202 protein-coding genes, 1 tRNA gene and 4 pseudogenes (2 of these 207 cut by a window edge) are annotated in these 230686 nt (G+C 73.7%); 138 read left to right on the plus strand and 69 right to left on the minus strand.

Features of this window, described 5'->3' with window-relative positions; all coding sequences use genetic code 11:
• Window positions 1-20: the 5' portion of a leucyl aminopeptidase gene (locus tag RM844_RS01235; protein ID WP_311663628.1), read on the minus strand. 1504 nt of this gene lie to the left of the window's left edge; the window shows 20 of its 1524 coding nt (coding positions 1-20); it begins with the start codon at window positions 18-20; its stop codon lies beyond the left edge, outside the window.
• Between the two features lie 116 nt (window positions 21-136).
• Window positions 137-985, minus strand: a complete 849-nt coding sequence (locus tag RM844_RS01240) for an adenosylcobinamide-GDP ribazoletransferase (RefSeq protein ID WP_311663630.1) — start codon at window positions 983-985, stop codon at window positions 137-139.
• Between the two features lie 35 nt (window positions 986-1020).
• Between RM844_RS01240 and RM844_RS01245 the strand changes: the two genes are divergently transcribed.
• Window positions 1021-1773, plus strand: a complete 753-nt coding sequence (locus RM844_RS01245) for a hypothetical protein (protein WP_311663632.1) — start codon at window positions 1021-1023, stop codon at window positions 1771-1773.
• A gap of 571 nt (window positions 1774-2344) precedes the next feature.
• Here RM844_RS01245 and RM844_RS01250 read toward each other — a convergent pair.
• Window positions 2345-3475 (minus strand): annotated as a pseudogene (locus tag RM844_RS01250) (nicotinate-nucleotide--dimethylbenzimidazole phosphoribosyltransferase); the annotation flags it as partial.
• Window positions 3476-3786: 311 nt separating this feature from the next.
• Here RM844_RS01250 and RM844_RS01255 point away from each other — a divergent pair.
• Window positions 3787-3999 carry a hypothetical protein gene (locus RM844_RS01255; protein WP_311663634.1) on the plus strand — a complete coding sequence of 71 codons (213 nt, stop codon included), beginning with the start codon at window positions 3787-3789 and terminating at the stop codon, window positions 3997-3999.
• Between the two features lie 98 nt (window positions 4000-4097).
• Here the strand turns inward: RM844_RS01255 and RM844_RS01260 are convergent, their stop codons facing one another.
• On the minus strand, window positions 4098-5144 hold the full coding sequence (locus tag RM844_RS01260; protein WP_311663636.1) for a S1C family serine protease: 1047 nt from the start codon (window positions 5142-5144) through the stop codon (window positions 4098-4100).
• Between the two features lie 107 nt (window positions 5145-5251).
• Window positions 5252-5842: a DUF3043 domain-containing protein gene (locus tag RM844_RS01265; protein ID WP_311663638.1), complete on the minus strand. Its 591-nt coding sequence runs from the start codon at window positions 5840-5842 to the stop codon at window positions 5252-5254.
• 282 nt (window positions 5843-6124) lie between these two features.
• Here RM844_RS01265 and RM844_RS01270 point away from each other — a divergent pair, with 282 nt between their 5' ends.
• Complete coding sequence (locus RM844_RS01270; protein ID WP_311663640.1) at window positions 6125-6922, plus strand: PspA/IM30 family protein; 798 nt, start codon at window positions 6125-6127, stop codon at window positions 6920-6922.
• 64 nt (window positions 6923-6986) lie between these two features.
• Complete coding sequence (gene pspAA / locus RM844_RS01275; protein ID WP_311663642.1) at window positions 6987-7265, plus strand: PspA-associated protein PspAA; 279 nt, start codon at window positions 6987-6989, stop codon at window positions 7263-7265.
• 107 nt (window positions 7266-7372) lie between these two features.
• Here pspAA and nadA read toward each other — a convergent pair whose 3' ends face one another.
• The gene (nadA, locus tag RM844_RS01280) at window positions 7373-8560 is read right to left on the minus strand and encodes a quinolinate synthase NadA (RefSeq protein WP_311663644.1); all 1188 of its coding nucleotides are present in this window, start codon (window positions 8558-8560) and stop codon (window positions 7373-7375) included.
• Window positions 8561-8845: 285 nt separating this feature from the next.
• Here nadA and RM844_RS01285 point away from each other — a divergent pair, with 285 nt between their 5' ends.
• Complete coding sequence (locus RM844_RS01285; RefSeq protein WP_311663646.1) at window positions 8846-9199, plus strand: HesB/IscA family protein; 354 nt, start codon at window positions 8846-8848, stop codon at window positions 9197-9199.
• Between the two features lie 79 nt (window positions 9200-9278).
• Here the strand turns inward: RM844_RS01285 and RM844_RS01290 are convergent, their stop codons facing one another.
• The gene (locus RM844_RS01290) at window positions 9279-10829 is read right to left on the minus strand and encodes a hypothetical protein (RefSeq protein WP_311663648.1); all 1551 of its coding nucleotides are present in this window, start codon (window positions 10827-10829) and stop codon (window positions 9279-9281) included.
• Between the two features lie 114 nt (window positions 10830-10943).
• Between RM844_RS01290 and RM844_RS01295 the strand changes: the two genes are divergently transcribed.
• Window positions 10944-11918: a carbohydrate kinase family protein gene (locus tag RM844_RS01295; RefSeq protein ID WP_311663649.1), complete on the plus strand. Its 975-nt coding sequence runs from the start codon at window positions 10944-10946 to the stop codon at window positions 11916-11918.
• A gap of 30 nt (window positions 11919-11948) precedes the next feature.
• On the opposite strand, the gene RM844_RS01300 is transcribed toward RM844_RS01295, so the two are convergent.
• Complete coding sequence (locus RM844_RS01300; protein WP_311663650.1) at window positions 11949-13376, minus strand: cysteine desulfurase/sulfurtransferase TusA family protein; 1428 nt, start codon at window positions 13374-13376, stop codon at window positions 11949-11951.
• A gap of 196 nt (window positions 13377-13572) precedes the next feature.
• On the opposite strand from RM844_RS01300, the gene ctaC reads away from it, so the two are divergent.
• The 4 genes from ctaC to RM844_RS01320 all read left to right on the plus strand — a co-directional run bounded on the left by ctaC (window position 13573) and on the right by RM844_RS01320 (window position 18053).
• The gene (gene ctaC, locus RM844_RS01305) at window positions 13573-14538 is read left to right on the plus strand and encodes an aa3-type cytochrome oxidase subunit II (RefSeq protein WP_311663651.1); all 966 of its coding nucleotides are present in this window, start codon (window positions 13573-13575) and stop codon (window positions 14536-14538) included.
• 92 nt (window positions 14539-14630) lie between these two features.
• Window positions 14631-16277, plus strand: coding sequence for an aa3-type cytochrome oxidase subunit I (ctaD, locus tag RM844_RS01310; RefSeq protein ID WP_311664308.1), 1647 nt, complete (start codon window positions 14631-14633; stop codon window positions 16275-16277).
• The gene (locus tag RM844_RS01315; protein ID WP_311663653.1) at window positions 16274-16672 is read left to right on the plus strand and encodes a cytochrome c oxidase subunit 4; all 399 of its coding nucleotides are present in this window, start codon (window positions 16274-16276) and stop codon (window positions 16670-16672) included. Before ctaD ends, RM844_RS01315 begins: the two co-directional genes overlap by 4 nt.
• 130 nt (window positions 16673-16802) lie before the next feature.
• A complete protein-coding gene (locus RM844_RS01320) occupies window positions 16803-18053 on the plus strand; it encodes a L,D-transpeptidase (RefSeq protein WP_394814384.1) in 1251 nt (416 codons plus the stop codon).
• 53 nt (window positions 18054-18106) lie between these two features.
• Here RM844_RS01320 and RM844_RS01325 read toward each other — a convergent pair whose 3' ends face one another.
• Complete coding sequence (locus RM844_RS01325) at window positions 18107-18508, minus strand: response regulator (protein ID WP_311663657.1); 402 nt, start codon at window positions 18506-18508, stop codon at window positions 18107-18109.
• Window positions 18509-18639: 131 nt separating this feature from the next.
• Between RM844_RS01325 and ctaE the strand changes: the two genes are divergently transcribed.
• The 5 genes from ctaE (at window position 18640) to trpD (ending at window position 24127) form a co-directional block, all read left to right on the plus strand.
• Window positions 18640-19260 (plus strand): aa3-type cytochrome oxidase subunit III, encoded by a 621-nt coding sequence (gene ctaE, locus RM844_RS01330; RefSeq protein ID WP_311663659.1) that lies wholly within the window; start codon window positions 18640-18642, stop codon window positions 19258-19260.
• A gap of 67 nt (window positions 19261-19327) precedes the next feature.
• Entirely contained in the window at window positions 19328-20140 is an 813-nt protein-coding gene (qcrC, locus tag RM844_RS01335; RefSeq protein WP_311663661.1) for a cytochrome bc1 complex diheme cytochrome c subunit, read from the plus strand.
• Window positions 20137-21228: a cytochrome bc1 complex Rieske iron-sulfur subunit gene (gene qcrA / locus RM844_RS01340; protein WP_311663663.1), complete on the plus strand. Its 1092-nt coding sequence runs from the start codon at window positions 20137-20139 to the stop codon at window positions 21226-21228. Before qcrC ends, qcrA begins: the two co-directional genes overlap by 4 nt.
• Window positions 21225-22871 (plus strand): cytochrome bc1 complex cytochrome b subunit, encoded by a 1647-nt coding sequence (gene qcrB, locus RM844_RS01345; protein WP_311663665.1) that lies wholly within the window; start codon window positions 21225-21227, stop codon window positions 22869-22871. The genes qcrA and qcrB overlap by 4 nt, the downstream gene beginning before the upstream one ends.
• Before the next feature lie 191 nt (window positions 22872-23062).
• A complete protein-coding gene (gene trpD, locus RM844_RS01350) occupies window positions 23063-24127 on the plus strand; it encodes an anthranilate phosphoribosyltransferase (RefSeq protein ID WP_311663667.1) in 1065 nt (354 codons plus the stop codon).
• An 81-nt stretch (window positions 24128-24208) separates the two neighbouring features.
• Here trpD and RM844_RS01355 read toward each other — a convergent pair whose 3' ends face one another.
• Window positions 24209-24490, minus strand: coding sequence for an Lrp/AsnC family transcriptional regulator (locus tag RM844_RS01355; protein ID WP_311663669.1), 282 nt, complete (start codon window positions 24488-24490; stop codon window positions 24209-24211).
• Between the two features lie 202 nt (window positions 24491-24692).
• Here RM844_RS01355 and RM844_RS01360 point away from each other — a divergent pair, with 202 nt between their 5' ends.
• The 4 genes from RM844_RS01360 (at window position 24693) to RM844_RS01375 (ending at window position 30061) form a co-directional block, all read left to right on the plus strand.
• Window positions 24693-26078: an NYN domain-containing protein gene (locus tag RM844_RS01360; protein ID WP_394814386.1), complete on the plus strand. Its 1386-nt coding sequence runs from the start codon at window positions 24693-24695 to the stop codon at window positions 26076-26078.
• A gap of 405 nt (window positions 26079-26483) precedes the next feature.
• Window positions 26484-27551, plus strand: coding sequence for a C40 family peptidase (locus tag RM844_RS01365; RefSeq protein ID WP_311663671.1), 1068 nt, complete (start codon window positions 26484-26486; stop codon window positions 27549-27551).
• Window positions 27552-27781: 230 nt separating this feature from the next.
• Entirely contained in the window at window positions 27782-28882 is a 1101-nt protein-coding gene (locus tag RM844_RS01370; RefSeq protein ID WP_311663673.1) for a C40 family peptidase, read from the plus strand.
• A gap of 24 nt (window positions 28883-28906) precedes the next feature.
• Window positions 28907-30061: a glycosyltransferase family 4 protein gene (locus tag RM844_RS01375; RefSeq protein WP_311663675.1), complete on the plus strand. Its 1155-nt coding sequence runs from the start codon at window positions 28907-28909 to the stop codon at window positions 30059-30061.
• 411 nt (window positions 30062-30472) lie between these two features.
• Here the strand turns inward: RM844_RS01375 and RM844_RS01380 are convergent, their stop codons facing one another.
• Complete coding sequence (locus RM844_RS01380) at window positions 30473-32275, minus strand: AMP-dependent synthetase/ligase (RefSeq protein ID WP_311663677.1); 1803 nt, start codon at window positions 32273-32275, stop codon at window positions 30473-30475.
• 266 nt (window positions 32276-32541) lie between these two features.
• Between RM844_RS01380 and RM844_RS01385 the strand changes: the two genes are divergently transcribed.
• The 5 genes from RM844_RS01385 (at window position 32542) to RM844_RS01405 (ending at window position 36632) form a co-directional block, all read left to right on the plus strand.
• The gene (locus RM844_RS01385; RefSeq protein WP_311663679.1) at window positions 32542-33003 is read left to right on the plus strand and encodes an SRPBCC family protein; all 462 of its coding nucleotides are present in this window, start codon (window positions 32542-32544) and stop codon (window positions 33001-33003) included.
• Complete coding sequence (locus RM844_RS01390; RefSeq protein ID WP_311663681.1) at window positions 33000-34226, plus strand: ArsA family ATPase; 1227 nt, start codon at window positions 33000-33002, stop codon at window positions 34224-34226. Before RM844_RS01385 ends, RM844_RS01390 begins: the two co-directional genes overlap by 4 nt.
• A 112-nt stretch (window positions 34227-34338) precedes the next feature.
• Window positions 34339-34902: a DUF5304 family protein gene (locus RM844_RS01395; protein ID WP_311663683.1), complete on the plus strand. Its 564-nt coding sequence runs from the start codon at window positions 34339-34341 to the stop codon at window positions 34900-34902.
• 77 nt (window positions 34903-34979) lie between these two features.
• On the plus strand, window positions 34980-35921 hold the full coding sequence (locus RM844_RS01400; protein ID WP_311663685.1) for an ROK family glucokinase: 942 nt from the start codon (window positions 34980-34982) through the stop codon (window positions 35919-35921).
• An 18-nt stretch (window positions 35922-35939) separates the two neighbouring features.
• Window positions 35940-36632, plus strand: coding sequence for an endonuclease/exonuclease/phosphatase family protein (locus RM844_RS01405; protein ID WP_311663691.1), 693 nt, complete (start codon window positions 35940-35942; stop codon window positions 36630-36632).
• Here the strand turns inward: RM844_RS01405 and RM844_RS33465 are convergent.
• Genes RM844_RS33465 through RM844_RS01415 form a run of 3 tightly spaced genes read right to left on the minus strand, consistent with a single transcriptional unit; the run spans window position 36622 to window position 38202 of the window.
• A complete protein-coding gene (locus RM844_RS33465; protein ID WP_394814387.1) occupies window positions 36622-37056 on the minus strand; it encodes a pentapeptide repeat-containing protein in 435 nt (144 codons plus the stop codon). The genes RM844_RS01405 and RM844_RS33465 overlap by 11 nt on opposite strands.
• Window positions 36942-37436 carry a hypothetical protein gene (locus RM844_RS01410; RefSeq protein ID WP_311663695.1) on the minus strand — a complete coding sequence of 165 codons (495 nt, stop codon included), beginning with the start codon at window positions 37434-37436 and terminating at the stop codon, window positions 36942-36944. The genes RM844_RS33465 and RM844_RS01410 overlap by 115 nt, the downstream gene beginning before the upstream one ends.
• On the minus strand, window positions 37423-38202 hold the full coding sequence (locus tag RM844_RS01415; protein ID WP_311663697.1) for an alpha/beta hydrolase: 780 nt from the start codon (window positions 38200-38202) through the stop codon (window positions 37423-37425). Before RM844_RS01415 ends, RM844_RS01410 begins: the two co-directional genes overlap by 14 nt.
• A gap of 152 nt (window positions 38203-38354) precedes the next feature.
• On the opposite strand from RM844_RS01415, the gene RM844_RS01420 reads away from it, so the two are divergent.
• Window positions 38355-39050, plus strand: coding sequence for a lysophospholipid acyltransferase family protein (locus RM844_RS01420; RefSeq protein WP_311663699.1), 696 nt, complete (start codon window positions 38355-38357; stop codon window positions 39048-39050).
• A gap of 41 nt (window positions 39051-39091) precedes the next feature.
• On the opposite strand, the gene RM844_RS01425 is transcribed toward RM844_RS01420, so the two are convergent.
• Window positions 39092-41044 (minus strand): anthranilate synthase family protein, encoded by a 1953-nt coding sequence (locus RM844_RS01425; protein ID WP_311663701.1) that lies wholly within the window; start codon window positions 41042-41044, stop codon window positions 39092-39094.
• A gap of 326 nt (window positions 41045-41370) precedes the next feature.
• On the opposite strand from RM844_RS01425, the gene RM844_RS01430 reads away from it, so the two are divergent.
• A complete protein-coding gene (locus RM844_RS01430) occupies window positions 41371-42717 on the plus strand; it encodes a class II 3-deoxy-7-phosphoheptulonate synthase (RefSeq protein WP_311663703.1) in 1347 nt (448 codons plus the stop codon).
• 156 nt (window positions 42718-42873) lie between these two features.
• Complete coding sequence (locus RM844_RS01435; RefSeq protein ID WP_311663705.1) at window positions 42874-43212, plus strand: (2Fe-2S)-binding protein; 339 nt, start codon at window positions 42874-42876, stop codon at window positions 43210-43212.
• Window positions 43213-43245: 33 nt separating this feature from the next.
• Here the strand turns inward: RM844_RS01435 and bfr are convergent, their stop codons facing one another.
• On the minus strand, window positions 43246-43767 hold the full coding sequence (bfr, locus tag RM844_RS01440) for a bacterioferritin (RefSeq protein WP_311663707.1): 522 nt from the start codon (window positions 43765-43767) through the stop codon (window positions 43246-43248).
• Between the two features lie 224 nt (window positions 43768-43991).
• Here bfr and RM844_RS01445 point away from each other — a divergent pair, with 224 nt between their 5' ends.
• Entirely contained in the window at window positions 43992-44618 is a 627-nt protein-coding gene (locus tag RM844_RS01445) for a sulfite oxidase-like oxidoreductase (RefSeq protein ID WP_311663709.1), read from the plus strand.
• 112 nt (window positions 44619-44730) lie between these two features.
• On the opposite strand, the gene RM844_RS01450 is transcribed toward RM844_RS01445, so the two are convergent.
• The 7 genes from RM844_RS01450 to thiO form a co-directional block, all read right to left on the minus strand.
• Window positions 44731-45645, minus strand: coding sequence for a deoxyribonuclease IV (locus RM844_RS01450; RefSeq protein ID WP_311663711.1), 915 nt, complete (start codon window positions 45643-45645; stop codon window positions 44731-44733).
• A 55-nt stretch (window positions 45646-45700) separates the two neighbouring features.
• The gene (locus RM844_RS01455) at window positions 45701-46597 is read right to left on the minus strand and encodes a transglycosylase SLT domain-containing protein (protein ID WP_311663713.1); all 897 of its coding nucleotides are present in this window, start codon (window positions 46595-46597) and stop codon (window positions 45701-45703) included.
• Between the two features lie 288 nt (window positions 46598-46885).
• Window positions 46886-48823, minus strand: a complete 1938-nt coding sequence (pknB, locus tag RM844_RS01460) for a Stk1 family PASTA domain-containing Ser/Thr kinase (RefSeq protein ID WP_311663715.1) — start codon at window positions 48821-48823, stop codon at window positions 46886-46888.
• 226 nt (window positions 48824-49049) lie between these two features.
• On the minus strand, window positions 49050-50324 hold the full coding sequence (locus RM844_RS01465; RefSeq protein ID WP_311663717.1) for a DUF4190 domain-containing protein: 1275 nt from the start codon (window positions 50322-50324) through the stop codon (window positions 49050-49052).
• A gap of 341 nt (window positions 50325-50665) precedes the next feature.
• Window positions 50666-51451, minus strand: a complete 786-nt coding sequence (locus RM844_RS01470) for a thiazole synthase (RefSeq protein ID WP_311664312.1) — start codon at window positions 51449-51451, stop codon at window positions 50666-50668.
• A gap of 96 nt (window positions 51452-51547) precedes the next feature.
• A complete protein-coding gene (thiS, locus tag RM844_RS01475; RefSeq protein WP_311663719.1) occupies window positions 51548-51778 on the minus strand; it encodes a sulfur carrier protein ThiS in 231 nt (76 codons plus the stop codon).
• Window positions 51775-53043, minus strand: a complete 1269-nt coding sequence (gene thiO, locus RM844_RS01480) for a glycine oxidase ThiO (protein WP_311663721.1) — start codon at window positions 53041-53043, stop codon at window positions 51775-51777. Before thiO ends, thiS begins: the two co-directional genes overlap by 4 nt.
• 428 nt (window positions 53044-53471) lie before the next feature.
• On the opposite strand from thiO, the gene RM844_RS01485 reads away from it, so the two are divergent.
• The 3 genes and pseudogenes from RM844_RS01485 to RM844_RS01495 all read left to right on the plus strand — a co-directional run.
• The gene (locus tag RM844_RS01485; protein ID WP_394814388.1) at window positions 53472-54383 is read left to right on the plus strand and encodes a DUF1996 domain-containing protein; all 912 of its coding nucleotides are present in this window, start codon (window positions 53472-53474) and stop codon (window positions 54381-54383) included.
• Between the two features lie 88 nt (window positions 54384-54471).
• On the plus strand, window positions 54472-55053 hold the full coding sequence (locus RM844_RS01490) for a DUF305 domain-containing protein (RefSeq protein ID WP_311663723.1): 582 nt from the start codon (window positions 54472-54474) through the stop codon (window positions 55051-55053).
• Between the two features lie 184 nt (window positions 55054-55237).
• Window positions 55238-56452: pseudogene (locus RM844_RS01495) on the plus strand (family 16 glycosylhydrolase); the annotation flags it as partial.
• Window positions 56453-56516: 64 nt separating this feature from the next.
• Here RM844_RS01495 and RM844_RS01500 read toward each other — a convergent pair.
• On the minus strand, window positions 56517-57569 hold the full coding sequence (locus RM844_RS01500) for a LacI family DNA-binding transcriptional regulator (protein ID WP_311663725.1): 1053 nt from the start codon (window positions 57567-57569) through the stop codon (window positions 56517-56519).
• Window positions 57570-57669: 100 nt separating this feature from the next.
• On the opposite strand from RM844_RS01500, the gene RM844_RS01505 reads away from it, so the two are divergent.
• Genes RM844_RS01505 through RM844_RS01525 form a run of 5 tightly spaced genes read left to right on the plus strand, consistent with a single transcriptional unit; the run spans window position 57670 to window position 61967 of the window.
• The gene (locus RM844_RS01505) at window positions 57670-58872 is read left to right on the plus strand and encodes an NAD(P)/FAD-dependent oxidoreductase (RefSeq protein ID WP_311663727.1); all 1203 of its coding nucleotides are present in this window, start codon (window positions 57670-57672) and stop codon (window positions 58870-58872) included.
• Window positions 58873-58904: 32 nt separating this feature from the next.
• Window positions 58905-59270: an Rv2175c family DNA-binding protein gene (locus tag RM844_RS01510; protein WP_311663729.1), complete on the plus strand. Its 366-nt coding sequence runs from the start codon at window positions 58905-58907 to the stop codon at window positions 59268-59270.
• 58 nt (window positions 59271-59328) lie between these two features.
• On the plus strand, window positions 59329-59979 hold the full coding sequence (thiE, locus tag RM844_RS01515; RefSeq protein WP_311663731.1) for a thiamine phosphate synthase: 651 nt from the start codon (window positions 59329-59331) through the stop codon (window positions 59977-59979).
• A gap of 26 nt (window positions 59980-60005) precedes the next feature.
• A complete protein-coding gene (gene metF / locus RM844_RS01520) occupies window positions 60006-60932 on the plus strand; it encodes a methylenetetrahydrofolate reductase [NAD(P)H] (protein ID WP_311663733.1) in 927 nt (308 codons plus the stop codon).
• Between the two features lie 21 nt (window positions 60933-60953).
• The gene (locus RM844_RS01525) at window positions 60954-61967 is read left to right on the plus strand and encodes a hypothetical protein (RefSeq protein ID WP_311663735.1); all 1014 of its coding nucleotides are present in this window, start codon (window positions 60954-60956) and stop codon (window positions 61965-61967) included.
• A gap of 27 nt (window positions 61968-61994) precedes the next feature.
• Here RM844_RS01525 and RM844_RS01530 read toward each other — a convergent pair whose 3' ends face one another.
• Window positions 61995-63443 carry a phytoene desaturase family protein gene (locus RM844_RS01530; protein WP_311663737.1) on the minus strand — a complete coding sequence of 483 codons (1449 nt, stop codon included), beginning with the start codon at window positions 63441-63443 and terminating at the stop codon, window positions 61995-61997.
• Window positions 63440-64084 carry a TetR/AcrR family transcriptional regulator gene (locus RM844_RS01535; RefSeq protein ID WP_311663739.1) on the minus strand — a complete coding sequence of 215 codons (645 nt, stop codon included), beginning with the start codon at window positions 64082-64084 and terminating at the stop codon, window positions 63440-63442. The genes RM844_RS01530 and RM844_RS01535 overlap by 4 nt, the downstream gene beginning before the upstream one ends.
• Window positions 64085-64224: 140 nt before the next feature.
• Between RM844_RS01535 and RM844_RS01540 the strand changes: the two genes are divergently transcribed.
• The 3 genes from RM844_RS01540 to RM844_RS01550 all read left to right on the plus strand — a co-directional run bounded on the left by RM844_RS01540 (window position 64225) and on the right by RM844_RS01550 (window position 66140).
• Window positions 64225-64692, plus strand: a complete 468-nt coding sequence (locus RM844_RS01540; RefSeq protein ID WP_311663741.1) for an SAV_6107 family HEPN domain-containing protein — start codon at window positions 64225-64227, stop codon at window positions 64690-64692.
• 44 nt (window positions 64693-64736) lie between these two features.
• The gene (locus tag RM844_RS01545) at window positions 64737-65534 is read left to right on the plus strand and encodes a class I SAM-dependent methyltransferase (RefSeq protein ID WP_311663743.1); all 798 of its coding nucleotides are present in this window, start codon (window positions 64737-64739) and stop codon (window positions 65532-65534) included.
• A 204-nt stretch (window positions 65535-65738) separates the two neighbouring features.
• On the plus strand, window positions 65739-66140 hold the full coding sequence (locus RM844_RS01550) for a DUF3040 domain-containing protein (protein ID WP_311663745.1): 402 nt from the start codon (window positions 65739-65741) through the stop codon (window positions 66138-66140).
• 364 nt (window positions 66141-66504) lie between these two features.
• Here the strand turns inward: RM844_RS01550 and RM844_RS01555 are convergent, their stop codons facing one another.
• The 4 genes from RM844_RS01555 to RM844_RS01570 form a co-directional block, all read right to left on the minus strand.
• The gene (locus RM844_RS01555) at window positions 66505-68835 is read right to left on the minus strand and encodes a transglutaminase TgpA family protein (RefSeq protein WP_311663747.1); all 2331 of its coding nucleotides are present in this window, start codon (window positions 68833-68835) and stop codon (window positions 66505-66507) included.
• Window positions 68832-70139, minus strand: coding sequence for a DUF58 domain-containing protein (locus RM844_RS01560; RefSeq protein WP_311663749.1), 1308 nt, complete (start codon window positions 70137-70139; stop codon window positions 68832-68834). Before RM844_RS01560 ends, RM844_RS01555 begins: the two co-directional genes overlap by 4 nt.
• Complete coding sequence (locus RM844_RS01565) at window positions 70139-71131, minus strand: AAA family ATPase (protein ID WP_311663751.1); 993 nt, start codon at window positions 71129-71131, stop codon at window positions 70139-70141. The genes RM844_RS01560 and RM844_RS01565 overlap by 1 nt, the downstream gene beginning before the upstream one ends.
• Before the next feature lie 153 nt (window positions 71132-71284).
• Entirely contained in the window at window positions 71285-71797 is a 513-nt protein-coding gene (locus tag RM844_RS01570) for a beta-class carbonic anhydrase (protein WP_311663753.1), read from the minus strand.
• Between the two features lie 281 nt (window positions 71798-72078).
• Here RM844_RS01570 and rsmH point away from each other — a divergent pair, with 281 nt between their 5' ends.
• The 16 genes from rsmH to RM844_RS01650 all read left to right on the plus strand — a co-directional run bounded on the left by rsmH (window position 72079) and on the right by RM844_RS01650 (window position 90220).
• Window positions 72079-73053 (plus strand): 16S rRNA (cytosine(1402)-N(4))-methyltransferase RsmH, encoded by a 975-nt coding sequence (gene rsmH, locus RM844_RS01575; RefSeq protein WP_311663755.1) that lies wholly within the window; start codon window positions 72079-72081, stop codon window positions 73051-73053.
• On the plus strand, window positions 73050-73733 hold the full coding sequence (locus RM844_RS01580) for a septum formation initiator (RefSeq protein ID WP_311663757.1): 684 nt from the start codon (window positions 73050-73052) through the stop codon (window positions 73731-73733). Before rsmH ends, RM844_RS01580 begins: the two co-directional genes overlap by 4 nt.
• Window positions 73734-73779: 46 nt before the next feature.
• Window positions 73780-75687: a peptidoglycan D,D-transpeptidase FtsI family protein gene (locus RM844_RS01585; protein WP_311663759.1), complete on the plus strand. Its 1908-nt coding sequence runs from the start codon at window positions 73780-73782 to the stop codon at window positions 75685-75687.
• Between the two features lie 207 nt (window positions 75688-75894).
• On the plus strand, window positions 75895-77508 hold the full coding sequence (locus RM844_RS01590; RefSeq protein ID WP_311663761.1) for a UDP-N-acetylmuramoyl-L-alanyl-D-glutamate--2,6-diaminopimelate ligase: 1614 nt from the start codon (window positions 75895-75897) through the stop codon (window positions 77506-77508).
• A 1-nt stretch (window position 77509) separates the two neighbouring features.
• Complete coding sequence (locus RM844_RS01595) at window positions 77510-78934, plus strand: UDP-N-acetylmuramoyl-tripeptide--D-alanyl-D-alanine ligase (RefSeq protein ID WP_311663763.1); 1425 nt, start codon at window positions 77510-77512, stop codon at window positions 78932-78934.
• Window positions 78931-79995: a phospho-N-acetylmuramoyl-pentapeptide-transferase gene (mraY, locus tag RM844_RS01600; protein ID WP_311663765.1), complete on the plus strand. Its 1065-nt coding sequence runs from the start codon at window positions 78931-78933 to the stop codon at window positions 79993-79995. Before RM844_RS01595 ends, mraY begins: the two co-directional genes overlap by 4 nt.
• Window positions 79992-81419, plus strand: a complete 1428-nt coding sequence (murD, locus tag RM844_RS01605) for a UDP-N-acetylmuramoyl-L-alanine--D-glutamate ligase (RefSeq protein ID WP_394814389.1) — start codon at window positions 79992-79994, stop codon at window positions 81417-81419. Before mraY ends, murD begins: the two co-directional genes overlap by 4 nt.
• A gap of 47 nt (window positions 81420-81466) precedes the next feature.
• Window positions 81467-82882, plus strand: coding sequence for a putative lipid II flippase FtsW (gene ftsW / locus RM844_RS01610; protein ID WP_311663767.1), 1416 nt, complete (start codon window positions 81467-81469; stop codon window positions 82880-82882).
• A gap of 6 nt (window positions 82883-82888) precedes the next feature.
• Window positions 82889-83980: an undecaprenyldiphospho-muramoylpentapeptide beta-N-acetylglucosaminyltransferase gene (gene murG / locus RM844_RS01615; RefSeq protein WP_311663769.1), complete on the plus strand. Its 1092-nt coding sequence runs from the start codon at window positions 82889-82891 to the stop codon at window positions 83978-83980.
• A gap of 24 nt (window positions 83981-84004) precedes the next feature.
• The gene (locus RM844_RS01620; RefSeq protein ID WP_311663775.1) at window positions 84005-84817 is read left to right on the plus strand and encodes a cell division protein FtsQ/DivIB; all 813 of its coding nucleotides are present in this window, start codon (window positions 84005-84007) and stop codon (window positions 84815-84817) included.
• A gap of 292 nt (window positions 84818-85109) precedes the next feature.
• Window positions 85110-86348: a cell division protein FtsZ gene (gene ftsZ / locus RM844_RS01625; RefSeq protein WP_311663780.1), complete on the plus strand. Its 1239-nt coding sequence runs from the start codon at window positions 85110-85112 to the stop codon at window positions 86346-86348.
• Window positions 86345-87073, plus strand: coding sequence for a peptidoglycan editing factor PgeF (gene pgeF, locus RM844_RS01630; protein WP_311663785.1), 729 nt, complete (start codon window positions 86345-86347; stop codon window positions 87071-87073). Before ftsZ ends, pgeF begins: the two co-directional genes overlap by 4 nt.
• Window positions 87073-87804 carry a YggS family pyridoxal phosphate-dependent enzyme gene (locus RM844_RS01635; protein WP_311663787.1) on the plus strand — a complete coding sequence of 244 codons (732 nt, stop codon included), beginning with the start codon at window positions 87073-87075 and terminating at the stop codon, window positions 87802-87804. The genes pgeF and RM844_RS01635 overlap by 1 nt, the downstream gene beginning before the upstream one ends.
• Before the next feature lie 123 nt (window positions 87805-87927).
• Window positions 87928-88551, plus strand: a complete 624-nt coding sequence (locus RM844_RS01640; RefSeq protein WP_311664318.1) for a cell division protein SepF — start codon at window positions 87928-87930, stop codon at window positions 88549-88551.
• A 75-nt stretch (window positions 88552-88626) separates the two neighbouring features.
• The gene (locus RM844_RS01645; RefSeq protein WP_311663789.1) at window positions 88627-88911 is read left to right on the plus strand and encodes a YggT family protein; all 285 of its coding nucleotides are present in this window, start codon (window positions 88627-88629) and stop codon (window positions 88909-88911) included.
• A gap of 49 nt (window positions 88912-88960) precedes the next feature.
• A complete protein-coding gene (locus tag RM844_RS01650) occupies window positions 88961-90220 on the plus strand; it encodes a DivIVA domain-containing protein (protein ID WP_311663791.1) in 1260 nt (419 codons plus the stop codon).
• Window positions 90221-90330: 110 nt separating this feature from the next.
• Here the strand turns inward: RM844_RS01650 and ileS are convergent, their stop codons facing one another.
• The gene (gene ileS / locus RM844_RS01655) at window positions 90331-93477 is read right to left on the minus strand and encodes an isoleucine--tRNA ligase (protein WP_311663796.1); all 3147 of its coding nucleotides are present in this window, start codon (window positions 93475-93477) and stop codon (window positions 90331-90333) included.
• A 481-nt stretch (window positions 93478-93958) separates the two neighbouring features.
• On the opposite strand from ileS, the gene RM844_RS01660 reads away from it, so the two are divergent.
• Genes RM844_RS01660 through RM844_RS01675 form a run of 4 tightly spaced genes read left to right on the plus strand, consistent with a single transcriptional unit; the run spans window position 93959 to window position 97670 of the window.
• Window positions 93959-94432: a TraR/DksA family transcriptional regulator gene (locus tag RM844_RS01660; RefSeq protein ID WP_311663798.1), complete on the plus strand. Its 474-nt coding sequence runs from the start codon at window positions 93959-93961 to the stop codon at window positions 94430-94432.
• Window positions 94433-94474: 42 nt separating this feature from the next.
• On the plus strand, window positions 94475-95101 hold the full coding sequence (lspA, locus tag RM844_RS01665) for a signal peptidase II (protein ID WP_311663800.1): 627 nt from the start codon (window positions 94475-94477) through the stop codon (window positions 95099-95101).
• A gap of 25 nt (window positions 95102-95126) precedes the next feature.
• Window positions 95127-96068, plus strand: coding sequence for an RluA family pseudouridine synthase (locus RM844_RS01670; protein ID WP_311663802.1), 942 nt, complete (start codon window positions 95127-95129; stop codon window positions 96066-96068).
• 9 nt (window positions 96069-96077) lie between these two features.
• Entirely contained in the window at window positions 96078-97670 is a 1593-nt protein-coding gene (locus RM844_RS01675) for a Na+/H+ antiporter (RefSeq protein WP_311663806.1), read from the plus strand.
• Window positions 97671-97725: 55 nt separating this feature from the next.
• Here the strand turns inward: RM844_RS01675 and RM844_RS01680 are convergent, their stop codons facing one another.
• Window positions 97726-98778, minus strand: coding sequence for a mechanosensitive ion channel family protein (locus RM844_RS01680; protein WP_311663808.1), 1053 nt, complete (start codon window positions 98776-98778; stop codon window positions 97726-97728).
• A 151-nt stretch (window positions 98779-98929) separates the two neighbouring features.
• On the opposite strand from RM844_RS01680, the gene RM844_RS01685 reads away from it, so the two are divergent.
• The gene (locus tag RM844_RS01685) at window positions 98930-99493 is read left to right on the plus strand and encodes a dienelactone hydrolase family protein (RefSeq protein WP_311664320.1); all 564 of its coding nucleotides are present in this window, start codon (window positions 98930-98932) and stop codon (window positions 99491-99493) included.
• Between the two features lie 19 nt (window positions 99494-99512).
• Here the strand turns inward: RM844_RS01685 and RM844_RS01690 are convergent, their stop codons facing one another.
• The 3 genes from RM844_RS01690 to RM844_RS01700 all read right to left on the minus strand — a co-directional run bounded on the left by RM844_RS01690 (window position 99513) and on the right by RM844_RS01700 (window position 103051).
• A complete protein-coding gene (locus RM844_RS01690; RefSeq protein WP_311663810.1) occupies window positions 99513-101174 on the minus strand; it encodes a serine/threonine-protein kinase in 1662 nt (553 codons plus the stop codon).
• Between the two features lie 119 nt (window positions 101175-101293).
• Window positions 101294-102214, minus strand: a complete 921-nt coding sequence (locus tag RM844_RS01695; protein ID WP_311663812.1) for a thioredoxin domain-containing protein — start codon at window positions 102212-102214, stop codon at window positions 101294-101296.
• Between the two features lie 150 nt (window positions 102215-102364).
• Window positions 102365-103051 (minus strand): hypothetical protein, encoded by a 687-nt coding sequence (locus RM844_RS01700; protein ID WP_311663814.1) that lies wholly within the window; start codon window positions 103049-103051, stop codon window positions 102365-102367.
• A 325-nt stretch (window positions 103052-103376) separates the two neighbouring features.
• On the opposite strand from RM844_RS01700, the gene dnaE reads away from it, so the two are divergent.
• The 4 genes from dnaE to RM844_RS01720 all read left to right on the plus strand — a co-directional run bounded on the left by dnaE (window position 103377) and on the right by RM844_RS01720 (window position 108676).
• The gene (dnaE, locus tag RM844_RS01705; RefSeq protein ID WP_311663816.1) at window positions 103377-106919 is read left to right on the plus strand and encodes a DNA polymerase III subunit alpha; all 3543 of its coding nucleotides are present in this window, start codon (window positions 103377-103379) and stop codon (window positions 106917-106919) included.
• 102 nt (window positions 106920-107021) lie between these two features.
• Window positions 107022-107267 carry a hypothetical protein gene (locus RM844_RS01710; RefSeq protein ID WP_311663818.1) on the plus strand — a complete coding sequence of 82 codons (246 nt, stop codon included), beginning with the start codon at window positions 107022-107024 and terminating at the stop codon, window positions 107265-107267.
• Window positions 107268-107414: 147 nt separating this feature from the next.
• Window positions 107415-108017 (plus strand): RNA polymerase sigma factor, encoded by a 603-nt coding sequence (locus RM844_RS01715; protein WP_311663820.1) that lies wholly within the window; start codon window positions 107415-107417, stop codon window positions 108015-108017.
• Entirely contained in the window at window positions 108014-108676 is a 663-nt protein-coding gene (locus RM844_RS01720; protein WP_311663822.1) for a hypothetical protein, read from the plus strand. Before RM844_RS01715 ends, RM844_RS01720 begins: the two co-directional genes overlap by 4 nt.
• A 46-nt stretch (window positions 108677-108722) precedes the next feature.
• Here the strand turns inward: RM844_RS01720 and RM844_RS01725 are convergent, their stop codons facing one another.
• Complete coding sequence (locus RM844_RS01725; RefSeq protein ID WP_311663824.1) at window positions 108723-108863, minus strand: hypothetical protein; 141 nt, start codon at window positions 108861-108863, stop codon at window positions 108723-108725.
• Between the two features lie 185 nt (window positions 108864-109048).
• Here RM844_RS01725 and RM844_RS01730 point away from each other — a divergent pair, with 185 nt between their 5' ends.
• The 6 genes from RM844_RS01730 (at window position 109049) to RM844_RS01755 (ending at window position 114620) form a co-directional block, all read left to right on the plus strand.
• Window positions 109049-110248, plus strand: a complete 1200-nt coding sequence (locus RM844_RS01730) for an NYN domain-containing protein (protein WP_311663826.1) — start codon at window positions 109049-109051, stop codon at window positions 110246-110248.
• A gap of 108 nt (window positions 110249-110356) precedes the next feature.
• Complete coding sequence (locus RM844_RS01735) at window positions 110357-111370, plus strand: ABC transporter ATP-binding protein (RefSeq protein WP_311664322.1); 1014 nt, start codon at window positions 110357-110359, stop codon at window positions 111368-111370.
• Entirely contained in the window at window positions 111367-112185 is an 819-nt protein-coding gene (locus RM844_RS01740) for an ABC transporter permease (RefSeq protein ID WP_394814390.1), read from the plus strand. The genes RM844_RS01735 and RM844_RS01740 overlap by 4 nt, the downstream gene beginning before the upstream one ends.
• Before the next feature lie 79 nt (window positions 112186-112264).
• A complete protein-coding gene (locus RM844_RS01745) occupies window positions 112265-112918 on the plus strand; it encodes an ABC transporter permease (protein WP_311663828.1) in 654 nt (217 codons plus the stop codon).
• A 125-nt stretch (window positions 112919-113043) separates the two neighbouring features.
• On the plus strand, window positions 113044-113205 hold the full coding sequence (locus tag RM844_RS01750; RefSeq protein ID WP_311663830.1) for a hypothetical protein: 162 nt from the start codon (window positions 113044-113046) through the stop codon (window positions 113203-113205).
• Window positions 113202-114620: a glycosyltransferase gene (locus tag RM844_RS01755; protein WP_311663832.1), complete on the plus strand. Its 1419-nt coding sequence runs from the start codon at window positions 113202-113204 to the stop codon at window positions 114618-114620. The genes RM844_RS01750 and RM844_RS01755 overlap by 4 nt, the downstream gene beginning before the upstream one ends.
• A gap of 49 nt (window positions 114621-114669) precedes the next feature.
• Here the strand turns inward: RM844_RS01755 and ybaK are convergent, their stop codons facing one another.
• Both ybaK and RM844_RS01765 read right to left on the minus strand, forming a co-directional pair.
• Window positions 114670-115155 carry a Cys-tRNA(Pro) deacylase gene (ybaK, locus tag RM844_RS01760; protein ID WP_311663834.1) on the minus strand — a complete coding sequence of 162 codons (486 nt, stop codon included), beginning with the start codon at window positions 115153-115155 and terminating at the stop codon, window positions 114670-114672.
• A gap of 73 nt (window positions 115156-115228) precedes the next feature.
• A complete protein-coding gene (locus RM844_RS01765) occupies window positions 115229-116008 on the minus strand; it encodes an LON peptidase substrate-binding domain-containing protein (RefSeq protein ID WP_311663836.1) in 780 nt (259 codons plus the stop codon).
• Between the two features lie 92 nt (window positions 116009-116100).
• Here RM844_RS01765 and hisD point away from each other — a divergent pair, with 92 nt between their 5' ends.
• The 8 genes from hisD to hisF are packed head-to-tail and all read left to right on the plus strand — an operon-like array spanning window position 116101 to window position 121844.
• Complete coding sequence (gene hisD / locus RM844_RS01770) at window positions 116101-117435, plus strand: histidinol dehydrogenase (RefSeq protein ID WP_311663838.1); 1335 nt, start codon at window positions 116101-116103, stop codon at window positions 117433-117435.
• Complete coding sequence (locus tag RM844_RS01775; RefSeq protein ID WP_311663840.1) at window positions 117432-118547, plus strand: histidinol-phosphate transaminase; 1116 nt, start codon at window positions 117432-117434, stop codon at window positions 118545-118547. The genes hisD and RM844_RS01775 overlap by 4 nt, the downstream gene beginning before the upstream one ends.
• On the plus strand, window positions 118544-119134 hold the full coding sequence (gene hisB, locus RM844_RS01780; RefSeq protein WP_311663842.1) for an imidazoleglycerol-phosphate dehydratase HisB: 591 nt from the start codon (window positions 118544-118546) through the stop codon (window positions 119132-119134). The genes RM844_RS01775 and hisB overlap by 4 nt, the downstream gene beginning before the upstream one ends.
• Window positions 119131-119292 carry a hypothetical protein gene (locus RM844_RS01785; RefSeq protein ID WP_311663844.1) on the plus strand — a complete coding sequence of 54 codons (162 nt, stop codon included), beginning with the start codon at window positions 119131-119133 and terminating at the stop codon, window positions 119290-119292. The genes hisB and RM844_RS01785 overlap by 4 nt, the downstream gene beginning before the upstream one ends.
• Complete coding sequence (gene hisH / locus RM844_RS01790) at window positions 119286-119942, plus strand: imidazole glycerol phosphate synthase subunit HisH (RefSeq protein WP_394814391.1); 657 nt, start codon at window positions 119286-119288, stop codon at window positions 119940-119942. Before RM844_RS01785 ends, hisH begins: the two co-directional genes overlap by 7 nt.
• Window positions 119939-120685: a bifunctional 1-(5-phosphoribosyl)-5-((5-phosphoribosylamino)methylideneamino)imidazole-4-carboxamide isomerase/phosphoribosylanthranilate isomerase PriA gene (gene priA / locus RM844_RS01795; RefSeq protein ID WP_311663848.1), complete on the plus strand. Its 747-nt coding sequence runs from the start codon at window positions 119939-119941 to the stop codon at window positions 120683-120685. The genes hisH and priA overlap by 4 nt, the downstream gene beginning before the upstream one ends.
• Window positions 120682-121077 carry a Rid family hydrolase gene (locus tag RM844_RS01800; protein WP_311663850.1) on the plus strand — a complete coding sequence of 132 codons (396 nt, stop codon included), beginning with the start codon at window positions 120682-120684 and terminating at the stop codon, window positions 121075-121077. The genes priA and RM844_RS01800 overlap by 4 nt, the downstream gene beginning before the upstream one ends.
• Entirely contained in the window at window positions 121074-121844 is a 771-nt protein-coding gene (hisF, locus tag RM844_RS01805) for an imidazole glycerol phosphate synthase subunit HisF (protein ID WP_311663852.1), read from the plus strand. The genes RM844_RS01800 and hisF overlap by 4 nt, the downstream gene beginning before the upstream one ends.
• A 39-nt stretch (window positions 121845-121883) precedes the next feature.
• Here the strand turns inward: hisF and RM844_RS01810 are convergent, their stop codons facing one another.
• A complete protein-coding gene (locus RM844_RS01810; protein ID WP_311663854.1) occupies window positions 121884-122852 on the minus strand; it encodes an AraC family transcriptional regulator in 969 nt (322 codons plus the stop codon).
• A 117-nt stretch (window positions 122853-122969) separates the two neighbouring features.
• Here RM844_RS01810 and RM844_RS01815 point away from each other — a divergent pair, with 117 nt between their 5' ends.
• Window positions 122970-123806 (plus strand): NAD(P)H-binding protein, encoded by an 837-nt coding sequence (locus RM844_RS01815; RefSeq protein WP_311663856.1) that lies wholly within the window; start codon window positions 122970-122972, stop codon window positions 123804-123806.
• 86 nt (window positions 123807-123892) lie between these two features.
• Here RM844_RS01815 and RM844_RS01820 read toward each other — a convergent pair whose 3' ends face one another.
• The 3 genes from RM844_RS01820 to RM844_RS01830 are packed head-to-tail and all read right to left on the minus strand — an operon-like array spanning window position 123893 to window position 127325.
• On the minus strand, window positions 123893-124636 hold the full coding sequence (locus RM844_RS01820; RefSeq protein ID WP_311663858.1) for a succinate dehydrogenase/fumarate reductase iron-sulfur subunit: 744 nt from the start codon (window positions 124634-124636) through the stop codon (window positions 123893-123895).
• Window positions 124633-126618 carry a fumarate reductase/succinate dehydrogenase flavoprotein subunit gene (locus tag RM844_RS01825; RefSeq protein ID WP_311663859.1) on the minus strand — a complete coding sequence of 662 codons (1986 nt, stop codon included), beginning with the start codon at window positions 126616-126618 and terminating at the stop codon, window positions 124633-124635. Before RM844_RS01825 ends, RM844_RS01820 begins: the two co-directional genes overlap by 4 nt.
• A gap of 2 nt (window positions 126619-126620) precedes the next feature.
• A complete protein-coding gene (locus RM844_RS01830) occupies window positions 126621-127325 on the minus strand; it encodes a succinate dehydrogenase cytochrome b subunit (protein ID WP_311663861.1) in 705 nt (234 codons plus the stop codon).
• Between the two features lie 109 nt (window positions 127326-127434).
• Between RM844_RS01830 and RM844_RS01835 the strand changes: the two genes are divergently transcribed.
• Window positions 127435-128352, plus strand: coding sequence for a LysR family transcriptional regulator (locus RM844_RS01835; RefSeq protein ID WP_311663863.1), 918 nt, complete (start codon window positions 127435-127437; stop codon window positions 128350-128352).
• Window positions 128353-128409: 57 nt separating this feature from the next.
• Here RM844_RS01835 and RM844_RS01840 read toward each other — a convergent pair whose 3' ends face one another.
• The 7 genes from RM844_RS01840 to RM844_RS01870 all read right to left on the minus strand — a co-directional run bounded on the left by RM844_RS01840 (window position 128410) and on the right by RM844_RS01870 (window position 135918).
• Complete coding sequence (locus RM844_RS01840; RefSeq protein ID WP_311663865.1) at window positions 128410-129021, minus strand: hypothetical protein; 612 nt, start codon at window positions 129019-129021, stop codon at window positions 128410-128412.
• 15 nt (window positions 129022-129036) lie between these two features.
• Window positions 129037-129942, minus strand: coding sequence for a carbohydrate ABC transporter permease (locus tag RM844_RS01845; protein WP_311663867.1), 906 nt, complete (start codon window positions 129940-129942; stop codon window positions 129037-129039).
• The gene (locus RM844_RS01850; RefSeq protein ID WP_311663869.1) at window positions 129939-130901 is read right to left on the minus strand and encodes a carbohydrate ABC transporter permease; all 963 of its coding nucleotides are present in this window, start codon (window positions 130899-130901) and stop codon (window positions 129939-129941) included. Before RM844_RS01850 ends, RM844_RS01845 begins: the two co-directional genes overlap by 4 nt.
• Window positions 130902-131216: 315 nt before the next feature.
• Window positions 131217-132521 (minus strand): ABC transporter substrate-binding protein, encoded by a 1305-nt coding sequence (locus RM844_RS01855; protein ID WP_311663871.1) that lies wholly within the window; start codon window positions 132519-132521, stop codon window positions 131217-131219.
• 529 nt (window positions 132522-133050) lie between these two features.
• Window positions 133051-133485, minus strand: coding sequence for a hypothetical protein (locus RM844_RS01860; RefSeq protein WP_311664326.1), 435 nt, complete (start codon window positions 133483-133485; stop codon window positions 133051-133053).
• Between the two features lie 58 nt (window positions 133486-133543).
• Entirely contained in the window at window positions 133544-135106 is a 1563-nt protein-coding gene (locus RM844_RS01865; protein ID WP_311663873.1) for a substrate-binding domain-containing protein, read from the minus strand.
• Between the two features lie 176 nt (window positions 135107-135282).
• A complete protein-coding gene (locus tag RM844_RS01870) occupies window positions 135283-135918 on the minus strand; it encodes a TIGR03085 family metal-binding protein (protein ID WP_311663875.1) in 636 nt (211 codons plus the stop codon).
• Between the two features lie 89 nt (window positions 135919-136007).
• Here RM844_RS01870 and hisI point away from each other — a divergent pair, with 89 nt between their 5' ends.
• From hisI to RM844_RS01935, 14 genes and pseudogenes are all read left to right on the plus strand, one after another.
• Window positions 136008-136385 (plus strand): phosphoribosyl-AMP cyclohydrolase, encoded by a 378-nt coding sequence (gene hisI / locus RM844_RS01875; RefSeq protein WP_311663877.1) that lies wholly within the window; start codon window positions 136008-136010, stop codon window positions 136383-136385.
• Window positions 136386-136436: 51 nt separating this feature from the next.
• Window positions 136437-137966 (plus strand): anthranilate synthase component I, encoded by a 1530-nt coding sequence (locus RM844_RS01880; protein ID WP_311663879.1) that lies wholly within the window; start codon window positions 136437-136439, stop codon window positions 137964-137966.
• Window positions 137963-138562 (plus strand): TIGR02234 family membrane protein, encoded by a 600-nt coding sequence (locus tag RM844_RS01885; RefSeq protein WP_311663882.1) that lies wholly within the window; start codon window positions 137963-137965, stop codon window positions 138560-138562. Before RM844_RS01880 ends, RM844_RS01885 begins: the two co-directional genes overlap by 4 nt.
• 135 nt (window positions 138563-138697) lie before the next feature.
• Window positions 138698-138934, plus strand: a pseudogene (locus RM844_RS01890) (HGxxPAAW family protein); the annotation flags it as partial.
• 211 nt (window positions 138935-139145) lie between these two features.
• The gene (locus RM844_RS01895) at window positions 139146-139985 is read left to right on the plus strand and encodes a DUF2752 domain-containing protein (RefSeq protein ID WP_311663886.1); all 840 of its coding nucleotides are present in this window, start codon (window positions 139146-139148) and stop codon (window positions 139983-139985) included.
• Between the two features lie 112 nt (window positions 139986-140097).
• On the plus strand, window positions 140098-140904 hold the full coding sequence (gene trpC, locus RM844_RS01900; protein WP_311663888.1) for an indole-3-glycerol phosphate synthase TrpC: 807 nt from the start codon (window positions 140098-140100) through the stop codon (window positions 140902-140904).
• Between the two features lie 5 nt (window positions 140905-140909).
• Window positions 140910-141116 (plus strand): tryptophan biosynthesis modulator TrpM, encoded by a 207-nt coding sequence (gene trpM / locus RM844_RS33470; protein WP_394814392.1) that lies wholly within the window; start codon window positions 140910-140912, stop codon window positions 141114-141116.
• Window positions 141117-141371: 255 nt separating this feature from the next.
• Window positions 141372-142613 carry a tryptophan synthase subunit beta gene (gene trpB, locus RM844_RS01905; RefSeq protein WP_311663890.1) on the plus strand — a complete coding sequence of 414 codons (1242 nt, stop codon included), beginning with the start codon at window positions 141372-141374 and terminating at the stop codon, window positions 142611-142613.
• Window positions 142610-143428 carry a tryptophan synthase subunit alpha gene (trpA, locus tag RM844_RS01910; protein WP_311663892.1) on the plus strand — a complete coding sequence of 273 codons (819 nt, stop codon included), beginning with the start codon at window positions 142610-142612 and terminating at the stop codon, window positions 143426-143428. Before trpB ends, trpA begins: the two co-directional genes overlap by 4 nt.
• Window positions 143429-143495: 67 nt before the next feature.
• Window positions 143496-144713, plus strand: coding sequence for a DUF1266 domain-containing protein (locus RM844_RS01915; protein ID WP_311663894.1), 1218 nt, complete (start codon window positions 143496-143498; stop codon window positions 144711-144713).
• A 53-nt stretch (window positions 144714-144766) separates the two neighbouring features.
• Window positions 144767-145810, plus strand: a complete 1044-nt coding sequence (locus RM844_RS01920; protein ID WP_311663896.1) for an NAD-dependent epimerase/dehydratase family protein — start codon at window positions 144767-144769, stop codon at window positions 145808-145810.
• Between the two features lie 263 nt (window positions 145811-146073).
• The gene (locus RM844_RS01925) at window positions 146074-146748 is read left to right on the plus strand and encodes a glycosyltransferase family 2 protein (RefSeq protein ID WP_394814393.1); all 675 of its coding nucleotides are present in this window, start codon (window positions 146074-146076) and stop codon (window positions 146746-146748) included.
• Complete coding sequence (locus tag RM844_RS01930) at window positions 146745-147425, plus strand: TIGR04282 family arsenosugar biosynthesis glycosyltransferase (RefSeq protein ID WP_311663900.1); 681 nt, start codon at window positions 146745-146747, stop codon at window positions 147423-147425. The genes RM844_RS01925 and RM844_RS01930 overlap by 4 nt, the downstream gene beginning before the upstream one ends.
• On the plus strand, window positions 147422-148078 hold the full coding sequence (locus RM844_RS01935) for a class I SAM-dependent methyltransferase (RefSeq protein WP_311663902.1): 657 nt from the start codon (window positions 147422-147424) through the stop codon (window positions 148076-148078). The genes RM844_RS01930 and RM844_RS01935 overlap by 4 nt, the downstream gene beginning before the upstream one ends.
• 63 nt (window positions 148079-148141) lie before the next feature.
• On the opposite strand, the gene RM844_RS01940 is transcribed toward RM844_RS01935, so the two are convergent.
• Window positions 148142-149548 (minus strand): hypothetical protein, encoded by a 1407-nt coding sequence (locus RM844_RS01940; RefSeq protein ID WP_311663904.1) that lies wholly within the window; start codon window positions 149546-149548, stop codon window positions 148142-148144.
• Window positions 149549-149734: 186 nt separating this feature from the next.
• On the opposite strand from RM844_RS01940, the gene RM844_RS01945 reads away from it, so the two are divergent.
• From RM844_RS01945 to RM844_RS01960, 4 genes and pseudogenes are all read left to right on the plus strand, one after another.
• Window positions 149735-150475, plus strand: coding sequence for a DsbA family protein (locus tag RM844_RS01945; RefSeq protein ID WP_311663906.1), 741 nt, complete (start codon window positions 149735-149737; stop codon window positions 150473-150475).
• Between the two features lie 95 nt (window positions 150476-150570).
• Window positions 150571-151554: pseudogene (gene lgt / locus RM844_RS01950) on the plus strand (prolipoprotein diacylglyceryl transferase); the annotation flags it as partial.
• A gap of 721 nt (window positions 151555-152275) precedes the next feature.
• Entirely contained in the window at window positions 152276-156832 is a 4557-nt protein-coding gene (gltB, locus tag RM844_RS01955; RefSeq protein WP_311663910.1) for a glutamate synthase large subunit, read from the plus strand.
• Window positions 156825-158285: a glutamate synthase subunit beta gene (locus tag RM844_RS01960; RefSeq protein WP_311663912.1), complete on the plus strand. Its 1461-nt coding sequence runs from the start codon at window positions 156825-156827 to the stop codon at window positions 158283-158285. Before gltB ends, RM844_RS01960 begins: the two co-directional genes overlap by 8 nt.
• Window positions 158286-158409: 124 nt before the next feature.
• Here RM844_RS01960 and RM844_RS01965 read toward each other — a convergent pair whose 3' ends face one another.
• Window positions 158410-159024, minus strand: a complete 615-nt coding sequence (locus RM844_RS01965; protein ID WP_311663914.1) for a hypothetical protein — start codon at window positions 159022-159024, stop codon at window positions 158410-158412.
• 194 nt (window positions 159025-159218) lie between these two features.
• On the opposite strand from RM844_RS01965, the gene RM844_RS01970 reads away from it, so the two are divergent.
• The 4 genes from RM844_RS01970 to RM844_RS01985 are packed head-to-tail and all read left to right on the plus strand — an operon-like array spanning window position 159219 to window position 163353.
• Window positions 159219-160517, plus strand: a complete 1299-nt coding sequence (locus tag RM844_RS01970; RefSeq protein ID WP_311663916.1) for an extracellular solute-binding protein — start codon at window positions 159219-159221, stop codon at window positions 160515-160517.
• The gene (locus RM844_RS01975) at window positions 160507-161457 is read left to right on the plus strand and encodes a carbohydrate ABC transporter permease (protein WP_311663918.1); all 951 of its coding nucleotides are present in this window, start codon (window positions 160507-160509) and stop codon (window positions 161455-161457) included. The genes RM844_RS01970 and RM844_RS01975 overlap by 11 nt, the downstream gene beginning before the upstream one ends.
• Entirely contained in the window at window positions 161454-162278 is an 825-nt protein-coding gene (locus RM844_RS01980; RefSeq protein WP_311663920.1) for a carbohydrate ABC transporter permease, read from the plus strand. The genes RM844_RS01975 and RM844_RS01980 overlap by 4 nt, the downstream gene beginning before the upstream one ends.
• Before the next feature lie 25 nt (window positions 162279-162303).
• Window positions 162304-163353 (plus strand): protein kinase family protein, encoded by a 1050-nt coding sequence (locus tag RM844_RS01985; protein ID WP_311663922.1) that lies wholly within the window; start codon window positions 162304-162306, stop codon window positions 163351-163353.
• A gap of 16 nt (window positions 163354-163369) precedes the next feature.
• On the opposite strand, the gene RM844_RS01990 is transcribed toward RM844_RS01985, so the two are convergent.
• Both RM844_RS01990 and RM844_RS01995 read right to left on the minus strand, forming a co-directional pair.
• Complete coding sequence (locus RM844_RS01990; protein ID WP_311663924.1) at window positions 163370-163774, minus strand: VOC family protein; 405 nt, start codon at window positions 163772-163774, stop codon at window positions 163370-163372.
• A gap of 26 nt (window positions 163775-163800) precedes the next feature.
• Window positions 163801-165870 carry a serine/threonine-protein kinase gene (locus tag RM844_RS01995; RefSeq protein WP_311663926.1) on the minus strand — a complete coding sequence of 690 codons (2070 nt, stop codon included), beginning with the start codon at window positions 165868-165870 and terminating at the stop codon, window positions 163801-163803.
• A gap of 180 nt (window positions 165871-166050) precedes the next feature.
• On the opposite strand from RM844_RS01995, the gene RM844_RS02000 reads away from it, so the two are divergent.
• The gene (locus RM844_RS02000) at window positions 166051-166419 is read left to right on the plus strand and encodes a chorismate mutase (protein WP_311663928.1); all 369 of its coding nucleotides are present in this window, start codon (window positions 166051-166053) and stop codon (window positions 166417-166419) included.
• A 250-nt stretch (window positions 166420-166669) separates the two neighbouring features.
• Here the strand turns inward: RM844_RS02000 and RM844_RS02005 are convergent, their stop codons facing one another.
• Complete coding sequence (locus tag RM844_RS02005; RefSeq protein WP_311663930.1) at window positions 166670-167146, minus strand: hypothetical protein; 477 nt, start codon at window positions 167144-167146, stop codon at window positions 166670-166672.
• A gap of 264 nt (window positions 167147-167410) precedes the next feature.
• Between RM844_RS02005 and pepN the strand changes: the two genes are divergently transcribed.
• The 4 genes from pepN to pyk all read left to right on the plus strand — a co-directional run bounded on the left by pepN (window position 167411) and on the right by pyk (window position 174903).
• Entirely contained in the window at window positions 167411-169939 is a 2529-nt protein-coding gene (pepN, locus tag RM844_RS02010; protein WP_311663932.1) for an aminopeptidase N, read from the plus strand.
• Between the two features lie 303 nt (window positions 169940-170242).
• Window positions 170243-171787 carry a pyridoxal phosphate-dependent decarboxylase family protein gene (locus RM844_RS02015; RefSeq protein WP_311663934.1) on the plus strand — a complete coding sequence of 515 codons (1545 nt, stop codon included), beginning with the start codon at window positions 170243-170245 and terminating at the stop codon, window positions 171785-171787.
• Window positions 171774-173207 (plus strand): lysine N(6)-hydroxylase/L-ornithine N(5)-oxygenase family protein, encoded by a 1434-nt coding sequence (locus tag RM844_RS02020; protein ID WP_311663936.1) that lies wholly within the window; start codon window positions 171774-171776, stop codon window positions 173205-173207. The genes RM844_RS02015 and RM844_RS02020 overlap by 14 nt, the downstream gene beginning before the upstream one ends.
• Window positions 173208-173469: 262 nt before the next feature.
• On the plus strand, window positions 173470-174903 hold the full coding sequence (gene pyk / locus RM844_RS02025; RefSeq protein ID WP_311663938.1) for a pyruvate kinase: 1434 nt from the start codon (window positions 173470-173472) through the stop codon (window positions 174901-174903).
• 293 nt (window positions 174904-175196) lie between these two features.
• Here pyk and RM844_RS02030 read toward each other — a convergent pair.
• A tRNA-Leu gene (locus RM844_RS02030) sits at window positions 175197-175279 on the minus strand.
• Window positions 175280-175419: 140 nt separating this feature from the next.
• On the opposite strand from RM844_RS02030, the gene RM844_RS02035 reads away from it, so the two are divergent.
• From RM844_RS02035 to RM844_RS02060, 6 genes are all read left to right on the plus strand, one after another.
• Window positions 175420-176067, plus strand: a complete 648-nt coding sequence (locus tag RM844_RS02035) for an ANTAR domain-containing response regulator (RefSeq protein ID WP_311664328.1) — start codon at window positions 175420-175422, stop codon at window positions 176065-176067.
• A 352-nt stretch (window positions 176068-176419) separates the two neighbouring features.
• Window positions 176420-177571 (plus strand): branched-chain amino acid ABC transporter substrate-binding protein, encoded by a 1152-nt coding sequence (locus RM844_RS02040; protein ID WP_311663940.1) that lies wholly within the window; start codon window positions 176420-176422, stop codon window positions 177569-177571.
• A gap of 96 nt (window positions 177572-177667) precedes the next feature.
• On the plus strand, window positions 177668-178591 hold the full coding sequence (locus RM844_RS02045; protein WP_311663942.1) for a branched-chain amino acid ABC transporter permease: 924 nt from the start codon (window positions 177668-177670) through the stop codon (window positions 178589-178591).
• Complete coding sequence (locus RM844_RS02050) at window positions 178588-180039, plus strand: branched-chain amino acid ABC transporter permease (protein ID WP_311663944.1); 1452 nt, start codon at window positions 178588-178590, stop codon at window positions 180037-180039. The genes RM844_RS02045 and RM844_RS02050 overlap by 4 nt, the downstream gene beginning before the upstream one ends.
• Window positions 180036-181067, plus strand: coding sequence for an ABC transporter ATP-binding protein (locus RM844_RS02055; RefSeq protein ID WP_311663947.1), 1032 nt, complete (start codon window positions 180036-180038; stop codon window positions 181065-181067). Before RM844_RS02050 ends, RM844_RS02055 begins: the two co-directional genes overlap by 4 nt.
• Window positions 181068-181090: 23 nt before the next feature.
• Window positions 181091-181834 (plus strand): ABC transporter ATP-binding protein, encoded by a 744-nt coding sequence (locus RM844_RS02060; protein WP_311664330.1) that lies wholly within the window; start codon window positions 181091-181093, stop codon window positions 181832-181834.
• Between the two features lie 165 nt (window positions 181835-181999).
• Here RM844_RS02060 and RM844_RS02065 read toward each other — a convergent pair whose 3' ends face one another.
• Both RM844_RS02065 and RM844_RS02070 read right to left on the minus strand, forming a co-directional pair.
• Complete coding sequence (locus RM844_RS02065) at window positions 182000-182518, minus strand: PaaI family thioesterase (protein WP_311663949.1); 519 nt, start codon at window positions 182516-182518, stop codon at window positions 182000-182002.
• A 20-nt stretch (window positions 182519-182538) separates the two neighbouring features.
• Window positions 182539-184824, minus strand: coding sequence for an FdhF/YdeP family oxidoreductase (locus RM844_RS02070; protein ID WP_311663951.1), 2286 nt, complete (start codon window positions 184822-184824; stop codon window positions 182539-182541).
• Window positions 184825-184959: 135 nt separating this feature from the next.
• Between RM844_RS02070 and polA the strand changes: the two genes are divergently transcribed.
• The 6 genes from polA (at window position 184960) to RM844_RS02100 (ending at window position 193334) form a co-directional block, all read left to right on the plus strand.
• Window positions 184960-187662 carry a DNA polymerase I gene (gene polA, locus RM844_RS02075; RefSeq protein ID WP_311663953.1) on the plus strand — a complete coding sequence of 901 codons (2703 nt, stop codon included), beginning with the start codon at window positions 184960-184962 and terminating at the stop codon, window positions 187660-187662.
• Between the two features lie 131 nt (window positions 187663-187793).
• Window positions 187794-189302: a lytic murein transglycosylase gene (locus RM844_RS02080; protein ID WP_311663955.1), complete on the plus strand. Its 1509-nt coding sequence runs from the start codon at window positions 187794-187796 to the stop codon at window positions 189300-189302.
• A gap of 344 nt (window positions 189303-189646) precedes the next feature.
• Window positions 189647-191152, plus strand: coding sequence for a 30S ribosomal protein S1 (gene rpsA / locus RM844_RS02085; protein WP_311663957.1), 1506 nt, complete (start codon window positions 189647-189649; stop codon window positions 191150-191152).
• Between the two features lie 210 nt (window positions 191153-191362).
• Entirely contained in the window at window positions 191363-192310 is a 948-nt protein-coding gene (locus tag RM844_RS02090; RefSeq protein WP_311663959.1) for a proteasome assembly chaperone family protein, read from the plus strand.
• Between the two features lie 14 nt (window positions 192311-192324).
• A complete protein-coding gene (coaE, locus tag RM844_RS02095; RefSeq protein WP_311663961.1) occupies window positions 192325-192927 on the plus strand; it encodes a dephospho-CoA kinase in 603 nt (200 codons plus the stop codon).
• A 50-nt stretch (window positions 192928-192977) separates the two neighbouring features.
• On the plus strand, window positions 192978-193334 hold the full coding sequence (locus tag RM844_RS02100; RefSeq protein ID WP_311663963.1) for a hypothetical protein: 357 nt from the start codon (window positions 192978-192980) through the stop codon (window positions 193332-193334).
• Between the two features lie 43 nt (window positions 193335-193377).
• Here RM844_RS02100 and RM844_RS02105 read toward each other — a convergent pair whose 3' ends face one another.
• Both RM844_RS02105 and RM844_RS02110 read right to left on the minus strand, forming a co-directional pair.
• Window positions 193378-194619 (minus strand): FUSC family protein, encoded by a 1242-nt coding sequence (locus tag RM844_RS02105; protein WP_311663969.1) that lies wholly within the window; start codon window positions 194617-194619, stop codon window positions 193378-193380.
• A gap of 149 nt (window positions 194620-194768) precedes the next feature.
• A complete protein-coding gene (locus RM844_RS02110; protein WP_311663976.1) occupies window positions 194769-195002 on the minus strand; it encodes a hypothetical protein in 234 nt (77 codons plus the stop codon).
• Between the two features lie 113 nt (window positions 195003-195115).
• On the opposite strand from RM844_RS02110, the gene RM844_RS02115 reads away from it, so the two are divergent.
• The 6 genes from RM844_RS02115 (at window position 195116) to RM844_RS02140 (ending at window position 200398) form a co-directional block, all read left to right on the plus strand.
• Window positions 195116-195763, plus strand: a complete 648-nt coding sequence (locus tag RM844_RS02115; protein ID WP_311663978.1) for a nucleoside/nucleotide kinase family protein — start codon at window positions 195116-195118, stop codon at window positions 195761-195763.
• A gap of 116 nt (window positions 195764-195879) precedes the next feature.
• Entirely contained in the window at window positions 195880-196320 is a 441-nt protein-coding gene (locus RM844_RS02120) for a DUF6224 family protein (RefSeq protein WP_311663980.1), read from the plus strand.
• 160 nt (window positions 196321-196480) lie between these two features.
• The gene (locus tag RM844_RS02125) at window positions 196481-196930 is read left to right on the plus strand and encodes a type II toxin-antitoxin system PemK/MazF family toxin (protein ID WP_311663982.1); all 450 of its coding nucleotides are present in this window, start codon (window positions 196481-196483) and stop codon (window positions 196928-196930) included.
• A 36-nt stretch (window positions 196931-196966) separates the two neighbouring features.
• Window positions 196967-198460, plus strand: a complete 1494-nt coding sequence (locus RM844_RS02130; protein ID WP_311663984.1) for a 3'-5' exonuclease — start codon at window positions 196967-196969, stop codon at window positions 198458-198460.
• 87 nt (window positions 198461-198547) lie between these two features.
• The gene (locus RM844_RS02135) at window positions 198548-199264 is read left to right on the plus strand and encodes a PIG-L deacetylase family protein (protein WP_311664332.1); all 717 of its coding nucleotides are present in this window, start codon (window positions 198548-198550) and stop codon (window positions 199262-199264) included.
• A 441-nt stretch (window positions 199265-199705) separates the two neighbouring features.
• Window positions 199706-200398: a M23 family metallopeptidase gene (locus RM844_RS02140; protein ID WP_311663986.1), complete on the plus strand. Its 693-nt coding sequence runs from the start codon at window positions 199706-199708 to the stop codon at window positions 200396-200398.
• A 9-nt stretch (window positions 200399-200407) separates the two neighbouring features.
• Here RM844_RS02140 and RM844_RS02145 read toward each other — a convergent pair whose 3' ends face one another.
• From RM844_RS02145 to RM844_RS02155, 3 genes are all read right to left on the minus strand, one after another.
• Window positions 200408-201055, minus strand: coding sequence for a hypothetical protein (locus tag RM844_RS02145; RefSeq protein ID WP_311663988.1), 648 nt, complete (start codon window positions 201053-201055; stop codon window positions 200408-200410).
• Window positions 201056-201283: 228 nt separating this feature from the next.
• A complete protein-coding gene (locus tag RM844_RS02150; protein WP_311663990.1) occupies window positions 201284-201829 on the minus strand; it encodes a methylated-DNA--[protein]-cysteine S-methyltransferase in 546 nt (181 codons plus the stop codon).
• A 57-nt stretch (window positions 201830-201886) separates the two neighbouring features.
• Complete coding sequence (locus tag RM844_RS02155; RefSeq protein ID WP_311663992.1) at window positions 201887-202813, minus strand: glycerophosphodiester phosphodiesterase; 927 nt, start codon at window positions 202811-202813, stop codon at window positions 201887-201889.
• Window positions 202814-202975: 162 nt separating this feature from the next.
• On the opposite strand from RM844_RS02155, the gene uvrB reads away from it, so the two are divergent.
• Window positions 202976-205114, plus strand: coding sequence for an excinuclease ABC subunit UvrB (gene uvrB, locus RM844_RS02160; RefSeq protein WP_311663994.1), 2139 nt, complete (start codon window positions 202976-202978; stop codon window positions 205112-205114).
• A 62-nt stretch (window positions 205115-205176) separates the two neighbouring features.
• On the opposite strand, the gene RM844_RS02165 is transcribed toward uvrB, so the two are convergent.
• Together RM844_RS02165 and uvrA are read right to left on the minus strand one after the other, a co-directional pair.
• On the minus strand, window positions 205177-208626 hold the full coding sequence (locus RM844_RS02165; RefSeq protein WP_311663996.1) for a phosphodiester glycosidase family protein: 3450 nt from the start codon (window positions 208624-208626) through the stop codon (window positions 205177-205179).
• A gap of 122 nt (window positions 208627-208748) precedes the next feature.
• Window positions 208749-211817: an excinuclease ABC subunit UvrA gene (gene uvrA / locus RM844_RS02170; RefSeq protein WP_311663998.1), complete on the minus strand. Its 3069-nt coding sequence runs from the start codon at window positions 211815-211817 to the stop codon at window positions 208749-208751.
• A 205-nt stretch (window positions 211818-212022) separates the two neighbouring features.
• Between uvrA and RM844_RS02175 the strand changes: the two genes are divergently transcribed.
• The 12 genes from RM844_RS02175 (at window position 212023) to pgi (ending at window position 224440) form a co-directional block, all read left to right on the plus strand.
• Complete coding sequence (locus RM844_RS02175; protein WP_311664000.1) at window positions 212023-212712, plus strand: maleylpyruvate isomerase family mycothiol-dependent enzyme; 690 nt, start codon at window positions 212023-212025, stop codon at window positions 212710-212712.
• A gap of 13 nt (window positions 212713-212725) precedes the next feature.
• On the plus strand, window positions 212726-213382 hold the full coding sequence (locus tag RM844_RS02180) for an MBL fold metallo-hydrolase (RefSeq protein WP_311664002.1): 657 nt from the start codon (window positions 212726-212728) through the stop codon (window positions 213380-213382).
• Between the two features lie 71 nt (window positions 213383-213453).
• Window positions 213454-215424, plus strand: a complete 1971-nt coding sequence (uvrC, locus tag RM844_RS02185; protein ID WP_311664004.1) for an excinuclease ABC subunit UvrC — start codon at window positions 213454-213456, stop codon at window positions 215422-215424.
• A 65-nt stretch (window positions 215425-215489) separates the two neighbouring features.
• Complete coding sequence (gene rapZ / locus RM844_RS02190) at window positions 215490-216410, plus strand: RNase adapter RapZ (protein ID WP_311664334.1); 921 nt, start codon at window positions 215490-215492, stop codon at window positions 216408-216410.
• A gap of 2 nt (window positions 216411-216412) precedes the next feature.
• Window positions 216413-217489 (plus strand): gluconeogenesis factor YvcK family protein, encoded by a 1077-nt coding sequence (locus RM844_RS02195; RefSeq protein ID WP_311664006.1) that lies wholly within the window; start codon window positions 216413-216415, stop codon window positions 217487-217489.
• Window positions 217480-218457, plus strand: a complete 978-nt coding sequence (gene whiA / locus RM844_RS02200) for a DNA-binding protein WhiA (RefSeq protein WP_311664008.1) — start codon at window positions 217480-217482, stop codon at window positions 218455-218457. Before RM844_RS02195 ends, whiA begins: the two co-directional genes overlap by 10 nt.
• A 165-nt stretch (window positions 218458-218622) precedes the next feature.
• Window positions 218623-219627, plus strand: a complete 1005-nt coding sequence (gene gap, locus RM844_RS02205; RefSeq protein WP_311664010.1) for a type I glyceraldehyde-3-phosphate dehydrogenase — start codon at window positions 218623-218625, stop codon at window positions 219625-219627.
• Window positions 219628-219783: 156 nt separating this feature from the next.
• The gene (locus RM844_RS02210) at window positions 219784-220986 is read left to right on the plus strand and encodes a phosphoglycerate kinase (protein WP_311664012.1); all 1203 of its coding nucleotides are present in this window, start codon (window positions 219784-219786) and stop codon (window positions 220984-220986) included.
• Between the two features lie 102 nt (window positions 220987-221088).
• Window positions 221089-221844 (plus strand): triose-phosphate isomerase, encoded by a 756-nt coding sequence (gene tpiA / locus RM844_RS02215; RefSeq protein WP_311664336.1) that lies wholly within the window; start codon window positions 221089-221091, stop codon window positions 221842-221844.
• A gap of 133 nt (window positions 221845-221977) precedes the next feature.
• Window positions 221978-222208 carry a preprotein translocase subunit SecG gene (gene secG, locus RM844_RS02220; protein WP_311664014.1) on the plus strand — a complete coding sequence of 77 codons (231 nt, stop codon included), beginning with the start codon at window positions 221978-221980 and terminating at the stop codon, window positions 222206-222208.
• An 83-nt stretch (window positions 222209-222291) separates the two neighbouring features.
• The gene (locus tag RM844_RS02225; protein WP_311664016.1) at window positions 222292-222627 is read left to right on the plus strand and encodes an RNA polymerase-binding protein RbpA; all 336 of its coding nucleotides are present in this window, start codon (window positions 222292-222294) and stop codon (window positions 222625-222627) included.
• A gap of 160 nt (window positions 222628-222787) precedes the next feature.
• On the plus strand, window positions 222788-224440 hold the full coding sequence (gene pgi, locus RM844_RS02230; protein ID WP_311664018.1) for a glucose-6-phosphate isomerase: 1653 nt from the start codon (window positions 222788-222790) through the stop codon (window positions 224438-224440).
• Window positions 224441-224471: 31 nt separating this feature from the next.
• On the opposite strand, the gene pgl is transcribed toward pgi, so the two are convergent.
• The 5 genes in view from pgl to tkt are tightly spaced (at most 38 nt apart) and all read right to left on the minus strand, a layout consistent with a single transcriptional unit that may run on beyond the window.
• Window positions 224472-225179 (minus strand): 6-phosphogluconolactonase, encoded by a 708-nt coding sequence (pgl, locus tag RM844_RS02235; protein WP_394814407.1) that lies wholly within the window; start codon window positions 225177-225179, stop codon window positions 224472-224474.
• Between the two features lie 38 nt (window positions 225180-225217).
• A complete protein-coding gene (gene opcA / locus RM844_RS02240) occupies window positions 225218-226153 on the minus strand; it encodes a glucose-6-phosphate dehydrogenase assembly protein OpcA (protein WP_311664022.1) in 936 nt (311 codons plus the stop codon).
• Entirely contained in the window at window positions 226150-227685 is a 1536-nt protein-coding gene (gene zwf / locus RM844_RS02245; protein WP_311664024.1) for a glucose-6-phosphate dehydrogenase, read from the minus strand. The genes opcA and zwf overlap by 4 nt, the downstream gene beginning before the upstream one ends.
• A gap of 7 nt (window positions 227686-227692) precedes the next feature.
• Window positions 227693-228811, minus strand: a complete 1119-nt coding sequence (gene tal, locus RM844_RS02250; RefSeq protein ID WP_311664026.1) for a transaldolase — start codon at window positions 228809-228811, stop codon at window positions 227693-227695.
• 36 nt (window positions 228812-228847) lie between these two features.
• Window positions 228848-230686 carry the 3' portion of a transketolase gene (gene tkt, locus RM844_RS02255; protein WP_311664028.1) on the minus strand. Its footprint extends 240 nt past the window's final position, so only the last 1839 of its 2079 coding nucleotides appear in the window; the start codon falls outside the window, past its right edge; it ends in the stop codon at window positions 228848-228850.

Consider the following 230686-nt stretch of genomic DNA (forward strand, 5'->3'; position numbering starts at 1 on the left):
CTGAGGGTCAGTGCAGTCACGGTGTGGGATTCCGTCCTTGTGTGCGTCAGGTGCTGGCGTGCCAGGACTGGCCGGAAAACGTCGCACCGGCCGTCCGGCACAGAAGACTACGCCGCACCTCGCCCCGGCACCGGGATCAGGTCGCGCCCACCACCAGGGTGACCAACGCGACCGCCGTGGCCGTCTCGCCCACCGCGCCCAACACCCCCTCGGTCAGCCCGCCCAGCCGCTCCCGCGCCTGCCACAGCACCAACTCGGCGGCGCCCAGGCCGAGTACCACGGCGCTCACCCCGATCACCGCGCCGGCCCCCGGCTCCCCGGCGGTCAGCCCGCCCAGCCCGCCGGCCAGCAACGCGGTCACCGCCGCCAACGGCACCGCCACCGAGACCGGCACCGAACGGGCCAGCGCGGCGTCCGGCCCGCCGGGCTCGGCCGGCGGCACCTCCCGGCCGGCCCAACTGACCGCCGTCCAGCCGACCAGCACCGCCGCCAGCACCGCGCCGGCCGCGTAGTCCCGCCCGTGGCCGGCGAGTTCGTGCACGGCCGCGACCTGGGTCAGCACCGCGAAGAGCAGCGCCACCGAACCCGCCCGCCCCAGCCAGGAGCCGCCCGCCAGCGCCCGCGCCTCCGCCGCCGGCAGCCGACTGGCCAGCGCGTCCGCGAGCCCGGCCAGGCCGGCCAGCGACAACCCCCGGGTGAGCAGCGCCAACAGCGCCACCGTCAGCACCCCGGTGAGCAGCCAGCCGGCCTCCAGCGCCAGCAGCGTCCAGCACAGCCCGCCGGCCAGCGCCCCCAGCCCGAGCCCCACCAACGGCGCCAGCCGCATGCCGCGCGCCACGGTCTCCGCGTCCGCCGGCCCCCACCCCCGCGGGACCGCGGTGCGCGCCCCCAGCAGGAAGCGCAGACCCGCGCCCCATGCCGCCATCCCGGTGGCGGGCGGTGGCGCGGCGGGCGGTACGGGCGGCAACGGCGGCGTGGCGTTCATCAGTTCGCAGGGTAGCGCGGCGAGCCTGGGCCGTCATGGACGACTGGTGGTATCGGAACATCGTCGAACCGGGCAAACTGCCCCTGCTCCTCGCCCTCCTCGCCTTCGTGCTGAGCTTCGCCGTCACCCGCTGCGTGACCCGGCTGATCCGGGCCGGCCGCGGACCCTTCCACGACGTCTCCGCCGGCGGGCACCACGTGCACCACGTGGTGCCCGGGGTCCTGCTGATGCTGGTCGGCGGCTTCGGCGGGGTCGCCGCCGGCGGTACCGGCTGGGTGGCGGCGGCGCTGGCCGTGGTCTTCGGCGTCGGCGCCGGACTGGTCCTCGACGAGTTCGCGCTGATCCTCTACATGCAGGACGTCTACTGGTCCGAGCAGGGCCGGCAGAGCGTCGAACTGGTCATGGTCACCACCGCGCTGGTCACCATGCTGCTGCTCGGCTTCCTGCCGATGGGGGTGGACGGGCTCACCCCGGAGGACCGCGGCGACCGGGGCGGCCTGATCGCCACCGTGCTGCTGCACTTCCTGTGCGCGCTGGTCTGCCTGCTCAAGGGCAAACCCAAGCTGGCCGTCTTCGGCGTGCTGGTTCCGGTGATCGCGATCATCGGCGCGCTGCGCCTGGCCCGCCCCGACTCGCCGTGGGCCCGCCGCGCCTACCGCCGCCGACCACGGGCCCGCGCCCGCGCGGCCCGCCGCGCCCACCGCCACGACCGCCGCTGGGCCAGACCCAACCGCCGCCTCCAGGACCTGCTGGGCGGCACCCCGACGGGCGAGAACGAGGGCACCTGACCGGCTTCGCCGGCAGCGGGAACGGGCGGCGGCCGCCCGCCGGCTTCGGTGGGTGCGGCTGGCCGGCGTGGACGCCGGCCGCCTGGCGGACGACGCGCCCGCCCTGGCCTGGGGCGGGGTCCGGCTCCACCGTGGCCGCTGGCTCGGTACGGGCGCCCGTTTCCGGTGCTTCCTCGGTGCCCGCCGGCGGCCCCGCCTGGGCGGTCACCGGTCCTGCCGCGGCTGTTGCCTCGTCGGCGACCGCCGCCCTTTCGCTGGCCCAGCCGTTGGGTGGATGGCCCCGTCGTGCCCGCCGTCTTTGCCGGTCCGGTTACGGCTTGGCTGTGGGCTCTGGGGCGGGGTCCGGCTCCACCGTGGCCGCTGGCTCGGTACGGGCGCCCGTTTCCGGTGCTTCCTCGGTGCCCGCCGGCGGCCCCGCCTGGGCGGTCACCGATCCCGCCGTGGCGGTCGCCTCGTCGGCACCCACGGCCTGCTGCGCCGGCCTCGGCTCCGCCGGCCCAGCCGCCGGCGCGACGTCGTCCGTCGTGCCCGCCGCCTCCGGCTTGGCCGGTTCCGCGTCCGTCGTGCCCGCCGCTTCCGGCTGCGCCGGACCCGCCTCCGCCTCCGCCGCCTCCGGCTTGGCCGGACCCGGCTCCGCCGGTGCCGGCTCTGTCGGGCGTTCGGGGAGGTCGGCGGCGAGGGCGGCCGCGGCCTGGACGAGGGGGAGGGCGAGGAGGGCGCCGGTGGCCTCGCCGGCCGTCACGCCGTGGTCGAGCAGCGGGCGCAGGGTCATCCGTTCCAGCGCCTTGGCCTGGGCCGGTTCGCCGCTGGCCTGGCCGGCCAGCCACCAGTCGGGGGCCCGGAAGGCCACCCGCTGGCCCACCAGGGCGCAGGCCACCGAGACGACGCCGTCCAGCACCACCGGGGTGCGGCGCACCGCGCACTGCAACAGGAAGCCCGTCATCGCCGTCAGGTCGGCGCCGCCCAGCGCGCCCAGCAGCCGCAGCTGGTCGCTCAGCACCGGCCGGGCCCGGCGCAGTCCGTCCCTGATGGCCGCGCACTTGCGCATCCACGCCAGGTCGTCGATCCGCACCTCGCCGCGGCCGGTGACCATCGAGGCGTCGGTGCCGCACATCGCCGCCACCAGCGCGCCGGCGGCCGTGGTGCCGCCGACCGAGAGGTCGCCGAGCACGATCAGGTCGGTGCCGGCGTCGGCCTCCTCGTCGGCGATGGCCATTCCCGCGCGGAAGGCCGCCGCCGTCTCCTCCTCGGTGAGGCTGTCCTCGATGTCCAGCCGGCCGGAGCCGCGGCGCACCCGGTACCGGGTGACCTCGGCCGGCAGCTCCTCCACGGGGCAGTCGACGGACAGGTCGAACACCCGCAGCGGGACGTTCAGTTGACGGGCCAGCACGGCGGCCGGACTCACCCCGTCCAGCACCGCGCGGACCAGTTCGGCGGTGCCGCCCGCCGGGCGGCCGGAGACGCCCAGCTCGGCGACCCCGTGGTCGCCGGCGAAGAGCAGTGCCCTGGGCTGTTCGACGGGGCGCACCGGCACCCGTCCCTGGGCCGCCGCCAGCCAGGCGCCGATCTCGTCCAGTCGGCCGAGCGCCTTCGGCGGCACCGCCAGGTTGGCGCGTCGCGCCTCCGCCTGCCGGCGCAGTCGGGCACTGGGCCGCTCGATCAGGTCACCGAAGTCGTCGAGTCGCAGACCGCCCTCACTCATGCGCACGAGGGTACCCGCGCGCCGTCCGCGGGCTGGCGGCGGCGGCCGGGGATGGCCGGCACGCGGGGGAGTTCTGGTGCTGGGGGTCGCGGACGTTCCGGTGGGGAACAGGTTCTGTGTGGTGGACGTGTGCCGGGTACCGGCGCGTCGGGAGCCGGCGCTCGCGGGGCGTGCGCGGCCCGTCGCGCGCGGTGGTGCGCCCCGGCGCGGGGCGTGCCTTAGCCTGCCAACGGGTCTGTCTGACGGTCCTGCCCGACGGGTCCGCCGGACAGGTCCGCCAACAGTCGGTCACGGGTGAGCGGAGGCTTTGCATGGCGTGGGAGTGGCGCTTCGAGAAGGCGGACGGCTCGACGACCCAACCAGCGGAGGACCCGGGGGACTTCGGTACCCAGGGCGACGCCGAGTCCTGGATCGGTGAGATCTGGCCGGAGTTGCTCGACGGCGGGATCGACCAGGTGACGCTGCTGGAGGACGGCACCCGGGTCTACGGCCCGATGAGCCTGCACAGCGCCGTCGACGACTGAGCCGGTCGGCGGGCGACCGGCCGTCGGCGGGACCGACCGCCGGTCGCGACGAGGGCGACCGGGCCGAACGGTGCGCCGGGCCCGGCCAGGGCCCGGCGCTACGCCTCGCCCAACGTCACGTCCGCGGTGCGCTGTTCGTCGTCCCGGAGGTAGCCGACCGGCACCCGTTGGTCGGGCCGGTGGGTGGCCAGCGCCTCGGCCAGCGAGACCACGTCGACGATCGCCTCGCCGCCCAGCTCCGTCAGCACGTCGCCGGCGCGCAGCCCGGCCCGGTCGGCCGGGCCGCCCTCGGTGACCTCGACGACGGCCACCCCGGCCGGCTGGAAGCCGTCGCCCAGCACGGTCCGCACCGAGACGCCCAGCGCGGCCCGTCCGGAGTCCACCACCCGGCCGTGCTCGATCAGCTGGTCGGTCAGGAAGGTCACGGTGGACGCCGGGATGGCGAAGCCGATGCCGGGCGCCGAGCCGCCCAAGCCGGGGTCGCGGGCGGAGAGGGTGGGGATGCCGATCACCTGCCCGGAGAGGTTGACCAGCGCGCCGCCGCTGTTCCCCGGGTTGATCGCCGCCGAGGTCTGCACCATGTTGCCGAGCGTCGCCTCGCCCTCGCCCTCGCTGACCGACCGGCCGACGGCCGAGACGATGCCCTGGGTGACGCTGGAGGCCAGGCCCAGCGGGTTGCCCATGGCGAGCACGATCTGGCCCACCCGCACCTCGGCCGAGTCGCCGAAGGTGGCCGCCCGCAGCTGGTCCGGCGGGTCGACGAGGGCGAGCAGCGCCAGGTCCTGCTCGGGGTAGGCGCTGACCAGCTCGGCCTCCAGCGGTTGGCGGCCGGTCGCCAGCGTGACCTCGAAGCTGTCCTCCTCGGCCACCACGTGGGCGTTGGTGACGATGTGGCCCGCCTCGTCGTAGACGATGCCGGAGCCCTGCTGGTTCGCGGTGGTGATCTGCACGACCGACGGCAGCACCTCGTTGACCACGTCCTGGTAGGTGCGCTCCAGCTCGCCGGTGACGGTCGGCTCGGGCGCGTTCACCTGCGGGTGGTCGGGGCCCGAGCCGTCGGACTCGGCGGTGCAGCCGGCGCCGGCCAGCAGCGTCCCCAGGCAGAGCGCGGCGAGGGCGGCACGGAACGGGAGCGGGGTGGCCATAACGGGCATTGTGGACGCTCCGTCGGCCGGTGACCGGGAGGGGCGCTACGCCGTTCCGGGCCACTGTCCGCCGGCCCGGCCGCGCGGCGGGCGGCCGGGCACCGGGCTCAGCGGGGCTCTTCGCCGCGCTTGACCTGCGCCCGGGGCAGCCGCATCCGCCGCATCTGGAGGGTCCGCATCAGCGCGTAGGCGGTGGCGCCGCGCAGGCTCTCGTCGGGGAAGCGCTGCCGCAGCTGCTTCTTGAGCCGCCGGGAGAGCAGGATCGAGTCGAAGACGATGCCGAGGATCACGGCCATCCACACCAGCAGCGCGATGTTGGTGGTCGCCGGGATCATGCTCATCACCAGGATCAGCACGGCGATCGGCAGGAAGTACTCGGCGACGTGCCAGCTGCTGTCCACGTAGTCCCGGGCGAACCGGCGCACCGGGCCGCGGTCCCGGGCCGGCAGGTGTCGCTCGTCCCCGGAGAGCAGGGCCTGGCGCTGCTTGTCCAGCGCCTCGCGGCGGGCCCGCTTGGTGCGCTGGGCGGCCTCCTTGCGGGTGCGGGCCGGCTTCACCACGGCCTTCCGCAGGGCCTCGGCCTCGCTGCGCTTGGGGGTGGGCCGGCCCTTGGGCGCCTCGGCGTCCCGCGTCGGGCGGTCCGCCGGCTCGCTCACCGGCTCGGTCTTGGCGTCTTCTTTGGCACGACTTCGGAACACGTTCACCAGCCTAAGGTCTCTTCGAACGGTATCGGCCTGGGGAGCCGGGCACGATCCTGCAACGTCCCCGCCGGCCGCACCGTCCCCGGGCGGCTCCGCACCGGACCACCTAGTCCCTGGGCGGGAGGGGCGGCACCGTGATCGTCCTTGGGGAGGAGCGCATTCGGGGCCGAGCGGTGCGCTAATGGATGGGTGCCCCGTAGGGTAGTAGAGGATCAGCAGGAAAGCGGCTGGAAGATGGCCAACGGTTCGAGCCCGGCATGAAGGGGGCGCGCGAAGCCCATGAGCGGTGTCATGAAGCGGATGGGGATGATCTTCCGCGCGAAGGCGAACAAGGCCCTGGACCGGGCCGAGGACCCGCGCGAGACTCTCGACTATTCGTACCAGAAGCAGCTGGAGCTGTTGCAGAAGGTGCGCCGTGGGGTCGCCGACGTGGCCACCTCACGCAAGCGGCTCGAACTCCAGCTCAACCAACTCAACACGCAGTCCGGTCGGTTGGAGGACCAGGGCAAGAAGGCCCTGGCGCTCGGCCGGGAGGATCTGGCCCGTGAGGCGCTGACCCGCAGGGCCGCGCTGTCGCAGCAGATCAGCGACCTCCAGCAGCAGCACGAGACGCTCCAGACCGAGGAGAACAAGCTCACTCTGGCGGCGCAGCGGCTCCAGGCGAAGGTGGACGCGTTCCGCACCCGCAAGGAGACGATCAAGGCCACCTACACGGCCGCCCAGGCGCAGACCAGGATCGGCGAGGCGTTCTCCGGCATCTCCGAGGAGATGGGCGACGTCGGCATGGCGATCCAGCGCGCCGAGGACAAGACCGCGCAGCTCCAGGCCCGCTCCGGCGCGATCGACGAGCTGCTGGCCTCCGGCGCCCTGGACGACCAGACGGGCACCTCCAAGGACGACCTGACCGCCGAGCTGGACCGGATCTCGGGCAACGCGGACGTCGAGTTCGAGCTGGAGCGGATGAAGGCCGAGCTGTCCGGCGGCACCTCGGCGCAGCGCCAGGCGATCGAGGGCGGTGACGCCGCCGCGCCCCAGTCGTCGGAGCAGACGCAGTCGCCGAAGTTCGACAAGCAGTAGTCCGGCGGTCGGTGAGATCGTTGGTTGACCTTCGAGTGATTTTCGCAAGAGCCAGGAGAACGACATGATCGTGCGGATCATGGGGGAGGGCCAGGTCAAGCTCGACGACAGCCACTTCCCCACCCTCAACGGGCTGGACGACGAGCTGCTCGCCGAGGTGGAGGCCGGGGACGAGGCCGGGTTCCGCCGCACGCTCACCGCCCTGCTGGAGGCCGTCCGCACGCTGGGCGCGCCGCTCCCCGAGGACTCCCTGGAGCCCTCGGAGCTGATCCTGCCCGCGCCCGAGGCGTCCATCGACGAGGTGCGCGCGATGCTGACCGAGGACGGCCTGATCCCGGACTGAGCCGGCGCCCCGCCGGCCCGGCCGCCGCCGCCCAGCGCGCCGACGGGCCCGGACCCCCAGCGCGTGGGGGGCCGGGCCCGTTCGTCGTGCGTGGGGGCGGCGGCCGGTCAGGGCAGCGCCAGCATCCGCTCCAGGGCCAGCTTGGCGTAGTGCTCGGTCTCCCGGTCCACCTCGATGCGGTTGACCACCTTCCCGGCGGCCAGTGACTCCAGCGCCCAGACCAGGTGTGGCAGGTCGATCCGGTTCATGGTGGAGCAGAAGCAGACCGTCCGGTCCAGGAAGACGATCTCCTTGCCCTGCTCGGCGTAGCGGTTGGCGAGCCGGCGCACCAGGTTCAGTTCGGTGCCGATCGCCCAGCGGCTGCCGGCGGGCGCGGCGTCCAGGGTGGCGATGATGTGCTCGGTCGAACCCACCTGGTCGGCGGCGGCGACCACCTCGTGGCGGCACTCGGGGTGCACCAGCACGTTGACGCCGGGCAGCCGCTCGCGGACCTCGTTGACCGAGTCCAGGGTGAACCGGCCGTGCACCGAGCAGTGCCCCCGCCACAGGATCATCCGGGCCCGGCGCAGCTGTTCGCTGGTGAGGCCGCCGTTCGGCCGGTGCGGGTTGTAGACGACGCAGTCGTCGAGGGTCAGGCCCAGCTCGCGGACGGCGGTGTTGCGGCCCAGGTGCTGGTCGGGCAGGAAGAGCACCTTGCCGTTCTCGCTGACCTGCTCGAAGGCCCAGGTCAGGGCGCGCTTGGCGTTGGAGGACGTGCAGATGGTGCCGCCGTGCCGGCCGGTGAAGGCCTTGATGTCGGCCGAGGAGTTCATGTAGCTGACCGGCACCGTGTCGTCGGCGACGCCGGCCTCGGTGAGTACGTCCCAGGCCTCGGCGACCTGCTCGGCGGTGGCCATGTCGGCCATCGAGCAGCCGGCCGCCAGGTCCGGCAGGATCACCCGCTGGTCGTCCGAGGTGAGGATGTCGGCGGACTCGGCCATGAAGTGCACGCCGCAGAAGACGATGTACTCGGCGGCCGGCCGGGCGGCGGCCTCCCTGGCCAGTTTGAAGGAGTCGCCGGTCACGTCGGCGAACTGGATGACCTCGTCCCGCTGGTAGTGGTGCCCCAGGACGAAGACCCGGTCGCCCAGGCTCTCCTTGGCGGCCCTGGCCCGGGCCACCAGGTCCGGGTCGGAGGGGGCCGGCAGGTCTCCCGGGCAGTCCACGCCGCGCTCGCTGGCCGGATCGGACTCCCGGCCGAGCAGCAGCAGCGCCAACGGGGTGGGTTGGACGTCAAGGGGCTGGGCGCTGGTCACGGCAGGCACCCTTTCTTCTGGGCGGTTCCTCGACGGTGCTTCCGTCGCTTACCTTTTCGTCGTATTGACGTTATGGAGGATAACTCCTTCGCGTCAGTTTGACGATGAGGAAGGGGCGCGGAACGCGTCACTCCGTCCCCGCGGCCATGTGCCGACCGCGTCCGGTGTGCGAGCATGAGAGGAGAAGAGGAGAAGGGGAAGAAGGCGTGGCGGCCGGGAATAACCTCGCCGGACCGTCCGTTCCCCCCTCGGCAGAGCATTCCGTACTACCCGGGAGAGACGCAGATGTCCGTAACGGAGAAGCCCGCTGTGAGCGACGGCATCATCGTTTCCGACGCGGCCGTGGCCAAGGTCAGGGGCCTGCTGGAGCAGGAGGGGCGCGACGACCTCGCGCTCCGCGTGGCGGTCCAGCCCGGTGGGTGTTCCGGTCTGCGCTACCAGCTGTTCTTCGACGAGCGGTCGCTCGACGGCGACGTGGTCAAGGACTTCGACGGGGTCAAGGTCGTCACCGACCGGATGAGCGCCCCCTACCTCGGCGGCGCCTCCATCGACTTCGTCGACACCATCGAGAAGCAGGGCTTCACCATCGACAACCCCAACGCCACCGGCTCCTGCGCCTGTGGCGACTCCTTCAGCTGAGCGCACCGCTCGGCCGAGGGCACGCCCGGCACGACGAGGGGCGGCGACCGGACTCCCGGTCGCCGCCCCTCGCCCGCGTTCACCGCACCGTCAGCGGCTCCCCGCGCTCGTCCAGCAGCGCCCGGTCGCCCACCGGGGCGTCCAGGGTCACCTCGTCCACGTGCTGCTCGGCCATCATCACGCAGACCCGCTCCGGGTCCGGATCGACCACCGCGACCGTCAGCACCACCTCGTCGGCCGACTCCGTCGCCCGCACCTCGTACGTGTCGCAGACGCCGCCCCAGAAGTGCACCGTCAGGGTGTCCGTGTCGGAGGCGTGGCCGGCGACCCACAGCCCGCCGGTCGGCAGGGTGTCCGGCTCCACCGGCCCCACCTCGGCGCCGTCCGAGCCGTCCGCGACCCCCGGCTCGCTCCCGTCGCCCTCGCTCGGCTCGGCGCCGGCCTCGGCCGGCTCGCTGTCACCCGGCTCGGCGTCGCCCGGCTCCTCGGAGTCCACGGCGTCCCCGGCACCATCGGCGACCGGCCCGACCTGGTACTCCACCGCCGGCTCGGCCAGCGTCAGCCGCCGGCCGTCCGCCTCGTCGGTCCGGAACAGCCACGCCGGCACCAGCAGCGGCGACCCTTCCGACCACACCAACGAGAGCCCCAGCTCCGCGCTGACCGGCAGCGGCTCCACCGGCCCCGGCGTGGGCCGCGGGCAGTCCAGCGCCAGCTCCTCGGCCGCCTCACCCAAGGCCGGCGCCAGGCCGCCGGGCTCGGGCATCAGGCAGGGATCCCCGATCTCCCGGGCGGCCGCCGCCCCGGAACCCTCGTTGACCCGGGCCAGCGCCTCGGCGGCGCCCGTCACCGGCCGCTCCTCGCCCGCCGTCGGCACCCCGAGGCTGCCCGCCGCGGTCACCAGCCCGCCCCCGGGGCCGATGCCCAGCACGATCTCCATGCCGGCCACCGGCAGGCCGTCCACCAGCGGCTCGGCCCGCACCGTCCGGGTCGAGCCGGTCACCTCGCCGGCGTCGTACCCGCCGTCGTCGAGCGCCCCCGCCACCTCCTCGCCGAGCAGCTCGGCGAAGAGCGGCTCGGCCGTCGCCAGTGCCGTCTCCACCGAGGGCGCCGGCTCCCCGCCGGCCGGCGGCATCGCGTCCGACGAGACGCTGGCGTCCGGGTCGCCCGGGGCGGTCAGCGCACCGGCCCCGTCCACCGAGTAGACCCAGTGCCCCGGCGCCTCCTCGGCGACCAGCAGCCCGCCGGGCCGCCCGGTCTCCGGCGAGCCGGAGACCGACCAGCTGCCGCCGGCCGCCACCGGCTCGCCGTCCAGGCCGAGCGCGGCGGCCAGCTCCGCCACCCGCCCGGCGTCCACCCCCGGATCGTCGAAGTGGTAGACGGCGGCCGCGTCGGGCGCCGCCGGCGGCTCCCCGCGCAGCTCCAGCGGCCCCGCCACGGCCAGCGACTTCGCCGCCCCCTCGGCCGTCGGACCGTCCAGCGCCAGCGGCGCGTCGGCCGCCCCCGTGCCGCCGCCCTCCCTGGCCTGGCCGAGGCCGTACAGCCCACCGGCGAGCAGCACCACGGTGGCCGCCACGGCGGTCACCGCCGGCCAGCGCCGACGGGTCTCCTCAGGACTCTCCGCGTCCGTCACGGGCACGCTCCTCGGGTCGGTGACCTGGTTCAACTTTCTGACGACGGCCGGTCACCACCGGTTCCCCCGGGGTAGCCTGAGCCCTGACTTTCGCCGTCCTCATGGGGAGTGCCCGTGCGCATCGCCGTCTCAGGCTCCATCGCCAACGACCATCTGATGACCTTCCCCGGTCGGTTCGCCGACCAGTTGGTGGCCGACCAGCTGCACACGGTCTCGCTGTCCTTCCTGGTCGACGGGTTGGAGGTGCGACGTGGCGGGGTGGCCGCCAACATCTGCTTCGGCATGGGGCAGTTGGGCGCCCGGCCGATCCTGGTCGGCGCGGCCGGCGAGGACTTCGCCGAGTACCGGGCCTGGCTGGAGCGGCACGGCGTGGACACCGAGTCCGTGCGGATCTCGGAGATGCTGCACACCGCGCGCTTCGTCTGCACCACGGACGCCGACCACAACCAGATCGGCTCCTTCTACACCGGCGCCATGAGCGAGGCCCGGCTGATCGAGCTCCAGCTGGTCGCCGACCGGGTCGGCGGCCTCGACCTGGCGCACATCGGCGCCGACGACCCCGAGGCGATGCTCCGGCACACCGAGGAGTGCCGCACCCGCGGCATCCCGTTCGCCGCCGACTACTCGCAGCAGCTCGCCCGGATGGAGGGCGAGGAGCTGCGGCTGCTGACCGAGGGCGCCGCCTATCTCTTCAGCAACGAGTACGAGAAGGCCCTGATCGAGACCAAGACCGGCTGGTCGGCCGCCGAGGTGCTGGACCGGGTCGGCACCCGGGTCACCACGCTCGGCGGGCGCGGCGTGCGGGTGGAGCGCGCCGGCGAGGAGCCGATCGAGGTCGGCTGCCCCGAGGAGGAGTCCAAGGCCGACCCGACCGGCGTGGGCGACGGCTTCCGCGCCGGCTTCCTGTCCGGGCTCAGCTGGGGCGTCTCGCTGGAGCGGGCCGCCCAGCTCGGCTGCATGGTGGCCACCCTGGTGATCGAGACCGTCGGCACCCAGGAGTACACCCTCAACCGCGGCACCTTCGTCGACCGCTTCACCAAGGCGTACGGGAACGACGCGGCCGAGGAGATCCGGCCCTTCGTCCGCTGAGGACGCCGGCCCCTGGTGCGCCGGCCCGGCTCAGTCGAGCCGGCGCACCCGGTAGGCGAACTCCCGCTCCTCGCCCAGGTACTCCTGGCCGCGCATGTCGCACCAGGCCGGGATGTCCAGCCGGGCGGCCACGTCGTCGGCCAGCACCGTGACGGTGCCGCCGACCGGCACCCCGCCGATCGCCCTGGCCAGCTCGATCACCGGGATCGGGCAGCGCTTGCCGCGCGCGTCGATCACCAGCTCCGCCACCCCGGCCTCCGCCACCCCGGCCTCCGCCACCTCGGCGGCCGCCTCGGCCGGCGCCTCGGCCGGCGTGGCCACCGGCCCGGTCAGCTGGGCCCGCACCTCGGCCACCACCCCGGGCAGCACGTCGAGGAACCGGGCCACCGACTCCCGGCTGGTGCCGGGCGGCAGCGAGACCCGGACGTTTCCCTCCGACAACACTCCCATCGCCCGCAGCACGTGGCTGGGCGTCAGGGTGCTGGAGGTGCAGGACGAGCCCGAGGAGACGGAGAACCCGGCCCGGTCCAGCGCGTGCAGCAGCGTCTCGCCGTCGACATAGAGACACGAGAAGGTGACCAGGTGCGGGAGCCGGCGCTCCGGGTCGCCCACCACCTCCACGTCCGGCACCAGCTCCGGCACCCGCCGCCTGACCAGCTCCACCAGCGCCCGCAGCCGGGCCGCCTCGGCCTGGGCAGCGGCCCGGAAGGCGCGCAGCGAGGCCGCCGCCGCCACGATCCCCGGGATGTTCTCGAACCCCGGCACCCGGCCCGACTCCCGCTCGTCCACCGGGGCGGGCGGCGCGAACCTGGTGCCCTTGCGGACCGCCAGCAGCCCCACCCCGCCCGGGCCGCCCCACTTGTGCGCGCTGGCCGCCAGCAGCGACCAGTCGCCCGGCACCCGCCCCCAGGGCAGCGACTGCGCCGCGTCCACCAGCAGCGGCACCCCGGCCGCCCGGCAGGCCGCCGCGATCTCGGCCACCGGCTGTTCGGTGCCCACCTCGTGGTTGGCGGACTGCACACAGACCAGCGCGGCCGGCCCCGGCCCCGTGCCCAGCGCCGCCGTCACCGCCTCGGCCGGCACCCGGCCGGTCCTGGTCACCGGGATCTCGGCCACCTCGCCGCCAGCCGCCCGGTGCGCCTCGGCCGCGTGCAGCACCGCCGAGTGCTCGACGGCGGAGACCAACAGCCGCCGGCCGGCCCTCGCCCGGCCGGCGAGCGCCCCGGCGACGCCGCGGTGCGCCGCGGCGGTACCCGAAGAGGTGAACACCAACTCGTCCGGCCGGCAGCCGACCGCGTCGGCCGCCGTCTCCCGGGCCGCGTCCAGCAGCAGTCTGGCCCGCCGTCCCTCCCGGTGCGGGCGGGCCGGGTCGGCCCAGCCGTCCTCCACGGCCGCCAGCAGGGCCTGTTGGGCGACCGGGTGAAGCGGCAGCGCGGAGGCCGCGTCGAAGTAAGCCACTTCGCCACGCTAACAACCCCCACGAAAACCCCTTCGTGGGCCGGTGCGGCGCGTTGGGCACCCTCCCCGCGTGGCGCCCGGAAGCGTCCAGTAGGGTTTGGTCCGCATAAACATCCAAACCCTGCCCGTGCCAGGGCCGGCCCCGCTCCGTGCGATGGCAGCCCGGACATGGGCGAGACTCTCGGGAAGGCGCTACGTGAGTCCCAACGGCTCCGACCGCTCGTCGCGGCGCCCGATGCGGCGGATTCTGCCGCAGGCGCTGATCGCGGGCCTGGTCATGGCAACCGCGACAGGTTGCACATCCGAGGACTTCCCCCGACTCGGTATGCCCACCCCGGTCACGGAGGAGGCGCCCCGCATCCTGGCCCTGTGGCAGGGTTCCTGGGCCGCCGCACTGGTAACGGGCGTCCTGGTCTGGGGCCTGATCCTGTGGAGTGTCTTCTTCCACCGGCGGTCCAGGACCAAGGTCGAGGTTCCTCCGCAGAACCGGTACAACGTGCCCATCGAGGCGCTCTACACGCTCGTGCCGCTGATCATCGTGTCGGTGCTGTTCTACTTCACCGCGCGGGACCAGACCGAGCTGCTGGAGACCTCGGACGAGCCGGATCACGTGATCAACGTGGTCGGCTTCCAGTGGAGTTGGGCGTTCAACTACCTGGAGCCCGTCGGTCACTCCGACGAGTACGCCCAGGACGCCCCGGAACTGGCCTCCATCCCGGACCGGATGATGGACCGGGTCCCGGAGAACGCGGACGGGGTGTACGAGATCGGCACCCCGGCCGACCGTGACCCGGAGACCGGGAACCCCGGCCCGACGCTGGTCCTCCCCGAGGGTGAGACCGTGCAGTTCATCATCACCTCGCGGGACGTGGTGCACTCCTTCTGGGTGGTTCCGTTCCTGATGAAGCAGGACGCCATCCCGGGGCACACCAACTCCTTCGAGGTGACTCCGGACCGGCAGGGGACCTTCCTGGGCAAGTGCGCCGAGATGTGCGGCGTTGACCATTCCCGGATGCTCTTCAACGTCAGGGTGGTGTCGCCCGAGGAGTACGACGCCTACCTCCAGGACCTGGCGGAGAGGGGCCAGACCGGCTTCGCGCCGGCCGGCATCGAGCAGACCGAGGCCGCCGTGAACGCCGAGACCAACGAGGGCCGATCGTGACTTCCGTCGAGGAATCCTCCAGCGCGCTCACCGAAGCGTCGCACCAGGACCAGGCCGCGGCCCCGCCGCGGCGCACCAGGCACCGCGGCGCCGTGGTCGTGAAGTGGCTCACCACCACGGACCACAAGACCATCGGCACGATGTACCTGCTGACGTCGTTCCTCTTCTTCATCGTCGGCGGCGCGATGGCCCTCATCATGCGGGCCGAGCTGGCCAGGCCGGGCACCCAGGTCGTCTCGAACGAGCAGTTCAACCAGCTGTTCACCATGCACGGCACGATCATGCTGCTGCTCTTCGCGACCCCGCTCTTCGCCGGCTTCGCCAACTGGATGATGCCGCTCCAGATCGGCGCGCCCGACGTGGCGTTCCCCCGACTGAACATGCTGGCCTACTGGCTGTACCTGTTCGGCGGGCTGATCGCGGTCGGCGGCTTCCTCACCCCGCAGGGCGCGGCCAGCTTCGGCTGGTTCGCCTACTCGCCGCTCTCCGACGCGGTCAGGTCGCCCGGGGTCGGCGCCGACATGTGGGTGATGGGGCTGGCCCTGTCGGGCTTCGGCACCATCCTCGGCGCCGTCAACTTCATCACCACCATCATCTGCATGCGCGCCCCCGGCATGACCATGTTCCGGATGCCGATCTTCACCTGGAACGTGCTGCTGACCGGTGTGCTGATCCTGCTGGCCTTCCCGGTGCTGGCGGCGGCCCTCTTCGGGCTCGCGGCCGACCGGTTGTTCGGAGCACACATCTTCGACGCGGCCAACGGCGGCGCGATCCTGTGGCAACACCTCTTCTGGTTCTTCGGCCATCCAGAGGTGTACATCATCGCCCTGCCGTTCTTCGGCATCGTCTCCGAGATCATCCCGGTCTTCAGCCGGAAGCCGATCTTCGGCTACATCGGCCTGGTGGCGGCGACCATCACCATCGCCGGCCTCTCGGTGACGGTCTGGGCGCACCACATGTACGTCACCGGAGCGGTCCTCCTACCGTTCTTCTCCTTCATGACGTTCCTGATCGCGGTGCCGACCGGCGTGAAGTTCTTCAACTGGATCGGCACCATGTGGAAGGGGTCGCTCAGCTTCGAGACCCCGATGCTCTGGTCGATCGGCTTCCTGATCACCTTCCTCTTCGGTGGTCTGACCGGCGTCATCCTGGCCTCGCCGCCGCTCGACTTCCACGTCTCGGACAGCTACTTCGTGGTGGCCCACTTCCACTACGTGGTCTTCGGCACCGTCGTCTTCGCGATGTTCGCCGGCTTCCACTTCTGGTGGCCCAAGTGGACCGGCAAGATGCTGGACGAGCGGCTCGGCAAGATCACCTTCTGGACGCTCTTCGTCGGCTTCCACGGCACCTTCCTGGTGCAGCACTGGCTGGGCGCCGAGGGCATGCCCCGGCGGTACGCCGACTACCTGGCGGCCGACGGGTTCACCGCGCTCAACACCATCTCCACCATCAGCTCGTTCCTGCTGGGCATGTCGATGCTGCCGTTCATCTACAACGTCTGGAAGACGTGGAAGTACGGCGAGTACGTCAACACTGACGACCCCTGGGGCTACGGGCGGTCGCTGGAGTGGGCGACCTCCTCGCCCCCGCCGCGGCACAACTTCGTCACCCTGCCCAAGATCCGCTCCGAGTCGCCGGCCTTCGACCTGCACCACCCCGAGGTCGCCGCGCTCGACGAGTTGGAGAACGAGGCCCGCCACGAGGCCGAGGCACTCACCGGAAAGGAGGCCGGCGCGTGAGGATCCAGGGACACCTCTTCGCCTGGCTCGCCGTCTTCCTGCTGGCCGTCGCCGTCGTCTACGGCGTCTGGTCCAAGGAGCCGGTCGGCACCACGGCGCTCTTCCTCTCCTTCGCCCTGGCCGGCATGGTCGGCTTCTACCTGCTCTTCACCGCCCGCCGGGTGGACGTGGGCGCGCAGGACGACAAGGAGGCGGACGTCGCCGACGACGCCGGCGAGGTCGGCTTCTTCAGCCCGCACAGCTGGGCGCCGCTGCTGCTGGCCTTCGGGTCCGCGCTGGCCTTCCTCGGGCCGGTCTTCGGCTGGTGGTTCCTCTTCTTCACCCTGCCGGTGATGTTCATCGGTCTCTGGCTGTGGGTCTTCGAGTACTACCGCGGCGAGAACCAGACGCAGTGAGGTCGGCGGCCGCCGGCGCCCCACCGGGGGCCGGCGGCCCCGGTCGTGGTGGGCCCCCGGAGCGCGTGCTCCGGGGGCCCACCCGTTTGCGGGCAGCTACCGGGCCCTTTCGGGGCATTCTCCGTATTTTGTGGCTATGACCCTCTCAACGCGGACCGCGCTCCGGTGCTCCCTGATAGTCGCCCCCCTGCTGGCCGGTCTCACCGCGTGCGGTGGTGACGCCAGGTCACTGAGCGAGCAGCCCTACGACGCTCTGGAACACCTCTCCTTCGGCGGCGCCGGTGGCGCGGCCGAGGTCAACCCGGACGACCCGCTGAAGATCTCGGCCCGGGCCGCCGGCGCCCGGATCACCGACGTGGTGGCCACCGACTCGGCCGGCCGCCGGCTGGCCGGCGAGCTGTCCGCCGACGGCCGCGACTGGCGCAGCAGCGGCCCGCTGACCGCGGGCGTCGACTACACCGTCCAGGTGAGCACCGAGAACGGCGACGGCGCGCCCGGCCGGGGCGAGCACAGCTTCCGCACCGGCTCGTCCGAGGCGGACCGGGTGGACGTCACCTTCGGGCCGGACGCCGGCACCTACGGCGTGGGCCAGCCGATCACCGCCGAGCTGAGCGAGGAGGTCAGCGGCACCGCCGAGCGGGCCGTGGTGGAGGCGGCCCTCCAGGTCTCCAGCGAGCCCGAGGTGGAGGGCGCCTGGCACTGGGTGGACGACAAGGAGCTGCACTACCGGCCGCGCGAGTACTGGCCGGCCAACACCAGGATCTCGGTCAGCTCGCAGCTGGCCGGCGTCCCCATAGCCGACGGACTGCGGGGCGGCGAGGCCGAGACGGTGGAGCTGCGCACCGGGGACCGGGTGGAGGCGGTCGCCGACATCAGCGCCCACACCATGACCGTCTACCAGGACGGCGAGGCGATCCGGACGGTGCCCATCACCACCGGCAAGGAGGGCTTCCGCACCAGGAACGGCAAGAAGGTCGTCCTCGGCCAGGAGCCCAACGTGCGGATGACCGGCACCAGCATCGGCATCCCGGCCGGCAGCGCCGAGTCCTACGACATGGACGTGCAGTGGGCCACCCGCCTGACGTGGAGCGGCGAGTACGTGCACGGCGCCCCGTGGTCGGCGGCCTCACACGGCTCGGCCAACGTCAGCCACGGCTGCACCGGCATGAGCACCGAGAACGCGGAGTGGTTCTTCGACCTGATCAAGCCGGGCGACGTGGTGGAGCACGTCAACGGCGACGGCGAGGACATGGCCCCGTTCGGCAACGGCTTCGGCGAGTGGAACCTCTCCTGGGAGGAGTGGCTGGCCGGCAGCGCCCTGGCCGAGCAGGGCGACGACCACGCCCAGCCCACGGCGGGACGGCTGCGTCCGAGCGTCTGACGCTCACGCGCCGCCCGCCGCGGGGGAGGGGCTGACGGCCGGGCGAACGGCCCTCAGGCGGCCGCGGAGAGCTGCTGGCGCAGCAGGCCGGTCAGGGCCTCGGTCAGCTCCGCCGGATCGATCGGGTGCGCCACGGCGGCCTCGGCGCGGCTCCAGGTGGCCAGCCAGGCGTCCTGTGCCCGCCCGATCAGCAGCAGCACCGGCGGGCACTCGAAGACCTCGTCCTTGATCTGCCGGCAGACGCCCATCCCGCCGGCCGGCGAGGTCTCGCCGTCCAGGACGCACAGGTCCACGCCGCCGTCCGCGAGTGCCGAGAGCACCGCCGGCAGGGTGGCGCACTCCAGGTACTCGATGGCGGGCAGGTCCGTGGCCGGCCGGGTGCCGGCGGCGAGCCGCACCTGCTCCCGGGTGTTGACGTCGTCGCTGTAGACCAGGACCGTGACGCTGCGCTGCATCGTTCCTCCGCCGACTGGGGTTCTCCTTGCGCGGGATGCTACTCCGTCCGGCCGTACTTGAGGCAGAGGGAAGGGTCGTTGACACACCGAACCCCACCCCCGGGACAACGGCCGGAAAACGGCCCGACATAATGACGGGCGTGGCGACAGCAACAGCAGTAGACACCGGGCACGCGATCCCCTCGGTCAACCGGCCGAACGTCACCTCTGTGGGGACGGTCATCTGGCTGAGTTCCGAGCTGATGTTCTTCGCGGCCCTCTTCGCGATGTACTTCACCCTTCGTTCGGTGATGGGCCCCGAGTACTGGCAGGAGAGCGCGGAGTCGCTCAACCTGCCCTTCTCGTTGACCAACACGACGATCCTGGTGCTCTCCTCGGTGACGTGCCAGCTGGGCGTCTTCGCCGCCGAGCGGGGTGATGTCAAGAGGCTTCGGCTCTGGTTCGTGATCACCTTCGCGATGGGCGCGATCTTCGTCGGCGGACAGATCACCGAGTACGTCGAGCTGGTGGCCCACGAGGGCGTCACGCTGGCCTCCGGTCCGTACGGGTCGGCCTTCTACCTGACGACCGGCTTCCACGGCCTCCACGTGCTGGGCGGGCTGTTCGCCTTCCTGTTCGTCCTCGCCAGGACCTACGCCGCCCGCCGCTTCACGCACGAGCAGGCCACCACCGCCATCGTGGTGTCGTACTACTGGCACTTCGTCGACGTGGTGTGGATCGGCCTCTTCGCCACCATCTACCTGATCAAGTAACACCCAACGCCGCACCGGACGTTTGTTCCCAGCACCGACGCAGAAGATCCTGACACCGGGGTAATCCGTGAAAAAGCTCTCCGCACGACGGCGCCATCCACTGGCGGTGTTTGTCGTCCTCCTCATCGCGCTGGCGGCCACCGGGGGGCTGTACACCGCGTTCGCGCCCGCCGACGAGGCACAGGCCGGCAACACCGCGGCCCAGTCCCTCGCCATCGAGGAGGGTGACGCGCTCTACCAGGTCGGCTGCTCCAGCTGCCACGGCCGGTCAGGTGAGGGCGGCAGCGACGGCCCCAGCCTGGTGGGCGTGGGCCCCGCCGCGGTCCACTTCCAGGTCGGCACCGGCCGCATGCCGATGGCGAACCCGGGCGCCCAGGCGCCGGAGAAGCCGCGCGTCTACACCGACGACGAGATCACCCAGCTCGCCGCCTTCATCGGCTCGCTCGGCCCCGGCCCGGCCATCCCCGACGTCTCCGCCTACGACCCGGCGGACGGTGACGCGGCCCGCGGTGGTGAGCTGTTCCGCACCAACTGCGCGCAGTGCCACAACTTCACCGGCCAGGGCGGCGCCCTGACGCACGGGAAGTTCGCCCCCGAGCTGACCGACGTGGACCCGATCTACATCTACGAGGCCATGCTGACGGGTCCGCAGAACATGCCGTCGTTCCCCGACTCCGTGCTCCCCGAGCAGGAGAAGCGGGACATCATCGCCTGGCTCGACGCGGTCAACACCTCGGAGTCCCCCAACCCCGGCGGCTTCTCGCTCGGCGGGTTCGGCCCGGTCAGCGAGGGGCTCTTCGCCTGGACCTTCGGCATCGGCGCCCTGGTCGCGCTGACCGTCTGGATCGGGGCCAGGAGCGCTAAGGCCAGGAAGTCATGAGCGATCGCGAGAACGACAACTCCCCCGAACCCAAAGAAACGGAAACGCGAAAAGACGTGTCCGACGATCACCTCCCCGGTGAGCGGCGCTCGGGTGAACTGGCGGGGTCGGACGACCCGTTCGCCGACCCGGGGCTGCCTCCGCACGAACCCCGGCGGCAGGACATCGACGAGCGTGCCGCCAAGCGCTCCGAGCGCACGGTGGCCCTCCTGTTCACCGTCTCGATGCTGGCCACCATCGGCTTCATCGTGTCCTACGTGGCCATCCCGATCGACCGGATCGTCTACATCTGGCCGATCGGGCACATCAGCGGGCTCAACTTCGCGCTGGGCCTGACCCTGGGCCTCGCGCTCTTCTGCATCGGCGCTGGCGCCATCCACTGGGCCCGCACCCTGATGTCCGACGAGGAGCGCTCCGAGGAGCGGCACGCGGTCACCGCGACCCCCGAGGTCAAGGCCCACGTGCTGGAGGAGTTCCGGAAGGGTGCCGAGGAGTCCGGGATCGGGCGGCGCAAGCTGGTGCGCAACACCATGCTCGGCGCGATGGCCCTGGTGCCGCTCTCCGGCGTGGTGCTGCTGCGTGACCTCGGGCCGCTGCCCGAGGACAAGCTGCGGCGCACCGCCTGGCGCGAGGGCTCGTTGATCGTCAACGAGAACACCGGTGAGCCGCTGCGGCCCGAGGACATCCAGGTCGGCTCGCTGACCCAGGCGATGCCCAGCGACATCGACCACCACGACCACGACTTCCACGCGGAGATCGCCAAGGCCGCGGTGATGCTGGTCCGGCTGGAGCCCGAGGACATCAAGGACCAGCGGTCGGCGGACTGGGGGCACGAGGGCATCCTCTGCTTCTCCAAGATCTGCACCCACATCGGCTGCCCCGCCACGCTCTACGAGCAGCAGACCCACCACGCGCTCTGCCCGTGCCACCAGTCCACCTTCGACCTCTCGGACGGTGCGCGCGTGCTCTTCGGCCCGGCGGGCCACCCCCTGCCGCAGCTGCGGATCACGGTGAACGACGAAGGCTTCCTCCAGGCGCTCGGCGACTTCGAGGAGCCCCCCGGCCCGAGCTTCTGGGAGCGCGGATGAGTACGGCAACGGAACCCCGGAAGAGCAGCTCCCGGGGCAAGGCCCCGGCGGGCGAGAAGGTCGCCGACTGGGCCGACGGCCGGCTGGGCATCTACAGCCTGGCCAAGGCCAACATGCGGAAGATCTTCCCCGACCACTGGTCGTTCCTGCTCGGTGAGATCTGCCTGTTCAGCTTCATCATCATCCTGCTGACCGGCGTCTACCTGACCCTGTTCTTCGTGCCGAGCATGGCGCACGTGGAGTACACCGGGTCGTTCGCGCCGATGCAGGGCGTGATGATGTCCGAGGCCTACGCCTCGACCCTGGACATCAGCTTCGACGTGCGCGGCGGCCTGCTGGTCCGGCAGATCCACCACTGGGCGGCGCTGCTGTTCGTGGTCGGCATCTTCATGCACATGATGCGGGTGTTCTTCACCGGCGCCTTCCGCAAGCCGCGCGAGGTCAACTGGCTCTTCGGCTTCCTGCTGCTGGTGCTGGCGGTCTTCACCGGACTCACCGGCTACTCGCTCCCGGACGACCTGCTCTCCGGCGTCGGCATCCGGTTCATGGAGGGCGCGATCCTGGCGGTGCCGGTGGTCGGCACCTACCTCCAGATGTTCATCTTCGGCGGCGAGTTCCCCGGGTACGACATCATCCCCAGGTTCTTCGTGGCGCACGTGCTGCTGTTGCCCGGCATCATGCTGGGCCTGGTGGTGGCGCACCTGATCCTGATCGTGTACCACAAGCACACCCACTACGCGGGTCCCGGCCGGACCAACGACAACGTGGTCGGCATGCCGCTGCTGCCGGTGTACATGGCCAAGGCCGGAGGCTTCTTCTTCCTGGTCTTCGGTGTGATCACGATCATCGCGGCCACCGTCACCATCAACCCGGTCTGGGTGCTCGGCCCGTACCGGCCCGACCAGATCTCCACCAACGCCCAACCGGACTGGTACCTGGGCTTCTCCGAGGGTCTGGTCCGGATGATGCCCGGCTGGGAGTGGGTGATCCCGGGCGGCTACACGCTGAACTTCGGCCTGTTGGTGCCGCTGGCGGTCTTCCCCGGCCTGCTGGCCGTGATGGGGCTCTACCCGTTCTTCGAGTCCTGGGTCACCAAGGACCCCCGCGAGCACCACATCGCGGAGCGCCCGCGGAACAACCCGACCAGGACGGGCTTCGGCATGGCCTGGCTGACCGCCTTCGCGGTGGCCATGCTGGCCGGTGGCAACGACCTGTGGGCGACGCACTTCCACCTCTCCATCAACGCCATCACCTGGTTCTGTCGGATCGGTTTCTTCGTCCTGCCGGTGCTGGTCTTCTTCGCCACCCGCAGGATCTGCCTGGGGCTCCAGCGCAGGGACGCGGAGAAGGTGCTGCACGGGCGGGAGTCCGGCATCATCAAGCGGCTGCCGCACGGCGAGTTCGTCGAGGTGCACGCCCCGCTGTCGCAGGAGCAGCTCTACACGCTCACCGCGCACGAGCAGCAGAAGCCACTGGACCTCGGCCCGAGCACCGACAAGAACGGTGTCCGGCGGCCGATCAACCCGGTGGAGCGGGTGCGGGCCCGGTTCAGCAAGGCGTACTTCGGCGACCAGGCGCAGATCGCCAAGCCGACCCGCGAGGAGTACAAGGCCATCACGGAGAGCCACGACGAGCACCACTGACGTCGTTGGCCTCCGGGCCGGCCCGTTCCGGTGCGCCGGCCGCGGCCGGCCGTGGCCGATCGTCCGGGGATCGAACGCCCCGCCCCGCCGGTCGGTGGCCGCGGCTAGGCTTCGTGCACGGTGATCGGCGGGGTTCCCGTCCGCCGGTGCCGCCCGTTTCCGATCCAGCTGACTCGCCAGGAGTGATTCCCATGAGCGTTGTGACCCCCGCCGGAGGCGACACCGGGGCGGCGCGCACCTGGCCGGACGTGCTCAGCACGCTGCTCGCCGGCCGGGACCTGTCCAGCGGGGACACCGCCTGGGCGATGGAGCGGATCATGTCGGGCGACGCCAGCGACGTGCAGATCGCCGGCTTCGCCGTGGCGCTGCGGGCCAAGGGCGAGACGGTCGAGGAGGTCACCGGGCTGGTCGAGGCGATGTACCGGCACGCCAACGTGATCGAGGTGCCGGGCCGGGCGTTGGACATCGTGGGCACCGGCGGCGACCGGGCCCGGACGGTCAACATCTCCACCATGTCGGCGATCGTGGTGGCCGGCACCGGTGCGCGGGTGGTCAAGCACGGCAACCGGGCGGCCTCCAGCGCCAGCGGCGCCACCGACGTGCTGGAACAGCTCGGCGTCAACCTGGACCTGACGCCGGTGCGGGTGGCCGAGGTGGCGTTGGAGGCCGGCATCACCTACTGTCCCGCGGTGCTCTTCCACCCGGCGCTGCGGCACGCGGGCACCGCCAGGAAGGGGCTGGGGGTGGCCACCTTCTTCAACTTCCTCGGCCCGCTGACCAACCCGGCCCGGGTGGCGGCGCAGGCCACCGGCGTCGCGGACGCCAGGATGGCGCCGATCCTCGCCGGGGTGCTGGCCGAACGGGGCAGCTCGGCGCTGGTGTTCCGGGGCGACGACGGGCTGGACGAGCTGACCGTGACCAGCACCTCGACGGTGTGGGTGGTGCGGGACGGCAAGGTGACCGAGGAGTCCTTCGACCCGCGGTCGGTCGGCGTCGAGCTGGCGCCGGTCGAGGCGCTGCGCGGCGCGGACGCCGCGTACAACGCGGCGGTGGCGCGGCGGGTGCTGGCCGGCGAGCGGGGGCCGGTGCGGGACGCGGTCCTGCTGAACTCGGCGGCCGGCCTGGCCGCGTTGGAGGGCGGCGACGCCCCGCTCACCGAGCGGATCTCGGCCGGCATGGCCCGGGCCGCCGAGTCCATCGACTCGGGCGCGGCCGGCGCGGCGCTGGAGCGCTGGATCGCCACCACCCGCCGGTGACCGGCGCCCGTTCGGGCCCGGCGGCGCGGTCGCGGGGCCCGAACGGGCGGGTCGGGGCCCCGGGGCCCCGCCGAACGGGGCTCAGGAGTCCAGGCCGATGGCGAACGCCGCCTCCAGGTCGTGCTGCGAGTAGGTGCGGAACGCGATGTGCGTCTCCGTCGCCTCCACGCCGGGGATCTTGCTCAGCCGGGCCGGGATGACCTCGGCCAACTGCTCGTGCTCCCGCACCCGGACCAGGGCGATCAGGTCGTGCGGCCCGGTGACCGAGTAGACCTCACTGACCCCCTCCAGGGCCGCGATCTGCTCCGCGACCTCCGGAACGCGGTCCACGCTGGTCTTGATGAGCACGATCGAAGTGATCACGGCTGCGCCTCATTTCCGGATTCGGTGGTCGCCTACGCAGGCCACACCCTAGCTCCCGGGCGACGCGGCCGGGCCGCCCGGCCGGGGCCCGCAGACGCGGCGCGTACCAGGCCGTAGGGTGAACCCGAATGTGACGGGGATACGCGATGACGGTGAGGTCCGGCCGGCCGGCCGGCCCCGGACCGACGGATGGTGTGCAGCGGTGGTCGAACCCACGGACGGTGCGGAGGCCAGGGACGGGGCGGAGCCCGAGCCCGAGCCCGCGGAGCCGGCCGAGATCCTCGACCGCCCGCTGCCCGAGCGGGTCAGGGGGCGGGTGATCCAGCTGGCCGGGGACGCCTTCGACGGTCTGACGCTCGCCGAGCTGCCGAACACGCTGCGGCAGTTCGCCCGGTTCACCCCACCCCGTCGGGTGAAGTTCGGCGGTTCGGCGATGGCGGCGGCGCTGGAGTCCGACACCTTCTTCCGGCACCGGGTGGCCGCGGTGCTGCGGGCGGCGCAGCCGGAGTTGGTCGAGGCGGTCGAGCGGGGCGCGCCGCCGCCGGCGGCCGACCCGGTGGAGGTGGCGGCGGCGGCCTTCCTGCTGCGGCCGGCCGGCTGGCCCAAGCTGGTGGCCGCGGCCGGCGAGGAGGCGCACCGGGTGCAGGCCGAGCGGGCCGGCCAGGAGCGGGAGCGGGAGCTGGCCGAGCTGCGCGCCGAGCTGGCCGGGCTGCGCGGCGCGGCCCGGGACGAGCAGGAGCGGCTGCGGGCCGAGTTGGAGGCCAGCCGCAAGGAGTCCGACGCCCTGCACCGGAAGTTGCGCAGTGCCCAGGCCGACGTGCGGCGCGGCGAGGCCGCGGTCCGCAAGCTGCGCGCCGAGTTGGACGAGGTGCGGTCGGCGGCCGAGGCGGCCAGGACGGCGGGGGAGAGCGAGGCCCGGCGGCTGCGCGGGCGGCTGGCCAGGGCGGAGGCGGCGCTGGAGGCCAGTCGGCGTTCGGTCCGGGAGGACCGGGGCATCGAGGACACCAGGCTGCGGCTGCTGTTGGACACCGTGCTGGACGCGACGCAGGGCCTGCGCCGGGAGTTGGCGCTGCCGCCGGCTAGGCAGGGGCAGCTCCCGGCGGAGACGGTGGCCGCGGTGCGGCCGGGCGAGCCGGGGCCGGGCGACATCGCGCGGCGCGCGCTGGCCGGGGACGATCCGGCGGTGCTGGACCAGCTGTTGGCGCTGCCACAGGCGCACCTGGTGGTGGACGGCTACAACGTGACCAAGACGGGTTACCCGCAGCTGCCGTTGGAGCGGCAGCGGGCGCGGCTGATGCGCGGGCTCGCGGTGTTGGCCGCGCAGAGCGGCGCCGAGATGACCTGCGTCTTCGACGGCGCGGAGCTGGCGGCGCCGGTGCTGCTGACGCCGCCGCGCGGGGTGCGGGTGCTGTTCAGCCCGGCGGGCGAGACGGCGGACGAGCTGATCCGGCAGTTGGTGCGGGCCGAGCCGGTGGGCCGCCCGGTGGTGGTGGTCTCCAGCGACCGGGAGGTGGCGGACGGGGTGGCCCGCTCGGGCGCCTGGCCGGCCGCGGCGACGCTGTTGCTCAACCGGCTGGCCCGGGTCTGACCCCGGCCGGCCGCCCGGTGCGGGGTGCCGCTGGCCGAACGGTGGTTCGGTCCGGCCGGACGCGGGTACCGGAGGGGTCCGTGGGCTTCGCGCGTCGGGTGGTTCGGGGCGAGTTGGCCGGGTGGGCGCGGGATGCGCCGCTTCGCGCCGCTGGCGTGGCTTGTTGACGGTTTGTTGGGTACGGACGGTGGGCGGGCGACCGCGCTCGGTGTGAGGTAAGTAAAATATGTCCGGCAGGATTTGAATCGGACAAAGGCACCTCGCTAGGGTCACCTCGAACCTTCGCGCGGTAGCGCACCCAGCCCGGGTGACCGCGGGGGTACCGCCGAGTCCGCGGCAGTATCGCGGAGCCGGGGTCAGCAGGACCGACCCGGCAGGCGGCTGAGGAAGAAGGAGCTCGCCCCAGTGGCGTCCCACCGTCGTCCCAAGCAGCCAGGCCGCGCCAGACTGACCCTTCTCGGCGCCGCGGCCTCCGCCGCCGCCACCGTCGGCGTCACCGCCACCTCCGCCTCGGCCGACCCCGGTCAGAGCATCGACGACGTCCGCGAGGAGGTCGACGAACTCCACCACGAGGCGGAGGAGATCACCGAGGAGTACAACGGCGCCAAGGAGCGCGAGCAGGAGCTCCAGGACGAGATCGCCGAACTCCAGGACGCCACCGCCCGCGGTCAGGAGCGGCTCAACGAGCTCCGCAACGGCATGGGTTCGATGGCCAGTGCGCAGTACCGCAACGGTGGGCTCGACCCGTCCATGCAGCTTTTCCTCTCGTCTGACCCCGACGCCTTCCTGGACCAGGCGTCCGCGCTCGACCAGCTCTCCAGCAAGCAGGCCGACGCCCTGCGCCTCATCCAGGACCAGCAGCGGACCCTGGACCAGCAGCGCGAGGAGGCCGGCGAGCGGCTGGCCGAGCTGGAGGAGGTGCGCGGCACCCTCGGCGAGCAGAAGGAAGCCATCCAGGGCCGGTTGAGCGAGGCGCAGTCGCTGCTCAACCAGCTCACCGAGGAGGAGCGGGCGGCCATCGCCGCCGCCGAGCAGGCCGAGGCCGACGAGGCCGCCGCGGCGGCCGCGGACGCCAGCCGCGCCGGCCGTTCCGAGGACCGCCCGGCGGGCGACGTCTCGGCGTCCTCCCGCGGCCAGGCCGCGCTCAACGCGGCGGCCACCAAGCTGGGCGCCCCCTACGTGTGGGCCGCCTCCGGGCCCAGCTCCTTCGACTGCTCCGGGCTGACCTCCTGGGCCTACAGCCAGGCCGGCGTCTCGCTGCCGCGCGTCTCGCAGGCCCAGGCCAACGCCGGTGCCCGGGTGGGGATGAGCGAACTGGCCCCGGGTGACCTGGTCTTCTACTACCCGGAGCTGACCCACGTGGCGATCTACGCCGGCAACGGTCAGATCCTGCACGCGCCGAGACCCGGCGGCGTGGTGGAGTACGCCGACATCAACGTGATGCCCTTCCAGTTCGGCACCCGGGTCGGCTGACCCGGCGCGCTCCCGCCGAACTCCGGGTGCCCGCGCGCCCGCTGAACGGGCGCCGCGCCAACTCGACCAACCAGGTGATTCGCAGGTCAGGGCCTGGCCCGTGGACCCCGGTGTGACCTGCTTTCGCGCGCCCGCGGCCGAGCCGCGCGGTGTCGCCTTGCCGTGACTTCGGCGGGGACGCGGCTACATTCTGCTGCGCTCGGTTCCCCACCGAAGGAGCGCGGCTCGCAGTGGTTACGCAAGGTACTTCCCCCTCGCCCGGCGGCCGGCTGGCGTTGCGGCTGTCCGCCTGGTCGGCGGCCGCGACCGTCGTGGCGGTCGTCTGCGCCGTGCCCGTGGTGGCCAACCCCGCCGGCCGGCGGGCCGAGACCACCGACGCCGCGGCGCAGGTGGACCGGCTCTTCGCGGAGGCCGACCGCGCCGTGGACGAGTACAACGGTGTCGCCGAACGGGTCTCGGAGCTGGAGGCCGAGTTGGCCCGCCGGCAGGACCGGGTGGACCGCACCGAGCGCGCGGTCGACGAGCAGCGGCGCACCCTCGGCTCGGCCGCCGCCGCCCACTACCGCGCCGGCGGCCTCGACCCGGCGCTCGCCCTGCTGCTCTCCGACAGCCCGGACGCCTACCTGGCGCGGTCCGTCTCGTACGAGCGGATGAGCGACCGGCGCGCCGGCGAGCTTCGGGAACTCCTCACCGCGCAGCGCGACCTGACCCAGCAGCGCGACGAGGCCGCCGCCCAGCTGGAGGAACTCACCGAGGAGCGCGCGGAGTTGGCGCGCCACAAGGAGACCGTCGAGGAACGGCTGGCCGCGGCGAACGAGCGGCTGGCCGAGCTGACGGCCCGCGAGGAGCGCGCGGAGCGGGAGGAACGGGCCCAGCGCGAGGAGACCCGCGCGACCCGGGACGCCGAGCGCGCCCAACCCGGTCCCGGCGAGCCGGCCGCCGCCGAGCCGCCCGCCACCCCGGCCGTGCCGACCGAAGCCGCCTCCGGCCGGGCGGCCGTCGCGCTGGCCGCCGCCCGGACCGCGGTGGGGCTGCCCTACGGCTGGGGGCAGACCGGACCCGACTCCTTCGACTGCTCGGGGCTGGTCCAGTGGGCCTACGCCAAGGCCGGCGTCGCCCTGCCCCGCACCTCCCAGGAACAGGCCGGGGCGGGCCGGCGGGTGCCGCTCGACCAGGCGCAGCCTGGCGACATCGTGGTCTACCGGTCCGACGCCAGCCACGTCGGGCTGTACGCCGGAGACGGGCAAGTGGTGCATGCGCCGTATACCGGAGCTTCGGTGCGGTATGACCCGGTCGGGATGATGCCGGTCTCCTCGGTGGTACGACCATGAGCTGAGGTCGGTAATGTTCGGGTGATGCGAAAGACGTTGATCGTGACCAACGACTTCCCGCCCCGCCCGGGCGGCATCCAGGCGTTCCTGCACAGCATGGCGCTTCGGATGGACCCGGGCCAGGTGGTGGTTTATGCCTCCAGCTGGCGCCGGGACGCCGAAGCCGTCGAGGCCACCACCGAGTTCGACGCGGAGCAGCCGTACCCGGTGATCCGGGACCGCACTCCGTCCCTGCTGCCCACCAGAGCCACCACCCGCAAGGCCGCCGAGCTGGTGCGGGAACACGGCTGCACGGCCGTCTGGTTCGGCGCCGCCGCGCCGCTCGGCCTGATGGCCCCGACGCTGCGTGCCGCCGGCGCCGAGCGGCTGGTGGCCACCAGTCACGGTCATGAGGCCGGCTGGGCGAGCATGCCGGTCACCCGCCAGGTGGTGCGCCGCATCGGCGAGAACACCGACGTGATCACCTACCTCGGCGAGTACACCAGGAGCCGGATCGCCGCGGCGCTGACGCCGGCGGCGGCCTCCCGGATGACCCAGCTCACCCCCGGCGTGGACCACAAGATCTTCCAGCCCGACTCGGGCGGCCGGCAGTTGCGCGCCGAGCTGGGGCTCGCCGACCGCCCGGTGGTGGTCTGCGTCTCCCGCCTGGTGGCCCGCAAGGGGCAGGACACCCTGATCAAGGCGCTGCCGAAGGTGCTGGCCGCCGAGCCGGACACCGTGCTGGCCATCGTCGGCGGCGGCTCCTACCGCTCGGACCTGGAGCGGTTGGTGCAGCGTATGGGGCTCCAGAAGTCGGTGCGCTTCCTTGGTGAGGTGTCATGGGCACAACTGCCGGCGCACTTCGGCATCGGTGACGTGTTCGCGATGCCGTGCCGGACCCGGCACCGGGGGATGGACGTCGAGGGCCTCGGCATGGTCTACCTGGAGGCCTCGGCCACCGGCCTGCCGGTGATCGCCGGCAACTCCGGTGGCGCGCCGGACGCGGTGCTGGACGGCGAGACCGGCTGGGTGGTGCGCGGCGGAGGGCCCACCGCCCCGGACGAGACCGCCGAGCGCATCGTGACCCTGCTCCGCGACCCCGAGCTGCGCCGCCGGATGGGCACCAGGGGCCGCGAATGGGTCGAGGAACGCTGGGGCTGGGACATGCTCTCCGAGCGGCTCAAGGCCCTCCTCAGCTGAGGCTCGGGCCGCCGGGCCCTCGACGCTGGCCGGTCGCCGTGGCCGTGGCGGACCCGCCGGGTGCGGCGGACGCCACGTGGGACCTGGCGGCCCCTTGGCGAGGCTGAGTCCCGCCCGCGGCCGGGCGGCCGCGTTGCCCCTCGCCCCGCGGGTTCCGGCTCGCGCCGGTGACGGGACGTGGGCGACACCCCGGCTTCGCCGGTGGGGCCGGGCGCCGCCCTGGGGGCTTGGCCGTTCGGCGGCGGCCGCCGGGGCCGGCGGCCGTCCGTCGGGGTGGGGCGTTCGGCCGGGCCCAGGCCGCGACGGCCGGCCGGCCGGTGCTGGCCTCCTGATACGGCTGCGCCGGTGGTTGGGGCTCCGCCGGGACCGGGCGCCCGTCCGGCGCCGCCGGTCGCCTCCGGGGGCCTGCGGTCAGGTGTAGATGGCCTCGATCTCCGTGGCGTAGTCCCTGGTCACCGCTTGGCGCTTCAGCTTCATCGAGGGCGTGAGGTGGCCCGACTGCTCGGTGAACTGGCCCGGCAGGACCCGGAAGGAGCGCACCGACTCGGCGCGGGAGACGGCCTCGTTGGCGCTGCTCACGGCCTCGTCGAGAGCGGCCAACAGCGCGGGGTGGGCGAGCAGCTCGGACCGGTCCAGGTCGGCCAGGCCGCGCTGGGCGGCCCACCGGGGCAGGAAGTCGTCGTCCACCGTCAGCAGCGCGCCGACGAACGGGCGGCCCTCGCCGACCACCATGCACTCGGCGACCAGCGCGTGCGCCCTGATGCGGTCCTCCAGGACCGCCGGCGCCACGTTCTTGCCGCCGGCGGTGACCAGGATCTCCTTGGCCCGCCCGGTGAGCGAGAGGTAGCCGTCGGCGTCGAGGTCGCCCAGGTCGCCGGTGTGGAACCAGCCGTCCCGCAGCACCTCGGCGGTGGCCGCCGGGTCGTTCCAGTACTCGGTGAACAGGTGCTCGCCGTGGAGCAGGATCTCGCCGTCCTCCGCGATCCGGATGGCACTGCCCGGCAGCGGCCGGCCCACGGTGCCGATCCGGGGCGCGTCCCAGGGGTTGAACGCGGTGGGCGCGCAGGACTCGGTGAGCCCGTACCCCTCCAGCACGGTGAAGCCGATGCCCCGGAAGAAGTGGCCGAGCCGTTCGCCCAGCGGGGCGCCGCCGGAGATGGCGTGGGTGGCCCGACCGCCCAGCACGGCCCGGAGCTTGCGGTAGACCAGCCGGTCGAAGAGCCGGTGCCGCAGCCGCAGGCCGAGCCCGGGGCCGCCGGGGGCGTCCAGCGCGCGGCTGTAGGCGACGGCGGTGGCCGCGGCCCGGTCGAAGATCGGGCCCTTGCCGCCCTGGACGGCGGTGGCGCGGGCCGAGTTGTAGACCTTCTCGAAGACCCGGGGCACGCCCAGCACGATGGTCGGCCGGAACGAGGCGAGGTCGTCGGTGAGCTGGGCCACGTTCGGCACCAGCCCCAGCCGGATCGGCGCCAGTGCCGCCGCCACCTGCACGATGCGGGCGAAGATGTGGGCCAGCGGCAGGAACAGCAGCACCGAGGACTCCCCGGTGCGGAAGAGCGGGGCCAGCGCCGGGACCACGTTGCCGCAGACCGCGAGGAACGCCCGGTGGCTGAGCACACAGCCCTTGGGCCGGCCGGTGGTGCCCGAGGTGTAGACGATGGTGGCGGGGGAGTCGGGGCCGACGGTGGCGGTGGCGGAGTCCAGTTCCCCGTCGCTGATCGGGGCGCCGGCCGCGGTGAGCAGCTCGACGGCGCCGGGGCCGGAGGCCGGCTCCAGGCACCAGCGGCGGGTGAGCTCGGGCAGCTGGTCACGCAGCCCCTCCACGGTGGCCAGGTGCTCGGGCGTCTCCACCACGACGGCGACCGCGCCCGAGTCGCCGAGGTTCCAGGCGATCTGCTCGGCGGAGCTGGTCTCGTAGACCGGCACGGTCACCGCGCCCACGCTCCAGATGGCGAAGTCGAGCAGGGTCCACTCGTAGCGGGTGCGGGAGAGCAGTCCGACCCGGTCGCCCGGCCGGACGCCGGAGCGCAGCAGACCCTTGGCGACGGCCCGCACCTCGGCGAGGAACTCGGTGGCCGTGAGGTCCTGCCAACCGCCGTCCCGCTGGCGGGCGATCACCGCCGTGTGCGGGTGGCGGGCCGCGTTGGCCCGCAGCAGCTCCGGCAGGCCGCCCTCGGCCGGCACGGTGTACCGCGCCGGCAGGCTGAACTCGCGCACCCCGACTCCTCTTCGCTGTCGCTTCCCGCACGGACCGGGCCGGCCCGCGTCGGCACGTCCGCCGTGCGGCTATCCCCAGCGGTTCCGTGGTTGTTCTCGTATGTGGCTGTTCGCCCCGTCCCCCAAGGCGCAGGGTACTCCCCGGTACCCGGGGGCGGCCGGGGGGTGCCGCGCCGCCGGCCGCTCCACCGGTCCCTGGGTGGTCCTCCCGGCGCGGTAGCCTTCCCCGGGACGGCACCGGGAGATAAGCGCGAGGAGCCAGACCGATGGCCGAACACACCAGGTCGAGCATCACCATCGAGGCCACCCCGGCCGAGGTCATGGCGGTGATCACGGACTTCGACCGTTACCCGGAGTGGACCGGGGAGGTCAAGGAGGCCGAGGTGCTGGCCAGGGACGACAGCGGGCGGGTCGAGCAGGTGCGGCTGCTGCTGGACGCCGGCGCGATCAAGGACGAGCACACCCTGGCCTACCAGTGGCCGGACGCCAACGAGGTCAGCTGGTCGCTGGTGAGGTCCCGGATGCTGCGGTCGCTGGACGGCTCCTACCGGCTGCGGCCGCTGGCCGGCGGGGAACGCACCGAGGTGACCTACCAGTTGACCGTGGACGTGAAGATCCCGATGCTCGGCAGCATCAAGCGCAAGGCCGAGAAGGTCATCATCGACCGCGCCCTGGCCGGGCTGAAGAGCCGGGTGGAGGGCGGCGCCGGCCAGCCAGCCCAGGGGTGACCGGCGCGCCGCGCACCCTGCTGGTCACCGGCCCCGGCGGGGCCGGCGTCAGCTCGGTGGCCGCCGCGACGGCCCTGGCCTCGGCGCGGGCCGGGCGGCTGACGCTGCTGCTCAGCCGGGAGCCGGCCGACCGGCTGGGGGCGCTGCTCGGCCGCCAGGCCGACAGCCTGGCCGGCCGCGGCCCGACCGAGGCGGCCCCCGGCCTGTGGGTGTCCGGGATCGACCCGGGCCCGGCGTTCCGGGCCGCCGTGCTGGCCGCCCAGCGGCAGGCCCGTTCGGCGCTGGCCACGCTCGGCGCGGCCACCCTGGACGAGGACGAGCTGACCGAGCTGCCGGGCGCCGAGCAGCTGGCCACCCTGGCCGCGCTGCGCGCCGCGCACGCGGCGGACCGCTGGCCGCTGGTGGTGGTCGACCTGCCGCCGGCGCTGGACGCCGTGCGGCTGCTGGCGCTCCCCGAACAACTGGGGCGCTACCTGCGGCGGTTGCTGCCGCAGGAGCGCCGGGCGGCCCGGGCGCTGCGCCCGCTGCTGGCGCAGCTGGCCAGCGTGCCGATGCCGGCGGACACGCTGCTGGCCGCGGCCGAGGGCTGGGGGGCCACGCTGGCCGAGAGCCGGCGGCGGCTGGCGGCCGACGGCACCGCGGCGCGGCTGGTCTTCGAGCCGACCGGGCGCTCCCTGGCCGCGCTGCGGGTCGCGCACGCGGGGCTCGCGCTGCACGGCGTGGGCGTGGCCGACGTGTTGGCCAACCGGCTGGTGCCGCCGCGGTCGGCCGATCCCTGGCTGGCCGGGCTGGCGGCGGCCCAGGAGCGGGTGCTGGGGGAGAGCGCGGCGGCGTTGGGACGGCCTGAGCCGCCGCGGCGGCTGCCGCACCTGGGCGCCGAGCCGGACGCGGACGCCCTGGCCCGGCTGCTGCCGCCGCTGGCCGACGAGCCGCCGGCCCGGCCGGTGCCGGTGCTGGAGGACCGGCTGGCGGACGACGGGCTGCTGGTCTGGCGGCTGCCGCTGCCCGGTGCCGTCAAGTCGGGCCTTGACCTGGTGCGCCGGGGCGACGAACTGGTCGTCACGGTGGGGCCGTTCCGCCGGGTGCTGGAGCTGCCGTCGGCGCTGCGGCGCTGTGTGGTGGCCGGCGCCGCGTTCGCCGGCGGGGAGCTGGCGGTGCGGTTCGCGCCGGATCCGGACCGGTGGCCGGAGCGGCTGGGCGGGACGCCCGGCCGGCCGGGCTGAGGCACCGGCGGCGGGGCGCGTTCCGGCCCGTTCCCCGGCGGGGGCCTTCGGGTAACGTCGAAGGGACGCTCACCCAGCGCCCGTTCGGGGCGCGCACCGTCAGGAGGTCGCGATGGGCGACGCAGCCGAGCACCCCGCTGACCGGCCGGCCGACCGGGCGGCGCCGGGGCCCGCAGCCGAGGCCGATCCCTGGGCCGCCGCCTGCGCGGAGGACCTGGCCGCCGAGGAGGCCCGCCGGCAGGACCGGTACGGGTCCGCGCGCCCGGACCCGGCCGAGGAGTTGCGCCGGATCGCGGACGAACTGACCTCCCGGCTGGGGGAGTTGGGCTCGCGGCTGCCGCAGGTGGGCATGCTGGCCAAGCCGTTGGCCAACCAGGCCAGGGCGGCCATCGACCCGGTGATCGAGCGGAACGCCGACGCGTTCGGCCATCTCGCCTCCGCCGGGCAGGAGTTGCTGGCGGCCTACCGGTCGGCGGTGCTGGGGCAGGAGGGCCGCTGGGCCCGGCCGGCCGACGCCGAGCCGGGCCGGGAGGGGCCGGGGCGGGCCGCGCCGGAGCCCGCGAAGGGCCCTCGGGCGGACGCCGCGCAGGGGCCGGACGACGGCCAGCCGGGCAATCGCGACGAGCCGGGAGAATCGGCGGGTCCGGCCGGTGGTCAGCGGATCGACCTCGACTGAGATGGGCGAGCCGCACCCCGCCCACCTCCGGTAACGTGGGTCGGAGGCCGGTTCACTGACATTCACTTGAGGGACAAATGGGACTGACGATCGGCGTCGACATCGGCGGTACGAAGATCGCGGCCGGTGTGGTCGACGAGGACGGCACGATCCTCGACACTTCTCAGGTTCCGACCCCGCCCACCCCCGAGGGCGTGATCGACGCCATCGCCGACGCCATCAAGGCCGTGGGCGAAGGGAGTTCGGCCGACGCGGTGGGCATCGGCGCCGCCGGGTACGTGGACGACAAGCGGGCCACGGTGCTCTTCGCCCCCAACATCCGTTGGCGGCAGGAGACCCTCAAGGACAAGATCGAGCAGCGGGTCGGCCTCTCCGTGGTGGTGGAGAACGACGCCAACGCCGCGGCCTGGGGCGAGTACCGGTTCGGCGCCGGCGCCGGCCACGACGACGTGATCTGTGTCACGCTCGGTACCGGCCTGGGCGGCGGGATCATCATCGGCGGCCGGCTGCACCGCGGCCGGTTCGGCGTGGCCGGCGAGTTCGGCCACCTGCGGGTGGTCCCCGACGGCCTGCTGTGCGGCTGCGGCAGCCAGGGCTGCTGGGAGCAGTACGCCTCCGGCCGGGCGCTGGTCCGCTACGCCAGGCAGCGCGCGCTGGCCACCCCGGAGAACGCGGAGCTGCTGCTCGGCCTCGGCGACGGCACCCCCGAGGGCATCGAGGGCCGGCACGTCAGCGACGCGGCCCGGGCGGGCGACCCGGTCGCCATCGACTCCTTCCGCGAACTGGCCCGCTGGGCCGGCGCCGGCCTGGCCGACCTGGCCTCGCTCTTCGACCCCTCCGCCTTCATCGTCGGCGGCGGCGTCTCCGACGAGGGCGACCTGGTGCTGGAGCCGATCCGCAAGTCCTTCCGCCGCTGGCTGGTGGGCGGCCGGCACCGGCCGCACGCCCAGGTGCTCGCCGCCCGGCTCGGCGGTCGCGCCGGCCTGGTCGGCGCCGCCGACCTGGCCCGCCAGGGCTGAGCCGGGGCCGGGCCAGCCGTGTCGGTCAGGGTGCGGGTGCTCAGCTACAACGTCAGGTCGCTGCGCGACGACCGGCGCGCGCTGGCCCGGGTGATCCGGGCCTGCGCGCCGGACGTGGTCTGTGTGCAGGAGGCGCCGCGCTTCTTCCGCTGGCGCAAGCAGGCCGGGGAACTGGCCAGGCTGAGCGGCCTGGTGCTGGTCGCCGGCGGCGCCCCGTCCTGCGGCACCATGATCATGTCCAGCCTGCGGGCCGCCGTGGAGTCCACGGAGGAGACGACGTTCCCCCTGGTCAGGGGCGCGCACCGGCGGGGGCTCGCCAGTGCGGTGCTGCGCTTCGGCCGGGACGCCAGGCTGGCCGTGGTCAGCTGTCACCTGAGCCTGCTGGCGGCCGAGCGGCGCGACCAGGGCGAGCGGCTGCTGGCCCGGGCGGCCGCGTTCGACGCCCCGACCGTGGTGGCCGGGGACCTCAACGAGACGCCCGCCGGCGCCACCTTCCGCCGACTGGCCGGCGTGCTGCCGGACGCCCGTGAACGGGCCCCGGTCGGCGGGGAGTTCACCTTCCCGGCCGGGGCGCCCCGGCGCCGGATCGACGCGGTGCTGTGCGGGCCGGGGGTGACGCCGCTCGCCTGCGGGGTGCCCACCGCGCCGGCCCCGGACGACCTCGCCGCCGCCTCCGACCACCTGCCGGTGCTGGCCACGCTCAGTCTCTGAGGCCGGGCCCCGCTCGGGCGTGCCCCGTTCGAGCCCGCCTCGTCAGGCTGCTCAGTCGCGCCCCGCTCGGGTCTGCCCCGCTCGGGCCAGACACCCCGCCCGGGCCCGCCCCGCTCAGCCGCGCCTCCCTCAGCCGCGCCTCGTTCAGGTTTGCCCCACTCGGGCTTGCGCCGCTCAGTCTCCGAAGCCGCGCCCCGCTCGGGCCAGACACCCCGCCCGCACCGCCCGCAGGCTCACGCCCAGCCCAGCCCAGCCCAGCCCGGCCCCGCCCAGCCTCGCGCCGCGGCAACCCGCGCCGCCGGCGCGGTGTCAGACCACCGCGCCGTTGCCCGGGTCCTGCCAGTCGTCGTCGCCGTCCCGCAACCGGCCGACCAGGGTGGCGAAGCCGCCGAGGAAGCCGCCCACCCCCAGCGTCACGATCCACCAGGTCATCTCCAGCTGGAGCAGCACCGTGCCGAGCAGCAGCAGCGGGCCGCCCAGCACCGCGAGCCAGGCCACCTTCGTGGACAGGTCGGTCTCGGGCAGCGGCGGCGGCTCGGGCGGCTCGAAGTGCCCCTCGTCCTCCTCGTCGGCGACCCAGTCCCGCGGCCCCTCGTCGCTCGGCCGCTCGTCGTTCAACCGCTCCGCCGGCAGCGCCTCGGCCGTCGCCTCGACCCGGTCCACCGGCTCCACGTCCGCCGCCCGCGGCCAACCACCCGGCGGGTCGGCGGGCTCCTCGCCGTAGCCGGCGACGATCTCCGCCCAGGCGGCTTCCTCGTCGATCGGGTCGCGGCCGTCGCCGCGCTCCTGGTCACGTTCCGTCACGGGCTGTCTTCCTTGTCACGAGGCGAGTGATGAAGGCGTCCGTCTCCTGAAAGATACGCCCCGCGTCATGGTCCAGGGTGGCCACGTGGAAGCTCTCCGTCAGCGGCACCTCACGCACCTCGACCGAGGAGACCGAGGTGGCCAGCAACGTCGAGTCCGAGGGCGGTACGACGTGGTCGACCGTGCTGCGCATCAGCAGCAGCGGCTGGGTCACCTGCGGAAGATCCGCGCGGACCAGGGAGAACAGCTCACGGAGCGAGTCCGCCGCCGGCAGCGGCACCCGGTCGTACCCCACCTCGCGCGACCCGGGGCTGGCGATGTCGCCGATCAACCCCGGCGCGCTGGGCACCACATGGCGCAGCGCGCGCAGCGCCACCCCCTTGGCGGCGGGAAAGGTGAGCGCCGGGTTGACCAGCGCCAGCGCGCTGACCGAGGCCGGCTGCCTGGCCGCCAGCCGCAGCGCCAGCGAGCCGCCCATCGACAGCCCGCAGACCACCACCCGCGCGCACCGCTCCGTCAGCCGCAGCAGCTCCCGGTGGAGGACCGCGTACCAGTCCCGCCAGCCGGTGACGGCCAGTTCCTGCCAGCGGGTGCCGTGTCCGGGCAGCAGCGGCAGCGAGACGTGGTGGCCGCTGGCGGCCAACGCCTCGGCCCACGGCCGCAACGACTGCGGGGTGCTGGTGAAACCATGACAGAGCAACACCCCGACCTGGGCCTCTCCGGCGGGCCGGTGGTAGAACGGCTCGGCCCCGGGTAGCAGGCGCATCGACGACGGCTCCCTCCGCTCGCGGGTACCCGCGCGGGTGCGACGGCGCGTGCCAGCCTACGTGGGCGGGCCGACAGCGCGCCATGCGCCCGAAAGCCCGGTAGGGTCCGCCGCATCGGTGAACCGGGAGGTACGTCTTGTTGTACGGAGCGATGAAGGTTTCCGTGGGGGCGGGGCTGAAGGCCACGTTCCGTCCCTGGGTGGAGGGCAAGGAGCACGTGCCGGCCACCGGCCCCGCCATCCTGGCCAGCAACCACCTCTCGTTCTCGGACTCCTTCTTCCTGCCGGCCGTGCTGGACCGCAGAGTGACCTTCATCGCCAAGGCGGAGTACTTCAACTCCCCCGGCGTCAAGGGGCGGTTGACGGCGGCGTTCTTCAAGGGCGTGGGCCAGCTGCCGGTGGACAGGTCCGGCGGCCGGGGCGCCGGCGAGGCCGCCATCGCCAGCGCCATCGCGGTGCTGGAGCGCGGCGAGCTGTTCGGGATCTATCCGGAGGGCACCCGCTCGCCCGACGGGCGGCTCTACCGGGGCAAGTCCGGCGGCCTGGCCCGGGTGGCGCTGGCCACCGGGGCGCCGGTGCTGCCGGTCGCCATGATCGACACGGAGAAGATCCAGCCGCCGGGGAAGATCGTCCCCAAGGTGATGCGGCCCGGCATCCGGATCGGCGCCCCGCTGGACTTCAGCCGCTACCAGGGCATGGAGGGCGACCGGTTCATCCTGCGGTCGCTCACCGACGAGGTGATGTACGCCATCATGCGGCTCTCCGGCCAGGAATACGTGGACATCTACGCCACCGTCGCCAAGCGGCAGTTGGCGCAGGCCGCCAAGGGCGGCGACGCGGACGACTGAACCCCCCGGGGCCGGGGGACGCCCCGGCCCCGGGGGCGCCGTCAGCCGGCCGGGACGCCGGCCGGGCTGAGCAGCTCGGCCACGATCGCCGGCCCGGCCAGGGTCAGCACCGACTCCGGGTGGAACTGCACGCCGAAGAACCCCGGCCCGCGCAGCGCGTGCACCTCGTCCGCCGCGTCCCGGCTGACCCGCACCCCGCGGGCGGCCAGCGCCTCGGCCGCCGCTTCGGTGCAGCGCGCGGTGTACGAGTTGTAGAAACCGACCACCCGCTCGGTGCCGAAGAGGTCGATCCGCTCCTGGGCGCCCTGGTGGGGCCGCCGCTTGCGGACCACCGGCAGCCCCAGCTCGGCGGCGAGCAGCTCGTGGCCCAGGCAGACCCCGACCAGCCCGTGCCGGTGCCCGGCCAGCAGCTCGGCGGCCAGCGGGCGCAGGCGCCGCATCCTCGGGTCCCGCCGGTCGTTGGGGTCGCCGGGCCCCGGGCCGAGCACCACCGGGCCCCGGTGCGCCAGCGCGCGCTCCCCGACCCCCGGCGCGTTCCAGCGCACCACCTCGACCTCGGCGCCGACCACCCGCAGCAGGTGGGCCAGCATCGAGGTGAAGGTGTCCTCCGCGTCCAGCACCAACACCCGGCGGCCGGCGGCCGGTTCGCCCAGGTCGGCGCCGCCGTCCGGGCCCGCGTCGCGCAGCCGCAGCCAGAACGGCGAGAGGTGCTGGCGGCGGGCCGCCAGCGCGGCCAGCACCGCGGGGTGCTCCGCCAGCCGGGGGCGCTCGGCCGGGCCGGGCGCCGGCTCGGCCGCCTCGGGGCGCACGCCCAGCGCGGTCAGCACGCCGGCCGCCTTGGCGTGCGTCTCCGCGACCTCGTTCGCCGGCACCGAGCCCCGCACCAGGGTCGCGCCCACCGGCACCCGCAGCAGCCCGTCGGCGGCCCGCACGTCGGCGGTGCGGATCAGGATCGGCGAGTCCAGCGTCTGCGCGCCCCCGGCGTCTCGTCCCAGCAGCGCCAGCGCGCCCGCGTAGTAGCCGCGTCCCCCGGGCTCGTGCCGGGCGATCACCCGGCAGGCGTTCTCCACCGGGCTGCCGGTGACGGTGGCCGCGAACATCGTCTCCCGCAGCACCGCCCGCACGTCCCAGCTGCTGCGCCCGCGCAACTCGTACTCGGTGTGCGCCAGATGAGCCATCTCCCGCAGCCGGGGCCCGACCACCACGCCCCCCTGGTCGCCCACCGCGCACATCATCTTCAGCTCCTCGTCCACCACCATGGACAGCTCCTCGATCTCCTTGGGGTCGTCGAGGAACGCCAACAGCCCTTCCAGGGAGGGGCCTTCGGCGGGATAGCGGTAGGTGCCGCTGATCGGGTTCATCACCACCGTGTCGCCGGCCGAGCGGACGTGCACCTCGGGGCTGGCACCCAGCAGCACCCGGTCACCGGTGTGCACCACGAAGGTCCAGTAGGCGCCGCGCTCGGTGCGCAGCAGCCGGCCGAACAGGGCCAGCGCGTCCCGCCGGGAGAAGCCGTCGATCACCCCGGTGAAGGTGCGCCTGATCACGAAGTTCGCGCCCTGCCCAGCGCCGATCTCCGTGTCCAGCACGGTCTGAACGATCCGCGCGTACCGTTCGTCGTCGATGTCGAAGGCGCCGTCCCGCACCTCGACCCGGTGGTCGGGCAGCGCCGCGAGCGCCCGCTCCAGCGGCAGCTCGGTCAGCCGCTCGCCGAGCAGCACGGTGAGCGGGGTCCCGTCGTCGGTCACCTCGAAGCCGCGCTCGGTGAGCTGGCGGAACGGGACCAGGGCCAGCGCCGGCGGCCCGCCGGCCCGCTCCGGGAGCGGGATGTCGGCGATCCGGTCCACGGTGATCACCGGGCCGGTGAGCACCTCGACCACGTCGGGGCGGTGGCCCGGGGTACGCCGCCGCAGCAGCGCGAACGGCCGGTCGTCGTCGAGCAGGCCGGCCAGCGGTTCGGCGGCGCCGGACGCGGGAGGGGTGGTGCTGGTCACGGTGGCCTCTTTCCTGGACGGGTCCCGGGGGACCCGGTCGGCGGGGGACGCCGGTCCGCCTCCCGGGGGGCCGGCGCCGCGAGGACCGCGGAAACACCGAAGGCCGCCCCGGAGGGCGGCCTTCGCGTCGTTGTGGGGAACGCGCGGTCAGTGGGCCGCCTCGGGAGCGGTCCACCACCAGGAGCTGAGCTGTCGCTGCGCGTTCACGCCGGCACTCTAGGGCACCCGGGCCGGCGCGCGCCAGTCCCCGCGCGCCCCACCGGTCCCGTCTCACCAGCCGAGAAGGGGGGCGAGCCGAGCCGTCCACACCACGTAATCTGGGAGGCGTGACCGCGAACGCTGACAGCAGCATCTCCATCGACACCTGGCGAGACCTGCCCGCAGCGCAGCAGCCGGAGTATCCGGACCCGGCCGCGCTGCGTGCTGTGACGGAGGAGTTGGCGAGCTATCCGCCGCTGGTCTTCGCCGGCGAGTGCGACCAGCTCACGGACCGGATAGCTGAGGTCGCCGACGGCCGCGCCTTCCTGCTCCAGGGCGGGGACTGCGCGGAGGCGTTCGACCAGGTCGGCGCCGACCAGATCCGGGCGAAGCTGAAGACGCTGCTCCAGATGAGCGCGGTGCTCACCTACGCCGCGGCGGTCCCGGTCGTCAAGGTCGGCCGGATCGCCGGCCAGTACTCCAAGCCCCGCTCCAAGCCGACGGAGACGCGGGACGGCGTCACCCTGCCCAGCTACCGGGGCGACTCGGTCAACGGCCCGGAGTTCACCGAGGAGGCCCGGGTCCCGGACCCGGAGCGGCTGCTGCGCATGTACCACCGCTCGGCCGCCACGCTGAACCTGGTCCGCGGCTTCGCCACCGGCGGCTACGCCGACCTGCACCAGGTCCACTCGTGGAACCAGGACTTCGTGCGCAACTCCGCGGCCGGCCAGCGCTACGAGGCCCTGGCCAGGGAGATCGACAACGCGCTGAACTTCATGAAGGCCTGCCGGGCCGACCCGGCCGAGTTCCAGTCGGTGGAGTTCTACGCCTCGCACGAGGCGCTGCTGCTGGCCTACGAGTCCGCCCTGACCAGGACGGACTCGCGCAGCGGCAAGCTCTACGACGTCTCGGGGCACATGGTGTGGATCGGTGAGCGCACCCGGCAGCTGGACGGCGCGCACATCGAGTTCGCCTCCCGGGTGGAGAACCCGATCGGCGTCAAGCTCGGCCCGACCACCACGCCCGAGGACGCGCTCGCGCTGATCGACCGGCTGGACCCGGACCGACGGCCCGGCCGGCTGACCTTCATCACCCGGATGGGGGCCGACAAGATCCGTGACCGGCTGCCCACCCTGGTGGAGAAGGTCACCGCCTCCGGCGCCCGGGTGGCCTGGGTGTGCGACCCGATGCACGGCAACACCTTCGAGGCCGCCTCCGGGCACAAGACGCGCCGCTTCGACGACGTGCTGGACGAGGTCAAGGGCTTCTTCGAGGTGCACAAGGGCCTCGGCACCCACCCGGGCGGCATCCACGTCGAGCTGACCGGCGACGACGTGACCGAGTGCGTGGGCGGCGGGGACGAGATCTTCGTCGACGACCTGCACCAGCGGTACGAGACCGCCTGCGACCCGAGGCTGAACCGCAGCCAGTCGCTCGACCTGGCCTTCCTGGTCGCCGAGATGTACCGCTCCTGACACCGGGGGTGGCGTGCCGCCACGCGCCCCGGGACGTGGCCGTGACCACATCCCGGGGCGCTTTCCGTGCCCGGAGCCCGGATAGTAAGGTTAGGTTAACCTCAGTATCCGACGGTCTGGGCGCCCCGCGGGCCGCCCCCCTCCAGGGAGTAACGCGTGTACGTCTGCTCGTGCTTCGGCGTCACCGAGGAGCAGGTGCGCAGCCATGCCGCGGCCGGCGCCTGCACTCCCCGGCGGTTGGCCGCCGAGTGCCGCGCCGGTACCGACTGCGGCTCCTGCGTGCGGCGCATCCAGGGGCTGCTGGGCCGGGCCTGCCCGCGCCCGGAGGAGCCGGCCGTCGAGGCGGCCACGCCGGCGGCGGTGCCCGTCGCGCCAGCCGTTCCCGCCGTGCCGGCGGTGCCCGCCCCCGCCGCGCCGGCCGTCACCCCGGCCGTCTCGTTGGGGAAGCGGCCGGTCGCGGCCCGGCGGCCGTTCGCCGCGCCGGCGACGGTCTGAGCCGGAGGCGCCCCACGCGGGCGGGCGCGCCGGTCAGCCCGCGTGGCTGTCGCCGTTCTCACCCCAGGTCGGGCCGGCGTCCTTGGGCTGCTCGATCTGCTGCGCGATGTAGAGCGGCTCGCCGAGCTTCTCGATCAGCTCCAGCTGGGTGTCCAGGTAGTCGATGTGGTGCTCCTCGTCCCGGAGGATCGCCTCGAAGATCTTGGCCGAGGTGATGTCGCCCTTCTCGCGCATGACCTCCACGCCGCGGCGCAGCCGGTCGATCGCCTCCACCTCGATCTGCCGGTCGGCCTGGAACATCTCGGTCACCGTCTGCCCCACCCGCACGTGGAACAGCCGCTGGTAGTTGGGTAGGCCGTCCAGGAAGAGGATGCGGTCGGTGAGCACCTCGGCGTGCCGCATCTCGTCGAAGGACTCGGACCTGGTGTACGCGGCCAGCTTGGTCCAGCCGAAGTTCTCCTGCATCTTCGCGTGCAGGAAGTACTGGTTGATCGCGGTGAGTTCGGCGGTGAGCTGTTCGTTCAGCAGCTCGATGACCTGGGGATCACCCTGCATGGCGGGGGATTCTCCTTCCTGGGGTTTCCGCGCTCGCGGTGTGGAGACGCGGGTGGGTAGCGCGATCGCGGTGGTACGACCTCGGTCGGACCGGATGTGCCGTCCGCGCATCGTGGCACTGGCGCGGCAGTTCGTCCAGTAAGCGAAGGCTTACCGAATTGCCCCGATTGGCATCCCGGGGGTGGCGGTGCGAGACGGCCGCGCCGGTCTGTCACCATGGACCCATGGGTCAGCCGGAGCAGGGTCGTGAGCATCTCGACGACCGGTTGCCGCCTGGCCAGCGTCGGCAACGTGGCTGGCCGGTGACGCACTACGGCCCGGTGCCCCGATTCCGCGCCGAGCGCTGGGAGTTCCGGGTCTTCGGCGCCACCGCCGACGGCGACAAGCACTGCTGGACGCACGAGGAGTTCTCAGCGCTGCCGTACCGCACGCTCGTCGCGGACCTGCACTGCGTCACCAAGTTCAGCATGCTGGACGTCGAGTGGGGCGGGGTGCCGGCGCGCACGGTGCTGGAGTTGGCGCCGCCGGCGGCCGGGACCACCCACGTGATGGTCTGGGCCGAGTACGGCTACAGCGCCAACCTCAGGCTGGCGGACTTCGCCGCCGAGACCACCCTCTTCGCCACCCACCGGGACGGCGAGCTGCTCACCGCCGAGCACGGCTTCCCGCTGCGCCTGGTGGTGCCCGGACTCTACGCGTGGAAAGGCCCCAAGTGGGTGCGCGGCGTGGAGTACATGACGGCCGACCGGCGCGGCTTCTGGGAGGAGCGCGGGTACCACAACCTGGGCGACCCCTGGCGGGAGCAGCGCTACTCGTACCAGGAGTCCCCGGAGGACGGCCCCGAGCCCTGACCGGCCCAGCCGGCCCCGGGCTCGGCCATCCCCGGGCTCGGCCGGCTTCGGACTAGCGCTTTCGGGCTGAGAGCTTTCGGCCTCTGCGCCTGCGGGCTCAGCGCCCTCGGACTCAGCAGCGGAGCGCCTTCAGCCGGGCGATGTCACCGGCGTGTCCCTCGGTGCCGCCCGGGGTCTCGATGACCAGCGGCACCCCGGCGGTGGCCGGGTGCCGCAGCAGCTCGGCGAAGGCCGCCTCGCCGATCGCCCCGGCCCCCACGTTCTGGTGCCGGTCCAGTCGGCTGCCGACGCCCGCCTTCGAGTCGTTGGCGTGCACCAACCCCAGCCGGCCGGGGCCGGCGACCCGGGTCAGCTCGTCCAGCAGGGCGGTGGCGCCGCCCGGGACGGACAGGTCGTGGCCCGCGGCGAAGACATGGCAGGTGTCCAGGCACACGCCGACCCGCGGGTGGTGGTCGACGGCGGCCAGGTAGGGGCCGAGGTCGGCGACCCGCGAGCAGAGCGAGAAGCCCTGACCGGCCGTCGGCTCCAGCAGCAGCCGGGGCACCGCCGAGCCGTCCTCGGCCAGTGCGTCCAGCTCCGCGAGCAACGGGCGCAGCAGCCGGCCCGCCTGGTCGAGCGCCACCTGGCGCGGGCGGGAGCCGGTCGCCGAACCCGTGTGCACCACGACGCCCAGCGCGCCGATGGCCCGGGCCCGGTGCAGCGAGTGGCGCAGCGAGACCACCGAGCGTTCGGCGGTCTCCGTGCTGTGCGAGCCCAGGTTGATCAGGTAGGGCGCGTGCACGTAGGCGGGCAGTGCCTCGGTCGCGCAGGCGGCGCGGAAGGCCGCGTCCTGCGCCGGACTGCCCGGCGGGGTGGCCCACCCGCGGGGGTTGGCGACGAAGACCTGGAGCGCCTCGGCGCCGATCGTGCGGGCGTAGCGCACGCCGACGGCGGCCAGGCCCCCGGCGACGGGGACATGACCGCCGATCGGGTTGCGCGGCGGGGGAACGGGCGGCGGCGACGTCGGTCGCGGGGACTGCGGTGGCACGGCTCCAGCCTGCCAGCCGCGCGGGAACGTCCTGCCGCCGGCCCCGGCGGTCCGGTTAGTACGGGCCGTTCACGTTGTCGATCGAACCGTACCTGTCCCAGGCGTAGTTGGCGGCGGCAACGATGTTCGCCACCGGGTCGTAAAGGTCGTACGGGGTGCCAGGAACGTGATAGGCGTCAAAGGTGGGCTGAATCACCTGGAGCAGCCCGATCGACGGGGTTCCGTTGATCGCGTTGATGTCCCAGAGATTGATCGCGTTGGGGTCGCCGCTGGACTCCCGGATGATGTTCCGGTGCAGTCCGTCGTAGGTGCCGGGAATTCCGTGCTGGGCCATGATGTCCAGCGCCTCCCGAATCCAACCGTCCAGGTTGTCCGGGTAGACGGGCGCGGCCGGTTCGGCGGCGGGAGCCGGCTCCGGTTCCGGCTCGGGCGCCGGCTCGGCCGCGGGGGCGGCGGCCGGCTTGGCGTCCGCCGCGGCGGCCTCGGCCTGTGCCGCCGCCTCCGCCTCGGCGGCGGCCTCGGCCTCGGCTTCCGCCTCGGCCGCCTCGGCGGCGGCCAGTTCGGCCCGCTCCGCGCTGCGGCTCGCGGCCTGGTCGGCCGCCCGGCTCTCCGCCGCCTGGCGCTCTATCTCGGCTTGCAGGGTGGCGTGGTCGTTGACCAACAGGGCGTTCTCGCGCTGTTGTTCGGCGGCCTCGGCCAGCACGGCGGCGGTGTCGGCCGGTTCGCCGGGGCTGCCGGTGCCCGGGGTCGGGTGGGCGGCCGGGCCGCCCTGGCCCGGCACGTCGGCGGCCTTGACCTGCCAGGCGGTCTCGCCGGCGGTCTCGGGCGGGGTGTCGGCTGAGGCCGGGGCGACGGTCAGGGCGGCGGCCGCCAGGCCGGTGGTGGCGAGGGCGACGGTCGCGGTGCGTCGCCACCGGGTCAGGTTGCCTCGGGGGCTGGGGTGAGCGGGCATCTCAGGGGTCCTCGGGTTCTCGCGGTGCTCGCGCGGGGAAACGCGATGGCCCTTGTTAACAGCCCAAAAAAGCGAAATGCAATAACCCTATGTACTAGACGGCGTAGTGTGGCGCCGCTCGGAAATACCCGTTTGGCCGCGTTAGGGAAGGCGCGAAGAACTCGAAGGGAGCACTAAGCCCTTTCGTATGTGACCTTGCTCCCGTGACGCGGGTCACAGGAGGGAAGTCTTAACGGGGGCAAAGCGTCCGAGTGTGTGAATTGCTCGACCGCGCCGCCGATTGGCGGTTCAGCGCACCCAGATGGTGATGCTCGAACCGCGCGGCGCCTCGTCGTCCCGGACGGACTGGTTGAAGACCGTGCCGGTGAAGAAGAGCCGGTTCACGTTCACCTCGAACCCCAACCCCTCCAGCACGTCCCGGGCCTCGTCCTCGTCCATGCCACGCACGTCCGGCACCAGAATCATCTCCGGCCCCCGCGAGACCGTCAGCTCCACCGTGTCGCCCTCCGCCGCGCGCGAGCCCGACCGGGGCGACTGCGCGGCGATGGTGCCGGCCTCCTCCTCGGAGTGCACCCGCTCGTCGGCCACATCGACGTCGAAGCCGGCCTCGGTCAGCCGCTGGATGGCCGAACCCTCGGGCTCGCCCACCACGTCGGGCACCGCGACCTCCTGGCCCCGGGAGACCACCAGGTTCACCGGGGTGTCCGGGCGGCGCTCCGTGCCGGGCTCCGGATCGCTCTCGATCACCGAACCGCGCGGGACCTCGCCGGAGAACCGCTCCTGCTCCTCGCCGACCACCAGCCCGGCCTCGGCCAACTGCTCCCGCGCCTCGGCCAGCGGGACGCCCCGCAGGTTCGGCACCACGGAGACCCGCGGGCCGAGCGAGACCACCATCGTCACCGTGGTGTTCCGCCGGACCCGCTCCCCGCGCTCCGGGTCGGTGGAGATGACGTGGTCCGGCTCGATGCTCTCCGAGTAGTCCTCGGCGACCCGCACCTCGAGCCCCGCGTCCCGGAGCGCCTGTTCGGCCTCCGCGCGCGGCAGGTCGTAGACCCCCGGGGTGCGCAGGAACTGGCCGGAGTTGATGTACCAGACGCCGATCCCGCCGAACAGCAACAGCACCCCGGCCAGCACCAGCGACACCAGGCCACGCCGGGACAGCCGCCGGCGCCGGCCGGCCGGCGCCGCGTCGGGCGGCCCGTCCGGCGGCTCGGGCGCGAACGCCGGCACCTCGATCCTGGCCGTGTGGTCCATCCCGGCCGGCTCCGGCCGCGCCACGCCCGGCAGCCCGGCGACCCGCCGGGTCTCGTCCTCCGAACCGACCACGCCGGCCGTGCCGGGCCGCGACACCACCGGGGGCGGGGCGTCCAACTGGGCGTCACCCAACGCGGCCCGCGCCTGGCGGGCCCGGGCCAGCATCGCCGAGGCGTCGACCAGCCGGCGCTCCGGCGCCCGCGCGGTGGCCGCAGCGACCAGCGCGTCCAGCTCCGGCGCGAGCCCGGGCACGACCGCGGACGGCGCCGGCACGTCCTGGTTGACGTGGGCGAAGAGCACCTGCGCCGGGGAGTCCCCGGTGTGCGGCTTGCCCCCGGTCACCATCTCGTAGAGCAGCACCCCGCAGGCGTAGACGTCGGTGCGCGGGCCGACCGTGCCGCTCTCGATCTGCTCGGGGGCCAGGTAGGAGACCGTGCCGAGCAGTGACTCGGTGTGCGCCGAGGTCTGCGTCTCGACGCCGCGCACCAGGCCGAAGTCCGCGACCTTGACCCGGCCGTCCTCGCCGATCAGCACGTTCTCCGGCTTGACGTCCCGGTGCACCAGCCCGGCCCGGTGCGCGGCGCCGAGGCCGGCCAGCACCGGCTCCAGGATGTCGAGCACCGCGCGCACCGTCAGCGCGCCCCGCTCCCGCAGCACGTCCCGCAGGGTGCAGCCGGCCACGTACTCCATCGCCAGGTAGACGTAGGCGCCGTCGGCGCCCTGGTCCAGCACTCCCACGATGTTCGGGTGGTCGAGCCGGGCCACCGCCTTGGCCTCGCGGATGAACCGCTCGACGAACTCCGCGTCGGAGACCAGCGACGGATGCATGACCTTCAGCGCCAACACCCGGTCCAGCCGGGTGTCCACGGCCCGGTAGACGGTGGCCATGCCACCCACGGCGATCCGCTCGACGACCCGGTACCGGCCGTCGAGCACGCGTCCGATCAGCGGGTCGTGCAGGGTGGTGTCCACAGCGCCCGATTTTACGGTGGTCGGGCGGCACCACCACGCCCGCGGCCCCCTCACCGCCGGACCGCAGCGGAACAGTGACGGAATCGGCAGCGAATCGAGCGCGAACCGGTGCCTGGCAACGGGAACAGGACGGGACGGGACGGAACGGGAACGGGACGGAACCGGACGGCACGGAACCGGACGGCACGGCCGGCGGCCCCCACGGGGGCGGCCGCCGGCCGGCCGGTCAGCCGGTGGTCAGGCCCAGCGCCTGCCGGATCTCCAGCTCGATCTCGATGCCCATGGTGGCGAAGCCCTCCTCGACCGCCGCCTGGAACGCGCCCTCGTCGGCCGCGCCGGCCGCCGCCCGCCAGGCGGTGAGGCTGCTCTCCCGAGCGGCCAGCAGCCGCTCCATCGGCTCGCCGGCCGACGGCCAGTCGGCGCCGGCGAGCACCGCCACCTCCGCCTCGATGGCCGCGGTCGTCTCGGTCGCCCACTCCTGGCTCAGCGCCAGGTCCTCGCCGGGGAACGGCTCAAACCAGAGGGTGACCTCCAGCGGACCGGTCGCCTCCAGATAGGCCAGCGCCTCCGCCTCCAGCGCGGCCGCGTCGCCGCGCAGCGGCTCCGCCAGCGGCTCGCCCTCGACGTCGCCGAAGAAGCAGAGGATCTCCCGGTCGCCCATGCCCCAGCTGATCGGCTCGGGGTGGTAGTAGTACGGCGTCACGTTCGCCGGCAGCGTCCAGGTGTCCAGCACGTAGGACGGCACCAGCGCCGGGCACTCCCGCTCCGCCTGGGCGGCCAGCTCGTCCATCCCCGGGAAGGCGTCGTGGCCGGTGACCTGGACCGAGCCGAACGCCTCGGCCTCGTGCGGCACGTCGCAGGGCAGCACGGTGACCGACTGCTCCAGCGTGCCCTCGTCGCGGTAGCCGGCTATCCCGCCGCCGGAGTCGAAGCAGTCGCCCACCGCGATGTCGAAGACCTCGATCTCCTCGCCCTGCTCGCCGGGTGACGGCTCCTCAGACGTGTCGCGGTCCGGGTCCGTCTCGTCGGGCCCGTCCTCACCGCCGCGCCCGTCGTCCTGCGGGTCCTCCTGGGCGATCTCCTCGCGCCCGCGCTCCTCGTCGTCCGAACCGCTGAGGACCACCGGCACCAGCACCGCCAGCGCCACGATCTGGGCGCCGGCCAGCGCGACCGCCGCCACCGCGAGGCCCTTGCCGCGCGCCCGGTTGGCGGCCAGCCGGCCCAACGCCAGCACGCCGAGCACCAGCGCCACCGGGAAGAGCGCCACCAGCGACAGCACGAAGGCCCAGACGGCCAGCGGCTCGTACTTGGCCGGCGGGGGCGGAGGCCCCCAACCGCCGCCACCGCCGGGGCCGCCGGGGCCGGCCGGTCCCGGCGGGCCGAAGCCGCCGGGCGGCTGGTACCCGCCCGGCGGCGGGAGGTAGCCGCCGGCGGACGGCGGGCCGTAACCGGCGGGCGGGCCGTACCCGGCGGGCGGGGTCGCGCCGGCGGTGGGCGGCATCGGGCCGCCGGGCGGCGGGACGGGGCCGCCGGGCCCTGACGCCGCGGGGGCCGCCGCGCCAGGGGGCGCCATCCCGGGAGGTGCCATGCCGGGCGGGGTCGCGCCGCCGGTCGGTGGCGTGGGACCGCCCGGCGGCGGGATGGGAGCCGCGGCCGCGGGCGGTGTCGCCCCGGGCCCTGGCGCCCCGCCGGCGGGTGCCGCGCCCGGCTGGTCCGGGCGCTGGCCCTGGTCGTCCGCGCCGCCAGCCGGCGGCCCAGGCTGCGGAGGTGTGCTCAACTGGGCTCCCGGAGCGAGAAACTGGTGGTGGGCGCCCTGTCTGGGGCGAGTGGCGGAATCGTATATCAGTATGAGAAAGCCGGGCGTTCAGGGTCGAGTACGGCCAAGCCCGCACCCGGCGACGACGCCTCGGCGAAGTGCCGCCGGGGAATCCGCCCCGCCAACGCGGCCAGCCGGCCCGCCGTCACCGCCCGGCGCATCGCCGCGGCCATCAGCACCGGCTGCCTGGCCCTGGTCACCGCGGAGGCCAACATCACCCCGGCGCAGCCGAGTTCCATCGCCAGCGCCACGTCGGACGCGGTGCCGGCCCCGGCGTCCAGGATCACCGGGACGCCGGCCCGCGCCGTGATCAGCTCGAAGTTGTGCGGGTTGCGGATGCCGAGCCCGGAGCCGATCGGGGAGCCCAGCGGCATCACCGCGGCGCACCCCACGTCCTCCAGCCGGCGGGCCAGCACCGGGTCGTCATTGGTGTAGGGGAGCACCGTGAACCCGTCGTCGACCAGGACCTCGGCCGCCTCCAGGGTGCCCACCGGGTCGGGCAGCAGGGTGCGCTCGTCGGCGATCACCTCCAGCTTCACCAGGTCGGTGCCGAGCGCCTCGCGGGCCAGCCGGGCGGTCAGCACCGCCTCCCCGACGGTGTGGCAGCCGGCGGTGTTGGGCAGCACGGCGATGCCCAGCTCGGTCAGCACGGAGAGCACCGAGCCCCGGGTGTTCGGGTCGAGCCGGCGCATCGCCACCGTGGTCAGCTCGGTGCCCGAGGCGCGGAGCGCGTCGCGCAGCACCGCCAGGCTGCTGGCGCCCCCGGTGCCCATGATCAGCCGGGAGCCCAGCCGCAGCCCGCCCAGCACCAGCGGCTCGGCGAGGGGATCGGCGGCCGCGTCAGCGGTGCCGGGGGAACCGGGGGAACCGGTGGGGTGGGTGGAGTCGGTGGTGTCGGTCAACGGAACTCAGCCTCCCTGTACCGCGGTCAGCACCTCGACCCGGTCGCCCTCGGCCAGCGTGGTGCCGGCCCACTCGCCGCGGGGTACCACGGCCTCGTTTCTGGCCACCGCGATCCCGGGGGGCGCGGCCGCCCCGGCCGGCGCCCCGGCCAACTCCCCGACCAGCGCCGCCAGGCTGGTGCCGGCCGGCACCAGCCTGGGCTCGCCGTTCACCCGGACCCGCACGGGGGCGCTCATCCGGTCACCTCCGACAGCCGAACGCCGGCCGGCCGGTCAGCCGGACCGCCGCCCGGGCCCCCGGGGGCGAACCGGCCGGCGTGGCACGAGCGCGCGTACGCCGGCAGCTCGCCGCCGGTCAGCGTCTCGGCCAGCACCTCCCCGGTGAGCGGGGCCAGCAGCACCCCGTTGCGATGGTGGCCGGTGGCCAGCTGGAGCCCGGGCAGTGCCGTCGGGCCGAGCAGCGGCACGTTGTCCGGGGTGGTGGGCCGCAGCCCGGCCCGGGTCTCGACCAGCGGCAGCTCGGTGATGCCAGGCACCAACTCGTGCGCGTCCCGAAGCAGTTGGTAGACGCCGCCGGCGGTCACCCGGGTGTCCCAGCCGCGCTCCTCGGTGGTGGCGCCGAGCACCAGCTCACCGCTCTCCCGCGGCACCAGGTACACCGGCTCGCCGCGCACCACGGCCCGCACCGTCCGCCCCAGCAGCGGGGGCAGCCCCGGCGGCTGCGCCAGCCGCAGGATCTGCCCGCGGACCGGCCGCACCGGCACCGGCACCTCGGCCGGCAGCCCGGCCAGCTGCCCGCTGCGGCTGCCGGCGGCCAGCACCGTCCGCCCCGCGAGCAGCCGCTCGCCGTCGGCCAGCCGCAGCCCGACCGCGCGGTCCCCGGCCAGCAGCAACTCCCGGGCCTCCTGCCGTACGAACCGCACCCCGGCCGCCCGGCAGGCGGCCAGCAGCGCCGCGGTCAGCAGCCGGGGATCGGCCTGGTGGTCCCCCTCGATCCACAGGCCGCCGCGCACGCCGGGCGCCAACATCGGCTCAAGGCGCCGGCACTCCCGGCCGGTCAGCCACTCGGCGGTCAGCCCGCAGCGGAGCTGCAGCAGGTGCGACTCCCGCAGCAGCGCCCGGTCGTCCGCGTCCAGCGCGACGGCCAGCGTGCCGCAGGCGCGGTAGCCGATGCCGGCCTCGGCGAACTCGGCCAGCTCGGCGGCGAACTCCGGGTAGCGGCGGGCGGCGGCCAGATTCAGCTCCAGCAACTCCTCCTCGCCGTGGTGCAGCTCGGTGACCGGGGCCAGCATCCCCGCGGCCACCGCGGCGGCCCCGCCGCCCGGGGCCGGGTCGACCACGGTGGTCCGCAGCCCGCGCCCGGCCGCCCGCCAGGCGGTGACCAGGCCGATCACCCCGCCGCCGAGCACCGCCACGTCGGGGCGCGGCCCGCCGCCCGGCGGGGCCGGAGCCCCGGCCCTCGACAGCGTGCCGTGCCCGGCCGTCGCGCCGTCCTCGTTCATGGTCTGTCGCCTCCTCCCTGCCGCCGGCATGACCCGGATCAGGTGCGTACGGTCGGAGGCCGGCCAGCCTCCCTCTCAGCCCGGTGCGCCCGGGCTCCCGTGGGTTCGTTCCGCCGGCCAGCGTAGTACCCGCCACTGTCAGGACCTTTGGGCGGGTTTCGGCGGGCACCGGCGCGCGGTGGGCGGTGGCGCGCCACTGAGGGCGTGCCGGCGGGCAAGATCAGAGAGCGCTCTCTCGCCCCCGGCTGCCCGCAACGCGGCGGCCGCTCGCTGGAGTTGCCCGATTCCGGGCGTCGGTTCCGGGAATCCGCCGCACTCCTTGACGGTGTCTCACGCCGTTTCTATGGTCCCGGTTCAGAGAGCGCTCTCTCGCCCTCCCGCCCGGGCCCTCCGGGCGGAGCGGCCCCACCCCCCCGTGAAGGAGAGCCGTGAAACCACCTCCCGCGCGCACCGCCTTCTGGCGCCGACCCCGACGTGCCCTGCTGGCGACCCTGGCCCTGACCGGGCTGCTGGCCTCGCTGCTGGTGGCCGGTGGCGCCGGCGCCACCGAGCCGGCCGATGACCGAAACGCGGCGGACGTCGTCCGCGTCGCCGAGTTCGTCGCCGAGTGCGAGTTCAGCCACCGGCTGCCGGACGACCCGATCGTCTTCCCCGGACTGCCCGGCGCCTCGCACAGCCACAGCTTCTTCGGCAGCCGCGTGACCGACGCGCACACCAACCTCGGCGACCTGCTGGCCGCCACCAGCACCTGTGACCCGGCCATCGACCTCTCCTCCTACTGGGTGCCGACGCTCTTCGTGGCCGGCGAGCCGGTCGAGCCCCAGAGCGCGACCTTCTACTACCTGGGGGAGGGGGTCGACGAGGCGACGCTCGCCAGGACCGAGCCGCTGCCCCTGGGGCTGAAGATCGTGGCCGGCAACGCCGTGGCCACCGGCCCGGACGACGGAGCCACCGCCCGCTGGTCCTGCCTGCACGCCGGCCACGTCGAGCCGTCCAAGGACTTCGTCACCTGCCCGGCGGGCAGCGCGCTGGAGTCCTACCTCGACTTCCCCCAGTGCTGGGACGGCGTGCGCCTGGACTCACCCGACCACAAGAGCCACATGGCCTTCCCGGTGGCCGGCGAATGCCCGGCCACCCACCCGGTGCCGGTGCCCAAGCTCCGGCAAGTGCTGCGCTACCCGGTGACCGGCGACCCGGCCACCTTCGAACTGGCCTCGGGCGCCGGCTACACGATGCACGGCGACTTCTTCAACGCCTGGCCGGAGGCCGAGATGCGGCGCCGGGTCACGGACTGCGTCCGCGCCGTCGTCAAGTGCGGCCCGGACGGTGTCCCCGGCTGACCGCCCCCGCGCCCGCCCAGGGCGGCCACCGGCCGCCCGACTCCCCGACCGACCGAGGACCGGACCGGCAGCGAACCCGAGGAGCGCCATGACCGCGACCGCCCCATCCCACCGCGGCCGGGCCCGGCGCCGCGCGCCGGCCCTCGCCCTCGGCTGCGCCCTGCTGGCGGCCGGCTGCGGCGCCCCGCCGGCCGGCGGCACCGCGGACCCGGCGGGGGCCGGCGGGCTCAGCGCCACCGACCTCGCCTGGGCGCAGCTGATGATCCCGGTCGACGAGCTCCTGCTGCCCTTCCTCGACACCCTGGCGGAACGTGCCGACGACCCGGCGCTGCGCGCGCTCGGCGCCGGCCTCGTCCCCGACTACCAGGCGGAACTGGAGGCGCTGCACGGCCTGTTGACCGAGGCCGGGGTCGCCTACCGCAACCCGCACGTGGGCCACGACATGCCCGGCATGGTCACCGAGGAGGAACGGGACGAGCTGCTCGGCCTGACGGGCGGTGACTTCGACGAGGCGGCCCTGGCGCACCTCGTGGAGCACCTGACGCGGACGGCCGAGGTCTCCCGCGCGCAGACCGCCGCCGGCACCGACCCGGCCGCGGTCGCCCTCGCCGAGGAGCTGGTCCTGGCCCGCGACCGGCACCGCGCCGAGCTGGACCGGCGCACCCCCTGAACCCCCACCGCCGACCCACGGAACACGTCCGTCCCCACCGATCCCGCACCCGCCCCACCGAAAGGATCAGGACAAGATCATGCACCGCGGAAAACGGCCCCGACGCACCGTGGCGCTGCTCGCCACCGTCGCCCTCGCCCTCGGCCTCGGCACCCTCAACACCCCGGCCACGGCAGCCGAGGAGGAGGTCCTGCTCTCGTACAACAAGCCGGCCGAGGCCTCCAGCGCGCAGCACGACGGCAACTGCTGGGAGTGCGCCCCGGCCCGCGCCTTCGACCTGGACCCGGCCAGCCGCTGGGCCACCTCGCCGGAGACCGGCTGGACCGACCCCGGCTGGATCTCCGTCGACCTCGGCGCGCCCGCCCAGCTCAGCCGGGTCGTCCTCCAGTGGGATCCGGCCAACGCCAGCGCCTACGAGATCCAGGTCTCCGACGACAACCAGACCTGGCGGACCATCCACCAGACCACCCAGGGCGCCGGTTTCAAGGAGACCATCGAGGTCACCGGCAGCGGCCGGTACGTGCGGATGTACGGCACCGCGCGCTCCGGTCCCTACGGCTACTCGCTCTGGGAGTTCCAGGTGTACGGCACCGGCGGTGACCCGGAGACCCCACCGGCCGCCCCGCCCGACCCGGCGGAACCACTGGAACTGGTCTTCGGCGACGAGTTCGACGGCCCGGCCGGCGCCACCCCCGACCCCGCCAGGTGGACCTCCGACCCGGGCACCGGGCAGAACAACGAACTCCAGGTGTACACCGAGGACGCCAACACCCGGCTGGACGGGAACGGCAACCTGGTGATCGAGTCGCGCCGCGAGGAGACCCCGGGCAGCACCTGCCCCGTCGACCCACTCAGCGGCTCCACCACCTGCCAGTACACCTCCGGCCGGATCAACACCCACGGCACCTTCGACTTCACCTACGGCCGGGTCGAGGCGCGCATCCAACTGCCCGGCGGGCAGGGCCTGTGGCCGGCGTTCTGGATGCTGGGCTCCTCGTTCTACGACGAGGGCCGCCCCTGGCCGTACACCGGCGAGATCGACATCATGGAGCACGTCGGCCTGGAGCCCACCACCGTGCACTCCACGCTGCACGCCCCGGCGTACTTCGGCGCCGGCGGCCACGGCGGCTCCCTCGACCTGGGCGAGCCGGCCGGCGCCGACTTCCACGTGTTCGCGCTGGACTGGGACAGCCAGGGCATGGTGTTCACCGTCGACGACCAGGTGGTGCACACCGTGGACCGGGAGCAGTTGGAGACCACGGTGGGACCGTGGGTCTTCGACCACGACTTCTTCCTGATCCTCAACACGGCGGTGGGCGGCGACTGGCCGGGCCCGCCGGACGGCTCGACGGTCTTCCCGCAGCAGATGCGGATCGACTACGTGCGGGTCTACCAGTGACCTGACCCGCCGCGCCGGCCCGGCGGGTACGCCACACCCGCCGGGCCGGCCGCCGACCGGCACCTCACGCCGACTGGCGCACCACCAGCGAGGGGTGGAAGACCGCCGAGGGCAACGGCCGTTCCCCCGTGTCGATCTGACGGAGCAACAGCCGCGCCATCTCGGCGGCCATCTCCTCCACCGGCTGCCGGACCGTGGTCAGCGGCGGGTCGCAGGCCAGCGCGGAACTGCTGTCGTCGAAGCCGACCACCGCCACGTCCTGGGGCACCCGCCGCCCCGCCCGGTGCAGCGTGCTCACCGCGCCCAGCGCCATCAGGTCGTTGGCCACGAACACCCCGTCCACCGCCGGCTCGTCGGCCAGCAGCCGGCGCATCGCCGCCACCCCGCTGGCCTGTGTGAAGTCGCCCTCGGCCCAGGGCGCGTCCGGCTGCCCGCGGTCCGCCAGCGCCGCCCGGAAGCCGGCCAGCCGCTCCTGCGCCAACGGCAGGTCCTGCGGCCCGGCTATGGTCGCGATCCGCCGCCGGCCGCCGGCCAGCAGTCGCTCCGCGGCCAGCAGCGCCCCCGCGCGCTGGTCCACGTCCACGTAGGTCAACGGCGTCGGCGCGGCCGGCCGGGCCGCCAGCACCGCCGGCAGCGCCGTCCGCGACAGCAGTCCGGGCAGCGGGTCCTCGGCGTGCGAGGAGATCAGCACCACCCCGTCCACGTGGCCCTGCTGGAGATACCCCAACAGCTGGGTGCGGGACGCCTCGTCGTCGGCGAGGGTGAGCATCACCTGGACGCCCCGCGGCCGCAGCACCTCCAGCAGCCCGGTCAGCACCCGGCCGAAGTAGGGATCGGTGAAGATCCGACCGACGAACGGCCCGGTCACCGCACGCCGCTCCTGCTCCGAGACCACCAGGGCGACCGAGTCGGTGCGCCGGGTGACCAGCGAACGCGCCGCCCGGTTGGGCACGTAGCGGGTCCGGGCGATGGCCTCCTCGACCTGCCGGCGCAGGCGCGGATCGACGGTGGACTCGCCGTTGATCACCCGGGAGACCGTGGCCCGGGAGACCCCGGCCGCTCGCGCCACGTGCTCCAGCGTCACGGGCCGGGACGTCGGGGCGGGGTCCGTGGTCACCGGGTCTTTATACCTCCGGGACCCCGGCCGCCCGAAGCCGGGGAACGCCCGGCCCCACCGGCGCGCGGTGCCGCCGCCCGCCGGCTCGTAGGGTGGCGGCGTGACTGGAGGACGCATCGTGATCGTCGGCGCCGGCCTGGCCGGCGCCAACACCGCCCTGGCGCTGCGGGAACGGGGCTGGCGCGGGCCGTTGACCCTGCTCGGCGCCGAGCCGTACCGGCCCTACGACCGGCCGCCGCTCTCCAAGGAGGTGCTGCTCGGCCAGCCGGCCGAGGTGGACCTCGACATCGACTTCGAGGCGCACGACATCGAGTTGGCGCTCGGCCGCACCGCCACCCGGCTCGACGTCCGAGCCCGCCGGTTGGCGACCGACGGCGGCCCGCTCGACTACGCCTCCGTGGTGCTCGCCTGCGGCGCCGTCGCGGTCGACCTGCCGGGCACCGCTGGCCTGCCGCACGTCCACACCCTGCGCACCAGGGACGACGCCGAGCGGCTGCGGCCGGTGTTGGCGGCCGCCGGCAGCCTGGTGATCGTCGGCGCCGGCTGGATCGGCGCCGAGGTGGCCACGGCGGCCCGCGCCGCCGGCTGCGCCGTCACCGTGGTGGAGGCCGGCCCGCACCCGCTGGCCGGCACGCTGCCGGCCGAGGTCGCCGAGCGGCTGGCCGCCTGGTACGCGGCGGCCGGCGTCCGGCTGCGCACCGGGGTGGCGGTGACCGCGGTCCGGGAGGGCGAGGTCGAGCTGGCCGACGGCACCGTGCTGGGCGCCGAAGCGGTGCTGGTCGGCATCGGCTCCCGCCCGGACACCGACTGGCTGGCCGGCTCCGGGGTGCCGCTGGACGGCTCGGGGGCGGTGCTCGCGGACGCCCGGCTGGCGACCGAGGCGCCCGGCGTGTACGCGGTCGGCGACTGCGCCTCCTACCCCTCGGCGCGCTTCGGCCGCCGGCTGCTGACCCACCACTGGCAGAACGCGCTGGATGGGGCGGGCACGGTGGCGGCCACCCTGCTGGGCGAGCCGGTCAGCCACGATCCGGTGCCGTACTTCTGGTCCCGGCAGTTCGGCCGCTACCTCCAGTACGCCGGGCACCACCGGCCGGACGACCGGCTGGTGTGGCGGGTGCCGGACGGCGCCCAGGACGGGCCGTGGAGCGTCTGCTGGACCCGCGACGGGCGGCTGACCGCGGTGCTCGCCGTGGACCGGCCGCGCGACCTGCTCCAGGGGCGGCGGCTGGTCGACCGGCTGGCCGAGGTCGACCCGGCGCGGCTCGCCGACCCGGACGTGCCGCTGAAGTCGGCCGCGCGCTGACGGTTGTCAGTGGGAGATGGCAGGCTGGAGGGGTGACCGAGATTGATGCGAAGACCGACGCTCTCGTCCCCGCCTGGCTCACCCTGCCCGACATCGCCGAAGCCCTGGACGTGGAAGTCACCCGGGTCCGCCAGCTGGTCAAGGAGGGCCAGCTGATCGCGGTGCGCCGCGGTGAGAACCGGGTCCTGCAGGTGCCGGCCGACTTCATCGGGGAGGGCAGGATCGTCCGTGGCCTCACGGGCACCCTCACGCTGCTGCGGGACGACGGCTTCTCCGACGAGGAGATGCTGGAGTGGCTGTTCACCCCGGACGACAGCCTCCCCGGCACCCCGGCCCAGGCCCTGCGGGAGAATCGCGGGACGGAGGTGAAGCGCCGCGCCCAGGCGCTCGCCGTGTAGACCACCAGCCGGTGGCGGGGCGCTCGCCCCGCCACCGGCCGCACCCCTGGGGGGATCGATGCTCGCCGACGCGCGGCTCTACCTGTGCACGGACGCCCGCCGCCGGCAGGGCGACCTGCCCGAGTTCCTGGACGCCGTGCTGGCCGGCGGGGTGGACATCGTCCAGCTCCGGGACAAGGAGCTGGAGGCCGCCGAGGAGCTGCACCACCTGCGGATCATGGCCGACGCCTGCCGCCGGCACGGCCGGCTGCTGGCGGTCAACGACCGGGCGGACATCGCGCACGCGGCCCGTCCCGACGTGCTGCACCTGGGCCAGGGCGACCTGCCGGTGCCGGCGGCCCGGGCCATCCTCGGCCCCGGGCCGGTGATCGGCCGCTCCACGCACGCGCCCGCCGAGGTGGACGCCGCGCTGGCCGACCCCGAGGTCGGGTACTTCTGCGTCGGGCCCTGCTGGCCCACGCCGACCAAGCCGGGCCGCCCGGCGCCCGGGCTGTCCCTGGTGCGCTACGCCGCCGGGCTGCGGCCGAGCCGCCCCTGGTTCGCCATCGGCGGGATCGACGCGGGGAACCTCGACGAGGTGCTGGCGGCCGGCGCCCGCCGGGTGGTGGTGGTCCGCGCCCTCACCGAGGCCGCCGACCCGGAGGCCGCCGCCGCCGAGTTGGCGGGCCGGCTGCGCGCCTGTCCGGACCCCGGACGAACGCCCCGTTGATCGGGAAAGCTGGGTAGCCTGCGGTCATGGCCCTAGGGATTCCCAGCACGATGACGGACCGCGCCGCCACCGTTCGTGAACTCCTCGCGGCGGGCGAGCGGTCGTACTCCTTCGAGTTCTCGCCACCCAAGACCGAGCGGGGCGAGAAGACCCTGTGGAGCGCCATCCGGCGGGTGGAGGCGGTGGGCCCCACCTTCGTCTCGGTCACCTACGGCGCCGGCGGCAGCTCCCGGGAGCGCACCGTGCGGGCCACCGAGCAGATCGCCACCGACACCACGCTCACCCCGGTCGCCCACCTCACCGCCGTCCAGCACTCGGTGGCCGAGCTGCGCAACATCATCGGCCAGTACGCCGACGCCGGCATCCGCAACATGCTGGCGCTGCGCGGCGATCCGCCGGGCGACCCGATGGCCGAGTGGGTCCGGCACCCGGAGGGCGTGGACCACGCCGTCGAACTGGTCCGGCTGATCAAGGAGTCCGGGGACTTCTGCGTGGGCGTCGCCGCGTTCCCCGAGATGCACCCCAGGTCGACCGACTGGGACACCGACATCCGGCACTTCGTGGACAAGTGCCGCGCGGGTGCCGACTTCGCGATCACCCAGATGTTCTTCTACCCGGAGGACTACCTCAGGCTCCGCGACCGGGTGGCCGCCGCGGGGTGCGCCACCCCGATCATCCCCGAGATCATGCCGATCACCCACGTGCGGCAGATCGAACGATTCCAGCAGCTCAGCAACACGACCTTGCCGCCCGACCTGAAAAGGCGCATCCTCGCGGTCAAGGACGACCCGATGGCTGTACGCTCGGTCGGGATCGAGTTCGCCACCGAGTTGTCTGCGCGGCTGATGGACGAGGACATTCCTGGCCTGCACTTCGTCACGCTGAACACATCGAGTCACTCCACGGCAACGCTGGACGTCTACAAGAACCTGGGTCTGCATCAGCGGTCCTAGTGCAGTGCGGAGAGAGGCGTAATGGGCTGGACGGTCCTCTACATCGCGTTCGGGGTCGTGGCGCTCTGGCTCCTCGGTGAGGTGCTGCTCCAGTACAAGGCCCGGCTGCGCTGGCGGTTGGTCGCGTTCTTCGGCTTCCTCGGCGTCGTCATCGGTGTGTTGCTGCCGGCGTTGCCCGTCATCGCGCTGGGCGCCGTGGCCTTCGCCACCGGCCAGACCTTCGTGACCCTCTCCTTCCGCCGGGGCTTCTCCACCGGCTGGGCGCTGGGCGGCAAGCCGGGCACCAGCCGGCGCCGACGCGAGCAGGCCGGCGACGACCACGCCGACGACGGGCCGGACGAGGCGGGCAGCGTCCCCCTGCCCCCGCCCCCGCCGCCCCCGGGCTCGGCGGCCGGCCAGGACCACGAAGAGGGCTTCGCCACCCAGCAGTTCACCCGTCAGGACTTCGGGGCCGACCCCCCCGAGGCCGAGCGGTTCGGTCATCAGGCCGCGGGCCGGGAGGAGTTCGGGCAGCCGACCCCGGGTCAGGAGGAGTTCGCCGAGCCGGCCTACGCGGCCGGTGGCTACGGCTACCCCGACGGCTACCAGGACCCGGCCGCCGAGGCCGCCTACCAGGAGCCCTACCCGGGCGCCCACCAGCAGAGCTACGGCGGCGCCACCGGCTACACCGAGCAGGGCCAGTACCTGGCAGGCGGCACCGACGGCTACGGCTACCAGACCGGCTGGGAGAGCCAGAGCGACGCGCACGCCGGCCAGCAGGGCGCCGGCCAGCCGGCCCAGGCCGGCTTCGGCGGCGAGAGCGGCGGCTACCCGGGGAGCGACGGCTGGTCCGACGGCGCGGGCACCCCGTACTACCAGGAGACCCCCGCGGGCGGCGTCTGGGTCCCCCAGCAGCGCGAGGGCACCGCCGACGAGGACCCGTACGGGTACCAGCAGCAGCAACAGCAGCCGGCCGACCCGTACGGCCAGCAGCCGGGGTACGACCCGTCCGGCTCCGGCTACTACTACAACGACGGCCGCTACCCGTCCGGTTGACCGGGCCGGCCGGCCCCGGCCGGGTGTTCAGTAGGAGCCCCGCCAGCCCGGCCCCTCCACGATCAGACCGGCGGCCAGCGCCCCCGACATCCCCACCTGGGCCAGGCCACCACCCGGATGGGCGGCCGCGCCGACCCGGTAGGCGCCGGCCAGCCGGCCGGTGTTGGCGGCGGCCAGGAACGCGCCGTCCGCCCCGCCCAACGCCGGCGCCGGCACCGCGCCGCCGGCCGCCCCGGTGGCCGCCGCGAGATCCAGCGGGGTGTGGGTCACCGACCACAGCACCCGCTCCCGCAGGCCGAGGCCGGCCGCCTCGGCGGCCGCCAGCAGCCGCTCCCGCCACCGCGCCACCAGCGCCTCGTCCGACCAGTCCAGACCGTCCGCGCCGTGCGCCGGCACCAGGGCGGAGAGCACCGCGGTCTCCCGGCCGGCGGGCCGCAGCGTCGCGTCGTCCGGCCGGTAGACCAGCGTCACCGGGCCGCCCCGGTGCAGCAGGGTGCGATGGGCGACCCCGGCCGGCCTGGCCCCGTCCAGCGCCAGGAACAGGGTGAACCGGCCACATGCGCCGGCGCGTTCACCGGCGCGCGGCGCGCCCCAGACCACCGCGTCGGCCGCCACGGTCTCCCCGTCGGCCAGCCGCACCCCCGCCGCCCGGCCGTCCGCCCGCAGCACCTCGGCCACCTCGGCGCCGAACCGGAACGTCACCCCACGCTCCCGACAGCGGGTGTGCAGCGCGTCGGCCAGCACCCGCATCCCACCCACCGGGTACCAGCTGCCGAAGGTCTGCTCCACATAGGCCAGCACCGCGGCGTCCGCCGGGGCCGACCGCGGGTCGAGGCCGTACTCCTGCACGGTGCCGGTCAGCACCGCGGCCAGCGCCTGATCGCCCAGCTCGTCGGCCGCCAGCTCGGTCAGACTCGGCGCGCGCCGGCGCAACAGCCCACGCCGGCGCGCCGGATAGCGCTCGGCGCGCAGCGCCCCCCGCTGCTCGGCCGAGGTCAACGGCTCCTCAAACAGCGGGCGTCGGCTCGCCTCCCAGGTCTCCCTGGCCCGGCCCAGCAGCGCGCCCCAGCGCTCCCCGGCGCCGGCCCCCACCGTCTCGTCCAACGCCCGCCGCACCCCGCCCGGGGAGAGCCCGGGCAGCCGCAGCACCCGGCCGTCGGCGAACCGGTGCTCCACCGCCGGGTCCAGCACCTTGCGCAGCTCCAGGCAGTCCGCCAGCTCGCCCGGTGGCCGGCCCCGGCCGCGCGGCGCGGTCTTCAGGAACAGGTCGCGCCAGACCGCCGGCAGGTGCAGCAGCCCGGGACCGGTGTCGAAGCTGAAACCGCCCCGGCTCAGCCGCCCCAGCGCCCCGCCGTGGGTCGCCCCGCGTTCCAGCACCGTCACCCGCCGGCCAGCAGTCGCCAGCCGGGCGGCCGCCGCCATCGCGCCCATCCCGGCGCCCACCACCACGACCGCGTCCGCCGTCGTCCCGCTCATCGCCCGTCCTCCCGCGCTTCCGGTGGCCCGCCGTGCCCCGCGTCCCCGGCACCCAGCCGGCCGTGCAGCAGCACCGCCAGCGCACCCCGCACCTCGTCCTGGTCCCGCTCCGGATGGAACGCCTGCCAGTCCAGGGCCCCGGTCAGCACCATCCCCACCAGCGCGCCGGAGGTCAGCTCGATGTCCAGATCGGGCCGCAGCTCGCCGGACTTCACCCCGTCGGCCAGCACCTCCTCCACCACCCCGACCAGCTGCCGGCGCACCACCAGCAGCGTCGGGTACCAGGCGCGGTTGGTCCGCCACTGCTCGGCCACCAGCAGCCGGACGAGGTCCAGGTGCCCGGCGACGAAGGACAGCCCCGCCCCGACCATCGCCTCCAGCGCCGGCAGCGCGCCACCGGGCGTCGCGTCGGCCGCCCGCCGCAGCACCCCGGTCAGCGACGCGACGCCGTCCCGCAGCAGCTCCTCGAACAGCTCGGTCTTGCCGGAGAAGTTGTAGTAGACGGTGCCCTTGGCGACGCCGGCCCGCTCGGCGATCTGCTCAACCGTCGTGGCGGAGAGGCCCTGCTCGGCGAAGAGGGTGACGGCGGCCCGGTGGAGCCGCTCCCGGGTCGCGCTGCGCCGAGGGCTCGTAGCTGTCATGGGGGAGATTCTCTCTTCCCTGGCCAGAAGGCGTGCGCCGGGGATTGTCAGTGCCATGGGTCACCATGTGCACAACTGCGCATACGCGCAGGACCATCGGACCGTTGGACCGCTGAATGGCGACTGACTGGAGGCTCGTCATGACCGGACTCCCGACTGATGTGCACCCTGTGCCGCGCCGGGCCCTCGCGCCCCGCGGCGCGCTCGACCTGCTGGCCCAGGCCGAGCGTGGCCTCAACGACGCGGCCGTGCTGGCCGACCCGGGGGAGGCCTTCGTCGCGGCGCACCTGGCCGCGCTGCGCGCCGCCGCCGCCGTGCTCGCGGTGCGGGCCAGGCCCGAGCTCTCGCCGCGGCGCCGCCGGATACGCAGCGTGTGGGAGGTGCTGCCCGAGGTGGCCCCGGAGTTCGCCGAGTGGAGCGTGCTGTTCGCCGGCACGGCCGACCGGCGGGCGCGGATAGAGGCCGGCATCCGGGGGGTCGCCAGCCGCCCCGACGCGGACGAACTGCGCCGGGCCGCCGGCTTCTTCCTCCGGCTGGTGGAGGAGATGCTGCTGCGCCAGCCGGTGCTGCGCGCGGACCGCGACGCCGGGGGGTCGCCCGCGAAGTAGGGTGGGGGCGCAGTCTTCCCCCGCCCAGCGAGGAGCCCCAGGTCATGCCGTCACCGTCGAGCGCCCGCCCCGTGGGTGACCCGTCGTCCTCGCCGCCCGCCGCCCCGCGCGCCGGCGTGGTGTGGGAGGTGCTGCGGGAGGCGTTGCGGGAACGCGCCGAGCGAGCCGGCCGGCCGGCGCTCGACGTGCTGGACATGGGGGGCGGCAGCGGCAGCTTCGCCGTGCCGGTGGCCGGCCTCGGCCACCGGGTCACCGTGGTCGACCCGAGCCCCGACGCGCTCTTCGCGCTGGGCCGGCGGGCCGCCGAGGAGGGCGTCGCCGACATGGTGCGTGGCGTCCAGGGCGACACCCAGGACGTGCTGGAGGTCGCCGGCCGTGGCGTCTTCGACCTGGTGCTGTGCCACGGCGTGCTGGAGCACGTGGAGGACCCGGCCGCCGGGCTGCGGTCCGTGGCCGGCGCGCTGCGCCCCGCCGGTGGCACGCTGAGCCTGCTCGCGGCCGGCGTGGGCGGCACGGTCCTGGCCCGGGCGCTCGCCGGCCGGTTCACCGAGGCGCGCACGGCGCTGACCGACCCGGCGGGCCGCTGGGGCGAGCACGACCCGGTCCCGCACCGCTTCACCGTGGAGCGGCTCACCGAGCTGCTGACCGCGGCCGGGCTGGCCCCCGGCCGGGTGCACGGGGTGCGGATCTTCGCCGACCTGCTGCCCGGCCGGCCGCTGGACGCCGAGCCGGACGCGGACGCCGCCCTCGCCAGACTGGAGGCGGAGGCCGCCGCACACCCCGCCTTTCAGGCGATGGCGTCACAACTGCACGTGTTGGCCGAGGTTCCGGGCGAAGCATAGTCGGACTCCTCGTATCATCGGGATCAGCCCTCCGGCATGACCATGGGCGACCAGGGGAAGAAGAGGACCAATCCCCGGGGGCCTGGTCAGCCGGTGTAGTGGGCGAAATTGGCGTACAGGGGTGGGTTTCACAGGAACATTTACCTGCCTATCCTTGAAGGGTCGGAAACGGTCGCCACCGCGACCGGCGAGTAGGAGGACTCCGTGCCGCTCTCGGACCACGAGCAGCGCATGCTCGAACAAATGGAGCGCGCGCTGTACGCCGAAGATCCCAAGTTCGCGACCACGCTTGAGGGCTCGGAGCTGCGCACTGTCACGCGCAAGCGGGTGTACCAGGCGATCGCCGGCTTCGTGCTGGGGATCGGCCTTCTCATGGGAGGCATGGTCGCCCAGCTCATCTGGTTGAGCGTGATCGGCTTCCTGATCATGCTCGGCTGCGCCGTGATCGCGGTGACCGGCTGGCGCCGGGGCCCCGTGCAGCAGGGCGAGCCGCTGGGTGGGCAGGCCGCTGGCGGCGGACGACGTCAGCGCGGTGCCAAGCGGCGTTCGATGATGACGCGGATCGAGGATCGCTGGCAGCGCCGCCGGGACGCCAGGGGCGAGTGACCCTCGGGGGCCCCGCCGCACTGTCCCGAGGCGCCGCACGCACGCTTCACAAGGGGCCGCCCCGCCGGGGCGGCCCCTCGTCGCGCCGTCACCCCTTCGGGGCGACCTGCGCCACCGCGGGCTGACGCGGGGCCCCGGGCCGGGGGAGACGCGCCGGGCCCCGTCCGGGCGGGCCCGTCGCCGGCGCCTTCCGCCCCGACCGGGGCGGGCCGTCGCCGGTGCGAGCGTGGTCCCGCGCCCGCCCGCCGGTCCGGCGAGGCCCCGGCCCGCCCCGGGAGGCTGCCCACGAGTCCCGTCCCCGGGCGCGCGCGGCGCCCCGCCGCCCGCCGCCGGCCCCCGGCCCTGCCGCGGGCCCCCGGAGGGGTCAGCCGCGGCGGGGGATCACCCGAGTGGCGGAGCGGGGGAGGAAACGTGCCCGGAGGCGGGCCAGCCGGGGCAGGCCGGCGGCCAGCCCGGTCCGGATCAGGGCCAGCTGGCCGGCCCAGCCGGAGCGGCCGCTCCGGTCGGCCCGCCCCTGCTCCGGCGGCGCGAACAGCTCCGTCTCCACCGCCGTGGCCAGCTCCCGCACAGCGGCCGTGGCCGGCTCGTCCAGCCGGGCCACCCGCACGATCCGCTCCGCCGCCTGCCGCGGCGTCTCGCTGCCCACCGGCTCGATGCCGTGGTCCCAGGCGCTGTCGGTCAACTCCCGCCAGGCGCCCAGTGGTCCGGCCGCCGGCGCGAGCCGGCGCGCCCTGATCCTGATGCGCCACAGCAGCGGACCGGTCAGCAGCAGGAGCAGCAGCGCCGCCCCTCCGCCCCAGATGACCGGCCAGACCGGGAAGCCGGCCTCGTCCTGGTCCTGTTCGGGCGTGGTGGGCTCCGGCCGGCACTCGCCGTCGACCGCCGGGTCGCACTCGTCGGGGGCGGTCGGGGTCGGGTCGGCCGAGGGCTCCGTCTCGTCCGTGGGCTCCTCGCTGGGCTCCGGGTCCGCCGGCTCGGCCGGCTGGTTCGGCTCCGGGCGGGTGTACTCGGGGGTGCTGCCCTGGCCGGGGGTGGGCTCGAAGCGCACCCAGCCGATGCCCTCGAAGTACAGCTCGGGCCAGGCGTGCGCGTTGTGCGCGCCGATCACGTACTCGCCGCTCGCCGTCCGGTTCCCCGGGGTGAAGCCCACCGCCACCTGGGCCGGGATGCCCAGGGTGCGGGCCATCGCCGCCATGGTGAAGGCGAAGTGGACACAGAAACCTTCCTTCTGGTCCAGGAAGTTGACGATCGCCTCCGGACCGCTGCCCGAGTCCACCTCGATGTCGTAGCGGAAGCCGCCGGCCTGCGCGAACCACTCCTGGAGCGCCACCGCCTGCTCGTACGGGTTCTCCGCGCCGGCCGTGACCTCCAGGGCGGTCTCCCGCACCCGCCCCGGCAGGTTGTCGGGGATCCGGGTGTAGTACTCCAGGAAGGTGGGGTCCGGCGTCGGTGCCTGGCTGAGCTGCTCCCTGGTGGGGCTCACCACCAGGTGCTCGACCTGGTAGGACAGGCCACGGGTGGTCAGCTCGGGGTCGTCGGAGACCAGGGTCTGCGAGCCCCGGTCGTAGGACCAGCCGCCCTCCACCGTCACCGAGGTCGTCGGGTAGGGCACCGGCAGCGAGGTCTGGGCGTAGTTGTCGCGCACCCGCACCTCGGTCTCCGCGCCGGCGGCCGCCACCTCGGCGCCCAGCCCGGTCACCGGCCACGGCCGGGTGGGCGGCTGGTCCTGGTGCCAGTTGGACGAGGCCCACTCGGTGCCGTTGAACTGGTCGAGCGCCATCAGCCGCAGGTACATCTCGCCGGGCGGCGCCCCGTCGCTGCGGTAGGTCAGCAGCCGCACGTTGTCCGGCTGGTTGAGCTGGTCCTTCAGGGCCACCACCGGGTCGACGGAGATCCCCGCCGCGTCCCCTTCGGTGCCCGTCCGGCCGTCACCCGAGGGGTCCAGCAGGCCCTCGCCGAGGTTGGGCAGCAGCAGCGGCACGACCAGCGCGAGGCCCAGCGTCAGCGCCCCGATCCGCCGGCCGCCGCGCGACCTGGGCCGGTTCGCGAAGGTCTGGTCCCGCGCCGCCATCCAGCGGCCCCGGCCGGGGCCGCCGAAGAACAGCCCCCAGTGGCTGAGCCGTTCGCCGCCCTCGCTGAGCAGCAGCAGCAGGTAGCCGACCGCGGCGGCCGCGAAGTACGGCCAGGCGGCGGCTTCCTGGCCGACGCCGGCCGCCACCGAGTAGAGCGCCAGCAGCGGCAGGCCGGCCGCGGCGGCGTTCCGCAGCGGCACCGCGAGCACGTCCACCAGCAGTCCGACCAGCAGCACCCCGCCGAAGACCAGCAGCCGGATGCCCTCGGTGGTCGGGGCCGGCGTGGTGTAACGGCCTATGTCGTCGGCGCCGGTGGTGATCAGCTGCCCGAACCGTTCGAGGACGGCGGGCGTCGGCACCACGGCGGCCAGCGCGTACTCGCTCGCCGAGGCCAGGGTGAGCAGCACCAGCGCGGACAGTAGCTGGCCGAGCGCCACCAGGCTGGCGGGCAGCCGGGTGTGCCGCAGCAGGATCCCGCAGCCGGTCTGCACCAGCAGCAGCAGCGCGCTCTCCGCCAGCCAGTCGGTGCCGGCCACCAGCGGCAGCAGCGAGCCGGCGGCCAGCACCGTGGCCAGCCACGCCGCCAGCGCCGTCCGGATCTCGCCGGTACGCGGCTCGCTCATCCCCGACCACCCCCCGACAGTTCGGCCGCGGCCTGTTGCCACAGCGTGCCCAACGGCACCCCCGGGTGGTGGGCGAGGGCGGTCCAGCCCCCGTTCCGCAGCCCGGTCAGCCGGTCCTGCTCGATCCGCGGGTCCAGCTGGCCGGCCACCACGAAGGCGGCCGAGCCGCCGGCGCGGGCCGCCATCCGGCCCAGCACCCCGGCCTGCGCCTGGTCGACCGAGCCGAGGAAGGCCAGCAGCAGTTCGCCCCGGCCGGTCCGCTGGGCGGCCAGCGCCCCCTCGAAGCCGGCGGCGTCCGAGTGGTCCACCACGGCCAGGAAGTCCAGCAGCTGGCCGGTCAGCTCGTTGGCGTCCCCCAGGTTGGCGCCCGGCGCCGGCAGCCGCCGCCCGTCATCCGTCAACAGCGCTACCTCGTAGCCCTGTTGGGCCAGCTGCGCCAGCGCCGAGGCGGCGGCCGAGACGACCCGCTCGAACGGGGCCACCGCGCCGCCCAGCACGTAGCCGGCGCGCCGGGTGTCCAGCAGCACCGTGCAGCGGGCCCGCTGCGGCTGCTCCTCGCGGCGCACCATCAGCGCGCCCCGGTGCGCGGTGGCCCGCCAGTGCACCCGGCGCAGGTCGTCGCCGTGCCGGTACTCGCGGGGGATCAGGTCCTCCTCGCCGGCCGCGGCCAGCGCCCGGCGCCGCCCCACCCCGTCCCCCGGCGCCCCGCCGCCCAGGGAGACCGGCGGCAGCGACTCGATGGCGGGCAGCACCGTCAGGGTGTCGAAGGCCCTGAAGGACCTGGTCAGCTCCACCATCCCGAACGGGTCGGCCAGCCGCAGCTGGAGCGGCCCCAGCGGGTACCGGCCGCGCAGCTCGGAGCGGACCCGGTAGGTCACCTCGCGGTGGCCGCCCGGCTCGATCCGGTCCAGCACGAACCGGGGCCGGGGGCCCAGCACGTAGGGCACCCGGTCCTGGAGCAGCAGCGTGCCGCTGGGCAGCCGTGCCACGTTCGCCAGCCGCAGCTGCACCCGGCACTCCTGGCCGGCCGGGATCCGCTCCGGTGACAGCCGCCGGGCGGCCGTCACCCGGCTGCGGGTGCGGTGCGTCACTACGACGGCGACCAGCGGCAGCACGATCAGCAGCGCGCCGACCCGCAACAGGTCCGGCTGGCCCAGCAGGTAGGCGCAGCCGACGGCCGCCACCCCGGCGGCGAGGAACGACCGGCCCCGCGTGGTGAGGCCGCTGAACGCGGCCCGCAGCGGGCCGGGGCGGTCGATGCTCGGCTCTGTCCCGGCACCGTCGCCGGGCCCGGGAGCGAGCATCAGAACCCCCGCGTCCGCTGGCCGCCGTACGGGTCGGGTGTCGAGGTGCGGCGCACGATGTCGGCCACGAACTGCTCGGTGGTGTGCCGGTTGAAGTGCGCCTGCGCGTTCGGCAGCAGCCGGTGCGCCAGCACCGGCACGGCCAGCCGCTGCACGTCGTCGGGCAGCACGAAGCCCCGGCCGGCCAGCGCGGCCGCCGCCTTGGCCGCCTGCAACAGGTGCAGGGTGGCCCGGGGCGAGGCGCCCAGCCGTAGCTCGGGGTGGTTGCGGGTGGCGCCGGCCAGCTCGATCACGTAGCGCCGCACCGCGTCCGAGACGTGCACCTGGCGGACGGTCTCGACCAGCTTGACGATCTCGTCGGCGTGCGCGGCCGGCCGCAGCGCGTCGATGGGGGAGGCGTTCGACTGGTGCTCCAGCATCCGCAGCTCGGCGTCCGGGCTGGGGTAGCCGACCGAGAGGCGGGCCATGAAGCGGTCCCGCTGGGCCTCCGGCAGCGGGTAGGTGCCCTCCATCTCCACCGGGTTCTGGGTGGCGATCACCATGAACGGCTCCGGCAGCCGGTGGGTGTGCCCGTCGGCGGTGACCTGCCGCTCCTCCATGGCCTCCAGCAGCGCCGACTGGGTCTTCGGCGAGGCCCGGTTGATCTCGTCGCCGATCACGATCTGCGCGAAGATGGCGCCCGGCCTGAACTCGAACTCGGCCCGCTCCTGGTCGAAGACGCTGATCCCGGTGATGTCGGACGGCAGCAGGTCCGGCGTGAACTGGATGCGCCGCACCGAGCAGTCGACCGACCTGGCCAGCGCCTTGGCCAGCATGGTCTTGCCCACCCCTGGCACGTCCTCCAACAGCAGGTGGCCCCCGGCGAGCAGCACGGTCAAGGACAGCTGGACGACCTCCGGCTTGCCCTCGATCACGCTCTCCACGGCCCGCCGAACGCGATCAGCCGTGGCGCTCAGATCGTTGACCTTCGCGTGCTCCTCATAGGTCGTCAACCGGCCATCCTCCACCCTTGTCCATGCCTCGCTCCGGCCCGACGCCGCGGGCCCCGAGCCGGAACACCCGTCATCCACCCCGGACAGCCGGCGCGCGCACCGCGGTTGCGGACCCGCCACGATCCGCGTGTTCCGCCGGGTGCGCGCGGCGGGTCAGTCCTGGTCGTCGTTCGGGTCGATCTCCCGGAGCAGACCGCTGGTCACGTCGAACACGAAGCCGCGTACGTCATCAGTGTGGAGGAGGAACGGCGAGGTGCGCACACGGGCCATCGACTGCCGGACATCCTGGTCGACGTCGGTGAAGGACTCCACGGCCCAGCTCGGCTTCTGGCCGACCTCCCGCTCCAGCTCCTGCCGGAAGCCCTCGGTGAGTTGTTCCAGGCCGCAGTTGGTGTGGTGGATCAGCACCACGGAGGTCGTCCCCAGCGCGCGCTGACTGATCGTCAGGGACCGGATGATGTCGTCGGTGACCACGCCGCCCGCGTTGCGGATGGTGTGGCAGTCTCCCAGGTCGAGCCCGAGCGCGGCGTGCAGGTCGAGTCGGGCGTCCATGCAGGCCACGATCGCCACCCGGCGGACCGGGCGGGCGTTCATCCCCGGGTCGGTGAAGCTCTGCGCGTACTTCTGGTTGGCGTCGACCAGCTGGTCGGTGACCGTTTTTGGCATAGCCGTGACGGTAGTACGCGCCCGCCCCGCGCATGGCGGCATCCCGGGTGACGCGGCTCACAGCGTCCCTCGGGCGCCTCCCGCGCACGCCGCGCGAGCCGGCGTTACGCCGAAACGCCGTACCCCGAGAACCTCAGTGATTGACCGGGGATACAGGTGGGCTAGTGTGACGCGCACTGGGAGGCGCACGCCAGGCCGCCGTCTTCGCCCGCCCGCCGCACGTCCTCCTTCGACACTCCCCTGATCTCCGCAGCAGATCCTCGAAGGTCCCCGGAAGGCGCATGACGACCAGCAACGACCGTCCGCCGGAAGTCCGGCACCGCCCCGTGATGCTCCAGCGCTGTGTGGAGCTGCTGGGGCCGGCGCTCGCCGCCCCGGGGGCCGTGGTGGTGGACTGCACCCTCGGCCTCGGCGGGCACAGCGAGGCGCTGCTGACCGCCTTCCCCGAGGCCCGGCTGATCGCGCTGGACCGGGACCGCACCGCGCTGCGGCTGGCCGGCGAGCGGCTGGCGCCGTTCGGCGACCGGGCCACCCTGGTGCCCGCCGTCTACGACGAACTGCCCGCGGTGCTGGCCCGGCTGGGCGTCCCCCGGGTGGCCGGCGTCCTCTTCGACCTGGGCGTCTCCTCGATGCAGCTGGACGAGGACGACCGCGGCTTCGCCTACGCCAGGGACGCCCCGCTGGACATGCGGATGGACCAGGAGTCCGGGCCGAGCGCCGCCGACGTGCTCAACACCTACCCGCCCGGCGAGCTGGTCCGGGTGCTGCGCGTCTACGGCGAGGAGCGCTTCGCCCGCAAGATCGTGGAGGCCGTGGTCCGGCGGCGCGCGGTCGCCCCGCTGACCGGCAGCGCCGAGCTGGTCGCGCTGATCAGGGAGGCGCTCCCGCAGGCCGCCAAGCGCACCGGCGGCAACCCGGCCAAGCGCACCTTCCAGGCGCTGCGGATCGAGGTCAACGGCGAGCTGGCGGTGCTGGAACGGGCGATGCCGGCCGCCGTGGACGCGCTGGCCGTCGGCGGGCGGATCGTGGTGCTCTCCTACCACTCGCTGGAGGACCGGCTGGTGAAGCGGGTCCTCACCCGGGGCTCCCGGCACACCGCGCCGCCCGAGCTGCCCGTCGTGCCCGAGCAGTACCAGCCGCGGCTGCGGCTGCTCACCCGCGGTGCCGAGCTGCCGTCGGAGGACGAGGTGGCGGAGAACCGCCGCGCCGCCCCCGCGCGGCTGCGGGCCGCCGAGCGCGTGCGGGAGGGGGGATGAGCCGCCGTGACCGCTTCGCCACCCGCGCCGGGCTGACCCGGCTGGTCGGCCTGGGCCAGCCGCGCGGCGCCAACGCGGCGCGGGCGCCGTTCGTGCTGCTGGTGGTGGTCCTGCTGGGCGCCGGCATGGTGACGCTGCTGATCCTCAACGCCTCGCTCAACCAGGGCTCCTTCATGCTGAGCGAACTGCGCCGGGAGACCCAGGAGCTGACCGACGAGCAGCAGCGCCTGCAGGCCGAGGTGGACGGCTACTCGGCGCCCGGCGCGCTCGCCGAACGCGCCACCGAGCTGGGGCTGGTGCCCGCCGGCCCGCCGGCCTTCCTGGGCGCGGACGGCGAGTTGCTCGGCGGGGTCACCCCGAGCCCGGCGCCCGAGCCGGTCGAGCCGACCGAGCCCGACGAGGGCGTGGTGGAGCCGGCGCCCGAGCTGCCGACCGAGGTCGTGCCGCAGGGCGCGGCGGCTGAGGACGCCGAGGACGCGCCCGAGGAGCCGGCCGAGGCAGAGGCCGAGCCCGAGCCCGAGGCGGGCGCCGAGCCGGACCAGGAGCCGGCGGCCGGCGCCGAGCCGACGCCGGACGACGCCGCGCCCGCCCCGGTCGCGCCGCCGGCGGCCGAGCCGGCGCCGCCCGCCGGCCCGCCGGCCGGCCCGCCGCTCCCGCCCGCCGAAGGAGCGAACCCATGACCGACCAGCGCCCGGCCGGTGCCGCGCCCGGCCGACGGGAGTCACCATGAGTGCCCCCAGATCCCCCAGGAACCCCAGGAGCCCGGGCCCGCCCCGTCCCCGCGGCGGCCAGCGCCCCCGCGCCGGGACCGGCGCGCTGCGGCTGGCCAGGCCGCGGCCCCGACTGCGGCTGGTCGGCGTCGGCCTGACGCTGGTGATGCTGGTCTTCGCGGTGCGGCTGGTGCAGGTGCAGGCGGTGGGCGCCGCCTCCTACACGGAGCAGGCCGCGCTCAACCGCTACGTCAGCGTCCCGCTGACCGCGGAGCGCGGCGACATCACCGACCGCACCGGCACCGCGCTGGCCACCACCGTGGACGCCTACGACATCACCGCCGACCCGCTGCTGTTCAGCCCGGAGGAGTCCGGGGTGGCGGACGCGCCCGAGCAGGCCGCCGCGCTGCTGGCGCCGATCCTGGGCCGGGACGAGGCCGAGCTGGCCGACCTGCTCGACGACCCGGAGAGCCGGTACGTGGTGCTGGCCAGGGCGCAGACCCCGCAGACCTGGCGGCAGATCCGCGACCTGCGCGGCACCCTCGCCGAGCAGGCCAGCAAGGGCACCGGGGACCAGGTGCTCTCCGGGGTGTTCGCCAACGAGACCGCCAAACGGGTCTACCCCAACCAGGAGCTGGCCGCCGCCGTGCTGGGCTTCGTGAACAGCGAGGGGGTGGGCGCCGGCGGCCTGGAGGCGCAGCTCGACGAGCGGCTGGCCGGCGAGGACGGCACCATCACCTACGCCCAGTCCGGCGGGCGCCGGGTGCCGACCGCCGGCGAGTGGGAGCAGCCGGCGGTGCCCGGCTCCGACATGGAGCTGACCCTGCACCGGGACATCCAGTGGGCCGCGCAGGACGCCATCACCCAGCAGGTCGAGGCATCCGACGCCGACGGCGGCACGGTGGTGGTCCAGGACACCACCACCGGCGAGATCCTGGCACTGGCCAACGCCCCCGGCTTCGACCCGAACAACGTGGCCGCCGCCGACCCGGACGCGCTGGGCAACCCGGCCCTCCAGGACGCCTTCGAGCCGGGCTCCACCAGCAAGCTGATCACCATGGCCGCCGTGCTGGAGGAGGCGGCCGCCAGCCCGGACACCCACGTCACGGTGCCCAACCGGCTGCCCAGGGCGGACCGCAGCTTCGCGGACCACGAGGAGCACGAGACCCTCTACCTCACGCTGGCCGGGGTGTTCGCGCACTCCAGCAACATCGGCACCATCCTGGCCGCCGAGCAGCTGGGCGACAGCCAGCCGGCCGCCAACGAGGTGCTCCACTCCTACCTGTCCGCGTTCGGTTTCGGCCAGCCGACGGGCCTCGGCTTCCCCGGCGAGACCGCCGGCATCCTGGCCCCCGCCGGCGACTGGAACGCCTCCCAGCAGTACACGATCCCGTTCGGCCAGGGCCTGTCGGTCAACGCGGTCCAGGCCGCCTCGGTGTACTCCACGGTCGCCAACGGCGGGGAGCGGATCGCGCCCACCCTGCTGCGCGGCTGGCACGGCCCGGACGGCCAGTTCGAGCCGGTGCCCGAGCCGGAGCGGACCCGGGTGGTCAGCGAGGACACCGCCGAGCAGCTCGGCGAGATGCTGGAGACGGTGGTGGCCAGCGAGGACGGCACCGGCTCGGCCGCCAGGATCCCCGGCTACCGGGTGGCCGGCAAGACCGGCACCTCCAACCGGGTGGACCCGGAGACCGGCGCCTACTCCGGCTACACCTCGTCGTTCGCCGGCTTCGCCCCCGCCGACCAGCCCCGGGTCACCGTCTACTGCGCCGTGCACAACCCGACCGAGGGCGCCTACACCGGCAGCGAGGTCTGCGGCCCGGTCTTCAACGAGGTGATGGCGTTCTCCCTGGCGGCGCTCCAGGTGCCGCCCACGGGAACCGAGTTCGGTGGGCTGCCCGTCTCCTTCGAACCGGACGAATAGCCGGGCCCGGCCGGCCGCCGGCGCCCGAGACACCAGCCAGTACCGATCCGCCACCGGCGCGGACCGCGCGTTCCCCCGGAGCGCGGCCCCGACGGCCACGCGGCGGTGAGAGATCCGACGAAAGCGGAGCACAGGCACGTGAGAACCACCACCGACCGGTCCACCTCGTTTCGCTCCACCCCCGGCCCGCCCGGTACGCTCACCGCCGTGGCACAAGCTGATCACTCCCCGGCCGCTCCGCGTCCCCGGCAGCTGCGGCCGGTGCCGCTGGCCTCGCTCGCCGGAGCGCTGGGCGCCGAGACCCCCGAGGGTCCCCAGGTCACCGGCATCACCCACGACTCCCGCGCGGTGCTGCCCGGCGACATCTACGCCGCGCTGCCCGGGGCCCGCTTCCACGGCGCGGACTTCGCGGCCCAGGCCGCCAGCCTGGGCGCGGTCGCGGTGCTGACCGACGCCGGCGGCGCCGAGCGGGCGGCGGCCACCGGCCTGCCGGTGCTCACCGTGCCGGACCCGCGGGCCCGGATGGGCGCGCTGGCCGCCGCGATCTACCACGAGCCGGGCGCCGACCTGCGGCAGATCGGGGTCACCGGAACGGCCGGCAAGACCACCACGGCTTACCTGATCGAGGGCGGCCTGCGGGAGGCCGCGGCGCCGGGCGAGCCGACCGGCCTGATCGGCACCGTGGAGACCCGGATCGGCGACGAGCGGGTGAAGTCCACCCACACCACCCCGGAGGCCACCGACCTCCAGGCGCTGTTCGCGGTGATGCGGGAGCGCGGGGTCGGCTCGGTGGCCATGGAGGTCTCCAGTCACGCGCTGACGATGGGTCGGGTGGACGGCTGCGTCTTCGACGTCGCGGTCTTCACCAACCTCAGCCCTGAGCACCTGGACTTCCACCTCGACATGGAGGACTACTTCCGGGCCAAGGCGCAGCTGTTCACCAAGGCCAGGTCGCGGGCCGCGGTGGTCAACCTGGACGACGAGTGGGGCCGCCGGCTGGCCGACGAGGCCGGGGTGCCGGTCACCACCTACTCGGCCGAGGGCCACCCGGACGCCAACTGGCGGGCCGACGAGGTCGAACTGGGGCCGGTCAGCTCGTCGTTCACGGTGCTGACGCCGGACGGCCGGCGGCTGCCCGCCAGCGCCCCGCTGCCCGGCCCGTTCAACGTCGCCAACGCGCTGGCGGCGATCGTCGCGCTGGCCGTCGCCGGGGTGGACGTGGCGACCGCGGCGCGCGGGGTGGCCGCGGTGCCCGGCGTGCCCGGCCGGCTGGAGCGGGTGCGCGCCGGCCAGCCCTACCTGGCCGTGGTGGACTACGCGCACAAGCCGGCCGCCGTCGAGTCGGTGCTCCAGGCGCTGCGCAAGGTCACCGAGGGCCGGCTGCACGCGGTGCTGGGCTGCGGCGGCGACCGGGACCGCAACAAGCGCCCGGCGATGGGCGCCGCCCTCGCCCGACTGGCCGACACCGCCGTGCTCACCTCGGACAACCCGCGCTCCGAGGACCCGCTGGCCATCCTGGCCGCCATGCTGGCCGGCGCCGCCGAGGTACCGGTGCACGAGCGCGGCACGGTGCTCGTCGAGGAGGACCGCGCCGCCGCCATCGCCGCCGCCGTGGCCCGCGCCGAGCCGGGCGACACCGTGGTGGTGGCCGGCAAGGGACACGAACAGGGGCAGGACATCGCCGGAGTGATCCGCTCCTTCGACGACCGGGTCGAACTGCGCGCCGCCATCGAGCGCGCCGCGGCGGCCGCCGGCCGCCCGCTGCCCGACGACCGAGCCCAACCCCCGACCGACCAACCGACGCCAGGCGAGGCCCGCTGAAGTGATCCCCCTATCCGTTGCTCAGCTCACCACGGTCGTGCGGGGAGAGCCGCACGACATACCTCCCGATCCCCCCAGCGTCACCGGCCCGGTGGTCATCGACTCCCGGCGGGTCGAGCCGGGTTCGCTGTTCGCCGCGCTGCCGGGCGAGCGGGTGGACGGGCACGACTTCGCCGCCGGCGCGGTCGCGGACGGCGCCGCCCTGGTGCTCGCCAGCCGGCCGGTCGGCGTGCCGGCCGTGGTGGTGGACGACGTGGTCGGCGCGCTCAGCGCGCTGGCCGCGCACCTGGTGCGCGCCCTCGACCCCGCGGTGGTCGCGCTCACCGGCTCGGCCGGCAAGACCAGCACCAAGGACCTGATCGCCCAGCTGCTGCGGCGGGTCGGGCCCACGGTGTGGACGCCGGGCTCCTTCAACAACGAGATCGGCCTGCCGCTGACCGTGCTGGGCGCCGACGAGACGACCCGTTACCTGGTGCTGGAGATGGGCGCCAGGGGCGTGGGCCACATCCGCGACCTGACCGCGCTGACCCCGCCGCGGATCGGCGCGGTGTTGAACGTGGGCACCGCGCACCTGGGCGAGTTCGGCAGCCGGGAGGCCATCGCCCAGGCCAAGGGCGAGCTGGTGGAGGCGCTGCCGGCGGCCGCCGACGGGGGCGTCGCCGTGCTCAACGCGGACGACCCGCTGGTGCGCGCGATGAGCGAGCGCACCGCGGCCCGGGTGGTCCTCTTCGGCGAGTCGCCGGAGGCCGCGATCCGCGCCGAGAACGTCCGGCTGACCCCGGAGGGCCGGCCGGCGTTCACGCTCAGCACCCCCACCGGGTGCGCCGATGTGACGATGCGGTTGTACGGTGAGCACCATGTGTCGAACGCGCTTGCCGCGGCGGCCGTTGCGCATGAGGTAGGCATGCCGGTCCCGGCCATCGCGGAAGCCCTGGCCGAGGCGGGCCCGCTCTCCCGGTGGCGGATGGAGGTCACCGAACGGGCGGACGGTGTGGTGATCGTCAACGACGCCTACAACGCCAACCCCGACTCCATGCGCGCCGCGCTGCGCACGCTGGTCCACATGGGCGCCGCCCGCCCCGCGGGCGCGCGCACCTGGGCGGTGCTCGGCGAGATGGCCGAGCTCGGCGACGACGCGTTCGCCGAGCACGACGCCGTCGGACGGCTCGCCGTCCGACTCAACGTCAACAGGCTCGTGTCCGTGGGTGGTCGGGAGGCCGCCTGGCTGGACATGGGCGCCAAGAACGAGGGTTCGTGGGGTGAGGAGTCGGTGCGTGTGTCCGACGCTCAGGCAGCCGTCGAGTTGCTGCGTGGTCAGTTGCGGCCGGGGGACATCGTGTTGGTGAAGGCGTCCAGGGCGGTGGGCCTGGAGCAGGTGGCCCTCCAGCTGGCGGCCGACACCGATGGTGAGGTCGCGGCCCGATGAGGCAGATCCTCTTCTCCGGAGCCATCGGGCTCTTCCTGACCCTGATCGGCACCCCGCTGCTGATCAAGCTGCTGGCCCGGCGCGGCTACGGCCAGTACATCAGGGACGACGGTCCCCGGGACCACCACAGCAAGCGCGGCACCCCGACCATGGGTGGCATCGCCTTCATCCTGGCCACCCTGATCGCCTACGCCACGACCAAGCTCATCACCGGCGCGCCGCCGAGCTACTCCGGCATCCTGGTGCTCTTCCTGATGGCCGGCATGGGCCTGGTCGGCTTCCTGGACGACTACATCAAGATCGTCCGCCGGCGCAGCCTGGGCCTGCGGGCCGGTGCCAAGATGCTGGGCCAGTTCATCGTCGGCGTCACCTTCGCGATCCTCTCGCTGAACTTCGCCGACGCCCGCGAACTGACCCCGGCCTCCACCCACCTGTCGTTCACCCAGGACTTCGGCTGGTCCATCGGCCCGGTGCTCTTCGTGCTCTGGGCGCTGTTCATGATCCTGGCCATGTCCAACGGCGTGAACCTCACCGACGGCCTGGACGGCCTGGCCACCGGCGCCGCCGTGATGGTCTTCGGCGCCTACGTCTTCATCGGTGTCTGGCAGTACGGCCAGACCTGCTCCGAGTTCGCCACCGCCAGCGCCACCTGTTACGAGGTGCGCGACCCGCTGGACGGCGCGGTGGTCGCCGCCGCCCTGATGGGCTCGCTCTTCGGCTTCCTGTGGTGGAACACCTCGCCGGCCAAGATCTTCATGGGCGACACCGGCTCGCTGGCCCTGGGCGGCGCGCTGGCCGGCCTGGCCATCGTCTCCCGCACCGAGCTGCTGCTGGCCGTCCTCGGCGGGCTCTTCGTGCTGATCACCATGTCCGTGGTGATCCAGGTCGGCTCCTTCAAGCTCACCGGCAAACGCGTCTTCAAGATGGCGCCGCTCCAGCATCACTTCGAACTGAAGGGCTGGAGCGAGGTACTGGTGGTGGTCAGGTTCTGGATCATCCAGGGCATGTGCGTGATCGTCGGCATCGGCATCTTCTACGGGACCTGGGTGGCTGACTGGTGAGCGGGACGGAGTTCGCCGGCCGCCGGGTCACCGTCGCCGGCCTGGGGGTCAGCGGCGGCAGCGCCGCTCGGGCGCTGCTCGGGCTGGGCGCCGAGGTGACCCTGGTGGACGGCGGGGACGGCGAGCGGCAGCGCCGCCAGGCGGCGGAGCTGACCGCCGCCGGCGTCGAGGTGCGGCTGGGCGAGGGCGACACCCTGCCCAAGGGCACCGAGCTGGTCGTCACCTCGCCCGGCTGGCCGCCGGAGCACCCGCTCTTCGCCGCCGCGGCCGCGGCCGGCGTCGAGGTCTGGGGCGACGTCGAGCTGGCCTGGCGGCTCCGCGGCCCGGGCGCCGCGCCCTGGCTGGCGGTCACCGGCACCAACGGCAAGACCACCACCACCGGCATGCTGGCCGCCATGCTCACCGCGGCCGGCCTGCGCACCGCGGCGGTCGGCAACATCGGCACCCCGCTGCTGGACGTCGTGCTGGCCGACCCGCCGTACGACGTGCTGGCGGTGGAGCTGTCCAGCTACCAGCTGCACTGGGCGCCCTCGCTCCGGCCGCACTCGGCGACCGTGCTCAACCTGGCCCCCGACCACCTGGACTGGCACGGCTCGATGGCGGCCTACGCCGCCGACAAGGGCCGGATCTACCAGGGCAACGAGGTGGCCTGCGTCTACAACGTCGCCGACCCGGCGACCGAGGAGCTGGTCCGAGCGGCCGACGTGGTCGAGGGGTGCCGCGCCGTCGGCTTCACCCTCGGCCCGCCGGCCCCCGGCCAACTCGGCGTGGTCGAGGGCCTGTTGGTGGACCGGGCGTTCGCCGGCCGGCGGGACGTGGCGGTGGAGCTGGCGGCGGTCGAGGACGTCCGCCCGCCGGCCCCGCACAACGTCGCCAACGCGCTGGCCGCCGCCGCCCTGGCCCGCGCCTACGGCCTCGCGCCGGAGGCGGTCCGGGACGGGCTGCGCGCCTTCACCCCGGACCCGCACCGGATCGCCACCGTGGGCGAGGTGGCCGGCGTCGGCTACGTGGACGACTCCAAGGCCACCAACACCCACGCCGCCGCCGCCTCGCTGGGGTCCTACCCCTCCGTGGTGTGGCTGGCCGGCGGGCTCGCCAAGGGCGCCACCTTCGACGAGCTGGTGGCCGCCGCGGCCGACCGGCTGCGCGGCGTGGTGCTGATCGGGCGGGACCGCGGGCTGATCGCCGAGGCGTTGGCGCGACACGCGCCGGATGTGCCGGTCGTGGACCTGGAACAGACCGACACTGGGGCGATGGCGGCGGCGGTGCGCGCGGCGGCCCGGCTGGCGAGTCCGGGGGACACCGTCCTGCTGGCGCCGGCCTGCGCCTCGATGGACATGTTCACCAACTACCACGTCCGCGGCGACGCGTTCGCCGCGGCGGTCGGTCAGCTGGCCACCGAGCGAGAAGACCACGAGCAGTAGCCCACCGGCGGCCCGCGACCGCCGTCGCGGGCCGAGGAGGGGACGACATGAGACGGCCGCCGGCCGGGAGGACACGGCTCCTGGGCACCCCGGGCGCCCCGGCGCTCGCCGGGGCGCCGGGCGGCCTGGCGGCGCGTGGCACCCAGCGCGCCAGGGCGCCGCGCCCGGCCGCCCGGCGGCCTTCGCCGGGGCGCGCCCCGGCGAAGCGCCCCGCGCGCGGGCCCCGGCGCCCCCGCTCGCCGCGCTTCGTCGAGCGGCTTCGCGCCGCCTGGGACCGCCCGCTGACCGCGTACTACGTGCTGATGGGCACGGCCCTGCTGATCACCCTGCTCGGCCTGGTGATGGTCTTCTCCGCCTCACAGATCCAGGCGTTGCGCTTCCAGCACCCGGCCACCTTCTACTTCCGCAAGCAGCTGCTGGCGGCCGTGCTCGGCGGCGTGTTGCTGCTGATCGCCTCCCGGATCCCGATCCGGCTGCTGCGCGCCCTCACCTACCCCTTCCTGGCCTTCGCCGTGGTGCTGCTGGTGCTGGTCCAGGTGCCGGGCATCGGCGTCGAGGTGAACGGCAGCACCAACTGGATCGCGGTCGGCGGATCGTTCCAGCTCCAGCCGAGCGAGTTCGCCAAGCTCGGGCTGCTGCTCTGGGGCGCCGACCTGCTGGCCCGCAAGGAGGAGCGCGCGCTGCTCACCCAGTGGCGGCACCTGCTGGTCCCGCTGCTGCCCGGCGCGCTGCTGGTCTTCGGCCTGGTGATGGTCGGCGGCGACATGGGCACCGTGATGATCCTGGTGGCCGTCCTCTTCTCGCTGCTCTGGCTGGCCGGCGCGCCGACGAAGCTCTTCGTCGGGGTGCTGGCGGCGGCCGCGGTGCTCTTCGTGCTCTTCGTCACCACCGCGCCGCACCGGATGGACCGGTTGGCCTGCCTCGGCGCCACCGACCCGGGCCCGAACGACCGCTGCTGGCAGGCGGTGCACGGGATCTACGCGCTCGCCTCGGGCGGCTGGTTCGGCTCCGGGCTCGGCGCCAGTGTGGAGAAATGGGGCGAACTGCCCGAGCCGCACACCGACTTCATCTTCGCCATCACGGGGGAGGAGCTGGGCCTGGCGGGGACGCTGTCCGTGCTCGGCCTCTTCGCGGCTCTAGGCTATGCGGGTATCCGCGTGGCCGGACGCACGGAGGACCCCTTCGTGAGGTACGCCGCGGGAGGTGTGACCGCCTGGCTGATGACCCAGACCGTGATCAACATCGGTGCGGTGCTGGGCCTGCTGCCGATCGCCGGTGTGCCCCTCCCGCTGTTCTCCTACGGGGGCTCCGCCCTGCTGCCCACCATGTTCGCCGTCGGACTGCTGATCGCCTTCGCGCGCGGCGAGCCGGCGGCCAGGGCCGCCCTGGCCATGCGGTCAGAAGGGCTCAGAAGAAAGACGATGAGACGGCGGGCGAGGTCGACGCCGTCCGGAGAGCGGTGAAATTCGGTGCATGTAGTCCTCGCTGGCGGCGGGACCGCCGGCCACATCGAGCCCGCGCTGGCCCTGGCGGACGCGCTGCGCAGACACGATCCGACCGTCGGCATCACCGCCCTCGGCACGGAGCGCGGCCTGGAGACCCGTCTGGTGCCGGAGCGCGGCTACGAGTTGGGGCTGATCCCCGCCGTGCCGCTGCCGCGCAAACCCACCCCGGAGCTGATCACCGTGCCCGGCCGGCTGCGCGGCACCATCAGGGCGGCCGAGGAGATCATCGAGCGCACCAAGGCCGACTGCGTGGTGGGCTTCGGCGGCTACGTGGCGCTGCCCGGCTACCTGGCCGCCAAGCGGCAGCGGGTCCCGATCGTGGTGCACGAGGCCAACGCCCGCCCCGGGCTGGCGAACCGCATCGGCGCCCGCTACACCAGGTTCGTCGCCGTCTCGTCCCCCGACAGCAAGCTGCGGCACGCCCGCTACCTCGGCATCCCGCTGCGCCGCTCCATCGCCACCCTGAACCGCGCGGCGGCCCGCGCCGAGGCCCGCGCCTACTTCGGGCTGGACGCCAACCTGCCGACCCTGCTGGTCTCCGGCGGCTCGCAGGGCGCGCGCCGGCTCAACGAGGTGATCGCCGCCGCCGTGCCGGTGCTCCAGCGCTCCGGCGTGCAGGTGCTGCACGCGGTCGGCCCGAAGAACGAGCTGCCGCAGCCGGACACCATGCCGGGCATGCCGCCCTACGTCCCGCAGTCCTACGTGGACCGGATGGACCTGGCCTACGCGGCGGCCGACATGATGCTCTGCCGGGCCGGCGCGATGACCGTGGCCGAGCTGTCCGCCGTCGGCCTGCCGGCCGTCTACGTCCCGCTGCCGATCGGCAACGGCGAGCAGCGGCTGAACGCCCAGCCGCTGGTCAAGGCTGGCGGTGGTCTGCTGATCGACGACGCCGAGCTGACCCCGGAGTGGGTGCGGGAGAACGTCCTGCCGGTGCTGACCGACGCCGGCCGGCTGATGACGATGTCCACCGCGGCCGCCGAGTTCGGCCGCCGGGACGCGGACGACCTGCTGGTCGGCATGGTGCACGAGGCGATCGAGGCGCGCCGGGCCTAAGCCGGAGACACGGGAGTTGAGAGCGTGGCCGGAGTAACGACCGCCGAGCGCGGCGGGAAGAGCCGTCCGTCGAAGTCCGGCCCGCCCCGCCCCGGTGGGGACGGCCGGGGCCGGCCCGGCTGGCTGCCGAGGACCCGGGTGCTGGTGCTGTGGGCGGTGCTGCTGGCGCTGCTGGCCGGCTTCGGTGTCTGGGCGCTGTACGGTTCGGACTGGCTGCGCGTCTCCCGGGTCTCGGTCAACTGGTCGGACGGACCCGAGGAGTTGACCGAGGAACAGATTCTGGCGGCGGCGGCCGTGCCGGTCGGTTTCCCGATGGCCTCGCTGGACAAGGGGGCTATCAGCAGCCGGCTGCTGGCCGAGCTGCCCAGGCTGGACAGCGTCCAGGTGGTGCGGGCCTGGCCGGACGGGGTCTCGCTGAAGGTCGTCGAACGCGAGGCGGTGCTCCAGGAGGTCACCGAGGACGGTTTCGCCGAGGTGGACGACGACGGGGTCAGGTTCGCGGAGAACGCGGAGGCCCTCGCGGGCGTCCCGCTGTTGGACCTGCGGGCGCGGGACACCCCGAGCTGGCGGCGGTTCGGCGAGGAGCGGGTGCGCGCCGAGGCGGCCTCCGTGCTCGCCGCGCTGCCGGCCGAGACCTTGGCCGAGCTGCGCACCGTCTCGGTCGCCTCCTTCGACTCCATCACCCTGGAGCTGTCCGGCGACCGCACCGTGGTCTGGGGCAGCGCCGAGGACTCGGACGCCAAGGCCTCGGCACTGCGTACCCTGTTCAACGCGGCGTCGGATGCCCGGCACTTCGACGTCAGCGCACCCAGCGTCCCAGCGGCCGCCGGGAGTTGACGGGGTGGCGATCGCTCGCCACATCGGCGCAGGCCACACCCTGGTTGACGGTCCGGGGCCGTGATCACATAGGGTGAAAAGAAAAACAGGAGGTTCGGCGTGTTCGTTGAACGCGCACCACTTATCGACTTAGTGTCCGTTCCTAGGAATCCAAGGAACGGCAAGCACAGGTAACCCTAAACTTGGACGATAGGGTTCGGGGCGGCTTTACCACCGTCCCATCGGCATCTGTCGGCGCGCTGCGGCCTCACGCGGAGCGGCGACACGTAAATCGAGGCGAGAGGCCTTCGACGTGGCAGCACCGCAGAACTACCTCGCAGTCATCAAGGTCGTCGGTATCGGCGGCGGTGGCGTCAACGCCATCAACCGGATGATCGAGGTCGGTCTCAAGGGCGTCGAGTTCATCGCGATCAACACCGATGCGCAGGCGCTGCTGATGAGCGACGCCGACGTCAAGCTGGACGTCGGCCGCGAACTGACCAGGGGGTTGGGCGCGGGCGCCAACCCGGAGGTGGGACGCAAGGCTGCCGAAGACCACCGCGAGGAGATCGAGGAGGTCCTCAAGGGGGCCGACATGGTCTTCGTCACCGCGGGCGAGGGCGGCGGCACGGGCACGGGCGGTGCCCCGGTGGTCGCGAACATCGCGCGCTCGCTGGGGGCCCTCACGATCGGCGTGGTCACCCGCCCGTTCACCTTCGAGGGACGGCGCCGCGCCAACCAGGCCGAGGACGGGATCGCCAGCCTCCGTGACGAGGTCGACACCCTGATCGTCATCCCGAACGACCGGTTGCTGTCCATCTCCGACCGGCAGGTGAGCGTCCTGGACGCTTTCAAGTCGGCGGACCAGGTGCTGCTCTCCGGCGTGCAGGGCATCACCGACCTGATCACCACCCCCGGCCTGATCAACCTCGACTTCGCCGACGTCAAGTCCGTGATGTCGGAGGCCGGTTCGGCGCTGATGGGGATCGGCTCGGCGCGCGGCGACGACCGCGCGGTGGCGGCGGCGGAGATGGCGATCTCCTCCCCGCTGCTGGAGGCGTCGATCGACGGCGCCCGGGGCGTCCTGCTCTCCATCTCCGGCGGTTCCGACCTCGGTCTCTTCGAGATCAACGAGGCGGCCCAGCTGGTGAGCGAGGCGGCGCACCCGGAGGCCAACATCATCTTCGGCGCGGTGATCGACGACGCCCTCGGCGACGAGGTCCGGGTCACGGTGATCGCCGCCGGCTTCGACGGCGGTCAGCCGCCCTCGCGCAGCCGGGACAAGGCGCTCGCCGGGTACGGCGGCAAGGAGGAGTCCGGGTCGCTCGCCGCCGAGCGGACGAGCGAGCCGGAGCCGGAGCGCGCGTCCTTCGGCGGCCTCGGCACCCTCCCCGGGCGTGAGCCCGTCTCGCTCGCCGACCGGGAGAGCGACGCCCCGGCGTCGGTCGAGTCGGCCCGCGAGCCGGTCAAGAGTTCCCCGCAGGTCCCCTCGGCCCGCCCGTACGAGGGTGGCCAGGTCGAGGAGCTCGATGTGCCCGACTTCCTGAAGTGATAGCCCGGGAGAGCGTGGCGAGCGGCGCGCACTTCGCCTTCAGCGACAGCAGAGGCGGGGTGAGCGCCGCTCCCTATGCGAGCGCCAATCTCGGCGACGCCGTGGGCGACGACCCGGCCGCGGTCGCGGCCAACCGGTCGGCGGCCGCGGCCGAGTTGGGTCTGCCCGCGGCGCGGGTGCGCTGGATGCGGCAGGTGCACGGCGGCGAGGTGGCGGTGGTCGAGGGGCCGGCCGACGGGGGCGCGCCCCCGGAGGTGGACGGGCTGGTGGCCGCCGAGCGCGGGCTGGCGCTCGCCGTGGTGACCGCCGACTGCGTGCCGGTGCTGCTGGCCGATCCGGTCGCCGGGGTGGTCGGGGCGGCGCACGCGGGGCGCCCGGGACTGCTCGCCGGCGTGGTGCCGGCCACCGTCGAGGCGATGCGCGCGCTGGGCGCCCGCCCGGAGCGGCTGGTCGCCAGGACGGGTCCGGCGATCTGCGGTCGCTGCTACGAGGTGCCGGCCGAGCTGGCCGAGCGGGCCGCCGAGCTGCTGCCGGCGAGCGCGGCCACCACGTCCTGGGGCACGCCGGCCATCGACATCCCCGCCGGCGTGCGCCGGCAGCTGGCCGACGCCGGCGTCGTGGACATCGACTCCGCCGCGAGCTGCACCCTGGAGTCGGCCGACCACTTCTCCTACCGCCGCTCGTCAACCACCGGCCGGCAGGCCAGCTATGTGTGGGTGGCGTGATGAGTGACGAGGGGGCGCGCGAGGCCGAGCTGGCCACCCAACTCGCCCGGGTGGAGGAGCGCATCGCCACGGCGTGCGCCGCCGCCGGGCGCGCCAGGTCGGAGGTGACCCTGGTGGTGGTGAGCAAGACCTACCCGGCGTCGGACGTCCGGCTGCTGGCCGGTCTCGGGGTCCGGGAATTCGCCGAGAACCGGGACCAGGAGGCTTCGGAAAAGGCGGCCGCCTGCGCGGACCTGCCGCTGGTATGGCACTTTGTGGGGCAGTTGCAGACAAACAAGGTGCGTTCGGTGGCCGGTTATGCGGATTATGTGCATTCCGTGGACCGGGTAAAGCTGATCAACGCACTCTCGGCGGCGTCCGTTCGGCGGGATGGCCCGTCGCTGAACTGTCTGATTCAGGTCGCGCTGGAAAAGGAGTCGGGGCTGGGCGAGGGGCGCGGCGGCGCGGCTCCGGCCGAGGTCGGCGAGCTGGCCCGGGCGGTCACCGAGGCCCAGGGCCTGCGGCTGGCCGGCCTGATGACGGTCGCTCCGCTCACCGGCCCGCACGCCGGGAGCCCCGCGACGGCCTTCGCCCGACTGATAGAAATCTCCAGGGACCTGCGCGCGATCGATCCTGCTGCGAGCATGGTCTCGGCCGGTATGAGCGGCGACCTGGAGGAGGCGATCGCCGCGGGAGCGACACACGTACGCGTCGGAAGCGCGGTACTCGGAGTGCGCCCCACCCTCGGGTAACGTCGCCAACCGAGAGTCACAGTCGAAAATATGGTCAATCCCGAGAAACTCGGGCGGATGAACGTGGATCTCCCCCCGGCCCTGTCGGCCGAGTCGATCCACCACAGAGCGGAGGACGCAGCGATGGCTGGCGCGATGCGCAAGATGGCGGTCTACCTCGGCCTCGTGGAGGACGACGGCTACGACCGACCGGGGTACGGCCCCGACGACGAGTTCGAACCCGAGCCGGAGCCGGAGCGGAGTCGGCGTCAGCCGGCGCACGAACCACCGGCGAGGGAGCGGGCGGAGGAGCCGGCGCGGGTGATCCACCCGCCGGCCCAGCGGGAGACGGAGCCAACGCCCGCTCCCGTGCTGACAGAAAGCAGGCGGCCCGGGAGGATCGCTCCCGTGTCTTCCATCACACCAGAACGCCAGAACGTGGAGAAGAGCGCGCCGGTGATCATGCCCAAGGTCGTGTCAGAGCGGGAGCCGTACCGCATCACCACGCTGCACCCCAGGACCTACAACGAGGCCCGTACCATCGGGGAACACTTCCGCGAGGGGACCCCGGTGATCATGAACCTGACCGAGATGGACGACACCGACGCGAAGCGACTTGTCGACTTTGCGGCTGGTCTGGTCTTCGGTCTGCATGGCAGCATCGAGCGAGTGACGCAGAAGGTCTTCCTGCTGTCGCCTGCTAACGTCGATGTAACGGCGGAGGACAAGGCCCGCATCGCTGAAGGCGGGTTCTTCAACCAAAGCTGACAGCAGGCGCACCAGAAGACGGAGTTGTGCCCCGGCACCAGGCCGGGCATGGACCAGGGGAGAGGTACCGGCGGGATGGGCATCGTTCAACAAGTGCTGTTGATCGCCTTGTACTGCTTCCTCGGGCTCTTGCTCTTCCGGCTGGTGATGGACTGGGTCCAGATGTTCGCGCGCTCCTGGTATCCCGGCAAGCCGATGATCGTCGCCCTCGAAGCCACCTACACTGTCACAGATCCGCCACTGAAGACGCTGCGGAAGGTCCTCCCTCCGCTGCGCTTCGGGGGTGTGGCGCTTGATCTGTCCTTCTTCGTGTTGATGATCATCGTCTACATCCTGATCAACGTCGTGGCCAGTCTGTGAACGAGTACGGTCTTGCCGCTATGCCGACGATTTACGTTGAGGTGAAGAGATGCCGCTGACTCCCGAGGACGTGCGGAACAAGCAGTTCACGACCGTCCGGCTGCGAGAGGGCTACGACGAGGACGAGGTCGATGCCTTCCTCGACGAGGTCGAGGCGGAGCTGACCCGGCTGCTCCGAGAGAACGAGGACCTGCGCGCCAAGTTGGCCGCGGCGACCCGAGCCGCCGCACAGAACCAACAGAACATGCGCAAACCCGAGCCGCAGGAGCGGCCTGGCGGGCCCATGCCGGCCATATCAGGACCGCCACAACCGCAGCAGATGGGCGGCCCGCCGCAGCTGCCCGCCGGGCCTGGTGGCCCGCAGGGTCATCCGGGTGGTCCCGGTGGCCCGGGCGGCCCGGGGCCGATGGGCGGTCCAGGGCCGATGGGTGGCCCCGGCCAGATGGGCGGCCCCGGTGGTCCCGGCGGTCCGGGTGGTCCCGGGCAGCAGCACCCGGGTGCCCCGATGCCCATGGGTGGGCACGGCGGCCCCGGTGGGCACGGCGGTCCCGGCCAGATGGGTGGCCCGGGTGGTCCCGGCGGCCCGGGTCCGATGGGCGGTCCAGGTCCGATGGGTGGTCCAGGGCCGATGCAGCAGCAGCCCAGCGGCGGCAACGAGAGTGCCGCGCGCGTGCTGTCGCTCGCTCAGCAGACCGCCGACCAGGCGATCGCCGAGGCGCGTTCCGAAGCCAACAAGATCGTCGGTGAGGCCCGCAGCCGCGCCGAGGGTCTGGAGCGGGACGCCCGCGCCAAGGCCGACGCCCTGGAGCGGGACGCGCAGGAGAAGCACCGGGTCGCGATGGGCTCCCTGGAGTCCGCCCGCGCCACCCTGGAGCGCAAGGTCGAGGACCTGCGTGGCTTCGAGCGCGAGTACCGCACCCGGCTGAAGTCCTACCTGGAGAGCCAGCTGAGGCAGTTGGAGAGCCAGTCCGACGACTCGCTCGCCCCGCCCCGCTCGCCGGCCGCCCCGGCGCCCTCGCTGCCGCCGTCGCCCCAGCCGTCGCTGGCCTCGGCCGGCGCGCCCACGGGTGGCCCGGCCAGCGGCACCCTCGGCGGGCACCAGTCGCTCGGCGGCAACCAGCAGATGGGTGGCCATGTCGGCGGGCACGGGGGCCCCGGCCCCAACGGCCCGTCCTCCTACGGCGGTCAGCAGCAGATGGCGCCGGCGATGACCCAGCCGATGGCGCCGGTCCGCCCGCAGGGGCCGCAGCCGGTGCAGCAGGCGCCGTCGCCGATGCGGGGCTTCCTGATCGACGAGGACGACAACTGACGCGCGGCCACTCCGGCCGGCCGGTCGACCGTTCGGCCTAGGTGGTCAACAAGGGGCGGGCCCGGACTCGAAAGAGTCCGGGCCCGCCCCTTCGTTTCGGGTCGGCGCGCTCAGAGCCGGCGCAGCCAGAAGGTGGCGCCCAGCGTCTCGTCGCCGAACGGGCCGAGGTAGCCGCCGTCGGTCTCGCCCGTGCCCTCGGCGAAGTCGCTGGCCAGCACCTCGCTGGAGATCAGCGCCTGGTGGTCGTCCAGCGCCCGCAGCATCTCCGGGTCGGTGGCCTGCCAGCGCACCGAGATCCGGTCGGCCACCTCAAGGCCGCTGCTCTTGCGCGCCTCCTGGACCAGTCGGATCACGTCCCTGGCCAGGCCGGCGCGACGCAGCTCGGGCGTGACGGCCAGGTCCAGCGCGACCGTCGCGCCGGTGTCGGAGGCCACCGCCCACCCCTCGCGCGGGGTCTCGGTGATGATGACCTCGTCCGGGGCGAGCGCGATCCGCTCGCCGTCCACCAGCACGCTGGCCGAGCCGGCGCGCAGCGCCGCCGACAGCTCGGCGGCGTCCGCCTCGGCGATCGCCCGGGCGACCGGCTGGGTGCCCTTGCCGAACCGGCGGCCCAGCGCCCGGAAGTTGGCCTTCGCCGAGGTGTCCACCAGCGAGCCGCCCATCTCGGCCAGCCCGCCGAGCGAGACCACGTTCAGCTCCTCGGCGATCTGCTCGCGCAGGTCGTCGCCGAGCAGCTCGAAGCCCTGCGCCGCGACCAGCGCGCGGGACAGCGGCTGGCGGGTCTTCACCCCGGACTCGGCCCGGGTGGCCCGGCCCAACTCCACCAGCCGGCGGACCAGCAGCATGTCGCTGGAGAGGTCCGGGTCGACCAGCGACGGGTCCGCCTCCGGCCAGCTGGCCAGGTGCACCGAGTCCGGCGCCTCCGGGGTGACCGGCACCACCAGGTCCTGCCAGACCCGCTCGGTGATGAACGGGACCAGCGGCGCCATCAGCCGGGTCACCGTCTCCAGCACCTCGTGCAGGGTGCGCAGCGCGGCCGGGTCGGCCTGCCAGAAACGGCGCCTGGAGCGGCGGACGTACCAGTTGGAGAGGTCGTCGACGAAGGTGGAGACCAGCTTGCCGGCGCGCTGGGTGTCGAAGTTCTCCATGGCCTCGGTGACCATCTCGACCAGCGCGTTCAGCTCGCTGAGCACCCAGCGGTCCAGCAGTGGACGGTCCGCCGGCGCCGGGTCCTGGGCGGTCGGCGCCCACTGGCCGGTGCGGGCGTACAGCGCCTGGAAGGCGACCGTGTTCCAGTAGGTGAGCAGCGTCTTGCGCACCACCTCCTGGATGGTGCCGTGCCCCACCCGGCGGGCCGCCCACGGGGAGCCACCGGCGGCCATGAACCAGCGCACCGCGTCCGCGCCGTGCTGCTCCATCAGCGGGATGGGCTCCAGGATGTTGCCCAGGTGCTTGGACATCTTCCGGCCGTCCTCGGCCAGGATCAGGCCCAGGCAGACCACCGACTCGTAGGCCGAGCGGCCGAAGACCAGGGTGCCAACGGCCATCAGCGTGTAGAACCAGCCGCGGGTCTGGTCGATGCCCTCGCAGATGTACTGCGCCGGGTAGTGCCGCTCGAACATCTCCTGGTTGCGGTACGGGTAGCCCCACTGCGCGAAGGGCATCGAGCCGGAGTCGTACCAGCCGTCGATCACCTCGGGCACCCGCTCGGCGGGCAGCGCGCAGCCGTCCGTCGGGCACCCGAAGGTGACCGCGTCCACGTACGGGCGGTGCGGGTCGAGGCCCGACTGGTCGGCGCCGGTCAGCTCGGACAGCTCGGCCAGCGAGCCGACGCAGGTCAGATGGCCGTCCGCGCAGCGCCAGATGGGCAGCGGGGTGCCCCAGTAGCGGTTCCGGGAGAGCGCCCAGTCGACGTTGTTGTTGAGCCAGTCGCCGTAGCGGCCGTGCTTGACCGACTCCGGGTACCAGTTGGTGCGCTCGTTCTCCTGGAGCAGCTGGTCGCGGACCTGGGTGGTGCGGATGTACCAGGAGGGCTGTGCGTAGTACAGCAGCGGGGTGTGGCAGCGCCAGCAGTGCGGGTAGCTGTGCTCGTAGGCGACGTGCGCGAAGAGCCGGCCGCGGGCCTCGAGGTCGGCGGTCAGCGCCTCGTCGGCCTTCTTGAAGAACAGGCCGCCGACCAGGTCGAGGCCCTCCTCGAAGGTGCCGTTGGCCCGGACCGGGTTGAGCACCGGCAGGCCGTAGCCGCGGCAGGTGCGCAGGTCGTCCTCGCCGAAGGCGGGGGACTGGTGCACCAGGCCGGTGCCGTCCTCGGTGGTGACGTAGTCGGCGTTCACCACGTAGTGCGCCTCGGCGCCGCCGAAGTCCAGCAGCTCGAAGGGGCGTTGGTAGCTCCAGCGCTCCATCTCGGCGCCGGTGAAGGACTCACCGGTCGGGGTCCAGCCCTCGCCCAGCGCCCGGGAGACCAGCGCCTCGGCGACCACCAGCCGCTCGTCGCCGCGGGCCGCCACCACGTAGCTGACCTCGGGGTGCGCGGCGACCGCCGTGTTGGAGACCAGGGTCCACGGGGTGGTCGTCCACACCAGCAGGTCGGCCCGGCCGGCCAGCGGGCCGGAGGTGAGCGGGAAACGGACGTAGACCGAGGGGTCGACGACCGTCTCGTAGCCCTGCGCCAGCTCGTGGTCGGACAGACCGGTCTCACAGCGCGGGCACCAGGGCGCCACCCGGTGGTCCTGGACCAGCAGCCCCTTCTCGAAGATCTGCTTGAGCGACCACCAGACCGACTCGATGTACTCCGGGTCCATCGTGCGGTAGGCGCCTGGCAGGTCGACCCAGTACCCCATGCGCCGGGTCAGCTCGTCGAAGGCGTCGGTGTGCCGGGTGACCGACTCCCGGCACTTCGCGTTGAACTCGGCGATGCCGTACGCCTCGATGTCCTGCTTGCCGGTGAAGCCCAGCTCCTTCTCCACCGCCAGCTCGACCGGCAGGCCGTGGCAGTCCCAGCCGGCCTTGCGGGTCACGTGGTAGCCGCGCATGGTGCGGAAGCGGGGGAAGACGTCCTTGAAGACCCGGGCCTCGATGTGGTGGGTGCCGGGGCGGCCGTTGGCCGTCGGCGGGCCCTCGTAGAAGACCCACTCGGGGCGGCCCTCGGACTCCGCCAGGCTGCGGGCGAAGGTCTTCTCCCGCTCCCACAGCTTGAGGATCTCGTGTTCCAGGGCGGGCAACTCGACCTGGGGTGGTACAGGGCGGTACTGCGTCATCGGATCGTCCTCCGGCGGGACACACACTGCGTTCTCCGTCCGGAGGGACGAGAGCGAGCGCTCCCGCGGTACCACCCTCCTTGGCCGGGGCGACCGGCGGTCAGCCCAGCCCAGCTCATTGGGCGCGAAGCCGGATCTACTCGCCCTGCCCGGGCTTTCCGCCGGCGGCTCCGGGGTGATCTTCGCGCCGGGGCCGACCCCCGGGCTCGCACCGTCCCCGGGTCGCTCCTGGCCGCCTGACGACGCTACTCGTCCCCATCCACGCCTTTCGCTGCCGCCCAGTGTACGGGCCGCCGGGGGCGGTTGGTGACCGGTTAGTCCCGGGGCCGGGCGGGGCACAACGCCCATGCGGACCGGCGTGCCCTCACGGCGGAGCCCGGTGGTCGATTTATCGTTCCGGACACGATTCACCCGCAAGATCACTTTATGTGAAGGGAACGCGTCAGGCGACGCGGGGGCCCGGCAGACAGGAGCCAAGCAGGTGGCAACGAAGAAGACCATCACCGAGCAGCCGGAGCCGGCGGCCGAGACCACCGGCACCATGGCCCCGGCGCCCCCCGGCGACTTCGCCGTCCGGGCCGGGGAGGAGCCGTGGACCCCGGAGGAGGTGGCCGAGGCCAGGGCCGAGCTGGTCGCCGAGGCCGAGCGGCTGCGCACCGAGATCAGCGCGGCCGAGGAGGCGCTCACCGGCCTGATGCGGGACTCCGGCGACGGCGCCGGCGACGACCAGGTGGACACCGGCTCCAAGAACGTCACCCGCGAGCACGAGATGGCGCTGGCCACCAACAACCGCGAGATGCTCTACCAGACCGAGCGGGCGCTGCGCCGGATCGAGGCCGGCACCTACGGTCTCTGCGAGAACTGCGGCAACCCCATCGGCAAGGCCCGGATGCAGGTCTTCCCGCGCGCCACGCTCTGCGTGGACTGCAAGCAGAAGCAGGAGCGTCGGCTCTGACGGACGTCCGCCCCTCGTACTACCGTGTCGTACCCTCGTTCCGTGAGCGAGGCGGAGCGAACCATCGATACCCCAGAAGAGTCACCCAAGGACGTTCCGGAGCCCTCGGCGGACGCCGCCGAGGAGGCGACCGGGGCAGCCGTGCCGGACGGTGACGAGAGCGCCCCGTCGCGCGGCCGGCGGCGGATCGGGGTGCTCGTCGGGATCGCGGGCTTCGCCTACCTGCTGGACCTGGTCACCAAGCTCTGGGTGGTCGACTACCTGGAGAACCCGGACCCCAACCGCGAGATCGAGGTGATCGGCGAGTGGCTGCGGTTCGTGGCGGTCCGCAACCCGGGCGCCGCCTTCGGCTTCGGCGAGACCCTGACCGTCGTCCTCACCTTCATCGCCGCCGCGGTGATCGTGGTGATCATCCGGCTGGCCAGGAAGCTCTACAGCGCGCCCTGGGCGGTGGCGCTCGGCCTGCTGCTGGGCGGCGCGCTGGGCAACCTCACCGACCGGCTGTTCCGCTACCCGGGGGTCTTCGAGGGCCACGTGGTGGACTTCATCGCCCCCAAGCACTTCGCCGTCTTCAACCTCGCGGACTCGGCGATCGTCTGCGGCGGCATCCTGATCGTGCTGCTCTCCTTCCGCGGCCTCGATCCGGACGGCACCGTGCACCGGGACTGACCCCGGTTCCGGCATACTCGATCGGGTGAGCACGCTTCCCGAAACCCGCGCACTGCCCGTACCTGAGGGACTTGAGGGGGAGCGGGTCGACGCCGCCCTCGCCCGGATGCTGGGGTTCTCCCGGACCAAGGCGGCCGAGCTGGCCGCCGCCGGCAAGGTGCGCCTGGACGGCGCCGAGGTCGGCAAGTCCGAACGGGTGACCGGGGGTTCCTGGCTGGAGGTGGAGATGCCCGCCCCGCCGGCCCCGGTGCGGGTGGTGGCCGAGCCGGTGCCGGGGATGGCCATCGTGCACGACGACGACGACCTGGTGGTGGTCAACAAGCCGGTCGGGGTCGCCGCGCACCCGAGCCCAGGCTGGCGGGGCCCCACGGTGATCGGCGGGCTGGCCGCGGCCGGCTACCGGATCGCCACCTCGGGGGCCGCCGAGCGGCAGGGCGTGGTGCACCGGCTGGACGTGGGCACCTCGGGGCTGATGGCGGTGGCCAAGTCCGAGCTGGCGTACCGGGAGCTGAAGCGGCAGTTCCGCGAGCGCACCGTGGACAAGCGCTACCACGCGGTGGCGCAGGGGCATCCCGACCCGCTCTCCGGCACCATCGACGCGCCCATCGGGCGGCACCCGAACGCCGACTACAAGTGGGCGGTGGTCGCCGAGGGCAAGCACGCGGTGACCCACTACGACCTGGTCGAGGCGTTCCGCTCGGCCAGCCTGCTGGACATCAAGCTGGAGACCGGCCGGACCCACCAGATCCGGGTGCACCTGGCCGCGCACCGGCACCCCTGCGTCGGCGACCTGACCTACGGCGCCGACCCGACGCTGGCCCAGCGGCTGGGCCTGACCCGGCAGTGGCTGCACGCCGTGCGGCTGGGTTTCGCGCACCCGTCGGACGGCCGCTGGGTGGAGTTCGTGAGCGACTATCCGGACGACCTCGGCCACGCCTTGACCGTTCTGCGGGCGGACAGCGCGTAGGAACGTTCCGTGGACCAACTCACGCTGCTCTTCGCCCTGTTGCTCGGCTCCGTCGTGATGGTGCCGGTGGCGGAGCGGCTACGGCTGCCGCCGCCGGTGCTGATGACCGTCCTCGGCGGGCTGCTGGCGCTGCTGCCGTTGGTCCCCGAGGTGCGGCTGCCGCCCGAGTTCATCCTGCCGCTGATCCTGCCGCCGGTGCTCTACACCGCGGTGCAGCGCACCTCCTGGCGGCAGTTCGCGGCCAACGTCCGGCCGATCCTGCTGCTCGCGGTGGCGCTGGTCTTCGTCACCACGGCCGCGGTCGCGGTGGTCGCCCAGGCAGTGGTGCCCGGCATGCCGCTGGCGCCGGCCATCGCGCTGGGCGCGCTGGTCGCGCCGCCGGACCCGGTGGCGGCCACGGCGGTGGCCGGACGGCTGGGGCTGCCCCGCCGGATGGTGTCGATCCTGGAGGGCGAGGGGCTCTTCAACGACGTCACCGCCATCACCCTCTACCACGTGGCCATCGCGGCGGCCGTCACCGGCTCGTTCTCCGCCTGGCACGCGGGCGGCGAGCTGGTGCTGTCGGCGGTGGTCGCGGTGCTGGTCGGGCTGGTGCTCGGCTGGCTCACCGCCCGGCTGCTGGCGCTGCTCGGCGACGCCACGCTGCGCACCGGGCTGACGCTGCTGGCGCCGTTCGCCGCCTACGCGCTGGCCGAGGAGCTGCGCGGCTCCGGGGTGCTGGCGGTGCTGGTCGCCGCGCTGTTCCTGGCGGAGCGGGCCAGCGACCCGGACGACGTCGCCGGGCGGCTGACCGGGCAGAGCTTCTGGGGCGTGCTCGACCTGCTGGTCACCGGGGTCGCGTTCGGGCTGATCGGGCTGGAGTTGAACGTGGTGTTCAGCGCCGCCGCCGGCCGCTGGGGCGAGCTGCTGCCGGCCGCCGGCCTGGTGCTGGTCGCGGTGGTGCTGGTGCGGCTGCTCTGGCTGCTACCGGCGGCCTGGCTGGCGCAGCGCCTGCACCGGGGCGGCGACCTGGACGAGGACATCCCGCACAGCTGGCGGGAGACCGTGATCATGTGGTGGTCGGGGATGCGCGGCGTCGCCTCGATCGCGCTGGCCCTGGCGGTGCCGCTGACGGTGGACGGCGGCGGCGCCTTCCCGGAGCGAGACGCGTTGGTCTTCATCGCCTTCGTGGTGGTGCTCGGCACCCTGCTGATCCAGGGGCTGACGCTGCCCTGGCTGGCCGGCCGGCTCGGGGTGCGCGGGGACAGCCGGGCGGAGGAGGCGCTGGAGCACGAGCTGGCGGTGCGCGCCGCCCGGGCGGCGAAGGCGCGGCTGCGGGAGATCACCGCGGAGCGGGAGCTGCCCGAGGAGGTCAGCGAGGCGCTGCTGCGGCGCGCCTACGACATCGGGCTGCGGATCTCGCCGCGGCTGGCCGAGGAGGACCGCAGGGAGCAGGCCACCCAGCGCGCCGAGCGGGCCCGTGACCTGCTCCTGCTGCACGCCGAGCTGCTCTCGGCGGCGCGGCACGCGGTGCTCGCCGCGCGGGCCGAGCCGGGCGTCGACCCGGAGGTGGTGGACCGGGTGCTGCACGAGCTGGACCGGCGCAGCCTGCCGCACGGCTGACGGCTGACGGCTTTGGGGCTCCGTGGCGTGGGTGCCGCGGCGCGGGCCCGTTGGCTCAGAGCTCCGGCGCGGGGGGCGGGGCGGCGGGTCCGGTGGCCACCCGGGGCAGCGCGTACGGGTGGTGGTCCCGCAGCCAGCCGATCAGCTCCTCGCGGACGGCGCAGCGCAGCGTCCACACGTCGTCCGCGTTCCGTGCCGACATCGCGGCCCGCACCTGGATGGTGGTCGGCGTGGTGTCGGTGATCACCAGGCTCCAGCTGCGGCCGTCCCAGTCCTTCCGGCCGAGCAGGTACTCCTGCAGGTGCTTGCGCAGCGCCGGTACGGGGGTGCTGTGGTCCAGGTACAGGAAGACGGTGCCGGTGATCTCGTGGCCGCCGCGCGACCAGTTCTCGTAGGGCTTGCTGTTGAAGTAGGAGACCGGCATGGTCAGCCGGCGGTCGTCCCAGATGCGGACGGTGAGGAAGGCCAGCGAGATCTCCTCGACGGTGCCCCACTCGCCCTCGACCACCACGGTGTCGCCGATCTTCACCGAGTCACCGAAGGCGACCTGGAGGCCGGCGAACAGGTTGCCCAGCATGGACTGGGCGGCCACGCCGGCGATGATGCCGATCACGCCGGCCGAGGCCAGCATCGAGGTGCCCAGGGCCCGCAGGTCGGGGAAGACCAGCAGGATCGCCACCGCCGCCGCCACCACCGCGAGCACGGTGGTGACCACCCGGCGCAGCATCACCAGCTGGGTGTGGAACTGCCGCACCCGCGACTGGTCGTCGGTGCGCGCCGCGTACCGGGTCAGCACGTTCTCCGCGACCGCGTCGGCCACCCGGATCGCCAGCCAGCCGGCGGCGGCGATGGTGACCGTGGCCAGCACGTTGTGCACCACGTCGTTGCGGCGCAGCTCCAGGTCGAACAGGTCGTAGGTGATCTGCACGGCCGCCGAGGCCAGCAGCACCTGGAGCGGCAGCTGGCAGCGGCGCAGCAGCCCCCAGATCCGGGTCTCGCTGTGCCGGGCGTCCGCGATCCGCAGCGTCCGGTCGATCAGCCAGCCTATGACCAGGGTGAGCGTGACGGTGCCGCCGATCACCAGCAGCGGGCGCAGCACGTCGTCCATCGTCTCTCCGTCTTCTCCGTTCGGGTTCGGCCCGGGCTCCGGCCGGGGCCGGCCTCGCGTCGTTCCCGGCAAATCTAACTGGCAGGATGGGCATCCCCGAGTGACGGGGGCCGCGACCAAGGGAAGGTGCCCGCCGACCGTGACCGACGTCATGCTCTTCCACTCCGCCTACGGCCTCCGCCCCGCCGTCCTGGCCGCCGCCGAGCGGCTGCGGTCGGCCGGCCACCGGGTGTGGACCCCCGACCTGTTCGAGGGCCGCACGGCCGACACCGTGCCGGACGGGATGGCGATCAAGGACGAGATCGGGCGGGACGAGCTGCTGCGACGGGCGATCGCGGCCACCGCGCCGCACTCCGACGCCGGCCTGGTCTACGCCGGACTCTCGCTGGGCGGCTCGCTGGCGCAGACCGTCGCGCTCAACGACAGCAGGGCCCGCGGCCTGTTGCTGCTGCACGGGACCGCCGACATCGCGGAGGACGCGGCGGTGGACGAACTGCCCACCCAGCTGCACGTCGCCGACCCCGACCCGTTCGAGCCGCACGACTGGCTCACCGCCTGGTACCTGCGGATGGGGCGGGCCGGCGCGGACGTCGAGATCTTCCGCTACCCGGGCGCCGGCCACCTCTACACCGACCCGGAGCTGCCGGACCACGACGCGGAGGCGGCCGAGGCGACCTGGCGCACCGCGCTGGCGTTCCTCGACGAGCTGGGCTGACCGCCCGGCGGCCCTCCGGTCAGTCCTCGCGGACGCAGCCCCCGCTGCCGCCGCCCGCCGGGTCGCAGACCAGCGCCTTGTCGTCGGGGTCCTGGCTGAGGTAGCGGCCCACGCACGCGTTGCTGGTGGTCAGGCCGGCCTCGGCGCACCGGGCCACGGCGGCGCGGCCGTCGGTGAACGGGCCGGGGGCGTAGATCACCCAGTAGCCGGGGTTGAGCGAGGCGTAGTCGTCGCTGCGCAGCACCTGGGCCTCGGGCACGTCGGCGCGGACCGCGGCCAGCCGGTGGTCCCTGGTCGCCTCCCCGGTGGAGACCGGCTCGGAGAAGAGCTGCGCCACCCAGAAGCCCTCCGGCCCGGGGTCCGGCTCCGGGTCGGGCTCGGGGTCCGGGTCGGGCTCGGGTTCCTCTTCCTCCGGGTCCGGCTCCGGGGCCTGGGTCTCCTCCTGCTCCGGCTCGGTCTCCTCCGGCTCGGTCTCGGTGTCGGACTCGACGGGGGAGGGCGGCGGCTCCGGCTTCTCCTCCTTGACCTCGTCGGGGGCGTCGTCGGTCGGCGGGTCGGCCGGGCCGGCGCTCTCCCGCTCCGGCTCGTCGCCGCCGTCCCGCAGCAGCACCCAGGAGGTGGGGACGCCGATCAGCAGCAGCGCGCCGAGCAGCGCGGCCAGTACCACCGGGCCACGGGCCCGCCGGCCGCCGGCCGCCCCCGCCGGCCGCGCGGGGCGGGTCGGCGCGGTGGCGGTCGGGGTCGGCGTGGGCAGCGGGGTCGGGGTCGGCGGGGGTGGTGGGGCCCAGGGCAGGTCGGCCTCCGTCGGCGTCGGCTCGACCGGTACCGGGGGCGGGGCCGCCGGGCCGCCGGCGGCCAGCCGCTGCGCCTCGGCCAGCAGCGCGTCCAGGGCGGCGGCGTCCGGCCGGGCCGCCGGGTCCCGCTGGAGCAGCGCGGTCAGCGCGCCGGTCAGCGGCCCCGAGCGGACCGGCGGGGGGATCGGGTCCTCCAGCACGGCGGTCAGCGTGGCCAGGGTGCTCTCCCGGCGCAGCGGGCTGTGGCCCTCGGTGAGGATGTAGAGGGTGATGCCCAGCGACCACAGGTCGGCCGCCGGGTGGTCCGGCGCGCCGCTGATCCGCTCCGGGGCCAGGTACTCGGGGGAGCCGACGATGCCCCCGCCGCCGCTGGGCGCGTTGGCCGCGCCGGGGAGCGCGGCGATCCCGAAGTCGGTGAGCACGGCGGAGCCGTCCTCGCGCAGCAGGATGTTGGCCGGTTTGATGTCCCGGTGGTGGATGCCGGCGGCGTGCGCCGCCCGGAGCGCGGAGAGCACGTCGCGCCCCCAGCGGATGGCGTCCGCCGGCGGCACCGGGCCGCCGCGCGCCCGGGTGTGCAGGGTCTTGCCGGGCAGCAGCTCCATCACCAGCCAGGGATGCGGCGCCACGTCCACGATGTGGTAGATCCGCACCACGTTCGGGTGGTTCAGCCGGGCCAGGGCGCGGGCCTCCCGGAGCACCCGCTCGCGCAGCACCTCGGGCGGCGGGACGTGCTCCGCGCCGTCCGGCGGGCGCACCTCCTTGAGCGCGACCTCGCGCTCCAGCGCCACGTCCCTGGCGCGCCAGACCGTTCCCATGCCGCCCCGGCCGAGCCGGCGCAGCAGTTCGAACCTGCCGTCGACGACCTGCCCGCGTTCCGCCCCTGCCATGGGGCCAGCGTATGGCACCCGAACGGGCGGGCGAGCCACGGAGGTTCGCCCGCCCGTCGGGGGAACGGCCGGCGGCGGCCGGGGTGCGCTCAGCCGGTCACGGCAGGTGGCTCAGCGCCTCACTCGGTGCCGGCCTCCTCCTCGGTGCCCTCCTCGGTGCCCTCGGCGGCGTCGTCCGCCGGCTGGTCGTCGACCAGCACGGTGGAGAGCATCGCCGCCCAGCTCTGGGCGTCCCGCGGCACCTCCACGACCGTGCCGTTGACCTTCGCGGACGGGGTGCCGGTGACCTCCTCGTCGGCGTTGAACTTGTCCGACATCTGGAGCGCCCAGGCGGCGAACGTGCTGTCGAGGACCGCCGCCTCGAACTCGGCGTTGCCCTCCAGCTCGGGCACGTTCTGCGCCAGCTCGATCAGCAGGTCGTCGTTGGCGAAGTCGTCCACCTGCTCCGACGGGTGGTTCTCGGCCAGGTAGAGCTGCTCGTGCAGGCCCTGGAAGGCCTCCGGGCTCACGTCCAGCGCGGCGCCCAGCGCGGAGACCGCGTTGCGGGAGCCGGAGCCGCCGAGCCGGTCGTCCAGGAAGGTGCCGAAGACGTACTCGACGTTGTACGCGCCGTCCGCGATGTCCTGGTGGATGGTCTCGCCGACACCCTGCTCGAACGCGGCGCAGGACGGGCAGCGCGGGTCCTCGAAGAGGGTGACGGTGTTGGCCGCCTCCGGGTCGCCGACCAGCACGGTCAGCCCGTCGTCGCCGCTGGCGTGCGCCGGGGCGTCGGCGGGGTAGACCGTCTCGTCCTCGGCCGGCTCCTCGCCCTCCAGCTGGGCGCGGACCGCGCTCCAGTCGGTGGCGTCACCCTCGCCGCCGCCGCTGTCCATGTTGGCGACGGCCACGCCTATGCCGCCGGCGACGGCCAGCACACCGACCACGGAGCCGGCGACCACCAGCTGCCGGCGGACCTTCTCCTTCTTCTTCTGCTTCTCCCGCTCGGCGAGGAGCCGCTCGCGGGCGGCGCGCTTGGCCTCTTGGGTGTTGCGCTTGCTCATGGGGAATCCGTGTCCTTCGTCTCATGGGTGGGGAAGGCCCGCGGTCGGCCGGGTCGCCGGGCCTGACCGCGCCGGCCGGGACGGTGGTTCGGTGCGTGCGGGGGCGGACGCCGGGGCGTCACGGGGGGACGCCCGGGGGGCGGCCTCGGGTCAGCAGGCTCCGAACGCCGGGCGCGGCGGGCCCCTGCGCCGTACGGAGTGGGCCAGCGGCGGCGTCGTCGGCCGCTCCGGGCGGGCGTGCGCCGGCGCCGGCCGGGCCGGCTCCCGGACCCAGGCGCCGGCGACGGCCCAGGCGATCAGCAGCGGCCGGAAGGTCGCCGCGCCGGCCGCGCGCAGCAGCCGGGCGACGGCCCGCTCGCCGCCGCGCAGCCAGCCGGCGGCCACCAGGCCGACCCCGACGTGGGCGGCCAGCAGCAGCCAGGGGCCGGCGCCGTGCCCCGGTGCCTGGGCCAGCGGCGACGGCTCGCCGGCGAGCAGCCGGGCCAGCGGGGTGCCGACCTCGCCGCCGGCGCAGACCAGGTCGAAGCCGAAGAGCCGGGTGGGGCCCGGGACGGGCTGGCCGCCCGGGCCGTAGCAGGCGCTCTGGCCGGCGGTGAAGACCGCGTCGGCGGCCAGCTGGAGCGGGATCAGCAGGGCGGCGATGGCGCCGAAGCCGCGCTCCCGGTTGCCGGCCAGGGTGAGCGCCACCACGAAGACCCCGAGCGTGACCAGCGCCACGGCGGGGGTGGGCAGCGGCCGACCGGAGATCAGGACGTGGGCACCGGCCGAGAGCGTGACACAGAGCGCGGCGAACACCGCCGCGCGGAACACGCGTATCCCGGAAGTCGAACTGCCCATCGATGCCGAGTGTGCCACGCCCGGCCGCGGGTGCCTACGGGCGGGCGCCGATCCGGACCGTGGGAGGGTGGTGGCGGACCGTGGCGAGGGCCCGTTTTCGGTCGCCTCCCGGCCGTTCTCCCGCGACCGCCTTGACCTTGGGCGTTGCCCAATGCGCCTAGTGTGACCTGCGAAAACACTCGGACGCCTGAGGTGGGGGAGGGCACTGGCCACGGGTGGGAGCAGAGGTAGGGTCGGTGTCCTGGCGCGCGCCCCTGGCGGCCTTGGCAGGCCGTGGGCGCCGGCGCCCGACCCGTCCCTGCCCCTGCTGCGGAAGGCCCGTGGAGTGACCAAGCCCTTCACCCACCTGCATGTGCACACCCAGTACTCGCTGCTGGACGGTGCGGCGCGGCTCAAGGACATGTTCCGCGCCTGCCAGGAGATGGGCATGTCGCACATCGCGGTCACCGACCACGGGAACCTGCACGGCGCGTACGACTTCTTCCAGCAGGCGCGGGCGGCCGACGTCACCCCGATCATCGGGATCGAGGCGTACGTCGCCCCCGAGTCCCGGCGGCACAAGCGCCGGGTGCAGTGGGGCCAGCCGCACCAGAAGCGGGACGACGTCTCCGGCTCCGGTGGCTACACCCACAAGACGATCTGGGCGAGCAACAAGACCGGGCTGCACAACCTGTTCCGGCTCACCTCGGACGCCTACACCGAGGGCTTCTTCGTGAAGTGGCCGCGGATGGACAAGGAGACCATCGCCCAGTACTCCGAGGGCCTGATCGCCTCCACCGGCTGCCCGTCCGGCGAGGTGCAGACCAGGCTCCGGCTGGGGCAGCCGGACGAGGCGCTCAAGGCCGCCGCCGACTACCAGGACATCTTCGGCAAGGAACGCTACTTCCTCGAACTGATGGACCACGGCCTCGACCTGGAGACCCGGGTCCGCGACGGCCTGCTGGAGATCGGCCGGAAGCTGGGCATCCCGCCGCTGGTCACCAACGACTCGCACTACACCCACGCGCACGAGGCCGAGGCCCACGACGCGCTGCTCTGCGTGCAGACCGGCAAGAACCTCTCGGACCCGGACCGGTTCCGCTTCAACGGCTCCGGCTACTACCTGAAGTCGCCCGCCGAGATGTACGCGATCGACTCCTCGGACGCCTGGCAGCAGGGCTGCGCCAACACCCGGCTGGTGGCCGAGCAGGTCGACATCACCGGCTGGTTCGAGCCGCGCGACCTGATGCCCAGGTTCGACGTGCCGGACGGCTACACCGAGGTGACCTGGTTCCAGGAGGAGGTCAGGCGCGGGATGGCCCGGCGCTACCCGGGCGGGGTGCCGGAGGACCGGCAGCGGCAGGCCGAGTACGAGATGGGCGTCATCATCCAGATGGGGTTCCCCGGCTACTTCCTGGTGGTCGCCGACTTCATCATGTGGGCCAAGGAGCAGGGCATCGCGGTGGGCCCCGGCCGGGGCTCGGCGGCCGGTTCGCTGGTCTCCTACGCGATGGGCATCACCGACCTCGACCCGCTGGAACACGGCCTGATCTTCGAGCGGTTCCTCAACCCCGAGCGCGTCTCCATGCCCGACGTCGACATCGACTTCGACGAGCGTCGGCGCGGTGAGGTCATCCGGTACGTCACCGAGAAGTACGGCGCCGACAAGGTGTCCATGATCGGCACCTACGGCACCATCAAGGCCAAGGCGGCCATCAAGGACGCCAACCGGGTGCTCGGCTACCCCTACGCCATGGGCGACCGGATCACCAAGGCCATGCCGGCCGACGTGCTCGGCAAGGGCATCCCGCTCTCCGGCATCACCGACAAGGACCACCCGCGCTACAGCGAGGCGGGCGAGGTCAGGGCGATGTACGAGAACGAGCCCGACGTCAAGAAGGTGATCGACACCGCGCGCGGCCTGGAGGGCCTGGTCCGCCAGATGGGCATGCACGCCGCCGGCGTGATCATGTCCAGCGAGCGGCTGGTGGACCACGTGCCGCTCTTCGCCCCGAAGAACGACGGCGTCGTCGTCACCCAGTGGGACTACCCCACCTGCGAGGCCCTCGGCCTGCTGAAGATGGACTTCCTGGGCCTGCGGAACCTGACGATCATGGACGACGCGGTCAAGCTCATCAAGCGGAACAAGGGCGTCGACATCAAGCTGCTCGACCTGACGCTGGACGACCCCAAGACCTTCGAACTGCTCGGCCGCGGCGACACGCTGGGCGTCTTCCAGTTCGACGGTGGGCCGATGCGCTCCCTGCTGCGGATGATGAAGCCGACCGACTTCGAGGACATCTCCGCGGTCGGCGCCCTCTACCGGCCCGGCCCGATGGGCATGAACTCGCACATCAACTACGCGCTGCGGAAGAACCGCCAGCAGGAGATCACCCCGATCCACAAGGAGCTGGAGGAGCCGCTCCGCGAGGTGCTGGACGTCACCTACGGCCTGATCGTCTACCAGGAGCAGGTGCAGAAGGCCGCCCAGGTGCTCGCCGGGTACTCGCTCGGTCAAGCGGACCTGCTCCGCCGGGCCATGGGCAAGAAGAAGAAGGAGATCCTCGACAAGGAGTTCGTCCCCTTCCAGCAGGGCATGCGGGACAACGGCTACTCGGACGAGGCGATCCAGGCCGTCTGGGACGTGCTGGTGCCGTTCTCCGGCTACGCCTTCAACAAGGCGCACTCCTCCGCCTACGGCCTGGTCACCTACTGGACGGCGTACCTCAAGGCCAACTATCCGGCCGAGTACATGGCCGCGGTGCTCACCTCGGTCCGGGACGACAAGGACAAGTCGGCGGTCTACCTCAACGAGTGCCGCCGGATGGGCATCAAGGTGCTGCCGCCGGACGTCAACGAGTCCGAGGCGCACTTCACCCCGCGCGGCGACGACGTGATCGTCTTCGGCCTGACCGCCGTCCGCAACGTCGGGCAGAACGTCGTCGACTCGGTGGTGGCCACCCGCAAGGCCAAGGGCAAGTACAGCTCCTTCCCCGACTTCCTGGACAAGGTCGAGGCGGTGGTCTGCAACAAGCGCACCATCGAGTCGCTGATCAAGGCCGGCGGCTTCGACACCCTCAACCACACCCGCAAGGGCCTCACCCAGCACTTCGAGTCGATGATCGACAACGTGGTGCAGGTGAAGCGGAAGGAGGCCGAGGGCCAGTTCGACCTCTTCGGCGGGATGGGCGACGCCGACGACGGCCGGGACGGGCCCGGCTTCGGGATGGACGTGGTCTTCTCCGACGAGGAGTGGGAGAAGAGCTACCTGCTCGCCCAGGAGCGCGAGATGCTCGGGCTCTACGTCTCCGACCACCCGCTCTTCGGCATCGAGCACGTGCTGGACGACAAGGCCGACGCGGCGATCTCGGCGCTCAACGGCGGTGACCACGCGGACGGCGCGATCGTCACCATCGGCGGCATCATCTCCGGCCTCCAGCGGAAGATGACCAAGCAGGGCAACGCCTGGGCCATCGCCACCGTGGAGGACCTGGCCGGCTCCATCGACTGCATGTTCTTCCCCGCCTCCTACCAGCTGGTCTCCACCCAACTCGTCGAGGACACCGTGGTGTTCGTCAAGGGCCGGCTGGACAAGCGGGAGGACGTGCCGCGCCTGGTGGCGATGGAGCTGATGGTGCCCGACCTGAGCGAGGCCGCGGCCGACGCGCCGGTGACCATCACCATCCCCACGGTCCGGGTCACTCCGCCGCTGGTGGAGCGGCTCGGCGAGGTCCTCGGCCAGCACCGGGGGCCGACCGAGGTGCGGGTCCGGCTCCAGGGCGCGCGCACCACCACCGTGCTCCGGCTCGACCGGCACCGCGTCCAGGCCGACCCGGCGCTCTTCGGTGACCTCAAGGCGCTCCTGGGACCCTCCTGCTTGGCGGGATGATGGCGGCCGCTTTACCGATCCGATAGGTGTTCGGAGCTACCGTCGGAAGCGGGGACACACCCCACGGGTGGCGTGGGAGATCCCCGGAAGAAGGTGGGGCAGATGGACGCCCGGATGATCGAGAAAGCGGTGTTCCTGCTGCGCGAGGCGCACACCTCCCAGGAGGAGACGGTGCACGCCCTGGCGCGGTACTTCCCGGGATCGGCCTACGAGGACCGGGTCCGGTGCACGGCCGAGGCCGGCGATCTGGTGCACGTCGGGCGGCCGCCGGTGACCCTGGTAGCCTCCCAGGTCGCCGACGCCCGGTACTTCGCCGCCGCGCACGAACGACACGCGTTCGGCGACTGAGCGGGGTCGATGCGCGAAACCCCACCGGGGGCGCCGGACGGCGCCCCCGGTGGGGTGTGTCCGAAGCCCCCACCCGCCCGACGTAACGCTTCGCCGCCCGCCGTCCAAGCAGGGGTGTAAGGCAGGACGAGGACGGGAGAGCACGACGTGCGCAGCGTCACCAGAAGCCGCGGCGGCCCCGCCGCCGCGGCGCGTGATCCGGAACTCTTCGAGGAGTTCTACCGGCGCCATGTGGACGCCGTCACCCGGTTCGTGGCCCGGCGCTGCGCTGACCCGCACACGGTCGCCGACCTGACGGCCGAGGTCTTCCTCGCGGTGATCGACTCGGGCCACACCTACCGGCCCGGACTCGGCGACGAGCGCGCCTGGCTGTTCGGCGTGGCACGGAACGTCGTCTCCTCGGAGCGCCGCCGGGTGGCCCGGCAGCGGGCGCTGGACAGCCGGATCGCCGGCCGCCGGCTGCTGGCTCCCGACGACATCGCGCGGCTGGAGGAGAAGCTCTCCGCCGAACGCGAGGGCCGCCGGCTGCTGGCCGCGCTGGCCGAACTCCCCGAGGGGGAGCGCACGGTGCTCGAACTGGTCGCCGTGGACCAGCTGTCGGCGGCCGAGGCCGCCCGGGCGCTCGGCATCAGCCAGGTGGCCGCCCGGGTCCGGCTGCACCGGGCCCGCGGCCGGCTGCGGAAGCTTGCCGCTCCTGCGGACACCCCCGTTCCCACCCCGCCCGTCACCTACGCGAGGAGCCAGGCATGAGCAGCGACTTCGAGGACCGGCTGTTGACCGAGCTGAAGCGGGAGGTGGTGCGGGCGGCGGCCGACGAGCCGCGCCGGGCTCCTGGTCGGGGCCGGTTCGTGACCCCGGGCCGGGCGGTGGCCGGGCTGGCCACCGCGACGGCGGCGGCCGCCGCCGTCCTGGTGCTGCCCGGCGGCGGCGCCGGCCCGGCGTACGCGGTGGAGCCCGACGGGGCCGGCGGCGTGGAGGTGCGGTTGACCGACTGGCCGCGCGGCGAGGCGGAGATCGACGCGTTCCTCGCCGAGTTGGCCGACGCGGGCGTGGCCTCCGTGTACAACCCGCCGGCCGGCTACCACTGCCAGCCGTTCCCCGACGGCCTCTTCGTAGGCGTCAGCCGGATGGAGGTGGGGGAATATCTGCCGGAGTTGGAGGAGCACGCCCGCGACAACCCGCTGGGCGGCGCCCGCCTGCTGCACCCGGTCGCCCAGGACCCGCCCGCCCCGACCGTGGTCACCGGCGACGAGAACGGGATCTCCTACGTCCGGGCCGGGGACAACGAGTTCCCCGAGGACGTCACCTACCGGCTTGAGGAGGGGGACACCGTGCTGCTGGTCGACCAACCGACCTTCGGCAGCATCGCCTTCGTGGACGGCGCCTGCGCCGACGTGCCCACGGAGTGAGGCCGCCGCCCCGGCCCGTCACGGGCCGGGGCGGTCCCCACGCCGGTCAGTTGTGACCGAACTTCCGCTCCCGCTTCTTGCCCCTGGACTGCTCGGCGGCCTCCGGGTTGGGCGACTCGGACCGCTCGCGCTGCTCGTTCCTGCGGTCCTGCGGGGCCTCACGATCGCGGTTCCTGTCCTTGGCCATGATCGCCTCCTGGCTGGGTCGTTCCCCCGGCTGACGTGGCGCCCTCACCAGATTCACATGTGGCCGGATAGTTCGCATTCCGGAGGACGGGTGACCGGTTTGCCACGCCGAAGATCGAGTAGCACAGATAACAGCGGTCCCGTCGGGCAGACTCAAGGAAACGTCCGGCGAAGGGAAGGTGCCACGTGGACCGCTGCGTCGTGTTGGTCGATGCCGGCTACCTGTTGGGTGCCGCCGCCAGCCTGCTCGCCGGAGAGCCAGCGCGCCCCCGTATCGCCGTGGACCACGCCAGACTCATCCAGGGCCTGCGCGAGCGCGCCGAGGCCGACACCGGCCGCGAACTCCTGCGGATCTACTGGTTCGACGGCGCCCCCGACCGCGTCCCGCAGCCCGAGCACCGTCGGCTGCGGGTGATGCCGCGGGTCACCGTCCGCCTCGGCGCGCTGACCCGCAGCGACGGCCGGTGGGCGCAGAAGGGCGTGGACGCCGCGATGCACGCCGAACTGACCGAGCTGGCCAGGAACCGCGCCTGCGCCGACATCGTGCTGGTCACCGGCGACGGGGACCTGCTGCCCGGGCTGATGTCCGCGAAGGAGCACGGGGTGGCCGTGCACCTGTGGGCGGTGCAGGCCGCAGACGGCGACTACAACCAGTCCGAGGACCTGGTCGCCGAGGCCGACGAGCGGCGGGTGCTGGACCGGGCCTGGATCACCCAGGCGGTGCGGGTCAGCGAGCCGCAGGCCAACGGCGGGCTGCCGCGCACCGACATCGCCGCCATCCTCTCCGCGCCGCTGCCGGAGAAGGGCTCGGGCGAGTCCGGCACGCCCGCCGAGCCGGCCACCAACGGCACCGCCCCGGCCCCCGCCGCCTGCCCGGCGCAGGGCGGCGAGGCGCCCAGCCCGCCCACCCCGAAGGGCGTGCCAACCCCCAAGGACCTGGCCTCCCTTGGCCGCCCCGTGCCGCCGCCGGCCACCGCCACGCTGCGCTGGTCGTCCGACCGCGGCTGGATCGAGCGGGGCCCGGGGGACGAGCCGGGTGAGACGGCGGCCTTGCCGACGCTGGCCCAGCTCACCTCGGCCGAGCAGCGCTGGGCCGACCGCGAGGAGGACATCACCACGGTCGGCGGGGACCCGTTCGAGGTCGGCCAGGTCTTCGCCCGCCGCTGGACGGAGCGGCTGGCCAACGAGACGCCGCTGCGTCAGCTGTCCACCGAGTACCCGCGCATCCCGCACCGGATCGACGGCGAACTGCTGCGCTACGCCGCCAGGTTCGGGCTGCTGGCGCACAAGGACGACCAGATCGACGAGCAGGACAGGTACGCGATCAGGGCCGGCTTCTGGCGCGAGGTGGACGGCCGCACCGGCGCCGAGCGCGCCCCCTCCTGACCGCGCCGCCCGATGACCGAAGCGCGCCCCGCCGGCCGGCCGGCCCCGGCCGCAACGTAGGCTCTGGCCGTGGCCTCCTCCATCGGCCGGGCCGGGCCCAAGACCACGATGGCACCGCGCACTCCGGACTCCTCAGCGACCCCGCCCGCCGTGGTGACCGTGCGTGGTCTGACCAAGACCTACCGGGGTCGGGGGCGCGGCCGCCGGGGTGCCGCCGCCGAGCCGCACCCGGCCAACGACGCCATCTCGCTGCGGGTCGCCCGTGGCGAGATCTTCGGGCTGCTCGGCCCCAACGGCGCCGGCAAGACCACCCTCGTCAAGCAGCTCACCGGGCTGCTGCGGCCGGACGCCGGCAGCATCTCGCTGCTCGGCCACGACGTGGTCCGCCACCCGGACCGGGCCGCCCGGCTGCTGGCCTACCTCGGCCAGGAGTCGCGCGCCCTCGACGAGTTGACGGTGGCGTTGGCCGTCGAGACCACCGGCCGGCTGCGCGGCCTCGAACTGGCCGCGGCGCGCGCCGCGCGGGAGGCGGTGCTGGCCGAGCTGGGCCTGGAGCCGCTCGCCGACCGCCCGCTGAAGCGGCTCTCCGGCGGGCAGCGCCGGCTGGCCTGCGTGGCCACCGTGCTGGTCGGCGACCGGCCGCTGCTGGTGCTGGACGAGCCGACGACGGGGATGGACCCGGTGGCCCGCCGCGCGGTGTGGACCGCCGTCGACCGCCGCCGCGCCGAGCACGGCACGACGGTGCTGCTGGTCACCCACAACGTGCTGGAGGCGGAGAGCGTGCTGGACCGGGTCGCGGTGCTGGACGCCGGCCGGATGATCGCCTGCGACACCCCGGCCGGGCTGAAGGCCCTGGTGGACACCCGGGTCCGGCTGGACCTGGTGTGGCGCGCCGAGCCGCCGCTCGGCGTGCCGGAGATCGAGCGGCTGCGCGGTGAGGCCGACGTGACCGGCCGCCGCTGGACGCTGCGGCTGCCGCAGGACCGGGCGCGGGCGGTGGTCGGCACGGTCACCCAGGGCGAGGCGTTCGCCGCGCTGGACGACTTCACCCTGGCGACGCCCAGCCTGGAGGACGTGTACCTGGCCCTCGGCGGTCGGGGCGAGGGGCTGGTGCGGCAGTGACGCTGATCGACAAGGCACCCGGCCGGCCGGCCGCCGACGCCGGGGAGCCGGCCGAGCCGGCCCCGTTGGCGCCGGCCGCCCGGCTGCTGCCGGCGCTGGGCGCCGTCTACCGGGCGCAGCTCTCCCGGGCCAGGGTGGCCCGGATGCCGCTGCTGTTCGTCGCCACCTTCCAGTCCATCGGGATCATGATCCTGATGCGCGGGGTGGTGGACGGCGGGTCGGGGCCCGAGGCCAGGGCCGTGGTCGCCGGCTCGGCGGTGCTGGTGGTGGCCTTCGTCGCGCTCAACCTGCTGGCCCAGTACTTCGGTCAGCTCAGGGCCGGCGGGCTCGACCACTACGCCACCCTGCCGGTGCCGGCCCCCGCCGTGGTGCTGGGCACCGCCGCCGCCTACGCCTCGTTCACCGTGCCAGGGGTGCTGGTCACCGCGGTCACCGGCGCGCTGCTCTACCAGCTGCCGCTCGGCGGCCTCTGGCTGCTGCTGGCGGTGGTGCCGCTGACCGGCGCGGCGCTGGCCGGGCTCGGCGCCGCCCTGGGGCTGCTGGCCCCGCGGCCGGAGCTGGCCACCCTCTGCGGCCAGCTGGGCATGTCGGCGGCGCTGCTGCTGGGCGTGCTGCCGGCCGGTCGGCTGCCGGAGCCGCTGCGCTGGACCCGGGAGTTGCTGCCCTCCAGCTACGGCGTGGACGCGCTGGCCGAGATGTTCGGCCCGGACCCGGACGCCGGGCTGGTCGTCGCCCAGCTGGCCGTCTGCGCGGCGGTCGGGGTGGCCGCGCTGGCCCTGGCGACCTGGGCCTACCGCCGGGCCGCCAGGGGCTGACCCGGGCCGCCGGTCGGCTCATCAGCCAAACGGCCGTCCCCAGGGCCGAACAGGTGGCCGTACCTGGCAGGATGACGGGGTGGACTCTCCCCAGCCAGCCCCTGACGACCGTCCCACCGTCCCCCAGCCGGGCCACGACCCGTGGGCCGTGCCCGTGGCCACCCCCAGGGCGGGCGGCCCCGACTGGGGCCGGGAGATACGGACGGGCCTGCTGGTCGCGGTGCCGGTGGCACTGCTCACCGGGGTGGCGCTCGGCCTGCTCTGGCTCTGGCGGGCCCCCCGCATCCCGCTGGAGCTGCGCGGCCAGGACGTGCTGCTGGTCAACTCCGAGGGCCAGCAGGCGATCGCCGCCGACGGCGTCTTCCTGCTGCTGGGCCTCGGCGTCGGGGCGGTGGCCGGGGTGCTGACCTTCCTGCTGCGCCGGGACGGCGGCGTCGGCGCGGTGCTCGGCCTGGCGCTCGGCGCCGTCCTGGGCGCCTGGCTGGCCTGGCAGCTGGGGATGCTGCTGGGCCCGAGCGACGACCTGCTGGCCCGGATCGCGGAGCTGGAGCAGGGCGCGATCTTCGACGCGCCGCTGCGGCTGGGCGCCAAGAGCGTGCTGCTGGGGCTCCCGTTCGGCGCGCTCCTGGCCCACCTGCTCTGCTTCGCCGGCTTCGGCACCCGGCCCGAGCGGCCGCGCCCCGCGGCCCAGCTGCCCCGCTGGGAGACGCCGGCCGGCCCGGCCGCCGGCTGACCCACCCGCCGGTCGCCCGGCTGGACGGCGGTCACTCCGCCGCCCGCGCCGTGGTGCGGCGCCCCCCTCGGACTCCTACCGTCGGCGTTGGTCAGACGAACAAGATCACGACGCGGGAGGTTCACATGCCCTACGGATCGGTCGGGGGATCGGGCGGCGCGCTGGCCGCCACCGGCATGGCGACGGGACAGCTCTGGCTGACGGTGGCCAGCGTGGCGCTGGTGCTGCTGGGGGTGGGGTTGGTGCGGCTGTCGTTCCGCAGGGGGCGCGGCCCGGTGGTCCGGTGACGTCCCGGCCGGCCGGCGAGGTGGCGGGCCGCTGGCCCGGGGTGCCGCCCCCGCCGATCGCGCGCGCCGTCTCCGCACGCTGGCTGGTGCCGCTCGCCGTGCTGCCGCTGACCGGCTTCCTCGCCTGGGTCCTGGCCCACGGCTACGCCCTGCTCCGCTCGCTCGGCCCGGACGGCGCCGGCGGCCCACTGGCGGTGCCCTGGCTGGTCTCCTTCCTGCTGCTGTGGTGGGTTCCGCTGGCCTGGCTCGAACGCCCCCGCCGGGCACCGGCGGACGCCGGCCTCGACGCGCTCACGGTCACCGTGCAGGTCCCCGTCTACAACGAGGACCCGGACGCGCTCCGGGCCTGCCTGTACTCCGTGCTGACCCAGAGCCGCCCGGTCACCCGGCTCCGGGTGGTGGACGACGGCTCCACTCGGCCCGACGGCTCGCCGGAGACCTACCCCGAGGTGCGCGCCGAGCTGCTGGCCCTGGCCCCGGCCCACGGCGTCGAGGTCACCTGGGACCGCACCGCCAACCGCGGCAAGCGGCACGCCCAGATGCACGTGCTGGCCACCGACGACGCGGACGTCTTCGTCACCGTGGACAGCGACTCGGTGCTCGACCGGCACGCCGTCGCCGAGGGCCTCAAGCCGTTCGCCGACCCGGCCGTGCGCTCGGTCGCCGGGCAGGTCGTCGTCCTCAACCACGATGCCAACGCCCTCACCCGGCTGGTCTGCCTGCTCTACCTGCCGTTCACCCGGGGGCTGCGCAGCGCCCAGTCGGTGCTGCGGCGGGTGACCATCAACTCCGGGACGCTCGCCTTCTACCGGGCCGGGATCGTTCGGGAGGCCGCCGGGGTGTACGAGAACGAGCGGTTCTGCGGCCGGCCGATGCAGATGAACGACGACTCGATGCTCACCTTCTATGCCCTGCTCGCGGGGGACACCGTGCACCAGCCGTCCGCGCTGGTCTTCACCCTGGTGCCCGAGCGCTGGCCGCACTACCTGCGCCAGCAGCTGCGCTGGATGCGCGGCACCACGGTCCGCCATCTGTGGTGGCTGCGCTACCTGCCGGCGACCGGCGTCGTGTGGTGGACGACGGTCGGCGAGTACCTGCACATCGCGCTCGGCCTGGCCATCCCCGCCGCCCTGGTGCTGCACCCGGAGTACCGGGAGCACCTCGGTACCGTCCTGCTCCTCGGGGTGGTGGTCGGCGTGGTGATGAGCTACCTGATGGCGCTGCGGCTCTTCACCGTCGTCCGCGGCGACCTGCGCCGCCGGGACCTGGCGCTGCTCTACGCCGCGGCCCCGCTGGCCGCCGCCTGGCGGGCCCTGGTGCTGCGCCCGCTGTACCTCTACGCCATGCTCACCTGCCGCCGGATCAACCAGTGGGGCACCAGGAGCACCGTCGAGGTCGGGCTGCCCGGCCGCTGACCCGGCCGGGGGCCGGTCAGCCGGGTCAGTCGGGGCAGCCGGCCGCCGGTCACCTGGCGATCGGCGCCGTCCTGGCGTCGGTCAGCGCGGCCAGGTCGGCCGGGGCCAGCTCGATCTCCAGGCCCCGGCGGCCGGCCGACACCAGGATCGTGGGGTGCTCGGCCGCCGAGGCGTCCAGCACCGTCGGCAGCCGGCGCCGCTGCCCCAGCGGGGAGATCCCGCCCCGCACGTACCCGGTGGCCCGCTCCGCCACCGCCGGGTCGGCCATCGCCGCCCGCTTCCCGCCGACCGCCGCGGCCAGCGCCTTCAGCGACAGCGAGGCGGAGACCGGGACCAGCGCCACCGTCAGCGCCCCGTCCACCTCCGCCACCAGCGTCTTGAAGACCCGCGCCGGCTCCCGGCCCAGCGCCCGGGCCGCCTCGGCGCCGTAGCCGCCGGCCGCCGGGTCGTGCCGGTACGCGTGCGTGCTGAACGCCACCCCGGCCCGGCTCGCCGCCACCGTCGCCGGAGTGCCGCCGCCCCGCCCACCACCCATGCCCGTCCGCTCCCGTCCGTCTCGCCCGTCCCGTCTCGCCCGGCCCGGCCCCGGCGGCCGGGCCCCGCCGGCCTCAGTTCAGGCTGGTCGGCCGGATCGTGTACTCGGCGCCCGGCACCGAGGGCAGCTTGCTGATCAACGCGACCTCCTGGCGCAGCAGCCGCAGCTCGTCGGCCAGCCGGCTCGCCGTGTCCGGCGCCTGGAGCAGCCGCTGCTTGTCCGAGGTGTGCAGCACGGTGGCCGCCGCCACCAGGTAGGAGACCACCGACGGGTCGTCGGGCAGGTCCTGCGCCGGGCCGAGCGTCCGCTCGTTCGCGCCGGCCAGCGCCTTCTGGTAGCGACGGAAGGCCAGCAGCACCCCGGAGGCCAGCGCCCCGGCGCCCTCGCCCGGCCGCTCCTCCAACGGCTCCACCTCGCCGACCAGGTAGGGCCCGCTGGCGTCCACCGAAAGCAGCCGGAACCGGCTGGTGCCGGTGGCCAGCACCTCGTAGCCGGTCGCCGTGCCGTCCCGCTCCCCGGCCTCGGCCGCCTCCCCCGGCACCGGCCGCGGCCGGATGGTGGAGGCGTCGGCGACGCAGCCCACCTGGTGGAAGGAGCGCATCGGGTCCGCGCCGAACCCGGCGGCCGGGTCCGGGTCGGCGGGCGGCCCGTCCGGCAGCCCGAGGCCGCGCGGCGCCACCTCGTGCCCCTCCCGGATGGCGATGACCCCGAACGGGCGCGGCTCGCCCTCCGGCAGGTCGAGCAGGTCCCGCAGCAGCGCGCGGTAGCGGGCCTCGAAGACGTTGAGGGGCAGGACCAGCCCAGGGAACAACACGGTGTTGAGGGGGAACAGGGGCAGGCGGGTGGTCGTCACGACCGGCCAGCCTATCGGCTGGTCCGGCGGGACCGGGACCGCATCGTGAAACGTGCCGCTGGGGTGTCAGCGCGGTCTGCGAGACTGGTCGCGTGCTGAACCGAATCGATCTGCGGGACGCCGCCACCTCGGCGGCGATCGACCGCGAGCTGCTGCCACGCGCCGAACTCGACGTCGAGGCCGCCCTGGAGAAGGTGCGGCCCATCTGCGAGGACGTGCGCCATCGTGGCACCGCGGCGCTGGTCGAGTACGCGCGGCGGTTCGACGGCGTCCGGCAGACCCGCACCCGGGTGCCGGCCGAGGCGCTGGCGCGGGCGCTGGCCGAGCTGGACCCGGCGGTCAGGACCGCGCTTGAGGAGTCCGTCCGGCGCGCCCGGCTGGTCCACCGCGAGCAGCGCCGCACCGACCACACGACGAAGGTCGTCCCCGGCGGCACGGTCACCGAGCGCTGGGTGCCGGTGCAGCGGGTCGGTCTCTACGTCCCCGGCGGCCAGGCGGTCTACCCGTCGTCCGTGGTGATGAACGTCGTCCCGGCCCAGGAGGCCGGCGTCGGCTCGCTCGCCGTCTCCTCCCCGCCGCAGCGCACCCCGGGCCAGGAGTGGAGCGACGGCCTGCCGCACCCGACGATCATGGCGGCCTGCGCGCTGCTCGGCGTCGACGAGGTGCACGCGGCCGGCGGCGCCCAGGCGATCGCCATGTTCGCCCACGGCACCGCCGAGTGCCGCCCGGTCAAGCTGGTCACCGGCCCGGGCAACATCTACGTCGCCGCCGCCAAGCGCCTGCTCAAGGGCATCGTCGGCATCGACGCCGAGGCCGGGCCGACGGAGATCGCGGTGCTCGCCGACGAGCACGCCGACCCGGCCCTGATCGCGGCCGACCTGATCAGCCAGGCCGAGCACGACGAGCTGGCCGCCGCCGTCCTGGTCACCCCCTCGGTCGCGCTGGCCGACGCGGTGGACGCCGAGCTGACCCGGCAGGTCGCCGCCGCCAAGCACCACCAGCGGATCACCGCGGCGCTGACCGGCCGCCAGTCCTACACGGTGCTGGTCGCCGACCTCGACCACGGGCTGACCGTGGTCGACGCCTACGCCGCCGAGCACCTGGAGATCCAGACCGAGCGCGCCGCCGAGGTCGCCGCCCGGGTGACCAACGCCGGCGCCGTCTTCGTCGGCCCGCACGCCCCGGTCTCCCTCGGCGACTACTGCGCCGGCTCCAACCACGTGCTGCCCACCGGCGGCTGCGCCTGCCACTCGTCGGGCCTGTCGGTGCAGTCCTTCCTGCGCGGCGTCCACGTGGTCGAGTACGACCGGGAGGCGCTGGCCGAGGTCGCGCCGCTGGTGGTGACGTTGGCCGAGGCCGAGGACCTGCCGGCGCACGGCGCGGCGGTGCAGGCCAGGTTCGAGTGGAAGGTTCCGCCCCGCAAGTGACCCGCATCGACGACCTGCCCATCAGGGCCGAGCTGCGCGGCAAGTCCCCGTACGGCGCCCCGCAGCTGAACGTGCCCGTCCAGCTCAACACCAACGAGAACCCGCACCCGCTGCCGGACGCCCTGGTCCAGCGGATCGCCGAGCGGGTCTCCGAGGCCGCCCGCACCCTCAACCGCTACCCGGACCGGGACGCGGTGGTCCTGCGCACCCAGCTCGCCGACTACCTCGCCAGGACCACGGGCCACCCGCTGGAGCCCGCCCAGCTGTGGGCGGCCAACGGCTCCAACGAGATCCTCCAGCAGCTGCTGCAGACCTTCGGGGGGCCCGGCCGCACCGCCCTCGGCTTCGACCCGTCCTACTCCATGCACGCGCTGATCGCCCGCGGCACCGGCACCGACTGGCTGTCCGGGCCGCGCACCCCGGAGTTCGACATCGACACCGAGGCCGCGGTGGCGCTGGTCCACGAGCGCCGTCCCGACGTGGTCTTCCTCTGCTCGCCGAACAACCCGACCGGCACCGCCCTGCCGGCCGGGACGATCCTCGCGCTGTACGAGGCGGCGCAGGAGGCCAGGGGCGGCCGGGGCGCGCTGGTGGTGGTGGACGAGGCGTACGCCGAGTTCAGCCACCGCCCGTCGAACCTGCCGCTGATCGAGGGCCGGCCCAACCTGGTCTTCACCCGCACCATGTCCAAGGCGTTCGGCGCGGCCGGGCTCCGGCTCGGCTACCTGGCAGCCGACCCGGCCGTGGTGGACGCCGTCCAGCTGGTCCGGCTGCCCTACCACCTCTCGGCGATCACCCAGGCCACCGCGCACGCCGCGCTGGAGTTCGCCGACGTCCTGCTCGGCTGTGTCGAGGAGCTGAAGGCCGAGCGGGACCGGGTGGTCACCGAGCTGCGGGCGCTGGGCCTCGACGTCACGGAGTCGGACGCCAACTTCGTGCAGTTCGGCCGGTTCGCCGACGCCAGGGACGTCTGGCGCCGGCTGCTCGACCACGGGGTGCTGGTCCGGGACAACGGCGTGCCCGGCCGGCTTCGCGCCACCACCGGCACCCGGGCGGAGAACGACGCGTTCCTCGACGCGGTACGCGCAGTGACGAAGGAGATCGACGTATGAGCCGCGTGGGTCGCGTGGAGCGCACCACCAAGGAGACGTCCGTGACGGTCCAGATCGATCTGGACGGCACGGGCCAGGTCGAGGTGTCCACCGGGGTGGGCTTCTTCGACCACATGCTGGACCAGCTGGGCCGGCACGGCCTGTTCGACCTGTCCGTCAAGACCGACGGCGACCTGCACATCGACAGCCACCACACCATCGAGGACACCGCGCTGGCGCTCGGCGCCGCGTTCCGGCAGGCGCTCGGCGACAAGCGCGGCATCGTCCGGTTCGCCAACGCCTCGGTGCCGCTGGACGAGTCCCTCGCCCGGGTGACGGTCGACCTCTCCGGCCGCCCCTACCTGGTGCACCAGGAGCCGGCCGGCATGGCGCCCATGATCGGCGCCTACGACACCACGATGACCCGGCACATCCTGGAGTCCTTCGTGGCCCAGGCCCAGGTCGCGCTGCACGTCGAGGTGCCCTACGGCCGGAACGCCCACCACATCGTGGAGTGCCAGTTCAAGGCGCTGGCCAGGGCGCTGCGGTACGCCAGCGAGCTGGACCCGCGGCAGCCCGGCATCCCGTCCACCAAGGGCGCCCTGTGAACCTCACCTCGACCCTGCTGATCGCCGCCGGCCTCTTCCTCGGCACCGGCGTCTACTCGTTCGCCAAGCAGGGCCTGCCCCGGGGCGTGATCGTGCTGCTGGCCCTGGCCAGCGCGCTCTGCCTGGTGGCCGGCGTGCTGCGGCTGGAGGTGTGGTAGCCGTGGGCCGGCGGGAGAAGTCCGTGGTCGTCTTCGACTACGGCTTCGGCAACGTCAGGTCCGCCGAGCGCGCGGTCGCCAGGGCCGGCGCCCGGGTCGAGATCACCCGTGACCTGGACGCGGCGCTGGCCGCCGACGGCCTGCTGGTGCCCGGCGTCGGGGCCTTCGCCGCCTGCATGTCGGGGCTGCGCGCGGCCCGCGGCGACTGGGCGGTGGAGCGCCGACTGGCCGGCGGCCGGCCGGTGTTGGGCATCTGTGTCGGGATGCAGATCCTCTTCGCCCGGGGCATCGAGCACGGCGTGGCGGCCGACGGCCTGGCCGAGTGGCCGGGCACGGTCGGCCCGCTCAAGGCCGAGGTCGTCCCGCACATGGGGTGGAACACCGTGGCGCCCGCCGAGGGCTCGCGGCTCTTCGCCGGCCTCGGCCCCGAGGAGCGCTACTACTTCGTCCACTCCTACGCGGCGCACGACCTGCCGCTGCCGCCGTCGGGCAGCGCCGCCATCGAGCCGCCGAAGGTCAGCTGGGCCACCCACGGCCAACCCTTCGTCGCGGCCGTGGAGAACGGCCCGCTGTGGGCCACCCAGTTCCACCCGGAGAAGTCCGGCGACGCCGGCGCCCGCCTCCTCACCAACTGGATTGAGACCCTGTGACCGAGACGCACACCACCCGCCAGCTCGAACTCCTCCCGGCCGTCGACGTCCGGGACGGCCAGGCGGTCCGCCTGGTGCACGGCGAGTCCGGCTCCGAGACGTCCTACGGCGACCCGCTGACCGCCGCCCTGGCCTGGCAGCGGGCCGGCGCCGAGTGGCTCCACCTGGTGGACCTCGACGCCGCCTTCGGCACCGGCGACAACCGGGCCCAGATCGCCCAGGTCACCGCCGCCATGGACATCAGGGTCGAGCTGTCAGGCGGCATCCGGGACGACGCGACGCTGGCCGCCGCGCTGGCCACCGGCTGCACCCGGGTCAACCTGGGCACGGCCGCGCTGGAGACCCCCGAGTGGGTCGCCAAGGCCATCGCCGAGCACGGCGACCGGATCGCCGTCGGCCTCGACGTGCGCGGCACCACGCTGCGCGGACGCGGCTGGACCCGGGACGGCGGCGACCTCTACGAGACGCTGGAGCGGCTCAACGCCGAGGGCTGCGCCCGGTACGTGGTGACCGACATCAACAAGGACGGCACCCTCAAGGGCCCCAACCTCCAGCTGCTGCGCGACGTCTGCGCCGCCACCGACCGGCCGGTGGTCGCCTCCGGCGGCGTCTCCTCGCTGCACGACCTGCGGGCCATCGCCGAGCTGGTGCCGCTCGGCGTGGAGGGCGCCATCGTCGGCAAGGCGCTCTACGCCCAGGCGTTCACCCTGGAGGAGGCGCTGGCGGCGGTGGCCGAGGCATGAGCGAGCAGGTCCGCCGGGAGGGCGGCGACAGCGAGTGGGAGCGCACCCTGGGCGCGGCCACGGCGGTGGCGGCCGGCCCGCTGGTGCTGGTCGGCGGCACGCTGCCGCCGGCCGCCGGCGCGGCCGCGCTGGGTGACACGTACGAGCAGACGCGCAGCGCGCTGGCCGACGCGGTGGCCGCGCTCGGGCCCTTCGGCCTGGCCGCCGAGGACGTGGTGCGCACCCGCCTCTACCTGGCGCACGGCCGCGACGCGGAGGACGCGACCCGGGCGCACCGGGAGCTGTTCGCCGAGGTCCGCCCGGTCTGCACGGTGCTGGTGGTCGGCTTCCCCGACTCCCGGGTGCTGGTCCAGGTCGAGCTGGAGGCGTACCGGGGAGGTGCGGACCGGTGAGCGTGGCCGTGCGGGTGATCCCCTGCCTGGACGTGGACGCCGGCCGGGTGGTCAAGGGCGTCAACTTCCAGAACCTCAGGGACGCCGGGGACCCGGTGGAGATGGCCAAGGTCTACGACGCCGAGGGCGCCGACGAGCTGACCTTCCTGGACATCACCGCCTCCTCGGGGAACCGGGAGACCACCTACGACGTGGTGCGCCGCACCGCCGAGCAGGTCTTCATCCCGCTGACCGTCGGCGGCGGGGTGCGCGCCCCGGAGGACGTGGACCGGCTGCTGCGGGCCGGCGCCGACAAGGTCGGGGTCAACACGGCGGCGGTGGCCAGGCCCGAGCTGCTCCGGGAGATCGCCGAGCGGTTCGGGCGCCAGGTGCTGGTCCTGTCGGTGGACGCCCGGCGCTGCCCCCCGGGCACGGAGACCGGCTCCGGCTTCGAGGTCACCACCCACGGCGGCCGGCGCGGCACCGGCATCGACGCGGTGGCCTGGGCCGAGCGCGCCGCCGAGCTGGGCGCGGGGGAGATCCTGCTCAACTCGATGGACGCGGACGGCACCAGGGACGGCTACGACACCGAGCTGATAGCCGCGGTGCGGCAGCGGGTCGCCGTCCCGGTGATCGCCTCCGGCGGCGCCGGCCGGCTGGCCGACTTCCCGCCGGCCATCGAGGCGGGCGCGGACGCGGTGCTGGCCGCCTCCGTCTTCCACTTCGGGGACCTGCGCATCGGCCAGGTCAAGGACACCCTCCGGGCGGCCGGCCACCCGGTGCGCTGACCGCCGGGCGGCGCGGCGGCCTTCGGCGGGGTGGGGCGCTCAGGCGGGGGCGGGCGCGGCCGGCCGGCAGTCGGCCCGGGCCGCGCAGTCCCGGTAGGCGGTCGGGCTCATCCCCCGCGCCCGCTTGAACGCCGTGCTGAAGCCGAACGCGTCCGCGTAGCCGACCTGGCGGGCCACCGCCGCCACGGTCGCGGTGGACTCGGTCAGCAGGTCGGCGGCCAGCGCCATCCGCCAGTGCGTCAGGTAGGCCAGCGGCGGCTCGCCGACCAGTCGGCTGAACCGGCTGGCCAGCGTGGTCCTGGACACCCCGGCCTCGCGGGCCAGCGCGGCCAGCGTCCACGGCCGTTGCGGCGCGGCGTGCAGGGCGCGCAGCGCCGGGCCGACGGCGGCGTCGCCCAGCGCGCGGAACCAGCCGGGGGAGCCGGCCTCCGGCCGGTCGAACCAGTCGCGCAGCGTGCAGACCAGCAGCCAGTCCAGCAGCCGGTCCACCACCACCTGCTGGCCGGGCGCCGCACCGCCGGCGAACTGCCCGTCCAGGAAGTCCAGCAGTGAGGAACAGTCCTCCTCGCCCGGCACCACCAGCACCGGCGGCAGCAGGTCGAGCAGCCGTCGGGACACCTCGCCCCGCACCCGGTAGGCGCCCAGCAGCAGCACGGTGCGGGCGGCCGGCGCCGGCTCGCCAGGACCACCGGCCGGCGGCCGGTCGGTGAGCCTGACCTGCGGGGTGGCCAGGGCCGAGCCCCGCACGATCACCGTGTCGTTGACCCGCACCCGGCGGGCCGCCGCCCCGCCCCCGGCGGCCGGGGCCAGCCAGCCCTCGCCGCGCAGCGGCGCGCAGAGCGTCAGCGCCGCGTCGTCCGCGGGGCCGGCCTCGGGCAGCCGCAGTGTCCACGGCGGGGTCAACTCCGTCCGCCGGACCCGGACCTCGTCGGTCCTGACCCCCCGCAGCAGCTCGTCGATCGGGTCCGTGCTCGGGTCCGTGCCGCCCCTCGGCTCCGTCAGTTCCATGCCTCCAGCCTAGGCTCTGTCCCGGGCCGCCGCGCCGGGTCGGGGCCGGACGGCCGGACATGGCCGGCGGACCGTTGACCATGCCCAACGTCCCCGTCGCGCCGTTGACTTGGTGGCATGACAACGAACAACGACAGCGGCGACATCGTGGTCCTGGGCGGTACGGGCAAGACCGGCCGGCGGCTGGTGCCCGCCCTGCGGGCGGCCGGCCACCGGGTGCGGCCGGTCTCCCGGTCGACCGGGACCCGGTTCGACTGGGCCGACGAGGACACCTGGCCGGCGGTGCTGGACGGGGCGACGGCCCTCTACCTGGTGCCGGGGCCGCCGGAGCTGGCGGAGCCCTTCGTCCGGCAGGCCACCGAGGCCGGGGTGCGGCGCCTGGTCGCCCTCTCCGGGCGTGGCATGGACGCCTACGACCCGGACCTCTTCCCCGCGGTGGCCGCGGCGGAGCGCGCGGTGCGCGGCTCAGGCGTGGAGTGGAGCATCATCCGCGCCAACAACTTCAACCAGAACTTCGACGAGGACTACTGGCACGCCCCGCTGCGCGCCGGCCGGCTGGCCCTGCCGACCGGCGGGGTGCCGGAGCCGTTCGTCGACGTCCGGGACATCGCCGACGTCGCCGCCGTGCTGCTGACCACCGAAGGCCACCACGGCCGGGAGTACGACCTGTCCGGGCCGCGGGCCCTCACCTTCGAGGAGGCGGTGGCGACCATCGCGGCGGCGGCCGGCCGGGAGATCCGCTTCGTGGAGCTGACCCCGGCGGAGTACCGGTCGGAGCTGCTGGCGGAGGGGCTGCCCGAGGACGCGGTCACCGAACTCGGGCTGGTCTTCGAGGTGATGCGCGCCGGTCACCTCGCCGAGGTGGCGGACGGCGTGCGCCGGGTGCTGGGCCGCGACCCGCTCCCCTTCACCGACTACGCCACCCGGGCCGCCGCCACCGGCGCCTGGTCCTGACCGGGCGCGCCCGCACCCGTGAGCCCCGCCCCGCCGACCCCGCCGCCCTCGTCCGGGGCTGGCGGGGCCGGCGGGGCCGGGTGGGGTCAGAGGGACTTGCGGAGGGCGCGGAGGTACTCGCGGTTCATGGTGGAGATGGAGGCGAGCGGGATGCCCTTGGGGCAGACCGTGGTGCACATGCCGGTGTTGGTGCAGCCGCCGAAGCCCTCGGCGTCCATGGTCTCCACCATGTCCAGCACCCGGGTCTCCCGTTCCGGGGCGCCCTGCGGCAGGGTGTTGAGGTGCACGACCTTGGCCGAGGTGAAGAGCATCGCCGAGCCGTTGGGGCAGGCCGCCACGCAGGCGCCGCAGCCGATGCACTCGGCGTGCTCGAAGGCGGCGTCGGCCGCCGCCTTGGCCACCGGGGTGGCGTGGGCCTCCGGCGCGCTGCCGGTGGGCGCGCTGACGTAGCCGCCGGCGCCGATCACCCGGTCGAACGCGGTGCGGTCCACCACCAGGTCCTTGATCACCGGGAACGCCGCGGCCCGCCAGGGCTCGATGTCCACCACGTCGCCGTCCGCGAAGTGCCGCATGTGCAGCTGGCAGGTGGTGGTCCGGTCCGGGCCGTGGGCCTCGCCGTTGATCACCATGCCGCAGGCGCCGCAGATGCCCTCCCGGCAGTCGTGGTCGAAGGCGACGGGCTCCTCGTCCCGTTCGATCAGCTCCTCGTTGAGGGTGTCCAGCATCTCCAGGAAGGACATCTCCGGGCTGATCCCGTCGACCTCGTAGGTCCGCAGGGCGCCCGGCTCCTCGGGTCCCGACTGGCGCCAGATGCGCAGGGTGAGTTTCACGCGTAGCTCCGCTGGGTGGGGTGGACGTACTCGAAGGCGAGGTGCTCCCGGTGCAGCACGGGGGCGCTGCCGGTGCCGGTGAACTCCCAGGCGGCGGCGTAGCTGAACGCCTCGTCCCGGCGGGCGGCCTCGCCGTCCGGGGTCTGGCTCTCCTCCCGGAAGTGGCCGCCGCAGGACTCCTCCCGGTGCAGCGCGTCCAGGCACATCAGCTCGGCCAGCTCCAGGTAGTCGGCGATCCGGTTGGCCTTCTCCAGGGACTGGTTGAACTCCTGCCCGCTGCCCGGCACCCGCACCCGGCGCCAGAACTCGGCGCGCAGCGCGGGCAGCCGCTCCAGGGCCCGGCGCAGGCCGGCGGCCGAGCGGGACATCCCGCACTCGTTCCACAGCAGTTCGCCCAGCTCCCGGTGGAAGGAGTCGGGGGTGCGGTCGCCGTTGTTGGAGAGCAGCAGGTAGAGCCGGTCGTTGACCTCGGCGACGGTGTCGGTGACCGCCGGGTGGTCGGCCGGCACCTCGTCGTGCGGGTGCCGGGCCAGGAAGTCGGCGAGGGTGGCCGGCAGCACGAAGTACCCGTCGGCCAGGCCCTGCATCAGCGCCGAGGCGCCCAGCCGGTTGGCCCCGTGGTCGGAGAAGTTGGCCTCGCCGACGGCGAACAGGCCGGGCACGGTGGTGGCCAGGTCGTAGTCCACCCACAGGCCGCCCATCGTGTAGTGGATGGCCGGGTAGATCCGCATCGGCACCCGGTAGGGGTCCTCGTCGGTGATCCGCTGGTACATCTCGAAGAGGTTGCCGTAGCGGGCGGCCACCGCCTCCCGGCCCAGCCGGGCGATGGCGTCGGCGAAGTCCAGGTAGACGCCCTGCCCGCCGGGGCCCACCCCGCGGCCCTCGTCGCAGACGTTCTTCGCGGCGCGGGAGGCGATGTCCCGGGGCACCAGGTTGCCGAACGAGGGGTACTGCCGCTCCAGGTAGTAGTCGCGCTCGGCCTCCGGGATGTCGGCGGGGGCGCGGGTGTCGCCGCGCTCCTTGGGCACCCAGATCCGGCCGTCGTTCCGCAGCGACTCGCTCATCAGCGTCAGCTTGGACTGGTGGTCGCCGGAGCGTGGGATGCAGGTGGGGTGGATCTGGGTGAAGCACGGGTTGGCGAAGTAGGCGCCGCGCCGGTGGGCCCGCCAGATGGCGGTGGCGTTGGAGTTCTTGGCGTTGGTGGAGAGGTAGAAGACGTTGCCGTAGCCGCCGGTGGCCAGCACCACGGCGTCCGCGAGGTAGGTGTCGATCCGGCCGGTGACCAGGTCCCTGGCGACGATGCCGCGGGCCCGGCCGTCCACCACCACCAGGTCCAGCATCTCGGTGCGGGCGTGCATCTCGACGTTGCCGGCGGCGATCTGCCTCGACAGCGCCTGGTAGGCGCCGAGCAGCAGCTGCTGCCCGGTCTGGCCCCTGGCGTAGAAGGTCCGGGAGACCTGCACGCCGCCGAAGGAACGGGTGTCCAGCAGCCCGCCGTACTCGCGGGCGAACGGCACGCCCTGGGCGACGCACTGGTCGATGATCTCCACCGAGACCTCGGCCAGCCGGTGCACGTTGGACTCCCGGGCCCGGAAGTCGCCGCCCTTGACGGTGTCGTAGAAGAGCCGGCGCACCGAGTCGCCGTCGTTGCGGTAGTTCTTGGCCGCGTTGATGCCGCCCTGGGCGGCGATGGAGTGCGCCCGGCGGGGCGAGTCCTGGTAGCAGAACTGGAGGACGCGGTAGCCCTGTTCGGCGAGGGTGGCGCCGGCGGCGCCACCGGCCAGGCCGGTGCCGACCACGATCACCGTGTGCTTGCGGCGGTTGGCCGGGTTGACCAGCTTGGCCTCGAAGCGCCGGCGGGACCAGCGTTCCTCGATCGGGCCGTCCGGGGCCCTGGTGTCGGTCACCGGGTCGCCGACCCGGTAGTCGGCGTAGCCGCTGGCCGGCCGCTCGGCGGGCTGGGGGGCAGGGTTCTCGCTCACCGTCACTCCACAATTCCGGTCATCACGCCGACGGGCACGGCCAGGAAGCCGAGGGTCAGGGCCACCGCGAGGACGTTGGCGGTCAGCCGCAGCGCGCGGTCCCTGGTGGCCGAGCCGGCCCCCAGGGTCTGGGCGGCGCTGAAGAAGCCGTGCCGCACGTGCGCCCCGACGGCGAGCATCGCCACCACGTAGATGGTGTTGCCGTACCAGGTGCTGAACGTGGCGACCACGTTCTCGTAGGGGCGGCCCGCCTCGCCGTTGGGGTTCACATGGCCGGTGGTCAGGTCCAGCAGGTGCCAGACGATGAACAGCGCCAGGATCACCCCGCCCCAGCGCATGGTGCGGGTCGCGTAGCTGGTGCGGGCCAGCTTGTGCCGGTAACCGACCGGGCGGGCCGCCAGGTCGCGGCGGCTCAGCTGGTAGGCGGCCACCCCGTGGCCGACCACGGCGGCCAGCAGCGCCACCCGGGCGATCCACAGGAACCACTCGTGGTGCAGCACCGGCTCACCCAGGGTGCGCAGCCAGTGGGCATAGCCGTTCATCTCGTCGGGGCCGAAGAACACCTTGAGGTTCCCCAGCATGTGAAAGACCAGGTACAGCAGCATGATCGCGCCGCTGACGGCCATCACCGTCTTCTTGCCGATGGTGGAACGCCACAACCGCACCACGGTCGGGGGTCGGCGTTCCGTGCGCGTCGCCAGTGCCATGACACACGACGGTAGGCAGCCGCCGGGCATCGGTCCAAGACATAGTTCCAGTGCTTTCGATAGGCTCTGGCTATCGAAAGGCTTCACGGCCGACCGGAGGTGGTGCGCGGTGCAGCTCCAACAGCTGCGGTACTTCGTCGCGGTGGCCGAGACCCGGCACTTCACCCGCGCCGCCCGCCGTGAGCACGTCGCCCAGCCGTCGCTCTCCCAGCAGATCAGGGCGCTCGAACGGGACCTGGGCGCCGGCCTCTTCCACCGGGCGCGCGGCCACATCTCGCTGACCGACGCCGGCACCGCGCTGCTCCCGCTGGCCCGCCGCATCCTGGCCGACGTCGAGACCGCCCGCCGGGAGGTGCAGGAGGTCGCCCAGCTGCGCCGCGGCCGGGTCCGGCTGGGCGCGCCCCCGAGCCTGTGCGCCAGCCTGGTGCCGGACGTGCTGCGCGACTTCCGCGACAGCTACCCGGGCGTCGAGCTGCTGGTCCAGGAGGACGGCTCGCAGGACCTGGTGCTCGCGCTGGCCGCCGGCGCCCTGGACCTGGCGCTGGTGATCACCCCGCTCACCGGCCAGGCGCCGGCGCTGGCCACCGAGGAGCTGCTCCACGAGGAGCTGGTGGTGATCTCGCCGCCGGGCGAGCCGGACCAGCTGCCGCCCGGCCCGATCCGGGTCGCCGAGCTGCGCGACCGGCCGCTGGTCATGTTCCGGCACGGCTACGACCTGCGGGAGCTGACCGTGGCCGCCTGCCAGGCCGCCGGCTTCGAGCCCACCTTCGGGGTGGCCGGCGGCGAGATGGACGCGGTGCTGAGCTTCGTCAGGGCCGGCCTCGGGATGGCCGTGGTGCCCCGGATGGTCGCCCAGCGGTCCGGGCTGCGCACCACCCGCTTCGCCCCGCCCGGACTGACCCGCACCATCTCCCTCGCCCACCGGGGCGACGTCTCCCCGACCCGGGCGGCCCGCGAACTGCAGGGCATCATCCACCGGCACGCCGGCCGGCCAGGCGCCGAGACGGCCGTCGGCCCCACCCCCTGACAGCGGGGGTGGGGCCGACGGCCGTACGAAGCGGGGGAACGCCGCGCGGGGCGGACGTCAGGGAGCCGGGTCGGCGTCGGCCGCCCGCGTCGACTCCCGGATGTCCACCGCCACCGTGGCCAGCGCCAGCAGACCACCGGCCAGCAGCACCAGCGGCGGCAGCATCCAGACGAACACCATGCACAGCAGCACGCCCATGGCCAGCAGCACCGAGCCGCCGGTGTCCGTCACCGCCCGCCGGGCCGCGCCGCGCAGCAGCGCGGCCGGCTCGACGCCCGGCCGCCAGTCGGCGGCGACCCGCAGCAGCAGCACCGTCAGCCCCAGCACCAGCAGCCAGGTCAGCACCCGCAGGCCGCCGGCGCCCGGCACCAGGCCGGCCTGGGCCAGCGAGACGTTCCACAGCAGCACCAGCGCGGCCCCGACCGAACCCAGCGCCAGCGGCCACTGCTCCCGCAGCGCGGTGGTGAAGTCCCCGACCAGGTCAGCCATCCGCACGCTGTGCCCGGTCAGCTGCCGCCGCAGGTGGGCGACGCCGGCGGCCAGCGCGGGCAGCAGGGTGACCAGCGGCACGGCCAGCACCGCGACCACCACACCGGTGATCACCACCTCGCCGAAGAGGGCGAACCCCGCCCCGGCGGGCTTCTCCCGCCGGGAGCCCGTCCCGTTCACCGCCGCCATCGCGTATCAGCCCTTCAACCCCTGGGTGGCCACACCCTCGACGATATAGCGCTGGAAGAGGATGAAGAAGATGAGCACCGGCACCAGCGCCAGCACCGCGGCGGCCATCTGGGCGCCGTAGTCGGAGACCGTGGTCTGGTCCGTGTACTGGCGCAGCATGAGCGGCAGCGGGTAGCTGTCGGGGGAGCGCAGGTAGATCAGCGGGGCCAGGAAGTCGTTCCAGCTCCAGATGAAGGCGAAGATCGAGGCCGTCGCCAGCACCGGCCGCATCAGCGGCAGCACGATGGAGAAGAAGATCCTGGGGTGCCCGGCGCCGTCGATCCGCGCCGACTCGTCCAGCTCCTTGGGCAGGTTCCGCATGAACTGCACCATCAGGAAGACGAAGAACGCCTCGGTGGCCAGGAACTTGCCGATCAGCAGCGGCAGGTAGGAGTCCGTCCAGCCGATCTCGTTGAACATGATGAACTGCGGGATGATCACCACGTGGAACGGCAGCAGCAGGGTGCCGATCATCAGGGCGAAGAAGATCTTCCGCCCGGGGAAGTCGATCCGCGCGAAGGCGTAGGCGGAGACCGAGCACGACACGCAGATGCCGATCACCGAGCCGACCGCGAGGATCATCGAGTTCCCGAAGAAGGTCCAGAACGAGGTGCCGCCGATGCCTTCCAGCGCCTTGCGGAAGTTGTCGAGGGTGGTCTCGCTCGGGATCAGCCCGGTCTGGCCGATGATCTGGTTGCTCGGCCGGAACGCGGACAGCAGCATCCACACGCCCGGGTAGAGCACCACCAGGGCCAGGGCCCAGGAGACCAGGTGGAAGCCGATCGTCCGGCCGCGGCGCTTGGCCAGGGCACCAGCGGAGCGGTTGCGCGGGGCGACGGTGGGGAGTTCACCGGTTTTCAGTGAGGTGCTCATTTGGTGTCCCCCGAGTAGTGGACCCAGTACTTGGAGGTCTTGAAGAAGACCAGGGTGATGATGCCGACCACGATCACCAGCAGCCAGGCCATCGCGGCGGCGAAGCCGAGCTGGCCCTGCCCGAAGCCGCGCTGGTACAGGTAGAGGGTGTAGAACAGCGTCGAGTTGGCCGGGCCGCCCTGGCCGCCGGAGATGATGAAGGCGGAGGCGAAGACCTGGAAGGAGTTGATCGTCTCCAGCACCAGGTTGAAGAAGAGGACCGGCGAGAGCATCGGCAGCGTGATCTTGAAGAACCGCCGCACCGCCCCGGCGCCGTCCACCTGGGCCGCCTCGTACAGCTCGTTCGGGATCTGCTTGAGCCCGGCGAGGAAGATCACCATCGGGGCGCCGAACTGCCAGACGGCGAGCAGGATCATCATCGGCAGCGTCAGGTCCGGGTTGCCCACCCAGCCACCGGCCGGCATGCCGAAGAACTGGCCGACCTCGTCGACGACGCCCTGGTCGTTGAACATCGCCTTCCAGACGATGGCGACCGAGACGCTGGCGCCGATCAGCGACGGGGCGTAGAACATCGACCGGTAGGTGCCCTGCCCGCGGCGCCGGGAGTTGAGCAGCATCGCCACGGCGAGCGCGGCGGCCAGCTTGATCGGCGTGCCCACCACCGCGTAGAGGGCGGTGACCTCGACGGAGTCCAGGAATCGCGCGTCGTCCCAGAGCCGCTCGAAGTTGTCGAGCCCGATCCAACTGCCGCCTCTGATCGGGTGGTAGTCGGTGAAGGCCAGATAGAGGGAGGCGATCATGGGCCCGGCGGTCAGGGCGATGAAGCCCAGCAGCCAGGGGGCGAGAAAGGCGTATCCGGCCCGGGTCTCCGCGGCCCGCCGCCAGGAGCGGGCCTGGGTGGGCCGACGCGTGGACTTGGCCTCGGGCGCGGCCCGGGACGTCTGCTGCGTCAGGGACATGGACGACTTCCGTTCGGAGGATTCATCGGCGAGTTCTGGGGGTTGGCGCTGGTGCGACGCTGGTTCCGCGCTGGTGCGTCCCGGGGCCCGGCACCGGCCGGGGCCGGCGCCCGGCCGGCCGATCGCGGGGATCGGTCGGCCGGGACGGGATCTCGCGGGTGCCGCAACGGTCTGGCCGGGCCGGGGGCCGGGGGGACGGCCGGTGCCGGTGCGCGCCCGGCAGCGGGTGAGCCGCGCCGGACCGGGAGCCGGGGCGGTGGAAACGGCCCCGGTGCGGCCGGGTCGGACGCCGTGGCGCCCGACCCGGCCGGTGGGTCACTGGACGATCAGCAGGTTCTGCGCTTCGGAGAAGAGCCGGCTGACGAAGTCGTCGACGCTGATCTGCCCGTGGCCGAACTCGTTGCCCAGCACCTGGACGTACTCGGTCTCCACGGCGCCGAAGCCCTCCGGGTGGAACGGCGCGGACTCGGTCACGTTGCCCTCGTCCCGCAGCCGCTGCTGGTACTCGACCACCCGCTCGTCGGGGCTGCCCGGCTCGACCTCAAGGGACTCGAACCGCTCCTGGGAGGCGGGGATGCCCAGCTCGGTGCCGATGATGTCGCCCGCCTCGGGGGAGTTGACGAGGAAGTCGATCAGCATGGCGGCCTCCTCCGGGTGGGAGCTGTTGGCCCCGACGGAGAGCTGCATGGTCGGCTTGAAGAACAGGTGCTTCTGCCCGTCGGCCCCGGACGGCGGCGGCATCAGCTGCAGGTTGTCGTTGTTGGCGTCCTGCGAGGCCTGGCTGAGCATGTTGTCCCAGTTCAGCTCGACCGGGGTCTCGTTCGACGTGAAGCCGCTCTTGGGCACCAGCTGCTCGGTGCGGGTGGCCGGGAAGAGGATGTTCTCCGGCTCGCGCAGCTCGTCCGCGCTGGAGATGAACTCCCGCAGGTCGTCCTCGGTGAAGTTCATCTCGCCGTTGTCGGCGAACGGCTCGGTGCCCTCCTGGATCAGGTGCAGCAGGAACATCCACCAGACCATGGTGTAGTCGTTGCCGCCGTAGACCTGCGGCGACTGACCGGCGCCGGCCTCGCTGACCTCCCGGATGAACGCCCGGTAGTCCTCCCAGGTGTAGTCCCAGTCGGGGGCCTCGACGCCCAGCTCGGCGAGCAGGTCGGGGTTGTAGTGCAGCGCGAAGGCGTTGGTGCCGGTGGGCACGGCCACCAGCTGGTCCATGGCGCGGCCGGAGTCCAGCAGCTCGGCCTCGAAGCCGGAGGTGTCCAGCGCCCCGCCCTCGAACTCGCCGAGGTCGTAGAGCAGCCCGCCGTTGCCGTACTCCAGCAGCCGGGAGAGGTCCATCTGCATCACGTCGGGCAGCTCGCCCGAGGTGGCGTCGGTGCTGCGCTGGGTCCAGTAGTCGTTGAACTCGGCGAAGCTGGTCTGCACCGTGATGTCCGGGTTCTGCTCCTCGAACAGGTCCACGGCTGCCTGGTAACGGTCGGCCCGTCCCTCGGTTCCCCACCAGGTGAACCGGAGAGTGACCTTGCCGTCGTCGCTCCCGCCGCCGCCTCCACAGGCGGTCAGCGTGAACGCGCCGGCCAGGGCCACGGCGAGCCCTCTGAGCGCGGTCTTCCTGTTGGGCATCGAAGAGCCTCCTTGCTCGGTGAACGGGGAATGGCCCGCCGTGAATCGATTCATTTAAAGGCCGAGTGTCGGCACGGCTGAGCAACAAAGTGGTATGGGGCGCCGAACGCCCCCCGGCGTCCTCCGGGGGAAGCGCTTGCGGTCCCCGGAGTCTGGCAACGCCTGCTTGCTCTCGTCAAGGGTTCTGGGTGAAGGGTTATGTGCGTAAGCGGGTGGTGATGACTTCGTGATGTCGTTCTCTGTTCGGTATGCCGAACCGGGGTGGGGCTCCGTGGCGGCCCGCGCGGGCGCCGCCCGGGGCCAGGGCGGCGCCCGTGCCGCCGGCCAGTGGAAGCGCCAACTCGCCCTGGTTGGTGCCGGGTTGGGCGTGCCCGGGTAGGCCGTGCCGGGGGCGTCCAACGCCCCGGGGCTGGGCGCGGGCGCCCGGCGGGGGAGCGGGGCGGGACGCCGTTGGCGGCTGTGCAGAAGTGCGGGGAAGTGTGGAAACAGGCTCGCTGGGCGTCCGTCGGCGGCGGCCCGACGGCCCGGCTCAGCGCAGCGCGGGGTCGTCGAGGTCCAACGTCAGCTCGTTCCGCCAGTCGTTGCGGAAGACCGCCCGGGTCCCGCGCACCCGCACCCCGGTGAACGGGTTGGACGACCACATGAAGGCGACCCAGCGCAGCGCCCGGTCGGCGTCGAGACGGGCCAGCCAGCCGACGTTGCCCATCCCGCCGCCGCCACCGGCCAGCCAGCCGGAGTCCGCCGGCAGCCGGCTCTCGAAGTACCGGTCCAACTCGGTGCCGCCCGCTTCGGCGACGGTCCGGGCCACGTCGAGCGGCCCACCGAGCCGGAACGTGATCGGCTGGCCGGCGTCCGGGTGCCAGGCCCCGGGGCCCGGCACCCACAGCTCCCGCGCGGTGTCGTCCGGTCGGTACAACCCGTCCGCGTAGGGCGCCTCGCCGGCCGCCCACAGCCGCCCGATCATGCCCACCGGCACCCACCTCCGGTCCGCGCCAGCCCAGGACGCCGCGCGCCGCGTCGGGTCAGCCGGTGGGCTGGGGGTTGGGAGGACGGCAGCGGACCGGGTTCTGGAGCTCGGCGCACGGGCGGTGGCCCTCGGCGCGGATCAGGTCCCTGCCGACCTCGTTGGTCAGGTAGCGCAGGAAGCTGGCGGCCAGCGAGTCGGCCGGCAACTCTCCGTAGCTGTAGGCGTACTCCGTCTCCCAGAACGGGTAGGCGCCGTGGTCGGCGGCCTCCACGCCGGCCTCGTGGCCGGCGATCCGCAGCCGGGGCAGGTCGTCGTGGCCCAGGGCGGCGCCCAACTCGGCGTAGCCGATGGCGCCCGGGGTGGCGGCGACCGCGTCCAGCAGGTCGCCCGTCGAGCCGCGTTCGCAGCGGGTGACCGGGTCGGCCGCGCCCGGGTCGCGGTCGCGGCAGTTGTCCGAGGTGCTGGCCGGCTCCCGGTCGCCGGCGAGCACCTGGCGCTGGAAGACCCGGCGGGTGCCGGAGTCGTCGTGCCGGCCGACCAGCCGGATCGGCGTCGGGGCGCCGCCCAGCTCCGACCAGTCGGTGTGCCGGCCGTCGAAGACGGCCCGGATCTGCTCGGGCGTCAGGTCGGCGACGCCCGCCTCCTCGTTGACCACCAGGGTGAAGAGGGAGAGCGCCACCGGGCGGGGCAGCAGCTGCGGCAGCCCGTCGTCCTTGGGGCCGTCCGAGAAGGCCAGCATCGAGGGGACGCCGTCGGGGTGTTCGCGGCCGGCGCGGTTCAGCGCGGCCAGCCCCTGGGCGCTGCCGTCGGTGCGCACCTCGATCGCGGCGCCCGGGCAGGTGTCCCGGTAGGAGTCGGCCGCGGCGCGCAGCACCGGGTCGAAGGCGGTGGACCCGGTCAGGGTCAGCTCCCCGGACGCGCAGTCCAGGGGCGCGCTCTGGTCCTCGGCGGCCAGCGAGAGGCCGAGCTGCGTGACGATGATGGCCACCAGGAAGCAGACCAGGGCGATCACCGGCGCGGCAACGCCGGTCCTGCTCCTGGTGAGCGGGATGTCGCCGGAGCCGACCCCGCCCTTGATGCCGCCGATCACCCGGGGAGGCGCGAACTCCGTGCCGGGCGCCCGGGTCTCGCCCTCCGCCCGCTCCAGCGCGGCCAGCACCTTGTAGTGCGCGCCCCGGTTCATCGGCACCTTGGGCAACTGGATGACGCCGTCCCTGACATGCAGCCCCGACGGGCCCTCGAAGGACGGCCGCAGGTAGTCGTGGCTCAGCTCGGTGACCACCAGCCCCGCCACCCGCCGCCCCGGGAAGCTGACCCGGATGCCGACCCGGTCGTCGTCCAGGACGGCGTAGTCGCTCTCGTCGATGTGGGTGGCGCCGTTGTTCTCGAACCGCAGCAGCACGAAGGACGGGTCGGTCAGCGGGGTGTCCGGCGCGCGTTGCAGCCGTTGCAGGGCGCCGCCGTACGCGGAGTGCACCTCGTCGCTGGCGATGGTGTCCAGCTGCACCCGGTACCCGAGCCGCTTGCGGCCCACGAAGACGAACTCGTAGAGGGCCGCGATGATCGGGACCACCAGGCCGAGGACCGTGAGGAAGACGTCCCACCGAAAGATGTCCACCAGTCAAACGTATGGCCGAAACTGACGGCCCGTAGGCGGCTGGCGGCAGGCTTCGGCGGCTGTTCACCGGGGCGTCAACCGGGCGTCGGGCGGCGGCGGTCCGGCCGGCGGACGCCGCGCCCCGCGGGGGCCGACCCCCCTGCGGGACCGGGGACCTGACCCGCGTGCCCACCGGCTCAACCCAGGCCGAGCCGGGCCCCCTTCACCTGGGCCACCGCCTGCTCGTCGCCCTCGATCTCCACCCGGGTCTTCTCCTGCCGGCCGAACGCGAAGAGCAGCAACTCGCCCGGCTCGCCCGTCACCGTCACCACCGGGGCGCCCTTGTGCGCCACCACCGTCTGCCCGTTGGGCCGGCGCAGCACCAGACCGACCGGGCTGCGCCGGCCCAGCAGCTTGGCCGAGGACTCCAGCCGGCGCCACAGCACGTCGGCGAAGACCGGGTCGAGCGAGCGCGGCTTCCACTCGAGGCCGGCGCGGCGCACGTCCTCGCCGTGCACGAAGAACTCCACCGTGTTCGCCGCCTCGTCCACCTGCTTCCAGGAGAACGGCGACATCCGGGAGGGGCCCGTCCTGATCATCTGGAGCAGCTCGTCGTAGGGGCGGACGGCGAACTCCTCCCTGATCCGCTCCCCCCGGGCGGCCAGCGGCTTGATCACCATCCCGCCGGCCGCGTCCGCCCGGCGCTCCCGCACCACCAGGTGCGCGGCCAGGTCACGGGTGGTCCAGCCGGCGCACAGGGTGGGGGCCTCCGGCCCGGCGGACTCCAACAGATCAGCGAGCAGCAGGCGTTCACGCTTGGCATGGGTAGACATGCGTCCAGCGTAGAACCTCGCACCTACAACCCCGGGTCACCGGGCGGCCACGGTCCGCCGCCCGGCCGTCGTCGGGGCAGAATGGGGGCATGTCCAGCACCCAGACGCCCCACCTCGACCCGGACATCGCCGCGCGGCTCAAGCGCGACGCCGATGGCCTCTTTCCGGCCATCGCCCAGCAGTACGACACCGGCGAGGTGTTGATGCTGGGCTGGATGGACGACGAGGCCCTGCGGCGCACCCTGGTGACCGGTCGCTGCACCTACTGGAGCCGCAGCCGCCGCGCCTACTGGGCCAAGGGGGACACCTCGGGCCACGTGCAGCTGGTCAAGTCGGTGGCGCTGGACTGCGACGGGGACACCGTGCTGGTCCGGGTCGACCAGGTGGGCGCCGCCTGCCACACCGGGGACCGCACCTGCTTCGACGCCGACCAACTGCCCCTCGGCGAGCGGGCCCAGGACGCCTGACCGTCCGGTCCCGGAGGCCTCGCGCCCGGCGCGGTACTAGGCTCAGCGGGCATGACGACTCTGGACCTGGACCGCTTCCGGGCACTCGCCAAGGAACGCCGGGTGATCCCGGTCACCCGCCGGCTCCTCGCGGACGGCGACACCCCGGTCGGCCTGTACCGCAAGCTGGCCGCCGGCCGCCCCGGCACCTTCCTGCTGGAGTCGGCTGAGAACGGCCGCACCTGGTCGCGCTACTCCTTCGTCGGGGTGCGCAGCTCGGCCACCCTCACCGTGCGGGACGGCCAGGCCCACTGGGTGGGCCGGCCGCCGGCCGGGGTGCCAACCGACGGCGACCCGCTGCGCGCGCTCCGCGAGACGCTGCGGGTGCTGCACACCCCGCGCGACCCGGCGCTCCCGCCGTTCACCGGCGGCATGGTCGGCTACCTCGGCTACGACGTGGTGCGCCGGCTGGAGGACATCGGCGAGCAGACCACCGACGACCTGCGGCTGCCCGAGATGACCATGCTGCTCGCCGCCGACCTGGCCGTCCTGGACCACCGGGACGGCAGCGTGCTGCTGATCGCCAACGCCGTCAGCGACCTGCCGCCGGGCACCGCGGACGACGACCACCTGGCCGCGATCCACGCCGACGCGGTGGCCCGGCTGGACACGATGGCCGCCGACCTGACCCGGCCGGTGGCGCTGAGCGCCGTCGAGCTGCCGCCCAGCGAGCTGCCCGACTTCACCGCCAGGTCGGGCGGCGCCCGCTACCGGGCGATGGTGGAGACGGCCAAGGAGTACATCAGGGCCGGCGACGCCTTCCAGGTGGTGCCGTCACAGCGCTTCGAGGCCCCCTGCGCGGCCAGCGCGCTGGACGTCTACCGGGTGCTGCGCACCACCAACCCCAGCCCCTACATGTACCTCTTCCGGTTCGCCGGCGAGGCCGGCGAGGGCGGCTTCGACGTGGTCGGCTCCAGCCCCGAGGCGCTGGTGAAGGTCGCGGACGGCCGCGCCATGCTGCACCCCATCGCCGGCACCAGGCCGCGCGGCGCCACCCCGGGCGAGGACGTGGCGCTCGGCACCGAGCTGCTGGCCGACCCCAAGGAACGGGCCGAGCACCTGATGCTGGTCGACCTCGGCCGCAACGACCTGGGCCGGGTCTCGGTGCCCGGCACGGTCGAGGTGGTCGACTTCATGTCGGTGGAGCGGTACAGCCACGTGATGCACATCGTCTCCACCGTCACCGGCCAACTGGCCGCCGACCGCACCGCGTTCGACGCGCTCACCGCCTGCTTCCCGGCCGGCACCCTGTCCGGGGCGCCCAAGCCGCGGGCGATGGAGATCATCGAGGAGCTGGAGCCCACCCGGCGCGGCGTCTACGGCGGCTGCGTCGGCTACCTGGACTTCGCCGGCGACGCGGACACCGCGATCGCCATCCGCACCGCGGTGCTGCGCGACGGCGTCGCCTACGTCCAGGCCGGCGCCGGGGTGGTCGCCGACTCCGATCCGGCCGCCGAGGACACGGAGTGCGCCAACAAGGCGGCGGCGGTGCTCAGGGCGGTGGCCACGGCCGGGAGGCTGCGCGGTAGCGTGGCAGGGTGAGTCGTGACCCCGCCAACAGCGCCCGGGCGTCGCGCCGTGCCCTCGGCGTGGCGCTGCTGAGCGGCGCCGCCGGGGCCGCCGTCGTCCTCATCTCCGCCGGCCAGACCTGGGGCGAGGGGAACGCCCAGGGGGGCGGCGCCGAGCTGCCGGTCACCGCCAGCGGCAGCGCCGTCTCCGGTCTGCCCAGCGCGCTGGCCCTGGTGGGCCTGGCCGCGCTGGTCGCGGTCTTCGCGGTGCGCGGCACCGGCCGGGTGGTGGTCGCCTCGGTGCTGGCGCTCAGCGGCGCCGGCGCGCTCGGCTCCGCCCTGCTGGGGGCCGGCGACACGGAGGCGCTGGACCGGGCGGCGGCCGAGATGCTGGGCATCACCGACGTCGCGGTGACCTCGATCAGCCACACCGGCTGGCCGTGGTTCTCCGCGCTGGGCGGCCTGTTGCTGCTCTGCGCCGGGCTGCTGGCGCTCAGCTACGGCCGGCAGTGGCCGTCGATGTCCAGCCGGTACGAGCGCAACGGCCGCCGCGCCGGGCGCCGCGGCGGCGACCCGGAGCGGCCGGAGGACATCTGGCGCGCCCTGGACCGGGGCGAGGACCCGACCTGACGCCCCCCGGGCGCGTCGCGGCCGTGGCGCACGGGGCGTGACGGACCCCACCCGGAACGGCGGGCACCGCCTGCCACAATGGAGGGTGAGCGCGGGACTCGCGCGCCGGGATCTTCACTTCTGCGAGGAGCACACATGGCGGGCCAGCACGACCACGGACACACCCCTGCCGCCTGGACGGCGGTGACCATCGCCTTCATCGGGTTCTGCCTCGGCAGCTACTTCACCGTCGTGGCCCAGCCGTGGGGCGTCGCGGCCAGCGGTGTGGTGCTGCTGATCGCCGGCGTGGTCGGCCTGGTGATGAAGTCGATGGGCCTGGGCCAGCAGCCGGCGCCGGTGCGGACCGCCAAGCCGGCCGCCGCCGCGGCCGGGACGACCAGGGTGGAGACCACCAGGGTCGAGACGGCGAAGGTCGAGGCCGCCGAGGCGGAGACCCCCAAGCCCGCCGCCGCCACCAGCTGACCGCTGGGGCCGTCGGCCGCTCCGGGGACCGCCGCCGGCCGGGCCTCCCGCCCGGTCAGCGTGCCGCCGTCCGGCGCATCCCGCCGGGCGCGCCCGGCGTCCGGCGCCCGAGACTGGCCCCATGCGGCAACGACTCCTCGACGCGGGAGCCCCCCTGGCCGCCGTCGCCCTGCTGGGCGCGGCGGTCGGCTATGTGGCGGCCAACGATCCGACGGTGGCGGGCCGTTACGTGCCCTGCCCGGTCTTCGACGAGCTGGGGCTGCACTGCCCCGGCTGCGGCGGACTGCGCGCGGCGCACGCGCTGGCGCACGGCGACTGGTCGGCCGCCTGGCACGCCAACGCGCTGGTGGCCGCCGGCGGGCCCCTGCTGGCGCTGGTCCTGCTCGGCTGGCTGCTGACCACACTCGCCGCCTCCGGCGCCAGGCCGGCGTCCGCCGCCTCGGCTCGCGCCGCTTCTGCCCCAGCCCCGGCGTCCGCCCTCTTGGGCGCCGCCCCGGCCGCCGGGGCCGCCCCGGCCATCGGTGACCCCCCGGTCACCGGGTCCGCCCCTGGTCCCGGTGTCACCCCGGCCATCCGTTCCGCCCCGGCTGCCGCCGTTTCCGGCTCCGCCCGGGCTACCGGTGCCGTCCCCGACCCCGGCGCCGCCCCGGCCGCCGGCTCCGCCTCGGTCCCCGCCGTTGCCGGCCGGGTCCCGGCCTCCGGCAGCACGCCGGAGCCTGCCGCCTCCGGCGTCAGCACGGGCCCCGCCGTCCCCGCCTCCGCCGCCGGAGGCGGGGCAGCGCCCAGCGCCACTGCGGCGTCCCCCCGGCGGCTGGCCGCCCGCGCCGGCGTGTTCCGCCGGGCGGCGGCCGGCGGGCGGCGGGCCGGTTCCGGCCCGGTCGTCGCCCGGACGGCGGTCGCCCTGGTGGTGCTCTTCTCGGTGCTGCGCAACCTGCCCGTCGGTGCCTTTCTCGTTCCCTAGACCACCACCCGACCGCGGGGGCCCGACGCGGGCGGGTGGTGAGGGCTTGGGGCACGCCCGCTACTATCGGTGGGGATTGCTCTCCCCACACCGACAGGAAGGGGCCGGTCGCGTGAGTGTGCTCGACGAGATCATCGAGGGAGTCCGCGCCGACCTCGCCGACCGGCAGGCACAGGTCTCCCTTGACCAGCTCAAGGAGCGTGCCGCCGCGGCCCCGCCAGCCAAGGACGGCGTGGCCGCCCTCAAGGGGGACAGCGTCACCGTCATCTGCGAGGTCAAGCGCTCCAGCCCGTCCAAGGGCGCGCTGGCCGCGATCGCCGACCCGGCCGGGCTCGCCGCCGACTACGAGGCGGGCGGCGCGGCGGCGATCTCCGTGCTCACCGAGCAGCGCCGGTTCGGCGGCTCCCTCGCCGACCTCGCCGAGGTGCGCGCCCGGGTGGACATCCCGGTGCTGCGCAAGGACTTCGTGGTCACCGCCTACCAGCTGTGGGAGGCCCGCGCCCACGGCGCCGACCTGGTGTTGCTGATCGTGGCAGCGCTGGACCAGCCGGCCCTGGTCTCCCTGGTGGAGCGCGCCGAGTCCATCGGGCTGACCCCGCTGGTCGAGGTGCACGACGAGGACGAGGTGGAGCGCGCGGTGGACGCCGGCGCCCGGATCATCGGGGTGAACGCCCGGGATCTGCGCACCCTGGAGGTGGACCGTTCCACCTTCGAGCGGGTCGCGCCGGAGATCCCCGGCGGCATCGTCCGGGTCGCCGAGTCCGGCGTGCGCGGCCCGCACGACCTGATCGCCTACGCCAACGAGGGCGCCGACGCGGTGCTGGTCGGCGAGTCGCTGGTGACAGGCCGCGACCCGCGGGCCGCCGTCGCCGACCTGGTCGCCGCCGGGGCGCACCCGGCGCTGCGGCAGGGGCGCTGACGCCGATGCCTCCGGGGCGGGTGGACAGCGCGCGCGACCGCCGTCGCCCGGCGGCCGGCCGGCTCGCCGCGCGCGGCGCCAGGGGCGCCCGGCCGCGCGGCCCGCGCGCCCCGGCCCGCCGGGTGCTGGGCCGCCGCGTCCGCTACCACATCGGTTGCGAGCCGGGCCAGGTCAACGGCCGCCGATGGCCGGCCCCCGCGCTGTCGCGCTGACCGGCCGCCCCCGCGTGCCGGCCGGCCGGGCCCTGCCCGCGCCGCCGGCCGCCCGCGTCTGACGGGCCGCGCCACCTCGGTGGCCGGCGCGGCGGGCGCCGACCGCCGGTGCCGCGCGGCCGTTCCATGTACCTTCACCTGCCGGGCGGACGCCCGCTGGCCGCTCCTGGACCGGTTCCCGGAGGGCGTGGCCGTGGCGTCCCCCGCGCTCGCCCCCGTTCTTTTCTGTCCCTTTTCGGAAGGCAGAGACTTTCGATGTCCGCTGAGTACTTCTTTCCCGACCACGAGGGCACGGTGCCCGACGCCCGGGGCTACTTCGGCGCCTTCGGCGGCACCTTCGTGCCCGAGGCCCTGCGCGCCGCGATGGACGAGGTCGCCGACGCCTACGCGAAGGCCAAGGCCGACCCGGCGTTCGTCGCCGAGCTGGACGACCTGATGGTCAACTACGCCGGCCGGCCCAGCCCGCTCACCGAGGTGCCCAGGTTCGCCGGGCACGGCGGCGGTGCCCGGATCTTCCTCAAGCGCGAGGACCTCAACCACACCGGCTCACACAAGATCAACAACGTGCTGGGCCAGGCCCTGCTGACCCGCCGGATGGGCAAGACCCGGGTGATCGCCGAGACCGGCGCCGGGCAGCACGGCGTCGCCACCGCGACCGCCTGCGCGCTCTTCGGCCTGAAGTGCACCATCTACATGGGCGAGATCGACACCGAGCGGCAGGCGCTGAACGTCGCCCGGATGCGGATGCTGGGCGCCGAGGTGGTGGCGGTCTCCTCCGGCAGCCGCACCCTGAAGGACGCCATCAACGAGGCGTTCCGCGAGTGGGTGGCCACCGTGGACGAGACCCACTACCTCTTCGGGACGGCCGCCGGGCCGCACCCGTTCCCCGCGCTGGTGCGCGACTTCCACCGGGTGATCGGGGTGGAGGCCAGGCGGCAGATCCAGGAGCGGATCGGCCGGCTGCCGGACGCCGTGGTCGCCTGCGTGGGCGGCGGCTCCAACGCCATCGGCCTCTTCCACGCCTTCGTGCCCGACACCGGGGTGCGCCTGGTCGGCTGCGAGGCGGCCGGCCACGGGGTGGCCTCGGGGGAGCACGCGGCGACGCTGACCGCCGGCGAGCCGGGGGTGCTGCACGGCTCCCGCTCCTACGTGCTCCAGGACGACGAGGGCCAGATCACCGAGCCGTACTCGATCTCGGCCGGCCTGGACTACCCGGGCATCGGCCCCGAGCACGCGCACCTCAAGGACAGCGGGCGCGGCGAGTACCGGCCGGTGACCGACGCCGAGGCGATGTCGGCGCTGCGTCTGCTCTCCCGCACCGAGGGCATCATCCCGGCCATCGAGTCCGCCCACGCGCTGGCCGGCGCGCTCGAACTGAGCCGTGAACTGGGCCCGGACGGGGTGCTGTTGGTCAACCTCTCGGGGCGTGGCGACAAGGACATGGACACCGCGGCCCGGTACTTCGGGCTGCTGGACGGCGAGGAGAACGACCGGTGAGCGGGAACCTGGCGGGGCTGCGCACGACGCTGGCCGAGACCCGGGCGGCGGACCGCGCCGCGTTGATCGGCTACTTCCCGGCCGGCTTCCCGACCGTGGCCGGCGGGGTGCGGGCCGCGATCGCCATGGTGGAGGGCGGCTGCGACATCATCGAGATCGGACTGCCGCACAGCGACCCGGTGTTGGACGGGCCGGTCATCCAGACCGCCGACGACATCGCGCTGCGCGGCGGGGTGCGGATCGCCGACGTGTTGAACACGGTGCGCGAGGTGCACGCGGCGACCGGCGTCCCGGTGCTGGTGATGACCTACTGGAACCCGGTGGACCGGTACGGCCCGGAGCGGTTCGCGGCCGAGCTGGCCGCGGCCGGCGGGGCCGGCTGCATCCTGCCCGACCTGCCGGTCGAGGAGTCGGACGGCTGGCGCAAGGCGGCCGAACAGCACGACCTGGGCACGGTGTTCGTGGTGGCGCCGAGCAGCAGGGACGAGCGGTTGGCCACCATCACGGCGGCCGGCAGCGGCTTCGTCTACGCCGCCTCGCTGATGGGCGTCACCGGCGGCCGGGCCGCGGTCAGCGCCCAGGCGGCCGGGTTGGTCGAGCGGACCAGGGCGACCACCGAACTCCCGGTCTGCGTGGGCCTCGGCGTCTCCACCGGGGCGCAGGCCGCCGAGGTGGCGGGCTTCGCCGACGGGGTGATCGTGGGCTCCGCCTTCGTCAAGGCGGTGCTGGACAACCCGGCGGACGAGGCCGCGGCGCTCGACCAACTGCGGGCGCTGGCTCGCGAGTTGGCTCAGGGGGCGCGTTCCGGCCGTTGACCGCGCTCGCCGGGGCACGGGCGCCTGTCGTGCCCCGGCTGTCGGTGGCGACCGGTACAGTCGGGCCATGGCGTTCGAGGAGACCGCGGAGAACATACCGTGGCAGCCGCCAACGACCGTGGAGCAGCGGCTCTACGACGCTGGCCTGAGCAGCGACTGGCCGGCGTACTTCGAGGTGCTGGCCAGCACGGACCTCTTCCTGCCGATGTCCAGGGAGCTGGCCGACGCGGTGCCCGGGCGGCTGCGGTTCAGCCCGTTCCACCACCCGGAGGTCAAGGGGCTGTGTCTGCCGGTCTTCACCCGGGGGATGTTGCCGCCGCCGGCCGACGACCGGATCTTCGAGCGCAGTGAGCTGGCCGGGCTGGCCAAGTCCTGGCCGCGTCCGGCCCGTTGGCTGGCGGTCAACCCGGGCACCCCGGTGGAGACGCTGCTGCCGGCCGAGCCGCGCAAGTGGAAGCGGCAGGCCAGGCAGCCGGTGCCGGAGAGCCCGCTGAAGACCCTCTGGACGGGGCACCGCAGCGGGCCCATCGCGCACGGGATGGCCTGCGGCGCGCTGCTGATGGTCAACAACGGCGCCATCTGGAACCACCTCGGCTGGCAGAGCGGCGGCTACTCGGAGGAGAAGGAGCTGCTGCGCGCCTGGTGGGGGGTGACCAGCCGGACGGAGTGGCAGGAGGTGCTGCAGCGCCTGCTGTGGGGGCAGGTGATCTCCCCGGCCTGGGAGTTCGTGCTCCGGGTGCGGCAGGCGATGGTCCAGGAGTACGGCCGCACGCCGGACCCGGTGGCCTGGCGCGGCGCCGCCGAGCGGGTGCTGCTGGCCCGCACCGCCGAGGTGGTGGACCGCACGGGCAAGCCCCCCGGCTTCGACCTGGACGCCGACATCGGGCTGACCCACGAGCTGATCGGCCAGGTGCTGCGGTACGAGGCCAGGTTCCGGGCCGACGGGCTGCTGACCGAGGACGGCGTCGTCCGCTCCGTACTGGCGTGGGACCTGGGGCGGGCCTCCTGCATGGCCCGCTGGGGGCTGGGCGCCCGGCTGGCCGAGCTGACCGAGACCGAGCGGGCGGTGCTGCGCGCCAGCGAGGGCGCCCGCCAGGTCTACGACTCCTGGGGCGAGTTCGCCGCCGGCTACGTGCTGGGGCGCTGTCTGCACTTCGACAGCGAGGAGTTCGGCGACTGGTACACGGAGATGGTCACGGCCTTCCGGATCCTGACCACCGATCCGGAGAGCCCGTGGCTGAGCGTCCCGTGGGAGCAGCCGGCGGTGGATCTGACGGAACGCTGACGCGCGGGCCGACTTCCCACCGCCGTCGCCGCCGGGTGACTAGCGTGACCGATATGCGTGTACTGGTCACCGGAGGAGCCGGTTTCATCGGCTCGCACATCGTGGAAGAACTGCTGGCCGCCGGACACGAGCCGACGGTGCTCGACATCCGCCCGCCGCGGCCCGACGGCCCGCCCACCGAGCAAGTCCCCTGGCTGCGCGCCGACATCAGGGACGCGCAGGCCCTGGCCAGGGCGCTGCCCGGGATGGACGCGGTCTGTCACCAGGCCGCCCTGGTCGGCCTCGGGAAGGACTTCTCGGACGCGCCCGAGTACGTCTCGGTCAACGACCAGGGCACGGCCGGCCTGCTGGCCGCGATGGCCGAGGCCGGCGTGCGGGACCTGCTGCTGGCCGGCTCGATGGTGGTCTACGGCGAGGGCCGTTACGACTGCCTGCGGCACGGCCAGGTCAGGCCGGGCCCGCGCCGGGTGGCCGACCTGGAGGTGGGGCGGTTCGAGCCGCCGTGTCCCGAGTGCGGCGCCCCGCTGGTGCCCGGGCTGGTCGACGAGGACGACCCGGTGGACCCGCGCAGCGTCTACGCCAGCACCAAGCTGGCCCAGGAGAACCTGGCGGCCGCCTGGGCCAGGGACGTCGGCGGCCGGGCCGTCGCGCTGCGGTACCACAACGTCTACGGGGACCGGATGCCGCGGGACACCCCCTACGCGGGGGTGGCCGCGTTCTTCCGGTCGGCGCTGGAGGCCGGCCGGCCGCCCCAGGTCTTCGAAGACGGCGCCCAGCGGCGGGACTTCGTGCACGTCAGCGACGTGGCCCGGGCCAACGTGGCGGCGCTGACCTCGCTGGCCGACCGCCCGCCAGGCAGCGTCCGGGCGTACAACACCGGCAGCGGGCAGCCGCACACGGTCGGCGAGCTGGCCGCCGCGCTGGCGGCGGCCAGGGGCGGCCCGGCGCCCGAGGTCACCGGCGCGTTCCGGCTGGGCGACGTCCGGCATGTCACCGCCTCGTCGGCGCGCCTGAACAAGGAGCTGAACTGGTCGCCCCGGGTGGAGTTCGCCGCCGGGGTGGCCTCGTTCGCCACCGCCCCGCTGCGCACCGGCTGACCGTCCGGCCCGCCCGGGGCGACCGGCGCACCCGGTCGGGCCAACGTCCCGGCCGGCTTCACCGGGCCGGCCGGCGTCAGCCCGCCGCCGACGGAACCACCGGATCGGGTGGCTTGGCCGGCGCGTTGGCGCGCCGGTCCGCCGCCCGGGGCCGGGTCCGCTGGCACACTCCCCGGCACCGTCCGTCCACCGGCCGGACCCCGAATCGAACGCCGGCAACAATCAGCGCTGTTGTCCAGGTATGCGGGGTTTGTCTTCGTAGGGTGTGCGGGGTGACCAACCATTCATCCCCGCGGGGCGACCTGGTGTTGCCCTGCCTGAACGAGGCCGAGGCCCTGCCGTGGGTCCTGGGCCGGGTCCCCGAAGGCTGGCGGGCCGTCGTGGTGGACAACGGCTCGACCGATGGCTCCGCACGGATCGCCGAACGGCTGGGTGCCCGGGTGGTGTTCGAGCCCCGCCGTGGCTTCGGCGCCGCCTGCCACGCCGGCCTGCTGGCCGCCACCGCCGAGCTGGTGGCGTTCTGCGACTGCGACGCCACCCTCGACCCCGGCGAACTGCCCCGGGTGGCCGCCCCGGTGGCCAGTGGCGAGGCCGACCTGGTGCTGGCCCGCCGCCGCCCCACCGGCCGCGGCGCCTGGCCGCTGCACGCCCGGGTCGGCAACCAGGCGCTCTCCCGGCTGCTGCGCCGCCGCACCGGGCTGCGGCTGCGCGACCTCGGCCCCATGCGGGTCGCCCGCCGGGCCGACCTGCTCGCCCTCGACCTCACCGACCGGCGCAGCGGCTACCCGCTGCAGATGGTGGTGCACGCCGCCGACGCCGGCTGGCGGGTCCGGGAGACCGAGGTGCCCTACCTGCCCCGGGTCGGCACCTCCAAGGTGACCGGCACCTGGCGCGGAACCTGGCACGCCGTGCACGACATGCGGGAGGTACTGAAGTGAGTCCGTCGCCGGCCGGCCCCACGCTGCTGGTCATCGCCAAGGAGCCGGTCCCCGGCCGGGTCAAGACCCGGCTGACCCCGCCCTACACCCCGGCCGAGGCCGCGCGGCTCGCCGCGGCCGCCCTGGCCGACACCCTCCGGACGCTGCTCCGGGTGCCGGCCGCCCGGCGGGTGCTGGTGCTCCAGGGCCGCCCCGGCCCCTGGCTGCCCCCGGGCTACCAGGTGGTGCCGCAGTGCGGCGGCGGCCTGGACCAGCGGATCGCCGCCGCCTTCGCCGGCTGTACCGGGCCCACCCTGCTGGTGGGCATGGACACCCCGCAGCTCACCCCCGAGCTGCTCGCCCCGGCCACCCGCGGGGACGGCTGGCCGCCGGGCCGGGCCTGGTTCGGCCCGGCCGAGGACGGCGGGTTCTGGGCGCTCGGCCTCGCCGAGCCCCGCCCCGAACTCGTGCTCGGCGTCCCGATGTCGACCCCGCACACCGGCCGCGAGCAGCGCCGCCGGCTGCGCGCCGCCGGGCTCGACGTGCGCGAACTGCCGGTGCTGCGGGACGTGGACACCGCGCTGGACGCGGCGCTGGTGGCGGCGGCGCACCCCGGCGGTCGGTTCGCCGCCACCCTCGACGAGCTGACCCGCCGGCCCACCCCGGTCGGACCGGTGGCGGGGGGCGGCGGACGATGACCACCTCGGCCCCCCTCACCACCGCCTGGTCCACCGACCCCTACACGCTGGCGCTGCGCGCCGGCCGCGGGCCGCTCTTCCTGCACCGCGCCGACGGCCACCGGCTCCGCCTGGAGGTCGAACGCTGGTGCCGCCGCCCCGACGCCGCCGACCAGACCGTGCTGGAACGCTGCGTCGGCACCGTCCTGGACGTCGGCTGCGGCCCCGGCCGGATGGTCGCCGCGCTCGCCCGGCAGGCCCGCCCGGCGCTCGGCATCGACACCGCCTGGGCCGCCGTCCGGCACACCAGGGACCGCGGCGGCACCGCGCTGCTGCGCTCGGTCTTCGACGCGCTGCCGGACGAGGGCCGCTGGGACAGCGTGCTGCTGATGGACGGCAACGTGGGCATCGGCGGCGACCCGCTGGCACTGCTCCGCCGGCTCGGCCAACTGGTCACCCCCGGCGGCCTGTTGCTGGTCGAGGCGGCGGGCATCGAGGTGGACGAGCGGTTCGACGCCTGGCTGGACGACGACCGGGGCGGCACCAGCCCGCCCTTCCCCTGGGCCAGGGTCGGCATGCGGGCGCTGTACGAGCACGCCAGGGCGGCCGGCTGGGAACAGGTCGCCCGGTGGACCGAGCAGGCCCGCCCGTTCCTCGCCCTGCGCCCGGCCTGACCCGGGCCCGGCACGCCCGGCCCCGGCCCGCCGGACAGCGGACCGGGGCCGGGGGCCGCCGGGCTACCAGGAGGTCCGGTAGAGGTGGTTCACCAGCAGCGCCATCACCACCTGGGCGGCCAGCCACCACCGGGCCCGGCGCTCCGGCAGCAGCGCCGTCGCCGGCAGCACCCAGACCACGAACGGCAGCCAGATCCGTTCCGTCTCCGCCTTGCTCATCCCGGAGAGGTCGGCCACCAGCAGCGCCGCCAGCGCCGAGGCCACCAGCACCACCAGCGCCCGGCGCCCGCCCGGCGCCGGCCGGCCCGGCGCCAACGCCCGCAGGCCGGACGGCAGTCGGCGCGCGCCGTGCCAGAGCGCTGCCGCGGTGGCCAGCCCGACCGTCAACACCTGGGCCGCGATGTTCGCCCAGACGAAGTACCCGTAGGGGCGCTGCCCACCGGCGCCCGCGTAGTACCGGTCGACCAGCACCTGGTACCCCTCGTACCACCAGAAGCCGCCGGCGGTGAAGAGCGTCACCCAGCCGGCCACCCCCAGCAGCACATAGGGCACCGGCCGCCACTGCCGGGTCAGCGCCAGCACCGCCACCCCGACCAGCGCCATCAGCGTCAGCCCGTAGCTGAGGTAGACCAGCAGCCCGAAGCACACCCCCGAGCCCAGCGCCGCCGCCCGCCAGCGCCAGCCGCGCCCCGCGTCCCGGCCCCGCCAGCGGGCCGCCAGCGTCAACAGCGCCACCGCCCAGGCCGCCACCGCGGCGAAGTAGGCGTCCGCCGACACCCCGAGCCAGACCGCGGCCGGCGCCAGCACCAGGAACGGCGCGGCCCGCCGCGCCAACCGCTCCCCGCTCAGCGCCCGCACCGTCAGCAGCACCGCCGCCGGCACCGTGGCGGCCGACAGCACGCAGAACAGCGAGGCCCAGATGCCGCCGACGAGCCCCGTCCGGTCCAGCAGCACGAAGGTCAGGGTGGCCCCCGGCGGGTGGCCCGCCACGTGCGCCGGCCAGTTGTCCACCGCGTCCAGCGGAATCCGTTCGACGAAGCCGGTGAGGAAGTGGCCGAGCCCCGGCATCGCGTTGATCTCGGCGACCGACCGCAGGTACTCGTGCTTGGTCTCCAGGTTGTTGACCACCCCACGGTGCCAGCCGTCGATCCAGGCCAGGGTCAGCAGCCAGCCCACGGAGGCCGCCCAGGTCGCCGGCAGCAGCCAGCGCCAGGGCAGTCGGCGCGCCAGCGTCGGCCCGTAGAGCAGCCCGAGCCCGGCCAGCAGCAGCGCCGGCACCGTCCCGGGGCCCAGGTGCGGCGCCCAGCTCGCCAGCAGCGGCGGCGACTGGAGCCGCAGTCGGTCGCCGTCGTTGATCGCCGTGCCGATCACGGCCGAGGCCGCGAAGAGCAGCGCCGCCACGGCGGCCGCCACCAGCTCGCCACGCGGCCCGCCGTCCGGCGGGTCGGGGGCCGGGGGCGGCGGCTCCACCACCACCGACCCGACCGGTCGCTCCGCCGCTGTCGGTTCCTTCGGTTCCGTCGCGCCCAGGGGCCGCACACTCGGGGATCTCACACCAGGGCGAACGAGACGCGCCGGGCCGCGTCACCTGACCCCGCCCGGCTGGACGCGCCCGTTCCGGGCGTGTCCTGGCCGGCCCGGTGTCGTTGGCCAGGCGTGAGTGCACGGAACCGAGAGGGACAGCGCAGCGCCAGGGAGCGACTGCGGGAGGAACGCGAGCGGCGACGGGCCGGGGAGCGGCGGCTGCGGCTGGCGAAGGTGCTCGGTATCGGGGTGGTGGTCCTCGGCGTCGCCGCCGGCGCCGGCTTCCTCGCCGCCGGCAGCGGGAACGACGACGACAACTCCGGCCCGGCGGCCGAGCCGATCGCGGTGGGCGACCCGGCGGCGCCGGCCGTGCTGACGGTCTACGAGGACTTCCGCTGTCCGGCCTGCGCCCAGTTCGAGAACACCTTCCGGGGGACCGTCAACGAGCTGGTCGACGCCGGCCAGCTGCGCGTCGACTACCACCTGGTCACCATCATCGACGGCAACATGCGCGGCACCGGCTCCCGGTACGCGGCCAACGCCGCGGCCTGCGCCCGCGACCAGGGTGTCTTCCCCGAGTACCACGACCTGCTCTTCGAGAACCAGCCGGCCGAGACCGACGACGCCTTCGGCGACAAGTCCTGGCTGATCGAGCTGGGCCGCCAGGTCGACGGGCTGGACGGCGCGGCCTTCCAGACCTGTGTCGAGGACGGCACCCACGACGACTGGGTGAGCCGTGCCAACGGTGACTTCCTGAACGGCGACCACGCCGCCACCCCCACGGTGCTGCTCAACGGCGACCAGCTGGGCCAGGCGGACACCCCCTTCACCACCGACTACCTGCGGGAACGCGTTGCCGAGCTGGCCGGCTGAGCGGGGCCCGGCCGGCCGGCCCGGGGTGACACGGCCGGCCAACCCCCCCTCGGGATACCACTGTGCCTGCGCGGCACGATAGCGTCGTCCCCACCATGGAGATCCTTGCCTCTATCCCCAGTCCGGGCACCAGCGAGATCGAGCTGGGGCCGCTGCCACTGCGCGGTTACGCGGTGTGCATCATCATCGGTGTCTTCCTGGCCATCTGGTTGGGCGGCCGACGCTGGGTGCAGCGGGGCGGCCAACCGGGCACGGTCGCGGACATCGCCGTCTGGGCGGTGCCCTTCGGCCTGGTCGGGGCACGGATCTACCACGTGGTCACCGACTACCAGCTGTACTTCGCCGAGGGCGAGGACCCCTGGGACGCGTTCGCCATCTGGGACGGCGGTATCGGCATCTGGGGCGCGATCGCCGGTGGCGCGGTCGGCGCCTGGATCGCCTGCCGCCGGCGCGGCATCGCGCTCCCGCCGATGGCCGACGCCATCGCCCCCGGCATCGCCTTCGCCCAGGGCATCGGCCGCTGGGGGAACTGGTTCAACCAGGAGCTCTACGGCCGGGAGACCGACGTGCCGTGGGCGGTCGAGATCGACAACGGCATGGACGTCGGCACCTTCCACCCCACGTTCCTCTACGAGTCGCTGTGGTGCGTGGGCGTGGGCTTCCTGGTGATCTGGGCGGACCGCCGGTTCCGGCTGGGCCACGGCCGGGCCTTCGCGCTCTACGTGGCGGCCTACACGGTGGGCCGGTTCTGGATCGAGTACCTGCGGATCGACGAGGCGCACGAGTTCCTGGGCCTGCGGCTGAACAACTGGACCTCGGTCGCCGTCTTCCTGGCCGCCGTGGCCTACCTGTGGCTCTCGGCCCGCCGCTCCCCGGGACGCGAGGAGAACGTGGAGCCGCACCCGGACGAGCCGGCCGGACCGACCGCGGACGCCGCGGCCGGCGAGGACGCGCAGGGCCCCCACCTGGCCAAGGACGCCCCGGCTGGCAAGGGCGCGCAGGACGCCGAACGGTCCGCTTCGGCCGAGGCCAGGGCCGGCCGGACCACGGTGGACGCGACCCCGGCGGCCGGGACGGCCGGCGCCGGCGAGACCGCCGAGCGCACCGAGGCCGACCAGTCCGCCGAGGTCACGGCCCAGGCCACCACCGAGGCCACGGCCCAGGCCACCACCGAGGCCACGCCGGCGACCACCGAGGCCGCCAAGCCGGCCAGGACCGCCGAGCTGACCAAGCCGGCGAAGACCGGCAAGGCCGCCAAGACCAGCAAGACCAGCAAGGCCAGCAAGGCGGAGGCCGCCGACAGCTGACCGGCGCCCCCACTCCACCCCGCGCGCGCCGTGCCCACCCGGCGGGAAGCGCCCCGGCGGGGCGCCCGGCGAGGTCGCCGAAACCGCTTGCTGTCAGGGTCTTCGCTCGGGCGGCCGGCTGACCTACCCTGGAGCACGTCTCCGCCGGGATCGGGCGTGATCGGGCGGAGTCCGGAATACGGCCTTGATGGGGTACGTTCGTCCATTTGGCGTGCTACGGCATGAGCTTTTGTTTCCGGGTGGTTTCACTTGATGGACGTCGGGCATGTGCCTGGACGCCAGAACGGACAGCGGCGTCCGCTTCCCCACCCGGTCTGGGTGGTCATTTCCCCTCATCTCCGGCGTGAACCCGCCGGCGAAGTCCGTATCGTGGACTGCGGTATCCACTTCCCGGGAATCGGGTCATCGTGTAACCTGCACGAAAATTTAACCAACGCCAGGGCCAGCGTCGTCCCTCGGAAGTCATCAGACCAAGACGACGACGGGAGAGCCGATGCGTTCTGCGTCCCATCCGGTCAAGCAGGGGATGTACGACCCGCGCGACGAGCACGACGCGTGTGGCGTCGGCTTCGTGGCCACGCTGACCGGTGAGCCCAGCCATCAGCTGGTTGACCAGGCGCTTGCCGTCCTCCGCAATCTGGAGCACCGCGGGGCGACCGGCTCGGACCCGGACACCGGCGACGGTGCGGGCATCCTGATCCAGGTCCCCGACGCCTTCCTGCGCGAGCAGGTCCCCTTCGAACTGCCGCCGGCCGGCGGCTACGCCGTGGGCATCGCCTTCCTCCCCGGCGAGCCCGCCGAGGTGCCGGACGCGGTCGCCCGGATCGAGGCCATCGCCGCCGAGGAGGGCCTGACCGTCCTCGGCTGGCGCGAGGTCCCCGTCGCCCCCCAGCTGCTGGGCGCGGCCGCCCGGGAGGTCATGCCGACCTTCCGGCAGCTCTTCGTCGCCGACCAGGCGGGCCGCCGCGCCGGCCTGGAGCTGGACCGCGTCGTCTTCGCGCTGCGCAAGCGCGCCGAGCGGGAGGCCGGGATCTACTTCCCGTCGCTCTCCAGCCGCACCATCGTCTACAAGGGCATGCTGACCACCGGCCAGCTGGAGCCCTTCTACCCGGACCTCTCCGACCGCCGGCTGGCCAGCGCCGTCGCCCTGGTCCACTCGCGGTTCTCCACCAACACCTTCCCGTCCTGGCCGCTGGCCCACCCGTACCGCTTCGTCGCGCACAACGGTGAGATCAACACCGTCAAGGGCAACCGGAACTGGATGAGGGCCCGCGAGTCGCAGCTGGCCACCGACCTGTTCGGCGACCCGGAGCGGCTCTCCCGGCTGTTCCCGGTCTGCACCCCGGACGCCTCGGACTCGGCCACCTTCGACGAGGTCCTTGAACTGCTGCACCTCGGTGGCCGCTCGCTGCCGCACGCGGTGCTGATGATGGTCCCCGAGGCCTGGGAGAACCACCCCTCGATGGACCCGGCCCGACGCGCCTTCTACCAGTACCACTCCACGATGATGGAGCCCTGGGACGGCCCGGCCTGCGTGACCTTCACCGACGGCGTCCAGGTCGGCGCCGTGCTGGACCGCAACGGGCTGCGCCCCGGCCGCTACTGGGTCACCGACGACGGTTTCGTGGTGCTCTCCTCCGAGGTCGGCGTGCTGGACATCGAGCCGGCCCGGGTGGTCCGCAAGGGCCGCCTCCAGCCCGGCCGGATGTTCCTGGTGGACACCGCCGAGCACCGGATCATCGAGGACGACGAGATCAAGGAGCGGCTGGCCGCCGAGCACCCCTACGCGGAGTGGCTGGCGGACGGCCTGATCGAGCTGGCCGACCTGCCGCAGCGCGAGCACGTGGTGCACACCCACGCCTCGGTCGCCCGCCGCCAGCAGACCTTCGGGTACACGGAGGAGGAGCTGCGGGTCCTGCTCACCCCGATGGCCAGGAGCGCCGCCGAGCCGATCGGCTCGATGGGCACCGACACCCCGATCGCCGCGCTCTCCGACCGCCCCCGGCTGATCTTCGACTACTTCACCCAGCTGTTCGCGCAGGTCACCAACCCGCCGCTGGACGCCATCCGGGAGGAGCTGGTCACCTCGCTGTACTCCGCGCTCGGCCCGCAGGGCAACCTGCTGGCGCCGACCGCCGAGTCCTGTCACAGCGTGACGCTGCCGTTCCCGGTGATCGACAACGACGAGCTGGCCAACCTGATCCACATCAACGCCGACGGCGACCTGCCCGGCTTCGCCTCCACCACGCTCTCCGGGCTCTACCGGGTGGCGGGCGGCGGCCCGGCGCTGGCCGCGCGGCTGGACGAGATCTGCGCCGAGGCGGACGCGGCGATCGCCGAGGGCGCCCGGGTCATCGTGCTCTCCGACCGGCACTCGGACGCCGAGCACGCGCCGATCCCGTCGCTGCTGCTCACCTCGGCCGTGCACCACCACCTGATCCGCACCAAGCAGCGCACCCAGGTGGGTCTGCTGGTGGAGGCGGGCGACGTGCGCGAGGTGCACCACGTGGCGCTGCTGATCGGCTACGGCGCGGCCGCGGTCAACCCGTACCTGGCCATGGAGTCCGTCGAGGACCTGGTCGCCCGCGGCACCTACCTTCCCGAGCTGGACGCCGAGACCGCGATCCGGAACCTGATCAAGGCGCTCGGCAAGGGCGTACTCAAGGTGATGTCCAAGATGGGCATCTCCACCGTCGCCTCCTACCGGGGCGCCCAGGTCTTCGAGGCGATCGGGCTGGACGAGTCGTTCGTGGAGCGCTACTTCCACGGCACCACCAGCAAGATCGGCGGTGCCGGTCTCGACGTGATCGCCCAGGAGGTGGCCGCCCGGCACGCCAAGGCCTACCCGTCCTCCGGGGTCGCCCCCGCGCACCGCACGCTGGAGATCGGCGGCGAGTACCAGTGGCGTCGGGAGGGCGAGCCGCACCTCTTCGACCCGGAGGCGGTCTTCCGGCTCCAGCACTCGACCCGCGAGGGTCGCTACGACGTCTTCCGCCAGTACACCCAGCGGGTGAACGAGCAGTCCGAGCGGCTGATGACGCTGCGCGGCCTGTTCCAGCTGAGGTCCGGCGAGCGGCCCGCGGTGCCGCTGGACGAGGTCGAGCCGGTCAGCGAGATCGTCAAGCGGTTCTCCACCGGCGCGATGAGCTACGGCTCCATCTCCCAGGAGGCGCACGAGACGCTGGCCATCGCCATGAACCAGCTGGGCGCCAAGTCCAACACGGGCGAGGGCGGCGAGGACCCGGACCGGCTGGTCGACCCGCGCCGGCGCAGCGCCATCAAGCAGGTGGCCTCCGGTCGGTTCGGCGTGACCAGCGAGTACCTGGTGCACGCGGACGACATCCAGATCAAGATGGCGCAGGGCGCCAAGCCCGGCGAGGGCGGTCAGCTGCCCGGGCACAAGGTCTACCCGTGGGTGGCCAGGACCCGGCACTCCACCCCGGGCGTCGGGCTGATCTCGCCGCCGCCGCACCACGACATCTACTCGATCGAGGACCTGGCGCAGCTCATCCACGACCTGAAGAACGCCAACCCGGCGGCCCGCATCCACGTGAAGCTGGTCTCCGAGGTCGGCGTGGGCACGGTCGCGGCCGGCGTCTCCAAGGCGCACGCCGACGTGGTGCTGATCTCCGGGCACGACGGCGGCACCGGCGCCTCCCCGCTGACCTCGCTGAAGCACGCGGGCGGCCCCTGGGAGCTGGGCCTGGCCGAGACCCAGCAGACACTGCTGCTCAACGGGCTGCGGGACCGGATCGTGGTGCAGACCGACGGTCAGCTGAAGACCGGTCGTGACGTGCTGGTCGCCGCCCTGCTGGGTGCCGAGGAGTACGGCTTCGCCACCGCCCCGCTGGTGGTCTCCGGCTGTGTGCTGATGCGGGTCTGCCACCTGGACACCTGCCCGGTCGGCATCGCCACCCAGAACCCGGAGCTGCGCTCCCGGTTCACCGGCAAGCCCGAGTTCGTGGTCAACTTCTTCGAGTTCATCGCCGAGGAGGTCCGCGAGCTGCTCGCCGAGCTGGGCTTCCGCAGCCTGGCGGAGGCGGTCGGGCACGCGGAGCTGCTGGACGTCTCCCGGGCCGTGGACCACTGGAAGGCCCAGGGCCTCGACCTGGCCCCGCTGCTGTACGTGCCGGAGCTGCCGGCCGGCGCGGCCCGCCGCCAGGTCATCGAGCAGGACCACGGGCTGGCCAAGGCGCTGGACAACGAGCTGATCCGGCTGGCCGCCGACGCGCTCTCGGCCGAGCGGGCCGAGGACGCCCAGCCGGTGCGCGCCCAGGTCGCCGTCCGCAACATCAACCGCACCGTCGGCACCATGCTCGGCAACGCGGTGACCAAGCGGTTCGGCGGCGCCGGGCTGCCGGACGGCACCATCGACATCACCTTCACCGGCTCGGCCGGCCAGTCCTTCGGGGCGTTCCTGCCGCGCGGCATCACCCTGCGGCTGGAGGGCGACGCCAACGACTACGTCGGCAAGGGCCTCTCCGGCGGCCGGGTGGTGGTGCGGCCCGACCGGGCCGCCGACCACCTGCCGGAGTTCTCCACCATCGCGGGGAACACCATCGCCTACGGTGCCACCGGCGGCGAGATCTTCCTGCGTGGCCGGGTCGGCGAGCGGTTCTGCGTGCGCAACTCCGGCGCCACCGTGGTCGCCGAGGGCGTGGGCGACCACGGCTGTGAGTACATGACCGGCGGCCGGGCCGTGGTGCTCGGCGACACCGGGCGGAACTTCGCGGCCGGCATGTCCGGTGGCACCGCCTACGTGGTCGATCTCGACCCCGATCTGGTCAACCCCGGCATGGTGGCGATCGAGCCGCTGGACGAGGCCGACCAGGGCTGGCTGCGTGACCTGCTGCGCCGGCACGCCGAGGAGACCGGCTCCACCGTCGCCGACCGGCTGCTGAAGGACTGGGACAGCGCGGTGGCCCGGTTCAGCAAGATCATGCCCACCACCTACAAGGCCGTGCTCGCCGCCAAGGACGCCGCCGAGCGAGCCGGACTCAGCGAGTCCGAGACCCACGAGAAGATGATGGAGGCGGCGACCCATGGCTGATCCGAAGGGCTTTCTCACCACCCGGCGCGAGGTCGCCACGACCCGCCCCGTCACCGAGCGGGTCAAGGACTGGAACGAGGTCTACGTCCCCGGCTCGCTGCTGCCGATCATCAGCAAGCAGGCCGGCCGCTGCATGGACTGCGGGGTGCCGTTCTGTCACAGCGGCTGTCCGCTGGGCAACCTCATCCCGGAGTGGAACGACTACGCCTACCGGGGCGACTGGACGGCGGCCAGCGAGCGGCTGCACGCGACCAACAACTTCCCGGAGTTCACCGGCCGGCTCTGCCCCGCGCCCTGTGAGTCGGCGTGCGTGCTGGGCATCAACCGCCCGGCGGTCACCATCAAGAACGTCGAGGTGACCATCGTCGACAAGGCGTGGGAGAACGGCGACGTCACCCCGCAGCCGCCGCAGCGGCTCTCCGGCAAGACCGTCGCGGTGATCGGCTCGGGCCCCGCCGGCCTGGCCGCCGCCCAGCAGCTGACCCGGGCCGGGCACACCGTCGCCGTCTACGAGCGCTCGGACCGGATCGGCGGCCTGCTGCGGTACGGCATCCCCGAGTTCAAGATGGAGAAGCGGCACCTCAACCGGCGGGTCGAGCAGATGCGCGCGGAGGGCACCAAGTTCCGCACCGAGGTGGAGATCGGTCGGGACCTGGACGCGGCGAAGCTGCGCAAGCGGTACGACGCGGTGGTGATCGCCGCCGGCGCCACCACCGCCCGCGACCTGCCGGTCCCCGGCCGGGAGCTGACCGGCGTGTACCAGGCCATGGAGTACCTGCCGCTGGCCAACAAGGTGCAGGAGGGCGACCTCACCCGCTCCCCGATCTCCGCCGAGGGCAAGCACGTGGTGGTCATCGGCGGCGGCGACACCGGCGCCGACTGCGTGGGCACCGCGCACCGGCAGGGCGCCGCCTCCGTCACCCAGCTGGAGATCATGCCGCGCCCCGGCGAGGAGCGGGCCGGCCACCAGCCGTGGCCGACCTTCCCGATGCTCTACAAGGTCACCTCGGCCCACGAGGAGGGCGGCGAGCGGGTCTACTCCGTCTCCACCACCCACTTCGAGGGCGACGAGGAGGGCAACGTCCAGTGGCTGCACCTGGTCGAGGTGGAGTTCCAGGACGGCAAGCTGACGCAGCTGCCCGGGACCGAGCGGCGCATCCCGGCCCAGCTGGTCACCCTGGCCATGGGCTTCACCGGCACCGACCAGGAGAACGGCCTGGTGCGGCAGTTCGGCCTGGAGCTGGACGCCCGGGGCAACATCGCGCGGGACGCCAGCTACGCCACCAACGTGGACGGCGTCTTCGTCGCCGGTGACGCCGGCCGCGGCCAGTCGCTGATCGTCTGGGCCATCGCCGAGGGCCGCGCCGCGGCCCGTGGGGTGGACCGTTTCCTCACCGGGGAGAGCACCCTGCCCTACCCGGTGAAGCCGACCGACCGCGCCCTGGCGGTCTGAGGCCCAGCCCGGCCCCCCCGCGGGGGCCGGGCGGCAGTGACGTGCCGTACAGCGTCGTACGGACACTGACGGCGCCCGCCCCTCCCCGACCGAGGGCGGGCGCCGTCGCACGTGGCGCGGGTGGTCAGCCCAGGGCGCCCGCCTCGACCGCCACTTCCTCGCCGGAGACGGCGTCCACCACGGTCCGGTCGCCCAGCTCGCTGTTCAGCTCGACCGGCACCTCGTCCACCAGCAGGATCTCGGCGCACATCTGGACCTCGGGGTCCGGCTCGAACCAGCCGCCCACGATGACCAGGTCCTCGGTCTCCGCCACCCAGGCGCCGAAGTCGGCGTCGCACTGGCCGTGGCCGACCCGCACGGTCAGCTCGTCGGCGGTCGAGTCGGCGGCGTCCATCCCGGTCAGCCCGGTCAGCTGCTCGTGGCCGTCACCCGGTGGCGCCGGCTCCGGCCAGCTCTCGGCGACCTCGTTGACCCGGGCCTCGAAGGCCGCGGCGGCCTGGTCGGTGCCCTCGCCGGCCTCGCCCCCACCGGCCTCGCCGCCCGCCTCGCCGCCGGTGGCCTCGCCGCCGGTGGTGCCGTCGTCGGGCCGCTCCTCCGGGGCGTCGTCCTCGTTCTCGTCCGGCACGCTGCGGCCCGGGTCGTCCTGCTGGCTCCCGTCGGACGTGCCCGAGTCGGACCCGCAACCGGCGAGCAGCAGACCGGCCACCGTCACGACCGGCACGATCATCCTCGTACGCACGATGTACCTCCTTGACGTGTTCAGGTCTGACGCGCGCCGGTGGTCGCGGGTTCCCCGCCGCCCCGGACGCACCGCCAGAGGTCCAGCCCACAAACGGTGCGCCGACACAGGTGTGGCCGGCGTCCCGGCTGGACAACGTCGTCACCATCGGGCTTCCGCGTGACCGTGGCGACACGGTGAGGAAGGGGCAGGCGATGGCGCACACTTCTGACGGGAACGGCGGCGCGCGCTGGCGGCGCCGGCTGGCGGCCGGGGCCGCGACGCTCGCCCTCGGCGCGGCCACCGCCTGCGGCGGCGGCCCGGCCGGCGAGCCGGACGCCCTCCGGCTGTGGATCATGGCGGGCACCAACCCCGACTCCGAGCCCTATCTGGACGCGCTCAAGGCCGAGTTCGAGGACCGCACCGGCGTCGGCCTCGACGTGCAGCTCATCCAGTGGGCCGACGCCCACGACCGGATCACCACCGCCATGGCCGGCGGCGAACTCCCCGACGTGGCCGAGATCGGCACCACCTGGGCGGCCGAGTTCGGCGCCGCAGGCGCCCTCACCGACCTGGCGCCCCGGATCACCGAGGACGGCCTCGACGCCGACCTGCTCCCCGCGCTCCACGAGGCCGGCACCCTCGACGGCGCCACCTACGGCATGCCCTGGTACGCCGGCGTGCGGGCGCTGATCTACCGCGCCGACATCCTCGCCGAACACCAGCTGGCACCCCCCACCACCTGGGACGAACTCCGCGACGTCGGGCTGGCGTTACGCGAGCTGGAGCCGGAGCTGATCCCGTTCCCGGTGCCCGGCGGCGCCGAGCACGGGCTGGCCCCGTTCATCTGGGGCGCCGGCGGCGAGATCGCCGAGCCGACCGGGGACGGTGGCTGGCGGGCCACGGTCGCCGCGCCGGCGGCCGTCGAGGGCATCGCCTTCTACACCTCGCTGGCCACCGAACACGGCCTCTCGGTGGCCGCCGCCGAGACCTGGCGGGAGACCGACCAGCTGACCAGCTTCCAGAACGGCGAGTCCGTCATGGTCATCAACGGCAACTGGACCGTCAGCACGCTGCTGGCCGCCGACCCGAGCTGGGCCGACCGGATCGGCGTGGTCCCGATCCCCGGTCAACACGGCGGCCTCGCCCCGTCCTTCGTCGGCGGCTCGCTGCTGGGCGACTTCAACAGCCCGCACCCCGACCTGGTCTGGACCCTGATCACGCTGATGACCAGCGGCGACTTCGCCAGCCGCTGGGCCGAGCAGACCGGCTACTTCCCGGCGCAGCGCTCGCTGGTGGCGGAGCTGCGGGCCCGGGACGAGCCGCTGGTGGCGCCGTTCGCCGAGCAACTGCTGTCGGCCGGCGCCAGCCTGCCGGTCACCGACCGGTACGGGGTGATCCAGGGCGAACAGATCCTGCCGCGGATGCTCCAGTCCATCCTCTCCGGCGAGCGCTCGGTCCAGGAGGCGGCCGAGACGGCCGCCGCCGAGATGGACGAGACCTTTGCCGACTGAGGCGGGGCCGGCCCCCGGGCGGAGCCGGACCGCCCGCCGCGCGGCCCGCCGCCGGGCGGCCCGCCCCTGGCTGCTGCTGGCGCCCGCGCTCGCGGTGCTGGCGGTGCTGCTGCTGTGGCCGCTGGCCCGGGTGGTGCTGCTCTCCTTCCAGGACTACGGCCTGCGCGAGATCAACACCGGGGAGAGCGACTACACGGGCCTTGAGAACTACCGCCGACTGCTCGGCGACTCCTTCCTGTGGACCACCGTGCTGCCCAACACCGTGCTGTTCGCCGTCGGTTGCGTGCTGCTCACGGTGGTGCTCGGCACCCTGGTGGCGCTGCTGCTCACCCGGCTGGGCCGGACCTGGCGGCTGGTCTGCTCCACCGTCGTGATGACCGCCTGGGCGATGCCGGCGGTCACCGGCACCTATGTCTGGATCTGGATCTTCGACCCGCTCAACGGCGTGGTCAGCGGCGGCCTGGACGCGGTCGGCGCGATCGAGCCGCGGGAGACCAACTGGTTCACCGACCGCTGGTCGTTCTACGCCATCGCCACCCTCAACGTGGTGCACCACGGCTTCCCGTTCGTGGCCATCACGGTCTACGCCGCGCTGCTCACCATCCCCAGGGAGCTGCCGGAGGCGGCGCTGATCGACGGGGCCGGCGCCTGGCAGCGGTTCTGGCGGATCACCGTGCCCACCCTGCGTCCGGTCTTCGCCGTGGTGACCATCCTCTCCACCATCTGGGACTTCAAGGTGTTCGCGCAGATCTACCTGATGCCGGGCGGCGACGGCGCCAACCCCGAGGTGCTCAACCTCGGCGTCTGGTCCTACCTCCAGTCGTTCGGCCGCAACGAGTACGGGGCCGGCTCGGCGATCGCGGTGCTGCTGACCCTGCTGCTGCTCGTCATCACCGTCGGCTATGTGAAGGTGCTGGCCAGGGAGGGGGAGGAGCGGTGAGGCGCACCGGACCGTGGCGCCGGATCGGGCTGGGGGCGGCGGTGGCCGCGCTGCTGGCGTTCAGCCTCTTCCCGGTCTACTGGATGGTCTCCTCGGCCTTCGACCCCGCCGCCGACCACCGGGGCGCCGCCGTGCTGCCCCAGGGCTTCACCCTGGACCACTTCCGGTACGTCCTGGACACCGGCGAGTTCGGCCGCTACCTGGCCAACTCGGCGCTGGTCGGCCTCGGCACGGTGCTGCTCGCCGGAGCGCTGGCGCTCTTCGCGGCGGTCGCGGTGGCCAGGTTCCGCTTCCGGCTGCGCACCAAGGTGCTGCTGATGGTCCTGGTGGTGCAGATGGTGCCGCTGGAGGCGCTGGTCATCCCGCTCTTCCTGCAGATGGGCGACCTGCGGCTGCTCAACAGCCTGCTCGGGCTGACCATCGTCTACCTGGCGTTCTCACTGCCGTTCGCGATCTGGACGCTGCGCGGCTTCGTCGCCGCCGTGCCCCAGGAGCTGGAGGAGGCGGCCTACCTGGACGGCTGCGGCTGGTGGCGGATGTTCCGCTCGGTGCTGCTCCCGCTGGTCGCGCCCGGGCTGGTCGCGACCAGCGTCTTCGCGTTCATCGTCGCCTGGAACGAGTTCGTCTTCGCGTTCGTCTTCATGCAGGACGACGACCGGTACACGGCGGCCGTCGGCCTGCACCGCTTCTTCGGCCAGTACAGCACCGACTGGGGCGCGGTGATGGCCGGCTCCACCCTGATCACGCTGCCCGTGCTGGTCTTCTTCGTCCTCGTGCAGCGCCGCCTGGCCGCCGGGCTCGCCGCCGGCGCACTCCGCTGACCTGGCCCGGGAGAGGGGAGGACCGGTGCGCCAACCGGCCGACCAGCGCGCCACCCGGCTGGCGCGGCACCGCTCCATCGCCCTGGAGCTGGCCCTGACCAGCGACCGGCGCCTCGGCGAACGCGTCGCCTCCGCCGGCCCGTTGGGCTCCGGCATCGGCGGCAGGTCGGCGGAGCTGCTGGTCGGCGGGGTGCGGGTGTTCGTCAAGCGGGTCCCGCTGACCGACCTCGAACTGCGGCCCGAGCACCTGCGGTCCACCGCGAACGTGTTCGGGCTGCCGACCCACTACCAGTACGGGATCGGCTCCGCCGGCTTCGGCGCCTGGCGCGAGCTGGCCGCGCACCAGTTGACCACCGACTGGGTGCTCGGCGGCGACCACCCGGGCTTCCCGCTGCTGCACCACTGGCGGGTGCTGCCGGACACCCCACCGCCGGGCTTCGCCGACGAGTTCGGCGGCATCGACGGGGCGGTCGCCCACTGGGACGGGTCGCCGGCGGTGCGCCGGCGGCTCGAAGCCATCGGCGCGGCCTCCGCCAGCCTGGTGCTCTTCCTCGAACACCTGCCGTGGACCCTGGCGGACTGGCTGACCGAGCGGGCCGGTCCTGACCGCGGGGCGGGCCAGGTGGCGGCCGCGCTCACCGGGGGCGCCGACTTCCTGCGGGCCCAGGGCTTCGTCCACTTCGACGCGCACTTCCGGAACGTGCTGACCGACGGCCGGCTGGTCTGCTTCGCCGACCTCGGCCTCGCTCTCAGCCGGCGGTTCGAACTGTCCGCGCCAGAGCGGGCGTTCCTCGCCGCGCACCTCGGCTACGACCGGGTCTACGTCGTCGGCCACCTGCTCCGCCACCATCTCCTGGACGGTGTGCGCGACCACGCCGGGTACGAGGCGTTCCTCCGCGGCTGGCTCGCGGGCGAGCGGCCGGCCGGCCTGCCGGCCGCGGCGGTCGCGCTGCTGGACCGGCACGCGGCGGCGCTGGCCGGCCAGGCCGCGTTCCACCGCCGCCTGCTGACGGAGAGCAGACGCACACCGTATCCGGCCGGCGAGATCGACGGCGCCGGGCCGGCCGACGCCTGACCCGGCGCCCGCCAGGTCAGCTGGTGTGCTGGCTGGGGGCGGCCGGGCCCTGGCCGTAGCAGAGGCAGAACGGATGCCCCGCCGGGTCCGCGTAGACCCGGAACCCGCTGTTCTGGCCGCCGCTGTCGTGCAGGAAGGTGGCGCCCAGGGCCAGCACGCGGGCCTCGGCGGCCGGCATGTCGGCCAGCGTCGGCACGTCGAAATCCAGGTGCATCTGCTGCGGCCTGGCCGGGTCCGGCCAGGCCGGCGGCTGGTGGTCGGGCGCGTGCTGGAAGGCGAGGCGCCGGCCGCCGGGCCCGGTGAGGTTCACCCAGGCCGGATCGGCGGCGTCCAGCTCCCAGCCGAGGACCTCCCGGTAGAAACCGCCCAGCGCGACGGGGTCGGGACAGTCGATGACGACACACTGCAGGCTCGCGATCATGCCCCGCAGCATAGGGGGGCCCACTGTCACTCCCCGGTGTTCACCGTCACCGAGTCCACCGCCAGCTCCGGCACCTCCCAGCGCTCCAGCAGCTCGGCGTAGGTGCCGTCGTCGATCAGCGTCTGGATGGCCTGCTGGAGGGCGTCCCGCAGATCCGGCTCCCCGACGCTGACCGCGATGCCGCGCGCCTCGACCGCGTAGGGCTCGCTGACCGTCAGGCCGTGCTCCTCGATCTCCGGCCGCAGCCCGGCCGCCGAGCCGTAGGGCATGGCGGCGGCGTCGGCCGCGCCGGCCGCCACCTCGGCCAGCGCGTCCTCCAGGGTCTCGTGGCCGGAGTAGGTGACCGGCGTGGCACAGCCGGCGTCCGCGAACTGCTCCTGGGTCAGCTCCTCCGCCTCGTCGCCGCCCCAGCTGGCGACGGTCGCGCCGCACAGGTCGGCGGGACCGGCCACGCCCTCCCGGGTGACCAGCACCTGGCCTTCCTGGAAGTGGTTGACGAAGTCCAGGTTCACCGCGGCCGGGTCCGTCCTGTCGGAGGGCAGTGCGGCCATCGCGACGATGCCGGAGTCCAGGTCGGCGCCGGCGAGGTTGGTGAGGTCCTGCAACAACCAGGTGTAGTCCCGCCGTTCGTACCGGAACTCGACGCCCAGCAGCTCGCCGGCCGCCGCCGCCAGCTCGGGCTCGAAGCCGGTCCAGGCGCCGTCCTCCTCGAACATGATCGGCGGGTAGGTGATCGCGGTGTGCACCAGAACCTCGTCCGACTCCTGGATCTCCGGCGGCAGCAGGTGGTGCAGCGGCGCCTCCGGTTCCTCCCACGGCTCGGCCGGCCCGCCCGCGCCGTCCTCGCCCGGGTCGCCGGGCGCGGGCGCGGAGGTCTGGGGGCCGCCGGCGACGGGGGCGTCCTCGTCCGATGACCGGGTGAGCGCCCAGCCGACGGCGGCGGCCGTGACCACCGCCGCCGTCACCGCCGCGCCCAGCACCAGCCGGCGCCGGCCGGCGGCGGGCGCGGGTCCCGGCCCGGGCGGTGGCCCGGCCGGTGGCGCGGTCATGGTGGGCGCGTCCGGCGGCGGGGTGGTCGGGCCCACGGGCGGCCGGCCGGGTGGTGGCGGGGTGGCCGGTGCGTTGGGCAGGGTGGCCGGCGGGGGTGTCGGCGTCGGCTCGATCCGGGTGGGCGCGGGCGTGTCGAGTGCCAGCAGGCCGGCCGCCTCCCGGCCCAGCCGGGAGGTCAGGGTGGCCGGCAGCCACAGCCCGCTGTCGGTGTCCACCGCCGCCCGGCCACGCGCCGAGGTCGCCTCCACCAGCTCGGCCGGCGACGGCCGCTCGGCCGGGTCGCGGGCCAGGCAGCGGGCCACCAGCGCCCGCAGCTCGCCGGCCAACGGACCGTCCGCCGGGCCGAGTTCCGGCTCCTCGTGCAGCACCCGGTAGAGCACCGTGTGCACCGGGGGCTGGCCGGCCGAGAAGGGGGCGGTGCCGGTGCTGGCGAAGGCCAGCACGGCGCCGAGGGCGAACACGTCGGTGGCGCCGGTGAGCGGCTCGTCGCGTATCTGCTCCGGCGGCATGTAGCCGGGGGAGCCGACCAGCGAGCCGGTGCGGGTGACCAGGCTGGCGTCGGCGGCGCGCGCGATACCGAAGTCGATGACCCGCGGCCCCTCCAGGGTGACGAGCACGTTGGACGGCTTCAGGTCGCGGTGCACCAGGCCGGCCGCGTGGATGTCGGTGAGCGCCTGGGCCAGCCCGTGGGCCAGCGACCAGACGGTGTCATCGGGCAGCGGCCCGTGCAGGCCGTCGACCACCCGGTGGAGCGAGGGTCCGGGCAGGTAGCCGGTCGCGACCCAGGGCACCGCCGAGGTGGTGTCGCTCTCCCAGACCGGGGCGGTCCACCGCTGACTGACCCGCTTGGCGGCGCCCACTTCGCGTTCGAAACGGCGCCGGAAGTCGGCGTCCGCGGCCAGCTGGGCGTGGATCACCTTGACGGCGGCCGTCCGGCCCTGGGGGCCACGCCCCAGGAAGACCTCGCCCATGCCGCCGGCACCCAGCCGTCCCAGCAGCTGGTACGGGCCGACCGTCCTGGGGTCACCGGCAGCCAGCGGTTCCATCGGGGCACTCCTCGTGTCTCACGCATCCGCGGCCGGCCGGTTCGCCGGGACGGCGTCCCCCATCCTAAGTCGCACCGGCGATGAACAGCTGCGAAGAGAGCGGGAGATGGGCCGGGCCGGGTGGCCGGTTCCGGCGCCGCTCCGGAAGCGGTACCGGGGCCCACGACTAGGCTGGTGGCCATGGAGAACAGCGAGGGGTCCCGCACGACGGGCGGCCTGGACGAGAGCGTCCGCGGGGAGCTGGCCGCGTTGCGCGACAGCATCGACAACATCGACGCGGCCGTGGTGCACATGCTGGCCGAGCGCTTCAAGTGCACCCAGCGGGTCGGCCGGCTCAAGGCCGACCACCAGCTGCCCCCCGCCGACCCGGCCCGCGAGGCCCGGCAGATCATACGGCTGCGCGAGCTGGCCGAGAGCGCCAAGCTGGATCCGGCCTTCGCCGAGAAGCTGCTCAACTTCATCATCGCCGAGGTCATCCGGCACCACGAGACGATCGCCGGCGAGCGGCTGACCGGTGACGTCGCGGGCGACGGGGCGGCCGCCGGCTGACCGCCCCGGCCGGGCCCTTCGCCCCGCCGCCGTGGCGGACCGCCGGCCGTCCCCGGCCGGCCGTCCCCGGCCGCACGCCCGTGCCATCGCCGCCGCGCCACTGCCCGCCCCGCCGCCGTGCCACTGCCCCCTCGCCACCACCGGCGTGCCACTGCTCCGCCCCATCGCCGCGCCGCCGCCCCCGGTGCCACTGCCCCGCCCCGGCCCCCCGCCGCCGGCGGGCCGCCGCCCCCGACCGCCCGCCGCCGGGTCAGCCGCGCCTGGCGCCCTGCGGCCAGAGCACCCGCACCGGCAGGTCGACCTGGCGGGCGTAGGTCACCACGTCCCCGGTGCCGCCGAAGCCGCGGGCCGGCTCGCCGTCCCACACGGCGAGCAGCCGGTCCACCAGCCCCACCAGCACCTCGCTCGCGGTCATCAACGCCTGGTCGTCGGCGACGGCCAGCCCGGTGTGGTGCACCTGGGCGGCCGCGGCCAACAGCGCGTCGTACTCGGCGTGCTGCTCGGCCGGCAGCAGCCCGCGGTAGTCGTCGGCGGGTATCACCACCTCAAGCCGCCCGCCCAGCTCCAGCACCGTGCGGGCGAACCAGGAGTCGGGCCCGTCGGCGAGGCAGGAGACGCCCACCAGCGCCTCGGGCGCGGTGCGCGAGACCTCGGCGCGCAGCGCGGCGCGCGTCCAGACGGCGACCTCCTCCGGCAGACCTCGGTGGCCGGTGATCCCTATGCGCATCTGACTCCCTTACCTGCTGGCGGGCGGACCGGTTGCCGCGAGGGGCCGACGCACCCGCGCGGGCTTCTCAACGCTGCGGCGGAAGAGTAGCGGAGCGTACTGACAACGTGCCTGGCGGGGCACCCGACGGCGGCCCCAACTCGGCGGAGTGAGCTGGGTGTTCGCGCCGCCCCCGGCCGCCGCGGGCGGCCTCCGAGCGGCTCGGCGCGCCGCCCGGGCGGGAACCCGTTGGGTCGGCGGCCGGCGGTGCGGCAGCATGGCGCCATGGCTACACTCACCCGCCTCGAAGCGGAGGCCCGCGCCCGCCTGCTGACCGTCGAGCGGTACCTCGTCGACCTCGACCTCACCCGGGGCGACACCGTCTTCGGCTCCACCACCACCATCCGGTTCACCGCCCGGGAGGCCGGTGACACCTTCGTGGAGGCGCGGCCCACCAGCCTGCGCTCCGCGACCCTGGACGGCCAGTCGCTGGACCCGGCCGAGCTGGCGGACGGCCGGCTGCCGCTGCGCGGACTCACCGCGGGCGAGCACGAGTTGACCGTGGTCGCCGAGATGCCCTACTCGCGCACCGGGGAGGGGATGCACCGGTTCACCGACCCGGCCGACGGGCTGACCTACCTCTACAGCATGTGCTGCATGACGGACGCGCCGCTGGTCTTCGCCGCCTTCGACCAGCCCGACCTGAAGGCCGTCTTCGAGGTCGCGGTCACCGCGCCCGGGGAGTGGACGGTGCTGGGCAACGGCCGCGCCACCCGGGAGCCGGACCAGCCGGGCCGCTGGCGCTGCGCGCCGACCCCGCCGATCTCCACCTACCTGCTCGCGGTGGCCGCCGGCCCGTACCACTCGGTGCGCACCGAGCACGCCGGGCTGCCGTTCGGGCTGCACGCGCGCCGCTCGCTCGCCGCCGAGCTGGACCGGGACGCCGAGGAACTGTTCGACATCACCCGGCGGTGCTTCGACCGCTACCACGAGATCTTCGACGAGCCCTACCCGTTCGACTCCTACGACCAGGCGTTCGTGCCGGAGTTCAACGCCGGCGCGATGGAGAACCCGGGCCTGGTCACCTTCCGGGACACCTACGTCTTCCGGTCCGCCGTCACCGACACCGAGCGCGAGACGCGCGGGGTGGTCATCGCGCACGAGATGGCCCACATGTGGTTCGGCGACCTGGTCACCCTGCGCTGGTGGGACGACGTCTGGCTGAACGAGTCCTTCGCCGAGTACCTCGGCTACCAGGTGCTGACCGAGGCCACCGACTTCCAGCCGTGGACCGAGTTCGCCATGGTCCGCAAGGGCTGGGGGTACGACGCCGACCAGCGCCCGTCCACCCACCCGGTGGCGCCCGAGCCGGACGCGGTGCCGGACACCGCGTCCGCCTGGCTCAACTTCGACGGCATCTCGTACGCCAAGGGCGCCTCGGCGCTGCGCCAACTCGTCGCCTGGCTGGGCCAGGACACCTTCCTCGCCGGCGTCAACGACCACTTCGCGCGGCACCGGTTCGGCAACGCCACGCTGGCCGACTTCATCGACTCGATGGCCCGCGCCTCCGGCCGTCCCGTGCCCACCTGGGCGGAGGCCTGGCTGCGCACCAGCGGCCCGGACACCCTCACCCCCCGACCGGTCGGGGCCGCGCTGGGCACCGAGGGCGGCGAGGACGGCTGGCGGCTGCACCTGACGCACGCCGGCGGGCGGCCACACCGGCTCCGGCTGGGTGCCTACGACCTCGACCCGACCCGGCCGGAACGGGTGCTGCCGCGGGCCCAGTACGAGGTCGAACTGGTCGGCGGGGCCGCGGAGGCGACCACCGAGCACGTCTTCCCCGGCGGCCGGCCCGACCTGCTGGTGGTCAACGACGGGGACCTCAGCTACGCCAAGGTGCGGCTGGACGAACGTTCCTGGGCGACCGCGCTGCGCACCCTGACCAGCCTGCCCGACCCGCTGAGCCGCACCGTGGTGTGGAACGCGGCGCGCGACATGGTCAGGGACGGCGAACTGGCCCCGTTCGACTATCTGGAGGCCGCCCGCCGGCACCTGCCGGGGGAGGCCGCGCAGGTGATCGTCAGCGAGGTGCTGCGGTTCGCCGGCGGGCCGCTGGCCGGCCGTTACCTGCCGGACGACCGGAAGGCCGAGGCGCTGGCGCTGATCCGGCGGATCACCGAGCAGCTGCGGGCCGGTGCCGGCGGCGACCAGGCGCGGCTGTTGACGGCGGTGCGGGCCGCGATCGCGGCCACGGACACGCCGGACACCCTGTTGGAGTGGTGGCGGGCCGGCGCGGTGCCGGGTGGCCCCGAGCTGGACCAGGACCTGCGGTGGCGCATGCTGCACCGGCTGGCGGCGCTGGGCGCGACCGACCGGGCGGAGATCGCCGCCGAGGCGGCCAGGGACACCAGCGCCACCGGCGAGGAGGGCGCCGCGCGCTGCCGGGCCGCGCTGCCGGACGCGGCGGCCAAGGAGGAAGCCTGGGAAGCCATGTTCGACCCGGCCGACCGGCTCTCCAACTACCTGTTCGGGGCGACCGCCGAGGGCTTCTGGCAGTCGGAGCAGCGGGGGCTGCTGGCGCCCTACGTGGCGCGCTACTTCCCGGCCGCCGCCGAGCTGGCCGCACGGCGGGGCCACGCGCTGGCGTTGATGGTCAGCCAGTCGGGCTTCCCCTGGCCGTTCGTCGAGGCGGAGACGCTCGCCCTGGGCGAGAAGTGCCTGGCCGGCCAGGCGCCGTCCCCGGCGCTGCGCCGCGCGTTGGGTGACCAACTCGACGAGCTGCGGCGGGCGTTGCGGGTACGCTCGGTCAACTGACCTGGCGTCGGGGCTCGCGCCGAACGTGCGTGGCCGCCGGTGTCGGAACCGGGCGCCGGAACGCGCGTCGGAACCGGCGTCGGGGCCCGCGTTGACGCCCCGGCGGTCACCGGGGCGGGCCACCGGCCGGTCGGGCGGCCGGCCGGTGGTTAGGTTCCCCTTAGCATCATCCCGGGGTGGCGCGCTGGCCTGCTTCGCTCAATAGGGGGAAAGCGGGCCAAAGTGGCGGGTGGGGCACGAAGTAGCCCATAGCGTTTGGCTGTCCACGCGATCCCCGCCCGCCCGCCGTTGGAGAGTCCGCCCATGCCTCCCCCCATCCCGCCCGACCCCACGCTGCTGGCCGGCGGCTGTTCCGGCCCCGCCAGCCTGCGGCCCCTGCTGGACACGGTGCTGACCGCGCTGGCCGACGGGGCGGCCGAGCGCTGCGGCCCGCTCCCGGCCGGCGGCCCGGACGCCCCGGAGGCACGGTTCGGGGGAACGATCCTGCCCGCCCAGGGCACCGGCGCGCACGAGGCGCTGGGCGCCCTGGTGCACGCGCTGGCGCGTGGCGCGGCCGACCCGGCCGACCCGCACTGCGTCGCCCATCTGCACTGCCCGCCGCTGGCCGTGGCCGCCGCCGCCGACCTGGCGGCCAGCGCGCTCAACCCGTCGCTGGACTCCTGGGACCAGGCGCCCGCGGCCTCCGCCCTGGAGGCCCAGGTCACCGCCGAGCTGGCCGCGCTGGTCCACCCGTCGGGGCCGGCCCCCGACGCGTTGGTCACCACCGGCGGCACCGAGTCCAACCTCCTGGGCGTGCTGCTCGCCAGGGAGCGACACTCGGCCCGACTGCGGGTGGTCTGCGGTGCCAACGCCCACCACAGCACCGCCCGCGCCACCTGGCTGCTGGGCCTGCACCCGCCGGTCAACGTGCCCACGCCGCACGGGGTGTTGGACCCGGCGCTGGTGCGGGCCGCCGTCGAGGGGCTGCCGCCCGGGGCGCACGCCCTGGTGGTGGCCACCGCGGGGACCACGGACAGCGGCGCCATCGACCCGCTGCCGGCGCTCGCCGACCTGGTCGCCGAGCAGCGCCGGCACCGCCCGACCAGCCTGCACGTGGACGCGGCCTACGGCGGCCCGCTGCTGCTGAGCCCCCGGCACCGGACGCTGCTGGCCGGCGTCGAGCGGGCCGAGACGGTCACCCTCGACCTGCACAAGCTCGGCTGGCAGCCGATCGCCGCCGGGCTGCTCACCGTTCCCGACCGGACGGCCCTGATACCGCTGGCCCACCGCGCCGACTACCTCAACGCGGACGACGACACCGAGGCCGGCCTGCCCGACCTGCTGGGCCGCTCGCTGCGCACCACGCGCCGCGCCGACGTGCTGAAGATCGCCGTCACCCTCCGCGCCCTGGGCCGGGCCGGCCTCGCCGCGCTGCTGGACGACGTGCTGGCCGCCGCCCGACGGCTGGCCCGGCTGGTCGCCGACGAGCCCCGGCTGACGCTGCACGCCGAGCCCGCCATCAGCACCGTGCTCTTCCGGCCGGCCGGCGCCGACGACGCGCGGGTGGCGGCGATCCGCCGCCAGCTGCTCGACGACGGCGCCACCGTGCTCGGCCGGGCCTGGGCGCTGGACGGCGCCGGCCACCGCCGGCTCTGGCTCAAGGCGACGCTGCTCAACCCCCGGGTGCTGGAGAGCGACCTGACGGCGCTGCTGAAGCTGGTGCTGGAGCGGGCGGAAGCGCCCCTGCCGGTCCCCGCGTCCGGGTCCGCGCCCCAGCCGGCGGTCCGTCGTGCCGCGCTCCGCTCCACCCCCTCGCTCCTGAGTCCCTCCCTCCCCGACCAAAGGAAGCCGTCGGATGACCGCCCCTGACCCCCGCTACCCCCTCGACCTCGTGGGGGTGGGCATCGGGCCCGCCAACCTCTCGCTGGCCGCGCTCCTGGACGACCACCCGGACCTGCGAGCCGCCTGGTACGAGCAACGGCCCGACTTCCGCTGGCACCCCGGGCTGTTGATCGAGGGCACCACCCTCCAGGTGCCCTTCCTCGCCGACCTGGTGAGCCTGGCCGACCCGACCAACCCCTGGAGCTTCCTCAACTACCTCAAGCACCAGGGTCGGCTCTTCCCGTTCTACTTCTCGGAGCGGTTCCACTGCCCGCGGGCCGAGTACGACGACTACTGCCGCTGGGTCAGCGAGCAGCTGCCCGCGCTGCACTTCCACCACCGGGTGGACACCGTCAGGTGGAACGCCGAGTACGAGGTCTTCGACGTCGACCTCACCCCGCTGGCCGCGGACGGCGGCGGCCTGGCCACCGCCCGGGTGCACGCCCGCAACCTGGCCGTGGGCATCGGCACCGCGCCCCATGTCCCGGAGCCGCTGCGCCCGTTGATCGACGCCACGGCCACCGCGCCGGTGATCCACTCGGCGGACTACCTCCAGCACCGCGAGCGGCTGCTGGCCGCCGGGCACATCACGGTGATCGGCGGCGGCCAGTCGGGCGCGGAGGTCTTCCTCGACCTGCTGCGCCGCCGGCCGGCCGGCGGCGAACGCCTGCACTGGATCAGCCGCAGCCCGGCCTTCTCGCCGATGGAGTACAGCAAGCTCGGGCTGGAGCACTTCACCCCGGACTACAGCCGCTACTTCCGCGAGCTGCCCGAGTCGGTGCGCGACCAACTGCTGCGCGACCAGTGGCAGTTGTACCGGGCGGTCGACCAGGAGACGCTGGGCGACATCCACGACGAGCTCTACCGGCGGACGGTCACGGACGGTTGGCCGGACGCGGTGCTCAGCCCGGGTGTGGCGGTGCGCACCGCCGGCCGGGTCGGCGCCCACCAGCTGGAGCTGCACCTGGACCACCAGCCGGAGGGCGGCCGCAGCCGGCTGCTCACCAACGCCGTGGTGCTGGCCACCGGTTACCGCGAGCGCCCGCTCCAGTCGGTACTGGCCAGCCTGGACGGCGACCTCCGGCGGGACGCCGCCGGCCGGCCGGTGATCGACCAGGACTACCGGCTGGCGCTCTCCCCGTCGATCGGCGGCAGCGTCTTCGTGCTCAACGCCGAGCGGCACAGCCACGGCGTGGGCGCCCCCGACCTGGGGCTGATCGCGCACCGGGCCGCCGGCATCGTCAACGCGCTGACCGGGCAGGCCCGTTACCGGCTGCCGGAGCGGTCCGCGTTCACCACCTTCGGGGTGCGGGCGCACACCCGGCTGACCGAGGGCGCGGAGAACGAGCGGCGCGACCCCCAGCCGTTCTCCACCACCCTGCCGCCGCCCCGGGGCATCACCGTCTGACCGGCGCGCGCGGTTTGCTCGGGAGGGCGGCGGGGCAGGGCTGTTCGGGGCCGCCGGTGATCGCCGGCGGCGCGCCGCGCTCCCCGCCGCTTCCCGGGCTCTCGGCGCCCCGGCCGGGGAAAACGAAACGAAAAGGCGGCGAAAGCTCAAAAGAGCGGCGTTGCGCTCATTCTGTTGATTGTCGGTCTCTTGTGAAAAGCCCGCCTTCCCGTCGTCACTTCCCGATAGCCTCGTACTGGCGGGTAACTCCTAGGGTTACGGCATGCGCCGAGCCAAAATCGTTTGTACCCTGGGCCCTGCCACCGACTCCCCGGAACGGATCGCCGAGCTGGTAGCAGCCGGAATGGACGTGGCCAGGCTCAACCTCAGCCACGGCGCGCACCGCGAACACGAGTTGCGCTACCAGCGGGTGCGGCAGGCCGCTCGGGAAAGTGGTCGAAGTATCGGAATTCTCGCCGACCTCCAGGGCCCGAAGATCCGACTCGGCTCCTTTGCGGAGGGGCCCGTCCTGCTGGAACGCGACGACGAATTCACCATCACCACCGAGGACGTCCTCGGTGACCACCGCCGGTGTGGCACCACCTACGCCGGTCTCGCCCAGGACGTCACGCCCGGTGAGCGCGTCCTGGTGGACGACGGCCGGGTGACGCTGGAGGTCGTCGAGGTGGCCGGGCCCGAGGTGCGCACCCGGGTGGTCGAGGGCGGTCTGGTCTCCGACCACAAGGGCATCAACCTCCCCGGGGTGGCCGTCTCCGTGCCCGCCCTGTCCGCCAAGGACATCGAGGACCTCCGCTGGGCGCTGCGCACCGGCGTGGACATCGTGGCGCTCTCCTTCGTCCGCTCCGGCGACGACATCAAGGACGTGCACCGGGTGATGGCCGACGAGGGCCGCTTCCTGCCGGTGATCGCCAAGATCGAGAAGCCGCAGGCGGAGGAGAACCTCCAGGACATCGTGGACGCCTTCGACGGGATCATGGTGGCCCGCGGCGACCTCGGCGTCGAGGTGCCGCTGGAGACGGTGCCGCTGGTGCAGAAGCGCGCGGTGCGGCTGGCCAAGCGGAACGCCAAGCCGGTGATCGTGGCCACCCAGATGCTCGACTCCATGATCGACGCCTCCCGGCCCACCAGGGCCGAGGCGTCCGACGTGGCCAACGCGGTGCTGGACGGCGCGGACGCGGTGATGCTCTCCGGCGAGACCAGCGTGGGGCGTTACCCGGTGGAGACGGTGCGCACCATGAGTCGCATCGTCTGCGCGGCCGAGGCCGAGCTGCTGGCCGAGGGGCTGCCCCCGCTGACGGTCCAGGAGAAGCCGCGCACCCAGGGCGGCGCGGTGGCCAGGGCCGCCGCCGACATCGGCGACTTCCTGGACGCCAGACTGCTGGTGGCCTTCACTCAGAGCGGGGACACCGCGCGCCGGCTCTCCCGCTACCGTTCGCCGATCCCGCTGCTCGCGTTCACCCCCGACCCGGCCACCCAGGCGCAGCTCAGCCTGAGCTGGGGCGTCGAGGCGCACCTGGTGCCGACGGTGCGCTCCACCGACGAGATGGTGGCGGTGATGGACGATCAGCTGCTGCGGGTCGGGCGTTGCCGGATGGGCGACGTGGTGGTGATGACGGCCGGCTCGCCGCCGGCGACCCCGTTCACCACCAACCTGGTCCGGGTGCACCACGTCGGCGAGGACGACGCGCCCCGCTGAGGCCGACCGGGCGGTCGGCGCCCGCCCGAGGCCCGGGGTGTCCGCCTCCGGGTGGGCGCCCCGGTCGGCGCGCCCGGATGGTGCCGGGCGGCCGGCGGCACCCGGGCGCGCCGGGCACGATCGGGCACCGGCCGCGGGGCGGCGCGACCCACCCGCGGCCGCCAGAAAACGGACGTCGGCCCCGGAAACGGACAGCGTGCGGAGAAACGAGCGCGATCACGAAAGGCGCGCGGAGGAATTTCGGGGAAAGGCGCGGGGCCGTGGCGGGAAACCCGGAAAGCGGGGGGATCGGGTGCCGGGTGCGGGATTCGAACCCGCAAGCCCTTTCGGGCAGAGGTGTTTGAGACCTCCGTGTATGCCATTCCACCAACCCGGCCGGCGGCGCCACGGCAGTCTACCGGCTCTCGCCGAGTGCTGGCGACTAGGTAGGCTCATGGGTAGCCCCAGCGTGCGGAGATCCGCGAAGAACCAAGGAGCAACGTGAGCACCCCCGACGTCCCTGACGAGCGCGACACCCTGCCGGATGTCCCCGAGGAGGCGGTCACCTCGGAGAGCGCCCACGTCCCGCCCAACATCACCCGTGTCGTCATCGCCGAGGACGAGGCGCTGATCCGCCTGGACCTCAAGGAGATGCTGGAGGAGGAGGGCTACACCGTCGTGGGGGAGGCCGGGGACGGCCAGCGGGCCGTCGAGCTGGCCCGCGAGCACAACCCCGACCTGGTGATCCTGGACGTGAAGATGCCGGTGATGGACGGCATCTCGGCGGCCGAGAAGATCGCCGCTGACAACATCGCCCCGGTGCTGATGCTGACCGCCTTCTCCCAGCGCGACCTGGTCGAGCGGGCCAGGGACGCGGGCGCCATGGCCTACCTGGTGAAGCCGTTCAGCAAGAGCGACGTGGTCCCGGCCATCGAGATCGCCGTCTCCCGCTTCCAGCAGCTGCGCAGCCTGACCGACGAGGTGGCCGACCTGGCCCAGCGGCTGGAGACCCGCAAGCTGGTCGACCGGGCCAAGAGCGTGCTCCAGACCCAGTACGGACTGACCGAGCCGGCGGCGTTCCGGTGGATCCAGAAGACCTCGATGGACCGCCGGCTCTCCATGCGGCAGGTGGCCGAGGCGGTCATTCAGGACGCCGAGGAGAAGCGGCAGAAGCCGCCGAAGTGAGTCGGCCGCCGGCCGGGGTCGACACCCCGTGAGATCGAGCCGGGCAACGGTACTTCGGGCGGCGCGCGTCGGGACAATTCCGGCGCGCGCCGCCGTTTTCACGTGTGGTCACGTCGTCACCCAGCGTCCCTGCCCGGTACGTCCGTTAACCGGGCAGTTGTGTTCTGTTACTGGCATGTGCCGCAGGTCACGAGGCGATCACATCTGTTGCGGCAGTGTGTTCGCGCAGCTTGCGGGGCAATAGATTCCGCTGCACGCCGCACCAGTGTGCGTGGTGCATGGACGTCGTGCGGTGCCGACACATGTTCTGGGCTCGTTCCAGGGGGTTTTCCTAGTGCTCAACAAAACCATCGTGCGACTGGCGATACCGGTGGCCGCCGGCGCGTTGCTGCTCACCGGTTGCGGAAGCGACGATGACGGCGGTGACGGTGGCGGCGGCACCACATACAAGGTCGCCTACCAGGGGCCGCTCTCCGGGACGAACGTCGCGCTCGGCGAGAACATGCAGAACGGCGTGCAACTCGCCATCAACGAGGCCAACGCCAGCGGCGAGTACGACTTCACCATCGAGTACCTGCCGGCGGACGACCAGGGCGCCGAGGGTCAGGCGACCGCGGCGGCCCAGTCCGCGATCGACGACCAGGACGTGATGGCCGTCGTCGGCCCCGCGTTCTCCGGCCCGACCTTCGTGGCCGCCCCGCTCTACGGGCAGGCCGGGCTCGCCACGGTCTCCTCCTCGGCGACCAACCCGACCATCACGGAGGAGGGTTTCCCGACCTTCCTGCGCGCGGTGCCCAACGACAACGCCCAGGGCGGCGCGATGGCCAGGTGGCTGGCCCAGCAGGACGGCGTGGAGTCCGTCATGGTGATCGACGACGTCACCCCGTACGGCGAGGGCCTCGCCGACGTGGCGATGGAGGAGCTGGCCGCCAACGGGCTCGAGGCCCAGCGGCAGAGCGTGCCGGCCGACACCGTCGACTACGGCAGCGCCGCGCGGAACGTGACGAGCGCCGACGTGGACGCCCTCATCTACGCGGGTTACTACGAGGCGTTGGCCCCGTTCGCCCGCCGTCTCGCCGAGGGTGGCTTCGAGGGCATCGGGATCTCCGGTGACGGCTCCAACGACGACGAGTTCATCAACCTGGCCGGCGGCGCCGCCGAGGGCTGGTACCTCACCTGCCCCTGCACCGACGCCACCGCCGAGGAGGCCACGGCGGACTTCGCCGACCGCTACCAGGAGGAGTTCGGCGAGGCGCCGGGCACCTACTCGGCGGAGAGCTACGACGTCACCAACATGATCATCCAGGCCATCGCCGGTCTGGAGGGCGACGTGAACCGCCAGGCCGTCTACGAGGCGCTGGCCGGCGGCGAGTACGAGGGCCTGACCAAGACCTTCTCGTTCACCGACACCGGTGAGTTCGAGAACGAGGGCATCTACCTCTACCAGGTCGCGGACGGGGTCCGCGGCTACGTGGGCAACGTCGAGGAGCTGGTCGGCGGCTGACCCGCCGCGAGGACCACGGTGGGGCGGGCCGGACCGCGCCCGCCCCACCCTCCTCGACCTCCCCCCGCCGCTCGTTCCCACAAGGAAGTTTCGTCCATGTCCCTTTCCGACGGCTGGGACGTACTCGTCCTCGGCCTGGTGCTCGGCTCGCTCTACGCCGTCATCGCCATCGGTTACACGCTGGTCTACGGTGTCCTGCAACTCCTGAACTTCGCGCACAGCGAGGTCTTCATGGCCGGCGGGTTCGGCGGCGTCATCGCGCTCACCATCGTGGAGCCGGCCGTTGACCCCTCCGGTATGCAGTCCGTGCTGTACGTCCTGCTCGGCGTACTCGCCGGCGCCATGTTGGGTGGCACGATCGCCTTCGGCCTGGAGAAGGCCGCCTACCGCCCACTGCGGAGACGGAACGCGCCGCGCCTGGTCTTCCTGATCACGGCGATCGGCGCCTCGTTCTTCCTGTACAACCTGGCGGGCAAGCTCTTCGGTCGCTATCCCATCGCGATGCCGACCATGTACGAGAACAAGACCGTGTTCACGGTCTTCGGCACCTCGGTCAGCGTGACCCAGCTGATCATCGTCGGCACCGCGCTGGTGATGCTGGCCGCCGTCGACGTGATCGTGAACCGGACCAAGCTGGGGGCCGGCATCCGGGCCGTCGCCCAGGACCCTGAAGTCGCCTCGCTGATGGGCGTGGACATCGACAAGGTGGTCTCCCGCACCTTCGTGCTGGGCGGTCTGCTCGGTGGCGTGGCCGGCTTCCTCTTCGGCACCAACCTCCAGGTCGAGTACACGATGGGCTTCCTGCCCGGCATCACCGCGTTCGCCGCCGCCGTGCTCGGCGGCATCGGCAACGTCCGCGGCGCGGTCCTCGGCGGCCTGCTGCTGGGCGTCGTCGAGGCGTTCACGGTGGAGATCTGGAGCGACGCCTGGCGCTACGTGGGCGCCTTCGCCGTCCTGGTCCTGGTGTTGATGTTCCGGCCGACCGGTCTGCTCGGCGAGCGTGTGGGGAGGGCAGCATGAGTCTCAAGGACACCCCGGCCAAGACGCCGTCCGCGGCTCGGCTGAGGAAGCAGGCCTGGTACCAACAGGCCCGCTGGAAGCGCCTGGTGGCGATGTTGTTCACCGCGGTCGTGCTGGCCCAGGTGACCGGCGAGCAGGGGGCCCGTGGGGACCTCTTCTACGCGCTGAAGGAGAACTTCACCGGCTCCGGCCTGTGGATCTGGCTGGGCATCTTCCTGGCCATCTGGGCGGTGCGGGAGTTCCTGCACGCCCCGGTGCGCGCCGGGGTGGCCCGCATCAAGGAGGAGGCGGCCAAGCCCGCGAGCAGGCCGGCCGAGCTGCGGCCGGACGACGGCTTCCGGCTCGGGCGCCTGCACCTGTGGGGCCCGGCGCTGGTCGCCCGCGCGACCCGGCTGCTCTCCGAGCTGTTCCGCACGGAGCGCTACTACCGCTGGGGCGGGCTGGCCGCCCTGCTGGGCCTGCTGATCGTGCTGCCGCTGCTGGTCAGCACCTTCTGGCAGCAGGTGATGGTCGACCAGATCGGCATGTTCCTGCTGGTGGCCATCGGCCTGAACGTGGTGGTCGGCTGGGCCGGCATGCTGGACCTCGGCTTCATCGCGTTCTTCGCCATCGGCGCCTACAGCGCGGCGTTCTGGACCGGCGGTCTGCCGGTCGAGCCGCCGGTCGAGCTGAACAACTTCCTGGTGATCCCGGTCGCGGTGCTCACCTGCCTGATCGCCGGCGTGCTGCTGGGCGCCCCGACGCTCCGGCTGCGCGGCGACTACCTGGCCATCGTGACCCTCGGCTTCCACGAGATCGTCTACCTGACGGCCAAGAACTGGACCGACTTCACCGGCGGCACCCGGGGCGCCTCATCGGACCGGTTCTCCATCGACCTGGGCTTCTGGTCCTACGAGTGGGGGCTCGATCCCGCGCCCTACTACTGGCTGCAACTCGCCTTCATCGTCGGCGTGTTGTTCCTCTTCATCCGGCTGGAGCACTCCCGGGTCGGCCGCGCCTGGACGGCGATCAGGGAGGACGAGGTGGCCGCCGCCTCCACCGGCGTGGACACCGTCCGCTTCAAGCTGCTGGCCTTCGCCATCGGCGCCTCCACCTCCGGCATCGCCGGGGTGATCTACGCCAGCAAGCTCGGCTTCATCAACTCCGAGATGTTCCTGGTGCTGCTGTCGGTGCTGGCGCTCTCCTACGTGGTCTTCGGCGGGATGGGCTCCATCCCCGGCGTGCTGCTCGGCACCGCCATCCTGGTGTGGCTGCCCGAGTACCTCAGGGACACCGTCGACCCGCAGGACCGCTACATGTATCTGGGCGGTCTGCTGGTGGTCATGATGATCTACCGGCCGCAGGGCCTGTGGCCCTCGCGGCGTAGGCAGCGGGAGCTGCGGATGACCCAGGAGGGCACCGGTTCGGCCGACGCCCTGGGCGCGCAGCCGGGAGGTGCGCAGGGATGACGACCAAGACCACCAAGAAGACCACCGGACCGGCCGCCGAGCTGTCGCCCGACGTGCTGCACGCCACCGGGGTGACGCTCCGCTTCGGCGGGCTGACCAGCCTCGACAACGTGGAACTCCGCGTCGGCCGGGGCGAGATCCTCGCCGTCATCGGCCCCAACGGGGCGGGCAAGACCTCCCTGTTCAACTCGCTGACCGGCGCCTACGTCCCGCAGGAGGGGCAGATCGCGTTCCGGCCCACCGGCGGGACGCAGCACGAGCTGCGGGGCTGCAAGCCGCACAAGGTCAGCCGGCTCGGCGTGGCCAGGACGTTCCAGAACATCCGGCTCTTCGGCGCGCTCACCGTGCTGGAGAACGTCAAGATCGCGGTGGAGACCCGGCAGAAGACCGACCCCATCTCGATCATGCTGGGGCTGCCCAACGCCCGGCGGGACGAGCGGGAGAGCGACCGGAGGGCCCACGAGGTGCTCTCCTTCGTCGGCCTGGACCACCGGATCAACGAGCTGGCCTCCTCGCTCAGTTACGGCGAGCAGCGGCGGCTGGAGATAGCCAGGGCGCTCGGCACCGAGCCCGAGCTGCTGCTCCTCGACGAGCCGGCGGCCGGCACCAACCCGACCGAGAAGCACGACCTGGAGCTGCTGATCCGGCGGATCAACAGCGAGCGGAACGTGAGCGTGCTGCTGATCGAGCACGACATGCGGCTGGTGATGTCCGTCGCCGACCGGGTCGTGGTGCTCAACTTCGGCAAGAAGATCGCCGAGGGCACCCCGGGCCAGGTCCAGCAGGACCCGGCGGTGATCGAGGCCTACCTCGGGGTCGCCAGCGAGGAGGAGTCGGCGGACATCGCCGAACTCGTGGCGGAGCAGGCCGAACACGCCGAGGCCGCCCGGGTCCAGGAGGAGGCGGCCGTCGAGGCCGCCGCCGAGCGGGCCGCCGGGGACGGCGAACCGAGCGGGACCGGGGATACCAGCGCGACCAGCGAGGACGGCCGGCCCTCCGGCACCGCGGGTGAGGAGGACCGAGGGTGAGCACCGACCTGGAGAAGGAGGCCCTGGCCGGCGACGGCACGCCGGACGGGCCCACCCCGCTGCTGGAACTGCGGGACCTGCACGTCTCCTACGGCGCCATCGGGGCGCTCAAGGGCGTCAGCCTGTCGGTCGCCGAGGGGCAGGTGGTGGCCCTGCTGGGCGCCAACGGCGCCGGCAAGTCGACCACCCTCAAGGCCGCCTCCGGCATGCTGGCGCCGCGCTCCGGCGCCGTGCTGCTGCGTGGCGAGCGGGTGGACGGCATCAAGTCGCACGAGCTGGTGCGCTTCGGGATCGGCCATGTCCCGGAAGGGCGCCGGGTGTTCGCCCGGATGACCATCCTGGAGAACCTCAAGATGGGGGCGTACCGGCTGCGCCGGCCCGACCCCGCCGACCTGGACCGGGTCTTCACCCTCTTCCCCCGGCTGGCCGAGCGGCGCAAGCAGATCGCCGGCACGCTCTCCGGCGGTGAGCAGCAGATGCTGGCCATCGGCCGGGCCCTGATGGGCAAGCCGGAGCTGCTGCTGCTCGACGAGCCGTCGATGGGGCTGGCGCCGCTGATCGTCCAGCAGATCTTCGAGATCCTCAAGGAGATCAACGAGCAGGGCACCACCCTGCTGCTGGTGGAGCAGAACGCCTCCCAGGCGCTGCAACTGGCGAACTACGGCTATGTGTTGGAGACCGGCTCGGTGGTGATGTCCGACGAGGCCAGCGCGCTGCTCTCCGACCCCCGGGTGCGCGCCGCCTACCTCGGCGAGACCGTCGAGTAGCCACCGGCTCACCCCGTACCGCGTACGGCGGGCGGTGACCGACCCCGCGTCGGTCACCGCCCGCCGTCGCGTGTCGGCCGCCACGCCCGGGAAGCGGACTGACCGAGGGGCACCGCCGCCCGTCCGCCCGTCCGCCCGTCCGGGGGAGGGCGGGGAGGCCGGGGATCAGGCCGGCTCGGCCGGCTGCTGGCCGCCGGTCTGTTGGGGTGCGCCGGTCTGCTGGGCCGCCGGCCGCAGCGCGCAGGTGAGCCGCGCGGTGCAGACCCGCTTGCCCCGGTCGTCGGTGATCACCACCTCGTAGCTGGCCGAGGTCCGTCCCGCGTGCGCCGGGGTGGCGACGCCGGTGATGGTGCCGGTGCGCACCGGCCGGTGGTGCGTGCAGTTGAGGTCCACGCCCATCGCTATCTTGTGGGGGCCCCCGTGCAGCATCGCCCCCACCGAGCCCAGGGTCTCGGCGAGCACCGCCGAGGCCCCGCCGTGCAGCAGCCCGTACGGCTGGGTGTTGCCGGCCACCGGCAGCGTGCCCACCACCCGTTCGGGGCTGGCCTCGCTGATCCGGAGCCCCATCCTGGTGCCCAGGTCCCCGGCCGAGAAGAGGGTCGGCAGATCGATGCCGAGGCCCGCCCACTCGTCGATGACCTGGGGAGGGAACGCGGTGACCGCGTTGTCGCTGGTTTCTCCCATGGCGGACGTTCTATCAGCTCTCACTGACAGCCGGCGGCCGGGGTGAGCCGGATCACCACCGACTTGCTCACCGGGGTGTTGCTGGTCTCCGCCGTGGCGTCCAACGGCACCAGCACGTTGGTCTCCGGGTAGTAGGCCGCCGCGCAGCCCGGCGCCGTCGGGTAGTGCGTCAACCGGAAGCCGGCCGCGACCCGTTCGGTGCCGTCGGTCCACTCGCTGGTGAGATCCACCAGCTGGCCGTCCGCGAGGCCCAGCGCGGCCGCGTCCGCCGGCCGCACCAGCACCACCCGCCGGCCGCCGGTGATCCCCCGGTAGCGGTCGTCCAGGCCGTAGATGGTGGTGTTGTACTGGTCGTGTGAGCGCAGCGTCTGGAGCAGCAGCCGGCCGGCCGGCACCCGGGGGTAACTGACCTCGTCGGCCGAAAAGTTCGCCCGGCCGGTGGCGGTGGGGAAGCGGCGCTCGTCCCGCGGCGCGTGCGGCAGGGTGAAGCCCCGCGGCCCGGCCACCCGGGCCTCGAAGTCCTCGAAGCCCGGCACCACCCGGGCGATCCGCTCCCTGATCCGCGCGTAGTCGCCGGCGAACTCCTCCCACGGCGTGCCGCTGCCCGCGCCGAGCACCCGGCGGGCCAGCCGGCAGACGATCGCCGGCTCCGAGAGCAACGCCTCGCTCGCCGGCCGCAGCCGCCCCCGGGAGGCGTGCACCACGCCCATCGAGTCCTCCACCGTGACGAACTGCTCGCCGCCCGCCTGGACGTCCCGCTCGGTGCGGCCCAGGGTGGGCAGGATCAGCGCCCGCGCCCCGGTCACGCAGTGCGACCGGTTCAGCTTGGTGGAGACGTGCACCGTCAACCTGGCGCGCCGCATCGCCCGTTCGGTCACCTCGGTGTCGGGGCTGGCCGCCACGAAGTTGCCGCCCATCGCGAAGAACACCCGGGCCGCGCCGTCCCGCAGCGCCCGGATCGCGTTCACCACGTCGAACCCGTGGTGCCGCGGCGGCTCGAAGCCGAACTCCCGCCGCAGCGCGTCCAGGAACGCCGCGTCCGGCCGTTCCACGATGCCCATCGTCCGGTCGCCCTGCACGTTGCTGTGCCCGCGCACCGGGCAGACCCCCGCGCCCGGGCGACCGATGTTGCCGCGCAACAGCAGGAAGTTGACCACCTCCTTGATGGTCGGGACCGCGTGGCGGTGCTGGGTGAGCCCCATCGCCCAGCACACCACCACGCTCCGCGCGTTCAGCGTCATCTCCAGCGCCCGCTCGATCTCCGCCCGGGTCAGCCCGGTCGCGGCCAGCGTCTCCGCCCAGTCGGCCCGCCGCGCCGCGGCCTCGAACTCCGCGAAGCCGTGCGTGTGCGCCGCCACGAACTCCCGGTCCACGGCGCCCTCGCGCTCGATGACCAGCCGGTTGAGCATCCGGAACAGCGCCTGGTCGCCGCCGATCCGTACCTGGAGGAAGAGATCGGTCAGCGGCGTACCGCCGCCGACCAGCCCGCGCGCCGTCTGCGGGTTCCGGAACCGCTCAAGCCCCGCCTCCGGCAGCGGGTTGACCGTGATGATCCGCGCCCCCGCCGCCTTGGCCCGCTCCAGCGCGGTCAGCATCCGCGGATGGTTGGTGCCCGGGTTCTGCCCGGCCACGATGATCAGCTCCGCCCGGTACAGGTCCTCCAGCAGCACGCTGCCCTTGCCCACCCCCAGGGTCTCGGTCAGCGCGGCGCCCGAGGACTCGTGGCACAGGTTGGAGCAGTCGGGCAGGTTGTTGGTGCCGAACTCCCGCGCGAACAGCTGGTAGAGGAAGGCCGCCTCGTTGCTGGTCCGCCCCGAGGTGTAGAAGACCGCCTCGTCCGGCGAGTCCAGCGCCGCCAGCTCCTCGGCGACCAGGTCGAACGCCGCGTCCCAGCCGATCGGCCGGTAGTGGGTGTCCCCCTCGGCCAGGTACATCGGCTCGGTCAGCCGGCCCTGCTGCCCCAACCAGTAGCCGGAGCGCTCGGCCAGCTCGGCCAGTGGGTGCTCGGCGAAGAACGCCGGCGTCACCCGGCGCAGCGTCGCCTCCTCGGCGACCGCCTTGGCGCCGTTCTCGCAGAACTCCGCCCGGTGCGGCTTCGCCGGCTCCGGCCAGGCGCAGCCCGGACAGTCGAAGCCGTCCGGCTGGTTCACCCGCAGCAGCGTCAACGCGGTGCGCCGCACCCCCATCTGCCGGCCGGCCATCCGGAGCGTGTGCCCGACGGCCGGCAGCCCAGCCGCCGCGTGCTGGGGGGCGCCGATCTCGGGGGCGTCCTGGGCCGGATCGTCGGCGGGCGGCTTCGCTGCCATGGCTGTCATCCTCGACTCTGCTGGGGGCGGCTGCGCGGGCGGCCCGCCGGACACGGCCGGCGCCGGGGACCTCCGCTGCGCCGATCGTCGCACGGCCGACCGGGACTGTCAGTGGTCCGTGGGAGGATCGGCGACGTGGTTGAGAACGCATCGCAGAGCACCCAGACGCCCCGCCTGCTCCTGCTGGACGGGCACTCCCTGGCGTACCGCGCCTTCTTCGCCCTCCCAGCGGAGAACTTCAGTACCGCGGTCGGCCAGCCGACCAACGCGATCTACGGGTTCACCTCGATGCTGGCCAACACCCTGCGTGACGAGGCGCCCACCCATCTCGCCGTCGCCTTCGACGTCTCCCGCAAGACCTGGCGCTCCGACCGGTACGCGGAGTACAAGGCCACCCGATCCGCCACGCCCGACGAGTTCAAGGGCCAGGTGGAGCTGATCGGCGAGCTGCTGGACGCGATGCGGGTGCCGCGCTTCGCCGTCGCCGGCTTCGAGGCCGACGACATCATCGCCACCCTCGCGACCCAGGCCGCGGGCGAGGGCTTCCAGGTCTCCATCGTCACCGGCGACCGGGACGCCTTCCAGCTGGTCAGCGAACAGATCACGGTCCTCTACCCGACCAAGGGCGTCTCCGAGCTGACCCGCTTCACCCCGGAGAAGGTCCTGGAGAAGTACGGCCTGCCGCCGGCCCGTTACCCGGACTTCGCGGCGCTGCGCGGCGACCCGTCGGACAACCTGCCGGGCATCCCCGGCGTCGGCGAGAAGACGGCCGCCAAGTGGATCAACCAGTTCGGCTCGCTCGACGACCTGGTGGCCCGCGCCGACGAGGTCAAGGGCAAGGCCGGGCAGAACTTCCGGGACCACGTGGCCGCCGTCCAGCTCAACCGGGTGCTGACCGAGCTGGACCGCGAGGTCGAGCTGGGCCGCGGGCCGGCCGAGTTGGCCCGCGAGCCCTACGACGTGGCCGCCGTCACCGGCCTGTTGGACGCCCTGGAGTTCCGCAACGCCAACCTCAGGGAGCGCCTCTTCGCGGTCGACCCGGGCGCCGAGGAGAGTGAGGTGGCGGTCGCCGCCGGCGTGGAGATCGACGCCGAGGTGCTCGCCGACGGCGCCCTCGCCCCCTGGCTGGCGGCCCGCGCCGGAGCCCCGCTGGGCCTGGCCACGCTGGACAGCTGGCAGCTGGGCGCCGGCAACGTCGCCGCGGTGGCGCTGGCGGCGGCCGACGGGCCGGCCGCCTGGTTCGAGCCGGCGGCGCTGACCGCCGAGGACGAGGCGGCCTTCGCCGCCTGGGCGGCCGACGCCGAGCGGCCCAAGGTGCTGCACGGCGCCAAGGAGGTCTTCCGGGTCTTCGCCGAGCACGGCTGGCGGGTCGAGGGCGTCACGATGGACACCGCGCTCGCCGCCTACCTGGTCCAGCCGGGCCGCCGCTCCTTCGCCCTGGACGGGCTGAGCGTGGAGTTCCTCGGCCGCGAGCTGGCCGCCCCCGCCGAGGAGAACGGTCAGCTGGCCTTCGGCGCGGACGACACGGCCGAGGCCGAGACCCTGATGCGGCAGGCCCGCACCATCCTCGACCTGGGCGAGCTGTTCGTCGGCCGGCTCGCCGAGGTCGGCGCCGCCGAGCTGCTCACCGACCTGGAGCTGCCCGTCTCCGCCCTGCTCGCCCAGATGGAGCGCGCCGGCATCGCCGCCGACCGGGCCCATCTCGCGGCCCTGGAGGAGCAGTTCGCCGTCGCCGTGCGGCAGGCCGTCAGCGAGGCGCACGCCTCCGTGGGCCACGAGTTCAATCTCGGCTCGCCCAAGCAGCTCCAGGAGGTCTTCTTCGGCGAGCTGGGCCTGCCCAAGACGAAGAAGACCAAGACCGGCTACACCACGGACGCCGACGCCCTGCTCTGGCTCGCCGGCCAGACCGAGCACGAGCTGCCGGTGATCATGCTGCGCCACCGCGAGCAGGCCCGGCTCAGGACCACGGTCGAGGGGCTGATCAAGACCATCGCGGCCGACGGCCGGATCCACACCACCTTCCAGCAGACCGTCGCCGCCACCGGCCGCCTGTCCTCCACCGACCCCAACCTCCAGAACATCCCGGTCCGCACGGACGAGGGCCGCGCCATCCGGGGCGGCTTCGTGGTCGGCTCGGGGTACGAGACGCTGCTGACCGCCGACTACAGCCAGATCGAGCTGCGGGTGATGGCGCACCTCTCCGAGGACGCCGGCCTGATCGAGGCCTTCACCTCCGGCGAGGACCTGCACACCACGGTCGCCTCCCAGGTCTTCTCCGTGGAGAAGGACGGCGTGGACGCCGAGATGCGCCGCAAGATCAAGGCCATGAGCTACGGCCTGGCCTACGGCCTGTCCGCCTTCGGCCTCTCCCAGCAGCTGGCCATCGCCCCGGACGAGGCGCGCAAGCTGATGGACACCTACTTCGAGCGCTTCGGCGGGGTGCGCGACTACCTGCACCGGGTGGTCGAGGAGGCCAGGATCGTCGGGTACACCCAGACCCTGATGGGCCGCCGCCGCTACCTCCCGGACCTCACCAGCTCCAACCGGCAGCGCCGGGAGATGGCCGAGCGGATGGCGCTCAACGCCCCGATCCAGGGCACCGCGGCGGACATCGTGAAGGTCGCCATGCTCCGGGTGGCCGAGGCGCTCACCCGCGAGCGGCTCGACAGCCGGATGCTGCTCCAGGTCCACGACGAGATCGTGCTGGAGGTCGCGCCCGGCGAGCGGGCCCGGGTCGAGGAGTTGGTCCGGCGTGAGATGGCCGGCGCGGTTCAGCTGCGCGCGCCGCTGGACGTGTCGGTCGGCGCCGGCGCGAGTTGGGAGGCCGCGGCGCACTGACGGGCGGCCCGGCGCGCCCCCGCGCCGTTCCCCGCGTCGTCACGGGGACCTCGTCCGGCGTTCTGGCCCCGGGAACCAACCGTGTCGTACGGTCGTCGGTCACGGGGGAGTGTCAACGAGGGGAAACCAGCGTGGGGTTGCGCATCAGCAGGATTCGCAGGGGTGTCTCGGGTTCGGCGGTGGCCGCCGCCGCGATGGCGGCGCTGACGGCCTCGCAGTCCTCGGACATCTTCAGCCAGGACAGCGCGCCGGCCGAGCCGGCCGAGCGCTCCGCGGCCGAGCGGCCGGCGGAGGAGCCCGAGCCGGTCGTCGAGCCGCCCTACCACACGGACCTGCCGCCCCTGGACACCGTCCAGCCCGACGAGGACGGCGTCGAGGACGGCCAGGGCGGCGCCCCGCTGGAGGACGAGGCGGGCATCCCCGCCACCGTGCTGGACGCGTACCGCCAGGCCGAGGCGCGGCTTCGGGAGACCACGCCGGACTGCCGGCTGGAGTGGCAGGTGCTGGCCGCGATCGGCAAGGTCGAGTCCGGCCACGCCAGGGGCGGTGACGTCACGGCGGACGGCACCACGATCAACCCCATCCTGGGCCCGGTGCTCAACGGCGACGGCTTCGCCAACATCTCGGACACCGACGGCGGTGCCTTCGACGGCGACACCCGCTACGACCGCGCGGTCGGCCCCATGCAGTTCATCCCCTCCACCTGGGCCAGTTGGGGCGCCGATGCCAACGGCGACGGCGTCATGGACCCGAACAACATCTACGACGCCGCCCTGGCCGCGGGGAACTACCTCTGCGCCGGCGGCCGGGACCTCTCCGACTCCGACGACCTCGACCAGGCGCTGTTGAGCTACAACCGGTCCTGGGACTACGTCCACACGGTCCGCTCCTGGCTGGAGTACTACCGGGAGGGCGCCCACGAGGTCCCGGACGGCGAGGGATCGCTGCCGAACAGCCCCGGCCCGGGCCGGCCGGACGAGCCGGTCGACGTTCCGGCCGACCGAGGGAAGCGGCCCGACCGCACCCCGGCCACCCCGGCCGACCCGGCCCCCCGCCCCCCGGCCGAGTCCGACGGCGAGGTCCGCCCCACGGATCCGGACGAGGCGGGCGAAGGGCCGGAGCGGCCGGGGGAGGAGCCTGGGGAACCGGGGGAGGAGCCTGGCGAGCCGGGGGAGGAGCCTGGGGAACCGGGAGAGGAGCCTGGCGAGCCGGGGGAGGAGCCCGGGGAACCGGGGGAAGAGCCTGGCGAGCCCGAGGAGCCGGGGGAGCCCCAGTGCCCCGAGGACCCGGAGGCCGAGCCGGACCCGGACGACCCCGAGGCGCCCGAGAGCCCCGAAGCCCCGGACGAGCCGGCGAACCCCCACGAGCCGGCGGACCCGACTGAGCCGACGGACCCGGAGCAGCCCGGTGGGGACGAGTCGGGCGACGGCGGGACGGACGACGGCGAGGAGCCCGGGGAGGGCGAGGATCCGGACGACGGCCAGGAGTGCCCGGACCCGGAGAGCCCCGAGGACCCCGCCGACCCCGAGAATCCGGAGAGCCCCGAGCAGGACGACCCCGCCGGGGACACGGGGGAGACCGATGAGGACGGCGGCCCGGCGGCCACCGACCCGGCCCTCGCCACCCGCCGCGCCCTCTGACCGGGCGGGCCACCGCCCCGTCAGGAGCGCGGTGGCCCACCCGGCGGGCAGCCGGTCGCAGGAAAAGCGCCAGGTTTGGCCCAATAGCGCCCCTCGTGGGGCGAACCGCGCATTGACCCTGATCGCAAGCCCCCGTATGCTATAAGACGCGCTGCGGGCTTGCGCGCCTCGGACGGAGCAGGTCGCGCTCGCATCTGTTGTTGTCCTCTCGGTTGGCGAGGCGTGATTCGGTCCTTCGGGATTCGGGGATCGCGTCTCTCGGGCTGTCCGGTCTACGGCGATGCGATATTGGTCTTCGGCGTAGCAGTGCCTACCAATATGTCCGTACCGGAGCCCTTTACCACATGACGAGCAGCACCGAGACCACCGCGACCACCCCGCAGGTTGCGGTCAACGACATCGGTTCCGAGGAAGCCTTCCTCGCCGCGATCGACGAGACGATCAAGTACTTCAACGACGGCGACATCGTCGACGGCGTCATCGTGAAGGTCGACCGGGACGAGGTCCTGCTCGACATCGGCTACAAGACCGAGGGTGTCATTCCCTCGCGAGAGCTGTCGATCAAGCACGACGTCGACCCCAACGAGGTCGTCGCTGTCGGCGATGAGATCGAGGCCCTGGTCCTCCAGAAGGAGGACAAGGAAGGCCGTCTCATCCTCTCCAAGAAGCGCGCTCAGTACGAGCGTGCCTGGGGCACCATCGAGAAGATCAAGGACGAGGACGGCATCGTCACCGGTACCGTCATCGAGGTCGTCAAGGGCGGCCTGATCCTCGACATCGGCCTCCGTGGCTTCCTCCCGGCCTCCCTGGTGGAGATGCGCCGGGTCCGGGACCTCCAGCCGTACGTCGGCAAGGAGCTCGAGGCCAAGATCATCGAGCTGGACAAGAACCGCAACAACGTGGTCCTGTCCCGCCGTGCCTGGCTGGAGCAGACCCAGAGCGAGGTCCGCCAGACCTTCCTCACCACCCTCCAGAAGGGTCAGGTGCGCTCCGGCGTCGTCTCCTCCATCGTCAACTTCGGTGCCTTCGTGGACCTGGGTGGCGTGGACGGCCTGGTGCACGTCTCCGAGCTGTCCTGGAAGCACATCGACCACCCCTCCGAGGTCGTCGAGGTCGGCCAGGAGGTCACGGTCGAGGTGCTCGACGTCGACATGGACCGCGAGCGCGTCTCCCTGTCGCTGAAGGCCACCCAGGAAGACCCGTGGCAGCAGTTCGCCAGGACGCACCAGATCGGTCAGGTCGTCCCGGGCAAGGTCACCAAGCTGGTGCCGTTCGGCGCGTTCGTCCGGGTGGACGAGGGCATCGAGGGTCTGGTCCACATCTCCGAGCTGGCCGAGCGCCACGTGGAGATCCCGGAGCAGGTCGTCCAGGTCAACGACGAGATCTTCGTCAAGGTCATCGACATCGACCTGGAGCGTCGCCGGATCAGCCTCTCGCTGAAGCAGGCCAACGAGAACTTCGGGCCCGACCCGATGGTGGTCGAGTTCGACCCGACTCTCTACGGCATGGCGGCGTCCTACGACGACCAGGGCAACTACATCTACCCCGAGGGCTTCGACCCGGAGGCGAACGACTGGCTGCCCGGCTTCGACAAGCAGCGCGAGGAGTGGGAGCGCCAGTACGCCGAGGCGCAGAGCCGCTTCGAGCAGCACCAGGCGCAGGTCATCAAGTCCCGCGAGGCGGACGCCCAGGCCGAGGCGGAGGCCGCCGGTGGCGGCGGCGCCCCGCAGTCGGGCGGCGGTGGCGGTGGCAGCTCGTACTCCTCCAGCCCCGCGGAGGACTCCGGTGCCCTGGCATCGGACGAGGCCCTCGCGGCGCTGCGCGAGAAGCTCGCCGGCGGCCAGAGCTGAGTCAGCCGTCGCGGGTGTGAGTCAACCCGTGCCAAGGGCCCGTCTCCTGTGGGAGACGGGCCCTTGGCCTTTGTCGGCCGGATGGACCGGCACGGGTGGCCCGGCGGGTGGGCGTGGTGGCTTGGTGGTGCGGCGCCGGACGGCTGAGGAATGCCGGGCCGGGCCGGGGTGTTGACGTCTCAGAGCGACAGCGGAAGGGGAGCGGGGACAGTGCGTGATCCGCGGGAGTTGTACGCATGGGAGCCTGACGGGGTCGCCCGGGTGGAGGAGGCCGTCGGCGGGCCCGACAGCATCGGACCGGTGCTCCTCTACCACTTCGACGGTTTCATCGACGCGGGGGAGACCGGTGGCCAGCTGGCCGAGCAGCTGCTGACCGGGCCGACCACGCTGGTCGCCAGGTTCGACCACGACCGGCTGGTGGACTACCGGGCCCGGCGGCCGATCATGACCTTCAACCGGCAGAGCTGGGTGGCCTACGAGCAGCCGGCGCTGGAGCTGCGGCTGGCGCACGACGCCACCCACCAGCCGTTCCTGGTGCTCTCCGGGCCGGAGCCGGATGTGGAGTGGGAGGCCTTCACGGCCGCGGTGCGCCAGATCGTGGAGCGGCTGCGGGTGCGGCTCTCGGTCACCTTCCACGGCATCCCGATGGGCGTGCCGCACACCAGGCCGGTCGGGCTCACCCCGCACGGCAACCGTGCCGATCTGGTGCCGGCGCAGCGCGCCCTGTTCGACGAGGCGCAGGTGCCGGGCAGCGCGGCGGCGTTGCTGGAGCTGCGGTTGCAGGAGAGCGGGCACGACGTGCTGGGCGTGGCGGCCCACGTGCCGCACTACATCGCCAGGTCCCGGTACCCGGACGCGGCGCTGGTGGTGCTGGAGGCGATCACCGGGGCGACCGGGCTGGTGCTGCCGGAGGTGGTGCACACGCTGCGGGTGCAGGCGTTGCGGACCCAGGACGAGATCGAGCGCGAGCTGGCGGAGGGCGAGTCGGACCTGGTGGCCGTGGTGCGCGGACTCGAGCAGCAGTACGACGCGGTGGCCGGGGCGGCGACCCGGGGCAACCTGGTGGCCGAGCCGGTCGAGTTGCCGTCCGCCGACGAGTTGGGCGAGGTCTTCGAGCGCTTCCTGGCGGAGCGCGAGGAGGGCGACGCGCAGCCGTAGCGTAGCCTGCCGGCATGGTGGCAGTGGGCCTGACCGGCGGTATCGGCGCCGGCAAGAGCGCGGCCGCGCGCTGTCTGGCGCGGCGGGGCGCGGTGGTCGTGGACTCGGACGTGCTCGCCCGTGAGGTGGTCGCCCCCGGCACCCCGGGGCTGGCGGCGGTGGTCGCGGAGTTCGGCCCCAGGGTGCTGGGTGCGGACGGGGCATTGGACCGACCGGGCCTGGCCCGGTTGGTCTTCGCCGAGCCCGAGCGGCGCAGGAAGCTCAACGACATCGTGCACCCCCTGGTGGCGCGGCGGGCGGCCGAGCTCCAGACGGCGGCCGGCCCGGGCGCGGTGGTGGTGCACGACGTGCCGCTGCTCGCGGAGGAGCGGCTGGCCCACCGCTACCGCGCGGTGATCGTGGTGGACGCCTCGGACGAGACCCGGCTGGCCCGGTTGACGGGTGCGCGGGGCATGAGCGAGGCGGACGCCCGGTCCCGGATGGCGGCCCAGGCCAGCCGCGCGGAACGCCTGGCGATCGCCGACTTCGTGTTGGACAACAACGGCACCCTGGACGAACTCGACGCCCAGACAGGGGAGTTGTGGCCACGTTTGGTGGCACTGGCGGAGCGTGGCTGAGCCCGCCGATCTCGTGGCGCGGCCGGGGTGTGCCAGGCTACCGTGGCGGCATGGACCTTCAATCCGCCCTCGCTCTGGTCACCGCTGCCGCCAGTAGTGTCGCTTCCGAGGCCGGCCGCCACGCCTGGGACTCCCTGGTCTCGCTGACCCGGCGGGTCACCGGTCAGGCCGAGCCGCCCGACCCGGCCGACGACGAGTCGGTGCGGGTGTTGATCGGTCAGATCAGGGGCCGGGCCGAGACGGACGAGGAGTTCGCCGCGCAGCTGCGCGACTGGGCCGCGACGCACCAGCCGGCGCTGGACGCCCGGCACGGCACGGTGCACAACGAGGTCTCCGGGGACGCCCAGGTCAACGGCCCGCTGATCCAGGCCCAGACCATCACGGGTGACCTGCACTTCGGTTCCTGACCGCGGCCTCGGTCCGGCCGGGGGCGGCGCGCGGGACGCTGGCTCAGCCCGCTGCCCTGGCGCGCCGGTCCGAGACCCTTGAGCGGAGCCGGCGCAGTCGGCGCTGGAACCGGTGCAGGCGTGGGTTGCGTTCGCGCTCCTCGCGGGAGACCCGGTCGAGCTCCCTGGCCAGGTTGGTGGAGCGGCGCTCGGTGTCCAGCTCCTCCAGCAGGCGGTCCACCTCGGCGAGCATCGAGCCGTGCCACTGCCACTGCTTGGGGTGCTCCTGTACCCGGGCCAGGAGCAGGTTGGCGACGTGTTCGCGGCTGATCCGGGCGGCTTCCAGCTCGATCTCCAGGAAGGCCTCGGCCTCGTCGGCGGTGCTGCTGACCTGACTGGTGATCACGGTCGCGAAGCTGTCCACCGCGCCGGCCAGGTTGCTCAGCAGTTCGCGCACCGCCGGGGCCACGTCCGGTGGGAAGACCGGCTCGTCGCCGCGGCGGATGGCCAGGTCGGCGAGGTTGCGGGAGAGGGTGCGGAGGATGACCGCGCAGACCTCCAGGGTGTCCAGGCCGGTGCGCAGCACGATCCGGGTGAGCAGTGGTTCCTTGGCGCGCGGGTTGAACCGGAGGCTCTCCTCGGCCTGGGTCAGTGAGGCGTCCACCTGGGCGACGTCCTGGTCGAGTTGCCTGGCCTCCTCCAGCTTGTCGGACAGCCCGGGGGCCCGTGGCTCCCGCTCGTCGGCCTCCTCACTCAGCCGGAGCAGCAGCTGCCGCATCCGGTGGGCCTGTTCCTCGATGTCCTCGCCGGCGGAGCGCACCCACACCGGTGGGATGAAGACCAGGTTGAACAGCAGCCCGACCACGGCGCCGATCACGGTCTCGACGACCCGGTCCAGGGCGGTCTCCGCGACCTGGGTCACGCCGAGGACCAGCATCGCGCTGATCGCCACCTCGGGCACGAACTCGCTGACCCGCACCAGGTGACCGGCGCTCAGCGCGGCCAGGATGAGCAGCCCCAGACTCCACCAGCTCAGGCCGACCACGGCGCTGAAGGCGGTGGCCAGCAGCACTCCGGTGACCACCGCGTTCACCCGGCGTACCCCGGTGGTGAGGGTGGCGTAGAGGGTGACCTGCACGACCAGGAGGGCGGTGAGCGGAGCCAGCAGTGGGGCGGCCACGTCCGTCAGCCAGCGGGCGGCCATGTAGGCGAGGGTCGCCGCGGTGGCGGACCGGAGGGTCTGGACGACCACGGGCTCGCTGCTGCGCTTGGCGAGGCCGGCGATATGCTCGGAGACATCCGGCATATATCTCCCCTTTCGCTCCCTATGCTGTTATACGGGAAACATCTGATCAAGAAGATGTCACCCGGCGGGGCTGACGGAGCGAATCCCGGGAAGCTCTGCGCGTCCCGGTGCGCGGGGGAGTGATCGCGCCGTGCGGTAGGGGGCGGGGATCAGGGGGTGCCGGTGAGCCGCATCAGGATGAGCATCTCGTTCTGCAGGTCCGCGCCGAGCGGCTCCTCCGCCGTTCGTTGGTGCGGCAGCTGGGGCGCGCCGAGCCGGCCGCCGCCGGTCTGCCAGGCGTTGAAGACGCGCATCAGCAGGATGAACCGCGCGGCCGGCAGTCGGGCGCGCAGCGCCTCCACATAGGGCTCAAGCTGAGTGGGACCGGTGCTCTCGTCGGTCATGGTTCTATCGTGCGGTGCCCGGGGCGTGAAGGGAAGAACGCGCTGGGCGACGGGTGGTTCCGGGACGCTGTCCCCGGGGGTGCCCGACCGGGGCGGGCAAGGATGATGAGGGAATGCGACTGGAACCGATCACCTGGGACCGGTTGGTTACCGCGGTCGCCGAGCGGGCGCTCGGGGCCGAGGTGGCCGGCCCGGAGGGCTGGCGGCGGGTGCTGATCGACGGCGCCCCGGTCGCCGGTGGTGACCGACTGGCCGGCGCCGTCGCCCAGGAGCTGCGGCTCGGCGGGCACCCGGCGCTGGTGGTGGACGCGGCGGGCTTCCTGCGGGCCGCCTCCCTGCGCTACGAGTTCGGTCGGCGGGACCCGGACTCCTACCGGGAGTCCTGGCTGGACGTCGGGGCCCTCTGGCGGGAGGTGCTGACCCCGTTGGACCCGGGCGGCGGCGGACGGGTGCTGCCCGATCTGTGGGACGCGGAACGGGATCGGGCCACCCGCAGCGACTACGTCACCCTGCCGCCCGGCGGGTTGCTGTTGCTCCACGGCACCTTCCTGCTGGGGCGATGGTTCCCGGCCGAGCTGTCCGTCCATCTCGGGCTTTCGGCGGGGGCGTTGGCTCGGCGGACGCCCGCCGACCAGCGGTGGACACTGCCGGCCTTCGCCCACTACGACGCCGAGCGGCACCCCCTGGAGTCGGCCGACGTGGTGGTGCGGATGGACCGCCCGGAGCGGCCCGCCTGGAACGGCGGTGCCGGCCGGGCCTGACCGCCCGGCCCGCGCCTCCCGAGGCGGCGAGCTGCCCCGAAGCGACCCGCGCCGCACGGCGAGCTGACACACTGGGTACTCCCATCATCAGCGCACAGTGAGCAGGGAGTTGGCGCGTGGACGACGCGGTCAGGCCGTACACCAGGGACGAAGTGCTGCACGCGGTGGCGCTGATCAAGGCTCACCTGGCGGAGGACGAGGAGGGGGTCCGGGCCCTTCAGGACGAGTCGGACGAGAGCGCCAGGCAGTGCGCGCGTTCGATGTTCGCCCTGGCGCATCTGATCGTCTTCGGCCAGGTCATCCCCGATATGTGGGTCATCCGCCGGAACCTGGACTTCGGGCACACCGACCGGGTCCCCGAACTCAACCTCGCCATCCACGTGTTGAAACGCATGGAGGAGCGCGTCGCGCTGGCCCACGTGCACCCGGTGGTCGGCGCGCTCTCGGCCGGCGACGTGATGGACCTGATCGTGCAGTGCACCGGGACGAACATGGCGGACGTGCCCCGCTTCCTCGACGGCATCCGGGAACGCACCCTGCGCTCCGCCGACTTCTGACCACGAGCGGCCGGAGCGCCGGCGAGCGGGCACGACGGGACACGGCGGGCAACCGGAACACCTCCTCCAACTCGACCGGCCCGGGGCCGGTGTTCGACCGTCCCCCACCGTAGGGGCCGCCACTGACAGTCGCGTTGGACGGCGGCGATACCGTGGCTCCATGGACCACACCCAGTCAGACGAGATACATGGTCGTTTCGGGGCCGCCGCCACCGTCGAGGTGGATCCCCGCCGCGTGGGGCGGGTGCGTACCGAGTACGCGCCGGAGCCGGACGGCGACCCGGACCCGGGGGAGATCGTCTGGACCTGGGTGCCCTACGAGGAGGGCGACGGCCGGGGCAAGGACCGCCCGGTGCTGGTGGTGGCGCGTGAGCAGGACCGCGAGAGCCTGCTGGCGGTGCAGCTCACCAGCCAGGACCGCGGCCACGACGACGAGTGGCTGCCGCTCGGCTCCGGCCCCTGGGACCGCACGGGCCGGGACTCCTGGGTCCATCTGGAGCGGGTGCTCCGGGTCCACCCGGAGGGCATGCGGCGGGAGGCGTGCGCGCTGGACCGCGCCCGGTTCAACCGGGTCGTGCACAACCTCCAGGCGCGCCACGGCTGGCGCTGAGCCGCCCGCCGCCGCGCCGTCCCAACCAGGACCCCGATGCAGACCGACATACCCGACCCCGCCGTCCCCGGCGACCTCGTCAGCGGCCGCCGCTTCGTGGTGCTCGACTGCGAGACCACCGGATTCGAGCCGGAGCGCGGGGACCGCATGGTCTCCCTCGCCCTGGTCACGGTCGCCGACGGCCGGGTCACCGACCGGTTCTCCAGCCTGCTCGACCCCGGCCGGGACCCCGGCCCGGTACACATCCACGGCATCACCAAATCCCTGAGCGCCTCGGCACCGCGCTTTCCCGAGATACTGCCCGAGGTACTCGGCCGGCTGCGGGACGCCGTGCTCGTCGCCCACAACGTGGGCTTCGACCTGCGCTTCCTCGCCATGGAGCTGGAGCTGGCCGGCAGCGGGGCACCGCCGCCGGCCACCCTCGACACACTCGCCCTGGCCCGCCGCTACCTGCCGGAGCTGCCCAACCACCGCCTGACCACCTGCGTCGAGTTCCTGGGCATCCCGCACCGGGCGCACCGGGCCGACTCCGACGCCGAGGTCACCGCCGTCCTGCTGCTGGAGCTGCTGCGTCGAGCGGCCGCCGACGGCCACCGTGACCTTGAGGAACTGGTCGAGCCCGGCGCCGAGGTGCTGCGCCGGGAGCGTCGCGCGCGGGTCCGCTGCTCGGCCGAGACCCCGGGGCTCGCCGACGAGCACCGGGCGGCGCACCGGGTGCTCGCCGGCTGGGCCGGCGAGGCGGACGCCTGCCGCGCCGCGCTCCGTGCCCTCCAGCGCGCGGGTTGCCCGGACGCCGGCCGGCTGTGGGCCTGGTTCGGCGGGACGCTGGGCGGGCCCACCGCGGCCTTCGGCCCGCCCCGCCCCGACTGGGCGGCCAAGGCCCTGCGGACCGGCCTCGACCTGCTGCTGGCCGCGCCCGGTGCCCGCCGGGAGGACGTGGCCCAGGCGGTGAGCTGGGTCGCCGCCCTGGACCGGGGCGCGGAGCGCCCGCGACGGTTGCTGTCCCTCTTCCCCGAGCCGGCGGCCGCCGTCGCCGGACTGCCGGAGTGTGGCCACTGCTGGTCCTGTGCCGCCCTGGGGCTCTGCACCACCGGCAGCGTCGGCGCCGCCCTGGTCTCGCACTACGGTGCCGACCCCGCCTGGGCGGACGAGCTGTCTGCGGCCCTGCCAGCCCTGCGGGACGCCGGTGACCTGGCCGCCCTGGGGCGGGCCGCCCGGTACGCCGGGCAGGGCATGGAACGCCGGGGGCGCCCGGCGGATGCCATGCGCCTGTGGCAGTGGGCGGTCGACCACGGCGCGCGCGACCCGGTCGTCTTCAACCGGCTCACGCTGGGCCACGAACGCGCCGGGGACGACCATGCCGCGCTGGCTCTCTGTGAGCGGGGTCTGGCCCACCGTAGGGGCGCCGGCGCCCGCGCCGTCTGGGAGGCGCTGGCCCGGCGCGCCGCACGGTGCCGCCGCCGGCTCGCCGGCCTGCCGGCGCCGGCCCCGTCCGAGCCGGAGACCGCCGACGGCTGGGCCGACACATAGGGTCGGTCGGTGAACGCGGCCCGTGCCACGGGCCGCGCGCCGTGCCCACCAGGACGAGGAGCCACCGTGACCGAGCAGCTCGCCCCCATGCCGCTGGACTGGAGCCGCGCGCTCGCCGTCGTGGCCCACCCCGACGACCTGGAGTACGGGGCCTCCGGGGCGATCTCCGCCTGGGTCGCGGGCGGCCGTGAGGTCGCCTATGTCCTGGTCACCAGGGGAGAGGCGGGCATCGACGGCATTCCGCCGGTGGAGTCGGCCCGGGTCCGGGAGGCGGAGCAGCGGGCCAGCGCGGCGGCCGTCGGGGTGCGCACCGTGGAGTTCCTCGCCCACCGCGACGGGGTGATCGAGCCGGGAAGCGCGCTCCGCGCCGATCTGGCCGCCGCCGTCCGCCGGCACCGTCCCGAGCTGCTGATCACCATCAACCACCACGACACCTGGGGCGGCCGGGCCTGGAACACGCCCGACCACCGGGTCGTGGGGCGGGCGGTGCTGGACGCCGCCGGCGACGCCGGGAACCGCTGGATCTTCCCCGAGCAGCTGGCGGCGGGCGACCTGGCGCCCTGGGACGGGGTGCGGTGGGTGGCCGTCGCCGCCTCCCCACGGCCGACCCACGCCCAGCCGCTGGACGACGCGGCGCTGGAGCGGGGGATCGCCTCGCTGGTCGAGCACCGCGCCTACGTCTCGGGGCTGGGGGAGGCGGACCCGGCCGGCTACGCCCGGCGGCTGCTGACCGACGCCGCCGACGCCGAGGCGCCCCGGTTCGGCGGCCGGCGCTGCGCCACCTTCGAGGTCTTCCCGCGCTGAGATCCGCCCTTTTCCCACTCTCACGCAGCCTTCCAGGCCGCCCCCGGTCTCCCTTTTCCGGCGCCTTTCGGGGGCCTTCACGTGACGCTCGGCACAGCCGTTTTCCGGCCTACGGCCGCGTATAGCAGTGGAATGTTACAAAGGTCCCGGGACTTTCGTCGATGTGGGCGGGGAATTTCTGCCGGGCCGCTCGAAGACTTCCGGACAGTCGGAAGAACATACAGGTCAACGCGGTCCAGGTCGGCTCAGGGGTGGTGGTGGAGGCGCGCCGGAAGCCGCCGGTGCTGTTTCGTTCGGGTTCTCCGTGAGGGCTTATTCCGGGTTATCCGACTACGGAGACGCGTAGTAACAGGGGTTCTTGTCTCCGGGTGAGTCGCCGGTTATCAATGAGATTCGCCCGGCCGGTTTCGGTCGGACGCCCCGAATCGCAGAGGTTGTCTCATGCTGAACAGCACCACGACCACCACCGTGAACCGTGTCGCGAAGTCGCTCCGTACCCGTGCCGCCGCCGCTGTCGCGGCCGGCGCGTGCGCCACGGTGGCCCTGACCGGCGCGGCTGTGGCGGCCGAGGGCAGCAGCAGCACCAGCCCCGACCTGTTCGCCAACCAGCCCGCCACCGAGCTGGCCGACGCGACCCACGGCCAGGCCGAGGCCCAGCAGGCCGCCGCCGCCCAGGCCGGCGAGGACGGCGACAAGAGCGACAAGAGCGACAAGGACTGGGTGTCGCCGATCGCCGACGACTACGAGCTGTCGGCGACCTACGGCAACAGCGGTGACCGCTGGACCGCCAAGCACAGTGGCCAGGACTTCGCCGTGCCGAACGGCACCGAGGTGCGCGCCGTGCACGACGGCACCGTGGTCAAGGCCGGTGGCAACGGCGCCGGTGACGGCCCCGCGTACGGTAACGCCGTGGTGATCGAGCACGACGACGGCACCTTCACCCAGTACGCGCACCTCTCCGAGGTCGAGGTCGCGGTGGGCGACGAGGTCTCCACCAACGACGAGATCGCGCTGTCCGGTAACACCGGCAACAGCAGCGGCCCCCACCTGCACTTCGAGGTCCGCACCAGCGCCGACTACGGCACCGCCATCGACCCGATGAAGTTCCTGCGTGCCCAGGACGCCGATGTGTGAGTCGGCTGATCACTGAAGCCCGCTCGACCGGCCCGCCTCGGGCCGGTCGTCCCCGGACGCGGCGGCCCGCGCTCTGGCGCACTCCGCACGGAGCGCCGGGTAGGCCGCCGCGATCGCGTCCCAGCACCGCCCGGTGAGCAGCCGCTGGCCCTCGGCCCGGCTGGCACCGGGCGGCAGTGCGTCCACCAGCGCCGCGTGCGGCGCCAGCTGCTCGAACAGCCAGCGCACCTGCCAGCGGGCCAGCTCGGCCGGCCCCAGCTCGGCCGCCGAGACGGCGCGCGGGTGATGCCCCCAGGACAGGGTGGCCCGGCGGGCGTCCAGCAGGTTCCGGTGGGCCACCGCCCGTGCGGCCAGCTCCGCCGTGGTCAGCCGGGGCAGCGCCAGCCGGGCGTCCCGGATCGCGGCCAGCCCGGCCGCCCGCCGACGGGCCTGGGCCTCCCGCTGCGCTCGGGCCCGCCGCCGACGCAACTCCCGGGCGGCGAGGAACTCGGCGGACTGCTCCGTCTGCCGGACCCGGTCGCTCAGGAACAGCTCCACAGGCTCGGTCCGGTCCGGGGCGCCTAGGAAGGAGCGCACCAGCAGGGGAGTCCAGCCGCGCGCCCGCAGCGCCTCCAGCGAGCAGTAGGTGATCGCCGGCCGATCCTGGGACAGCGCCATCGTCGCCCTCCTTGCCCGGAGACCGTGGACGCGCCGCCACCCCGCGCGCCGTCCCCGTCCCGGCACGACCAACGAGCCCGACGGTCGCTCTCGGTCCCGAGCTGCCAGTATCAGGCCAGAACGGGCCTGATCGCCTCCGCTGGCCCCCGCCGAGGCGGCCGAGGGCCGTCGCCCCGCCAGGCGCGCGGCGGGACCCCGCGCCCCCGCGCGGCCGCGTGGGCCGGGCGCCTAGAACAGCGGGCTGGGCAGTACCCCCTCCAGGGCGAGCAGCTGCCGCTTGGTCTCCACGCCGCCGCCGAAGCCACCTATCCCCCCGTCGGACGCCACCACCCGATGGCAGGGCACCACCACCGGCAGGGGATTCGCCCCCATCGCCGCGCCCACCGCCTGGGCCGCCCCCGGCTCACCCACCCGGCGGGCCAGGTCCTGGTACGAGACGACGCTGCCCAGCGGCACGCCCGTGGCCAGCTCGCGCAGCACCCGCTCGGTGAACCCGGACGCCAGCGACCAGTCAAGCGCCAGCTCGAAGGCCCGCAGCCGGCCCGCGAAGTACGCGGCCAGCTGCCCGGCCGCCGCCGTCAGCACCGGATGCCCCGGCGGGGCCGGCTCCGGCCGGCCACCGAGCCCGCCGGCCAGCGCGGACAGCGCGGCCGGCACCCGGCGCCGGTCCGCGTGGAAGACCACCCGGACCAGACCGCGGTCCGTCGCCGCCAGCAGCAGCGGACCGATCGGCGTCCGCTCCACCGACCAGACGCAGCCGTTCTCCTCACTCATGCCGGGCAGCTTAGGGCGACGCACTGACAGCGCGCGCCGCCCACCGCCCGCCGCTGGTCAACGCAACGCCGCGCGCACCACGTCCGGGACGTCCGAGATGATGCCGTCCACGCCGAGCCCGGCCACCCGGGTCGCCAGCTCGCCGTCGTTGACCGTCCAGGTGTAGACCTTCAGCGGCCGGCCGTGCGGCCCGCGCACCGCCTGGATGCTGGCCACGTACTCGGCGGTGAGGTCCGCGTGCCGGGGGTTGATCTGGTCGGCGAACTCCGCGTACTCGGGGATCTCGGCCACCGGCGGCGTGCCCAGGAAGCCCGTCTCCAGCCGGGGGGCCAGCTCGTGCACGGTGCGCACCGAGTCGGCCTCGAAGCTCTGCAGCACCACGCGCTGGCCCGGGTACCACTCGTTCAGCCAGCCCCGCTCGCCCAGCTCGTCCAGGATGTCCGCCTCGATCCCGGGGTAGAGCGAGGGCGACTTCAGCTCCAGCAGCAGTCGCTGCCGGTTGCCCGCCAGCTCGTCGAGGAACTCGGTCAGCGTCGGCACCGGCTCGCCGGCGAACTCCTCGCCGAACCAGCTGCCGGCGTCCAGCTGGGCGATCTCCGCCGCGGTGAAGTCGGCCACCCGCCAGGGCGCCCGGTCGGGGAAGACCTCCTCCACGTTGGTGGTCCGGGCCAGCGTGGTGTCGTGCATCAGGACCAGCTCGCCGTCCGCGGTGCGCTGGACGTCGGTCTCCACCCAGGTGGTGCGCGTCTCCGCCGCGGCCTCCGCGGCGGCCAGGGTGTTCTCCGGGGCGTAGCCGGACGCGCCCCGGTGGGCCACCAGCAGCGGCCCGCGGCCGTGCCCGGCCGTCGTCGCGGCCGGCTCGGCGGTGGACGCCGCCGCGCTGCTGGGGGCGAAGTCGAGGGGCGGGAGCGAGACGACCGGCACGACGGTCAGGGTGATCGCGCCGAGAAGCCAACCAGGCCAGGTGGGGGTGGCGTTGCTCATGAGGAACTCCTCGAATCCGTGGGGCGGAACGCGGGAAGCCTGCCCGCCGGGGGGAACCACTGGGTACGTGGTCAGTGACTGTCAGTTGAACAGAGTGCGTCCGCGCGGGGCCAGCCCTCGTCATCACCACGGTTGTCAGTGGGGGGTCGTACGGTGGGGGACATGCGGCCCGTTTCAGAGATCGAACGCACCTCGACCCCGATCGAGGTGGTCAGTCCTTACCAGCCCAGCGGCGACCAGCCGGCGGCCATCGCCGAGCTGGAGCAGCGCGTCACGGGAGGTGAGAAGGACGTCGTCCTGCTGGGGGCCACCGGCACGGGCAAGTCGGCCACGACGGCCTGGATGATCGAGCGGCTCCAGCGGCCGACGCTGGTGATCGCGCCGAACAAGACGCTGGCCGCCCAGCTCGCCAACGAGTTCCGTGAGCTGCTGCCGAACAACGCGGTGGAGTACTTCGTCTCGTACTACGACTACTACCAGCCGGAGGCGTACGTCCCGCAGACGGACACCTACATCGAGAAGGACTCCTCGATCAACGAGGAGGTCGAGCGGCTGCGGCACAGCGCCACCAACTCGCTGCTCACCCGGCGGGACGTCGTCGTGGTCGCCTCCGTCTCCTGTATCTACGGCCTGGGCACTCCGCAGGAGTACGTGGACCGCATGGTGCCGCTGCGGGTCGGCGAGGAGATCGACCGGGACGCGCTGCTCCGTCGTTTTGTCGACATCCAGTACGCCAGGAACGACCTGGCGTTCACCCGGGGCACCTTTCGGGTGCGGGGTGACACCATCGAGATCTTCCCGGTCTACGAGGAGCTGGCCGTCCGGATCGAGATGTTCGGGGACGAGATCGAGGCCCTCTCCACCCTCCACCCGGTGACCGGCGAGGTCATCACCCAGGAGGACCACCTCTACGTCTTCCCCGCCACCCACTACGTCGCCGGTCCCGAGCGGATGGAGCGGGCGATCTCCGGGATAGAGGCGGAGCTGGAGCAGCGGCTGGCCACCCTGGAGCAGCAGGGCAAGCTGCTGGAGGCCCAGCGGCTACGGATGCGCACCACCTACGACATCGAGATGATGCGCCAGATCGGCACCTGCGCCGGCATCGAGAACTACTCGCTGCACATCGACGGCCGGGACACCGGCAGCCCGCCCTACACCCTCCTCGACTACTTCCCCGACGACTTCCTGCTGGTCATCGACGAGTCGCACAACACCGTGCCGCAGATCGGCGCGATGTACGAGGGCGACGCCTCGCGGAAGCGCACCCTGATCGACCACGGTTTCCGGCTGCCCTCCGCGTTGGACAACCGCCCGCTGCGCTGGGAGGAGTTCCTGGAACGCGTCGGGCAGACGGTCTACCTCTCGGCCACCCCCGGCTCCTACGAGCTGTCCCGGGCGGACGGAGTGGTCGAGCAGATCATCCGGCCGACCGGCCTGATCGATCCGGAGGTCGTGGTCAAGCCCACCGAGGGCCAGATCGACGACCTGGTGCACGAGATCCGGCTGCGCGCGGAGCGCGACGAGCGGGTCCTGGTCACCACCCTCACCAAGAAGATGGCCGAGGACCTCACCGACTACTTCCTGGAGCTGGGCATCCGGGTCCGCTACCTGCACAGCGACGTGGACACCCTGCGCCGGGTGGAGCTGCTGCGTGAGCTGCGGTCCGGCGAGTACGACGTGCTGGTGGGGATCAACCTCCTCCGGGAGGGCCTCGACCTCCCCGAGGTCTCCCTGGTCGCCATCCTCGACGCCGACAAGGAGGGCTTCCTCCGCTCCGGCACCTCGCTGATCCAGACCATCGGGCGGGCCGCGCGAAACGTCTCGGGCCAGGTCCACATGTACGCGGACCGGACCACCGCGGCGATGGAGCGGGCGATCGACGAGACCAACCGCCGCCGCGCGCGGCAGCTCGCCTACAACAAGGAGCACGGCATCGATCCGCAGCCGCTCCGGAAGAAGATCAACGACATCGTCGCCGCCATCGCCCGGGAGGACGTCGACACCCAGCAGCTGCTGGGCACGGGCTTCCGGCAGCCGGCGGAGCGGGGCAAGGGCAAGGCCCCGGTGCCCAGCGTGCCGTCCGGGGGCGGCCGGGCGGCCGAGGCCGCCGGCCAGGGTGCCGGCGGCAAGGAGCTGACCGACCGCCCGGCCGCCGAGCTGGCCGAGACCATCGAGCAGCTCACCGAGCGGATGCGGGCGGCGGCCGCCGAGCTCCAGTTCGAGATCGCTGCCCGGCTGCGGGACGAGGTCTCCGAGATGAAGCGCGAGCTGCGCCAGATGCGGGAGGTCGGCCTGAAGTGATCCGGGCCGCGGCCCCCTGGAGCGGGTGGGCCGCCGTCGCCGACGGCCCACCCGCGGCCGGGTCAGCGCCGGGCGACCGCCACGGTCGCCCGACGGCTCTCCCCGTTGACCGTCACCTCCAGGGTTGCCTCCCCGGGGCGCAGCCCGGTCAGCTCGCCGGTGGCCGGGTCGAAGGCCGCCACCGCCCGGTGGCCCGCCTCGTCGGCCGGCCCCAGGTGCAGCCCCCGCGAGCCGGACCAGTCCGCGCTGACCAGCGGCCCGACCGGTACCTCGCGCGCCTCGCCCGCGCCGTCCTGGGTCACCACGGCCCCGGCGGTCGCCGCCTCCCCGACCGTGAGTGACGCGGGGGCCCGCAGCTCCAGGCCGTCCACCCGCGCCATGGTGCGCACGGAGAGCCAGTCCGGGCCCGGCCGCTCGGGCGAGCGCTGGACCTCCCGCTGCGCACCCCGCGACACCCCGTCGACCCCGACCAGCAGCCAGCCGTTGAAGCCGCCCTCCTCGGGCACGGTGGCCGGCTCCTTGCCGGCGTTGCCGCCGATCACATACGGCACCCCGTCCAGCCGGTAGGTGTCGAAGACGCCGACGTGGGCGCCGAAGTAGGCCACGCCCTTGCCACTGCGCTGCCGGAAGTCCGTCAGCCACCGCTCCAGCAGCGCCGCCTCCCAACGGTCGGTGAGCTGGCTGGCCGGCTGCGCCATGGTGTCCCGCGGCGGCACATGGCCGACCACGACCACCGAGTCGATCGACCGGTCCTCCGCCGCGGCGTCCAACTGCGCACGCAGTTCCCGGATCTGTGCGAAGCCGCCGCCCCGCAGGGTCAGCGCCGAGGTGTCCAGGGTGACGAAGCGGGTGCCCCGGTGGTCGAAGGTGAGCTGGGTCGCGCCGAACTCCGCACGGAACCCGTCGATGGAACCGCCCATCACCTCGTGGTTGCCCGGCACGTAGTACCAGGGCAGCTCGTCGCCCAGCTCCTCCTCGATGACGGTGCGGGCGAACGCCAGGTCCTCCGGTGCCCCCTCGTCCACCAGGTCTCCGTTGATCAGGACGAAGTCCGGGTCGGCCGCCCGGGCCTCACGCAGACTGCGGCGGGCCGACTGGACCAGCTCGCTCTCCGGCGCGCGGGCCACGAACTGGGCGTCGGAGACCACGGCGAACCGCCAGTCCCGCCCGTCGGTCCCGGCCGCCGAGTCGATCAACGGCTGGTGCGAAGCGGGCGGCGCGGGCAGCTCCACCTCGGGCGGGGTGAGCGCGCGCAGCTCGTCGAGCACCACCTCGCTGGTGTAGCTCTGGTCGGGCCGGGTCTCCGCCAGGTACAGCCGGTGCACCGACACCGGGTACGCCGTGCCCTGCGGCACCTCGAAGACCAACTGCCGCCAGCCCTCGAAGTCGAGGTGCTCGGCCCGCAGCACCAGGTCCGTGCCCCGGGCGTCCCGCAGCTGGAGCGAGGGCCAGGCCCCGTGGCCGTCGCCGTTCACCCAGAGGGTGAACCGGGCCGGCTGACCGGGTACCGGGCGGGGCGCCGGCGGGTAGACGTAGGCCGCCCGGGTCGCCGTGCTCAGTGAGAAGTCGTAGGCGAGCCGCAGCCCTTCACCCTCCCGTCCCGCCGGCTCCGGGGCCACCGAGCCGTCCGCCCTGGCATGGGCGAAGGTCCACTCGGCGGCGTCCGAGAAGTCGGCCACCGTGGTGTCGTCCAGGCCCACCGTGACGGCCAGCACCGTGCTGAGGCCGCCGACCGTGACCGTGACCAGCCCGGAGGCCGACCCGCCGGCACCGGCCGTGACGGTGAACCGGCCGCCGGCGGCGTCCGGTTCGATGGTGAAGAGCGAGGCGTCGTAGGTCAGTTCCGCGTCGGCGGGCTCGATGGGCGCCGAGGTGCCGGCCGCGTCCGTCCCGAGCACCCCGAAGGTGCCGGTGTCACCCGGCTCGGCGAGGCCCAGCCGACGGGTGGTGGTGGACAGGGTGGTCAGCTCCCCCAGCACGGTCAGCTCGGTGCCGCCCCGCGCGCCGCGCTCCCGCGCGGTGACCTCGGTGGTGCCGGGGGACCGGGCCAGGAAGACCCCGTCCCGCACGGTGCCGACGCGGGGCCGGTCGGTGTGCCAACGCGGGCTGGCGGCCGCGGGACCGAACCTCTCGTCGTGCCCGATCGCGGTCAACTGCCGGGTCAGGCCGGGGAAGACGCGCTCCGGGTGACCGCCGGGCACGGCATCGGAGGTCGGCGCCAGCTCCGGATCCGCCGTGGTGCCCACCCGCAGCCCGGACAGCTCGCCGCTGCCCACCGGGGCGGTGATGGCCAGCCCGTTGGGGACCGGGCGCTCCGCCCCGTCCGACGGGCGGTTGACCAACTCGGGCGCCGCCCCGCCCGGCAGCCGGGCGAGCAGCGTGCTGGAGCCGCCGCCGTCCAGGTTGAGCGCGCTGTGGGCACCCAGGTCGGCCATCAGGACGGCCAGCTCGGTGAGAGTGGTGCCCCCCGAGTGGGCCTGGCGGCCCTCCACGCTCAGCACGTACATCTGCTGCCCGTCGCGGGAGAAGCCGACGGCGGTGCGCGGCGCGGTGGCGTTGTTGGGCAGCCCCTCCCAGTTCTGCGGCTCGCCGTCCACCACCAGCAGGCCCCGGCCGCCGACCGCGGTGCGCGGCAGCTCCGAGCCGTCGTCGGTGCGCGGGGCGTACTCCAGCGACACCGGGTCGCCGGCCGCCAGCTCCTCCAGGGCGCGGGCGCCGGCCTCCCGGCCGAGCAACACGGTGGCGCCCTCGGGGATCGGGCCGCTGCCCGGCTTCTCGGAGACCGAGGTGACCTCGCCGTCGCTGACCACCACCTCGGTGGTCTCCTCGGCGTCCACCACCGGCAGCCCTCGGTCGGCCTCGCCCCACCGGGGGGTGAAGACCCCGATCCCGCCGGGCGGCAGGTCCGGCGAGTTGTAGCCGGCGAGGCCGATCTCCCCGTTCGGGAGGGTCGCGGTGCCGTCGAAGTAGAGGTCCAGGATGCGACCGGCGCCGTCCGCGGAGATCCCCACCGCCTGCGAGGCGCCCCCGGACGTGCCGTGCACCAGCTCGCCCTCGGAGATCCCGGGGCCCAGTGGGGCGTCGGTGGCGTTGATGTCGAAGAAGTCGGCGTTGATGGCAGCCACGGTGGTCCGGCCGGCGCCCGGGTCGTGCCCGGCGACCAACTCGCTCACCGGGGCGGCGTCGGCCACCTGCTCCGGGGCGAGGTAGTCCACCCGCAGGTCGGCGGTCAGGTCGAGGCTGAGCGCGTGCGCGCTGAGCCACTTGTCGGACTCCAGCCGGTGGAAGCTGGTCAGCTCGGCGCCCGGGGCCAGCGGTTGCTCGGTCCGGGACAGCTCCAGCCCGTCACCCTCGACGACCCCGGTGGGGATCGCCGAGGCGACGGCGGTGGCCGAAGTGGGGGAAGGGGCGGCGTGCGCCGGCGGGACCAGCCCGCCGGTCAGGGCGAGCGCGGCCCCGGCCGCGATCAGTGAAGGCGCGCGAAGGGCTTCGCGCACCGCGATTCTTGGCAAGGGAACTCCCTAGAAACGCGTGCTGTTGGCGCGGTGTGCGCCAGCGGCACAGCGTTCCAAGGGAGTTGACCCGCTGCCAGGGGTTGCTCAGAAACTCCCGGAGAACAACGTGGCCTGGCAGGTCAGCGCTTGGCGGCGGCTCGCTTCCTGGCCGGCCTGGCCCCGCCCTCCGGCTCGGCGGCGGCCGCCTTCCGGCCGCCCCGCGCCGTGGTCTTCGCTGCGGCTGCCGTCTTCGCACCGGCCTTCGCACCGGCCTTCGCACCGGCCTTCGCGCCGGCCTTGGCGGCGCCCTTCGCCTCGCCGCCCCGCGCCGCCTTCCGCCGGCCGGTGGCGGGCGCGGCGTCGCTGACCGCGTCCCCCAGGATGTCCCGCAGGAACTTCCCGGTGTGGCTGGCCGGCACCGAGGCGACCTCCTCCGGGGTGCCCTCGGCGATCAGCTGGCCACCGCCGTGCCCGCCCTCGGGGCCCATGTCGAGCACCCAGTCGGCGGTCTTGATCACGTCGAGGTTGTGCTCGATGACCACCACCGAGTTGCCCTTGTCCACCAGGTCGGAGAGGACCGAGATCAGCTTGCGGATGTCCTCGAAGTGCAGCCCGGTGGTGGGCTCGTCCAGGACGTAGACCGTGCTGCCCGTGGCCCGCCGCTGCAACTCGGAGGCCAGCTTGACCCGCTGGGCCTCGCCGCCGGAGAGGGTGGGCGCCGGCTGGCCCAGCCGGACGTAGCCCAGGCCCACGTCGTTGAGAGTGCGCAGGTGCCGCGCGATGGCCGGCACCGCGGCGAAGAACTCCAGCGCCTCCTCGATCGGCAGGTCCAGCACCTCGGCGATGGACTTGCCCTTGTAGTGCACCTCCAGGGTCTCCCGGTTGTACCGGGCGCCGTGGCAGACCTCGCAGGGCACGTAGACGTCCGGCAGGAAGTTCATCTCGATCTTGATGGTGCCGTCGCCGGAGCAGTTCTCGCAGCGCCCGCCCTTGACGTTGAAGGAGAAGCGGCCCGGCTGGTACCCGCGGACCTTGGCCTCCATGGTCTCCGCGAAGAGCCGCCGGATGTGGTCGAAGACTCCGGTGTAGGTGGCCGGGTTGGACCGCGGGGTCCGGCCGATCGGCGACTGGTCCACATGGACCACCTTGTCGACCAGGTCGTCCCCGGTGATCCTGGTGTGCCGCCCGGGCACCGACTTGGCGCCGTTCAGCTCGCGGGCCAGGTGGGTGTAGAGGATGTCGTTGACCAGGGTGGACTTCCCCGACCCCGAGACGCCGGTGACGGCGGTCAGCAGGCCGACGGGGAAGCTGACGTCGATGCCCCGCAGGTTGTGCTCGCGGGCACCGTGCACCGTGATCAACCGGCTCGGGTCGACCGGACGGCGCAGCTCCGGGACCGGGATGCCGCGCGCTCCCGACAGGTACTGGCCGGTGAGCGACTCGGTGTTGGTCAGCAGCTCGGCGAAGCTGCCGCTGTGCACGACCTTGCCGCCGTGCTCGCCGGCGCCGGGGCCGATGTCCACCACCCAGTCGGCCGTCTTGATGGTGTCCTCGTCGTGCTCCACGACGATCAGCGTGTTCCCCAGGTCACGGAGCCGGACCAGGGTCTCGATCAGCCGGTGGTTGTCCCGCTGGTGCAGGCCGATGGACGGCTCGTCCAGCACGTAGAGCACCCCGACCAGGCCGGAGCCGATCTGGGTGGCGAGCCGGATGCGCTGGGCCTCGCCACCGGAGAGCGAGCCGGCCGCGCGGTTGAGCGAGAGGTAGTCGAGGCCGACGTCGACCAGGAACCGCAGCCGCTCGTTGACCTCCTTGAGGACCCGCTCGGCGATGGTCTTCTCGCGCGGCGACAGCTCCATGCGGCTGAGGAACTCGGCGCACTCGCTGATCGACATCCCCGCCACCTCGGCGATGGACCGGCCCTGCACCGTCACCGCGAGCACCAGCGGCTTGAGCCGGGTGCCCTGGCAGGCCGCGCACGGCACCTCGCGCATGTAGCCCTCGAAGCGCTCCCGCCCGGAGTCCGTCTCGGCCTCGGCGTGCCGCCGGCGGATGAACGGCAGCACGCCCTCGAAGGCGGTGGTGTACGCCCGCTCCTGGCCGTGGCGGTTCTCGTAGCGGACCTCGATCTTCGACCGGTGGCCGTTGAGCAGGGCCTTCTTCGCGCGCTGCGGCAGGCCGTCCCAGGGGATGTCGGTGCGGAAGTTCAGCGCGTCGCCGAGGGCGCCGATGAGCAGGTTGAAATAGCCCCTGGTCTGGCCGTGCGACCAGGGATGGATGGCGCCCTCCTCCAGGGTCTTCTCCGGGTCCGGGATGATCAGCTCCGGATCGACCTCCATCCGGGTGCCGATGCCGGTGCACTCGGGGCAGGCGCCGAACGGGGAGTTGAAGGAGAAGGAACGCGGCTCCAACTCCTCGAAGGAGAGGTCGTCGTAGGGGCAGTAGAGGTGCTCGGAGTACATCCGCTCCCGGCCCGGGTCGTCCTCGGGGAGGTCGACGAAGTCCAGGATGACCATCCCGCCGGCGAGCCCGAGCGCCGTCTCCACCGAGTCCGTCAGCCGCCGCTTGGCGCTCTCCTTGACGGTCAGCCGGTCCACCACCACCTCGATGGTGTGCTTCTCCTGCTTCTTCAGCTTGGGCGGGTCGGCCAGCTGCACGACGGCGCCGTCCACCCGGGCCCGGCTGTAGCCCTTGGCCTGGAGGTCGGCGAAGAGGTCGACGAACTCGCCCTTGCGCTCCCGCACCAGCGGCGAGAGGACCTGGAACCGGCTGCCCTCGGCCAGGCCCAGCACCTTGTCCACGATCGCCTGCGGCGACTGCCGGGCGATGGGCCGGCCGCACTCGGGGCAGTGCGGCTTGCCGATCCGGGCGAAGAGCAGCCGGAGGTAGTCGTAGACCTCGGTGATGGTGCCCACGGTGGAGCGCGGGTTGCGTGAGGTGGACTTCTGGTCGATGGAGACCGCGGGGGAGAGCCCCTCGATGAAGTCCACATCCGGCTTGTCCATCTGCCCGAGGAACTGCCGGGCGTAGGCGGACAGCGACTCGACGTAACGCCGCTGGCCCTCGGCGAAGATCGTGTCGAAGGCGAGCGAGGACTTGCCCGATCCCGACAGCCCGGTGAAGACGATGAGCGAGTCGCGGGGCAGGTCGAGCGAGACATTCCGGAGATTGTGCTCGCGTGCGCCACGAACGATGAGTCGGTCGGCCACGCCGGATGGCACCTTTCGTTGTTTGAGGGGGTCGCCCGCGCTGCGCGGCCGACCCGTCCCAGGGTATGGGGACCCTCTGACAAACGTCGTCGAATGCCGAGAGCCGCGTCCGCACCCTATAGCACGTGCGTTCGATTGCCGGCGGGTTTCCGCCGTATTCACTCGATGGAGTGGCGGTGTCGGTTCCGCGCGTTAGCGTGAGCCCATGACCCGACCCGTAGCGGACCTGGCCGCCGTCGAGGACGCCACCGAACGACTCCTGCGGACCGTCGCCGAGCTGCCCGAGGCCGACCTGGCCGGCCCCTCCCAGCTCCCCGGCTGGACCCGGGGCCACGTCCTGGCGCACCTCGCACGCAACGCCGACGCCCTCGACAACGTGCTGCGCGGCCGCCCCATGTACCCCAGCGAGACGGCCAGGGACGCCGACATCGCGCGGGACGCCGACCGGCCCCGCGAGACGCACCTGGCCGACCTGCGGGCCAGCTGGGCCCGCTTCGTCGCCACCGCGGAGAGCCTGCCAGAGGAGCGCTGGGGGGAGCGGGTCGCCCTGCGCAACGGCGTCACCGACGTGGCCGCCACGCTGCCCTTCCGCCGCTGGGTCGAGGTCGAGCTGCACCGGATCGACCTGGACGCCGGCCCCACCGTGGCCGACCTGCCGGGGGCCTTTCTCGACCGGGCCGTCGTCTACCTCGCCGACCGCTACGCCGGCCGCCCGGACCTGCCGGCCCTGGAGCTGCGCGCCGAGGACGGCCGGCACTGGCGCACCGGGGCCGCCGGCGGCATCCCGCTGCCGGTGGTGGGCACCCCGGCCGCGCTGGTCGGCTGGCTCAGCGGCCGGACCGAGGGCGGTGGGCTGACCGCCCCCGCCGCGCTGCCCAAGCCGCCCGCGCTCTGACAGACTGCCGGTCATGGCGTACACCGGAGACGTGACCGTGGGCGGGCCAGCCGACGTGCACGAGCTGGCCCACCTGGTGATCAGCAAGATCGCCGTCGGCCCCATGGAGAACAACGCGTACCTGCTGCGCTGCCGGGCCACCGGCGAGCAGTTGCTGGTCGACGCGGCCAACGACGCCCCCGCCCTGCTGACGCTGGTCGGCGCCGACGGGCTGGCGGGCGTCGTCACCACCCACCGGCACGGGGACCACTGGCAGGCGCTGGCGGCGGTGGTCGAGGCCACCGACGCCACCACCTACGCCGGCCGGCACGACGCCGAGGGCATCCCCGTGCCGACCCGGGTCCCGGTGGACGACGGGGACCGGATCACGGTCGGGCGCTGCGCGCTCACCGCCCGCCACCTGGTCGGGCACACCCCGGGCTCCATCGCGCTGGTCTACGACGACCCCGACGGCCATCCCCATCTCCTCACCGGCGACTGCCTCTTCCCCGGCGGCGTCGGCAACACCCGAGGCGACGCGGCCGCCTTCGCCAGCCTGCTGCACGACGTGGAGACCAAGCTCTTCGCGGAACTCCCCGACGAGACCTGGGTGTACCCCGGCCACGGCGCCGACACCACGCTCGGCGCGGAGCGCCCGCAGCTGGCCGAGTGGCGCGCGCGTGGCTGGTAGCGGTCGCCGACCCGGGCCACGCTGACCGCGCGTGACGCTCACTGTCAGTTCACGGCAGTAGGGTTGCCGTCATGGCCGATCCTTCCAGCTACCGCCCGAGGCCCGGCGAGATCCCCGACTCGCCCGGCGTCTACCGGTTCCGCGACGAGCACCGCAGGGTGATCTACGTCGGGAAGGCGAAAAGCCTGCGCCAGCGCCTGTCTTCCTACTTCCAGGACCTCTCCGGCCTGCACCCCCGCACCGCCACCATGGTCACCACGGCCGCCTCCGTGGAGTGGACGGTGGTCGGTACCGAGGTCGAGGCGCTCCAGCTGGAGTACTCCTGGATCAAGGAGTACGACCCCCGGTTCAACGTCAAGTACCGGGACGACAAGAGCTATCCGTCACTCGCGGTCACGATGAACGAGGAGTTCCCGCGGGTGCAGGTGCTGCGCGGCGCCAAGCGCCGGGGCGTGCGGTACTTCGGCCCGTACGCGCACGCCTGGGCGATCCGCGAGACGGTCGACCTGCTGCTCCGGGTCTTCCCCGTACGCACCTGCTCGGCCGGCGTCTTCAAGCGCGCCCAGGCGATCGGCCGCCCCTGCCTGCTGGGGTACATCGAGAAGTGCTCCGCCCCCTGCACGGGCCGGGTCAGCCCCGACGAGCACCGCGCCCTGGCCGAGGAGTTCTGCGACTTCATGGCCGGCCGCACGGGCGCCTACGTCCGCCGGCTGGAGGAGGAGATGCTCGCCGCCGCCGAGGCCCTGGAGTACGAGCGGGCCGGCCGGCTGCGGGACGACATCGAGGCCCTGCGCCGCGCCATGGAGAAGAGCGCGGTGGTGCTCGCCGACGCCACCGACGCCGACCTGATCGCCCTCGCCGAGGACGAGCTGGAGGCGGCGGTGCAGATCTTCCACGTCCGCGGCGGCCGGGTCCGCGGCCAGCGCGGCTGGGTCACCGACCGGGTGGCGAACGTCACCACGGGTGGGCTGGTGGAGAGCGCGCTGCAGCAGCTCTACGGCGAGGAGAGCGGCGAGAGCGTGCCCCGCGAGGTGCTGGTCCCGGTGCTGCCCGAGCCGGCCGAGCCGGTCACCGAGTGGCTTACCGCCCGGCGCGGCGGGCGGGTCAGCCTGCGGGTGCCGCAGCGCGGCGACAAGCGCGACCTGATGACCACCGTCGAGCGCAACGCCCAGCAGGCGCTGGCCCTGCACAAGACGAAGCGCGCCTCCGACCTGACCACCAGGTCGCGGGCGCTGGAGGAGATCGCCGAGCAGTTGGGGCTCGACTCGGCGCCGCTGCGCATCGAGTGCTTCGACATCTCCCATCTCCAGGGCGACGACGTGGTGGCCTCGATGGTGGTCTTCGAGGACGGCCTGGCGCGCAAGAGCGAGTACCGCCGCTTCCAGATCAAGAGCTTCGCCGGGCAGGACGACGTCCGCTCCATGCACGAGGTGGTCTCCCGCCGGTTCCGGCGCTATCTCCGGGAGCGGGAGCGCACCGGGGAGTGGGCCGTCGAGGAGGGCGCGGACGACCTCGCCCCGCCCGTGGAGGACGACGGCCGGCCCAAGCGGTTCGCCTATCCGCCCCAGCTGGTGGTGGTGGACGGCGGGCAGCCGCAGGTGGCGGCGGCCCGGCGGGCGATGGACGAGCTGGGCATCGACGACGTCGCCGTCTGCGGCCTGGCCAAGCGCCTGGAGGAGGTCTGGCTGCCAGGCGAGGACGACCCGGTGATCCTGCCCCGCACCAGCGAGGGGCTCTACCTGCTCCAGCGGGTCAGGGACGAGGCGCACCGGTTCGCGATCCGCTATCAGCGGGGCAAGCGGTCACAATCAATAAGAAAGGGTCCCCTCGACGCCATTCCCGGCCTCGGGGAGACCCGTAAGAAGGCGCTCCTCAAGCACTTCGGCTCGGTCAAGCGGCTTCGGGCCGCCACGGTCGAGGAGATCAGCGAGGTGCCCGGCATAGGCCGCAAGACCGCCGAGACGGTCGCCGCGGCGCTCGCCGGTCAGGCCCAGGCCGCCCCCGCGGTCAACACGGCCACCGGAGAGATCGTCGAGTACTGAGCGAGCGCGGAAGAGGCCACCGACAACGACCCACACACCGAAGGACAGGCGGGGGATTGAGCATGATGAGCGAACACAGCAGGGGCGAGGAACCGACCACCCCGGCCGGCGGCGACGAGGCCGCGACCACCCCGGAGCTGGTGATCATCTCCGGGATGTCCGGCGCCGGCCGCAGCACGGCGGCCAAGTGCCTGGAGGATCTCGGCTGGTTTGTGGTGGACAACCTCCCGCCCGCCCTGATCCCCACCATGGTGGACCTCGGCGCCCGCTCGCAGGGCAACGTGGCCAGGATCGCCGTGGTCGTCGACGTCCGCGGACGCGGCTTCTTCGACAGCCTCAGGGAGTCCCTGACCGACCTGGAGACCAAGGGCGTCACCCGCCGCATCGTCTTCCTGGAGGCCTCGGACAACGCCCTGGTCCAGCGGTTCGAGTCGGTCCGGCGCCCACACCCGCTCCAGGGCGACGGCCGGATCGTGGACGGCATCGCCGCCGAGCGTGACCTCCTGCGTGAGCTGCGCGGCGACGCCGACCTGGTGATCGACACCTCCAACCTCAACGTCCACGAGCTGCGCGCCAAGATGGACGCCCAGTTCGCCGGCGGCGACGAGCCCGAGCTGCGGGCGACCGTGATGTCCTTCGGCTACAAGTACGGCCTGCCGGTGGACGCGGACCACGTGGTGGACTGCCGGTTCCTGCCCAACCCGCACTGGGTGCCGGAGCTGCGCCCGTTCACGGGCACCAGCGAGGAGGTCGCCGGCTACGTCTTCAACCAGCCGGGCGCCAAGGAGTTCCTGGACCGGTACGCCGAGTTGCTCCAGCTGGTCGCGGCCGGGTACCGGCGTGAGGGCAAGCGCTATGTGACGATCGCCGTCGGCTGTACCGGCGGCAAGCACCGCAGTGTGGCCATGTCCGAGCGGCTGGCCCGCCGGCTGGCCGAGGAGGGAGTGGAGACCGTGATCGTCCACCGGGACATGGGACGCGAGTAGGGATGCCGCGGAAGGGAGCAAGACAGCGCGCGGCCGGCGGTGCCCCCACCGTCGGCCGCCGCGCCGGCCGGACGCTGCGCGGGGTCCGGCGGGGTGCCCAGCCCAAGGTCGTCGCGCTGGGCGGCGGGATGGGGCTGTCCGCCTCGCTCACCGCGCTGCGGCGGATCACCGGCGACCTCACGGCGGTGGTCACGGTCGCCGACGACGGCGGGTCGAGCGGTCGGCTCCGCGACGAGCTGGGGGTGTTGCCGCCCGGCGACCTGCGCAAGGCGCTGGCCGCCCTCTGTGGTGACGACGAGTGGGGCCGCACCTGGTCGGAGGTGATCCAGCACCGCTTCCAGAGCGAGGGCGCGCTGCACGACCACGCGGTGGGCAACCTGCTGATCGTCGCGCTCTGGGAGCAGTTGGGCGATCACGTCGGCGCGCTCGACCTGGTGGGCAAGCTGTTGGGCGCGCACGGCCGGGTGTTGCCCATGTCGGCCGTCCCGCTGGCGCTTGAGGCGCTGGTGCTCGGTCACGACCCGGCCAGTCCCGGGGAGTTGGCCCGGGTGCGGGGGCAGGCGGCGGTGGCGCTGACCCCGGGCGAGGTCCGCGAGGTGATGCTGGTGCCCAGCGATCCGCCGGCGGTGCCCGAGGCGGTGGCCGCGGTGATGGACGCCGACTGGGTGGTCCTGGGCCCGGGTTCGTGGTTCTCCTCCGTCATCCCCCACCTGCTGGTGCCCGAGTTGCTGGACGCGCTGGTCAGCACGAAGGCCCGGCGGGTGCTCTCGCTGAACCTCGCTCCCCAACCCGGCGAAACTGATGGCTTCTCACCGCAGCGTCATGTGGAGGTTTTGGTACAACACGCCCCTAAACTCGCCTTTGACGTGGTGCTCGCCGATCGGGCCGCCGTCCCCGACGGCGAGAGTCTGAGCCGGGTCGCCGCCGAGCGGCTGGGTGCCGAGGTGGTGCTGGCCCCGGTGGCCGCGGGCGGTGGCTCGGGCCGCGGCGCCGGCTCGGCCCGGCACGATCCCGAGCTGCTGGCCGCCGCGTATGACCGTGTTTTTCGGATGCATGGAAGGATCGGCCCATGGCGATGACGGCTGCGGTGAAGGACGAGATCTCCCGTCTTCCTGTCACCCGCACCTGCTGCCGCAAGTCGGAGGTGTCGTCGATCCTGCGGTTCGCGGGCGGCCTGCACCTGGTGAGCGGGCGGATCGTGATCGAGGCGGAGCTGGACACCGGCATCGCCGCCCGGCGGTTGCGCCGGGACATTCTGGAGATCTTCGGCCACTCCTCCGACCTGGTGGTGATGGCCCCGGGCGGGCTGCGCCGGGGCAGCCGGTACGTGGTCCGGGTGGTCGCCGGCGGCGATCAGCTGGCCCGGCAGACCGGCCTGGTCGACGGCCGGGGCCGGCCGATCCGGGGCCTGCCGCCGCAGGTGGTCTCCGGCGCCACCTGCGACGCCGAGGCCGCCTGGCGCGGAGCCTTCCTGGCCCACGGCTCGCTCACCGAGCCCGGGCGTTCCTCCTCCCTTGAGGTGACCTGCCCGGGCCCGGAGGCGGCGCTCGCGCTGGTCGGTGCCGCGCGGCGGCTGCAGATCGGGGCGAAGGCGCGCGAGGTGCGCAGCGTCGACCGGGTGGTCGTCCGGGACGGTGACGCGATCGGCGCGCTGTTGACGCGGCTGGGCGCGCACGAGTCGGTGCTCGCCTGGGAGGAGCGCCGGATGCGCCGCGAGGTGCGGGCCACGGCCAACCGCCTGGCCAACTTCGACGACGCCAACCTCCGCCGCTCCGCGCGGGCCGCGGTGGCCGCCGGCGCCCGCGTGCAGCGCGCGCTGGAGATCCTGGGCGAGGAGGTCCCCGAGCACCTGGCGGCGGCCGGCCGGCTGCGGATGGAGCACAAGCAGGCCTCGCTCGAGGAGCTGGGCGCGCTGGCCGATCCGCCGCTCACCAAGGACGCGGTGGCCGGCCGGATCCGCCGGCTGCTGGCGATGGCCGACAAGCGGGCGCAGGACCTGGGCATCCCCGGGACCGAGTCCAATCTCACCGAGGAGATGGTGGGCTGACCGCCGCTGTCCCGGCCGGCGCGGCCGCGCTCTCCCGAGGGCGAACACGGCTGGGCGATGTCACCCGGAGGACCCGGGCGGGGTAGGGTCGGAAGCGGTCGGGGACATCCCAATACAGCATCGCCGGTGTCTGTTTCACCGGCGTACCAACGAGGAGATCGGTTCGTGACGATCCGCGTAGGAATCAACGGCTTTGGCCGTATCGGCCGCAACTACTTCCGCGCGCTCCTTGAACAGGGGGCGGATGTCCAGATCGTCGGTGTCAACGACCTGACCGACAACGCCACCCTGGTGCATCTGCTGAAGTACGACAGCGTTCTCGGCCGCCTCAAGGAGCAGGTCAGCCACACCGAGGACACCATCACGGTCGGCGACCAGACCTTCAAGACGCTCGCCGAGCGCGACCCGGCGAACCTGCCCTGGGCCGAGCTGGGCGCCGACATCGTGATCGAGTCCACCGGCATCTTCACCAAGCGCGAGGACGCCGCCAAGCACCTCGCCGCCGGCGCCAAGAAGGTCCTCATCTCCGCCCCGGCGAAGAACGAGGACGTCACCGTCGTCATCGGCGTCAACGAGGACAAGTACGACCCGGCGGCGCACGAGGTCATCTCCAACGCCTCCTGCACCACCAACTGTGTGGCCCCCATGGCCAAGGTCCTCGACGAGAGCTTCGGCATCGTCAAGGGTCTGATGACCACGGTGCACGCCTACACCAACGACCAGCGCATCCTCGACTTCCCGCACAAGGACCTGCGTCGGGCCCGGGCCGCCGCGGTCAACGTCATCCCCACCACCACCGGTGCCGCCAAGGCCACCGCGCTGGTGCTCCCGCAGCTCAAGGGCAAGCTGGACGGCATCTCGCTGCGCGTCCCGGTGCCGACCGGCTCGGTGACCGACCTGGTGGTCGAGCTGGACCGCGAGGTCACCAAGGAGGAGGTCAACGCGGCCTTCAAGACCGCCGCCGAGGGCCAGCTCAAGGGCGTCCTGGAGTACACCGAGGACCAGATCGTCTCCTCGGACATCGTCAACTGGCCGGCCTCCTGCACCTTCGACGCCTCGCTGACGATGGTCCAGGGCAACCAGGTCAAGATCGTCGGCTGGTACGACAACGAGTGGGGCTACTCCAACCGTCTGGTGGACCTGACGGTCTACGTGGGCGAGCGGCTCTGACCCGCAGCTGAGCGCGGCGCCGACCGGCCGCCGGGATGGCAACGGCCAAGGGGCCCGCGGAGCGCGCACAGCGCTCGGCGGGCCCTCGCGCGTGGCCGGCGCGCGCCGCACGCGGAGATGAGCGGGTTATCCGAGAGCCTCAAGGAGCCAACCATCATGAAGACCATTGACGACCTCGCGGTCGCGGGCCAGCGGGTGTTCGTCCGCGCCGACCTCAACGTCCCCCTCGCCGACGGGACCATCACCGACGACGGCCGGATCAGGGCCGCCGTGCCGAGCATCACCAAGCTGCTGGACGCCGGCGCCCGGGTCGTCGTCGCCTCGCACCTGGGCCGGCCCAAGGGCGCGCCGGACCCGGCGTTCTCGCTGGCCCCGGTCGCCCGCCGGCTCGGCGAACTGCTCGGCCGGGACGTGGCCTTCGCCACCGACACGGTCGGGGACAGCGCGCGGGACGCGGTCGCCGGCCTGGCCGACGGCCAGCTGGCGCTGCTGGAGAACCTCCGCTTCAACCCCGGCGAGACCAGCAAGGACGACGCCGAGCGCGGCGCCTTCGCCGACCAGCTCGCGGCCCTGGCCGACCTGTACGTGGGGGACGGCTTCGGCGCGGTGCACCGCAAGCACGCCTCCGTCTTCGACCTGCCCGCCCGGCTGCCGCACGCCGCCGGCGGGCTGATCGCCACCGAGGTCGGGGTGCTCAAGCAGCTCACCGAGGACGTCCGGCGCCCCTACGTCGTGGTGCTCGGCGGGGCCAAGGTCTCCGACAAGCTGGGCGTGATCGACCACCTGCTGGAGCGGGCCGACCGCATCCTGATCGGTGGCGGCATGGCCTACACCTTCCTCGCCGCCCAGGGCCACGAGGTGGGCGACTCCCTGCTCCAGGCCGACCAGGTCCCGGCGGTCCAGGAGTACCTGCGCCGCGCCGACGAGCTGGGCGTGGAGTTCGTGCTGCCGGTCGACGTGATCGCGGCCAAGGAGTTCCCCGACCTGCGGACCAAGGCTCCCGCCGAGCCGGTGGAGCTGGCGGCCGACGCGATCCCGGCCGGCCTCCAGGGCCTGGACATCGGCCCCCGCAGCCAGGAGCTGTTCGCCGCCAAGGTGGCGGACGCGGCCACCGTCTTCTGGAACGGCCCGATGGGCGTCTTCGAGCACCCCGACTTCGCCGGCGGCACCCGGGCGGTGGCGCAGGCCCTGCTCGACAGCTCCGCCTTCACCGTGGTCGGCGGTGGCGACTCGGCCGCCGCGGTGCGGTTGCTCGGCCTGGACGAGAACGGTTTCGGCCATATCTCCACCGGCGGCGGCGCCAGCCTGGAGTACCTGGAGGGCAAGACCCTGCCGGGTCTGGCCGCGCTGGAGGACTGAGATGTCCCCGCGTCGCCACACCATCCGCGGACGCGAGGGCGCGTCCGACCAAGCCAGCAGAGCAGTGAAGAAAGGGGCGGGCGCGTGAGTCGCACTCCGCTGATGGCCGGCAACTGGAAGATGAACCTCAACCACCTTGAGGCCATCGCACAGGTGCAGAAGCTCGCCTTCGGTCTCTCGGACAAGGACTTCGAAGAGGTCGAGGTGGCGGTGCTGCCGCCGTTCACCGACCTGCGGTCCGTGCAGACCCTGGTCGACGGCGACAAGCTCAAGATCAAGTACGGGTCCCAGGACATCTCGGCCTTCGACTCCGGCGCCTACACCGGCGAGATCTCCGGGCCGATGCTGGCCAAGCTGAACTGCTCGTACGCGGTCATCGGCCACTCCGAGCGCCGGCAGTACCACGGGGAGAACGAGGAGTCCTGCAACGCCAAGGTCAAGGCGGCCTACCGGCACGGCATCACCCCGATCCTGTGCGTCGGGGAGCCGCTGGAGGTCCGCAAGGCCGGCACCCAGGTGGCGCACACCCTGGCCCAGCTCGACGGCGCGCTCCAGGACCTGCCGGCCGAGCACGCGGCCAGCATCGTGATCGCCTACGAGCCGGTGTGGGCCATCGGCACCGGCGAGGTGGCCACCCCCGACGACGCCCAGGAGGTCTGCTCGGCGATCCGGGGCCGGCTCGCCGAGCTGTACGACGGCGCCCTGGCCGACGCGGTCCGCATCCAGTACGGCGGTTCGGTCAAGTCGGGCAACGTGGCGGCGATCATGGCCCAGCCCGACGTGGACGGTGCGCTGATCGGTGGGGCGGCGCTGGACGCCGACGAGTTCGTCAAGATCGTCAGGTTCCGTGATCAGTAGGGCCTGGGGGCATCGGCCGCGCTAGCGGTACCCTGTCCGGGAGCCGGCGACCGGTGCTCGTCGCCGTGGGCCGGCTCCCGGAGGCACTCCCGGAAATGTCCGTTGTCCGTCGTTGCAGAGAGTTGGTCCAGTCGTGGAAACGGCGTTCCAGATCGCCCTGATCGTCTTCAGCGCCCTGTTGGCGCTTCTCGTGCTGATGCACAAGGGCAAGGGCGGCGGCCTCTCCGACATGTTCGGCGGGGGTATGCAGTCCTCCGTCGGCGGCTCCTCGGTCGCCGAGCGGAACCTGGACCGGATCACCGTGGTCGTCGGCCTCGTCTGGGCCGCGATCGTGGTGGTGCTCGGTCTGCTGATGAAGTCATAAGTCAGTAACTCCCAGCACTGGACGTGCGTTGAGCCTTGCATAGACTGAGGACTTCGCAGGATGGCAGGCAGGGAGTAACGACCGTGGCAGGTGGCAACGCGATCCGGGGCAGCCGGGTCGGGGCGGGGCCCATGGGTGAGGCCGAGCGCGGTGAGACCGCGCCTCGGCTGAGGGTCTCCTTCTGGTGCGCGAACGGGCACGAGACACAGCCCAGCTTCGCCAGCGACGCACAGATCCCGGACACCTGGGACTGTCCCCGTTGTGGTTTCCCGGCAGGCACCGAGCGGGACGCCCCGCCGGACCCACCACGCACCGAGCCCTACAAGACGCATCTGGCCTATGTCCGTGAGCGGCGCAGCGACGCGGACGGCGAGGCCATCCTCGCCGAGGCGCTCGCCAAGCTGCGCGGCGAGATCTGAGCGAACGAGTCCTCGGTGAACGGGCCCGGGGGCCGACCGTCCGGTCGGCCCCCGGGCCCGTGCCCTTGTCCCTGTCCGGCTGCCGGTACCCGAGCGGGCCGCGAGGCCGCATCGGCTAGCGTGGGCCAGGACGCAAGCACAAGGGATAACCGAGGCGAACATGACTGATGGTGGCCGGGTCAGGCTCGATCAACTGCCCGCGTGGCAGGCGCTCGCGCAGCACCGCGCGGAGCTGGGCGACGTGAGCCTGCGGGAGTTGTTCGACGGGGACCCGCGGCGGGCCGAGCGTTACGGGCTGACCGTCGGCGGGCTCTACCTGGACTACTCCAAGCAGCTGGTGACCGACGAGACGCTGCGCCTGCTGCGCGAGTTGGCCGGCGCCACCGAGGTGGCCGGGCTGCGGGAGGCGATGTTCCGCGGTGAGCGGATCAACGTCACCGAGGACCGCGCGGTGTTGCACACCGCGCTGCGTGCCCCCGCCGACGCGGTGATCGAGGTGGACGGCGAGAACGTGGTGCCGGCGGTGCACGCGGTGCTGGACCGGCTGTCGGCGTTCGCCGAGCGGGTGCGTTCCGGGGAGTGGCGGGGCCACACCGGGCAGCCCATCAGGACCGTGGTCAACATCGGCATCGGCGGCTCCGACCTGGGCCCCGCCATGGCCTACGAGGCGCTGCTGCCCTACACGGCGCGGGAGTTGGACTTCCGCTTCGTCTCCAACGTGGACGGCGCCGACCTGCACGAGGCGCTGCGCGACCTGGACCCGGCGACCACGCTGTTCATCGTCGCGTCCAAGACCTTCACCACCATCGAGACCATCACCAACGCCACCTCGGCGCGGCAGTGGCTGCTCGACGGGCTCGGCGGCGACCAGACGGCGGTGGCGCGGCACTTCGTGGCGGTCTCGACCAACGCCGAGAAGGTCGCGGCCTTCGGCATCGACACGGCCAACATGTTCGAGTTCTGGGACTGGGTCGGCGGCCGGTACTCCTACGACTCGGCCATCGGCCTCTCCCTGCTGGTCGCGATCGGTCCCGACCGGTTCCGCGAGATGCTGGACGGCTTCCGACTGATGGACGAGCACTTCCGGACGGCGCCGCCGGAGCGCAACGCGCCCCTGCTGCTCGGGCTGCTGGGTGTCTGGTACGGCGCCTTCTTCGACGCCCAGGCGCACGCGGTGCTGCCGTACAGCCACTACCTCTCGCAGTTCACCGCCTACCTCCAGCAGTTGGACATGGAGTCCAACGGCAAGCGGGTGGACCGGAACGGAGAGCCCGTCAGCTGGCAGACCGGGCCCGTCGTCTGGGGCACCCCCGGCACCAACGGGCAGCACGCCTACTACCAGTTGCTGCACCAGGGCACCAAGCTGATCCCGGCCGACCTGATCGGCTTCGCCCGCCCGGTCGCCGAGCTGTCGCCGGTCCTCGCCGACCAGCACGACCTGCTGATGGCCAACCTCTTCGCGCAGGGGCAGGCGCTGGCCTTCGGCAAGACGCCGGACGAGGTGCGGGCCGAGGGCGTGGCCGAGGAGCTGGTCCCGCACCGGACGTTCCCCGGCGACCGGCCCACCACCACCATCCTGGCCGACGAGCTGTCGCCGTCCGTCCTGGGCCAGCTGGTCGCCCTCTACGAGCACAAGGTGTTCGTGCAGGGCGCGGTGTGGGACATCGACTCCTTCGACCAGTGGGGTGTCGAGCTGGGCAAGGTCCTCGCCAAGCGGGTCGAGCCGGCGCTGGTCGAGGGCGCCGAGGTGCCGGGCCTGGACCCGTCGACCGCCGGGCTGGTCGCCCGCTACCGCGCGCTGCGCGGCAGGTGAGCGACGGCCTCCGGCGGTCGGCGGGGTGGCGTCAGCCGGCCGCGGCCGCCGGAGGCAGCTCGACTGCCGCCGCCTGGTCGACCAGCAGCAGGGTGCGGGCGGTGCCCCGGGCGCCGGCGGCCGGGGTCTCGGCCGGGTCGGTGGCCGTCAGCGTGCGCGCCGCGGCCGTGGCCTTGTCGGCCCCGGCGGCCAGCAGCCAGACCTGCCGGGCCGTGGCGATCGCCGGCAGCGTCAGACTCAGCCGGGTGGGCGGCGGCTTGGGAGCCTCCCGCACCGCCACCACCGTCCGGTCCCGCTCGCGCACCCCGGGCAGCCCGGGGAAGAGCGAGGCGACATGGCCGTCCGGGCCGACGCCGAGGAGCAGCACGTCGAAGGGGCCGCCCGCGGCGGCCAGCTCGGCGGCGTACGCTTCGGCGGCGGCCTCCGCGTCCGTCCCGTAGGGGCCGTCGGACGCGGGCATCACATGGACCCGGCCCGGCTCCAGCGGCACCGCGTCCAGCAGCGCGGCGGCCGCCTGGGTGTGGTTGCGGTCCGGGTCACCGGCCGGTAGGAAGCGCTCGTCCCCCCACCACAGGTCGAGCCGGGACCAGTCGATGGCCTCCCGGGCCGGGGCGGCGGCCAACGCGGCCAGCAGCCCGTTGCCGTTCCGCCCCCCGGTCAGCACCACCGACGCCGACCCGCGGGCCGCCTGGGCCTCCTGGACCGTGGTGATCAGCCGGGCCGCCGTGGCCTCGGCCATCAGCCGCTGGTCCCGGTGGACCAGCAGCTCGGGCGCGGTCACGAGGCACCCGCGGCGGCGGGCCGGCCGCCGGCGCGGACCGCCCGCGCGTAGGCCTCGTCCGGGTCCAGCCGGCGTAGCTCCTCGGCGAGCAGCTCCGAGGTGGCGCGCCGGTTGAGCGCCACGTGGCGGTCCGGCTGGCCCGGCACGGCCAGCTTCGCCATCGAGCCGTCGGGCCGGTCCAGGCAGATGGCCCCGTCCTCGACGGTCAGCCGCACGGCGCTGATCCCCGGGCTGGCCGTCACCGTCCGGGTGACGTCGACGCCGAGCCGCTCGCCCAGCCAGAGCGCCAGCAACTCGGTGCTGGGGCTGTGCTCCTCGCCCTCGACCTCGGCCCCGGTGATCCGGGTGTGCTTCTGGTCCAGCGCCGCGGCCAGCACGCTCCGCCACGGGGTGATCCGGGTCCAGGCCAGGTCCGTGTCGCCGGGGGAGTAGACCGCGGCCCGCCGGGACAGCTCGGCCGTCGGGTCCTCGGCCGCCGCCGCGTCGGTGATCCGCCGCTGCGCCAGGGCGCCCAGCGGATCGTCCGACGGGTGCGCCGGCGCCTCCTCCGGCCACCAGACCACCACCGGGGCGTCCGGCAGCAGCAGCGGCAGGACCACGCTGTGCGCGTGGCCGGCCAGCTCGCCGTGCAGCCGCAGCAGCACCGTCTCGCCGATGCCGGTGTCGCCACCGACGCGGACCTCGGCGTCCAGCCGGGCCGAGGCCCGCTCGCGCGGGGAACGGCCCGGCCGGCGGATGACCACCAGGGTCCGGGACGGGTGCTCCTTGGACGCCTCGTTGGCCGCCCGGAGCGCGTCGTAGTGGTTGCCCTCGTCGGTGACGATGACCATGGTCAGCACCATGCCGACGGCCGGCGAGCCGGTCGTCCGACGGGCCCTGACCAGCGCGGAGTTGATCTGGCTCGACGTGGTGTCCGTGAGATCGATGTTCATGGTCGCCGCCAGCTCCGTCCGTCGCGCGCCAGCATGTCGTCGGCCGCCTTCGGGCCCCAGGTGCCGGCGGTGTACGGCTCCGGCTTGCCGTGGCTGGCCCAGTACTCCTCGACCGGGTCGAGGATCTCCCAGGAGCGCTCGACCTCCTGGTGCCGGGGGAAGAGGTTGGTGTCGCCGAGGAGCAGGTCGAGCAGCAGCCGCTCGTACGCCTCGGGGCTGGACTCCGTGAAGGACTCGCCGTAGGCGAAGTCCATCGTGACGTCCCGGATCTCCATCTGGGTCCCCGGCACCTTGGAGCCGAACCGCACGGTGATCCCCTCGTCCGGCTGCACCCTGATGACCAGGGCGTTCCGTCCCAGCTCCTGGGTGTCCGTGGTGTTGAACGGGGAGTAGGGGGCGCGCTGGAAGACCACCGCGATCTCCGTCACCCGCCGGCCGAGCCGCTTCCCCGTCCGCAGGTAGAACGGGACGCCGGCCCAGCGCCGGTTGTCGATCTCCAGCTTGATGGCCGCGTAGGTGTCGGTGACCGACGCCGGGTCGATCCCCTCCTCCTCCAGGTAGCCGGCGACCTTCTCGCCGCCCTGCCAGCCGGCCGCGTACTGCCCGCGCACCGTGTGCCGGCCCAGGTCGGCCGGCAGGTTCACCGCGTTCAACACCTTGAGCTTCTCGGTGACCAGGGTGTCGGCGTCGAACGAGGAGGGCTCCTCCATCGCCGTCAGCGCCAGGAGTTGCAGCAGGTGGTTCTGGATGACGTCGCGCGCGGAGCCGATGCCGTCGTAGTACCCGGCCCGGCCGCCGATGCCGATGTCCTCGGCCATGGTGATCTGGACATGGTCCACGTAAGAGCGGTTCCACAGCGGCTCGAACATGGTGTTGGCGAAGCGCAGCGCCAGGATGTTCTGGACCGTCTCCTTGCCCAGGTAATGGTCGATCCGGAACACCTCGTGCGCCGGGAAGACGTCGTGCACCACCCGGTTCAGCTCCTGCGCGGAGGCCAGATCGTGCCCGAAGGGCTTCTCGATCACGGCCCGCCGCCAGCTGTCCCCCGGCCCCTCCGAGAGCTGGTGCTTCTTCAACTGCCGCACCACCGTGGGGAAGAACTTGGGCGGCACCGAGAGGTAGAACGCGAAGTTCCCTCCCGTGCCCCGCTCCTTGTCCAACTCCTCGATCGTGCCGCGCAGCCGGGTGAACGCGTCGTCGTCGTCGAAGGTGCCCTGGACGAAGCGCATCCCCTCGGCGAGCTGCCGCCAGACCTCCTCGCGGAACGGGGTCCTGGCGTGCTGCTTGACCGAGTCGTGCACCACGCGGGCGAAGTCCTCGTCCGCCCAGTCCCGACGGGCGAAGCCGACCAGGGAGAACCCCGGCGGAAGCAGCCCGCGGTTGGACAGGTCGTAGACGGCCGGCATGAGTTTCTTGCGGGAGAGGTCGCCGGTGACCCCGAAGATGACCAGGCCCGACGGCCCCGCGATGCGGGGCAGTCGGCGGTCCTGGGCGTCACGCAGCGGGTTGGTCTCGGGCTCGATACCGCTCACCTGAGACTCAACCCTCCTCGCCGGCCAGGCGCTCCAGCTCCGCCTTGGTCGACTCCAGCAGCCCGACCCAGGCGGTCTCGAACTTCTCCACGCCCTCGTCCTCCAGCAGCTGCACCACGTCGGCGTAGTCGACGCCGACCGCGGCCAGCGCGTCGAGGTCGGCGCGTGCCTGCTCGTAGGTGCCGGCGACGGTGTTCCCGGCGATCTCGCCGTGGTCCTCCGTGGCCTTGAGGGTGGCCTCGGGCATCGTGTTGACGGTGCCGGGGGCCACCAGCTCGGTGACGTAGAGGGTGTCCGGGTAGTTCGGGTCCTTCACGCCGGTCGAGGCCCACAGCGGACGCTGCACGTTGGCACCGGCCCGGGCCAGGGCCTGCCACCGGTCGGCGGCCACGACCTCCTCGAACGCCTGGAACGCCAGCCGGGCGTTGGCCACCGCGGCCTTGCCCCGCAGCGCCTCGGCCTCGGGGGCGCCGAGCGCGGTCAGCCGCTTGTCGATCTCGGTGTCCACCCGGGAGACGAAGAACGACGCCACCGAGTAGATCTTGTCCAGTTCGAGGCCGCGGGCCTGGGCCTGCTCAAGGCCCTTCTGGTAGGCGTCCATCACCTCGCGGTACCGGTCCAGCGAGAAGATCAGCGTGACGTTGACGCTGATACCCCGCCCGATGGTCTCGGTGATGGCGGGCAGCCCGGCCTTGGTGGCCGGGATCTTGATGAACGTGTTGGGACGGTCGACCAGCCAGGCCAGCTGCTTGGCCTCGGCGATGGTCGCCCGGGTGTGGTGTGCCAGCCGTGGGTCCACCTCGATCGAGACCCGGCCGTCCAGCCCGCCGGTCGCGTCGTACACCGGGCGCAGCACGTCGGCCGCGTCCCGGACGTCGGCGGTGGTGATCATGCGCACCGCCTCCTCGACCGTGACCCCGCGCGCGGCCAGGTCGGCCAACTGCTCCTCGTAGCCGTCGCCGTGCGAGATCGCCTTCTGGAAGATGGTCGGGTTGGTCGTCACGCCCACCACGTGCTGCTGGTCGAGCAGCTCCGCGAGGTCGCCCGACGAGATCCGACGGCGGGACAGGTCGTCCAGCCAGATCGCGACACCCTCCTCGGAGAGGCGCTTGAGTGCGTCAGTCATGGAATTTCGCGTCTCCTGCTGTCGTGTGTGTCGGTGTCAGCGCTCGGCGGCGGCCAGGGATTCCCGCGCGGCGGCCGCCACGGCCTCCGGGGTGATGCCGAACTCGCGGTAGAGGGTCTGGTAGTCGGCCGAAGCGCCGAAGTGCTCAAGCGACACCACCCGACCGGCCTGGCCGACATACCGGTGCCAGGTGAGACCGACACCGGCCTCGACCGCGACCCTGGCGCGCACCTCGGGCAACAGCACATGATCCCGGTACGCCTGCTCCTGCTCCTCGAACCACTCGGCGCAGGGCATCGACACCACCCGAGTGGGCACCCCGGCGGCCTGCAGCTCGGCCCGGGCGGCCACCGCCAGCGACACCTCGGAGCCGGTGCCGATCAGGATCACCCGCGGTGCGCCGCCCTCCGCCTCGGTGTGCACGTAGCCACCCCTGGCGGTGTCCTCGTTGGCCGGGTAGGTCGGCACGTTCTGGCGGGTCAGCGCCAGGCCGTGCGGGGCGGGCGCGGCGCCGTGCCGGCGGAGGATCTCCCGCCAGGCGATGGCCGTCTCGTTGGCGTCGGCCGGGCGCACCATGTTGAGCCCGGGGATGGCGCGCAGCGCGGCCAGGTGCTCCACCGGCTGGTGGGTCGGGCCGTCCTCGCCGAGACCGATGGAGTCGTGCGTCCAGACGTAGGTGACCGGCAGCTTCATCAGGGCCGCCAGCCGGACCGCGGGGCGCATGTAGTCCGAGAAGACCAGGAACGTGCCGCCGTAGATCCGGGTGTTGCCGTGCAGCGCCACGCCGTTCATCGCCGAGCCCATGGCGTGCTCACGGATACCGAAGTGCACCGTGCGGCCGTACGGGTCGGCCTCCGACAGCGGGTTGTCCCCCGGCAGGAAGGAGGAGTTCGCGTCGATCGTGGTGTTGTTGGAGCCGGCCAGGTCGGCGGAGCCGCCCCACAGCTCGGGCAGCACCCCGCCCAGCCGCTTGAGCACCTGCCCGGAGGCCTTGCGGGTGGCCACGTCGGTGCCCGGCTCGAAGGTCGGCAGCGACTGCTCCCAGCCCTCCGGCAGCTCCCCGGCCTGGACCCGGTCGAACAGCGCGGCCCGCTCCGGGTTCGCCGCGCGCCAGCCGACCAGCTGCTTCTCCCAGTCGGCGCGGGCCGTCTGGCCGCGCTCCACGGCGGTCCTGGCGCGGGTCAGCACCTCGGGCGCGACCGCGAAGTGCGCCTCCGGGTCGAAGCCCAGCACCTGCTTGGTGGCGGCCACCTCGGCGGCGCCGAGCGCCGAGCCGTGCGCGGCCTCGGTGTTCTGCGCGTTGGGCGCGGGCCAGGCGATGATCGACCGCGCGGCGATGATCGACGGCCGGTCGGTGACGGCCTGGGCGGCCAGGAACGCCTCGTGCAGCGCGGCCGGGGCCAGGTCGCCGTTCTCCTGCGGGGCGACCCGCTGCACGTGCCAGCCGTAGGACTCGAAGCGCGCCAGCACGTCCTCGGAGAAGGCGGTCTGGGTGTCGCCCTCGATGGAGATGTGGTTGTCGTCGTAGAGCAGGACCAGGTTGCCCAGCCGCTGGTGGCCGGCGAGCGAGGCGGCCTCGGCGGCCACGCCCTCCTGGAGGCAGCCGTCGCCGGCGATGACCCAGACGGTGTGGTCGAACGGGGAGGTGCCGGGGGCCGCCTCCGGGTCGAAGAGGCCACGCTCGTAACGGGCGGCCATCGCCATGCCCACCGCGTTGGCCACGCCCTGGCCCAGCGGGCCGGTCGTGGTCTCCACCCCGACCGTGTGGCCGAACTCCGGGTGCCCCGGGGTGCGCGAGCCCCAGGTCCTGAAGGACTTCAGATCCTCCAGCTCCAGGCCGTAGCCCGCGAGGTAGAGCTGGATGTAGAGGGTCAG

Source organism: Streptomyces chisholmiae (assembly GCF_031845445.1).
GTDB lineage: Bacteria > Actinomycetota > Actinomycetes > Streptomycetales > Streptomycetaceae > Streptomyces > Streptomyces chisholmiae.

Excerpts from the sequence above, each read along its gene's own strand:
- RM844_RS01535 (WP_311663739.1), bottom strand. The coding sequence starts at position 64,084 with ATGACAGCTACGAGCCCTCGGCGCAGCGCGACCCGGGAGCGGCTCCAC.
- RM844_RS01255 (WP_311663634.1), top strand. The coding sequence starts at position 3,787 with ATGGCGTGGGAGTGGCGCTTCGAGAAGGCGGACGGCTCGACGACCCAA.
- tpiA (WP_311664336.1), top strand. The coding sequence starts at position 221,089 with ATGGCCGGCAACTGGAAGATGAACCTCAACCACCTTGAGGCCATCGCA.
- pgl (WP_394814407.1), bottom strand. The coding sequence starts at position 225,179 with ATGGCCGAGGCCACGGCGGCCCGGCTGATCACCACGGTCCAGGAGGCC.
- RM844_RS01895 (WP_311663886.1), top strand. The coding sequence starts at position 139,146 with ATGCGGCAACGACTCCTCGACGCGGGAGCCCCCCTGGCCGCCGTCGCC.
- RM844_RS01385 (WP_311663679.1), top strand. The coding sequence starts at position 32,542 with ATGGCCGAACACACCAGGTCGAGCATCACCATCGAGGCCACCCCGGCC.
- uvrC (WP_311664004.1), top strand. The coding sequence starts at position 213,454 with ATGGCCGATCCTTCCAGCTACCGCCCGAGGCCCGGCGAGATCCCCGAC.
- RM844_RS01645 (WP_311663789.1), top strand. The coding sequence starts at position 88,627 with ATGGGCATCGTTCAACAAGTGCTGTTGATCGCCTTGTACTGCTTCCTC.
- RM844_RS01650 (WP_311663791.1), top strand. The coding sequence starts at position 88,961 with ATGCCGCTGACTCCCGAGGACGTGCGGAACAAGCAGTTCACGACCGTC.
- RM844_RS01850 (WP_311663869.1), bottom strand. The coding sequence starts at position 130,901 with ATGTCCCTGACGCAGCAGACGTCCCGGGCCGCGCCCGAGGCCAAGTCC.
- RM844_RS01570 (WP_311663753.1), bottom strand. The coding sequence starts at position 71,797 with ATGCCAAAAACGGTCACCGACCAGCTGGTCGACGCCAACCAGAAGTAC.
- trpM (WP_394814392.1), top strand. The coding sequence starts at position 140,910 with ATGCCTCCGGGGCGGGTGGACAGCGCGCGCGACCGCCGTCGCCCGGCG.
- trpD (WP_311663667.1), top strand. The coding sequence starts at position 23,063 with ATGAGCGTTGTGACCCCCGCCGGAGGCGACACCGGGGCGGCGCGCACC.
- RM844_RS01325 (WP_311663657.1), bottom strand. The coding sequence starts at position 18,508 with ATGCAGCGCAGCGTCACGGTCCTGGTCTACAGCGACGACGTCAACACC.
- RM844_RS01970 (WP_311663916.1), top strand. The coding sequence starts at position 159,219 with ATGGCGCACACTTCTGACGGGAACGGCGGCGCGCGCTGGCGGCGCCGG.
- uvrB (WP_311663994.1), top strand. The coding sequence starts at position 202,976 with ATGCGGCCCGTTTCAGAGATCGAACGCACCTCGACCCCGATCGAGGTG.
- pyk (WP_311663938.1), top strand. The coding sequence starts at position 173,470 with ATGCGCCGAGCCAAAATCGTTTGTACCCTGGGCCCTGCCACCGACTCC.
- RM844_RS01710 (WP_311663818.1), top strand. The coding sequence starts at position 107,022 with ATGGACGCCCGGATGATCGAGAAAGCGGTGTTCCTGCTGCGCGAGGCG.
- RM844_RS02105 (WP_311663969.1), bottom strand. The coding sequence starts at position 194,619 with ATGCCGGATGTCTCCGAGCATATCGCCGGCCTCGCCAAGCGCAGCAGC.
- RM844_RS02140 (WP_311663986.1), top strand. The coding sequence starts at position 199,706 with ATGCTGAACAGCACCACGACCACCACCGTGAACCGTGTCGCGAAGTCG.
- RM844_RS01415 (WP_311663697.1), bottom strand. The coding sequence starts at position 38,202 with ATGCGCCTGCTACCCGGGGCCGAGCCGTTCTACCACCGGCCCGCCGGA.
- qcrB (WP_311663665.1), top strand. The coding sequence starts at position 21,225 with ATGAGTACGGCAACGGAACCCCGGAAGAGCAGCTCCCGGGGCAAGGCC.
- RM844_RS01285 (WP_311663646.1), top strand. The coding sequence starts at position 8,846 with ATGTCCGTAACGGAGAAGCCCGCTGTGAGCGACGGCATCATCGTTTCC.
- RM844_RS02175 (WP_311664000.1), top strand. The coding sequence starts at position 212,023 with ATGACCCGACCCGTAGCGGACCTGGCCGCCGTCGAGGACGCCACCGAA.
- RM844_RS02130 (WP_311663984.1), top strand. The coding sequence starts at position 196,967 with ATGCAGACCGACATACCCGACCCCGCCGTCCCCGGCGACCTCGTCAGC.
- RM844_RS01725 (WP_311663824.1), bottom strand. The coding sequence starts at position 108,863 with ATGGCCAAGGACAGGAACCGCGATCGTGAGGCCCCGCAGGACCGCAGG.
- RM844_RS01915 (WP_311663894.1), top strand. The coding sequence starts at position 143,496 with ATGGCGTTCGAGGAGACCGCGGAGAACATACCGTGGCAGCCGCCAACG.
- RM844_RS01815 (WP_311663856.1), top strand. The coding sequence starts at position 122,970 with ATGACAACGAACAACGACAGCGGCGACATCGTGGTCCTGGGCGGTACG.
- RM844_RS02070 (WP_311663951.1), bottom strand. The coding sequence starts at position 184,824 with ATGGCAGCGAAGCCGCCCGCCGACGATCCGGCCCAGGACGCCCCCGAG.
- RM844_RS01545 (WP_311663743.1), top strand. The coding sequence starts at position 64,737 with ATGCCGTCACCGTCGAGCGCCCGCCCCGTGGGTGACCCGTCGTCCTCG.
- ctaE (WP_311663659.1), top strand. The coding sequence starts at position 18,640 with ATGACGGGCGTGGCGACAGCAACAGCAGTAGACACCGGGCACGCGATC.
- RM844_RS02055 (WP_311663947.1), top strand. The coding sequence starts at position 180,036 with ATGACGACCAAGACCACCAAGAAGACCACCGGACCGGCCGCCGAGCTG.
- RM844_RS02005 (WP_311663930.1), bottom strand. The coding sequence starts at position 167,146 with ATGCGCATAGGGATCACCGGCCACCGAGGTCTGCCGGAGGAGGTCGCC.
- RM844_RS01830 (WP_311663861.1), bottom strand. The coding sequence starts at position 127,325 with ATGGCACTGGCGACGCGCACGGAACGCCGACCCCCGACCGTGGTGCGG.
- pgi (WP_311664018.1), top strand. The coding sequence starts at position 222,788 with ATGACTGATGGTGGCCGGGTCAGGCTCGATCAACTGCCCGCGTGGCAG.
- RM844_RS01635 (WP_311663787.1), top strand. The coding sequence starts at position 87,073 with ATGAGTGACGAGGGGGCGCGCGAGGCCGAGCTGGCCACCCAACTCGCC.
- RM844_RS01680 (WP_311663808.1), bottom strand. The coding sequence starts at position 98,778 with ATGGACGACGTGCTGCGCCCGCTGCTGGTGATCGGCGGCACCGTCACG.
- RM844_RS01880 (WP_311663879.1), top strand. The coding sequence starts at position 136,437 with ATGACGACTCTGGACCTGGACCGCTTCCGGGCACTCGCCAAGGAACGC.
- RM844_RS02150 (WP_311663990.1), bottom strand. The coding sequence starts at position 201,829 with ATGAGTGAGGAGAACGGCTGCGTCTGGTCGGTGGAGCGGACGCCGATC.
- RM844_RS01855 (WP_311663871.1), bottom strand. The coding sequence starts at position 132,521 with ATGCCCAACAGGAAGACCGCGCTCAGAGGGCTCGCCGTGGCCCTGGCC.
- RM844_RS01240 (WP_311663630.1), bottom strand. The coding sequence starts at position 985 with ATGAACGCCACGCCGCCGTTGCCGCCCGTACCGCCCGCCGCGCCACCG.
- tal (WP_311664026.1), bottom strand. The coding sequence starts at position 228,811 with ATGACTGACGCACTCAAGCGCCTCTCCGAGGAGGGTGTCGCGATCTGG.
- metF (WP_311663733.1), top strand. The coding sequence starts at position 60,006 with ATGGCCCTAGGGATTCCCAGCACGATGACGGACCGCGCCGCCACCGTT.
- RM844_RS02125 (WP_311663982.1), top strand. The coding sequence starts at position 196,481 with ATGGACCACACCCAGTCAGACGAGATACATGGTCGTTTCGGGGCCGCC.
- RM844_RS02100 (WP_311663963.1), top strand. The coding sequence starts at position 192,978 with ATGGACCTTCAATCCGCCCTCGCTCTGGTCACCGCTGCCGCCAGTAGT.
- RM844_RS02000 (WP_311663928.1), top strand. The coding sequence starts at position 166,051 with ATGGAGAACAGCGAGGGGTCCCGCACGACGGGCGGCCTGGACGAGAGC.
- pspAA (WP_311663642.1), top strand. The coding sequence starts at position 6,987 with ATGATCGTGCGGATCATGGGGGAGGGCCAGGTCAAGCTCGACGACAGC.
- RM844_RS02020 (WP_311663936.1), top strand. The coding sequence starts at position 171,774 with ATGACCGCCCCTGACCCCCGCTACCCCCTCGACCTCGTGGGGGTGGGC.
- RM844_RS01540 (WP_311663741.1), top strand. The coding sequence starts at position 64,225 with ATGACCGGACTCCCGACTGATGTGCACCCTGTGCCGCGCCGGGCCCTC.
- RM844_RS02195 (WP_311664006.1), top strand. The coding sequence starts at position 216,413 with ATGCCGCGGAAGGGAGCAAGACAGCGCGCGGCCGGCGGTGCCCCCACC.
- ftsW (WP_311663767.1), top strand. The coding sequence starts at position 81,467 with ATGAGACGGCCGCCGGCCGGGAGGACACGGCTCCTGGGCACCCCGGGC.
- gltB (WP_311663910.1), top strand. The coding sequence starts at position 152,276 with ATGCGTTCTGCGTCCCATCCGGTCAAGCAGGGGATGTACGACCCGCGC.
- RM844_RS01920 (WP_311663896.1), top strand. The coding sequence starts at position 144,767 with ATGCGTGTACTGGTCACCGGAGGAGCCGGTTTCATCGGCTCGCACATC.
- mraY (WP_311663765.1), top strand. The coding sequence starts at position 78,931 with ATGAGGCAGATCCTCTTCTCCGGAGCCATCGGGCTCTTCCTGACCCTG.
- ybaK (WP_311663834.1), bottom strand. The coding sequence starts at position 115,155 with ATGGGTGGTGGGCGGGGCGGCGGCACTCCGGCGACGGTGGCGGCGAGC.
- RM844_RS01845 (WP_311663867.1), bottom strand. The coding sequence starts at position 129,942 with ATGAGCACCTCACTGAAAACCGGTGAACTCCCCACCGTCGCCCCGCGC.
- RM844_RS01375 (WP_311663675.1), top strand. The coding sequence starts at position 28,907 with ATGCGAAAGACGTTGATCGTGACCAACGACTTCCCGCCCCGCCCGGGC.
- RM844_RS01585 (WP_311663759.1), top strand. The coding sequence starts at position 73,780 with ATGAGTGCCCCCAGATCCCCCAGGAACCCCAGGAGCCCGGGCCCGCCC.
- rapZ (WP_311664334.1), top strand. The coding sequence starts at position 215,490 with ATGAGCGAACACAGCAGGGGCGAGGAACCGACCACCCCGGCCGGCGGC.
- RM844_RS01720 (WP_311663822.1), top strand. The coding sequence starts at position 108,014 with ATGAGCAGCGACTTCGAGGACCGGCTGTTGACCGAGCTGAAGCGGGAG.
- RM844_RS01640 (WP_311664318.1), top strand. The coding sequence starts at position 87,928 with ATGGCTGGCGCGATGCGCAAGATGGCGGTCTACCTCGGCCTCGTGGAG.
- RM844_RS01695 (WP_311663812.1), bottom strand. The coding sequence starts at position 102,214 with ATGAGCAAGCGCAACACCCAAGAGGCCAAGCGCGCCGCCCGCGAGCGG.
- RM844_RS01870 (WP_311663875.1), bottom strand. The coding sequence starts at position 135,918 with ATGTCTACCCATGCCAAGCGTGAACGCCTGCTGCTCGCTGATCTGTTG.
- RM844_RS01750 (WP_311663830.1), top strand. The coding sequence starts at position 113,044 with ATGCCCTACGGATCGGTCGGGGGATCGGGCGGCGCGCTGGCCGCCACC.
- RM844_RS01455 (WP_311663713.1), bottom strand. The coding sequence starts at position 46,597 with ATGCCCGCTCACCCCAGCCCCCGAGGCAACCTGACCCGGTGGCGACGC.
- RM844_RS01690 (WP_311663810.1), bottom strand. The coding sequence starts at position 101,174 with ATGGCAGGGGCGGAACGCGGGCAGGTCGTCGACGGCAGGTTCGAACTG.
- RM844_RS01560 (WP_311663749.1), bottom strand. The coding sequence starts at position 70,139 with ATGCTCGCTCCCGGGCCCGGCGACGGTGCCGGGACAGAGCCGAGCATC.
- RM844_RS01800 (WP_311663850.1), top strand. The coding sequence starts at position 120,682 with ATGAGCGAGCAGGTCCGCCGGGAGGGCGGCGACAGCGAGTGGGAGCGC.
- RM844_RS01395 (WP_311663683.1), top strand. The coding sequence starts at position 34,339 with ATGGGCGACGCAGCCGAGCACCCCGCTGACCGGCCGGCCGACCGGGCG.
- RM844_RS01465 (WP_311663717.1), bottom strand. The coding sequence starts at position 50,324 with ATGCCGCCCACCGCCGGCGCGACCCCGCCCGCCGGGTACGGCCCGCCC.
- ileS (WP_311663796.1), bottom strand. The coding sequence starts at position 93,477 with ATGACGCAGTACCGCCCTGTACCACCCCAGGTCGAGTTGCCCGCCCTG.
- thiE (WP_311663731.1), top strand. The coding sequence starts at position 59,329 with ATGCTCGCCGACGCGCGGCTCTACCTGTGCACGGACGCCCGCCGCCGG.
- trpB (WP_311663890.1), top strand. The coding sequence starts at position 141,372 with ATGTCCGCTGAGTACTTCTTTCCCGACCACGAGGGCACGGTGCCCGAC.
- RM844_RS01530 (WP_311663737.1), bottom strand. The coding sequence starts at position 63,443 with ATGAGCGGGACGACGGCGGACGCGGTCGTGGTGGTGGGCGCCGGGATG.
- RM844_RS01400 (WP_311663685.1), top strand. The coding sequence starts at position 34,980 with ATGGGACTGACGATCGGCGTCGACATCGGCGGTACGAAGATCGCGGCC.
- RM844_RS01580 (WP_311663757.1), top strand. The coding sequence starts at position 73,050 with ATGAGCCGCCGTGACCGCTTCGCCACCCGCGCCGGGCTGACCCGGCTG.
- qcrA (WP_311663663.1), top strand. The coding sequence starts at position 20,137 with ATGAGCGATCGCGAGAACGACAACTCCCCCGAACCCAAAGAAACGGAA.
- RM844_RS01245 (WP_311663632.1), top strand. The coding sequence starts at position 1,021 with ATGGACGACTGGTGGTATCGGAACATCGTCGAACCGGGCAAACTGCCC.
- thiS (WP_311663719.1), bottom strand. The coding sequence starts at position 51,778 with ATGAGCGCCCCCGTGCGGGTCCGGGTGAACGGCGAGCCCAGGCTGGTG.
- RM844_RS01935 (WP_311663902.1), top strand. The coding sequence starts at position 147,422 with ATGACCACCTCGGCCCCCCTCACCACCGCCTGGTCCACCGACCCCTAC.
- RM844_RS02110 (WP_311663976.1), bottom strand. The coding sequence starts at position 195,002 with ATGACCGACGAGAGCACCGGTCCCACTCAGCTTGAGCCCTATGTGGAG.
- RM844_RS02115 (WP_311663978.1), top strand. The coding sequence starts at position 195,116 with ATGCGACTGGAACCGATCACCTGGGACCGGTTGGTTACCGCGGTCGCC.
- RM844_RS01995 (WP_311663926.1), bottom strand. The coding sequence starts at position 165,870 with ATGGAACCGCTGGCTGCCGGTGACCCCAGGACGGTCGGCCCGTACCAG.
- pepN (WP_311663932.1), top strand. The coding sequence starts at position 167,411 with ATGGCTACACTCACCCGCCTCGAAGCGGAGGCCCGCGCCCGCCTGCTG.
- RM844_RS01420 (WP_311663699.1), top strand. The coding sequence starts at position 38,355 with ATGAAGGTTTCCGTGGGGGCGGGGCTGAAGGCCACGTTCCGTCCCTGG.
- RM844_RS02155 (WP_311663992.1), bottom strand. The coding sequence starts at position 202,813 with ATGAGCAACGCCACCCCCACCTGGCCTGGTTGGCTTCTCGGCGCGATC.
- RM844_RS02210 (WP_311664012.1), top strand. The coding sequence starts at position 219,784 with ATGAAGACCATTGACGACCTCGCGGTCGCGGGCCAGCGGGTGTTCGTC.
- RM844_RS02145 (WP_311663988.1), bottom strand. The coding sequence starts at position 201,055 with ATGGCGCTGTCCCAGGATCGGCCGGCGATCACCTACTGCTCGCTGGAG.
- thiO (WP_311663721.1), bottom strand. The coding sequence starts at position 53,043 with ATGAACGAGGACGGCGCGACGGCCGGGCACGGCACGCTGTCGAGGGCC.
- RM844_RS01555 (WP_311663747.1), bottom strand. The coding sequence starts at position 68,835 with ATGAGCGAGCCGCGTACCGGCGAGATCCGGACGGCGCTGGCGGCGTGG.
- RM844_RS02135 (WP_311664332.1), top strand. The coding sequence starts at position 198,548 with ATGCCGCTGGACTGGAGCCGCGCGCTCGCCGTCGTGGCCCACCCCGAC.
- RM844_RS01270 (WP_311663640.1), top strand. The coding sequence starts at position 6,125 with ATGAGCGGTGTCATGAAGCGGATGGGGATGATCTTCCGCGCGAAGGCG.
- RM844_RS01445 (WP_311663709.1), top strand. The coding sequence starts at position 43,992 with ATGGGTCAGCCGGAGCAGGGTCGTGAGCATCTCGACGACCGGTTGCCG.
- RM844_RS01860 (WP_311664326.1), bottom strand. The coding sequence starts at position 133,485 with ATGATCGGGCGGCTGTGGGCGGCCGGCGAGGCGCCCTACGCGGACGGG.
- RM844_RS01990 (WP_311663924.1), bottom strand. The coding sequence starts at position 163,774 with ATGATCGCGAGCCTGCAGTGTGTCGTCATCGACTGTCCCGACCCCGTC.
- hisI (WP_311663877.1), top strand. The coding sequence starts at position 136,008 with ATGTCCAGCACCCAGACGCCCCACCTCGACCCGGACATCGCCGCGCGG.
- RM844_RS02045 (WP_311663942.1), top strand. The coding sequence starts at position 177,668 with ATGTCCCTTTCCGACGGCTGGGACGTACTCGTCCTCGGCCTGGTGCTC.
- RM844_RS01260 (WP_311663636.1), bottom strand. The coding sequence starts at position 5,144 with ATGGCCACCCCGCTCCCGTTCCGTGCCGCCCTCGCCGCGCTCTGCCTG.
- opcA (WP_311664022.1), bottom strand. The coding sequence starts at position 226,153 with ATGAACATCGATCTCACGGACACCACGTCGAGCCAGATCAACTCCGCG.
- hisB (WP_311663842.1), top strand. The coding sequence starts at position 118,544 with ATGAGCCGCGTGGGTCGCGTGGAGCGCACCACCAAGGAGACGTCCGTG.
- RM844_RS01700 (WP_311663814.1), bottom strand. The coding sequence starts at position 103,051 with ATGGGCAGTTCGACTTCCGGGATACGCGTGTTCCGCGCGGCGGTGTTC.
- RM844_RS01490 (WP_311663723.1), top strand. The coding sequence starts at position 54,472 with ATGACCGCGACCGCCCCATCCCACCGCGGCCGGGCCCGGCGCCGCGCG.
- RM844_RS02180 (WP_311664002.1), top strand. The coding sequence starts at position 212,726 with ATGGCGTACACCGGAGACGTGACCGTGGGCGGGCCAGCCGACGTGCAC.
- coaE (WP_311663961.1), top strand. The coding sequence starts at position 192,325 with ATGGTGGCAGTGGGCCTGACCGGCGGTATCGGCGCCGGCAAGAGCGCG.
- RM844_RS02065 (WP_311663949.1), bottom strand. The coding sequence starts at position 182,518 with ATGGGAGAAACCAGCGACAACGCGGTCACCGCGTTCCCTCCCCAGGTC.
- RM844_RS01960 (WP_311663912.1), top strand. The coding sequence starts at position 156,825 with ATGGCTGATCCGAAGGGCTTTCTCACCACCCGGCGCGAGGTCGCCACG.
- RM844_RS01810 (WP_311663854.1), bottom strand. The coding sequence starts at position 122,852 with ATGGAACTGACGGAGCCGAGGGGCGGCACGGACCCGAGCACGGACCCG.
- whiA (WP_311664008.1), top strand. The coding sequence starts at position 217,480 with ATGGCGATGACGGCTGCGGTGAAGGACGAGATCTCCCGTCTTCCTGTC.
- RM844_RS01525 (WP_311663735.1), top strand. The coding sequence starts at position 60,954 with ATGGGCTGGACGGTCCTCTACATCGCGTTCGGGGTCGTGGCGCTCTGG.
- RM844_RS02050 (WP_311663944.1), top strand. The coding sequence starts at position 178,588 with ATGAGTCTCAAGGACACCCCGGCCAAGACGCCGTCCGCGGCTCGGCTG.
- RM844_RS01685 (WP_311664320.1), top strand. The coding sequence starts at position 98,930 with ATGCTCTTCCACTCCGCCTACGGCCTCCGCCCCGCCGTCCTGGCCGCC.
- RM844_RS01735 (WP_311664322.1), top strand. The coding sequence starts at position 110,357 with ATGGCACCGCGCACTCCGGACTCCTCAGCGACCCCGCCCGCCGTGGTG.
- rpsA (WP_311663957.1), top strand. The coding sequence starts at position 189,647 with ATGACGAGCAGCACCGAGACCACCGCGACCACCCCGCAGGTTGCGGTC.
- bfr (WP_311663707.1), bottom strand. The coding sequence starts at position 43,767 with ATGCAGGGTGATCCCCAGGTCATCGAGCTGCTGAACGAACAGCTCACC.
- RM844_RS02015 (WP_311663934.1), top strand. The coding sequence starts at position 170,243 with ATGCCTCCCCCCATCCCGCCCGACCCCACGCTGCTGGCCGGCGGCTGT.
- rsmH (WP_311663755.1), top strand. The coding sequence starts at position 72,079 with ATGACGACCAGCAACGACCGTCCGCCGGAAGTCCGGCACCGCCCCGTG.